The following is a 223827-nucleotide window of genomic DNA, read 5'->3' on the forward strand; positions in this document are numbered from 1 at the left end:
ACCTTTGCCATGTTGCTGCTGCCGCCCTCTCCAAAGTCATGCGCACATCGTGTCAGCCTGATGTCATTTGTGCATCAAACGCGCATTTTGATGCAATGCACCATGATACATTTCGTGCCAGTTCAGCCCTGCAGGGTTTGAGAAAACGTCAGGCGGCCCAAGCGCTGCCGAATTGAAAGCGAGTCTTCATGAAAATTCACGAATACCAAGGCAAGGACATCTTGCGTCAGTTTGGTGTGCCCGTGCCACGCGGCATCGCGGCCTTCACAGTGCAAGAGGCGGTTGAGGCTGCGCAAAAACTCGGCGGCCCAGTTTGGGTGGTCAAGGCGCAAATCCACGCCGGTGGCCGTGGCAAAGGCGGCGGTGTCAAAGTGGCCAAGAGCATTGATGACGTCAAACGCTTGGCTTCCGAAATTTTGGGCATGCAGCTCAAAACCCACCAAACCGGGCCTGAGGGCCAAAAGGTGCGCCGCCTCTACATCGAAGACGGCGCTGACATCCAAAAAGAATATTACGTGTCCCTGGTCACCGACCGCGCCACGCAGCAAATCGCTTTCATCGCCTCCAGCGAAGGCGGCATGGACATCGAGGAAGTGGCGCACAGCACGCCCGAGAAAATCATCACCGAATTCATCGACCCGCTCACCGGTTTGGGCGACGCGCAAGCCACGAAGATTGCCCAAGCGATTGGCCTGCCCGCCGCCGCCACCGCGCAGGCTGTGGACGTGTTTAAAAAGCTCTACCAGTGCTACATGGACACCGACGCCTCTTTGGTGGAAATCAACCCGCTGAACCGCGACAGCAAAGGCAACATCATCGCGCTGGACGCCAAGTTCAACTTCGACAGCAACGCCTTGTTCCGCCACCCCGACATCGTCGCCTTGCGCGATTTGGACGAGGAAGACCCGGCCGAAGTGGAAGCCTCGAAATTCGATTTGGCCTACATCTCTTTGGACGGCAACATCGGTTGTTTGGTCAATGGCGCTGGCTTGGCCATGGCCACCATGGACACCATCAAGTTGTTTGGTGCCGAGCCCGCCAATTTCTTGGATGTGGGCGGCGGCGCCACCCCCGAAAAAGTCACCGAAGCCTTCAAGATCATGTTGAAAAACCCCAAGGTCAAAGCGATCTTGGTCAACATCTTTGGCGGCATCATGAAATGCGACACCATCGCCCACGGCGTGATCACCGCGTGTAAAGCGGTCAACCTCAGCGTGCCATTGGTGGTGCGCATGAAGGGCACCAACGAAGATTTGGGCAAGAAGATGCTGGCCGAGTCCGGCCTGCCCATCATCAGCGCCGACACCATGGCCGACGCCGCGCAAGCCGTCGTGGCCGCACTGAAAGCTTGAAACATGTCCATCTACATCAATAAAGACACCCGCGTCATCACCCAAGGCATCACCGGTAAAACCGGTCAGTTCCACACCGAAAAATGCCAGGAATACGCCAACGGCCAACAGTGTTTTGTGGCGGGTGTGAACCCCAAGAAGGCTGGCGAATCCATCTTCAACATCCCCATCTACGCCTCGGTGAAAGAAGCCGCGCAGCAAACCGGCGCCACCGTGTCGGTCATTTATGTGCCACCCGCTGGTGCTGCGGACGCCATCTGGGAAGCGGTTGAAGCCGATCTGGACTTGGCGATTTGCATCACCGAAGGCATCCCCGTGCGCGACATGCTGAACGTGCGCAACAAAATGAAGGCCAAGGAAGCCGCAGGCGGCAAACGCACCCTGCTCTTGGGCCCCAACTGCCCCGGCCTCATCACCCCCGACGAAATCAAGATCGGCATCATGCCCGGCCACATCCACCGCAAAGGCCGCATTGGCGTGGTGTCGCGCTCTGGCACGCTCACCTACGAAGCGGTGGCGCAGCTCACCGAAATCGGTTTGGGCCAGTCCAGTGCGGTGGGCATTGGCGGCGACCCGATCAACGGCTTGAAACACATCGACGTCATGCGTGCTTTCAACGACGACCCCGACACCGATGCCGTCATCATGATTGGTGAAATCGGTGGACCGGACGAAGCCGACGCCGCACGCTGGTGCAAAGCCCACATGAAAAAACCCATCGTCGGTTTCATCGCCGGTGTCACCGCACCTGCGGGCAAGCGCATGGGCCACGCTGGTGCGCTCATCAGTGGCGGGGCCGACACGGCCGAAGCCAAGTTGGCGGTGATGGAAGAGTGCGGTTTCAAAATCACCCGCAACCCGTCTGAAATGGGCAAGCTGCTCAAGGCCTTGCTCTAAATGGAACTGCTCAACGACCCCGTTTTTTGGTTGGCCGTTGGTCAAATCATCCTGATCGACATCTTGCTCGGCGGCGACAACGCCATCGTCATCGCCATGGCCTGCCGAAACTTGCCCGAGCACCAACGTCGCCGTGGCATTTTGCTGGGCACCGCTGGGGCCATCATCATCCGCGTCGCCCTGATTGGCGTCGCCCTCACCTTGCTCGGCATTCCCTACTTGAAGCTGGTGGGCGCAGTGTTGCTGATGTGGATCGGCATCAAGCTCTTGACCGACGAGGGCGAAGACCACGAGATCAGCGCCAGCGATAAATTGTGGGCGGCGGTCAAAACCATCGTGGTGGCCGACCTGGTCATGAGCATCGACAACGTGGTGGGTGTGGCCGCGGCGGCGCAAGCCGGCGGCGGCGACCATCAAATGGTGTTGGTGGTGTTTGGTCTGCTCTTTAGCATCCCCATCGTGGTTTGGGGCAGCAGCATCGTGTTGCGCCTGATGGACCGCTTTCCCTGGGTCATCACCTTGGGCGGCATGTTGATGGGTTGGATTGCTGGCACCATGGCCGCCACCGACCCGGCTTTGCAGGCCTACGTGCCCAGCCAGGTGCTGGCCGATGGCGGCTTCAAAGTCGCCAACTGGTTCTACCAAACGGCCGGTGTCTTGGGTGCTGTTTTGGTGATCTTGGTCGGGCAAGCCAAAAAGCGCTATGGCCGGGCCGCTGATTTGAGCCGCGAACTGCCCCCTTAACGTCTCCTGTGAGCTTGGCTCACAGATTCACGATGCGCGACTTCATCCCCGCGCAGCGCTTCGTTTCAACAATGTTTGCTCCATTCAACCCCCAAGGAGCAAACCATGCGCATCTCTACTCAAAGCGGCTTCACCCTGATTGAACTCATGGTGGTGGTCGCCATCATCGGCATCCTCGCCTCGCAAGCCATCCCCGCCTACCAAGACTACAGCGTGCGGGCCCGCGTCAGCGAAGGCCTGCGCTTGGCAGGCATGGCCAAAACCAATGTCATCGACGTGCTGGGCAGTGGCAGCGCCTCCACCAATGGCTATGCGGCTGGGTTCACCGCACCAGCCGCCACGCCCAACCTGTCGAGCATCGCGGTCGAGGCCAAAACCGGCGTCATCACCATCACCACCAGCAAGGCGGCGGGCAACGGCAGTTTGCTCTTGGTGCCGTTCACCGGCACCACCGCGGCCGCCACCGGCTTGCCAGACGCCACGGCCGAATTTGCCGTGCCCGACCAAGGCACCGTCAGCTGGCGCTGCCTGGCCAAAGGCGCCACCGGCCCCACCGGCGTGACACTCGCCGCCGCTGCATCCCTCGAGGCGCGGTATGCGCCCTCCGAGTGCCGCTGACAACGGCACAAGACGTTTTCTTCCTTCCAAAAAAGGGTGCCTCGGCACCCTTTTTTAATACTTTTTGCAAATTTGAGACAAAATTTGCAACTTATTTGATCTATTTGTTGAAATTATTCCTTGTTGATGCATACTAAATACCCTAACAACTTTAAACATGAACACTTAAGGGAGGATCTTCAAGCAACACACACCAGAAAATTGTTCTTTATCTCAAATTAACAACAACTTTTGGATTAGAAACAAATCGCTTTACAAATTTTTTGTAGTTCAATTACACTAAATCATCTTTTTTCATCAGCACCAATCACTTAAGGGAGATATTTCATGCAACCTATAGCAAACAAAATTGCCAAAAAACAAGCCGGTTACAGCTTGGTCGAACTGTCCGTGGCCTTGGCCATCGTAGCGGTCATCTTGGTCGGTGGCCTCATGGGCACCCGCCAAATCCTGTTGACCAACAATGTCAACAACCAACTCAAGGACTCGGCCCAAGTGATTGCCAAAATCACCCGCCAGTTTCAAAACGCATTGACCACCAGCGGCGCCACCAATGAAAACCTGGTGCCCCTGTCTTATTGGCCCCAAGAACGCTTCACCAACACCCAGACCAAAAGTGGCACAGAAACCATCCTCAAGACGGAAGTGCGCGGCGTGATTGCCGGCACCAAGGAACACATCTTTCCGAATTCGGCGGAAATCGGCAAACTCGGCGCAAATTCGGGCTTTGTCTATTACTTTGAGGATGTACCTTCTGCGGCCTGCGCCGACTTGGTCAGCGGCTTGGACAACATGGCCTATGCCATCTACGCTGGCAGCGCCAGTGGTGCTACGCCCTCAGGCGCAAAGCCTAGCAGTAATGAAGTCAAAAAGCCCGATGACGCCACCATCAGTCCGACCGAACTGGGCAAAGGCTGCAGTTCCGTGAACCCACTGGTGGATATCGCGGCCATCATCCGTTTGTGAACCACGCCATCACCCAAGGAGTTCACATGAAATACACACACACAGGGCCACGTGCCCAACAACAAGGCTTCACCTTGGTCGAACTGGGCATCAGCATGGTCTTGATCGCCAGCATGGTGTTGGCCGGCTTTTATGTGGTCAAGCGCATCCGAACCGATGCCGCGATCAACGCTGCCATCGCCAGTGCCAATGTCAGCATGAACAAAGCAAACGCCGCCTTCTCTGGCAGCGACTCCACCGCAGGCGCCAACTTGACCACCTTGGCAGCCATGAATATCTGGCCCAAGGAGCGGCTAACCATCTCAGAGGTTAAATCGGGTACGGGCGCGAATGAAAGGGTTGTGTCTAGAGCGGTCACCAACATCAAGGGCCATTTCAGCGGCTCCGAAGAAATGATGTGGGCTGATGGCAACAACTCTACGCCAGCAAACAGTGGCTTCATTTACCACTTGTGGCGTGTACCCCAAGAAGCCTGCCTGCCCCTGATTAAAAACATGGCCTTGCATCCCACCACCAGGTCAATCCTTGCGGGCGCCCACAGCTCAACCAGACCAGTAGCTGGTTATGGTGTTGGCAAGGCGGCTGTCAAAACAGGCACTGGTGCTTTGAATTTGGCCGCTGCAGCCCAAGCATGCATGATGGATCAAAGGGTCGACATCGCCGTGCAATTCGATAAATCCTGAGAACTGTTGACAGAGGGTTGACAGCTTTTGCCGCAGCCTGGGCCCTGGTCCTTGCTGCGGTTTTTTTATGCCGCCCAACAAGTCCCTAAAAAGAACTAAAACAATAAAAATAACAAAAAACAAACCAAATACAAAGTATTCCATAAATACAACAAGTACTCAAAAAACTATAAAAAACACTGGATAAGTACTTTTAACTCTATTAAACTAGGTTCACTTCACGCAAAGAGGTCTTTAAGAGTATGTATCACAGGCATTACAAATCATTAAGCAGTGCACTGCTGCTGGCTGTGGCCACCAGCTGTGTGCTGGCTGCGCCGCTGAAAGTGGCAGACATGGAGAAAAAAATCGAGCTCGATGTCGAGTGGATCACCAGCCCCAAACCCACCATCCAGGCGGACAACCCGCAACCCGGCGCGGCCCCCGTGTGGCCCGAAGAGCAATCCGCGCAATGGGAGATTCAACGGCTCGACAAAACCTTGTCCACCGTGATGGCACGCTGGTCGCAAAAGGCTGGTTGGCAGTTGGTGTGGGACGCCGAGCGCGACTTTCCAATCGAAAACCACATCATGTTGGAAGGCACCTTTGTGCAAGTGGTGCAAACCGTCATGGACTCCTTGAACGACTCGGACTACCCGCTGCAAGCCGCCTTGAACCCCTCGACCCGGGTGATACGCATCACCCGCTATCTCGAACCGCGCAGAAAGTAAACACCATGAACAAGTTGCAACATGTGCTGGTCTTGCTCGTCGCTTTGTCGGTGATGGGCTGCGCCAGTGTCTATGAGAAAAAAGCCGAAGCCGACCACAGCGAGGTGCTGGAGCGCTCGAACAAAGCCAATGCGCAATTGCGGGCCAACCAAGACAAACCGCAGCTGGTGGTGCTCGACAACGTACCGCGTTTCACCCGCCAGTCGATCCCGTTTCAAAACACCCAGTTGCTGCCCGCGCACATCGGCCGGGTCACGCTGCGCATGCCGGGGCGGCAAAACCTGCCGACCATTGCCAACCTGATCGAACGCTTGACCGGCATTCCTGTCACCGTGGCGGCCGACGCCCTGCTGCCCCTGAGTCAATTCGCGCCGCAAGCTGAATCGGCGAATGCGCCTGGCGGACCCGCCGCAGCCCCAGCTGTGCCCACCACCAAGACCAAGTCAGAAGCTGCCAAGTTGCAATCTGCCGCGCAAGGGATTCAAAAAGCCGGTGGGCCCAAGCAATGGGTGGATGCCGATGAAAACGAACCCGGCTTGGAACTGAATTACCAAGGCAGCTTGGCAGGCTTGCTCGATTTGGTGGCCACGCACAACGACCTGCAATGGCTGTATGCCAACGGCAAGATCCATCTCTACCGCGTGGTGACCCGCACCTTGTTGGTGAAAACCTTGCCCGCTGGCAGCGCTGAAGCCAGCGCAGGCGGCAAAGAAGAGGGAGGTGGTGATGACGTCTTGACAGGCGTGGAGAAAACCATGCGCGGCATGTTGTCGCGCCACGGCCGCTTGCAGCTCGATGCCAGTTTGGGCTCCATCACGGTCAGCGACTCCTTCACCAATGTGCAAGCCATGGAGCGGCACTTGGACAGCATCAACCGCCAGCTCAGTCGGCAAGTGGCGCTCACGGTCGAGGTGCTGCAAATCACGCTCAGCAATGAAAACCAATCCGGCATCGACTGGAACTTTGTCACCAACACCGTCAAGCTGGGCACCCTCAGTTTCAATGGCCCCGGTGGATTGCCGACGGGCCCTGGCAACATCAGTCTGGTGAAAACCGGTGACAGTGGAAATAACACCTTGCTGTTGCGGGCCCTCGAAAAATTTGGCCGTGTCAGCACCTCCTACTCCAGCGTCATCACCACCATGAACCGCCAAGCCGTGCCGCTGGGATCGGTCAGCACGCAAAGTTATTTGAAGCAAAGCACACCGGCCATCACCGCCTCGGCCAGCGGTGTGCCGGTGGTCGGTCAATCGGGCCTCACCCCTGGCGAATTCACCACCGGCTTCACCTTGAACCTGTTGCCCATCGTGCTCGATTCCAACCATGTGCTGTTGAAAGCGGGCATCACCCTGAGCACGCTGAAGGAGCTCGCCACTTTCACCAGTGGCGAAGGCAGCGCCAAGCAATCGATTCAACAACCGAATATTTCCCAGTTCACGACCCAGCAAAAAATGATGGTCAAGTCGGGCGACACGATTGTGCTGAGCGGTTTTGAAAACGAAACCACGGAAAGCCGCCAAAGCGATTTGGTGCGCAAAACCGTGCCCGGCACCAAGGACAGCAACCGCAACAAAAGCACCTTGGTGGTTTTGATCACCCCCCGTTTGTTGAACTGAAGCGGGCCCAGACCATGTCCTTTGTGCAAACCTTGAAAGCCTTGTTTGTCAAGCCGCCAAAGTCGTTGGCGGATGTGTTGAGCGCACCAGCAGCGCCTGCGGCCAAACCCATCACGCCAAGCGCGGCAGCCGCTGCAAAAACAGCAGCGAACACAGCTGCACCAGATTGGCAGAACAACCAAGCCCGGCGCATCGTCATCGAGCAAAAGCAATACATCTTTGGCTTGGATTGGCGTTTGCTGCCACCCACCCGCACCTTGGCCCGCAGCATGAAATTGGCCAAGCAAGAAGGCATGGGCTTTTATGTCTTGTCTGAAATGGAAGACTTGATGGGCAGCACCACCGCGCTGCCCAAAACCCGCGGCACCAAGTATTCAGCCGCGATGCACTTGGCCAGCAAGATGTCGCAAGGCGGCCTCGAGTTGTACGCCTTCGCCCTGCCCAAAGGCGCGTATGCGGTGGTGGCCATCAATGAATCGCGTCCGATTCCAGGGTTTGACTTTGTCGGCCCGTTTGCGCCTGCGAAAGAATTGATCGAAGAGTTTCAAGCCATTCAGGCCGGGCATCCGGTGCGGGGTGTGGGCAATGCCGGTTTGATCGAAGGCGAAGAAACCATCGAACCCGAAGACATCTTCGGCGAACCAGCCAAACAAGCCCGCATCAAAGCCATCCCGGGCACCCGCAGCACCACCTGGCTCATCGGTTTGGCGCTGCTGTTGGCAATGGGGTTTGCCGCAGCCATGTACTGGTTAGAAGCACAACGCGAAGCGGTGATGCAAGAAGTCAAACGCGATGAGGTCAATCCAGTCATCGCCTACCGCACCAGCTTGCAACAAGCCTTGCAGGCCTTGCCGCCAAGCGGCCCGGGCCTGTTGAAAAACTGGTTGACCACCATCAACAACATCCCCGTCACCAACCAGGGCTGGCGTCTGACCAAAGTCGAATGCAAGCCCAGCAACTGCAACGCCCAATGGGAGCGTGTGTTTGGTTCTTACGCCGATTTTCACAAGCACTTGCCACCCTACACCGACAGCGTGAAAGAAGTGCAGGCCGGTGCAGACCCTTTGCAAGCCAGCATCCTTACCACCCACAGCTTGCCCCCCAGCGCGGGCGCAATAGCGCCACCCGTCACCAGCTTGCACTACAGCGTCTTGCCCAGCCAGCAACAGGGCTTGCGTGAACTCTCCAGCCAATTTCAAGAACTTGCGCTGCTCGGGCCTATGAAAGCCAGCCTGACACCGCCCCAGTTGTTTGGGGGCAGCGGTCAGGTGGATGAAGTGAAAGAAGTCGTGGCCAGTGGCGACTGGGCTGTGGAGCACGAACTGTGGGTGTTGCCCGAAATCAGCATCGCCCCCTACATGGTGACCAAAAGCTTGGTGATGAATTTCGCCACCGACAAAGGTCAAACCACCACCTCATACCGATTGGAAGGAAGCTACTATGTTCAACAGCGTTGATGCACATGCGCGTTGTGTCGCCGCCATTTTGGTGATGGGCAGTGTGCACATGGCCATGGCACAGCCCAGCAGCGTGGGCGAGTTGATTGCCAAAAGCAAGGCCCTCAAAACCCAAGAGTTGCAAGGTGCAACCCCGCCCAAATCCGCCAGCACCAGCAGTAACAAAACCAAGGCCAAACCTGTGCCTGCCAGCAAGCCCAAACTCTGGTCCATCACCGGTGTAGATGCGCAACTCACTGCGGTGCTGTTGCACCAGCAAAAAGCCTACACGGTGCACAGCACCCAACTGCCCGCCGATGTGGGTCCGTGGCAGGTGACGGACATCAGCGACCAGCAGGTTTGGTTGGTTGAGACCAAAGCGGTGGCCAACAAACGCCAAGTGCTGGTGTTGCAAGCCCCGGACCAAGACACCAAGTTGGATGGCTATTTGCAAGCCCTGCAAAAAAACACCATCCACGATGATGGCTTGGCAAGCTTGCTGTCGCGTCCGCCCAAGCCACAAGCGTCCCCTTTGCCCCAAGCCTTGGACAAAAATGCAGACGATGTTGCGCCTGCAGCCAGCAGCCAAACCGCAACACCATGAACACCACGGCGTCAGCACCCAAGGCCAGCCTGCGCAACTCGGGCCACATCCATGACTACACGATGCTGCCAGCATTCGTGAAAATTTTGTCGCACGGTGAAACCCCCAGCATTGAACTGCACAAGGCCAAACACAAAGCCATGGCCGCCATGGCCACGGCACAAAACACGTTTTTTGTACTGAGCATCCAAGGTGAAAACGGCAGCACCGCCTGGTTTCATTTGATTGAACAGGGCAAGCGTTTGGGCTTGGGGTTCGCTGGCGCCTACACCTGCACCACCGAAATTTTGCACACCTTGCTGCAAGAGCATGTGTATGAAAAAGACGCCATCAAAGCCAACAAACTCAAGGAAGAAGAGCGCCTGGTTTTGCAAACCATGGTGGCCGACTCCACGCCCATCGATTGGTTGAAAACCACGGTGGCGCGGTGCTTGAAATTGGATGCGACCGACATCCACTTTGAAGTGCAAAACGACTATGCCCGTTTGCGGATTCGCCGTGACGGCATCATGCGCAAGGTCACGCACTTTCCCTCGCGCGTGGTCAACAACGGCTTGGCGGCCGGCTACACCATCTTGGCCGAAGAAGGCTCGCGCTCGGAAGTGGCGTTCAATTCCTTGGCGGTGCAGTCGGCCATGATTCCGCTGGAGGTGCATGGCCAAAAAGTGTTGCTGCGCTACCAAAGCCATCCCACGGTGGGCGGCTATGACGCCATCATGCGGGTGTTGCGTGTAGGGGATGCCCACAAAACCCGCTTGCCCAGTTTGGAGGGCTTGGGTTACACAAGGTGGCAACTCGAACGCATTCAAGAAGCCACCGCCTCGGCTTGGGGCGGCGTGTTCGTGGCGGGCATCACCGGTTCGGGCAAAACCACCACGCTCAGTTCTTTGCTAAGTCAACTGGCCAAAGACGGTCAACGCAAAATCATTTCGATTGAAGACCCGGTGGAATACCAGGTGCCGGGCGTCAACCATTTTTCGATCCGCCGCAAAACCCACGACCCCAAGGCCAACCCCTTTGAAGAAGCCATGCTGGCGTTTTTGCGCATGGACCCGGATGTCGGCATGTTTGGCGAGATCCGCGATCAAATGTCGGGCCACATGGCGCATGCCGCCATCCAAACCGGCCACAAACTCCTCACCACGGTGCATGCCACCTCGGCCTTGGGCATCATCGCGCGATTGACCTCGCAGCACATTGGTTTGATCCGCGATGACGTGTGCACCCCCGACTTCTTGTCCATCTTGGTCTACCAGGTGTTGGTGCCTAAAAACTGTGTGCATTGCAGCGTACCCGCCTTGCAGGTGATGGACCCGCAGGCTTTGGCGGCCTACGAAAAATACTTCAAGCTCGACCCGAGCCAGTTCCGCTGCGCCAGCGACAGCGGTTGCACGCATTGCCAAGTGAATGGTTTGGAAAACACCGACAACGTGCATGTCGGTGTGCATGGCGTCAAGGTGTGTGCCGAGGTGATTCCGATCACCACCGAGTTGATGCACCTGATGCACCTGATGCGCAAACGCGAAGACATTCAAGCCCGAGAACTCTGGTTGTCGCAGCGTCAATCGCGCTTTGATGAAGAAGACATGCTGGGCAAAGAGGCCTGGGGCCATGCTTTGTATGAAATGTCGCGCGGTGTGTTGGACCCCTATCACTTCGAGCGCACCTTCGGCCCACCCGCCATCTTGGCCTCTTCACGCAATATCCACTGAACCATGTCGCAACTCCTGGACAAGATCAACCTGTACTTGGCGCGTCGCGACCTGCACCGGCGGCGTGCCGCGTTTTATTACGACTTGGGCGCCACCTTGCAAGACCGGGTGCCACTGGTTACCACCTTGAACAAATACCACACGCGGGCGCGCAGCCGCAAACCCACCACCGCCTTGATGTACCTGACCATGCTGCGCGGTTTGCAAATGGGTTCCTTGTCACAAGCCTTGTCGGGCATTGCCTCACCGGTGGAGCAAACCCTGATTGACGCCACCCAGGCCTCGGGAGACGCCACCATGGCCGAGGGCCTGGTGTTCATGTCGATGACGGTGGAGAAAACCGACGCGATGGTCTCGACCATGCGCAAAGCCGTGGCCTATCCGCTGACCTTGCTCACCATGTTCTTGGCCATGATGGTGGGTTTTGCGGTCACGGCGGTGCCCATCTTGGCCGAGATGATGCCGCCAGAAAAATGGCCCCTGTTGGGTCGCATGCTCTATAGCGTGTCCATGGTCATCACCAACTACGGCGTTTGGATTGGCTTGCTATTTGTGAGCTTGATCGCCGCTTTTTTGGTCGCGTTGCCGCGTTGGACCGGCCCTGTGCGCATGCGCCTGGACCGCTATTTGCCTTTCAGCATTTACCGCGATTACGCCAGTTCCTTGTTGCTGATTTCCTTGTCCTCCATGATGCGCTCGGGCGTGTCTTTGCGCTCGGCGCTAGAGCGCAGCATGAAGTTCAGCTCGCCCTGGTTGCGCTGGCACATCCGCAAAATCATGGCGAACCTGTCCAAGCCAAACACGCCTTTTTTCGGCCAAGCTTTCAGCACCGGTGTGATGAGCCAAGAGATGGAAGACCGGGTGCAAGACGCCTCCGAGCGGCGCGATCCGGTGGAAGCCTTTGTGCGCATGGGTGTGGGTTCGATCGACCGCATGGTGGTGGCCATGGAAGACCGCGCCAGCATCCTCAGCCGCGGCATGGTCATGGTTTGCGGCCTGATCTTGGCCTTCATGATGGCGGGTTTTTTCTCCACCACCATGGCGCTGCAACAAGGCATCAAAGAGTCCACCCGCGAGATGCAGGTTCAGCAGCCATGAAACAGCACGCCCAAACAGGCTTCACCTTGCTTGAGTTGACGGTGGTGATCGCCTTGCTCAGCGCCCTGGTGGTGTCGCTCACCATGGGCATGAACGTCTACTACAAGCGGATGCAAACCCAGTTGGTGGGCAAGCAATACCAGCTTGTCAATGCGGCGGTGGGTGACTACATGGGTGTGCACTACCAAGCCTTGAGCGCCTTGCCTGCCGACTGCGGCCAGATTGCTTTGGCCAAGGACAACTCGTTGGCCGATTCGGACAGTATTCGCGATGGCCTGTGCAGCCTGAGTCTGCCGGTGGCGGCAAGCGCGGTGAATCTGGTCAACGGTTTACAGCCGACCTTGGAAGAATTGAAAAACCTGCGCCTGCTGGACCGCGCCACCAACACCAGTTTGATGCTGCCTTCCTTGGAGGTGGTGGCCACCTCGGTGTCAGGCGTGTCCAGCAGCACCATGGCAGCGCGCAGCTTGGCAGTGCAAATCACCAAAACCTGTCCGACCCCAGACTGTGCAGCAGGGGTGCAACTCAGCAGCCTGGTGTTCAACGCCCAGCCCTATGTGTTTGGCAGCGACAAGCTCAAGCGCTATGGTTTTGATCTGGTGGATGAGTTGCTGATCGCCGCTGGCGCCGACGCTGCTTTTTCGCACCCTGTGGCCGAGGGAGAGAACAGCGAGCTGCGTGCCAGCCAAGACCTGTATGTGATGAACAACCCGATCCGTGACCACAGCACCACCCGCTCCAGCGCCTTGGGATTGCCCGGCATCTTGGCCGTGCGCAATGGCTTTGGCAGCAGCACCTTGGCCCAGTACGCCCGACGCGATGGCACCAGCAAAGTCACAGGCCGATGGGACTTTGATGGCAACCCCATCATCGGCTTGAGCAGCTTGTCGGCCTCGGGTGTGAGCAGTGTCACCAGCAGCACCACCAGCTTGGCCGTGAACGGCACGGCGCAGGTGCAAAGCCTGCAAGCCCAGAACATCTCGGCCCTGAAACTGAAACTGCCGGCCGCCGTCGCCGATGCCGAATGCAACCCCGCGCTGGAGTCGATGGGCCTGTCGAGCGCCCACCAACTGCTGGTGTGCGTCGACAACAAATGGACCATCTACACCCCTTGAACCGCATGGAGACACCACCATGAATGCCATCCGAGAATTGCTATCCAATCCGTTGTTGAAGCCCGAGAGCTTGTTTCAAGACCAGCATCTGGGCATGGGCATCCAGTTGCAATTTCGCACCCTGCGTGTCTTGATCACCCATGCCATGCCACTCACCCATCCGCTGGTGCCCGGGCAGTTTGTGTTTGGCGTCATGGCCAAGGTCAACCCCTCGTCGGGTGCGGCTTTGTGCGCGGCGCATTTGGCGCAAGACCACATCTTTGTGCTGCGCATCCAAGACTTGGAAGCTTTGCCCGAGCCCGGCAGCCGTGAGTACACCTTGTGTCAACGCCTGTGGCCGCAGGCCATTCCCCCGTTGGAAGAGTCCTTGGGGGTGATGCGCTGCGAGGTGTTGGGTGCGTTTGAAGCGGGCAGCTTGCCCGGGGATCCGCCGAGGTTTTCCAGCACCATGCATGTGCAAGATGTGGCGCACCGCATGCACGTGTACCGCGCCGACCGCGCGGTGATGGAGACCCTGGTCAACAGCACCGTGCCGCCCAAAGGCCGGATCAATTTTGGTTTGGTGCGGGCAGGCGAAGACAAAAGTTATTTGGCCGACCCGCACAACGCCTACATCTCGATGATGGATATTCGGGGCAAACGCACCGCCATGTTTGGCAAAACCCGGTTGGGCAAATCGAATGTGGTCAAGCTGATTGTGCAAGGCATGTTGGAAGTGACGGAGAAAGACCCGCATGTGGGCCAAATCATTTTTGACGTGAACGGCGAGTACGCCAACACCAACCCGCAAGACGGCGACTCGGCGATTGCCACGGCCTATAAAGACCGATGCTTGCCGTATTTTTTGAAAAACATGGACGGCAACCCCGATGCGCTGCTGCTGCGCTTTAATTTTTACGAGCGCACCTACGATGCCTTCGAGGTGTTGCAGCAACTGTTGCCGCCAGAGGTCAACCAAGTGGACGCGCTGCGCAACCTCTACACCTGCAGCCTGCCCAAACTCGAGCGCTATGAGCACGAGCACGAAGCGCAATTGCAACGCCGTTTGCGCAAGGTGATGATTTTTTGGGCCATTTTGCACACCGCTGGTTTTGAAAGCGACACCTTGAAGATCAAGGCCTGGTTGCAGTCCTTGGGTTTGAGTCAACCGTTCAACCCTTGCTTTTCACAAAACCTGCGCAAAGCGGCATACTTGGCCCACACCAAATTGCCGCCGCCATCGGCCCCGTTCAACTTCACCACCATGGCTTATGAAATGCGCACGATTGCCAGCTTCATGCAGCAATACCCGAACGACCCGAGCTTGAACAGCAATGGTTATTTCATCTTCGATGAAGACGAGCAAATCATGTGCAAATTCTTGTGCGCCGGTTTGGGCGAAGGGCCCGATTTGTTGCGCACTTGCTTGGAGTTTCACAGCCCGTCGGCCACCGACTTCACCACCGACATCATCGATGGCTTGAGCGCCGCCAAAACCGTGGTCATCAATTTGGGCAGCGCCAACGAGCAAATCATCCGCTACTTCGCCAAGAGCATTTGCTTGTCCATCTTCCGCGAGCAAGAGCGCAAATTTGTCAGCAACCAACTGAACGGGCGCTATGTGCAAATTTACTTTGAAGAAGCGCACATGATTTTTCCGCCCAATGCCGGGACCGTGATTGACGTGTATTCGCGCTTTGCCAAAGAGGGCGCCAAGTTCAATATTGGCATCGTCTACAGCACCCAGTCGCCCACCACGGTCAACCGCGACCTGTTGTCGCAAACCGAAAACTTCTTCATCGGCCACTTGTCCAGCGAAACCGAAGCCGACTACCTGAGTTCGGTGCAATCGGCCTTCAAAGGCCGCGAAGACACCATCATGCGCAACCGCACCCCGGGCTGGATGCAAATGCTGACCTATTCGCACCGGTATGTGGTGCCGATCCAGGCGTATCGGTATGAAGGGCGGCAGCAGTTTGTGTTGCCGTCGCAGGTTTAAGCCACAAAACTCCCGCTCTTCCCGCCATGCTTTTCCATCAGCTTCACGCTGGTGATGGTCATGCCGCGGTCCACCGCTTTGCACATGTCGTACACGGTCAGCAAGGCCACTTGCACGGCGGTGAGCGCTTCCATTTCCACGCCGGTTTGGCCATGCGTTTCCACGGTGGCGGTGCAGCGCACGCTTGGTGGGTTGTGCGCCATTTCAAAGTCCAGCGCCACGCGGGTCAAGGCCAGCGGATGGCACAGCGGAATCAGGTCGCTGGTTTTCTTGGCGGCCTGAATGCCGGCGATGCGGGCAATGCCAATCACATCGCCTTTTTTGGCGTTGCCGCTCTCAATCAGCGCCAGGGTGGCGGGCAGCATTTGAATCTCGCCGCTGGCCACAGCGATGCGGTGGGTGGTGGTCTTGGGGCCAACGTCCACCATGTGGGCTTGGCCTTGGGCGTCAAAGTGGGTCAGGGACATGGGCAATCGTTTTCAAGGGTGAAACTGTGAGGGCTGGGTGGCGCAAGTGCCGCCAGTTAACATCGTTCCCCCATCATACGGTCCCGCCCTCTCGCAGCCATGACACCCTTCGCCCGTTTGCGCCCCATCGCCCTTGGCTTGGCCTTGGCGTGCGCGGTGCCAAGCTGGGGGGTGCAGGCCCAGCCGAATGCATCCCGCTTGCCCAATATCGGGGACGGCAACAGCATGAGCGTGGCGCAAGAGCGCCGTTTGGGCGAGTCCATCATGCGCCAGCTGATGACGGATGCCGACTACCTGGACGACCCCGTGTTTGTCGATTACTTGCAAGGCATTTGGTGGCCGCTGCGTGACGCGGCCAGTCAACTCGGCCAAATGCCGCCCGAGCTGGCAGACGCTTTCTCGTGGGACCTGCTGCTGGTTCGTGACAAAAGCGTGAACGCGTTCGCGCTCCCCGGTGGTTACATGGGGGTGCACCTGGGGCTGATCGCTGCCGTGTCCAACCGCGACGAGCTCGCCTCGGTCATGGGCCATGAACTCAGCCACGTCACGCAACGCCACATCGCCCGCATGCAAGACCAGCAAGGCAAGCAAACGCCGTTCTTGGTGGGCGCCATGATCTTGGGCGTGCTGGCGGCCAGCCGCAGCCCGGACGCGGCCAATGCCCTGATCATGGGTGGCAGCGCGGGTGCGGCGCAAGGCCAGTTGAATTTCTCACGGGACATGGAGCGTGAAGCCGACCGCTTGGGCTTCAACGTCATGAGCCAAGCCGGGTTCAACACCCAAGGCATGGTCGGCATGTTTCAAAAGCTGGGCCAAGCGGCCCGTTTGAACGACAGCGGCGGCTTTCCGTATTTGCGCAGCCACCCGCTCACCACCGAACGCATTGGCGACATGCAGTCGCGCATCGGCTTGAACCCGTCCCAAGCCAGCCCCACCAGTTTGGAACACGCCATGATGGCCGCGCGGGCGCGGGGCTTGTTGGCTACGCGGGTCGACGCGGTGCAAGTTCTGGTGTTGGCCTTGGAAAAAGATTTCAAACCCGAGTTGCCCTTGGCGCAACAAGCCGGTTTGTTGTATGCCGGTGCCATGGCCTACACCCAACAAGGCCAGGCGGCGAAGGCGCGGGATGCGGTGACGCGTTTGTTGGCATTGAGTCGTGAAGACCCGGCCGGTGCCCGCGCCGCGCAATGGTTGGCGCAAGACACCGAGCGCAGATTAGGCAACCCGCAAGGCTGTGTACAAGCCCTGCCTGCACAAACTGAAAACAGACCGCTGTTGCTCTTGCGCACCCAATGCCAGTTGGCCTTGCAACAAGCCACTGCGGCAAAAAGCGCGTCTGAAGCCATGCAACTTTGGTTGGCCGAACACCCGCGCGATGGCTTGGCCTGGGACTTGGCCACCCAGGCCCTGAACCAAACCGGTGAAGGCTTGCGGGCTTTGCGCGCTGATGCCGAGTCCCGTGCGGTGCGCTGGGATGAAAGTGGCGCCATCGACCGTTTGCGGGCCGCGCAAGCCTTGTCCAAACGCCTGAGCCAAGAGGGCCGTTTGGACCGCGCCGGTCAAATGGAGTCCTCCATCATTGACAGCCGAATGCGCAGCTTGGAAGCGCAGCGGCGCGAACTCTTGCGCCCGCAAAATTAAGCACCCATGAGCAGCATCCACATCACCGACATCGAGTCGGCCATCAACCATTGGCGAGCTTTGAAACCCTCACCCGATGGCGTGACCTTGGCACCCGAGTTGCGTGCTTTGGCCGAGGTGTACGCCTTGATGATTTACCACCGCCAAGACGAAGCCGCCGAAAAAGGCTTTCCGGCCAAAGCCTTTGCGGCTTGGCGAGCCTGGTATGACACCACGGCCGATACGCCGTGCATTGCGATTTGCTCGACCAGCCAAGGCGACCCGTTGTGCAAAGGCTGTGGCCGCACCTTTGAAGAGGTGCAGTACTGGACCGAGATGAGCCCCGGGGCCAAGCGCCAAGTGTGGCGGCGCATCACCTTGCATGGGGATTCGTGGCGCTTCAACCGCTACGCCGAACGCGCCCCGGATGTGCAAGCGGCCATGCCGCCTGCTGCGGCTTGAATTGATTTAGACCCGTTTGGCCAAGCTGGCCGCCACGCCCACATACGTGGCAGGGGTCAGGGCCAAGAGCCGTGTTTTTTCGGCGGCGGGAATCGCCAGTTTGTGAATCAGACCGTGCAAGTCTTCGCGGGTCACGCGTTGACCGCGTGTGACTTCTTTGAGCTGCTCGTAAGCGCCGCTCACGCCATAGCGGCGCATCACGGTTTGGATGGGTTCGGCCAACACTTCCCATGCGTTGTCCAAATCCGCATGCAAGGCATCCGGGTTGAGTTCGAGTTTGTTCAGGCCTTGTAACAAGGATTGGTAGGCCAACACCGCATAGCCCAAAGCCACACCCATGTTGCGCAACACCGTGCTGTCAGACAAGTCGCGCTGCCAGCGGCTGATGGGCAGTTTTTCGCTCAGGTGGCGCAGCATCGCGTTGGACAAGCCGAGGTTGCCTTCGGCGTTTTCAAAATCAATCGGGTTGACCTTGTGTGGCATGGTAGACGAGCCAATTTCACCGGCCTTCAAACGCTGTTTGAAATAACCCAGCGACACATAGCCCCAAATGTCGCGCGACAAGTCGATGAGGATGGTGTTGGTGCGGGCCACTGCATCAAACAACTCGGCCATGTAGTCGTGCGGTTCGATTTGAATGCTGTAGGGCTGGAACTGCAAACCCAAGCCCAGCGGCGCTGTGGCGGAAGCGGGTGTGTCGGTGGTTTCAATCACCCGCTTGGCAAACGCTTCCCAGTCGAAATCGGCACGGGCCGACACATGGGCGTTGTAGTTGCCCACCGCGCCGTTCATTTTGGCCAACAGCGGTACTTGGGCGATGCGTTGACGCGCGGTGTGCACACGCATCAGGACATTCGCCAGTTCTTTGCCCACGGTGGTGGGGCTGGCGGTTTGGCCGTGGGTGCGGCTCAGCATGGCGTTGTCGGCGTACTGGTGCGCCATGGCGCGAAGTTTGTCTTGCAAAGCATCGATGCCGGGCAACAACACCTGGCTGCGCATGGCCTTGAGTTGCAACGCATGGCTGGTGTTGTTGATGTCTTCGCTGGTGCAAGCGAAATGGATGAACTCCAAAGCAGCGGCAAATTCTGCTTGCAATTGGGGCGACAAGCTGGGCGCTTGGCATTGGGCTTTGAGCCAATACTCGACAGCCTTCACATCATGGTTGGTGGTTTTTTCAATCTCTTTGATGGCCAGGGCATCTGTGCTTGAAAAATGCTGAATCAAATTCATCAAAAAACCGCGAGCCTCGATGCTGAAAGGCTTGAGCTCGGGCATGCCGCTGTCGGCCAAAGCCAACAACCAGGTGATTTCCACCTGCACCCGGCGGTGCATGAAGCCTTGTTCGCTCATGAGCGGGCGCAGGCTGGCGAGTTTGGCGGCATAGCGGCCGTCCAAAGGCGAAAGAGCAGATACAGCATGTTCGGTCATGAATCGATTCTAGGCTGTGCTTTTGTGGGTTTCGTGCAAGCTTGGGTCTATAAAATACGGGCTCAGCCACAACCATGAGTTCCCATGAAATTGATAGGTGCAGTGACCAGCCCGTATGTGCGCAAAGTGCGCATCGTCATGGCCGAGAAGAAACTCGAATACCAATTCATTCTTGAAGATGTGTGGGCCGCCAACACCACCATCGTGCAATCCAACCCCTTGGGCAAAGTGCCTTGCTTGGTCATGGAAGGCGGCGAGGCCTTGTTCGACTCACGCGTCATCGTCGAGTACCTGGACACTTTGTCACCGGTGGGCAAACTGATTCCCCAAAGCGGCCGTGAACGCACCGAGGTGAAAACCTGGGAAGCTTTGGCCGATGGCTTGCTGGACGCCGCCATCACAGCTCGCTTGGAAGCGCATTGGGTGGGTCGCTCGGAAAGCGAACGCAGCCAAGTTTGGATTGATCGCCAACTGGGCAAGGTGCACGACAGCTTGGTGGCCATGGGCAAAGGCTTGGAAGAAAAAGCGTTTTGCACCGGCAACCACATGAGCTTGGCTGACATTGCCGTGGGCTGTGCGTTGGGTTATTTGGATTTCCGCTTTCCCAACATCGATTGGCGCGGGGCGCATCCCAACCTCGACCGCTTGCATGAGAAGCTGATGCAGCGGGCGAGTTTTGTGGAAACGCTCCCCAGCTGATTTCAGCTGTTGACTCTGTTCTTCAGCCAGCGCATCAAGCTGCCCACCAGCGGGAACTTCTCGTACATCTCTTCGGCAGCATCCCAGTAGTCGCGGTGCAGGTCAATGCGCCACACGCCGTCAGCGCCTTGCTTGAACATCAAATGCGAGCCGCCGCGAACACATTGATCGACACCGCGCTGCATGGTTTTGAAGCGGAACAAAAAATCCCACACCACAAAACACTGCTCGCCTTGCACGATGCGGGTGGTTACTACAAAGCGGGGGTTCTCAAGCGCCTCGAACATGTGCTGAAAAATATGCTGCACCTCATTCAAGCCTTGCACTTCTTTGAACGGGTCTTTGAAGCGCACATCCGCTGTGTACCAGTCGTGCAGTTGCGGCAGATGGCTGGGCTGCAGGTGTTCAAACAGGTCGATGATCTCGTGCACACGTTGTTCAGGCATGCTCATGCAGGGTCTCCAAGTTCACATGCGGGTGGCGCGGCGCACCAGCGGGAAATACCAACGGTAGGGCAAGACCCGCAGCAGTTGCAGCCAGCGGGTGAAGCGCTTGGGGAAGTGGATTTCAAACACGCCCTCACGCCAGCCTTGCAGCATGTGTTGCGCGGCTTGCGCAGGCGTCAAGAGGGCTGGCATCTCGAATTTATTTTGCGAGGTGAGCGGTGTGGCGACAAAGCCGGGGTTGACCACGCTCACACCAATGCCGATGTCTTGCAAGTCCATGTAGAGGGCTTCACTCAAGTTGGTGAGCGCCGCTTTGGTGGGGCCATAGGCCAGGCTTTGCGGCAAACCCCGATAGCCCGCCACACTGGAGATGAAACTCAGGTGGCCGCTTTGCTGTTGCAGCATGAAGGGCAATACCGCGTCGAGCAACAACAAAGCGCCGTCGTAGTTCACCAGCCAATGCTTTTGCATCTCGGGCAGGGCATAGCGTTCGGCGCGTTGGGCCTTGTAATAACCGGCGCAATACACCACCACATCCAAGCCTTGCTGCGCATGCAGTTGTTGGGCCGCGGCTTTCATGGCCGCCGCATCGGTCACATCCAAAGGCAGGGCGATGCTGCCCGGATGCGCCGCCACAAATTCGTCGAGCAGCGCGGCTTGCCGAGCTGAGACACACACTTTGGCGCCTGCGGCATGCAGGGCTTGTGCACAGGCCAAGCCAATGCCACTGGACGCACCCACCAACCACACACTGCGCCCGCGCCAGTCGGTGATGGGGGTGTTCAGGGGTTTGAAAAAAGCCATGGCGCTCAAGCCCGCTTGGTGAAGGACAGCGTGACCTCGCCCAAGAAGATGCCGAACTTGCTCATGCTGGCTTTGTTGAGCATGACGCGTTCACTCATGAGGTACATCCAGTCGTCAAACTGCACATGCCAAACCTGACCATCCACTGGTAGCGCCAAGGTGTAGGCCCAATTGAAGGCGTTGCCTCGTGTGCGGCCACTGGCTTGGCCCACCACATCATCGGCGCGGCCCACATAGCGGCCCTCGCCTTGGTGGGTGAGTCGCCAAATCCGTTTTTGTGTGGTGCCGTCCGAATACACAAAGTCTTCGTCCAACACGCCTTCCTCGCCCTTCCAACTGCAGTTCATGACGACGGTGAAACTTTTCACCACTTGGCCCGAGCGGTCGGTGAACACGCCCCATGCATCAACCACGCCGTTGAAGTACTGGCGCAAATCGAGCACGGGTTCGGTTTGAATGTGTTTGTCCAGCGATGGACTGGCGCAGCCCACCGTGGCCAAGGCGGTGGCAGCGGCAGAAGAGAGCATCAAGCGACGTTTCATGGGTGAACCTCAGCAGCGTTGAAATGGGAAGGAGATTTGTACAGCAGCCACCAAGCAGCGGCTTTGAGCAAACAGGGCAACAAGCCATAAGCCAGGCTCAAGGCCAACAAGGCCGGTGCGTCTTGGGCGCCCGCAGAATAGCCCAAAGCTTGCAACAAGGGCAGGCTGACACCGGCAGCCAGTGCCAGATTGAATTTGCTGGCCACTTGCCACCAACCAAAGTAGGCGCCGGGCGGGCTGCTTTGCGCATCAGGGCGTTGCAACAAGCCATTGAGCAAAGCCCCCGGCGCAATCAGGTCCGAACCCAGCGCCACGCCAGACAAGATGCAGATGGTCAGAAACGACAACTCGTCACCGGCCGACAAGGCCAGCGTCCAGATGAACACCGCGATGGCCAAACCCATGCCCCACAGCCAACAGCGGCGCAAACCCCAGCGGGCCATGGCCCGCAACCACAAGGGCATGGACAGCGCAGCGGCGATGAAATAAGCCGCCACAAACACCGTGGTTTGCGCATTACTCATTTGCAATCGGTCTTGCACGAAAAACAAAATCAGCGTGGCAGGCACCGCAGACGCGATGCCATTGAGCATGAAGACTTGCAGCAAGCGGCGAAAGCCCACATGGCCCCAAGGCAGCAACAATTGGCGCCACAGTGAACCACTGTTGACCGCAGCAACCACCGTGGGGCGTGGTGCCCACCACCATGCCCACAAGCCCAGCGCCAACAACAGCACAAACACGGTGACCAAGACCGGCAAGCCCCACAAGCCCGGCAACACCGACGCGCTGATGACGCCCAGCAGCCCCAAGCCTTCGCGCCAACCGACCAAGCGGCTGCGCTCGGTGTTGTCACCTGCAATGCCTGCGCCCCAGGCTTGCAAGGCGATGTTCAAAAAACTGTAGGCCAGGTAGGCGCACAACAACAACACCGTCATCAGCACCAACAAGGCGTCCATGGTGAGCGTGGGCCCCAACAACCATTGCGGGAAAAACAGCCAAATGAAAGACAGTGCCAACACCATCCCGGCCAACAGGCAGCGCCGAAGCAGCGTGGCCGCACCTTTGACCAACAAGCCATCGACCGCATGACCGATGAGCGGATCGAGCAAGCCATCGAGCAAGCGCACCACAAACAGCAAGCCCCCTAAGAGACCCAGGGACAGGCCAAAGTTGGTGGCCACGTGGTGCGGCCAAACCATGTACAAGGGCAAGGCCACAAAAGCCAGTGGCAGCGCGGGCAAACCCAAGCGTGCCAGGGCCAGCGAGGACTGACGTGTCATGCGGGTTTGCGCAAGGTGAACTGCACCACGTCGGTGTTGCGTTCGGCGAAGGCGGCTTCGCAATACGCCAAGTAGAACAGCCAGGTGCGCTCAAACTGGGTGTCAAAACCCAAGCTGGGCAAATCGGCTTGCACTTGCAAAAACGCGACACGCCAACGCCGCAGTGTTTCGGCATAGTCTTGGCCGAATGCAAATTCGTCGATGACTTGCAAACCTGCTGCTTGGGCTTGTGCTTTGAACGCGCTGGTGCTGGGCAAGAAGCCGCCGGGGAAGATGTACTGCTGAATGAAGTCGGTGCCCATGGCGTAGCGCTCAAACAAGGCGTCGTCGATGACGATGCTTTGAATGCAGGCTTGGCCACCGGGCTTCAACAAACGCGCAATGGTTTGGAAATACGTGGGCCAGTAATCACGGCCCACGGCTTCGATCATTTCAATGGAGCAAATGGCGTCATAGGGACCGTCGTTGGTGTCGCGGTAGTCTTGCAAACGCAAATCGGCATGCATGCTTTGGGCATGCAAACGTTCGGTGGCATAGGCGAGTTGCGCTGGGCTCAAGGTGATGCCGGTCACATGGGCGCCCATGTCGCGGATGGCGATTTCCGCCAAACCGCCCCAGCCGCAGCCAATCTCCAACACGCGTTGATTGGGTCCTTGGTCCACACCAGCCATGCGCAGCGCACGGCGCACCTTGGCTTGTTGCGAGGCCGCCAGTTCTTGGCTGTGGTCGCCATCAAACCAAGCGGAGGAATAGGTCATGGTGTGGTCTAACCACAGGCTGTAAAACGCGTTACCCAAGTCGTAATGCGCATGGATGTTTTTGCTGCTGTTGGCCTTGGTGTTGCGCCGCATCCAATGCCGCAACTGGTAAGCCAAGCGGCCCCACCAGGTGCCAAAAATCATGTCGTCCATGGGCCGCCGGTTGACCACCAAAAGCTGCAACAAAGCCGTGAGGTCGGGCGTGTCCCAGTCACCGGCGATGAAGCTTTGTGCAAAGCCAATGTCGCCCGAGCGCAGTGCCGCCCCAAACACCTGCCAGTTGTGCAGTTGCAAAGTGGCTTGTGGGCCGCTTTGGTGGCCAAAGAAAATGGTTTGACCATCGGGCAGTTGCAAATGCAAGCCGCCCACCTGCAAAGACTGCAACATGCGCAGAGCGCGTTTGGCCGGGGAAGGCACTTGTTTGTCCAACAGGGGCAAAGGCAAATTGGAAGTGTTCAAAGTGGTTGTCATGTCAAAGGCATTCAAGCGTCAGCTCGCGAAGCAAATTCAGTGGGCGGTGCGGGTTTGCGCACCAAGGGGACACGTTTGAGCCACAGGCCCAAAGCTTGCCAGTGGATGCGCCATATGACGCCCAGGCTGTGCATCGGGTGTTGCCAAAATGCGCGGCGCAAACCAGCAGCGGTAAGCGGCTGTAACTGACCGCTGACGCTGGTGCGGATCAGCATGCCGCCGTCATCACTGTGGTCAATGCGCACCACGGTGCGCGGTGTGTCGCCTTCGGTGCGCATGAAGCGAAACGCATAACGGCCGTGCACTTCGCAAAACGGTGACACATAAAAAACCTTGTCGGCTTGCATGGTTTGGCCGTAGTGCGGTGCGGGCAGCACATAGCAATGGCGTTCGCCAAACGTGTTGTTCACCTCGGCCACGATGGCGGCCAAGCTGTTGTCAGCCCGGTGGCAATACCAAAAACTCACCGGCTTGAACACATAGCCCAGGACCCGCGCATAGGTGTGCAGCCACACCTCGCCTTGGGCGTCTGTGATGCCTTGCGCGGCAAGCAATTCGTCCAACCAAGCCAAAGCGCCACCGGCTTGGGGGCCACGGCCATCGCCATGGTCTTGGTCGTGAAAAGAAATCCAAGCGCGGCGGTTCACCGCCAAGTCGCCCGCACCATGCAAAGCCATGTGGCGCATGGGCAGCATGACAAACCAGGTGGGATAGGCAAAGCCATGCTTGGATGGCCGCAGCCGCGTGTGCCGCACCTGGCCGGTACCGATCATCAGCGAGTTCAAACGACGGCCTCTTGGTGAATCAGGGTGAGCACACCATTGGCGGCAGCCTTGCCCGCTTTGAAACCATCCTCGTGAAAGCCATAGCCCATCCAAGCCCCGGCAAACCAGGTGTGTTGCTGGCCTTGCAGTGGCGCGAGTTGGCGTTGCGCTTGAATCGCGTTCAGGTCAAACACCGGGTGGTCGTAATCGAATTCACCCAGCACCTGTTGTTCATCAATGGTCGTGATGGGGTTCAAAGACACGAACACATCTTGGTTGAACGGCAGCGGCTGTAATTTATTCAGCCAGTAGTGCAAACACACATGGGCGTTTTCGGTGTGGGCGGCACTGCGCTCATAGTTCCAAGCGGCCCAGGCCAAGCGCTTGTTCGGCATCACGCTGGTGTCGGTGTGCAGCACGGCGCGGTTGGCTTGAAAACGAATTTGGCTGAGCACGTCTTGCTCGGGTGCGCTGGGCTGGCTCAGCAGGCGCAGCGCTTGATCCGCATGGGTGGCGATGATGACTTCATCAAACGCTTCCACACCTTGGGCGGTGAGCAAGCGCACGCCGTCTTCATCCCGCTGAATGCCTTGCACCGGCGCGTTCAAACGCTTGTCGTCAATGTGTTGGGTGATGGCTTGCACATAGTGCTTGGAGCCGCCTTGCACCGTGAACCACTGTGGTCGGTTGTTCACCTGCAAGAGGCCGTGGTTGTCACAAAACCGCACCATGGTGGCGGCGGGGAACTGCAGCATTTGCGAGGTGGGGCAACTCCAAATGCAACCCAGCATGGGCAGCAAATAACCATCACGGAAAGTGTTGCCAAACCCATGTGTGTCTAAAAAGTCTTGCAGCGGTTGCATCAAAGCACCGTCGTTGTGCGCTTGGGCCAGTGTGGTGGCCAGTTTGTTGAATCGAACAATGTCGGCCAACAAGCCCCAAAACTTCGGGCGCAACAAGTTGCTGCGCTGCGCGAACACGCTGTTGAGGTTGGCGCCGTTCCATTCGAGTTTTTGGCCACTGTGGGGCCAAGTCGATTGCACCGAGAAGGACATGTCCGAGTGCGCGGTTTGCACACCCAACTGCTGGAACAAATCAATCAGGCCGGGGTAGGTGCGTTCGTTGTAAACCAAGAAGCCGGTGTCTACGCCGTGGGTGATGTCGCCTTGTGGGCCTGGCAACGTGATGTCGACCGTGTGGCTGTGGCCGCCGAAATAGCTGCCCGCTTCAAACAGGCTGATGCGGGCGTGGCCCCGCAGATGGTGCGCCGCCGACAAACCGGCGATGCCCGAGCCGACGATGGCCACACGCTTGTGCATGTCAGGGGGTTTGCGCGGCCACGAGTTTGTCCACTTCGCTCAAAAAGCCTTTGCTCAAGGGGTCGGTGGTGCTGTTGAAACTTTGCACCTTCTGGCCGTCGCGGCTGATCAGGTATTTGTAAAAGTTCCACTTGGGCGCGGTGTCGGTGAGTTTGGTGAGTTGCTTGAACAAGGGTGAGGCCTCGCTGCCACGCACCGTGGTTTTGCTGAACATGGGGAATTTCACGCCATAAGTGTTCTCGCAGAAGTCAGCAATCTTTTTGTTGTTGTCGGGCTCTTGTGAAAAATCGTTGGATGGAAAGCCCAACACCACCAAGCCCTTGTCTTTGTAGCGGGCGTGCAATTCTTCCAAGCTTTTGTACTGGGGCGTGAAGCCGCAAAAGCTGGCCGTGTTGACCACCACCACCACTTTGCCCGCGTATTGACACAGGTTTTGGGGCTTTTCGTCTTGCAAGCGATCCGCGGTGTGTTGCAACACGGCAGGGCAAGCCGCGGTTTTGCTGGTGTCTGCCCATGCTGTGCTGCCCCAAGCAAGACACGCCAAGAGGGCAGAGTAAGACAAAAAGCGGACAGTGTTTCGGGTTTGTGTGGATTTCATAAGTTCAATCATGCGTTAATTTCAGGGAAGTTGTCTATGACATCTCAAAAAACCATCCAATACCACTGACAATCTTCCCATGAATCCAAACATGCCACATTCCCAGCCCCATTTGTCCATCGCTGCCGTGGAGCGCGATACCGGCATCGGCAAAGACACCTTGCGGGTTTGGGAGCGCCGATATGGCTTTCCCCAGCCACTGCGCGACGAGTTCGATGAACGCAGTTATCCGCTGTCCCAAGTGGAGAAATTGCGCACCATCAAACGCTTGCTCGACCAAGGCTTTCGCCCAGGCAAGGTGGTGGCCATGCCGCTGGAGGATTTGCAGCGCATCAGCATGGCTGAATTGTCCATGCCCAAACGCGTGTCCGCGCACACGAACAGCGCGATCGATCTGCATCTTTTTTTAGACTGCTTGCATGTCCATGACCTGACAGGTTTGCGCGGGCGCTTGCACCAAGCTGTTGTCGATTTGGGCGTCGCCAAGTTTGTCACCGATTTGGTGGCCCCCTTGAGCGCCCTCATCGGCGAGACCTGGATACGTGGCGAACTTGAAGTGTTTGAAGAGCACCTCTACACCGAATGCGTCACCACGGTGCTGCGCCAAACCATTTATGAGCAAACGTTGACAATTCCGGCCCACCCACCGGTGGTTTTGCTCACCACGTTTCCGCAAGAACAGCATGCCCTGGGCTTGCTGATGGCCGAATGCTTGCTGGCATTGAACGGCTGTCGCTGCATTCCGCTGGGCGTGCAAATGCCCGTGGCGGATATCGCCAAAGCAGCGCATGCCCACCAAGTGAACTTGGTGGCCTTGAGTTTCAGCAGCAGCTTGAATGCCAACCATGTGCTTGACGGCTTGAAAGAATTGCGTCAATTGCTGCCCGCGACCACAGGCATTTGGGCTGGCGGTGGCAATGCTGTGTTGCAAAGACGCCCACCCGAGGGCGTGGTGGTGGTGCGCGACTTGGAAGACATCGGCCAACAGGTGCAGGCATGGCGTTCACGCCAAGCTTGAGGGCCAAGGCATGCAAAACGGGGTACGTGGCCCAAGCGGCTGATCGCTCAGTGAAAGACAGCTGACCAGACTGCTTGGATGGCGCTGCTGTGACCCTGCATTGGGGCGGCGTCGCTGCGGCCCACTTGTTCATCCAGCCGCGCTTGGTGCTGCAAGTGGCGCAGTTCCCGGTAGGCGTCAGCGGCCGCCACCCCCAAGCCTTTGGGCAACAAACCCGCGGCTTCGGCGCGATGGAGCAAAGCGATGTTGCCCATGTTGTCTTGCAAACTGGGGTGGGCATGGGCATGCGCCAAGACCAAAAATTGCACCGCAAACTCCAGGTCAATCATGCCGCCGACACTGTGCTTGAAGTCGAACAAGCCAGCGGGTACGCTGTGGGCGGTGCGCATTTTTTCTCGCATCACCATGATGTCCAAGGCCAGTTGTGCCAAGTCACGCGGAGCACACAACACTTGGCGGCGCACCGCTTCAAATTGCGCACCCAGCTGCCTGTCGCCAACGCAAAACCGCGCACGGGTCATGGCTTGGTGTTCCCAGACCCAAGCACTGTTGCTGCCCCTTTGTGCTTGGTACTCGGCAAAGGCATCCATGCTGCTGACCAACAAACCGGCGCTGCCATTGGGCCGGAGCGCGGTGTCGATTTCGTAAACATCGCCTTCGCCGGTTTTCAGGGTCAACCACTGGATCAATTTGCGGGCAAACAGGGCGTAGATTTCAGGTGCTTGCGGATGCTCGTCTTGGAACACAAACACGATGTCCAAATCGCTGCCGTAGCCCAGCTCTTTGCCGCCCCACTTGCCATAGCCTATGACTGCAAAACAAGGCGTTTCACGGTGCCTTGTTTTGACCAGTGGCCAGACCCAGGAGGCCGCCACTTCAACGATGGCGTCAGCCAAGGCGCTCAAGTCATCGGCCACCTGCTCGACCGACAAGTGGCCTTCCAGGTCGCGCGTCAAGGTGAGAAACAACTCGGCATGGTGAGCGCGGCGCAGCAGATTCAACAGGCTTTCATCGTCATCGGCTTGGGCCGATTGCAAAGCCTGGTAGCGGGTTTGCAGGTTTTGTTTGAACAGGGGTGCGTCAAAGCGCTCGTTCAACATGCTGGGGTCGGCCAGCTCGTCGATCACGCCCGGGTGTTTCATCAGGTACCGCGCTGGCCAACGCGCCGCGCCCAACAAGCGCAGCAGCTGCGCATGCACCGAGGGACGCTCTAGCAACAAGGCCAAGTAGGTTTCGCGCCGCAGCAGCGGCTCCATCCAATCGCTCCAGCGCACGGCCGCGGTTTCACTGATGACGCCTTGGGTGACCCACGATTGGGTGCGTTGCACCAGCTTCAACAAGCGCTGCAAGGCTTCATCGCGCAGGGCCAGCACACGCGGCAGTTCCGCCCAGCGGGCAATGCGGCCATGCAGCTCGGGGCTCAAGCCCTCGAGCAGCATCTCAAAGTCGGTGGGTGTGCTGCTTTGGGCCGTGTTCGGACTGTCGTCTTCGTTGCGCAGCAAGCGCTCGAACTCTTGTGCTACCGCGTCGCGGTGTCGTTGCAGCTTTGCTTGCAAGGCCGTGTTGTCGGGCAGCCCCAAGGACTGTGCAATCCAATGCAAATCCTCGTTGTTCGTGGGCAGTTGGTGGGTTTGTTGGTCGTCCAAATACTGGATGCGGTGCTCGACTTGGCGCAAAAACACATAAGCCTCTTGCAGGGCCAGTGCAGTCTCGGCGGGCATCAGTCGCGCTTGCACCAAGGCCGTCAAGGCTTGCAGCGTGGGGCGCATGCGCAGCTCGGGGAATTGACCACCGCGCACCACTTGCAAGAGCTGCACCGTGAACTCGATTTCACGAATGCCACCGCGCCCCAGCTTCACATCGTTGGCGCGTTCGGGCCGCGTGGCACTGCGGCGTTGCGATTGCAAGCGGATTTGCTGGTGCAAGACCCGCAGCGCCTCGAACACGTTGTAGTCGAGGTAGCGACGAAACACAAACGGCGTGATGATGTCGCGCAAAGCAGGCACCTGGTCGATGCAGGCGGCGGGTGCCACCACCCGCGCCTTGAGCCAGGCCAAGCGCTCCCACTCGCGGCCCTGCACTTGGAAATACTCTTCCAGTGCGGCCAGCGACACCACGCTGGGCCCGGATTCGCCATTGGGGCGCAAGGCCAAATCCATGCGAAACACAAAGCCGTGCTCCGTGGTGTCGCCAATCAGGGTGTAGAGCTGTTTCACCACCCGATCAAAAAACACCTGGTTGTCGACCACGCCGCTGCCATCAGCCAAACCTTGTGTCTGACCCTCTTCGTCATAGATGTAGATCAGGTCGATGTCGCTGGACACGTTCAACTCGGCCGCGCCCAGCTTGCCCATGCCCACGATCCACAGTTGCGCCACATTCCCTTGCGGTGTGCGTGGCAAGCCATGGCGCAGCGCCACACGTTGCGTGGCTTCTTGCAAAGCCAGGTCCAGACTGAACTCGGCCAACCAGGTCATGGTTTGAGTGACCGTTTGCAACGGCGCTTGCTGTTCGCAGTCCAGCACCACCAGCCGCTCCATCACCAGCTGCCGCAACACACGCAAAGCATCTGCAGGATCAGGCCATTCGATTTGCAAACTGGAGAAACATCTGGCCAACATCTCGGGGTTGGGTGTCCCGGCTGGCAACTGCAACAGGTGTGCCGCATAGCGACGGCGCAAACGCTGCACCAGTCGAGAGCCTTCAGCGCGGGGATCGAGGGAGTTGTTCATCGCTGCTCAGTGGATACGTGTTTGCCTGTGATAATTCAAATTGCTTAAACCATTCGCCCGCCATGCCCGACACAACGTCACTGCCCAAGCCCCTGCCCGCTGGACTGCGCTGGTATGTCAGGCTGTCCAAATGGATGCTGGGCTTGGCCTTGTCTTTTTGGGCGTTGTTGTTGCTGGCCAGTCTCGCTTTGCACTTTTTGATTGTGCCGCGAATCATCGACTGGCGAACCGAAATAGAAGCCGCTGCCTCCAAGGCCTGGGGCGTGAAGGTCAGTATTGGTCAATTGACGACCGTCTCGGATGGTTTGGTGCCCTCGGTCGAAGTCAGCGATTTTGTGTTGCGCAACGCCCAAGACCAAGAGGTTTTGCGACTGCCCAAACTGCGTGCGAGTTTGTCACCAGCCTCGTTGCTGAGCCTGAAACTCGAACGCATAGAACTCGACGCCCCAGAGTTGGAAGTTCGGCACAACGCGGATGGGTCTTGGCAGGTGGCCGGTTTGGCCCTTGGCGCCTCAGACTCCTCGGCATTCGCCGATTGGCTGCTGCGCCAACCCGAGTTTCAAATCCACCAAGGTCGGCTGCGCTGGGTTGACGATTTCAATCAGCAACCAGCGGTGGCCTTCAGCGATGCCAGCCTGTTGATGCACAACGGCTTGCGCAGCCACGAATGGCGTTTGGATGCAACGCCGCCTCCAGACTGGGGCCAGCGGGTGAGTCTGCAAGGCCAGTTCAAGCAGGCGCTGCTCAACCGCCACGCCAGTGACATCAGCACATGGCAAGGCCGTCTCTACGCTGAAATGCCGCAAATTGATTTGGCCAAGTTGTCGGTTTATGGCCAAGCCTGGCGTGGCGTTGCCCTGACCCAAGGCCAAGGCTGGCTGCGTGCTTGGGCCGATTGGGACCGTGGCGTGTGGCGACAGCCGACCTTGGATCTGGGTTTGCAGCAAGTCAAGTTGCAATGGTCGCCTGAGGTCGTGCCCCTTGAATTGCAAGCGGTGAGCGGTCGCCTGCATTTCAATGTGTGGACAGAAGGCCTGGGTCATGAACTGCGCACCCAAGATGTCCAACTCACTTTGGATGATGGCCAAACCTGGACCAGTGGCAACAGCCGCTTGGCTTGGCACAACGAAGGCCCTCGCTTGGCGCAAAAGGGAGAGTTGCAAATTGACAGTGTCAACTTGGCCGTGCTGGGCCGTTTGGGTGAGCGTTTGCCCCTGCCTGTTGATTGGCGGCAACTGCTCGACCAAGCCAAACCACAAGGTCAATTGACCCAGCTGGACTTGCGATGGTTTGATGTGAACACCCCGGCTGTTCAATTCAACGTCAAAGGTCAACTCGATGGTTTCAGCTTGCAGTCTTCGGCTCCCAACAGCCCAGCGCAGGCGCTGTGGTGGCCGGGGGCACAAGACGCGCAATTGCAGTTTCAATTCAACGAACATGGCGGCAAGGCGCAGGTGGCCATCGACAACGGCAGCTTGAGCTTGGTTGATTGGTTGGCAGAACCGCGGATTCCACTGCAACAAGCCAAGGCCGAATTGGCCTGGGAGCACAGGGACCAGCGCTGGGTCTTGCATGTCCACAAAGGCCAATTGAAAAACGATCTGGCCCAAGGCGACTTCAATTTGACTTGGCGCCAGGGCGAGGCCAAGAAACCTTTGGGCGATCTGGATTTGAAGGTCGATATCCAGCGCTTGGATGCACGGGCGTTGCACCGCTACTTGCCCCAAGCCATGGACGCATCGGTGCGCCAGTATGTGCGGGAGGCGATTGGGGCCGGTGTCTTCAGCCAAGCCAAGTTGGTGTTGCAAGGCCCCATCGATCTGTTCCCCTTTGCCAAAAGCAGCGACGGCGTGTTCACCATCAACGCGCCCTTTCAACAAGCGCAGTTTCAGTACGTACCCAACCCCAGCGCCAACTTGAACCGCAAGCCCTCCCCCTCTTGGCCGGGCTTGCAGCAGTTCTCAGGCGAGTTGCAAATCAACCGCAACCGCTTGCAAGTCAAATCCGGGTCGGCTCGCATGGGGCCCGCCGGGATGTTGCAGGTCTCCAAGCTGGATGTGCAAATCAATGACATGAACGACCCGGTGGTCGACATCAATGCGGTGGTGAAAAGCCAGTTGATGGACGCCTTGCAAATGGTGCGCAGCACGCCGTTGGTGGACCAATTGGGCAACACCTTGGACGGTGTGCAAGCCACCGGCGTGGCTGAACAGCAGTTGCGCATTGCCGTGCCCTTGAGCAAGCCCAGTCTGGCGCGGCTGCAAGCCAACCTCAAGCTCGATGGCAACGATCTGCAATGGGCGCCGCATCTGCCGCGTTTGTCCAAGCTGCGCGGCAATCTGATTTACAGCGAGTCGGGTGTGCTGGCCAACGGTGTGCGGCTGCGGGTGCTGGGCTCGGACGCCAAGCTTGATGGCGGTTTGCGTTTCAACGACAGCCTGACCGATGGACCGACCCGCTTGGTCTTGCAAGGCGGGGTCAGTGTCGAGGCCTTGCAACAAGCCCCCGAACTGGGCAGCTTGGCCAGTGTGGCGGGGCTGCTGCGCGGCAGCACCTCGTATGTCGCCAGCTTGGGCTTGCGCAATGGTCAAGTTGAATATGCCCTGAGCAGCAACCTGCAAGGCATGGCCTTGGAATTGCCCGAGCCCCTGAACAAACCGGCTGCTGCTGCTTGGCCCTTGCGGGTCGACAGCCAGTTGCTGCGCAGTGCGGGCAAGTCGGCCCCGCTGGAACAACTCAGCTTCACCATGGGCTCGGTGTTGTCGGTCAAGTATGTGCGCGATGTGTCGGCCGCCAGCACCCAGGTGCTGGGCGGATTGCTGCAACTGGGCACGGTGGTTGAGAGCAAAGACCAACCGGACAAAATGGTGTTGGCCCAAATCCGGCACCCCAAGTTCAATGTGGACGAGTGGCAGCAGGCCTTGAGCCCGTGGACCGATGCCGAGCCTGAGAAAGGGGGCGCACCGCGCCAGGTGCTGGCCGTGCACGCGCCCAGCCGCATTGAACTCAACACGCCCGAGCTCACCTACCTCGGGCGCAACTTCAAACAAGTGCAAGCGGTGGCCGAGAAGCAGGCCAAGCTGTGGCGCATCCAGGCCAAGGCCACGGAATTGCAAGGCAACGCCGAGTTCCGTCCGGCCCAAGACAACACGTCAGCCAGGGTGGTGGCGCGATTGAACTACCTGGTGGTCCCGCCATCGGTGTTGGAGGAGGTGGAAACCTCGATGGCCGAATCGCCCAAAGACATGCCTGCCTTGGACATCGTGGTTGACAACCTGGAAGTGCGCGGCCTTGCCTTGGGTCGCGCCGAGATCGATGGCTTTGCCCGCACCAACCTCACCGGCGGTCGCGAATGGGTGCTCAACAAATTCAACCTGAGCACGCCCGAGGCCAAGTTCCAAAGCAAGGGCCAATGGGGCGGCCCCGGCAAAGCCGCGGCCAAACGCTCGCAACTCGACTTCACCTTGGAGATCCAAGACTCGGGAGAATTGCTGGAGCGCTTTGGCCACAAAGGCGCGATTCGCGATGGCAAGGGCCGCATGGCCGGTCAAGTGGGCTGGCAAGGGTCGCCGTTTTCGCCCGACTACACCACCATGGCCGGGCAATTCACGGTCAACATCGAGCGCGGCCAGTTTTTGAAAGCCGACCCCGGTGTCACCCGCTTGTTGGGCGTGTTGAGCTTGCAGTCCTTGCCACGCCGCTTGACCTTGGATTTCAAAGACTTGTTCAGCGAAGGTTTTGCCTTCGACTTTGTGCGCGGCGACGTGTTCATCGCGCAAGGCATTGCCAGCACCAACAACCTGCAAATGAAAGGCGTCAGTGCCGCCGTGTTGATGGAAGGCCGCGCCGATATTCAGCGCGAAACCCAAGACATCAAGGTGGTGGTGGTGCCCGAGTTGAATGCGGGCACGGCGTCGTTGGTGTACTCGGCGATCAACCCGCTGGTCGGTCTCACCAGCTTTTTGGCGCAGTACGTGTTGCGGCGCCCCCTGATGAAATCCAACACCCAAGAGTTTCGGGTGGAGGGTTCTTGGAAAGAACCCAAGGTGACAAAAGTGGAGCCTGCGTCTGGCAAGAAAGAACCGGAGACCAAGCCATGAAAGCCGCCTTGTTGCAAATGGTGTCGGTCACCGACATGCCCGCCAATTTGGACGCGGCCGAACGCTTGCTGGCGCAGGCTGCCCAAGCGGGTGCCGAGCTGGCCGTGTTGCCCGAGTATTTTTGCCTGATGGGCCGCCAAGACAGGGACAAACTCGCCATCGCCGAACGCTTTGGCGAAGGCGTGATGCAAACACGTTTGGCCCGCATGGCCGCGCAATACGGTGTGTATTTGGTGGCGGGCACCATGCCCTTGGCAATCGACGGAGACGACTTGCATGTGCGCAACGCCAGTTTGGTGTTCGGGCCGCAAGGCCAGTGCCTGGCCCGCTACGACAAGATCCATTTGTTTTATTTCGACAACGGCCAAGAGCGCTACGACGAAGCAGCCGTGCTGCAGGCCGGTGACACCCCCGTGTGTTTCGATCTGCCCTCCAAAGACGGCCACACCTGGCGCATCGGTTTGAGTGTGTGTTTCGATGTGCGTTTTCCCGCGCATTACCAACAGCTTCGCGCCATGGGTGCCGAGTTGTTGCTGGTGCCCAGCGCCTTCACCCACACCACCGGCTCGGCGCATTGGGAGGTGTTGTTGCGGGCCCGCGCCTTGGACAACCTGGCTTGGGTGGGCGCGGCGGCGCAGGGCGGTGTGCACGAGAACGGTCGGCAAACCTGGGGCCATTCGATGTGGGTGGATCCTTGGGGTCAGGTGCAAGCGGTGCAGCCCACGGGCGAGGGCTGTGTCATCGCCGAACTCGACATCGCCGCGCTGCACCAACGTCGGCTGCAATTGCCCGCCGTGCTTTAGTCGGGGTCTTTGTCGTCGGGTTTGTTTTCGCTGCGCCCCGACATGGTCCACCACACGATCAAGACCAGAATCAAACCGGCCCCCAAGGCTTCAAGCAAAATCAACCACATGTTTGTTTCCTGTTCAGCAAGCCGCACTGTAAATCGCTTCCAACACTGGGGCTTGCCGCATGGGCTTTCGGCCCTGCGTGATGGGGCTTCATTGGCCAGGATTGAACCCACCTGGTTTGGCATGTGGGCGTGGTCTTTCCATCGTGTGGTGCTGGCTGTGGGTGTGTGTGGTGCGCTGTGGTTGGCGGGTTGCGCCGCGCCGCGTGTGTTGCCAGAACCTGCCCCTGTGTCCAGCCCTGCCGCCGAGCCTGTGCCCAGTGCCGCACCCACCGCGCCGCCCCCGCTTAGCCTGCCTGCGCCCAGTGCCAAGCCGCCGCCACCTCCCCCCGAAGCTTTTGGCAAAGACGTGCGCAAAAGCCGATGGGTGCCGGTGGGCTGGGACGAGTTGCCTGGCTGGGGCAGCGACCCGATGGGCGATGCTTGGGGCGTGTTGCTGGCCAATTGCGAGCGCCCGGGCAGCAGCATGGCGCCGCTGTGCCCCGACATTCGCCGCCTGAGCATCGCCAGCGAACAAGAACAAAGCCAGTGGCTGATGCAACGGCTGCAGCCGCACCGCTTGGAGAGCTGGGAGGGCGAGGCCAATGGCTTGCTGACCGCCTATTACGAGCCGATATTCGAGGCGCAACGCCTGCCCAGCGACAACTTCGCCACACCCTTGTTCGCCGTGCCCGCCGGTTTGAAGCCGGGGCAGCCGTGGTTCACCCGGCAAGAGATCGACACCTTGCCGGCGGCGCAAAACGCCTTGAACGGCAAAGCCATTGCGTGGCTGGCCGACCCGATTGACGCCATGGTGTTGCACATCCAGGGCTCGGGGCGCTTGCGCATCACCGAGGCCAATGGCCAGGTGCGCACGGTGCGCATCGCCTATGCCGCCAACAACGAGCAGCCCTACCAAAGCATTGGCCGCTGGCTGTTGGACAAGGGCGAGCTGAAGGATGCTTCTTGGCCGGGCATCAAGGCCTGGCTGCAGCGCAACCCGCAGCGGGCGCAGGCGCTGCTGTGGCAGAACCCGCGCTATGTGTTTTTTCGCGAAGAGGCTTTGCCCGATCCGCTGGTGGGGCCGCGCGGGGCCCAGGGCTTGCCGCTGACGGCGGGGCGTTCCATCGCTGTCGATCCGCAAAGCCTGCCCTATGGCACGGCGCTGTGGCTGGTGTCGCCCGGCCCCACCCAGCAGCTGCAACGCTTGGTGGTGGCGCAGGACACCGGCAGCGCCATCGTTGGCGCGGTGCGGGCCGATTGGTTTGCCGGTACCGGCTTGGCCGCTGGCGAGCTGGCGGGGCGCATCAAGCAGCCGCTGCGGATGTGGGTGCTCTGGCCCAAGTAATTGGGGTCAGTTTCCAATTAAGTCACAACAATTGGGGTCAGATTCCAATTTATTAACCCCGACTTGCCCGCCGCACTGGGCTCAAACGCCGCTCACCGCAGCGGAGCTGCAACGTTCGCTACGCGTTTGACCCAGCACGTCGGTCAAGCTGAGCACTTGGGTAATTGAGTAATTGGGGTCAGATTCCAATTACCTGCGAAACGTGATACAAAAAAACGGCAAAACTTTGAATTTATGTATCATAAAAACGGCCGTAAGCACCGCCCACACTGACCACCCCCTCAAAACAAGCCCTTTTTCAGCAGGCCAAACCAGGCCATTGTTCAAGTGTCTTAATATCCAGCCTGCACCTCCAAGGACGCGCTCATGAGCTTTGTCATCGTGCTGGCCGCGCCAGTGTTTTTCCTGCTGATCTTGGCCGAATGGCTGTGGGGCCTGCGCTTGGCGCGACAAGGCCAGGCCAACGCCCAAAGCTATCGGCTGGACGACGCCATCAGCAGCATTTCGCTGGGCATGATCAGCCAAATCAGTGCCATCTTCACCCGCTTACTGCGCATCGGTATCTACACCTTGGTGTTCGAGCAACTCAGCTTGTTCCCCGAGCAAGCCTGGTGGAACACTTGGTACGGCTATGTGCTGGCGCTGGTGTTCTACGACCTCTGCTACTACTGGTTTCACCGCGTCAGCCACGAGGTGGCTTGGTTTTGGGCGGGCCACGCGGTGCACCACCAAAGCCACCACTACAACCTTTCCACGGCGCTGCGCCAGTCCACCTCGGGTGCGCTGCTGGGCTGGATTTTTTACATCCCGATGGCGCTGGCCGGTGTGCCGCCGCTGGTGTTTGGCATCGTCGCGCTCATCGACTTGCTCTATCAATTCTGGGTGCACACCGAGCATGTGGGCCGCTTGGGCTGGTTTGACCGCTGGTTTTGCTCGCCGTCCAACCACCGGGTGCACCACGCCGTGAACGACGCCTATGTGGACCGCAACTACGGCGGCATTTGGGTGGTGTGGGACCGCCTCTTTGGATCGTTTAAAGAAGAAGACCCCAAGCAGCCCTGCGTTTACGGCACCCGCACGCCGCTGCACAGCTGGGACCCGCTGTGGGCGAATGTGCAGGTGTATGCCGCCTTGGCGCACGACAGCTGGCACGCCCAACGCTGGCAAGACAAGCTGATGGTTTGGCTGCGGCACCCCGGCTGGCGCCCGGCCGATGTGGCCGCGCGTTTCCCCAAACCGGACTTCAATTTGCAGCAGTTCACGCCCTACCAACCGCGCCAAACCCGCAGCGTCCTGGTGCAAGCCACGGCCTGGTTTGTGCTGTTGCTGGGCGCGACCATGAAGCTGTTGTGGCACATGGACGACATGGTTTGGGGCCAAGCCGCCACCTGCGTGCTGGCCGTGGCTGCCGGTTTGTGGGGCGTCAACACCTTGCTGCAAAACCGCATCAGCGGCGTCATGTGCGCCTTTGTGCAACTGGCCGCTTTGACAGTGGCCAGCGATGTCTGCGGCTGGCAAGAGCTGTTTCATATGGCCAAACCGCTGGCCATGCTGGCTCTGATGTACCAGGCCTGGTCGGCCAGCCACATGCCGCCGCGCATCCAACGTTGGTTGGTGTGGGCGCTGGGTTTGTCTTGGGTGGGCGATGTGTTGTTGCTCTACCCGGCCATGTTTTTACCGGGCTTGCTGTCGTTCTTGGCCGCGCATGTGTGCTTCATCCTGTTGCTCAGCCGTGACGCGCCATGGCTGCACAGCCGCCGCGCCTTGGCGGTGTTCATCTCGGTGGCGGCGCTGGTGTTTGTGGTGCTGGACCAAAACGGTTTGCCCCCAGAGCTGCGCCTGCCCGTGGCCACCTATGTGCTGGTTATTGCCACCATGGCCGCGCAAGCCTGGGGCCGCGCCAAGCACCTGGGCAGCGCAGGCAGCCGCTGGGTGGCCTGGGGCAGCGTGCTGTTCATGCTGTCAGACGCGTTGCTGGCGATGGACAAATTCGTCAGCCCCCTGCCGCTGGCCGGTTTGTGGGTGCTGGCGAGTTATTACTTGGCTCAGGGCTTGATCGTGCAGGGCAGGTTGAGTTTGGAGCCTTACCCCAAGGCCTTCAAGGCGGCTTGAGGCGCTTTGTCCAAAATTTTCAACAAAGCTGAAGCCGCACCAGTCGGCTTGCGTTTGCCTTGTTCCCAATTGCGCAGTGTGTCCAAGGGCACGTTGATGCGCAGGGCAAAGTCGGGCTGCGAAAACCCCAAGCGTTCGCGAATGCCGCGCACATAGGCCGCACCATCGGCCTTGGCTTGCAAGGTGTCCATGCGTTGATGTTGGCGAATTTGCGCTTCTGTGGTGGCGTCCACCTTGGCCAAATTGACGCGACCAATGGCGCGTGGTGCAGATGGTTTGGTGTTAGCGGGTTGAGTTCTGGGTTCTGAATTCGTGAGTTCCGAACAAGGGCGAATTCATCAAGCAGGCGGAAAATCGGTCTTTTAACGATTCCAAGCCACACCAGAAAGTAAACTTTCAAATGCATTTGCTATGATGTACACGTACACACATCCGGAGGAGCCATGACCAGCACAAGGTTGTTTAAGAACGGCAATTCGCAAGCAGTTCGCATCCCTGCGGAGCTCGCATTTCCAAGCAACGACATGGAGTTGGTGATCGAGCGGGTTGGCGATGAATTGCGCATCCGGCCAGCTCAAAGGCGCATGGTGAATGTCATGCAAGCCTTGGCCAGTTTCTCCCCAGACTTCATGGCCAGTGGGCGCGGCGATCAAGAGCAAGCCGAACGCGAGGCCCTCTGATGGCCCGCTACATGCTCGACACGAATATTTGCGTTTACCTGATGAAGCATCAGCCGCCCGAAGTGGCTGAGCGGTTTGCAAAGTGTTATGTGGGGGATGTCGTGATCTCTGCCATCACACAGGCCGAGTTGGAATATGGCGTGGCCTGTTCGGGTGAACAGCAGTCGCGCAACCGCAAAGCCTTGGACACTTTTTTGCAGGAAGTTCTCGCAGTGCCGTTTGATGGTGCAGCTGCTGCGGTCTACGGCCCCACCCGTTTAGCCACACAACAGAAACAACGTGATGCGTTGGACAAACTCATTGCCTCACACGCCCTAGCGATGGGGGTGACCTTGGTCACCAACAACCTGTCAGATTTTTCAGCCTATAAAGCATTGAAGCTTGAAAACTGGGTGGGTGGTCACTGAAGGTCCACCAAGCAAGGCCTGACCTTCAAAAGCTGCCCATCACCCCAACTTCTTCAACAACAACGCATTCACCTGCGCCGGATTGGCCTTGCCCTTGCTGGCTTTCATGATGGGTCCGACCAAGCCGTTCAAGGCCTTGGTGTTGCCCGCTTTGAACTCTTCCACGTTCTTCGGGTTGGCGGCTAACACCTCGTCAATGATGGCTTCCAACGCGCCGGTGTCGTTCATCTGCTTCAAACCTTTGGCGTCAATCAGCGCGTCAATGGTGGTCAAGGCATCTGCATCGGCTGATGCGTTGGCTTCGCTCCACAGCGCTTCAAACACTTGCCGCGCCGCGCTGTTGCTGATGGTGTTGTCGGCAATGCGGGTGATCAAACCCGCTAGCAGCGCGGAGCTGACGGGGATGTTCTCCAATGTCACTTCACCGCTGTTCATGCGGCGCGACACTTCGCCCATGATCCAGTTGCTGGCCAGTTTGGGTTGGCCACAGGCTTTGGCGGCGGTTTCGAAATACGCGGCCATGGCTTTGCTTTGCGTCAGTTGCGTGGCGTCGTACTCGGGCAGGCCATAGTCGCGCACAAAGCGCTCGGCCATCACGCGTGGCAACTCGGCCATGTCACCTTGCACCCGCGCCACCCACTCGCGTGAAATCAGCAGCGGCGGTAAATCGGGGTCGGGGAAATAGCGGTAATCGGCGGCGTCTTCTTTGGTGCGCATGGCGCGGGTTTCGCCGGTGTCGGGGTCGAACAAAACCGTGGCTTGTTGAATCGCGTGGCCGTCTTCAATTTGTTCGATCTGCCAACGCACCTCGAAGTCGATGGCTTGCTGCATGAACTTGAAGCTGTTCAAGTTCTTGATTTCACGGCGTGTGCCCAAGGGCGCACCGGGTTTGCGCACCGACACATTGGCGTCACATCGAAACGACCCTTCTTGCATGTTGCCGTCGCAAATGCCAATCCAAGTGACGATTTTGTGCAACTCTTTCGCATACGCCACAGCCTCGGCGCTGCTGCGCATGTCGGGCTCGGTGACGATTTCCAACAGCGGTGTGCCCGCGCGGTTCAAGTCGATGCCGCTTTGCCCAATGAAATCTTCATGCAAAGACTTGCCTGCGTCTTCTTCCAAATGCGCCCGCACCAAGCGCACGGTTTTATGCACAGTTTCTTGGCCCATCTCGAGGAAGAAAGACACCTCGCCACCTTGCACCACCGGTATTTCAAACTGGCTGATTTGGTAGCCCTTGGGCAGGTCGGGGTAGAAATAATTTTTCCGCGCAAAGATGCTGCGCTCGGCGATGTGCGAGCCCAGTGCCAAGCCGAGTTGAATTGCGCGTTCGACAGCGCCTTTGTTCATCACCGGCAAGGTGCCGGGCAAGGCCAGGTCCACCGCACAAGCTTGGGTGTTGGGCTCGGCACCAAAAGCGGTGGAAGCGCGGCTGAAAATTTTGCTTTGTGTGGACAGCTGCGCGTGGGTTTCAAAGCCGATGACGACTTCGTAGCCGTGAACCAGTGGGGCGCTCATGCGGCACCTCCGGGTGTTTGCAAATGGTGTTGCGTGTGCAATTGAAACTGGTGCGCCACATTCAACAACTGGGCCTCTTGCAGGTAGTTGCCCATGAGTTGCATGCCCACGGGCATGTTGGCTTCACCCAAGCCCACGGGCAGGCTCATGCCGGGCAAGCCCGCCAAGGAGGCTGGCAGCGTGAAGATGTCGGCCAAATAATTCGCCAAGGGGTCGTCGGATTTGTCGCCCAACTTCCAAGCTACTGTGGGGGCCACGGGCCCGGCGATCACATCACATTGTTGAAACGCGGCTTGAAAATCATCGGCGATCATGCGGCGGATTTTTTGCGCTTGCAAATAGTAGGCGTCGTAATAACCATGCGACAACACATAGCTGCCAATCATGATGCGGCGTTTCACCTCGTCACCAAAACCTTCAGAGCGAGTTTTCTCGTACATGTCGGCCAGGTCTGTGAAGTCTTTGGCGCGGTGGCCAAACTTCACGCCATCAAAACGCGAGAGGTTGCTGGAGGCTTCGGCGGGCGCAATGATGTAGTACACCGGAATCGACAACTCGGTGCGCGGCAAGGCGATGGGCACCAAGGTGGCACCAAGTTGCTCAAGCTGTTTCAATGCGGCGTCAATGGCCGTGCGTACATCGCTGGCCAATCCATCGCCAAAAAATTCTTTCGGGATGCCCACCTTCAAAGCCCCGCCATCCTTGCCCGCTTTGGCCAGCGGTTTGTCGCCTTGGGGTGCTTTCAACAGACGAGAAAAATCTTCGGTCGCCACATTCAGCGACGTGGAATCGCGGTCTGGGTCGGGGCCGCAAAGCGCCGACAACAACAGAGCGCAATCTTCGGCGCTGCGGGCCATCGGACCGGCTTGGTCCAGGCTGGAGGCAAAGGCCACCATGCCATAGCGCGAGGCGCGGCCATAGGTGGGCTTGATGCCGGTGATGCCGCAAAACGCCGCAGGCTGACGGATCGAGCCACCGGTGTCGGTGCCAGTGGCCGCAGGGGCCAAGCGTGCAGCCACAGCCGCTGCGCTGCCGCCGGAAGAGCCGCCCGGGATGCGCGATACATCCCAAGGGTTGGTGACAGCTTGTGGGTTGCTGGCGGGCACGGCGATGTTTTCATTCGCCGAGCCCATGGCGAATTCATCGCAACTGAGTTTGCCGATGGTGACCATGCCTGCATCGGCCAAGCGCTGCACCACGGTGGCGTCAAACGGCGAGCGGTAGCCTTCCAAGATGCGCGAACCAGCGGTGGTGGGGAAGTCGCGGGTGACAAAAATATCTTTGTGCGCGATGGGCAACCCCAACAAAGGTGACGTGTCGCCTGCGTCAATGCGTTGTTGCGCGGAAGTGGCCTGGTCCATCGTGGCTTCTTCGTTGAAGGCCAGAAAAGCGTGGTGCGTGTCGGCTTGAGCGCGCTGCAAAAAATGCTGGGCCACGTCGGTGGCGCTGAGTTGTTTGCTCGCCAAGTTGGCACGCAATGCAACCAAGGACTGTTGATGCAAGGCTTGGTCGCTCATTCGATCACCTTGGGCACCAAGAACAAACCGCGCTCTACGGCGGGCGCACTGCGTTGGTTGGCCTCGCGTTGGTTGGGTTCGCTCACCAGGTCGTCGCGCAGGCGCAAATGCATGCCCTCTTTTGCAGCAGGGTCATGCGCTGCCAGATTGGGCATGGCGTCGATCGGGTGCGCCATGGGCACCACGCCGCTGGTGTCAATCGCCCGCATTTGCTCGACGATGTTGAAAAAACCGTTCAATTGGCCCAATAAACGCGCACTTGCGGGGGCGTCAAAGTGCAAACGGGAGAGTTGGGCCAGACGCTGGATATCGTTCGAAGTCAAAGACATAGGGTTCAAAGTCTCATGGCCAGAGCCAAGGTGCAGTCAGGGTGATCAGGTATTATCTCGCCTTTGCTGGATTCACCCAGAGAGGATTGTGATGTTTGGAGCATTTCGTCGGTATTTCTCCACCGACTTGGCCATTGACCTGGGCACAGCCAATACCCTGATTTACGTGCGCGACCGCGGCATCGTCCTCGACGAGCCCTCCGTGGTGTCGATTCGCCATGAAGGCGGACCGCAAGGCAAGAAAAGCATTCAAGCTGTGGGCCATGAAGCCAAGGCCATGCTTGGCAAAGTACCTGGCAACATCGAAGCCATTCGCCCGATGAAAGACGGCGTGATCGCCGACTTCACCGTCACCGAGCAAATGCTCAAGCAGTTCATCAAGATGGTGCATCCACGCTCCCTCTTGAAGCCCAGCCCCCGCATCATCATTTGTGTGCCTTGTGGCTCGACCCAAGTGGAACGCCGTGCCATTCGCGAGTCCGCTTTGGGCGCCGGTGCCTCCGAGGTCTACCTGATTGAAGAACCCATGGCCGCTGCCATCGGTGCCGGTTTGCCCGTGTCCGATGCCTCAGGCTCCATGGTGGTTGACATTGGCGGCGGCACCACCGAAGTGGGCGTCATCTCCTTGGGCGGCATGGTCTACAAAGGCAGTGTGCGCGTGGGTGGCGACAAGTTCGACGAAGCCATCATCAATTACATCCGCCGCAACTACGGCATGTTGATTGGCGAGCCCACGGCTGAAGCCATCAAAAAACAAATCGGCTCTGCCTTCCCTGGCAGCGAAGTGCGCGAAATGGAAGTCAAAGGCCGCAACCTCTCCGAAGGTGTGCCACGCTCTTTCACCATTTCTTCCAACGAAATTTTGGAAGCCCTGACCGACCCCTTGAACAACATCGTGTCGGCGGTGAAAAACGCCCTCGAGCAAACGCCCCCCGAGTTGGGCGCTGACATTGCTGAGCGCGGCATGATGCTCACTGGCGGTGGCGCCTTGCTGCGCGACCTCGATCGTTTGATGGCCGAGGAAACCGGCTTGCCTGTGCTGGTGGCCGAAGACCCACTCACCTGTGTGGTGCGTGGCTGTGGCTTGGCCTTGGAGCGCATGGAGCGTTTGGGTTCTATCTTCACCAGCGAATAAATGCCACTCGGCACGCTTGACCGCTCACCGCCGCCTTTTTTCAAACAAGGCATATCGGCGCTGACCAAGCTGCTGCTCTTTAGTGCCATCTCTGTGGCGCTGATGTTCGCGGATCAACGCTACAACATTGTTCAGCCCGCGCGTTGGGCCTTGTCACTCGTCATTTACCCCGTTCAGTGGCTTGCCTTGCGCCCGCAGGTGTTGTTGGATCACCTGGACAATGCTTTTCTGGGTCGACAAGAAGCCCTTGAACATGTGGAACAGGCCAATGCCAAGGTGTTGTCCCAGGCGGTTCGCACCAGTCAACTTGAACAACTCTCTTTAGAGAATAAAAACCTGCGCGAACTGCTGTCGCTGCGCGATAGGCTGGGCTCCACAGCCATGGCGGCCGAAGTCTTGTACCAAGCGGCCGACCCGTTCACCCGCAAATTGATCATCGACAAAGGCGCCAACAATGGCGTGAAAACCAGTTCGCCGGTGATGGACGAGCAGGGCATCATTGGGCAAGTCACTCGTGTGCATCCGATGGTGAGTGAAATCACCTTGGTCACGGATCGAGAGCATTCGATCCCTGTGCTCAACACCCGAACAGGTGCGCGGGGTGTGGCTTTTGGCGAGTCCGGGGGCGCACCTTTGCTCGAGCTGCGCTACATGGCCACCAACGCCGACATCGAGGTAGATGATGTCTTGACCACCAGCGGTGTCGATGGGATTTACCCGCCGGGCATTCCTGTGGCCAAAGTGGTCAAGGTTGAGCGCCGTGCTGATTCCGTGTTTGCCAAGATTTTGTGCGAGTCCTTGGCGCGGGTGCAAGGAGCGCGTCATGTCATGGTGATGGAGCCTGTGCACTCCAACATGCCCAACTTCAACGACCTGCCGCCCGAGCCTCAACCCCTGCAAAAAGGTGGTCGCCGATGATCATGCCGCGCGGCCACCAGTTGCTGCTGCCTGCCAATCCGATGTTCATGCTGTTCAGCTTGGCCTGTGCCTTGCTCCTGGACATGTTGCAAAGCATGCTCTGGTTTGGCAATGCAGCCTGGTCGCCAGATTGGTTGGCCTTGGTGTTGGTTTTTTGGGCCATTCACCAACCGCTCAAAGTCGGTGTGGGCATCGCTTTTTTGTTGGGCTTGTTGACCGATGTCCATCAAACCTCGTTGCTGGGCCAACACGCGCTCACCTACACGGTGCAAGGTTTCTTGGCCACCATGATCCATCGCCGCATTCTGTGGTTTGATGTGCCTTCCCAAGCCTTGCAAGTCTTCCCCGTTTTCTTGGCGGCTCAGGTGATTGAGCTCACAGTGCGCATCATCGCGGGCGGGGTGTTTCCTGGTTGGTCGATGATGATTGCGCCTGCTATTCAGGCTTGTTTTTGGCCAGTCATCACCGTTTTGTTGCTGGCGCCGCAGCGCCGGGCGCCTGACCCCGACAAACACCGTCCCCTATGAGCTTGTTGCGCAACGTCGAATACGACCTTCGACGCTTTCGTGCGCGGGTTCTGGTGGCCTCGATGTTCGTGCTGTTTATTTTCAGCTTGCTTTTTTTGCGCCTGGTGTATTTGCAACTGTGGCGCTACCAAGAGTTCATCGCCCAGGCCGAAAGCAACCGCACGGCCATCGTGCCCATCGTGCCCAACCGGGGCGTCATCATGGACCGCAATGGCGTGGTCTTGGCCACCAATTACTCGGCTTACACGCTGGAGATCACGCCATCCAATGTCACTGAACCAATCGACGAAGTGATTGAGAAGCTGGGGCAATTGATTGACATCCAAGGCCGTGACAAGCGACGTTTTCGCAAGTTGCGAGAAGAGTCCAAAAGCTTTGAATCGGTGCCGATTCGCACGCGCTTGAGCGATGAAGAGGTGGCGCGTTTTGCCGCGCAGCGCTACCGTTTCCCCGGGGTTGAAATTCGCGCTCGTTTGTTTCGCAACTACCCTTATAGCGAGCTTGCCAGTCATGTGATTGGCTACATCGGGCGCATCAACCAAGCTGAAAAAGAAAAGTTGGAAGAGTCTGACCATGCGGGCAATTACCGCGGCACCGATTACATCGGCAAACTGGGCATTGAGCAAAGTTACGAAAGCCAATTGCACGGTCACACGGGCGTGCATGAAATGGAAACATCTGCGGGCGGGCGGGCGGTGCGCCGCTTGCGCAGCAGTCCGGCCACCCCGGGCAACACGGTGGTGCTTTCCCTCGACATCAAGTTGCAAAAACTGGTGGAAGATTTGTACGGCAACCGGCGCGGCGCATTGGTGGCGATGGACCCTCGAAACGGCGAGGTGTTGGCCTTTGTCAGCAAGCCCACGTTCGACCCGAATTTGTTCGTTGAAGGCATTGATACCGACAATTGGCAAAAGTTGAACCAGTCGCCCGACAAACCGCTGCTCAACCGCGCTTTGCGTGGTTCTTACCCACCCGGCTCCACCTACAAGCCCTTCATGTCGATGGCGGCATTGAACTCGGGCAAACGATCCGCCAGCTATGTGATGAGCGATCCAGGCTACTTCATGTTTGGCAACCATCGTTTCCGCGATGACAAAGAGGGTGGTCATGGCACGGTCGACATGTACAAATCGATTGTTCAGTCTTGTGACACCTACTACTACACCTTGGCGCGTGACATGGGCGTGGACATGATGCATGAACAGATGCGACTGTGGGGCTTTGGGCAAATCACAGGCATTGACATTCAAGGCGAATCGCGCGGCATCTTGCCGTCCACCGAATGGAAGCAAAACAGCTACAAGCGCCCCGAACAAAAGCGCTGGTATGCGGGCGAAACCATCTCTTTGGGGATTGGTCAGGGTTACAACAGTTTCACCATGCTGCAGTTGGCGCAAGCCACCGCCACGTTGGCCAACAACGGGGTGCGCAATCGGCCGCATTTGGTGCGTGAAGTGGTCGATGTCGAGACCAAAGACAAGCAAACCAAGGGCTTGGTGGTCACTGAAAAATTGCAGTTCAAGCAGGAAGACTTGGATGTGGTCAAGGCCGCCATGGTGGGCGTGAACCTGGAGGGCACTTCCGCCTCTAGCTTCATCAATGCGCCCTATACAAGCGCCGGTAAAACGGGGACATCGCAGGTTTTTTCCATCAAACAAAACGAAAAATACGACGCCAGCAAGATCGACGAACGATTGCGCGACCACGCTTTGTATGTGGCCTATGCACCTGCAGAGAACCCTACGGTGGCTTTGGCCTTGATTGTTGAAAACGCGGGGTTCGGGGCGCAAAATGCAGCACCTATTGCCCGTCGCGTATTCGATTTTTTGTTGATGGGTTTGTATCCCTCACAAGAGGATATTGAAGCGGTTCAAAAAGGCTTGGCCACCCGCCCGATCGGCAAACAACGCCCTGTGGCCAGCATGCCTTGGCCGCCCAAGGTCACGGTGGTGCCTGACGAAACCGTGCTGGACGACAAATCAGAGCGCTGACAACTGCTGCCAACTGCGCCAAGCGTCCCAGCCTGTTTTCAAGGTGAGCGCGGCCACCACGACAATGAACAACCAGCGCACAAAGCGGGCGCCATGTTGCAAAGCCATGCGGGTGCCCAACACACTGCCCGCCACATTCGCCACCGCCAAATAAATCCCCACTTGCCACCAGACATGGCCTTGCCAAGCCAACAAGCTGACAGCGGCCAAGTTGCTGGCCAAGTTCATGACTTTGCTGTGCGCCGAGGCTTGTAAAAAATCAAAACCCAAGACTCGCACCAGCAAGAACACCAAAAAGCTGCCGGTGCCCGGACCAAAAAAACCATCGTACAAACCCATGCTGCCACCCACCGCCGCCATCGCCCACAGCTGGGCGCTGCCTGTAAAACGCGGCGCATGGTGCTGACCCAAATTTTTCTGCCACATGGTATAGAGCAACAGCGCCAACAACACCACCGGCAAACCCAAGCGCAAATACGTGGGCGACACCAGGGTGAGGATGTAGGAACCGACAAACGAGCCCGCCAAGGCCATCAGGCTGCCTGCCGCCAAGGGCCGCCAAGCCATGTGCACTTGGCGTTGGTAATGCGCGGCGGCAAACAAGGTGCCCCACACCGACGCCGATTTGTTGGTGCCCAACAAAGTGGCCGGGTGCACCCCAGGGTAGGTGGCAAACAAGGCAGGCACCAAGATCAGGCCACCACCGCCCACCACCGCATCGACAAAACCTGCCAAGCCAGACAACAAGGTAACGATCAGCAGGTCCACATGATTCTTTCGGTCGAAAAAAAAGCACCGTTGTGCGGTGCTTTTTCCATATCACGCTGCGCTTCGGATGAAGTTTGCGTTGTTTGTCTCCTCAGACCCTCAAACATGAGGCCACAGCCCCATGCGAGTGGCTGAACTTTAGAGCGCAAGGATGGGTTTGTGACCTAGGACTTTCCCGAGGCTTTTTTGTCTGCTTGGATCAAGAGTTCGGCCGCCCGTTCGGCCAGCATCAGCACCGGGCTGTTGGTGTTGCCACTGGTGATGGTGGGCATGACGCTGGCGTCCACCACGCGCAAGCCTTGCACCACGCCGCCACGGCCATCGCGCACCCGCAGCTCGCTGTCGACCACCGCCAGTGGGTCGTCCAAGCGGCCCATGCGGGCCGTGCCCACCGGGTGAAAAATGGTGGTGCCAATGTCACCTGCCAAGCGGGCCAAGTCGTCGTCGGTTTGAAACTGCGTGCCCGGCTTCCATTCCTCAGGTTGGTATTTGGCCAGCGCTGGTTGGGCCGCAATGCGTCGTGTGACACGCAAGGAATCGGCCGCCACTTGGCGGTCGGCATCGGTGGCCAAGTAGTTCGGCGCGATGCGGGGTGCTTGGGTGTGGTCGGCGCTTTGGATGTGCACCGTGCCACGGCTGGTCGGGTTCAGGTTGCACACACTGGCCGTGAAAGCAGGGAAGGGATGCAGCGGTTCGCCAAACGCATCCAGGCTGAGCGGCTGCACGTGGTATTCGATGTTCGGCCACGGCTGGCTCGGGTCGCTGCGGGTGAACGCGCCCAACTGCGATGGTGCCATGCTCATCGGGCCGCTGCGGTGCAACAGGTACTCCAAGCCGATGGCGGCCTTGCCCCACCAACTGTTGGCCAAGGTGTTGAGGGTTTTCACACCCTTGACTTTGAACACAGCGCGGATTTGCAAATGGTCTTGCAGGTTCTCGCCCACGCCCGGCAGATCAATGACCGGCGTGATGCCGTGTTGTTGCAGCAAGCCTGCTTGGCCAATGCCAGACAACTCCAGCAGTTGCGGTGAGCCAATGGCACCTGCGCACAGCAGCACTGCTTTGTCGGCTTGTGCGCTCACCAGTTCATGGCCATTCCACACCTGCACACCCGTGCAACGTTGGCTGCCATCAGCTTCGGTTTGCAGCAACAAGCGCTTCACGTGTGCGCTGGTCCACATTTCAAAATTCGCACGGCCATAGCAGGTGGGGCGCAAAAACGCTTTGGCGGTGTTCCAGCGCCAACCGTTTTTCTGGTTCACCTCAAAGTAGCTGACACCTTCGTTGCTGCCGCGGTTGAAATCGTCGGTGGCTGGAATACCAGCTTGCACCGCCGCTTGCGCAAAGGCGTCCAGCACATCCCAGCGCAAGCGTTGTTTGTCGACCCGCCATTCACCGCCTGCACCGTGCAACTCGTCGCCGCCTTGGTGGTGGTCTTCATGGCGTTTGAAATAGGTCAAGGCCTTGTCCCAGCGCCAACGGGCGTCGCCTGTCACCTCGGCCCAGTGGTCGTAATCGCGCGACTGACCACGCATGTAAATCATGCCGTTGATGCTGGAGCAGCCCCCCAAGACCTTGCCGCGCGGATAGCGCAGACTGCGCCCATTCAAACCTTCAGCGGGCTCGGTGTGGTAGAGCCAATCGGTGCGCGGGTTGCCAATGCAATACAGGTAGCCCACGGGAATGTGCACCCAGTGGTAATCGTCTTTGCGGCCTGCTTCAATCAGCAACACGCGGTTGCGACCGCTGGCGCTCAAGCGGTTGGCGAGCAAGCAACCAGCGGTGCCTGCACCCACGATGATGTAGTCGAACTGCGTGTCGGACATGCCGTCTTATTTGGAGGTCGGCATGACGAACTCGGCACCCTTGGGCGTGCTTTCCGGCCAACGCTGCATGATGGATTTTTGCTTGGTGTAAAAACGCACGCCTTCTTCGCCATAAGCGTGCATGTCGCCAAACAAAGAGCGCTTCCATCCGCCAAAGCCATGCCACGCCATGGGCACAGGAATCGGCACATTGATGCCGACCATGCCCACTTGAATGCGCCGACTGAATTCACGCGCCACGTTGCCGTCGCGGGTGAAACAAGACACGCCATTGCCAAACTCGTGGTCGTTGATGATTTGCACAGCGGTGGCGAAGTCGGGGACACGCACACAGGCCAACACCGGGCCAAAAATTTCTTCCTTGTAAATCCGCATGTCGGTGGTGACCTGGTCGAACAGCGTGCCGCCCATCCAAAAACCCTTGTCGCAACCCGCACCAGCTTGTGCGCCTTGGAAGCCACGTCCATCCACCAACAACTTGGCACCTTCGCTCACACCTTGTGCGATGTAACCGCTGATGCGCTCAAGCGCGGCTTGGGTGACGATGGGACCCATTTCGGCCGCCAGGTTCTCGCCGTTCAAGACCTTCAAGGCTTTGGTGCGCTCGATGAGTTTGGGCATGACTTTGTCAGCCACATCGCCCACCAACACCGCCACACTGATGGCCATGCAACGCTCTCCAGCCGAGCCGTAGGCCGCGCCAATCAGCGCATCCACCACTTGGTCCAGATCGGCGTCAGGCATCACCACCATGTGGTTTTTAGCGCCACCCAAGGCTTGCACACGTTTGCCGTGGTGGGCGCCAGTCTCGTAGATGTAGTTGGCAATCGGCGTGGAACCGACAAAGCTGATGGCTTTCACATCGGGGTGTACCAACAGCGCGTCCACCGCTTCTTTGTCGCCTTGAACGACGTTGAACACGCCATCGGGCAGACCGGCTTGCTTGAGCAAGTCGGCCAGCATCAGCGCTGGTGTCGGGTCGGTTGGGCTGGGTTTCAAGACAAAGGTGTTGCCTGCGGCGATGGCCACGGGAAACATCCACATGGGCACCATGACCGGAAAGTTGAATGGCGTGATGCCAGCCACCACACCCAAAGGTTGACGCAGTGTCCAGTTGTCGATGCCGGTGGCCACTTGCTCGGTGTAATCGCCCTTGAGCAGTTGCGGAATGCCGGTGGCGAATTCGACGATGTCGATGCCACGAGCCACCTCGCCTTGGGCATCGGTGAACACCTTGCCGTGTTCGGCGGTGATGGCGTGGGCCAAGGCATCTTTGTGCTGGTTCAGCAATTCCAAAAATTTGAACATGACCCGGGCACGGCGCAGCGGCGGCGCATCGGCCCAAGCGGGAAATGCGGCTTGCGCAGCGGCCACGGCTTGGCCGACATCGGCAGCGTTGGCCAAGGCCACGTGGCCGGTGACGGCACCCGTGGCGGGGTTGGTGACGGCTTGGCTGCGTTTGGAACTGCCAGCAGTGGTTGTGCCATGGATGTGATGGTGGATGGGGTTGGTGCTCATGGCGGTTTCTCGTGTTTTCAAGCTTAGATTATTGCGTGCTGCAAATTTGATGGTCGCGCGGGCAATCAGGCCATGCTGGCCGTGTCAACAGTTGGTGTCATCAACGACCGCCCGAGACATCCACCAAGCTCATGGTGGTGTAACTGGCTGCGTCACTCAGCAACCACACGATGGCTTGCGCCACTTCGTCGGCGGTGCCGCCGCGTTGGGCCGGAATCAAATGCTGCAGGTCTTTCACCCGATTGGGCTTGCCACCCGAGGCGTGAATCTCGGTGTCAATCAGACCCGGTCGCACCGCATTCACCCGAATGCCTTCAGCCGCCACTTCTTTGGCCAAGCCCAGCGTGAACGAGTCGATCGCGCCTTTGGCAGATGCGTAATCGACATACTGGCCCGGTGAGCCAATGCGTGAGGCGGCGCTGGACACATTGACGATGCTGCCGCCGTTGCCGCCGTGTTTGGGGCTCATGCGCCGAACGGCTTCGCGGGCGCAAATGAAGCTGCCCAGCACATTCACATCAAACATGCGCTTCAAACGCGCCACGCTCATTTCATCGACCCGCGCGTACACATCCACCACGCCAGCGTTGTTGACCAAGCCCGAGACGCGCCCCATGTGTTGGTCAATGGCCGCAAACATGGCCATCACCTGGTCTTCATCTGCCACATTGGCTTGAAAGGCTTGGGCCTGACCGCCTTGTTCGGTGATGTGCTTCACCACCTGGGCCGCGGATTGCGCGTCTTGCGCATAGTTCACCGCCACTGCCCAACCTTGCTGGGCTGCCAACACTGCGGTGGCCGCGCCAATGCCGCGACCGCCGCCGGTGACGAGAAGAATGCGCTGCGTAGATGCCATCGTGTCTCCAACGTGCAGGCCGCGCCTGCGCAAAATAGGTAGGATGCCGCTGATCGTCAGCAGCTTTGCAACCGAAAAAGATAACACGACCGAAAGAACAGCATGTCCCTGACCATCGATTACTTCCTGGCCCCGCAAAGTCCTTGGACTTACCTCGGCCACCAACGCCTGAGTGACATGGCGCAAGCCCATGGCGCAAAGTTGCGGCTCAAGCCCGTGGACATTGGCGGGCAAATTTTCCCAGCCAGCGGCGGCTTGCCTGTGGGCCAGCGTGCACCGCAACGCCAAGCCTATCGCTTGGTCGAATTGAAACGGTTTTCAACGTTCCTCAAACTGCCTTTGAACCTGCACCCCAAGTTTTTCCCGGTGCCCGGTGACGACGCCTCGCGCCTGATCATTGCCGTCGACCAGCACGATGGTGCCGATGCCGCCATGCGTGTGTGTGGTGCTTTGTTGGCCGTGGTTTGGGCGCAAGAGCGCAATTTGGCTGATGCGGCTGTCTTGGCCGAAGTGCTGCACGAGCAACACCTGCCTGCTGAGCGTTTGCAGCAATCGCAGCAAGCCGATGTGCAAGCGCTTTACCAAGCCCATACCGAAGAAGCGCTGAAGCTGGGTGTGTTTGGTGCGCCCACCTTTGTGGTGGAAGGTGAGTTGTTTTGGGGCCAAGACCGCTTGGACTTTTTAGAGCGTCGCCTGCAACAAGGCTGAAGGAGAGTGCATGGGACAGTTGATTGATTTGCGTGCAGATGACGGCCACCTGGGCGAAGCCTACGTGGCGCAACCCAAAGGAAAGCCACGTGCCGCCATCGTCATCTTGCAAGAGATTTTTGGCGTCAACAAACACATCACTGCGGTGGCAGACGGTTTTGCCATGGCGGGCTTTTACGCCATCGCCCCAGCCACGTTTTCAAGACTGAAAAACGATGTGCATTTGGGTTACACACCCGAGGACATTGCCCAAGGCCGCGCTCTGAAAAACCAAGCCGAAGCCCTGCCAGCACCGGGTGTCTTGGCCGATGTGCAAGCGGCGGTGGACCATGCGGCCCAAACTGCCCATGGTTTGGTCGGGGTGGTGGGCTACTGTTGGGGCGGCTTGTTGACCTGGCGGGCTGCCGAGCAAGTCGGCGGCTTGAGTGCAGCTGTTTGTTATTACGGTGGCGGCATGACGCTCCCGCCCGAAATCAATCGTCAACCAAAGTGCCCGGTGCTGGCGCATTTCGGCGAGCACGACAGCCTTATTCCGATGGACACGGTGCAAGCCTTCAAGCTGGCCCAGCCTCATGTCGAAACGCACGTGTACAACGCCGACCACGGTTTCAACTGCGACCACCGGGGCTCTTACAACGCTGAAGCCGCCGACTTGGCGCTCGAGCGCACCTTGGGCTTTTTCATCCAGCACCTGGGCGTGTAAGCCTCAGGCTTCTTGGCGCAATTTTTCGGCGGCGGCGATGGCGAAATAAGTGAGCACACCGTCGGCACCGGCGCGTTTGAAAGCCAACAAGCTCTCCAGCATGACGGCATCATGGTCGAGCCAGCCGTTTTGCGCGGCGGCTTTGAGCATGGCGTATTCGCCAGACACTTGGTAGGCGAATGTGGGCACCTTGAACTCGTCTTTCACCCGGCGCACGATGTCCAGATAAGGCATGCCGGGCTTGACCATCACCATGTCCGCGCCTTCGGCGATGTCCATGGCCACCTCGCGCAAGGCTTCGTCTGAATTGCCTGCGTCCATTTGGTAGGCCTTCTTGTTGCCCTTGCCCAGGTTGGCGGCTGAACCCACAGCATCCCGAAACGGCCCGTAAAAAGCGCTGGCGTACTTGGCGCTGTACGCCATGATGCGGGTGTTGATGTGGCCATGGGTTTCCAGGAGGTGGCGGATGGCACCAATGCGCCCGTCCATCATGTCGCTGGGGGCCACGATGTCGACACCCGCATTGGCTTGGGTCAGGGCTTGTTGCACCAACACTTCCACCGTCGGGTCGTTCAAGATGTAACCGGTGTCATCGAGCAAACCGTCTTGGCCGTGGCTGGTGAACGGGTCCAAGGCCACATCGGTCATCACACCCAGCTCTGGGAAATGTTGCTTCAGGCTTTTCACCACACGCGGCACCAAGCCTTTGTCGTTCAAGGCTTCACGGCCATCGGGCGTTTTCAATTCGGGCGCAATCACTGGGAACAAGGCCATGACCGGAATGCCCAACTTCACGCATTGTTCAGCCACCGGCAGCAGCAGGTCCAGGCTCAAGCGCTCGACGCCTGGCATGGAGGCAATGGTTTCGCGTTTTTTCTCGCCGTCCAGCACGAACACCGGGTAAATCAGGTCGTTCGCGCTGAGCGTGTTTTCGCGCACCAAGCGGCGGGTGAAATCGTCACGGCGCAAGCGGCGTGGGCGGGCGGCGGGGAAGGAGGGCGTGATCATCGTTAAATTGTGCCGCAAGCAAGGACAGGCTTTTTGGGGTGAAACCCGAGGTGGCCGTGCCACTAAACTCCTCCCATGCTCTGGGTCAAAGCCTTTCACATTGTTTTCGTGGCCAGTTGGTTCGCGGGTCTGTTCTATTTGCCGCGCATCTTCGTCAATTTGGCCATGGTGCCCCCAGGGTCCATCGCTGAGCATGAACGCTTGATGCTGATGGCACGCAAGTTGGCTCGTTTCACCACCATCCTGATGGTTCCCGCCGTGGCCCTGGGCCTGTGGTTGTGGCTGGGTTATGGGATTGGCCGCGGTGGCCAAGTGGGCTGGATGCATGCCAAGCTGTTCTTGGTGCTGCTGACTTTGGGTTACCACCATTGGTGCATGCGTTTACTCAAAAATTTTGAAAAGGGCGACACCCCGCACACGCATGTTTGGTACCGCTGGTTCAATGAATTACCCGTTTTGCTGATGCTGGCCACGGTGGTGTTGGTGGTGGTCAAACCTTTTTGAACCGCATGCCGCCACCCAAGCAACGCACCACTGCATGGACGCTGGCTTGGTTGTGCGTGCTGGTCACGGTCTACGCCAGCCTCTACCCATTTGACGCCTGGCGCAACCAAGACATCCCACCTTGGTCGTTTGTCTCGGCGCCTTGGCCCAAATACCTGACCGCGTTTGACTTGTGGGGCAACTTCTTGGGCTATGTGCCCTTGGGTTTTTGGCTTTGCTTGGCCGCACTGCGAACGGGCCATGCCCGCTGGCCAGCCCTTGTCTTGGCGTGGGTGTTGACCAGCAGCTTGTCATTCAGCTTGGAAAGTTTGCAAAGTTTTTTACCTGTTCGGGTGCCTTCGCAAGTCGATTGGCTTTGCAATACAGCGGGGGGCTTGCTTGGCGCCATACTGGCCGCCACCTTGGAGAGACGAGGGTGGCTCTACCACTGGGTGCAATTTCGCCACAACTGGCTAGCCCAAGATGCCAGGGGGAGCTTGGTGCTGATGGCTTTGTGGCCGCCAGCCTTGCTCTTCCCAGTGGCTGTGCCGCTCGGCCTGGGTCATGTGTGGGAGCGGTTGCGCAGCCATTGGCTGGACATTTTTCCCGAGTGGTTGTGGCTGTATCAATTACCGCCTGATGGTTTTTTTCAATCCCTGTCACCGCGCATGGAGCTTTTGTGTGTTGCCCTGGGTTTGTGGATACCGACTTTGTTGGGCCAAGGCGTGTTGCGTCGCTCGGGCCAACGTCTGGCTTGGGCGTTGATTGTGTTGTTGGTCGCGGTGCTTTTCAATGCCTTGTCAGCCGCCCTCACTTACGGTCCAGAACATGCCTGGTTTTGGGTGAACGCGCAGGTTTTTGGTGGTTTGACGGTGGGTTTGCTGTTGTCTGTTGCAAGCATCAAGCTGAGCTTGCGTTGGAATCTGGGCCTGATGGTGCTGGCCCAGTTGATTTTGCTGATGTGGTTGAACCAACTCGATGCCAGCACCTACTTGGCGCAAACCGTGCAAACCTGGGAGCAGGGCCGGTTCATTCGTTTTCACGGGCTGAGTCAGTGGCTCAGTTGGTTGTGGCCTTGGACCTTGTTGGCATGGGGGTTGACATGCTGGGTTCGCCTGACGCTCCACAAGACACCTGCCGCCTAGAATCCAGCCCATGGAATCTGCCAGCTACTTCAAACGCCACGTGTTTTTTTGTCTCAATCAACGCGAGGGACCGCGCGAGTGTTGTGCCAATCATCAGGCCCAAGAGGCCTTCAAGCATTGCAAAGCCAAAGTCAAAGAACACAACCTGTCCGGGGCTGGCGCCGTTCGCATCAACCAAGCGGGTTGCTTGGACCGCTGCGCGGGCGGACCGGTCATGGTGGTCTACCCCGAGGCAGTTTGGTACACCTATGTGGACCAGAGTGACATTGATGAAATCATCGAGTCACATCTGATCAAGGGCCAAGTGGTGGAGCGACTTCGCTTGCCAGATGATGTTGGGCACTGAGGCCTGCTGGCACCTCGCCCAAGAGCTTGGTGCCCAGTGAGGGTCATTTCTTTCATGGACAATGGGCGATCCTGAAATCTCCGGTCTTGCGCCATCTCTGGGCTTGAACAGCCAACAACTTCATTCAACGGTTTCCATGAAAAAAAAGGTCTTCATTTGGTGCTTGGGTTTTTTCTTGTCAGCGGCCAGCGCACAAATGCCCCAAGCGCCCGAGGTGGCGGCCCGCGCTTATTTGTTGTTTGACATCAGCGCCAACCAGGTGCTGGCGCAACGGGACGCCGATGTGCCTGTTGAACCGGCCTCGCTCACCAAGTTGATGACGGCCTATCTGGTGTTTGATGCGCTTCGGACGAAAAAAATCAGTTTGCAGCAAGCCTTGCCGGTCAGCCCCAAGGCATGGAAGATGCCAGGCTCGCGCATGTTCATCGACCCCAAAATGCAAGTTCCCGTCGAGGACCTGATCAAAGGCATGATCGTGCAGTCAGGCAATGACGCCACCATGGCCTTGGCTGAAGCCGTTGGCGGCACTTCAGAGCATTTTGTGGAGATGATGAATGCCCAAGCCAAGGCCTTGGGCATGAACAGCACGGGCTATAAAAATCCCGAAGGTTTGGGCGAGTCCGGCCACATCACGACGGCACGCGATTTGTCGATATTGGCCACCCGCTTGATGCAAGACTTTCCGGAGTTTGTGGGCTACTACGCGATCAAGAAATACCGATACCCGGGCACGCCAGCCGCCAACGACAGCAACCGCAACCTGCTGCTGTTTCGCGACCCCACCGTGGATGGTTTGAAAACAGGCCATACGGATGCAGCAGGATATTGTTTGGTTGCCACTGCCAAGCGCGACTTTCCCAATTTGCAAGGCCGCCGCTTGCTGGCCATCATTTTGGGCGCTGGCAGTGAAAACGCCCGTGCCGAAGAGGCCCAAAAACTGCTCAACTGGGGCTATATCGCTTATGACGGCGTGAAATTGTTTGAAGCCAACCAAGCCGTGGTGACCCCAGCCATTTACAAAGGCCGGGACAACCAAGTGGGATTGGGGCGCCCCCAGCCGATCGTGGTGGCCGTGCCACAAGGTCAAGCTGCCCGCCTGAAAACCTTGGTCACCCGCCCCGATCCTTTGTTCGCACCCTTGGTCAAAAACCAACCGGTGGCCACCTTGAAAGTGATGCTTGATCAAGTGCCCTTGACGGAAACCCGTTTGTTGGCCTTGAGCGATGTCCAAGAGGCCGGGTTTTTTGGCCGCACTTGGGACGCGCTGACCTTGTGGCTGAAATGAATACTTGCCTATTCATTTTGAGGGCCATTTAATTTTTTCTAGGCCGGACGAGCTTCACTGCTATACTGTTGGGCTTTTCGGAATTACCGAATACCCCCCTTTGTTAGGACATTCTCAATGCCAACCATCAATCAATTGGTGCGCCACGGACGCGAAGTCGAAAAGACCAAGTCCAAGAGCCCAGCGATGCAAAACTCGCCACAGCGTCGTGGTGTTTGCACCCGCGTGTACACCACCACCCCTAAAAAACCAAACTCCGCCCTGCGTAAAGTGGCCAAAGTGCGTTTGACCAACGGCTTTGAAGTCATTTCCTACATTGGCGGCGAAGGCCACAACCTGCAAGAACACTCTGTGGTGTTGGTGCGCGGTGGTCGTGTCAAAGATTTGCCCGGTGTGCGTTACCACATCGTGCGCGGTTCACTCGACTTGCAAGGCGTGAAAGACCGCAAGCAGTCACGTTCCAAATACGGCGCCAAGCGCCCCAAGAAAGCCTGATGTACATCAGGTGTTTTGCAGGCTCTGGCTGGGCTTGCAAAACAAAGATCCGTTAGAGCAAACCTGTAGTTTGCGCGGGTCGAGTAAGTGGAGGTCTTCATGGCCTTCGCGGATGTGCCCAGCACATCCAACTGAAACACAAAGGAAGAAACATGCCACGTCGTCGCGAAGTCCCGAAACGGGAAATACTGCCTGATCCCAAATACGGCAACATCGAGCTGTCCAAATTCATGAACGTTGTCATGGAAAGCGGCAAAAAAGCGGTTGCCGAGCGCATCATCTACGGTGCCCTGGAACAAATCCAAGCCAAATCTGGCAAAGACCCCCTCGAGTTGTTCAGCCACGCCATCAACAATGTCAAGCCCATGGTCGAGGTGAAATCCCGCCGTGTCGGTGGTGCCAACTACCAAGTGCCTGTTGAAGTGCGTCCTGTTCGTCGCTTGGCCTTGTCCATGCGTTGGATCAAAGAAGCTGCTCGCAAGCGTGGCGAAAAATCCATGGCCTTGCGTTTGGCCAATGAATTGCTGGAAGCGGCCGAAGGCCGTGGCGGCGCCATGAAAAAGCGTGACGAAGTTCACCGCATGGCTGAGGCTAACAAGGCGTTCTCACACTTCCGCTTCTAAAAGCACCCGCATCGCGGGTCTCATGTGTGGCTGGGGTTGTCGGCGCGATGTCACGTATTTTTCGCACAACCTCTTTAGACTCAGACCCGCTCGCTACCCACCACAAGTGGTGTAGCGATTTTTTGTTTTTAACTGAATTCCCAAGAGGTTGACCATGGCACGCAAGACTCCTATCGAGCGCTATCGCAATATTGGTATTTCTGCCCACATTGACGCGGGCAAAACCACCACCACCGAGCGCATTCTTTTTTATACCGGCGTGAACCACAAAATTGGTGAAGTGCATGATGGCGCGGCCACCATGGACTGGATGGAGCAAGAGCAAGAGCGTGGCATCACCATCACCTCTGCGGCCACCACCTGTTTCTGGAAGGGCATGGACGCCTCCTTCCCCGAGCACCGCATCAACATCATCGACACCCCCGGACACGTGGACTTCACCATCGAGGTCGAGCGTTCCATGCGTGTGTTGGACGGTGCTTGCATGGTGTACTGCGCCGTGGGTGGTGTGCAACCCCAATCCGAAACCGTTTGGCGTCAAGCCAACAAGTACAAAGTGCCTCGCTTGGCCTTTGTCAACAAAATGGACCGCACCGGCGCCAATTTCTTCAAGGTCTACGACCAAATGAAATTGCGCTTGAAAGCCAACCCCATTCCCATTGTGATCCCCATTGGCGCCGAAGAGCACTTCCGTGGCGTGGTCGACCTGCGCAAGATGAAAGCCATCATTTGGGATGAGGCCTCACAGGGCATGAAGTTCACCTTCGAAGAGATTCCCGCAGAGTTGTTGGAAGAAGCCAAAAAATGGCGCGAAGGCATGGTTGAAGCAGCGGCCGAAGCCTCAGAAGAGTTGATGAACAAATACCTGGAAGAAGGTGATTTGACCGAAGCCGAAATCACCCATGGTTTGCGCATCCGCACCATCGCCAGTGAAATCCAGCCCATGATGTGTGGCACCGCCTTTAAAAACAAGGGCGTGCAACGCATGTTGGACGCAGTCATCGAATTGATGCCTTCGCCCATCGACATTCCCCCTGTTGGCGGCACCGATGACGATGAAAAAGAAGTCTTCCGCAAAGCCGACGACAACGAAAAATTCTCTTCACTCGCTTTCAAATTGATGACCGACCCGTTTGTGGGTCAGCTCACTTTCGTGCGTGTTTACTCAGGCGTCTTGAAAAAGGGCGACACGGTTTACAACCCGATCAAAGGCAAGAAAGAGCGCATCGGTCGTATCGTGCAAATGCACGCTAACAACCGTGAAGAAGTCGATGAAATTTGCGCTGGCGACATCGCGGCTTGCGTGGGTTTGAAAGACGTGACCACCGGCGAAACCTTGTGCGATCCCGACAACATCGTGATGCTCGAGCGCATGGTGTTCCCTGAGCCTGTGATTGCCCAGGCCGTCGAACCCAAGACCAAAGCCGACCAAGAAAAAATGGGCATTGCCCTGCAACGCCTGGCTGCTGAAGATCCTTCTTTCCGCGTGAAAACCGACGAAGAATCTGGCCAGACCATCATTGCCGGTATGGGCGAATTGCACCTCGAGATCATCGTGGACCGCATGAAGCGCGAATTCGGTGTCGAGGCCAATGTGGGCAAGCCCCAAGTGGCTTACCGCGAAACCATTCGCAAAACCATCGAAGACAGCGAAGGCAAGTTTGTTCGTCAGTCGGGTGGTAAGGGTCAATATGGTCACGTGGTGTTCAAAATCGAACCCAACGAAGCCGGTAAAGGCTTTGAGTTCGTGGACGCCATCAAAGGGGGTGTGGTGCCCCGTGAATACATTCCTGCGGTTGAAAAAGGCGTCATTGAAGCCTTGACCGCTGGCGTGTTGGCTGGTTACCCCGTGGTTGACGTCAAAGTCACTCTGCATTTCGGTTCCTACCATGACGTGGACTCCTCGGAAATGGCGTTCAAGATGGCGGCCATCTTCGGTTTCAAAGAAGGTTGCAAGAAAGCCAGCCCGGTCATTCTCGAACCCATGATGGCGGTTGAAGTGGAAACGCCAGAAGACTACGCCGGTAACGTGATGGGCGACTTGTCCTCACGCCGTGGCATGGTCCAAGGCATGGAAGACATGGTCGGTGGCGGCAAAGCCATCAAGGCTGAAGTGCCCTTGTCCGAGATGTTTGGTTACTCGACCACATTGCGCTCCATGTCGCAAGGTCGCGCCACCTACTCCATGGAGTTCAAACACTACACCGAAGCCCCCCGCAATGTGGCCGAAGCCATCGTGGCAGCAAGGGCAAAGTAAATACTTGGGGACAGATCAAACCGCTTGCGGTTTGATCTGTCCCCTCTGATCAAACATGGGGACTTGCCCGCCGCTTGCGGTTTGCGCTGTCCCCTCTGACGAGTCATGGGGACATGCCTGCCGCTTGCGGTTTGCTCTGTCCCCGCTGATCAGGCAGATTTGAAGTGTCTGCGACGATGCGCCGCTTTGTCACCCGTGCAAAGCGAACCAGCAGCATCGTGCAGACGTAAAACCAAGCACGGGCATTGTTCTTTGGAGAATTGAAATGGCAAAAGGCAAGTTTGAGCGGACCAAACCGCACGTGAACGTGGGCACGATTGGCCACGTTGACCATGGCAAGACGACGCTGACAGCGGCGATCACGACGATTTTGTCGGCGAAGTTTGGTGGTGAGGCCAAGGCCTACGACCAAATTGATGCAGCGCCTGAAGAGAAGGCACGCGGCATCACGATCAACACGGCGCACGTGGAGTACGAGACGGAGAACCGTCACTACGCGCACGTGGACTGCCCCGGACACGCTGACTATGTGAAGAACATGATCACGGGTGCGGCGCAAATGGACGGCGCGATTTTGGTGTGCTCGGCCGCTGACGGCCCCATGCCCCAAACCCGCGAACACATTTTGTTGGCCCGCCAAGTGGGTGTGCCCTACATCATCGTGTTCCTGAATAAGTGCGACATGGTGGACGACGCCGAGTTGCTCGAGTTGGTGGAAATGGAAGTGCGCGAGTTGCTGGACAAATACGATTTCCCAGGCGACGCGACCCCCATCATCCATGGCTCAGCCAAGTTGGCTTTGGAAGGCGACAAAGGTCCTTTGGGCGAAGAAGCCATCTTCAAATTGGCCGCGGCTCTGGACTCTTACATCCCCACACCTGAGCGTGCCATTGACGGCGCGTTCTTGATGCCTGTGGAAGACGTGTTCTCCATCTCTGGCCGCGGTACCGTGGTGACAGGTCGCGTCGAGCGCGGCATCATCAAGGTTGGCGAAGAGATCGAAATCGTGGGCATTGTGGACACAGTGAAGACCACTTGCACGGGCGTTGAGATGTTCCGCAAGTTGCTGGACCAAGGCCAAGCGGGTGACAACGTGGGTATTTTGTTGCGCGGCACCAAGCGCGAAGACGTGCAGCGCGGCCAAGTGCTGTGCAAGCCCGGCTCGGTCAAACCGCACACCCATTTCACGGCTGAGATTTACGTGTTGAGCAAAGACGAAGGTGGTCGCCACACGCCTTTCTTCAACAACTACCGTCCCCAGTTCTACTTCCGCACGACGGACGTGACCGGCGCGATCGAATTGCCAGAAGGCAAAGAGATGGTGATGCCTGGTGACAACGTGTCGATCACGGTGAAGTTGATCCACCCGATTGCGATGGAAGAGGGCTTGCGCTTTGCCATCCGCGAGGGCGGCAAAACTGTTGGCGCCGGTGTCGTTGCCAAAATCATTGCTTAAGGAAACCACATGTCTTCTAAGCAAAAAATCCGCATCCGCCTCAAAGCGTTCGACTACAAACTGATTGACCAATCTGCGGCTGAAATCGTGGACACGGCCAAACGCACTGGTGCGATTGTCAAAGGCCCCGTGCCTTTGCCCACCCGCATGAAGCGTTTCGACATCCTGCGTTCACCCCACGTGAACAAATCCAGCCGGGATCAATTGGAAATCCGTACACACCAACGCCTGATGGACATCGTGGACCCCACCGATAAAACGGTCGACGCTTTGATGAAGCTCGACTTGCCTGCCGGTGTGGACGTCGAAATCAAGCTGCAGTAAGAAATTAGGCATCCTTTGTGGGGTGTCTTGGTTGGGTTGGGGCTGAAAGCTGGCGCACTGCCAGTTTTCGGCTATAATCCAAGGCTTCGCGTGATTTGCGCGGAGAAATTATCAACCTTCTTTCATACACCAAACGCAACTGCCAATTGAAGTGGATGCGGTGAAAGTTTTGGAGAACAACATGAGTCAAAGCAATCGTTTGGGATTGCTGGGCCGCAAGGTGGGCATGATGCGTCTGTTCACTGATGATGGGGACGCAGTGCCTGTCACAGTGGTGGATGTTTCTAACAACCGTGTAACCCAGGTCAAGACCCAAGAAAATGACGGCTACGTGGCCTTGCAGGTCACCTTCGGCGCCCGCAAAGCGTCGCGTGTCACCAAGCCTCAGGCTGGTCACATGGCCAAAGCTGGCGTTGAAGCCGGCGAAATCACCCAAGAATTCCGCGTCACCGAAGAAACCGCAGCCCAATATCCGGCTGGTTCTTCCGTGCCTGCTGCTGCCATCTTCACCGTTGGCGAAAAAGTGGACGTGCAAGGCACCTCCATCGGCAAAGGTTTTGCGGGCACCATCAAGCGTCACAATTTCCGCTCACAGCGTGCCTCTCACGGTAACAGCCGTTCGCACAATGTGCCCGGTTCCATCTCCATGGCCCAGGATCCTGGCCGTGTGTTTCCTGGCAAAAAAATGTCAGGCCACTTGGGTGACGTGACTTGCACCACGCAAAACCTGGACGTGATTCGCATCGACGAAGCGCGCCAACTGTTGTTGATCAAAGGCGCTGTGCCCGGATCAGCCGGTGGCTTCGTGACCGTGCGTCATGCCATCAAAGCCAAGGGAGCCAACTGATGCAAATCGAACTCCTGAACGATCAAGGCCAAGCTTCTGCCAAGTTTGAAGCGCCTGAAACCTTGTTTGGCCGCGACTACAACGAAGACTTGGTTCACCAAATCGTCGTTGCTTACCAAGCCAATGCACGTCAAGGCACCCGCGCTCAAAAAGACCGCGAACAAGTCAAGCACTCCACCAAGAAGCCGTTCAAGCAAAAAGGCACCGGTCGTGCCCGTGCGGGTATGACTTCTTCGCCCATTTGGCGTGGCGGCGGTCGTGCATTCCCCAACAGCCCTGAAGAAAACTTTACCCAAAAAATCAACAAGAAGATGTACCGCGCTGGCATGGCCGCCATCTTCTCCCAGTTGGTGCGTGAAGGCCGCTTGGCTGTGGTGGACTCCATCAAAATCGAAGCACCAAAAACCAAGTTGCTGGCTTCCAAATTGAAAGCCATGAACCTGCAGTCCGTGTTGGTCATTTCCGAAGAAGTGGATGACAACTTGTACTTCGCAGCGCGCAACCTGGCCAATGTGCTGGTGGTTGAACCCCGTTATGCCGACCCTGTGTCATTGGTCCACTACAAAAAAGTGCTGGTCACCAAAGGCGCTGTCGACAAACTCAAGGAGATGTTCGCATGAGCACCCCCAAATTTGACGAAGGCCGATTGATGGCCGTGTTGGTTGAACCCATCGTGTCTGAAAAAGCCACCATGGTCGCCGAAAAATCCAATGCAGTCACTTTCAAAGTGCTGCAAAACGCCACCAAGCCCGAGATCAAAGCGGCAGTTGAACTGATGTTCAAAGTCGAGGTCAAAGGCGTGTCCGTGGTCAACATCAAAGGCAAAACCAAGCGTTTTGGCCGCTCTGTGGGCCGCCGCGATCACGTGCGTAAGGCTTACGTGACGTTGAAAGACGGTCAAGAGCTCAACCTGTCTGGAGAGGTGGCTTAATCATGGCAGTCATCAAAATGAAACCAACCTCACCCGGTCAACGGGGTGTGGTCAAGGTCACGCGTGACCATTTGTTCAAAGGCCCAGGTTATGCGCCCTTGTTGGAACCCCAGTTCCAAAAAGCCGGTCGCAACAACAACGGTCACATCACCACCCGCCACAAGGGCGGTGGCCACAAGCACCACTACCGCGTGGTCGATTTCCGTCGCGTCAAAGATGGCATTCCTGCCAAAGTTGAACGCATCGAATACGACCCCAACCGCACCGCGCACATTGCCCTGGTTTGCTACGCCGATGGCGAGCGCACCTACATCATTGCGCCACGCGGTTTGGAAGTTGGTGCCACGATTCACAGCGGTGCAGAAGCTCCGATCCGTGCAGGCAACACCTTGCCCATTCGCAACATCCCCGTGGGTTCAACCATCCACTGCATCGAGTTGCGTCCTGGCAAAGGCGCTCAAATCGCGCGTTCAGCGGGCACCTCGGCCACCTTGTTGGCGCGTGAAGGCACCTACGCTCAAGTGCGCATGCGCTCTGGTGAGGTTCGCAAGATCCACATCGAATGCCGCGCCACCATTGGCGAAGTGGCCAACGAAGAACACAGCTTGCGTCAATTGGGCAAGGCCGGTGTCAAGCGCTGGATGGGTATCCGCCCAACCGTGCGAGGCGTCGCCATGAACCCCATCGATCACCCGCACGGTGGTGGTGAAGGTCGCACTGGCGAAGGCCGTGCTCCGGTTGACCCATGGGGCAACCTGACCAAAGGCTACCGCACCCGCAACAACAAGCGCACGCAAGTCATGATCGTCTCGCGTCGCAAGAAATAAGGGTTAACACATGACACGCTCACTCAAAAAAGGCCCGTTTGTTGACCATCACTTGTTGGCCAAGACGGAAAAAGCCGTTGCCACCAAAGACAAAAAGCCCATCAAAACCTGGTCACGCCGCTCCATGGTGTTGCCCGATTTCATCGGCTTGACCATCGCGGTCCACAACGGCAAGCAACACGTGCCGGTCTATATCACCGACCAAATGGTGGGTCACAAGTTGGGCGAATTCGCCTTGACGCGGACCTTCAAAGGCCATCCGGCGGACAAAAAAGTCCAGAAGAAGTAAGGAGCAGCTATGGAAACACGTGCAGTCCTGCGAGGTGTGCGCTTATCGGTCGACAAAGGCCGATTGGTAGCAGACTTGATTCGCGGCAAAAAAGTGGACCAGGCTTTAAACATCCTGACCTTCACACAGAAAAAAGCAGCGGGCATCGTTAAGAAGGTGCTTGAATCCGCCATTGCCAATGCCGAGCATAACGATGGCGCGGACATTGACGAGTTGCGCGTCAAGACCATTTACGTGGAACAAGGCGCAACCCTCAAGCGTTTCACAGCGCGTGCCAAAGGCCGCGGCAACAGCATCAGCAAGCCCACGTGCCATGTGTACGTGACGGTTGGCAACTGAAAGGTCTAGGAAGATATGGGACAAAAAATCCACCCCACCGGGTTCCGCCTGTCGGTCAGCCGCAACTGGGCCAGCCGCTGGTACGCCTCTAACAAAGACTTCGCCGGCATGCTGGCCGAAGACATCAAGGTGCGCGAGTACCTGAAGGTCAAACTCAAGAATGCGGCTGTGTCGCGCATCTTGATCGAGCGCCCTGCAAAAAATGCCCGCATCACCATTTTTTCCGCACGTCCAGGCGTGGTCATCGGTAAAAAAGGCGAGGACATTGAAAACCTCAAGAAGGAATTGGCCGCGCGTTTGGGCGTGCCTGTCGCCGTCAACATCGAAGAAGTGCGCAAGCCTGAAATCGATGCCCAATTGATCGCTGACAGCATCACCCAACAGCTCGAAAAACGCATCATGTTCCGCCGCGCCATGAAACGCGCCATGCAAAACGCCATGCGTCTGGGTGCCCAAGGCATCAAGATCATGTCGGCAGGCCGTTTGAACGGCATCGAGATCGCACGGACCGAGTGGTATCGTGAAGGTCGCGTGCCACTTCACACCCTGCGTGCAGACATCGACTACGCCACCTCTGAAGCCAAAACAACTTACGGCATCATTGGTGTCAAAGTGTGGGTCTACAAAGGCGACACCTTGGGTCGCAACGATGCACCAGCAGCCCAAGAACCTCGTTCAGATGACGAGCGCCGCCCCCGCGGTCCCCGTCGTGATGCTCGCCCAGCCGGCGATCGTCCACCAGCCCGTGGCGCTCGTCGCCCAGCTGGCACCAATGCCGCACCGGCGGATGGCAGCGATAAACCCGCTGAAGCCACCGATGCTCCCAAAACCACCGTCAAGCGCGTCCGCAAGGTAGCCGCGCCCGCATCCACTGGCACGGCTGCGGACGGAAAAGGAGAATAAGCATGCTGCAACCAGCGCGCCGTAAATACCGCAAGGAACAAAAAGGTCGCAACACCGGCATTGCCACCCGTGGCAACACCGTGGCGTTCGGTGACTTTGGCCTGAAATCAACCGACCGTGGTCGTTTGACAGCTCGCCAAATCGAATCCGCCCGTCGTGCGATTTCCCGTCACGTCAAACGTGGTGGCCGCATTTGGATTCGCATCTTCCCCGACAAGCCGATTTCTCAAAAGCCTGCAGAAGTGCGTATGGGTAACGGTAAAGGCAACCCCGAGTACTACGTGGCTGAAATTCAGCCCGGCAAGGTGTTGTATGAAATCGTCGGTGTGCCCGAAGAACTCGCGCGTGAAGCCTTCCGTTTGGCTGCGGCCAAACTGCCTTTGCGCACCACGTTTGTTTCCCGCCTGATTGGCCAATGATTCAGGACAAGACACCATGAAAACATCTGAATTACGTCAAAAAGACGCTGCAGGTTTGCAGACGGAAATCAAGGAATTGCAAAAAGCGCACTTCAACATGCGCATGCAAAAAGCCACACAACAATTGACCAACACAGCGCAAATGAAAGTTGCTCGTCGCAGCATTGCACGTGCAAAAACCATTTTGGCCGAACAACAAGCCAAGGCGAAGGAGTGACCATGACAGAACCGAAAAAATCACTCAAACGCACTTTGATTGGCAAAGTGGTCAGTGCCAAACGCGCCAAAACCGTCACCGTGTTGGTCGAGCGCCGTGTCAAGCACGCGCTCTACGGCAAGATCGTGGGCAAGTCCAGCAAATACCATGCGCATGACGAAACCAGCCAATACCACTTGGGCGACGTGATCGAAATCACAGAAAGCCGTCCCATTTCCAAAACCAAAAACTGGGTCGCCACACGCCTGGTTGAGAAAGCGCCAGCGGTCTAGGACTTATTCCCTGCCCGCCCGCCGGTTTTCCAGAAATGACCCACAATCGTGGGTCATTTTTCATTTCCAGGAGCAAACAGCATGATCAAAGTCGGCGACACCCTTCCGCACACCACCCTGATGGAATATTCCGAAGTCGAGGGCAACGGTTGCAGCATCGGCCCCAACCCCGTGGACGTGGCCAAAGCCAGCGCAGGCAAGACCATCGCTTTGTTTGCCCTGCCGGGTGCCTTCACGCCCACCTGCTCTGCACAGCATGTGCCCGGTTATGTCAACAAACACGCAGAGCTGTTGTCCGCCGGTGTGGATGAAATTTGGTGTGTCAGCGTGAATGATGCGTTTGTGATGGGCGCTTGGGGCCGCGATTTGCACAGCACAGGCAAAGTGCGCATGATGGGTGACGGCGACGCCGACTTCACCAAGGCCACTGGCCTTACCTTGGACCTCACAGGCAAGGGCTTGGGCTTGCGCTCCAACCGTTATTCCATGTTGGTCAAAGACGGCAAAGTGGTCACCTTGAATGTTGAAGGTCCTGGTAAGTTCGAGGTGAGTGACGCCGACACCATGTTGTCGCAAGTCAAACACTGACATTCAACACAGCAGAAACCGTGCGCCATGGGCGGCGGTTTCAGTGGGCAGAATTCAGCTTCAAAGGACCTGTTGGTTTTGCAAAGCCTGAACCTGCTGCTGATCCATCCCCAACCAGTCTTGCAACACGGCTGTGGTGTGCTCACCCAAGCGGGGTGGCGCTGACAGGTGTTGCACCGGTGTCGCACTGAGCTTCATCGGACTGGCCACCAATTTCAAATCAGGTCGCAAGGGATGGTTCCACGACTCGATCATGCCGCGTGCTTGAACTTGGGGGTCATGGAACACTTCAGCCAAATCATTGATCGGGCCACATGGCACTTTGGCGGCTTCCAGCAGCGACAACCAATCGGCTTTGGGGCGAGCAACAAAAACCGCTGCCAACAAGGGAATCAAGACCTCCCGGTGGCGCACCCGGTCTTGGTTGCGCACAAAGCGGTCATCTTTTGACCATTCAGGGTGGCCCAAGCAATCGCACAGCTTGGCAAACTGGGTATCGTTTCCAACTGCCAAGATCATGAAATCACGCGCACCGCCGGGCTTAGGCGCTGTTTCAAAAACTTGGTAGGGCACGATGTTCACATGGGCATTGCCCATGCGACCGGGTGGTGGTTTGTGGTCGGGCAGGTTCACCAAATGGTTCGCGCCCAAATTGGCCAGCATCGCCACTTGGGTGTCTAGCAAGGCCATGTCGATGTGTTGACCGTGTCCGGTGCGTTCGGCGTGCCTGAGCGCCGCCAAGATGGCCACCGTGGCGTACATGCCGGTGAACAAGTCGGCCACCGCCACCCCCACTTTTTGCGGACCACCACCGGCATCATCACGTTCACCTGTGACGCTCATCAGGCCGCCCATGGCCTGCACCGCAAAGTCGTAACCAGCGCGGTCTTGGTAGGGGCCGGTTTGGCCAAAGCCGGTGATCGAGCAATAGACGAGAGCAGGGTTGATGGCCTTGAGCGTGTCGTAGTCCAAACCGTAACGCTTCATGTCGCCGACTTTGTAGTTCTCGACAAACACCTGGGCCTTGATCGCCATTTGCCGAATCAAATCTTGACCCGCAGGCAGCGACAAGTCGCAAGTGATGGAGCGTTTGTTGCGGTTCGCGCCCAAAAAGTAGGCTGACTCGGCGCTGTCTTGGCCCTCAGCGTCCTTTAAAAATGGCGGGCCCCAGCCACGCGTGTCGTCGCCTGTGCCGGGGCGTTCCACCTTCACCACATCTGCGCCCAAATCAGCCAGGGTTTGGGTGCTCCAGGGTCCGGCCAGCACCCGCGACAAATCAAGCACACGAACAGCGTCCAAAGCATTCATGGCCACATTGTGACTCAGCGAAGGCCTAGGGTGATAATGGCCGCAAAGTCGAGAGCCCATGAGCACCCGTATCCTCTTAATCGCCCACGCCCCCTTGGCAAACGCCTTGCGAGACTGCGCTTTGCATGTTTTTCCAGATTGCGCCCAAGCCATCATCGCCATCGATGTACCGCCTGATGAACCCCCCGAGCAAACTTTGGCCAACGCCAAAGAGTTGATGATGGGTCATGCCGCGCAAGACACCTTGATCTTGACCGATGTGTTGGGCGCCACACCTGCCAATGTGGCACAACGTCTGGTTGACGATGTGCAATCGCACCTGATTGCAGGCGTGAACTTGCCCATGTTGTTGCGCACCGTCTGCTACCGGCATGAGGATGTGCATGCCCTGGCCAAACGCGCCGTCGACGGCGGTGCACAAGGCGTGGTGCAAGTAGAAATCAGTAAAACCCTTTAAACCAGACGAACACGCTGTGATCAAACAAACCACCACCGTCATCAACAAACTCGGATTGCATGCCCGCGCGTCTGCCAAACTGACCAAAATTGCAGGCTCTTACCCTTGCGAAGTCTGGCTCTCGCGTGGTGACCGGCGGATCAATGCCAAGAGCATCATGGGCGTGATGATGTTGGCTGCGGGCCCTGGTTCTGTCATTGACATAGAGACAAACGGAGACCAAGAGCAAGAGGCCATGGAGGCCCTGCTGTCTTTGCTGGCCCATAAATTTGGGGAGAGCGAATAAAGATGACTTTCTCCATCCACGGACTGGCTGTCGCACGGGGCATCGCGATTGGGCGGGCCGTGTTGGTCGCGTCCAGTCGGGTGGATGTGGCCCACTATTTCATCAATGCGTCACAAATCGACGCCGAGTTGCAGCGCATCAACAGTGCCCGCCAAGCGGTGATGCAAGAAGTGCAGCGTTTGCACCAATCCGTGCCCAAGGACGCACCGCCCGAGTTGGCAGCTTTGCTTGAAGTGCACATGATGTTGCTGCAAGACGAGATGCTGGCTGATGGTGTCAAGCACTGGGTGACCGACCGTTTGTACAACGCCGAATGGGCGCTCACCTCGCAGTTGGAAGTGGTGACCCGGCAATTTGACGAAATGCAAGATGCATATTTGCGTGAACGCAAAGGCGACTTGGAGCAGGTGGTCGAGCGCTTGTTGCGCCACATGAAGGGCTTGCCTACCACGCTGCCGCAACCCACACCCCGCAAAGCCCACAGTTGGCAACAAGACCAATTGCTCGACGACAGCCACGACGTGCCACTGGTCTTGATTGCCCACGATTTATCGCCAGCGGACATGCTGCAGTTCAAACAAAGCGTGTTCACCGGCTTTGTCACCGATGTCGGTGGCAAAACCTCGCACACCGCCATCGTTGCCCGCAGCTTGGACATTCCGGCGGTGGTCGGTGCCCGCAACGCCAGCCATTTGGTGCGGCAAGACGATTGGGTCATCATCGACGGCGACGCGGGTGTCATCATCGTCGGGCCCTCGCCCATCATCTTGGAAGAGTACAGCTTCAAGCAACGACAAGCGCAACTCGAACGCGAGCGTCTTGCGCGTTTGAAGAACACGCCTGCCGTGACCATGGATGGACAAAAAATCAATTTGATGGCGAACATCGAATTGCCTGAAGACACAGCGCAGGCCGTGGCCATGGGCGCAGTGGGTGTGGGCTTGTTTCGCAGCGAGTTTTTATTCATGGGCCGTGAAGGCCAGCTGCCCGATGAAGAAGAGCAATTCCAAGCCTACAAGCGTGCGGTGGAAGGCATGAAGGGTTTGCCGGTCACGATCCGCACCGTGGATGTGGGGGCTGATAAGCCCTTGGACCGCACCACCAAAGACGAAGCCCATCTGAATCCCGCGCTGGGCTTGCGTGCCATTCGTTGGAGCCTGGCCGACCCCAGCATGTTCTTGAGCCAACTGCGGGCCATTTTGCGGGCCGCCATGCATGGCAAGGTGAATTTGCTCATCCCCATGCTGGCCCATGCCCGCGAAATACACCAAACCTTCCAGCTGCTGGCCCAAGCCCAGCAACAACTGGACCGACGCGGCGTGGCCTACGGCCCCTTGCGGGTGGGCGCCATGATTGAAGTGCCCGCTGCGGCGCTGAGCTTGCCGCTGTTCTTGAAGCACTTTGATTTTTTATCGGTCGGCACCAATGACTTGATTCAATACACCTTGGCCATCGACCGCGCCGATGAACAAGTGGCGCACTTGTACGACCCTTTGCACCCCGCCGTGTTGCAGTTGTTGGCCAACACCATCGCCCAAGGCGCGGCGGCCGGCAAAGAGGTGAGTTTGTGTGGCGAAATGGCAGGGGACCCGGCCTACACCCGTTTGTTGCTGGGCTTGGGTCTGCGGCATTTCTCCATGCACCCCACGCAGTTGCTGCGGGTCAAACAAGAGGTGTTGCGATCCGACACCAGTCGACTGGGCGCATGGGCGCAAGGGGTGTTGAACGCCGAGGACCCGAGCGCGGCCTTGTTGGGCTGAGCCTCAGGGCAACACGCCCCCGTTGAGCACGGTGGCATCGGTGTAAATTGTCTCCAAGGGGTACCGAATGCCCTTGGCATGGTCCTCGGCACATTGAATCAGCAGCCGGCTGCGGTGCCGTTCATGGCTTTGACGCATCTCTTCCAGGCTCATCCACAACGTGCGCACGATGCCTGTGTCAAGTTGGCGACTCTCATCGAACGCTCCTAAAACACCTGTGAATGCAAACCGCAGGTAGGTGATGTCTTCATCCGGGTCGTCGGGTGTGGGCGGTTTTTGAAAGCGCGACAGGTAAATGCCCACCAGCGCCGTGGGCCTGAAGTGAAACGCGGTTTCTTCCAACACCTCGCGGATACAGCCTTGCACCGGGGATTCACCAGGATCCAGGTGGCCGGCTGGGTTGTTCAGCATCAAGCCTTTGGGCGTGTGCTCTTCGACCAACAAATAGCGGCCCTGTTTTTCAATGATGCCAGCGACTGTCACACTGGGCTTCCAACGGTGGGTCATGGTGGAAAATACCCGATTTCTTGGGCGCTTGTTGAATCTGCGATGATTCTCGCCCATCAAGTAGAGGAGACAACCATGCTGATAGGCGTGCCTGCCGAAACCACGGCGGGTGAAACCCGTGTTGCCGTGACCCCTGAGACGGCCAAAAAAATCATTGCCCAAGGGCATCAAGTGCTGGTGCAAGCTGGCGCGGGCGTTGCTGCCAGCGTCACGGATGCAGCTTACGAAGCTGCGGGTGCGCAAATCACCGATGCCGCTGGCGCATTGGGTGCCGAGTTGGTGTTGAAGGTGCGCACACCCAGCAGCGCTGAGTTGGTGCACATGAAGTCGGGCGCGGCCTTGGTGGGCATGCTCAACCCCTTTGACGCCGACGGCTTGCAACGCATGGCCACCGCTGGTCTGACCAGCTTTGCTCTGGAAGCTGCACCGCGCACCACCCGCGCTCAAAGCATGGACGTGTTGTCGTCGCAGGCCAATATCGCGGGTTACAAAGCCGTGATGATCGCGGCGGACAAATACCAACGCTTCTTCCCCATGCTGATGACAGCCGCCGGAACGGTCAAGGCCGCTCGCGTCGTCATCTTGGGTGTGGGTGTGGCCGGTTTGCAAGCCATCGCCACCGCCAAGCGTTTGGGTGCGGTCATTGAAGCCTCGGATGTGCGCCCCAGCGTGAAAGAACAGGTCGAATCCTTGGGTGCGAAATTCATCGACGTGCCTTACGAAACAGCCGAAGAAAAAGAAGCCGCCGAAGGCGTGGGTGGTTATGCCCGCCCGATGCCGCAAAGCTGGCTGGACCGGCAAAAGCTCGAGGTGGCCAAGCGCGTGGCGCAAGCCGACATCGTCATCACCACCGCGCTCATTCCCGGCCGTGCCGCCCCCGTGTTGGTCACGGAAGACATGGTCAAAGCCATGAAGCCGGGCTCGGTCATCGTCGATTTGGCAGCGCCCGCTGGCGGCAACTGTCCCTTGACCGAAGCTGGCAAAACCGTCATCAAGCACGGCGTCACCTTGGTTGGCGAAACCAACTTGCCCGCCTTGGTGGCCGCTGATTCAAGCGCCCTGTATGCCCGCAATGTGCTCGACTTCTTGAAACTGGTGCTGCCCAAAGACAAGGGCTTCACCGTTGACCTCGAAGATGACATCGTGGCCGCTTGCCTCATGACCCAAGGCGGCGACGTCAAAAGGAAATAAACATGGATCACACCATCACCAACCTCATCATCTTCGTGCTGGCCATTTATGTGGGCTATCACGTGGTTTGGAACGTCACCCCCGCGTTGCACACGCCACTCATGGCGGTCACCAATGCGGTGTCGGCCATCATCATCGTCGGCGCCATGTTGGCGGCTGCACTCACCACCACCACGCTTGGCAAAACCATGGGCGTGTTGGCCGTGGCCTTGGCGGCGGTCAATGTGTTTGGCGGCTTCTTGGTTACGCGGCGCATGCTGGAGATGTTCAAGAAAAAAGCCCCCAAAGCAGGAGCTGACAAATGAGCATGAACCTTGTGGTGCTGCTGTATTTGGTGGCCAGTATTTGTTTCATCCAAGCCCTCAAAGGCTTGAGTCATCCCACCACCTCGATTCGGGGCAATGTCTTTGGCATGACCGGCATGGCCATCGCGGTCGTCACTACTGCAGCTTTGATTTTTAATCAGGCCAATCAATTAGGACAGGTTGATCCTGTTCAAGGCTTAGGCTGGGTGCTTCTCGGTTTGGTGGTTGGCGGCGGTGCCGGTACCCTCATGGCGCAGCGCGTTGAGATGACCAAGATGCCCGAGTTGGTGGCTTTCATGCACAGCATGATCGGCTTGGCGGCGGTGTTCATCGCCATTGCCGCGGTGGTCGAGCCCGCTGCGTTTGGCATCGTGTCGGCTGGGTTGGGCACCTTGGATATTCCCAACGGCAACCGCCTCGAGTTGTTCTTGGGTGCGGCCATTGGCGCCATCACCTTCAGCGGTTCGGTCATCGCCTTTGGCAAGCTCTCAGGCAAGTACAAATTCCGTTTGTTCCAAGGCGCACCCGTGGTGTTTGCCGGTCAGCACATGCTGAATCTGCTGATGGGCTTGGTCACACTGGGCTTGGGCGTGTATTTCATGTTCACCGGCAACTGGGACGCCTTCCTCATCATGCTGGCGCTGTCGTTTATCTTGGGCGTGCTCATCATCATCCCGATTGGCGGTGCTGACATGCCGGTGGTGGTGTCGATGCTCAACAGCTATTCGGGTTGGGCCGCCGCAGGTATTGGCTTCTCCTTGAACAACAGCATGCTGATCATTGCTGGTTCCTTGGTGGGCTCGTCGGGCGCGATCCTGAGCTACATCATGTGCAAGGCCATGAACCGTTCGTTCTTCAATGTCATCTTGGGCGGCTTCGGCGGCGAGGCCAGCAGTGCCGCTGCGGGCAGCACCGAGCAACGACCTGTCAAGAGCGGCAGCGCCGATGATGCTGCTTACATCTTGGCCAACGCCGAAACCGTCATCATCGTGCCTGGCTACGGTTTGGCCGTGGCCCGTGCCCAGCATGCGGTGAACGAATTGGCTGAAAAGCTCACGCACAAAGGCATCACGGTGAAATACGCCATCCACCCGGTGGCTGGTCGCATGCCCGGTCACATGAACGTGTTGCTGGCCGAGGCCGAAGTGCCTTACGACCAGGTGTTCGAGATGGAAGACATCAACGGTGAATTCGGCCAAGCCGATGTGGCCATCATCTTGGGCGCGAATGACGTGGTGAACCCTGCGGCCATGATCAAGGGCTCGCCCATTTATGGCATGCCGATTTTGGAAGCCTACAAAGCCAAAACCATCATCGTCAACAAACGCTCTATGGCGGCGGGCTACGCCGGTTTGGACAACGAGTTGTTCTACATGGACAAAACCATGATGGTGTTTGGCGACGCCAAGAAAGTGGTGGAAGACATGGTCAAGGCGGTGGAGTGACACCGCTTTGAACCCCCAGGTGTGCGCATGAAGCCCGTGGCCATCATCGGGGCCATGCAGCAAGAGCTGGCAGGTTTGAAGCAGGCGCTGCAAGGCTCGCACACCATCCAAATCGGCACCCGCCAAGTCACCACCGGCACCTGGCACGGCCACCCCGTGGTGCTGGCGCTCTCGCACATTGGCAAAGTGGCGGCCGCCACCACCGCCACCGCCCTGATAGAACGCTTTGACGTCACCGAGATCATCTTCACCGGCGTGGCCGGTGGTTTGATGCCCGGAGTGCTTGTGGGTGACGTGGTGGTGGCCACCGAGTTCATGCAACACGACATGGACGCCTCGCCCTTGTTTCCGCCAATGGAGGTGCCCTTGTATGGCCGCGCCCATTTCCCAACAGACCTGCGTTTGACCCAAAGCCTGAAGTCGGCGGCGCAAGATATTTTGAAAAACCCGGGGCAGTGGCTCGACATTGATGTGCTGCACGAGTTGCGTGTGCAGTCCCCCCAAGTGCACGCTGGGTTGGTGGTCAGCGGCGACCGCTTTGTGTCCACCTCGGCTGAAAGCCAAGCCTTGCAACAGCGCTTGCCCAAAGCCTTGGCGGTGGAAATGGAAGGCGCGGCGGTGGCGCAAGTGTGCTTTGACTACGGCGTGCCGTTTGCCGCGGTGCGCACCATCTCCGACCGCGCCGACGACAGCGCCACGCATGACTTTTCCAGGTTCATTGAAGAGGTGGCCGGACGCTACAGCCTGGCCTTGCTGGGCACCTGGTTGGGTCAGCGCTGATCAGGCGTTGTAGTTCAGTACCAAGCCAGGCGTGGGCCAATCGTCGATGGCAATCAAGCGCCCAGTGGCCGACAGCGTGATGAAAGCCGTGCGCTGACCGGGTCCACCAAAACAGATGTTGGTGGTGAACGGATCGGGCAGCGGCACATGCTGCAGCAACTCACCCGCCGGGCTGATCACCGAGATGCCGCCGTGCATCAGCGTTGCCACGCACATCGTGCCCTCGGCGTCCACCGCCATCGAATCGAAACGCTGCCAATGTGGGCTGGGCGAGGCTGTCAACATGCGTGCACCTTGCGGTGAAGGCCACGGGTCTTTGCGCACCTGGCCCGGTGCTGTGACGTCAAACGCCCAGACACGGGCGCCTTCGGTTTCAGCGTAATAAAGGGTTTGCCCATCAGGGGAGAGTGCAATGCCATTGGGTGACAAGACCGGCCGCGCCACGGTTTGTATTGCCGAGCCGTCAGGCTGCGCGTAGAAAACGCCGCCGCGGTCCATCTCGAGGGCCCGCACCTTGCCCAGATCGGTGAAGTAAAAGCCGCCGTGCGCGTCAAACACCAGATCGTTGGGGCCACGCAAACCGATGCCGTCCACGCTGTCGTACAAACGCTCGGCCCGCCCTGTGTTCAGGTTGACGCGTTCAATGCGCCCGCCCGAGTAGTTGTGCGCCTGCCCAATTGGCCGCAGGAAATTCCCCGGTTCGCGTGTCCACTCGAAGCCGCCGTTGTTGCAGATGTAGACCGCGCCGTCCGGCCCGATGGCCGCGCCGTTGGGGCCGCCACCCAGATCGGCCACAACCTGTACCCGCCCGTTGGGCGTCACCCGACTCAGCGTGCCGCGTGCAATTTCAACCAACAACACCGAACCATCGTCCAGAGCCACTGGCCCCTCGGGAAACAGCAGCCCAGTGGCGATTTCGCGAATCTTCATCGGTGCATTCCTGGCGGTTGATCTGCGCATCTCATCATGGTGAGCGCATCCTAGAGCACTTACTTCAACCAACCACGGCGGCGGAAATACCACATGGGCACCACCGCACTGGCCACCATCAACAGCACGGCGTAGCCATAGCCCATCTCCCATTGCAACTCGGGCATGAACTGGAAATTCATGCCGTAGACGCTGGCGATCAAGGTGGGTGGCAGCAAGGCGACGCTGGCCACCGAGAAGATTTTGATGATCTTGTTTTGGTTGATGTTGATGAAACCGACGGTGGCGTCCATCAAGAAGTTGATCTTGTCAAACAAGAACGCGGTGTGGCTGTCCAGCGAATCGATGTCGCGCAGAATTTGCCGCGCATCGTCAAACTGCTCGGCGTTGAGCATGCGCAGTCGCATGGCAAAACTCAAGGCGCGGCGGGTGTCCATCATGTTGCGGCGGATGCGGCCGTTCAAGTCTTCCAAACGCGCAATCTCGCCCAGCACTTCACCGGCCAAGGCGTCGGTCACATCGCCCGACAACACCATCTTGCTGACTTTTTCCAGCTCGTCGTAAATGCCCTCTAGCGTGTCGGCCGAGTACTCGGCGTCCACCGAGAACAACTCCAGCAACACGTCTTTGGCGTCTTCAATCAAACCGGGGGCGCGGCGGGCCCGCAAGCGCAGCAAGCGAAACACCGGCAGGTCTTCGTCGTGGATGGAAAACAGCACGCCGTGGCTTTTCAGGGCGTCGTTGTGTTGGTTCAAGATGAAAGCCACGCGCACGGCACGGGGCTCTTCCATGTCAGCGATCAAGAAGTCAGAGCGGATGTGCAGCTCGCCGTTGTCTTCTTCGTAAAAACGCGCGGACTCTTCAATGTCCTCGTCCATCGCGTCTTCGGGGATCTGCACGCCGAAATGCTGGCTGATCCAGCGTTTTTCTTCCGGCGTGGGCGACTCCAAATCGACCCAAATGGGGTGGAACTGGGACAGCTCTTCTTGGGAAGAGATTTCCTCTTGAAACAGGCGGCCATTGGCCAGCGAAAAAATATTGAGCATGGCGATCTCAGTGCGAGGTGAAGCGGTCGAAAAGAAAGGGTTGCAAGGTTCGCTTTCGACTCAGCTCGGCTGGATGCCTGGGTGAACCGAAAGCTACCGACTAGGGTAGGTTTCCATGGTGGGCTCTGAAATGAACAGGCGCGAATTATGGCACTGCAACAAGTCAGGACCAAGACTGTTAGAGTCAATTGTTTTCATTGGCGCGTTCATGCACACCACCTTGCCCCCAGCCCAAGAGCGCTGGCTGCTGATCACCTTGGCAGGCATCCAGTTCACGCACATCGTGGACTTCATGATCATGATGCCCCTGGGGCCGCAACTCACTGCCTTGTTTGCCATCAGCGACGCCCAGTTTGGCTTGTTGGTGTCGGCCTACACCTTGTCAGCTGGCCTGTCGGGCTTGCTTGCCACCGCGTTCATTGACCGCTTTGAACGCAAGCAATTGATGATGGTGCTCTATCTGCTGTTTGCCCTGACCACCTTGGGCTGCGCCTTGGCCCCGTCTTACGGTTGGCTGATGGCCGCGCGGGTGGCGGCAGGTTTGTTTGGCGGGATCTTGTCGGCCATGACGCAGACCGTGATTGGCGACGTCATCCCATTTGCCCGCCGTGGACAAGCCACGGGCTTTGTCATGACCGCGTTTTCTTTGGCCAGTGTGGCGGGTGTGCCAGCCGGTTTGTTTTTGGCCAACCATGGCGGTTGGCACAGCGCATTTGTGGCGTTGACGGTGATGTGCATGGTGGTCGGGGGCCTGGCCGCTTTCAGCTTGCCGCGATTGAATGCCCATTTGGTCCACGCCCAGGGTCGAGATGTGTTTCATGCGCTGCAAGCGGTCTTGAAAGATGTCAACCACCGGCGTGCCTTGTTGCTGTCGGCCACCATGATGTTTGCTGGCTTCACCATCATTCCCTACATCACGATCTACAACCAAGCCAATCATGTGCTGCAACTGAGCGAGATTCCCTACATCTACCTGTGCGGCGGCGCGGTCACCTTGTTCACTTCGCGCTGGATAGGTGTGTGGACCGATCGGCTTGGCAAGCGGGTCATGTTTCAGCGCATGGTGCTGCTGTCGGCCATTCCCATGACCTTGACCACGGTGATGCAACCCATGCCCTTGGTTTGGGTGCTGCTGGTGACCACCAGTTTCTTTGTCGCCATGAACGGCCGCATGATCCCTGGCATGGCTTTGCTCACCTCTGCTGCCGTGCCGCAGTACCGGGGCACCTTCATGTCGCTCAATGGTGCGGTGCAGTCGGTTTCCATTGGTTTGGCCTCCTGGGTTGGCGGCCTGCTAATCCAACGGGATGCCCAAGGTCAGGTGACCCACTATTGGTTGTGCGCGGTGGTTGGTGTGGTGGCTTCTGTATTGGCTTATTACTTGGCCCAGCATGTGAAAGTACACACGGCGAAACAAGCCGCGCTTTAGGCTTTTTTCCGGTCTTTACAAATCCTTGCGTGAACCGTTTGCTTTTTAGTCCAAGTGGGTGCATAGTGAACTCACCTGTCGTTGATCAGGCATGTGGTCTGGTCAAGAGCACAGGAGCTTTTTGCGGAGGGTTCGTATGAATTTAACGATCAGCGGTCACCATCTTGAAGTCACCCCAGCATTGCGTGGCTATGTCACCCACAAACTAGACCGCGTCCTGCGCCACTTCGACCAAGTGGTTGATGTGCGCGTTCTGTTGTCCGTTGAAAAGCAAAAAGAAAAACAAGGCCGCCAACGTGCCGAGTGCAATATCCACGTCAAAGGTAACGACCTGTTTGCCGAGTGTGCCAACGAAGATTTGTATGCCGCCGTGGATGAACTTGTCGACATTCTCGATCGCCAAGTGGTGCGTCACAAAGACCGCTTACAAGATCACCACCACATCAGCGTGAAGCGTGAATTGCTCAACTGACGACGTCTCTTGCACCAAACCGCCTGTGTACAGGCGGTTTTTTCATGCCCAAATAATAATTCTTAAGAGTTAAATATTTACCCTAGCTTGACACCCTCTATCAGGTGCATAATCAGCCCCCAATCATGAACAGACTCGCCGCCATATTGCCTTCTGCACAAGCTTTGGTGCAGGTTGACGCCACCAGCAAAAAACGTGCTTTTGAAGAGGCCGGTTTGCTTTTTGAAAACCTGCATGGCTTGAACCGCGCCATGGTTGCCGACAGTTTGTTCGCCCGCGAACGCTTGGGCTCCACCGGTTTGGGCTATGGCGTGGCCATCCCGCACGGTCGCATCAAAGGCATGAAAACCCCCTTGGCGGCGGTGTTCCGTTTGCTTGAACCCATCGGTTTTGATGCACCAGACGAAAAGCCCGTGAGCTTGATGATTTTTCTCTTGGTGCCTGAGGCCTCGACCCAAAAGCATTTGGAAATCCTGTCCGAAATTGCCGAGATGCTGAGTGACACCAAATTACGCGACAAACTGCAAGCCTGTACCAACGCGGCAGAGCTGCATCGCCTGATCACCAGTTGGCAATCCATCCAAACCGCTTGAGCCTGTTTCTTTGAAGCCTACCGCCATCAGCGCTGACGTCTTGTTCGAGGACTTTCGGCAGAAGCTGGATTTGAAATGGGCGGCCGGACAGGGCGCCTCCGAGCGGCACTTTGACGAAGTCGCGGTGCGCATGGCCCGCTCCGGCGCCGATTTGGTCGGCTACCTGAATTACATCCACCCCTACCGCTTGCAAGTCTTGGGCGAGCGCGAAATCGCGTATCTGCAAGACTGCGCCCCCGAGGTGGCTGAACGTCGGATAGACCGCATTGTCACCCTCGTGCCGCCGGTGTTGGTGGTGGCAGACAACCAAAACCCGCCTGCGCCGTTGCTTGCTTTGTGCGAAAAATCACAAATCCCCTTGTTTTCGACCCCGGAGTCGGCGGCTTTTGTGATCGACGTGTTTCGGGCGTATTTGTCCAAGCATTTCGCTGACCGCACCACCTTGCACGGCGTGTTCTTGGATATTTTGGGCATGGGCGTGTTGATCACCGGCGAGTCGGGCCTGGGCAAAAGCGAGCTCGGCTTGGAGTTGATTTCACGCGGCAACGGCTTGGTGGCTGACGACGCGGTGGACCTGTACCGCATCAACCAAACCACCATCGAGGGGCGTTGCCCGGACCTGCTGCAAAACCTGCTGGAGGTGCGCGGCATCGGCTTGCTCGACATCCAGGCCATCTTTGGCGAGACGGCGGTGCGGCGCAAGATGCGCTTGAAGCTGATTGTGCATTTGGTGCGCAAAGAAACGCTGGAGCGCGACTACGAGCGCTTGCCCCACGAGCCCTTGATGCAAGACGTGCTGGGCATCCCGGTGCGCAAGGTGGTCATCCAGGTGGTGGCTGGGCGCAACATCGCCGTGCTGGTGGAGGCGGCGGTGCGCAACACCATCCTGCAATTGCGCGGCATTGACACCTACGAAAAGTTTGTCGAGCGGCATCGGCAGGCGATGAAATCCAAGCAGCCGGACTGAAAAAGCAGGCCTTTTTCGGGCGCCTCAAAATACCCTGTTTTGAGAGGGTCTTCATACTGGGCGGGGCTTGCGGCCGTTTTTATGATACAGAAATTCAAAGTTTTGCTGTTTTCGTGTATCACGATTCGCAAGTAATTGGAATCTGACCCCAATTAGGCAGCTTCGTCCTTGAACGGACAAGGCTTGCGGGTGCAATGGCCATACAGGCTGAGCGCATGGTCGGCGATCTCGAAACCTTTGGCGCTGGCAATGTCTTGCTGGCGGCGTTCAATTTCAGCGTCAAAGAACTCCTCAACCCGGCCGCAATCGAGGCACACCAGATGGTCGTGGTGCTGGCCTTCGTTGAGCTCGTAGACCGCTTTGCCACTTTCAAACTGGCTGCGGGTCAGCAAACCGGCTTGCTCGAATTGCATCAGCACGCGGTAGATGGTGGCCAAGCCAATGTCGGCGCGTTCGTTCAAGACCAAGCGGTACACATCCTCGGCGCTCATGTGGCGCTGGCCGCTTTTGTGGAACAACTCCAAGATCGTCAGTCGCGGCAAGGTGGCTTTGAGGCCAGTGTTTTTCAAATTTCCATGGGAGAGCATGCGCGCCTTTCACGTCCAAGGGATTGCAGGTGAAACCCACTCGTTACAATGAATTCATCATAGCCTGCCTGACCACGATCATGAATCTTTTGCGACTACTTTTGGCCCGCGGTTGGGTGCTGGCGTCCTTGGCCACACTGGCCGCTTGCTCCACCATCGACGACCCCATGGCCCAAGCCATGCGCAGTGTCACCCCCTACCGCACCGAGGTGGTTCAAGGCAATTTCGTCTCCAAAGAACAGGTGCAAGCGTTGCGCCCCGGCATGAACCGCAACCAGGTGAAAGACATTTTGGGCACACCGCTGATTGCCAGTGTGTTCCACGCCGACCGCTGGGACTACGCCTTCACCATCCAACGCAAAGGCACGGCACCGCAACAACGCAAACTGTCGGTGTTTTTCAAGAACGATTTGTTTGATCGCGTGGACGCACAAGACCTGCCCAGTGAAGCCGAGTTTGCCGAGCGCATCTCGGTGCCCGAAGACCGCAAGGCGGTGCCGCGCTTGCAGGCCACGCCGCAAGAATTGGAAAAATTCAACAAAAATTCACCCGCCACAGCGCCGGTTGAAACCGCCCCGGCCAAGGCCCCGCCCAAAGCCTATCCCCCGCTTGAACCCGCAAGCAAGTGAGCGCCGCCATGAACGCCTCCACCCCTCTTCGTGTCGCCGTGGCCGGTGCCAGCGGCCGCATGGGCCGCATGCTGATCGAAGCCATTGCCGAGGCACCAGACTGCCAACTCGCGGGCGCTTTGGACATCGCTTCCAGCCCGTCCATCGGCAGTGATGCAAGCGCTTTCACCGGGCACAACAGCGGCGTCTTGATCACTGCCGACCTGGCGCAGGGCCTGAAAAACGCGCAGGTGCTGATCGACTTCACCCGCCCCGAGGGCACCATGGCGCATGTGGCCGTGTGCCGCGAAATGGGCGTGCAAATGGTGATTGGCACCACCGGCTTTTCCGAGGCGCAAAAAGCCGAGATGCAAGCTGCCAGCCAAGACATCGCCATCGTCATGGCGCCCAACATGAGCGTGGGCGTCAACGTCACCTTGAAGCTGCTGGAGATGGCGGCCAAGGCGCTGTCCTCGGGCTATGACATTGAAATCATCGAAGCGCACCACAAACACAAAGTGGATGCGCCCTCGGGCACGGCCTTGAAAATGGGCGAGGTGATTGCCCAAGCCCAGGGCCGCAAGTTGCAAGACTGCGCGGTTTATGAGCGCTATGGCCACACCGGCGAGCGGGTGGCCAACACCATTGGTTTTTCCACCATCCGTGGCGGCGACATCGTCGGCGACCACACCGTCATGTTCGCCACCGAAGGCGAGCGCATCGAAATCACCCACAAGTCGGCCAGCCGCAGCACCTACGCGCAAGGCAGTTTGCGTGCCGTGCGTTTCTTGTCGGCCAAGCCGCACGGACTGTTCGACATGTTTGACGTGCTTGGCCTTGAAGCCATTCGGGCGCTGGTATGAGCATGTGGTCGCTCTTGACGCAAGGCGATGCGCTGTTGCGCCTGCTCAGCCTGGTGTTGCTGGCCATGTCGGTGTTCAGCTGGATGGTCATCCTCTACAAAGCCGTGTTGCTGCATGTGGCCCAGCGCGACTTGAGCTTGTGCCAAGCCTGTTTGCTGCAAGCCCCCGATTGGGCCCAAGCGCAAGCCCAGTGGCGCGACAGTGACCGCTGGCAACTCTTTCCCGCCTTGATGTCCGCAGTGCAAGCCGGCCCCACCGGCGCTTTGGCTGCCAGCGCTGCCTTCGAGGACCAACTGACCCGTCGTTTGCGCGAGGCCTTGCACAGTGTGCGAGCCCGTTTGCAATGGGGCCAAGACGGCTTGGCCACCATCGGTGCCACCGCGCCATTTGTCGGTTTGCTCGGCACGGTCTGGGGGATTTTCCATGCGCTCACCAACCTGGCCGGGGCCGGTCAGTACACCCTCGACAAAGTGGCGCAGCCGGTGGGCGAAGCCCTGGTCATGACCGCAGCCGGTTTGGCCGTCGCCATCCCGGCGGTGATGGCCTACAACCTGTTGGGCCGTCGCTTGGCGCGTTTGGACAGCCGCTTGGAAGGCCTGGCCTTCGATTTGCGTGCCCTGGCCCAAGCTGGCAAACACTGAGGCACCCATGGCCTTTGGTGAATTCGACGCCAGCCCCGCATCGGCACCGATGAAGGACATCAACGTCACGCCCTTGGTGGACGTGATGCTGGTGCTCTTGGTCATCTTCATCATCACCGCGCCCCTCTTGAGCGGCAGTTTGAACCTCGAGTTGCCCAGTGCGGATGCACCGGCTGCGTCTCGCCAAGGCGTGCCGGTGGACGTGGCGCTGGACAACCAATCGGTGTTGACGGTGGACGGACAGGCGGTGGATTTGAAGCAGTTGGCAGCCGCCCTGAGCCTGCGTGCCGCGGATGGCGCGGCCAGCGAAGTGCAGTTGCGCATCGACAAGTCGGTGCCCTATGGCCGCGTGGCCGAAGTGATGGCCGAGATTCAAAAATCCGAGCTGCTCAGCCTGTCACTGGCGGTGCAAACACCTGCGCCTAAAATCCAGACCACCTCCCCGCCACCGCGCAACTGAGCGCGTACGGGGTTTCTCATTGAGCCCCATGCAACACACCCCATCCCCATTCGATCAAGCCGGTGGCAACAGCAGCGCCGACTACAAAGCATCCGACATTGAAAAGGCCGTCCAGGCCGCTTGGCGCGATGCAGACGTTTACCGCGTCACCGAAGACACCAGCCGCCCCAAGTACTACGCCTGCTCGATGCTGCCTTACCCCAGCGGCAAGCTGCACATGGGCCATGTGCGCAACTACACCATCAACGACATGCTCACGCGCCATTTGCGCATGAAGGGCTACAACGTCTTGATGCCCATGGGTTGGGATGCGTTTGGGTTGCCTGCCGAAAACGCCGCCTTGAAAAACGGCGTCCCCCCGGCCAAGTGGACTTATGAAAACATCGCTTACATGAAGAAGCAAATGCAGGCGATGGGCTTGGCCATCGATTGGTCGCGCGAAGTGGCCACCTGCGACGCCACCTATTACAAATGGAACCAGTGGTTGTTTTTGAAGATGCTGGAAAAAGGCATCGCCTACCGCAAAACCCAAGTGGTGAACTGGGACCCGGTGGACCAAACCGTGTTGGCCAACGAGCAAGTGATTGACGGCAAAGGCTGGCGCACCGGCGCGGTGGTCGAAAAGCGCGAGATCCCGGGCTACTATTTGAAGATCACCGATTACGCGCAAGAGTTGCTCGACCATGTGCAAGTGGGCAACCCCAAAGCCACCTTGAACGGCTGGCCCGACAAAGTGCGTTTGATGCAAGAAAACTGGATTGGCAAAAGCGAAGGTGTGCGTTTTGCGTTCACGCACAACATCGCAGGCGCGAACGGTCAGTTGATTGACGATGGCCGTATGTTTGTCTTCACCACCCGCGCCGACACCATCATGGGTGTGACGTTTTGCGCGGTCGCCCCTGAACATGCACTGGCTTTGCATGCCGCGGCCAGCAACCCCAAGCTGGCTGCTTTCTTGGAAGAGTGCAAAGAAGGCGGCACCACCGAAGCCGAGTTGGCCACGCAAGAGAAAAAGGGCATGGCCACGGGCTTGTTCGTGACGCATCCTTTGACGGGTTCGCAAGTGGAGGTATGGGTTGGCAACTATGTGTTGATGAGCTATGGCGATGGCGCGGTCATGGGTGTACCGGCGCATGACGAGCGCGATTTTGCGTTTGCCTTGAAGTACGGCTTGGAGATCAAACAGGTTGTTGCCCAAGCGGCCAAGTCAGTGACAGCGGGAGCGCCCGGCGCATCTACCGATGCAGCTGCTTCAGTGTTCGACACCACGCAATGGCACGAGTGGTATGCCACCAAAACCGGCGTGTGCGTGAACTCTGGCGCACTCGATGGTTTGAAATTCAAAGCTGCGGTTCATCAGGTGGCCGAACTGCTGGCCGCCAAAGGTTTGGGCGAGAAGAAAACCACCTGGCGTTTGCGCGACTGGGGCGTGAGCCGCCAACGCTATTGGGGCACACCGATTCCCATCATCCATTGCGATGAACACGGCGCGGTGCCGGTACCTGAAAAAGATTTGCCGGTGGTGTTGCCGCAAGACTGCATCCCCGATGGCTCGGGCAACCCGCTGCACAAGCACGAAGGATTCCACCAAGGTGTGGTTTGTCCCACCTGTGGCAAACCAGCGCGGCGCGAAACCGACACCATGGACACCTTTGTTGATTCGAGCTGGTACTTCATGCGCTATTGCGACCCGACCAACGCGCAAGCGATGGTGGCCGAAGGCACGCAGTATTGGATGCGCGAAGGCGACAAGGCCAGCGGCGGCAGTGGCATGGACCAGTACATCGGCGGCATTGAGCACGCTATCCTGCATTTGCTCTACGCGCGCTTTTGGACCAAGGTGATGCGCGACTTGGGGCTGGTGAAAGTGGACGAGCCCTTCACCAAACTGCTGACGCAAGGCATGGTGCTTAACCACATTTACTCGCGCCGCACCGCCAAAGGCGGCAAGGACTATTTCTGGCCGCACGATGTCGAACACGTGCTGGACGACAGCGGCAAGGTGATGGGGGCTAAGCTGAAGAACGCCGCTGACAGCAGCGATGGTGTGTTGGCGGTCGGCACCGCCATCGACTACGAAGGCGTGGGCACCATGAGCAAGAGCAAGAACAACGGTGTCGATCCGCAAGAGCTGATCAAGCGCTACGGTGCCGATACCGCGCGTCTGTACACCATGTTCACCGCGCCTCCCGAGGCCACCTTGGAGTGGAACGATGCGGCGGTGGAAGGAAGCTACCGCTTTTTGCGCCGGGTTTGGCAGTTTGCGCACAAGCACGAAGCCGCTTTGCGTGCGGGCTTGAAAGTGGACCGCAGTCAAGCCGTGAACTTTGACAAATCAGCGAAAGCCTTGCGCTTGGACATCCACACCGTGTTGAAGCAAGCCAACTACGACTACGAGCGCATGCAATACAACACCGTGGTGTCGGCGCTCATGAAAATGCTCAACACCTTGGAAGACGCGTCTTTGAGCGACAACGCCAATGACAGCGCCGCACTGGCCGAATGCTTCTCCATCTTGCTGCGCGTGCTCTACCCGGTGTGCCCACACCTGGCCTACCACCTCTGGGGCGAGCTGGGTTATTCGCAACGTTTCGGTGGTTTGCTGGATGTGGCCTGGGCCGGGGTGGACGAGTCGGCGTTGGTGCGCGATGAAATCGAACTCATGTTGCAGGTCAACGGCAAGCTGCGCGGCTCGGTGCTGGTGAGTGCCCAAGCCAGCAAAGCCGACATCGAACAAGCGGCCTTGAACAACGAGGCCTTCATCAAGTTAGCCAATGGCGCGGCACCGACAAAAATCATCGTCGTGCCGGGCCGTTTGGTGAACCTGGTGTTGTGATGCTCAAACACACAACAGTATTCAACACGCGTCGCAGCTTCATGCGCCATGGGCTGTTGCTGGGCGGTGCCGGGCTGTTGTCTGCGTGTGGTTTCGAGTTGCGCAAAGCGCCCGATTACCCTTTCAAAACCTTGTTCATCAGCGTGGCTGAAGCCTCCTTGCTGGGGCAAGAACTCAAACGCAACATCGCCTCGTCGGGCAGGGTGGAAGTCATCACGGACGCGCGACAAATTGAACGTGCCGATGTGATCTTTGATTTCCTGCTGGAGTTGCCCGAAAAAATCATCCTCAGCCGCACCTCCACTGGCGCGGTGCGCGAATTTCAATTGCGTTTGCGCTTTCGCTTTCGCTTGCGCACCCGCGATGGCTACGAGTTGATTTCCGACACCGAGTTGATGCAAGAGCGCATCATCAGTTTCAACGAGAGCGCCGCCTTGTCCAAAGAGGCTGAAGAACAATTGCTCTACCGCGACATGCGCTCGGACATCGTGCAACAGGTGTTGCGCCGCTTGGGCGCGGTGCGTCAGCTTTAAGCCATGCAACTTGCCAGCGCCCGTTTGCCAGAGCAGTTGCGCAAAGGCCTGCGCAGCCTCTACACCTTGTATGGTGATGAACCCCTGCTGCAACAAGAAGCGGCCGACATGATTCGCCAAGAGGCACGAACCCAAGGGTATTCAGAGCGCCATGTGTTCACCGTGGCTGGGGCGCATTTCGATTGGGGCGAGGTGCAAGCCGCTGGGGCCTCCATGAGTTTGTTTGCCGACAAACTGTTATTGGATGTGCGCATCCCATCGGGCAAGCCCGGCAAAGAAGGCAGCGTGGCTTTGCAACGCATGGCGGAGATGGCCCCTGAAAACGATGGTGTGCTGACCCTGGTGTTGTTGCCGCGCTTGGACAAGACCAGCAAAGCCAGTGCCTGGTTCATGGCGCTTGATGCGCACGGCATCACAGTGCAACTCGATCCGATCGAGCGCAATGCCTTGCCCGCTTGGATTGCACAACGCCTGAGCCAACAACAACAGCGTGTGCGCGAAGGCGAAGAGGGGCAGCGCAGTTTGCAGTTTTTCGCCGATCGGGTGGAGGGCAACTTGCTGGCTGCGCACCAAGAAATTCAAAAGCTCGGCCTGCTCTACCCCGAAGGCGAACTGAGCTTTGAAGACATTGAACGCGCGGTGCTCAACGTCGCCCGCTATGACGTGTTCAAACTCACCGAGTCGGTGTTGGCGGGGCAGCATCTGCGGGTGCAGCGCATGCTTGATGGCTTGCAAGCCGAGGGCGTGTCCGAGGTGTTGGTGCACTACACCTTGGCCGAAGACATCCGCGCTTTGAAGCGTGTGAAAGACGCCGTGTCTGCGGGCCGACCACTGCCGCAGGTGCTGCGCGAGCAACGCGTGTGGGGTCAGAAGGAACGTTTGTTCGAGCGTGTGTTGCCGCAACTCAGTGCAGCAACCTTAGAGCGCTTGTTGCAAAGTGCGCACCAAGTGGATGGGATTGTGAAAGGCATGAAGCTGCCCACTTGGCCCACCGACAGCTGGCAGGCCTTGTTGCGCTTGGCGCTGATGCTGTGCAAGGCTTGCAGCCCGCGCTGACACCGAAGCCCTTCAAGCCCTGGACGGCTTGAACCGACGGCTGGCAAGGCGCAGCAGCTTCTCTGCCAAAATCAAACCATGAACGCGCACAACATCCCCGAACTGGTGCAGGCCTTGGGCCAGCACGCCAAAACCGCCTCCGCCGCCATGGCCAAAGCCAGCGCCGCGCACAAGAGTGCGGCCTTGCGCCATCTGGCCACGCTCTTGCGCAGTGAAACCACCGCGCTGGTGGCGGCCAACCAAGAAGACCTGAGCCGCGCCAAAACCAATGGCTTGGACGGGCCCATGTTGGACCGCTTGAAACTCAGCGCTTCGATTTTGGAAACCTGCGCGGTGGGCTGCGAACAACTCGCAGTCATGCCCGACATCATCGGCAGCATCAGCGGCATGACCCAGCAACCAAGCGGCATTCGCGTCGGGCAAATGCGCGTGCCCATTGGTGTCTTCGGCATGATTTACGAGAGCCGCCCCAACGTCACCATCGAGGCTGCGTCACTCGCCATCAAGAGCGGCAACGCTTGCATCTTGCGCGGTGGCTCGGAAGCCTTGGCCTCGAACACAGCACTCGCAAAGTTGGTGCAACAGGCTTTGCAAGCGGCGGGTTTACCGGCTGAAGCCGTGCAACTTGTGCCCACCACCGACCGCGCTGCCGTGGGTGAACTCATCGCCATGCCTGCCTATGTGGACGTCATCATTCCGCGTGGCGGCAAGGGCTTGATTGAGCGCATCAGCAAAGACGCCAAGGTGCCTGTCATCAAACATTTGGATGGCAACTGCCACACCTATGTGGACGACCCTTGTGATTTGGACATGGCACTGACCGTGGTGGACAACGCCAAAACCCAAAAGTACAGCCCTTGCAACGCGACAGAAAGTTTGTTGGTGGCGCGTGGTGTGGCGGCGGCGTTTTTGCCGCGCATCGGCCAGGTGTTGGCCGACAAAGGCGTGGAGATGCGCTGCTGCCCCGAGAGCAAAGCCTTGTTGCAAGGCGTCAAAGGCGCGGTGTTGAAAGACGCCACCGAGCAAGATTGGTTCGAGGAATATTTGGCCCCCATCATCAGCATCAAGGTGGTGAGCGGCGTGGACGAAGCCATTGACCACATCAACCACTACAGCAGCCACCACACCGACGCCATCCTGACGCTCAACCATGTGCACGGCCAACGCTTTGTGCGCGAGGTGGATTCGGCCAGCGTGATGATCAATGCCAGCACCCGGTTTGCCGATGGCTTCGAGTATGGCTTGGGTGCCGAAATTGGCATCTCCACCGACAAGTTTCACGCTCGTGGGCCGGTGGGCATTGAGGGCCTCACCTCGTTGAAGTTTGTGGTGCTGGGGGCTGGGGAAGTCAGGGGTTGATGTGGAGACTTAAAGTCCCTCGTCTTTATTTTCGGTCTTGCTTTTTTCTTTGGCTTCAAAGTAAGACGCAGCCAAGGACATGGCGCACATCAAGACGCCAAAAAAGATCACGATCCAATGCGCTTCAGTCATCACGAGGCTCCTTGGCAAAATCAATGTCCATTGACGTCAAAAGTATAAGAGACAGACCAATCACCATCAATACAACCAAGCTCACCCAATTCCTGTTTCCCAAAATCAAAAAAGCCACACAAGCGTTGCCCGTCATCATCGAGCCAGCAGCACGAAGCCCTGCTTTGAAGTAGGGTTTGGAGAAAGAAAAGTCCATGGATGCAAGCTTAAAGAGAACTTGTGAACTCTTCTTGAAGGTGCAGTTCCTGAATTTGTAAGCGTCCCGCCATCTCGTCGCTTGAAGCTGTCAGAATCACCCCCACATCAAAAAAACACTCTGACGAAGCTACCCCATGGTTCCACACCTCATCACCGCGCTGACTGGCCCGATCAACGAGCTTGAGCAGCGCATCCTCGACTCCATGCCTGCCATCGAACGTTGGTTTCGCATGGAATGGATGGAGCACACGCCGCCTTTTTACAGCTCGGTCGACATCCGCAATGCGGGTTTCAAACTCGCCCCTGTGGACACCAACCTCTACCCCGGCGGCTGGAACAACCTCACGCCTGAAATGCTGCCGCTGGCGGTGCAAGCGGCCATGGCGGCCATCGAGAAAATTTGCCCCGAAGCACGCAACCTGTTGCTGATCCCCGAAAACCACACGCGCAACACGTTTTACCTGAGCAATGTCGCGCAGCTGGCCCGCATCTTCAACATGGCTGGTTTGAATGTGCGCATCGGCTCGATCAACCCCGAGATCAAAGAAGACACCACCATCGAATTGCCCAACGGTGACTCGGTGACCTTGGAGCCGGTGATTCGCAGCAAAACCCGCCTGGGTTTGAAAAATTTCGATCCGTGCACCATCTTGCTCAACAACGATTTGAGCGCAGGCATTCCGGGCATCTTGGAAGACCTGCACGAGCAATACCTGTTGCCGCCGCTGCACGCCGGTTGGTGTGTGCGTCGCAAGAGCCAGCATTTCGCCAGCTATGAAGAGGTGAGCAAGCGCTTTGGCAAATTGCTGGGCATCGACCCTTGGTTGATCAACCCGATGTTCACGCACTGTGGCGAAGTGAATTTCGCCGAAGGCACTGGCATGGATTGCCTGACCACCAACGTGGACATGCTGCTGACCAAAATCCGCCGCAAGTACAAAGAGTTTGGCATCCACGACAAACCTTTCGTCATTGTCAAAGCTGACAACGGCACCTATGGCATGGGCATCATGACGGTGCGTGATGTCAAAGATTTGGATGTGCTCAACCGCAAAACCCGCAACAAAATGAGCGTGGTCAAAGACGGGCAAGAGGTCAACCAGGTCATCATCCAAGAAGGTGTGCTCACCAACGAGCGGATCAATGATGCGGTGGCCGAACCGGTGGTCTACATGATGGACCGCTATGTGGTGGGCGGTTTTTACAGGGTGCACGCCGAGCGCGGCGTGGACGAAAACCTGAATGCGCCAGGCTCGAGCTTCGTGCCCTTGGCCTTTGAGCAAAGTGCCCACACCCCCCAGCCCGGCATGAAACCAGGTGCCAGTGCGCCCAACCGCTTTTACATGTATGGCGTGATCGCCCGATTGGCCATGCTGGCCGCCAGCTATGAGCTGGAAGCGACCGATCCCAACGCCGAGGTCTACGAGTAAACCCCCGTCTGTTGCACTGCAAAAGGTAAACTCCTGTTTTCCACGAATGGGGTGAAGCGACGCTTACGCGCTTGAATCCGTTATGAGCACAGCAACTGAAAATAAGCACGTCTCGTCCTTGGCCGGACTCACGCTCGGGGCCATCGGCGTGGTTTATGGGGATATCGGCACCAGTGTGCTGTATGCCATCAAAGAGGTGTTTGGCTCGGGCCATGTGGAATTCACACCAGACAACGTGATGGGGATTTTGTCCATTTTCTTTTGGACACTGACCTTCATCATTTCTATCAAGTACGTGACATTGGTCCTGCGGGCAGATAACAACGGCGAGGGCGGCTTGGTGGCCATGCTGGCCCTGGCCTCATCTTCAGTCAGGGACAAGCCGCGGTTGCGCAATGTCTTGTTGGTGGTTGGGATCTTCGGCACTTGTTTGTTTTATGGTGATGGTGTCATCACTCCGGCCATCTCTGTCTTGTCCGCGGTCGAAGGCTTGGAAGTGGTGTCGCCCAATTTCAAGAAGGCGGTGATTCCGCTGACCTTGTTCATCTTGCTTTGTTTGTTTGCAGTGCAAAAGCGTGGCACAGCGGGCATTGGCAAATTTTTTGGCCCGATCACCTTGGTCTGGTTTCTGACGATTGCGGTGCTGGGGGTCTATCACATCGCCAGCAACCCAGCCATTTTGTGGGCCATCAGTCCGCATTACGCTTTGCGGTTCATCTGGGAGCAACCCGGCACCACGTTTTTGATTTTGGGCGCGGTGGTCTTGTGCGTCACCGGTGGTGAAGCCCTGTATGCCGACATGGGGCACTTTGGCAAAAGACCGATCCGCTTGGCCTGGTTCAGTGTGGTCATGCCCTGCTTGACCTTGAATTATTTTGGCCAAGGCGCCTTGCTGTTGACAGAGCCTGAGGCTGTCAAAAACCCGTTCTACAACATGGCCCCAGACTGGGCGCTGATCCCCTTGGTGATATTGGCCACCGCCGCCACCGTCATTGCGTCCCAAGCGCTGATCACCGGCGCGTTCAGCGTGACCAAACAAGTCATTCAACTGGGCTTTTTGCCACGACTGCAAATTCACCACACCAGCGAAAGAGACACCGGTCAGATTTACATGCCTTTTGTCAACTGGGGCTTGTTTGTTGTCATCGTGCTGGCCGTGGTCATGTTCAAGACCTCCAGCAACCTGGCAGCGGCTTACGGCATTGCCGTGTGCACCGACATGTTGATCACCACGATCTTGACCTTTTTTGTACTCCGTTATGCATGGAAATACCCGATGTGGCTGTGCATCAGCACAACCAGCATCTTCTTCTTGGTGGACTTGGCATTTTGGAGCTCCAACTTGCTGAAAATTGCCGACGGCGGCTGGTTTCCGCTGTTCATTGGCGGCATGATCTTGATCTTGATGTTGACTTGGCGTGATGGACGCCAATTGCTTCACCACAAAACCCGTGACGAAGCCATGGACTTGCGTTCCTTCTTGGATGCCTTGTTCATTGGCCCACCTACACGGGTAGAAGGCACGGCGGTCTTTTTGACAACAGAAAACGACATCGTGCCCAATGCCATGTTGCACAACTTGAAGCACAACAAGGTCTTGCACGCGCAAAACCTGTTTGTCACGGTGCGCAGCCACGAAGTCCCTTGGATCGCCAAAGATGAACGTGTAGAACTGACCGATCTTGGCCATGATTGCTGGCAGGTGAAAATCCACTACGGCTTCAAAGACGATCCGGATGTGCCTTTCGCACTGAGCTTGTTGCGGGACAAACTGGGCAATATCAATGGCATGAGCACCAGTTATTTCTTGTCGCGCGACAGCATCGTGCCCACCGTGCACGGTGGCATGGCGCAGTGGCGAGAAAAACTGTTTGCCCAGATGTACCTGAACGCCAGCGCCGCTGCCGACTTTTTGAATCTGCCCAGCAACTCGGTGGTGGAGATGGGCAGCAAAATTGAAATTTAAGTCCTGCCACCTGCCAAGGTGGTTGGGCTGTTAACCTCTCGGTTATGAAGCTTTTGTTTGTCGCCGATCCGCTGAGCACCTTCAACATCCAGAAGGACAGCACTTTCACCATGATGCGTGAGGCACAGGTTCGGGGACATGAGCTGTGGTGCTGTGACACAAAGGACTTGCATTGGCAAACTGGGCAGCCTGTCAGCGCCCAGATGCACAAAGTGCATTTGACCGGGGACCCCGCCGCTTGGTTCACCATTCAACAAACCTGCGTGCAGCCTTTGCACAGCATGGGCGCGGTGGTCATGCGCAAAGACCCACCGTTTGACAACGAGTATTTTTACGCCACCCATTTGCTCAGCCAAGCTGAAAAAGAAGGCGCTCAGGTGTTCAATCAACCGGCCGCATTGCGCGAACACCCCGAAAAACTCGCCCTCATGGAATTCGCCGAGTTCGCCAGCCCGACCTTGGTGACGCGCCAAGCCCAAGCCATTCGTGATTTTCACGCGCTGCACCAAGACATCATCTTGAAGCCTCTGGATGGCATGGGCGGCATGGGCATCTTCCGCGTCAAAGCCGATGGCTTGAATCTCGGGGGCATCATCGAAACCCTGAACCGCGACGGCGCCCAAACCGTCATGGTGCAAAAGTTCATTCCTGCCATTGCGCAAGGGGACAAGCGTGTCCTGGTGATTGGTGGCCAACCGGTGCCTTTTGCCTTGGCCCGTATTCCGCAAGGCAACGAGGTGCGCGGCAATTTGGCGGCCGGTGGCAAAGGTGTGGCACAAGCCCTCACCGAGCGTGACTGGCAGATTGCCAATGCCTTGGGTCCGCGGTTGGCTGCCCGAGGCTTGTTGTTGGTGGGCTTGGACATCATTGGCGACTGTTTGACCGAGGTGAATGTCACCAGCCCCACCTGTTTTCGTGAAATCACCGATCAAACCGGTTTTGATGTGCCTGCCATGTTCATGGATGCACTCACCCATCAAGTACACAGGCCTCAATGAGCATTGACGCCTTATGAAGCTGTTCATTGAACAAGCCTTGTTTGAGCCCTATGCCCATGCGGCACAGGCGCGATTGGCGGCCATTCGACCGTTTGAATATGCACAAACTCGCAACCACATCGACGGTGCGGTCAGCATGTTGTCACCCTACCTCACCCACGGCTTGTTGACCGTGCCCGATGTGGCCGACCATGTTTACAAGGTGCACCGCATGGGGGTGCAGCACAAGTTCGTTTTCGAGTTGGCGTGGCGTGAGTATTTCCAACATGTGCATGAGTTGGTGGGTGATCAAGTGCTTTCTAACTTCCATGAAGGCGTGCTGCCCGATGACGCCTACAGCCAGAAACTGCCCGACGACGTGCGCTGTGGCGCCACGGGTGTGCCCGCCATCGACCAAGCCATCCGCCAGCTGTATTTCAACGGCTATGTGCACAACCATGCACGCTTGTGGTTGGCCAGTTATTTGGTGCACCTGCGCAAGGTTCATTGGCGTGTTGGCGCCGAATGGATGTACAGCCATTTGTTGGATGGCGACATCGCCAGCAACCACCTGAGTTGGCAATGGGTAGCTGGCACGAGCAGCAGCAAGCCTTACTTGTTCAATGCCGCCAATGTGGCGCTTCATGCCCCAGAGCTTTGGCATAGTCAGAACACGGTGATTGACAAGCCGATGGACATCATCGAGATGATTGCCCAAAGCCAAGCGACCTTCACCCAAGCCATGCACCAGCATGCGCATGTAGACGAACCCGATGTGTTGCAAATGCCGCCGGCCGAAGCCGATTTGGTGGCCAGTGGCTTGGCTGCCGATAAATTGGCGGGCAAAGAGGTGTGGTGGATTCACCCGTGGTCGCTCACAAACCAAGCCCCCTCGGGTATGCCGCCTGATGCCATGCGGGTGGCTGCGTGTTGGCTCGAGTGGACGCAAGCGCGACCATGGAGCCGAGGCCGGTGGTCGTTTGTGGCCAAGGGCATGCACCAGGTGGCCTCGCACTGCTGGTTTGAGGATGCCGCACGACTGACCGAGGTGTTTGCCAAAGCCAAAGCGGTGCATGTGTGGGACCACATGGCTTTGCCCCATTGGCCTGGCGTGAATTGGGTGCGTCACCCAGCACCACGCTTGTGGCCGCGCCAAACCGAGCGCAGCCCCTCGTTTTCCCATTGGTGGACCAAGGTGACGCGCTACAAACAATCCATACCGCAGTTGCTGCGCAACCGATAAATCAGATCATTTCGCACGCCGTACTTTCGCAAGCAACGGCGATGCGCGAAGCGATCAAGCTGAGACTCAGGCGGCTTTCACTTTCAAGCGCCAAGCGTGCAGCAAGGGCTCGGTGTAGCCGCTGGGTTGTTCTTTGCCTTTGAACACCAAATCCAGCGCCGCTTGGTAGGCCTTGGATTGTTGGAAATGACCGGCCATGGGCTGGTACAGGCTGTCGCCAGCGTTTTGCTTGTCCACAATGGCGGCCATGCGTTCAAAGGTGGCCCGCACTTGGGCTTGGCTCACCACGCCATGGTGCAACCAATTGGCAATGTGTTGGCTGGAGATGCGCAGCGTGGCGCGGTCTTCCATCAGGCCGACATTGTGGATATCGGGTACTTTCGAGCAGCCCACGCCTTGGTCGATCCAGCGCACCACATAGCCGAGGATGCCTTGCACGTTGTTGTCGAGTTCTTGCTGTTTCTGCGCATCATTCCAACCAGCTGTGGCCGACACGGGGATGGTGAGCAAGTCTTTCAGCAACTTGGCGTGCTCTTTGTTGGCATCGATTTTTTCCAACCCTTTTTGAACATCGCTCACCAACACCTGGTGGTAGTGCAGCGCGTGCAAGGTGGCGCCTGTGGGGCTGGGCACCCAGGCGGTGTTGGCACCGGCTTTGGGATGGGCGATTTTTTGTTTCAGCATCTCGGCCATCAGGTCGGGCATGGCCCACATGCCTTTGCCGATTTGCGCTTTGCCGCGCAAACCGCAGGCCAATCCCACCAAGACATTGTTGCGCTCGTAGGCTTGGATCCAGGCACTGGATTTCATGTCGCCTTTGCGCAGCATCGGGCCAGCCAGCATGCTGCTGTGGATTTCGTCACCCGTGCGGTCCAAGAAACCCGTGTTGATGAAGGCCACACGACTCGAAGCTGCAGCAATGCAGGCTTTCAAATTCACGCTGGTGCGGCGTTCTTCGTCCATGATGCCCAGCTTGACTGTGCTGTCAGGCAATCCCAGCACGTGTTCGACGCGGCTGAACAACTCGGAGGCAAAAGCCACTTCAGCGGGCCCGTGCATTTTCGGTTTGACGATGTACACAGAACCAGTGCGCGAGTTGCGAATGTCGTTGGCACCATGGCCTTGCAAGTCATGCAAAGCGATGGCGGTGGTCACCATGGCATCCATGATGCCTTCTGGGATTTCCTGCCATTGTCCATCCGCCGCTTGGTAAAGGATGGCGGGGTTGGTCATCAGGTGGCCCACATTGCGCAAAAACAGCAGTGAGCGGCCATGCAGTCGAATGTCAGCGCCGCCGTGGGGAGCGCGGTAAATACGGTCAGGATTCAAACCGCGCTTGAAAGTGTTGCCGCCCTTGCTGACATCCTCGGTCAGCGTGCCTTTCAAGATGCCCAACCAGTTGCTGTAGGCCAGCAATTTGTCATCCGCATCCACTGCAGCCACCGAATCTTCCAGATCAAGGATGGTCGACAAAGCGGCCTCGACCACCAGGTCACAAATATGCGCAGGATCGGCAGCGCCAACGGGATGCTTGGCGTTGATTTGGATGTCCAAGTGCAGGCCGTTGTGGATCAACAAAACCGAAGAGGGGTGCGTCGCATCGCCTTGGTAACCCACGAGTTGTTTGGGGTTGGCCAAAAGTGTTGTTTGACCGCCTTTGAGGGCAACAACCAAAGCGCCTTTGACAATGCTGTAGCCGGTCGAATCGATGTGCGAACCTTTTTTCAAGGGCACCGTGCGGTCCAGCACATAACGGGCGTATTCAATGACTTTGGCACCACGTTTCTCGTTGTAGCCAGGCCCTTTGGCGCAGCCATCGGCTTCTGAAATGACATCGGTGCCGTACAAAGCGTCATACAAAGAACCCCAACGGGCGTTGGCGGCATTCAATGCATAGCGGGCGTTCAAGATCGGCACGACCAACTGGGGGCCTGCTTGGGTGGCGAGTTCGGCATCCACATGGGTCGTGGTGGCTTTCACCTTGGCGGGCACGGGGACCAGGTAGCCTGTTTTGATCAGGAAGGCTTGGTAAGCCGCCATGTTGGTGATCGGTCCGGGGTGCGCACGGTGCCACTGGTCAAGTTCGGTTTGTAAACGTTCGCGCTCGGCCAGCAGCGCATTGTTTTTCGGAGCCAGGTCTTGCACCAATTTGTCAAAGCCTTCCCAAAACGTGACGCTGGACACGCCCGTGCCGGGGAGTACCTGCTGCTCAATGAAGTCGTGAAGGTTTGCGGCGACTTGCAGTTGATGGATGGGGGTGCGAACTGTCATTCAGGGCTTTCAAAAAATCAGGTCAAAAAGGATGGGGGTTATCACCGATAATTTTCCATTTTAAGGAGTCCTGTGATGAAACAATTGAATGCAGTGGTCTGCGCCTTGGTCTTGTTGGCTTCTGGAACAGCTTTGGCAGAGTCTGAATTTGCCGTTTACGGAGGCGGTCAGTCATCCCCACACTCGCGAGTCACACCTGCGACAGGCGACTCCTTTTTGGCCACTTGGAAAGGCGAATCGATGTCTTTTCCTATCTATCTCGGGTTGCGCTACACCGAGTGGATGGATGATGAATGGGGTTGGGCGGTGAATTACAGCCACACCAAGGCCAAAGCCAATGCAACCACGCTTGCGACCAATGGCTACAGTCGTCTTGAATTCACGGATGGTGCCAACCCGGTCACCTTGGTCGCTTTGCGTCGCTTTGCCCCCATGAATGGTGGCATCAAGCCCTACCTTGGTGTGGGTGCTGGTATTTCTGTCCCCCATGTTGAGGTTCAGCGCACCGGTGGCGTCAGAACTTACGAATACCAATACGGCGGCCCCGTTTTAACCGGTTTGGCCGGTTTCAAATACCCGCTCAACGATCGCTGGGACCTGCTCACCGAGTTGCATGTGCATTACATGATGTTGGATGTCAAAGTGGATGGCGGCCGTTTGAAAACCAACTTGGTCACCAATGCCCTGAACCTCGGGGTCAGCTACCGCTTCTGAAAACGCTACATGCAACTTGTTCACCAAGAGATGCAAGCGGCTTTGGCCCTTGCACTCGACACCCTTTCTCCCGGCAGCGCCAGCAAAGCCCAGTTTGAAACCCCCAAAGTCGCCGCACATGGCGACTGGGCGGTCACGGCTGCCATGCAATTGGCCAAACCCTTGGGGCGCAACCCTCGCGAACTGGCCCAAGAATTGCAAAACCTGTTGCTCGCATCGCCTGCGGGACAACGCTGGTTGGCATCGGTTGACATTGCCGGCCCGGGCTTTTTAAACCTGCGCTTGAAGCCCGAGGCCAAGCAGCAGGTGGTGCGCGAGGTCTTGCAAGCAGCGGATGCTTTTGGGCATCAAACCCCTAACGGGCAACGCTTGCTGGTGGAATTTGTGTCCGCCAACCCCACCGGCCCCTTGCATGTGGGCCATGGCCGACAAGCAGCCTTGGGCGATGCGCTGTGCAATTTGTTTGAAACCCAAGGCTGGTTGGTGCACCGCGAGTTTTATTACAACGACGCTGGTGTGCAAATTCAAACCCTGGCCAACTCCACGCAACTTCGCGCACAAGGTTTCAAACCTGGCGACGCCGAATGGCCCGATAACGCCTACAACGGCGAGTACATCCAAGACATTGCGAACGCGTTTCTCGACAAACAAACCGTGCAAGCCGATGACCGCAGCTTCACGGCCAATGGGCAAGTGGACGATGTGGCCAACATCCGCGACTTTGCCGTGGCGTATTTGCGGCACGAACAAGACCTGGACTTGCAAGCCTTTGCCGTTAAGTTCGATCACTATTATTTGGAATCCAGTCTTTACACCGATGGCCGTGTCGAGCGAGCCGTGGCCTCGTTGCAAGCCTCTGGCCACACCTATGAAAGCGAAGGCGCTTTGTGGTTGCGCTCGACCGACTTTGGCGATGACAAAGACCGGGTGATGCGCAAGTCGGATGGCAACTACACCTATTTTGTGCCCGATGTGGCCTACCACTTGGCCAAATGGGAGCGCGGCTTCACCAAGGTCATCAACATCCAGGGCACCGACCACCACGGCACCATCGCCCGGGTGCGGGCTGGTTTGCAAGCCGCTTCGCAGCAGCAGGGCTTGAACATTCCCCAAGGCTACCCCGACTATGTGCTGCACACCATGGTGCGGGTCATGCGCGGCGGCGAGGAAGTCAAAATTTCCAAACGTGCAGGCAGCTACGTGACCTTGCGCGATTTGATTGAATGGACCAGCAAAGACGCGGTGCGGTTTTTCTTGCTCAGCCGCAAGCCCGACACCGAATACGTGTTCGATGTGGACTTGGCGCTTGCCAAAAACAACGAGAACCCGGTTTTTTATGTGCAATACGCCCATGCCCGCATTTGCTCTGTGTTGATCGCTTCGCTGGGGGCGCAAAAAAACACGCCTTCACCGTTGGAGGATTCCACCGATGAAGCCGCTGCTCATGCAAAAGATCACTTGTATCGCCAAGCCTTGGCTGGACTGGCCAATGTCGATCTCTCTGGCTTGAACAGCCCTCAGGCCCAAACACTCATGTTGTTATTGGCACGTTTTCCGCAAATGCTGGCCCAGGCTTGCCAAGACTTGGCAACCCACGATGTGAGTTTTTATTTGCGCGAACTGGCAGCTTGCTACCACAGCTATTACGATGCAGAGCGTATCTTGGTCGAAGATGAAGCCACCAAACGCGCACGTTTGGCGTTGGTGGCCGCCACGGCCCAGGTGTTGAAAAACGGTTTGGCGGTGTTGGGTGTATCCGCACCCCTTAGCATGTGAAGGACAGGAACATGGCAAGCTTTGGCGCTCAGCGCGGCAACACATTCGTCGGCTTCATCCTTGGTTTGATCGTCGGGCTGACCATCGCCTTGGTGGTGGCCATCTACGTTACCAAGGTGCCGATTCCATTTTTGAACAAAGGATTGAGCCGCAACGCCGAGCAAGACGCTGCTGAGGAGAAGAAAAACAAAGACTGGGATCCCAATGCACCCTTGTATGGCAAAACCCCAAGCTCACCCAAGCCCACAGACCCGCCAGCAGCCCAACCTGTCACACCCCAAGCGCCGGTAACCGCGCCTGCTGCCTCCAGTGACCCCTTGGGCGACTTGGCCAACAGCAAAGCTGGTGCGGTGGAGGAATTTCAATATTTGGTGCAAGTCGGGGCCTACCACGCCAGCGATGAGGCCGAGAGCCAACGCGCCAAGTTGGCGCTGAGCGGCTATGACCCCAAAATTTCAGAACGCGATCAAGCAGGCAAAATGGTTTACCGGGTGCGCTTGGGACCGTTTGAAAGCAAAACCGAAGCCGAGCAAATCCAGGCCAAACTCAAGGCCACCAAAGTTGAATCTGCCCTGATTCGTGTCCAACGTTGAAGAAAGAATGCACCATGCAACGCCGTGAATTTACCGCCCTCAGTTTGTCTTCTCTTGCAGGACTGCCACTCACGCCAGCATTGGCCCAAGCTGCGGCATTCAAAGATGGAACCGACTACCTGTCCCTGAAAACCCGCGTGGCCTCTGATGTTGGCAAGGGCAAGATCGAGGTGCTGGAATTCTTTTGGTACAACTGCCCGCACTGCAATATGTTTGAACCCACCTTAAGCGCTTGGAGCAAAAAATTGCCCAAAGACGTGGTGTTGAAGCGGGTGCCGGTGCGTTTTCGCGAGGATTTTGAACCCCAGCAACGAGCCTATTACGTGCTCGAAGCCTTGGGCAAGGTTGAGGAATTGCAAACCAAAATGTTTGCCGCTATTCACGTCGACAAGCAAAACTTGACGAAACTCGATGCCTTGCTGGTGTGGGCCGAGAAGCATGGCATTGGCGCCAAGCAATTCACCGATTTGTACAACTCTTTTGCCGTGGTCGGTAAAGCCCGACAAGCAGCCAAGTTGCAAGAAGACTTCAAGGTGGAAGGTGTGCCAGCCTTGGGTGTCGGTGGTCGCTATTACGTGGATGGCAGCCTGGCGGGCAACATGGAGCGCGCCCTGCAAATCACCGATTTCCTCTTGGCAGAAATACGCAAGGGCCGCTGAACCAGGCGATCGGGCACGGTTTTTGCCCCTACAATCCGGGCCATGCCAGCATCCCTTATCAGCAATTTCCGTGCCTCCATCTATTTTCTTGCTTGCTGTGGCCTTGCTTACTTTTTAAGCGCGCCCTTGGCGGTCTGGGCCGAAAAGGCTGATCGCAACAAACCCATGAACATCGAGGCCGACAACCTGGATCATGATGAGTTGAAGCAACTGAGCATCTTCACTGGCAAGGTGGTCGCCACCAAGGGAACCATCACCATGCGCGGTCACCGATTGGAAGTTCGGCAAGACCCCGACGGTTTTCAGTACGGCATCTTGACCGCCGTTCCAGGTGCGCGGGCTTTTTACCGGCAAAAGCGCGAAGGTGTGGACGAATGGATTGAAGGCGAGGGCGAGCGCATTGAGTATGACGGCCGCGCAGACAAAGTCGTGCTGTTGTCCAAGGCCGACTTTCGCCGTTACCGCGGCACGGTGTTGAGCGACCAAATGACGGGGCAGCGCATCGTTTATGAAAACCTCTCAGACCAATTCACCGTGGATGGCCAACTCGCGGGTAGCAAGCCTGCCGCTGACGCACCCAAAGGTCGTGTTCGCGCAGTGCTGACCCCGCGCAACAACGACGAGGCTGCCAAGTGAGCAAGCCGACAGCTGGCTCAGACCGGTTGGAGGCGCAGCATTTGCAGAAGTCTTACGCGGGTCGCCAAGTGGTTCGCGATGTCTCGATTTCTGTTGGCAAGGGCGAAGTTGTTGGCTTGCTCGGCCCGAACGGTGCCGGTAAAACCACTTCTTTTTACATGATCGTTGGTTTGGTGCGGGCCGAAGGCGGCAGTATTTCGATTGATGGGGTGCCGGTCGAACACATGCCCATCCACCAACGTGCCCGCATGGGCCTGAGCTATTTACCGCAAGAAGCATCGATTTTTCGCAAGTTGAATGTGGCTGACAACATCCGTGCGGTGCTGGAGTTGCAGCGTGATGAACAGGGCCGCGCCCTGCACAAAGACGTGATTGAGCGCCGATTGACCGAGTTGTTGCAAGAACTGCGCATCGAGCATTTGCGCGAATCTGCCGCGCTGGCTTTGTCTGGTGGCGAACGACGTCGGGTTGAAATCGCCCGCGCCTTGGCCACGCAACCCCGCTACATCTTGCTCGACGAACCTTTTGCAGGCATTGATCCGATCGCGGTCTTGGAGATTCAACGCATCATCGGTTTCTTGAAAGCCAAAGGCATTGGCGTTTTGATCACCGACCACAATGTGCGTGAAACCTTGGGCATTTGCGACCACGCCAGCATCATCAGCGAAGGCCGGGTGCTGGCCGAGGGCACGCCGCAAGCCATCGTCACCAACCCTGAGGTGCGCCGGGTGTACCTCGGCGAAAACTTCCGGATGTGAAGGGAGGACGAGCAGCATGAAGCAAGGCCTTTCACTGCGCGTCTCGCAACACCTGGCGCTCACGCCGCAATTGCAGCAGTCCATCCGCTTGCTGCAACTCTCCACCCTGGAGCTGAGCCAAGAAATCGACCAAATGCTGGACGACAACCCGTTTCTTGAAAAAGAAATGGAAGATTTGGCTCCGCGCGAAGACTTTGGCCTGGAGCAAGAAAATGCAGCGGCTCAAACCTCGGAGGCCGAGCCTGACAACTGGGACGGCCCCATGGACCGGGTCAGTGAAATACGCGTGGAAACCGCCAGCGAAGTGGCCGCGCCCATTGATGCGGAGGGCGTGGCTGAAAGCTGGGACGGCGACGGCAGTGTTGAGTTTTCCCCTGACGACAGCGAGTGGGGCGGCGATGCGCCAGCCCGCAACAACAACAACGACGATGAAAAAGCGCAGGCCACCGAGTTGGCCCGCAACCAAGAATCGCTGACCGCTTTTTTGCACCGTCAAGCGCTGTCCTTGCGCTTGGACGATACCGACCGTGCAGCGCTGCGCTTTTTGATCGAGTCGCTGAATGACGATGGTTATTTGGAAGACACTTTTCAGTCCTTGGCCGAAAGCCTGGCCGGGGACGATTTAGAGCAATGCGAAGAGTTGGTGCACCGCTTCCAAGTGGCGCTTGGCTTGCTTCAAAGCTTGGAGCCTACGGGTGTGGGTGCACGCGACCTGGGCGAGTGCCTGCGCTTGCAATTGCAAGCCGTGTCAGCCGACACCGAAGAACGCGCCGAATTGCGGGCCTGTGCCTTGGCGATCTGCAAGCAACCCTTGGAGATGCTGGCCAAGCGGGATGTCAAGCGCTTGGCTGTGGTGGTGGGCGAATCCGAGTCCTTGGTGAAATTGGCCATCGCCCTGATCGCCCGTTTGGAGCCCAAGCCGGGTCGCCGTTTCATCGATGTCGAGCGCAATGTGGTGGTGCCGGATGTGCTGGTGCTGGCACACGGTGTGGACAAGCAAGGCCTGCCGCAGTTTCGCGCCATGCTCAACCCCGAGGTGATGCCGCGCCTGAAGGTGAACGATATTTACGCCAGCGCTTTGAAAGGCGGCAAAGGTGACAGCCACGCTGGTTTGCAGCAGCGCTTGCAAGAAGCGCGTTGGATGATCAAAAACATCCAGCAACGCTTTGACACCATCTTGCGGGTCAGCAACGCCATCACCCAACGGCAAAAAAGTTTCTTCATCCATGGCGAATTGGCCATGAAGCCGATGGTGTTGCGCGAGATTGCCGAGGAGCTGGGTTTGCACGAATCCACCATCAGCCGGGTCACCACCGCCAAGTACATGCACACGCCCTACGGCACCTTCGAGCTGAAGTATTTCTTTGGCTCGGGCCTGGGTACCGACAGCGGCAACAACGCCTCCAGCACGGCGGTGCGCGCCCTCATCAAGCAGCTGATTGCCAGCGAGAACCCGAAAAAACCGCTGTCCGACAACCAACTCTCGGACATGTTGAAAGAGCAAGGCATCGACTGCGCCCGCCGCACCGTGGCCAAGTACCGCGAAGCCTTGCGCATCGCACCCACCAACCTGCGTAAAGCCCTGTGAATTCCTTGCAATTGTTTGTCCCCTGCGCCGCTGGGGTCGAGGCCTTGTTGGCCTATGAAGTGGCGCAAATCACCAGTTTGCCAACGCGCGATATGCAAACCTTGCGCGGCGGCGTGCAACTGCAAGCCTCTTGGCGGGCTGCCATGCAACTCAATTTGCACAGCCGCTTAGGCATGCGGGTGCTGATTCAGTTGGCGCACCAGCCCTACGCCAACGAAGATGACATTTACAACGCCGCCAGCGCCGTGGCCTGGGAAATGTGGTTCACCCCCAAGCAAAGTTTTCGGGTCGAAATCACCGCGCAACACAGCCCCTTGAAGAGCCTGAACTTCGCCACCTTGCGGGTGAAAGACGCGGTGGCCGATCGTTTTCGCGACAAGACCGGTGTGCGCCCCGATGTCGATACCCAACGCCCCGATGTGCGCGTCCATGTGCACCTGACCGACAAAATGCTCACGCTGTATTTGGACACCACCGGCGAGCCCTTGTTCAAGCGCGGCTGGCGCGAAGACAAGGGTGATGCGCCCCTGAAAGAAACCTTGGCTGCAGCCATGTTGGCCGCCAGCGGTTGGAGCATGCCGTTGCTGACCGCGCCCGGTGAAACGCCGCCCGCCGTGCCCTCGGTGGCTGGGGTCGAGCAAGGGCTGCCTTTGTACGACCCGTGTTGCGGCAGCGGCACCATCGTCATCGAGGCAGCGCAAATTGCTTGCCGCATGGCGCCGGGTTTACAGCGGCGCTTTGGCTTTGAAAAACTGCGCATGTTTGACGCCCATGTGTGGCGTCAATTGCAAGACGAGGCCCGGGCGCAAGCATGCGAGCCACGTGCTCAAGTGTTTGGCAGTGATGTGGCGTTTCGAATGGTGGACTTTGCCCAGCGCAATGCCGAGCGGGCTGGTGTGACCAAAGCAGTGAACTTGCGCGGCGGCGATGCCTTGCAGCGCATGCCGCCCACGGATGTGCCTGGCGTGATGTTGGTGAATCCGCCCTATGGCGAACGGATTGAAGCCGCTGGTGTGGCGGGGGCTGCCAGCTTGGCGCGTGGTGGTCGCGAAACCGGTCAAGTGGAAGACGGCGGTGAGTTCTTCAGCCAATTGGCCAGCCACTGGAAAAAGAATTACACCGGTTGGCGCGCCTGGGTGCTGACACCCGACTTGAAGCTGCCAGGTCGCATGCGCCTGAAAGAATCGCGTCGGGTCCCGATGTGGAATGGTCCGATCGAATGCCGATTGTTTCGCTTTGACTTGCAGGCGGGTTCGCTGCGAAAAACAAGCAGCGGTGACAACACACCAGCGCCAACCTGAACAAGCCACTGGGATGACGGCCCACCAGACGGCTTCAGCGGATGCACTTTCAGACGTTCAGTCTGTGGTGATTGACACCAACATCGTGCTGGACTTGTGGGTCTACCAAGACCCAGCCACACCACCTTTGATGCAGGCCTTGCAAGCAGGTCAACTGAAGTGGATTGCAACAGCACCCATGCGCGAAGAACTGCTGCGCGTATTGGACTATCCGCACATTGCCAATCGACGAGCGCAGGAGGGCTTGAGCGCCCAAGATGTATGGACGAAGTTTGACGACTTGGTGCATTTGCAAGAAGTTGCCGCCAAGGCAAGCTACATCTGCAAAGACGCAGACGATCAAAAGTTCATCGATTTGGCGGTGGCACACCAAGCCTTGCTGCTCAGCAAGGACAAACAAGTGTTGCGGCTGACCAACCGGCTGGCGCGCTTGGGGGTGCTGGTGCGTCGAGCTTGGGCTTGACTATCAGCACCGAGGTTCTTGCACTGCTCAGTGGCTGCGCTGGTTCAGCAATGCCAGCAGTTGGTTCAAGGCATGTTGCTGGGTGGCCAAGCGCACAGCCGCACGGTCACCCTCGAAATGACAAGTTTCAAGCTTGACCCAAGCGGTTTCGGCGCCCACGGTGGGGCCGCCGTCGGTGGGCAAGCCCCAGGCAAAACACACCGTGCCCACCGGTTTGCTTTTGCTGCCACCCGTGGGCCCAGCGATGCCCGTGACCGCCAATGCCACCTGTGCTTGGCTGTGGTTCAAGGCACCCAAGACCATGGCTTGTGCCACTGCTTCGCTGACGGCGCCGTGCCGGGCCAAAAGCGTGGCAGGCACACCCAGCATGTCTTGCTTGGCCTCGTTGCTGTAACTGACAAAGCCGCGTTCAAACCATTGGCTGGACCCGGCCACATCGGTGCAAGCCGCCGAGATCATGCCGCCAGTGCAACTCTCTGCCGTCGCGAGCAACCAACCGCGTTGCAACAAAGCCGAGGCCAAAGTGGTGATGGTGTCATGTGTATTCATCGTGTCGCCTGCCAAAGAGCCAAACAAAGCAGCGTGCAAAACGCGGCCACCAAATCGTCAAACATGATGCCAAAGCCGCCGCGCCAACCAGCACCGTGAAACGCGCGGTCGGCCCAGCCCACCGGCCCGGGCTTGACAGCATCAAAGAATCGAAAAAGCAGAAAAGCCACCAGTTGAGCGGCAAAACCAGCGGGCAGCCAGAGCCACAGCACCAGCCAAAACGCGGCGATTTCGTCCCACACGATGGCGCTGGGGTCGCTCATGCGCATGTGCTCGGCAGTCACTTTGCAAAACCAGCAACCCAACAAGACAGACGCCGCAATCAACAAACCCATCTCGGTGGGGTTCAGGTAAAGATTGAGCAAGCTGTAGGACGCCCAAGCCCACAAGGTGCCGACAGTGCCGGGCGCCATGGGGCTCAAGCCCGAACCAAAGCCCAGCGCAAACAGATGGGCTGGGTGGGACCACATGAAGCGGCCAGCGTGCATTTGATTCAAGGGTGTCATGGAAGATCAGCGGGCAAAGTGGTCAAACGAGGCAAAGCGTCTGGACATGGACACGCCCTGCGCATCCATCACTTGCAAACCCGGCGTGGGCATGATTCGACCAATACAAGTCACGGGTACGCCGCAATCGTTGGCGGCTTCTTGCACCGCATCGGCTTGGTCTGGGGCTGCGGTGAACAAAAGCTCGTAGTCATCGCCACCGGCCAGCGCGTAATCCAAACGCCGCGAAAGCGGCAGGGTTTGCATGGACGGGCTGATCGCGGCGCTGTCGGCCACCCAATCGGTGGTCAATACCGCGCCCACTTTGGAGCGTTTCAAGATGTGACCCAAGTCGCCGACCAAACCATCGCTGATGTCGATGGCGGCATTCGCCACGCCGCGCAAGGCTTGGCCCAGCGCCACCCGTGGCGTGGGTTGTTCCATACGCAATCGAGCGGTTTCAAAGTGTTCAGCTTCCAAGCGCCAGGTTCCGCGAAACACCTCCAGTGCCAAACGGGCGTCGCCCACGGTGCCACTGACATAAATATCGTCGCCAGCTTGGGCGTGTTGACGCAACAGGGCGTCACCGGGCGGCACCTCGCCAAACACGGTGATGCAAATGTTCAGGGGCCCTTGGGTGGTGTCACCTCCCACCAACTCGCAGCCATGTTCATCGGCCAAGGCCCACAGACCTTGCGAAAAGCCTTGCAGCCAAGCCTCGTCCATGTGTGGCAAGGCCAACGCCAAAGTGAATGCCACCGGTTTGGCACCGCAAGCGGCCAGGTCGCTCAGGTTGACCGCCAGAGCTTTGTGCCCCAACCGGGCTGGGGGCGTGGTGCTGAGGAAATGGCGGCCGTCAACCAACATGTCGCAAGACACCGCCCACTGCATGCCGGGTTGTGGTTGCAGCAAGGCGCAGTCGTCACCCACGCCCAACACCGCGTGGCGAGGGGCACGGGTGAAATAACGGGCGATCAGGTCGAACTCGCCCATGGTTCAGTGCAAATGACGGTGGCTGTCACTCAGGGCATCAAGCACGAACATGGGGATATCGACATCGAACTTTTCCCCGTCCACAGCCACGCAAAAGTAGCTGCCATGCATGGTGCCGGTGGGTGTGCGCAAGCGGGTGCCGCTGGTGTACTCGAAGCGTTCGCCGGGTTGCAGCAAAGGCTGGTGGCCGACCACCCCCAAGCCCCGCACTTTTTCGTGCAAGCCGTTGGCATCATTGACATGCCAAGTGCGGGATACGACTTGAGCGCCGATGCTGCCGGTGTTGCGAATCAAGACGGTGTAGGAGAAGGCGTAAACGCCGTCCTCAGGGGAGGATTGTTCGGGTAGATACTGCGGCGTGACGTCGACAGTGAGTTGGTAGGCGGCCATGGGGGGTCAGGATTCAAAAAAAGAGCTTGCACCATTCTGACACCATAATTGGGGCCATGACGACCTACCGCATCGCCCCCTCCATTTTGTCCGCCGACTTTGCCCGTCTGGGTGACGAGGTGAAAAACGTCATCGCCGCTGGCGCTGACTGGATTCACTTTGACGTGATGGACAACCACTATGTACCCAACCTCACCTTTGGCCCCATGGTGTGTCAGGCCCTGAAACCGCACGCCAAAACTCCGGCGGGTGTGGCTGTGCCCATCGATGTGCACCTGATGGTGCAACCGGTGGATGCGCTGGCCGCTTTGTTCGCCCAAGCCGGTGCCGATCTGATCAGTTTTCACCCCGACGCCAGCGCCCATGCCCACCGCAGCGTGCAAGCCATCAAGGCCGCAGGTTGCCAGGCCGGGGTGGTGTTCAACCCGGCCGAACCGCTGGACGTGCTGGATTGGTTGATGGATGACATCGACCTGATCCTCATCATGAGCGTCAACCCTGGTTTTGGTGGTCAAAGCTTCATCGATTCGGCGCTGCGCAAAGTCGAGCACGCCCGCAAGCGCATCGAGGCCAGTGGCCGCGACATTCGCCTTGAAGTGGATGGCGGCATCAAACCCGACAACATCCGCCAAGTGGCCAATGCTGGGGCTGACACCTTTGTGGCTGGCAGTGCCATTTTTGGCAAGCCAGATTACAAAGCTGTGATCGATCAAATGCGCAAGGCGCTGTCCTGATTTTTTTGAGAAAGTGTTTCCATGCTTATTCGTTTTTCTTTGTCAGTTTTATCCGCAAGCCTGGTTTGCATCGGCTTGACCCAAGCAGCCTGCATTCCAAATGAACCCCTGACCCGTCCTGACAGCCGGTATGAAGCCGTGGACGACAAAGGCGCTCAAGTGAAAGACTTGGACACAGGTTTGGTCTGGCAACGTTGTGTGCACGGTCAGCAGTGGGACGGTAAAACTTGCGCTGGTGATCCCATTGCACAGGATTGGAACTTGGCGGTCAAAACTGCCAAAGCTGCAGGTTGGCGCTTGCCCACCCAAAAAGAACTGGAAGGACTGGCCGAAAAAAGTTGTTCCGAGTTGGCTTTGAACCAAACCTGGTTTGGCTCTGGCCCCAGCGGCTGGGTTTGGACCGCCACCGACATGGGCAGTCCTGATGGCGCCGTGGTGGTGCACTCTGGCAGCAGCTTGATTGCCAATCTGGTGAAAAAATTACCGCTTTTCATCCGTTGGGTGAAGTAGCTCGCAAGCAAAGGCGATGAACATGCAACTCAACAACATCCAAGCCCTGATGATTGATCTGGACGGCACCATGGTCGACACCATGGCCGACTTTGAAGCTGCATTGAATTTGGCCCTGGCCGACGTTGATCTGCCCAAGGTGTCGCGTGATGTCGTCAATATTGCTGTGGGCAAAGGCTCAGAGCATCTGGTGCGTACCGTGTTGCAACACCAGTTGGCCCTGCCCGAGGTGCAAGCCAGCGACTTGGTCTGCGACAGCACCACCGTGGAGCGTCTTTACGAACCGGCGTTTCAACGCTATCAACACCACTATGGCCTGGTCAATGGCCAACTCGCTGAGGTTTACAGCGGTGTGTTGGAGGGACTGCAAGCTTTTGCTGGTCGTGGCTTACCCATGGCCTGCCTCACTAACAAGCCCACCGCCTTCGCCAAAGATTTGCTGGCGCGCAAAGGGTTGAGTGGCTTTTTTGGCCATGTCTATGGCGGGGACGCCTTTCCTCGCAAAAAGCCCGACCCCATGCCGCTGTTGGAAACATGCAAAACATTGGGCACCTTGCCCGCCCACACCCTGATGCTGGGCGACTCGCAAAACGACGCCCAAGCCGCGCGTGCTGCTGCGTGCCCGGTGGTCTTGGTCACTTATGGCTACAACCACGGCGAACCGATTCGCGGTGTGGATTGCGACGGTTTCATCGACCGCTTCACGCAATTGCAAATTTAGTCGCCAAAAGTCCTTTTGTTACACTTTTGCCATGTTCTTACACCTCAACACCCTCACAGGTTGCAACGACCGGGGAGCTTGGCCTTGGCGTCGCCAGCCCTGCCCGGCAGTGTTGGTGTTGTCTTAAACCCTTTACTGCCTCCTTCAGTGGGTGCGCTTCGCACCATTTGTTGAGTAAGAGGGCCCTGTGGGGCCGAGCTATGGAGGCTCACCGTGATCACCGAACTTGAATTCAAAAGCCTGTCTGCCCAAGGCTATAACCGCATTCCCTTGATGGCCGAGGCGTTTGCCGACCTGGAAACCCCCCTGTCGCTGTATTTGAAACTCGCCTTCACCAAGGATGGCGGCCGCCACAGCTTTTTGCTCGAATCCGTGGTCGGCGGAGAGCGCTTTGGCCGCTACAGCTTCATCGGTTTGCCCGCCCGCACCTTGCTGCGTGCCAATGGCTTCGGAGCTGACGCGCACACCGAGGTGGTGACCGACGGCGTGGTGGTGGAAACCAACCACGGCAACCCACTGGACTTCATAGCCAGCTACCAACAGCGATTCAAAGTGGCCTTGCGCCCTGGCATGCCACGTTTTTGTGGTGGCTTGGCCGGTTATTTTGGCTATGACACAGTGCGCCACATCGAGAAAAAATTGCAACACAGTTGCCCGCCCGACACCATGGGTTGCCCCGATATTTTGTTGCTGCAAACCGAAGAATTGGCTGTCATTGACAACCTCTCTGGCAAGCTTTACCTGATGGTTTATGCCGACCCTGCTGCCCCCGAGGCCTACACCCGCGCCAAAAAAAGGCTGCGCGATTTGAAGGACATGTTGAAGTATTCGGTGAGTGCGCCGGTGGTCAAACCCACGCAAAGTCACCCGCCCGAGCGCGAGTTTGCCAAGGCCGATTATGTAGAGGCGGTCGAACGCGCCAAACGATTGATTGAAGCCGGTGACTTCATGCAGGTGCAAGTGGGGCAGCGCATCAAAAAACGCTTCACCGAAAGCCCCTTGTCGCTCTACCGCGCTCTGCGCTCCTTGAACCCCAGCCCTTACATGTACTACTACCACATGGGGGACTTTCATGTGGTGGGTGCATCTCCAGAGATTTTGGTGCGCCAAGAAACCACGCCCGAAGGCAACAAGGTCACCATCCGACCTTTGGCGGGTACCCGGCCCCGCGGTGCAACCCCTGAGGCCGATTTGGCCACTGAGCAAGAACTGATCAACGACCCGAAAGAACGCGCAGAGCATGTGATGCTGATCGACTTGGCCCGCAATGACATCGGCCGCATCGCCAAAACCGGTACGGTGAAAGTGACCGAGGCTTTTGCGGTGGAACGCTACAGCCATGTGATGCACATCGTCAGCAATGTCGAGGGCGTGTTGAAAGACGGCATGAGCAGCATGGACGTGTTGCGCGCCACGTTCCCGGCAGGTACTTTGACCGGGGCACCCAAAGTGCACGCCATGGAACTGATTGACCAACTCGAGCCGGTGAAGCGCGGCATCTACGGCGGCGCTTGCGGCTACCTGAGTTTTGCCGGTGACATGGACGTGGCCATCGCGATCCGCACCGGCATCATCAAAGACGAAACCTTGTATGTGCAAGCGGCGGCTGGCGTGGTGGCCGACTCGGTGCCCGAGATGGAGTGGCGCGAAACCGAGCACAAGGCGCGGGCCTTGCTGCGTGCCAGCGAATTGGTCGAGGAGGGTTTGGAATGAAACTCCTGATGATCGACAACTACGACAGCTTCACCTACAACCTGGTGCAGTACTTTGGCGAGCTTGGCGCCGAGGTGCTGGTGCACCGCAATGATGAAATCAGCTTGGCCGAGATTGAAGCCTTGCAGCCCAGCCATTTGGTGGTGTCGCCGGGGCCGTGTTCACCCGCCGAGGCTGGTATTTCGGTGGCCGCCATCCAGCATTTCGCTGGCAAGTTGCCCATCTTGGGTGTCTGTTTGGGGCATCAAAGCATTGGCGCGGCATTTGGCGGGCGCATCATCCGCGCCCAGCAACTCATGCACGGCAAAACCAGCGTCATCCACACCCTGCAACAAGGTGTATTCGCGGGTCTGCCCAAGGATTTCACGGTCAACCGCTATCACTCGCTGGCCATCGAGCGCAGTTCGTGTCCGGCCGAACTGGAAGTCACCGCCTGGACCGGCGATGGTGAAATCATGGGTGTGCGGCACCGCTCCTTGCCCATCGAGGGCGTGCAATTCCATCCCGAGTCCATCCTCACCGAGCACGGCCACGCCTTGCTGAACAACTTTTTGAAGACCCCCAAGCCATGACCAGCATCACCCCTATTGAAGCCCTGCAACGCACCATCGAGCACCGTGAAATTTTTCACGATGAAATGCTGCATCTGATGCGCTTGATCATGCAAGGCGAAATCACGCCGCTGATGACCGCGGCCATCCTGACCGGCTTGCGTGTCAAGAAAGAAACCATTGGTGAAATCACGGCAGCAGCGCAAGTCATGCGCGAGTTCTCTACCAAGGTCGAGGTGGCTGACCGTACGCATTTGGTTGACATCGTCGGCACCGGCGGCGATGGCGCTAACACCTTCAACATTTCCACGTGTTCCATGTTTGTCGCAGCAGCAGCAGGCGCACGGGTCAGCAAGCACGGCGGGCGCAGCGTCAGCAGCAAAAGCGGCAGTGCCGATGTGCTGGAGAGCTTGGGCGTCAAGATCAACCTGCCGCCCGCCCTCATCGCTCAATGCGTTGCCGAGGTGGGCATTGGCTTCATGTTCGCGCCCAACCACCACCCCGCCATGAAAAACGTGGCGCCGGTGCGCAAAGAACTGGGTGTGCGCACCTTGTTCAACATCCTGGGCCCACTCACCAACCCCGCCTCGGCCCCCCATATTTTGATGGGCGTGTTCCACCCCGATTTGGTCGGCATTCAAATCCGCGCTTTGCAACGACTGGGTGCCGAACACGCTTTGGTGGTCTATGGCCGCGATGGCATGGACGAGGTGAGTTTGGGCGCAGCCACCTTGGTCGGCGAATTGAAAGACGGGGAAATCTCCGAGTACGAAATCCACCCCGAAGACTTTGGTCTGACCATGGCCAGTCACCGCGCCTTGAAGGTGGACACACCCGAGCAGTCGCGCGACATGGTGTTGTCGGTGTTGGACAACCAAGAAGGGGCGCCACGCGACATCGTCGCTTTGAACGCTGGTGTGGCTTTGTACGCGGCCAATGTGGCCCCCACCATCGCCGCTGGCTTGGCCTTGGCGCAACACGCCTTGGCGCAAGGCGCGGGCAAGGCCAAGTTGGCACAATTGACCGCATTCACCGCCCAACACGCGGCATAAAAACAAAGGCAAGCTGTGAGCGACATCCTGAACAAAATCGTCCAAACCAAGCACGAGGAAGTGGCGCAGCGTTTGCGCAAAACCTCCTTGGCTGACATGCGCTCGGATGCCGAAAGCCGCGTGCTGACCCGCGACTTTGAAGGCGCCTTGCGTACCAAAATCGCCGCTGGCCAAGCCGCCGTCATCGCCGAAGTGAAAAAAGCCAGTCCATCCAAGGGCCTGCTGCGCGAAGACTTCATTCCTGCCGACATTGCGCAAAGCTATGCCTTTGGCGACGGCCACACCAGCGCTGCCTGCTTGTCGGTGCTCACCGATCAACAGTATTTCCAAGGCAGCACCGATTACCTCAAGCAAGCCCGCGCTTCCTGCGACCTGCCTGTGTTGCGCAAAGACTTCATGGTCGATGTGTTTCAAATTTACGAGTCTCGCGCCATGGGGGCTGACTGCATCTTGTTGATCGCTGCTTGCTTGAACGACGCGCAAATGGCCGATTTCGAAGCCGTCGCCCAGGCTCTGGGCATGGCCGTGTTGGTGGAGGTTCACGATGCCCAGGAGCTCGAACGCGCTTTGAAATTGAAAACCCCGCTTTTGGGGGTGAACAACCGAAATCTGCGCACCTTTGAAGTGTCTTTGGACACCACCTTGTCGCTCATGGCCGAACTGCCCCCCCAAAAATTGCTGATCACCGAAAGTGGCATCGCCACCCGCGAGGATGTGCTTCGTTTGCGTCAAGCGGGGGTGCATGCGTTTTTGGTTGGCGAGGCTTTCATGCGCGCCCCCGAACCCGGCCAGGCGCTGGCAGAACTGTTTGAAGTCTGATGCTTTTTTAAGCAGTGCCAAGCCTGCTGATTGGCCAGTAGATGGCTCTTGGCAAGCGCTGGTAGAGGGGTTTTGGCAAACCCCAGATGGACACCAACTCTCATTATTTTTAAATGAAAGACAGAAAGCAGGCGCTCACATTTTTCCGCATCAGCCATTGCGCGCCTTGCAGCTGACCCCCTTGCCTGAAGTGCGGGTGGTTATCTTGGGCCAGGATCCTTATCACGGTCTGGGGCAAGCGGAAGGCTTGGCTTTTTCGGTGCAACCCGGCGTGCAGACGCCTCCCTCATTGCGCAATATCTTCAAGGAAATGCGGGACGACTTGGGCTTACAGCCACCCATGAGCGGCTCTTTGCAGGCCTGGGCGCGGCGTGGCGTTTTGCTGCTCAACACCTGTTTGACGGTGGAGGAGGGGCAGGCGGGCTCGCACGCCAAACGCGGCTGGGAAGCCTTGACCGATGCCCTCATCCAAGCGGTGGCGGCTCGTCCGCAGGCCTGTGTTTTCATGCTGTGGGGGGCGCATGCCCAGACCAAGGCGCCACTCATTGCTCAAGCCAGTGCTGCACATGCCGCGCCCCGTCTGCTGTTGCAGGCCAATCACCCGTCACCGCTATCAGCCTTGCGTGGTCCGACGCCTTTCATGGGCTGTCGCCACTTCTCTCAAGCTCGGAATTGGCTTGAATCGCAAAACCTGCCGCTGGATTGGTCGCTAGAGGCTTGATTTGCAAGGGTTTTGGCGCATTGACGAGGGCAGCCAAACTGTCAACAGTTAAAAATGTGCTATATTCTTCGGCTCGCTGGAGGGGTGCCCGAGTGGCTAAAGGGGGCAGACTGTAAATCTGTTGGCTTACGCCTACGCTGGTTCGAATCCAGCCTCCTCCACCAGCGCTTGAGTGGGCTGCAACTGCGAAGAAATCCAAGGGGTTCCAGCCCATTTGGCAGACGATGCGGGAGTAGTTCAATGGTAGAACCTTAGCCTTCCAAGCTAATGACACGGGTTCGATTCCCGTCTCCCGCTCCAAGCGGTTTCGGTGTGTTGGCGATGAGTTTTCGCCCTTGTGGCTCAGTGGTAGAGCACTCCCTTGGTAAGGGAGAGGTCGCGGGTCCGATTCCCGCCAAGGGCACCAGCGTTTAGGTTTTTTGTTGTGAGTTTTTTTTCGGAGTCGAAAGATGGCAAAAGGCAAGTTTGAGCGGACCAAACCGCACGTGAACGTGGGCACGATTGGCCACGTTGACCATGGCAAGACGACGCTGACAGCGGCGATCACGACGATTTTGTCGGCGAAGTTTGGTGGTGAGGCCAAGGCCTACGACCAAATTGACGCAGCGCCTGAAGAGAAGGCACGCGGCATCACGATCAACACGGCGCACGTGGAGTACGAGACGGAGAACCGTCACTACGCGCACGTGGACTGCCCCGGACACGCTGACTATGTGAAGAACATGATCACGGGTGCGGCGCAAATGGACGGCGCGATTTTGGTGTGCTCGGCCGCTGACGGCCCCATGCCCCAAACCCGCGAACACATTTTGTTGGCCCGCCAAGTGGGCGTGCCTTACATCATCGTGTTTTTGAACAAGTGCGACATGGTGGACGACGCCGAGTTGCTCGAGTTGGTGGAAATGGAAGTGCGCGAGTTGCTGGACAAATACGATTTCCCAGGCGACGCGACCCCCATCATCCATGGCTCAGCCAAGCTGGCCTTGGAAGGCGACAAAGGTCCTTTGGGCGAAGAAGCCATCTTCAAATTGGCCGCGGCTCTGGACTCTTACATCCCCACACCTGAGCGTGCCATTGACGGCGCGTTCTTGATGCCTGTGGAAGACGTGTTCTCCATCTCTGGCCGCGGTACCGTGGTGACAGGTCGCGTCGAGCGCGGCATCATCAAGGTTGGCGAAGAGATCGAAATCGTGGGCATTGTGGACACAGTGAAGACCACTTGCACGGGCGTTGAGATGTTCCGCAAGTTGCTGGACCAAGGCCAAGCGGGTGACAACGTGGGTATTTTGTTGCGCGGCACCAAGCGCGAAGACGTGCAGCGCGGCCAAGTGCTGTGCAAGCCCGGCTCGGTCAAGCCGCACACCCATTTCACGGCTGAGATTTACGTGTTGAGCAAAGACGAAGGTGGTCGCCACACGCCTTTCTTCAACAACTACCGCCCCCAGTTCTACTTCCGCACGACGGACGTGACCGGCGCGATCGAATTGCCAGAAGGCAAAGAGATGGTGATGCCTGGTGACAACGTGTCGATCACGGTGAAGTTGATCCACCCGATTGCGATGGAAGAGGGCTTGCGCTTTGCCATCCGCGAGGGCGGCAAAACTGTTGGCGCCGGTGTCGTTGCCAAAATCATTGCATAAATCATTTCTTTACTGAGGTCTGGCACTTTGTGTTTGGCCTCAAGCAAGGCTTGATAGGGGTATAGCTCAATTGGCAGAGCGTCGGTCTCCAAAACCGAAGGTTGGGGGTTCGATTCCCTCTGCCCCTGCCACCTGATTGAAAGATTGGGTGAATACCAAGCCCGCCATTTCCCTGGCGGGCTTCGGTCTCTTGAAAAAACAAGTTTTTTGAATACAACCTGACTGCAAACGCCATGTCCACCGCACAGATCGAAACAGTAACAAGCCCAGCTGACAAAGCCAAATTGGCTGTGGCAGTGGCCTTGGTGCTGGCTGCGTTGGTTTTTTTCTACTTTCTGTCGAGTCAAGGTGCATTGGCCCAGTGGGGCGCCTTGATTGTTTGCTTGATCTTGGCCGTTGTGGTTTTTCTCACATCGTTACATGGCAAGCAACTCATTGGCTTTGGCCGTGATGCATGGCGCGAAGTGCTCAAGGTGGTTTGGCCCACCCGCAAAGAAGCCGTGCAAATGACAGCCTATGTGTTTGGTTTTGTTTTGCTGATGGCGGTGTTCTTGTGGTTGACAGATAAAACCGTCGAATGGGTGTTGTACGACTTGATTCTGGGATGGAAAAAATAATGACCGAAGAATCCCTGGAAACCAATTCGGTCACCGCGGCACCCGCGCACCCTGACATGCGTTGGTACGTGGTGCATGCCTATTCAGGCATGGAGAAGGCTGTCGAGCGCAACATCCTTGAGCGCATCAACCGCGCAGGTATGCAATCTAAATTTGGCCGCATTTTGGTGCCCACTGAAGAGGTGGTCGAAATGAAAAACGGCCAGCGCAAAACCACCGAACGTCGATTTTTCCCCGGCTATGTGCTGGTGGAAATGATCATGGACGATGAGAGCTGGCACTTGGTCAAGCACACCAACAAGGTCACTGGCTTCGTCGGTGGTGCACGCAATCGTCCAGCACCCATCTCTCAAGATGATGTGCTGAAAATCGTCAACCAAATGAAAGAAGGCACGGACAAGCCTCGCCACAAAGTGGAATTCATGGTGGGCGAGTATGTGCGTGTCAAAGATGGCCCCTTCACCGACTTCAATGGCACGGTTGAAGAAGTCAACTATGAGAAAAACAAAATGCGCGTGTCGGTCACCATTTTTGGTCGTGCCACACCCGTTGAATTGGAATTTGGTCAGGTGGAGAAGACCTAGTCTTCCACGGCCCTGTGATTGACTGGTTACCCGTTGTAGCCAGAGGAATTTGAAAACCAGTACTACCCGACTCGGTGCTGGTTGGATGAAGAAGAGTCGCTAACCCCGGGGAGTTCGCAAGAACGTTTGTACCCGCAAGGAGAAAAGCATGGCGAAGAAAATCGTCGGCTTCATCAAGCTGCAAGTGCCAGCTGGTAAAGCCAATCCATCGCCACCGATTGGTCCCGCTTTGGGCCAACGTGGTTTGAACATCATGGAATTCTGCAAGGCGTTCAACGCCCAGACCCAAGGCGTCGAGCCTGGTCTGCCTTTGCCTGTGGTCATCACAGCGTTTGCGGACAAATCCTTCACTTTCATCATCAAGACACCGCCTGCGGTCACCTTGATCAAGAAAGCCATCAAGCTCGACAAAGGCTCTTCCAAGCCCCACGTTGACAAGGTTGGCAAAATCACTCGTGCTCAGTTGGAAGAAATCGCCAAAGCCAAAATGGTTGACATGACTGCTGCCGATTTGGACGCTGCTGTGCGCACCATCGCTGGTTCTGCCCGTTCAATGGGCGTGACCGTGGAGGGCGTGGTATGAGCAAGCTGACCAAAAAGCAAAAAGCCTCTGCTGGCAAGGTTGACAGCAACAAGCTGTACCCGTTTGCTGATGCCCTGAAGATCGTCAAAGAGTGCGCCACTGCCAAGTTCGATGAGTCCATCGACGTGGCCGTGCAACTCGGTATTGACGCCAAGAAATCAGACCAAGTGGTGCGTGGCGCCGTCGTGTTGCCCAATGGCACCGGCAAAACCGCTCGCGTGGCCGTGTTCGCCCAAGGTGCCAAAGCTGAAGAAGCCTTGGCAGCCGGTGCCGACGTGGTCGGCATGGACGATTTGGCTGCCCGCGTGAAAGCTGGCGACATGCCTTTTGACGTGGTCATCGCCGCACCTGACGCGATGCGCGTGGTCGGCACCTTGGGTCAAATCTTGGGCCCGCGTGGTCTGATGCCCAACCCCAAAGTCGGCACGGTCACGCCTGACGTTGCTACGGCTGTGAAAAACGCCAAAGCAGGTCAAGTGCAATTCCGCGTTGACAAGGCCGGTATTGTTCACGGCACCATCGGTCGTCGTTCGTTCGACAGCGACAAATTGCAAGGCAATTTGGTCGCCCTCATCGATGCCTTGAACAAAGCCAAGCCCGCCACCAGCAAAGGTGTTTACCTGCGCAAATTGGCCGTGTCGTCCACCATGGGTGTGGGCGTGCGTGTGGACACCCAATCACTGAACGCGTAAAGCGTTTGGCAATTTCTGGCGTGGCCGCAAGGCGGCGTCAGAAGCGGTGGGTCAAGCAGGAATCCGTTTCTGCTTGAGCCATCCAAGACCGTTGGCGTGCAAGTTCGTTGCACTTAATTCACCAGCCAACGCAGATGGCGATCCCGCTGAAAAGAATTGATTTCTTGACAGTCAGGTCGCTGCAAAAGTGGCGTGTTGAAGGGGCAACCCGACAACACATTTTGAAGGAGTAGACCTTGAGTCTGAATCGCAGTGAAAAAGAAGCAGTCGTTGCCGAAGTGGCAGGACTTGCCGCACAAGCGCAGACGCTGGTGATGGCGGAATACCGCGGCATCACGGTCGCTGACATGATCAAGTTTCGTGCTAACGCGCGCAGCCATGGCGTCAATCTGAGTGTGTTGAAAAACACCTTGGCCCGCCGTGCTGTCGCAGGCACGCCATTTGAAGGTGTCGCAGACCAGATGACCGGCCCGCTGATCTATGGTTTTTCAGTTGATGCAGTTGCTGCCGCGAAAGTGGTGGCTGATTTCGCCAAGACCAACGACAAGTTGGTCATCCGTGGCGGTGCATTCGCAGGCAAAACCTTGGATGTCAACGGCGTCAAAGAATTGGCCAGCATTCCTTCCAAGGAAGTCTTGCTTGCGCAATTGTGTGGATTGCTCATGTCGCCCATGTCGCGCACCGCAGTGGTGCTCGGCGCGTTGGCGGCGAAAAAAGGCGAAGCGGCTGCTGCTTGATAGCAACCAGCCCATTCAAAAATTCGCTGCCTTCGTGGCAGCCCTGAAAAGTTAAGGAAACAACATGGCATTCGATAAAGACGCATTTTTGACCGCACTCGACAGCATGACGGTCATGGAACTCAACGATTTGGTGAAAGCCATCGAAGAGAAATTTGGCGTGAGCGCTGCAGCCATGGCTGCACCTGCAGCCGCTGGTGGCGGTGGTGGCGCAGCTGCTGCGGAAGAGAAAACCGAGTTCAACGTGATGTTGCTCGAAGCTGGTGCCAACAAAGTTGGCGTTATCAAAGCGGTTCGCGAAATCACCGGCTTGGGCTTGAAAGAAGCCAAAGACTTGGTCGATGGCGCACCCAAAGCTGTCAAAGAAGCCGCGCCTAAGGCAGATGCTGAAGCCGCCAAGAAAAAATTGGAAGAAGCTGGCGCCAAGGTCGAACTCAAGTAAACCCGGCGTTTACAAAGGCTGGCCGCTCTCAAAAAGGGTGCCAGCCTTTTGTGCTCTGTCAGAGCACACCCAACAGCAGGTCGTGGCCTGCTCTTGAGTGTCTTCTGAGCTGACTGCAGAAGAACCTTGGTTCGGGTTGCGTGCAATGCGCAACCGTCCGCCAACGCTGGTAGAGGCCAGCGGGCCAAGCACAACGTGCAGATGTTGGTCATCTGCACGGCCCCAGTCGCCGAGTGAATCAAGTCCGGAGAACTCATGGCCTATACATTTACCGAACGCAAGCGCATCCGCAAAAGTTTCGGCAGCCGCGACAGCGTGCTGGAAATTCCTTACCTGCTGCAAATGCAAAAAGACGCGTACACCGCGTTTTTGCAAGCTGACGTAGCCCCCAAAAAACGCAGCGCCGAAGGCTTGCAAGCCGCCTTTGAAGCCGCTTTCCCCATCGTCTCGCACAATGGTTTTGTCGAGATGAAGTACCTTGAGTACAACTTGGCCAAGCCCGCCTTTGATGTGCGCGAATGCCAAACCCGAGGCCTCACCTTCTCTTCCGCTGTTCGCGCTCGCGTGCAGCTGATCATTTACGACCGAGATTCCTCCACACCACAATCCAAAGTGGTGAAAGAAGTGAAAGAGCAAGAGGTCTACATGGGTGAAGTGCCCCTGATGACCGACAAAGGCTCCTTCATCATCAATGGCACCGAGCGCGTCATCGTGTCTCAGTTGCACCGTTCGCCTGGCGTGTTCTTTGAACACGACAAAGGCAAAACACACAGCTCGGGCAAATTGTTGTTCAGCGCCCGCATCATTCCCTACCGTGGCTCTTGGCTGGATTACGAGTTCGACCCGAAAGACATTTTGTATTTCCGCGTTGACCGCCGCCGCAAAATGCCCGTCACGATTTTGCTCAAAGCCATCGGCTTGACGCCCGAATCCATCTTGGCCAACTTCTTTGTGAACGACAACTTCCGCTTGATGGACAGTGGCGCACAAATGGAATTCGTGGCCGAGCGTTTGCGCGGTGAAGTCGCCCGTTTTGACATCACCGACAAAAACGGCAATGTGATCGTTGCCAAAGACAAACGCATCACGGCACGACATACCCGCGAAATGGAAACCACGGCCACCACCCATGTGTCGGTGCCCGAAGATTTCCTGATCGGCCGTGTCGTGGCACGCAACATCGTTGATGAAGAAACCGGTGAAATCATCGCCAAGGCCAACGACGAGTTGACCGAAGCTTTGCTGAAAAAACTGCGCACCAGTGGCGTCAAAGAATTGCAGTGCATCTACACCAACGAGTTGGACCAAGGTGCTTACATTTCACAAACCCTGCGCATCGATGAAACGGCAGACGAGTTTGCCGCACGCGTGGCCATCTACCGCATGATGCGTCCTGGCGAGCCGCCCACCGAAGACGCTGTGCAAGCTTTGTTTCAGCGATTGTTCTACAACCCAGACACCTACGATTTGTCACGCGTGGGTCGCATGAAGTTCAATGCCCGTGTTGGCCGCGATGAATCCTCCGGCCCCATGGTGCTGAACAACGAAGACATTTTGGCCGTGGTCAAAATCTTGGTGGACTTGCGCAATGGCCGTGGCGAAGTCGATGACATCGACCACTTGGGCAACCGCCGCGTGCGTTGCGTGGGTGAGTTGGCCGAAAACCAATACCGCACCGGTTTGGCACGGATTGAAAAAGCCGTGAAAGAACGTTTGGGTCAAGCCGAGCAAGAGCCACTCATGCCCCACGACTTGATCAACAGCAAGCCCATTTCGGCAGCGTTGAAAGAGTTCTTTGGCGCTTCTCAGTTGTCCCAGTTCATGGACCAAACCAACCCCTTGTCTGAAATCACGCACAAGCGTCGTGTATCAGCCCTGGGCCCAGGTGGTTTGACCCGCGAGCGTGCTGGCTTTGAGGTGCGTGACGTGCACGTGACCCATTACGGTCGTGTCTGCCCCATCGAAACACCTGAAGGTCCCAACATTGGCCTGATCAACTCGCTGTCTTTGTATGCGCGTTTGAACGAATACGGCTTCATTGAGACACCTTACCGTCGTGTGGCCGATGGCAAGGTCACCTTGGACATCGATTATTTGTCAGCCATCGAAGAAGCCAAGTACGTGATTGCGCAAGCGAACGCCGCTTTGGACAAAGACGACCGTTTGATCGGCGACCTGGTGTCTGCCCGTGAAAAAGGCGAATCTATTTTGTGCGGCGCCGAGCGCGTGCAGTACATGGATGTGTCGCCAGCCCAAATCGTGTCGGTGGCTGCATCGCTGGTGCCCTTCTTGGAACACGATGACGCCAACCGCGCTTTGATGGGTGCCAACATGCAGCGTCAAGCTGTGCCAGTGTTGCGCCCAGAAAAAGCCTTTGTCGGCACCGGCATTGAACGCGTGGCTGCCATCGACTCGGGTACCGTGGTCACGGCCAACCGTGGTGGTGTGGTGGATTATGTGGACGCCACCCGCGTCGTGGTTCGCGTCAATGACGCAGAAACCCAGGCCGGTGAAGTGGGTGTGGACATCTACAACCTCATCAAATACCAACGCTCCAACCAAAACACCAACATCCACCAACGCGCCTTCGTCAAGCGTGGTGACAAGTTGGCCAAAGGCGACGTCATCGCTGACGGCGCTTCCACCGATTTGGGTGAATTGGCCTTGGGTCAAAACATGTTGGTCGCGTTCATGCCCTGGAACGGTTACAACTTCGAAGACTCCATCCTCATCTCTGAGCGTGTGGTTGCCGAAGACCGTTACACCTCCATCCACATCGAAGAATTGGTGGTGATGGCACGTGACACCAAATTGGGCGCAGAAGAAATCACCCGCGACATCCCGAATTTGGCCGAACAACAACTCAACCGTTTGGACGAGTCCGGCATCATCTTCGTCGGTGCAGAAGTGCAGCCTGGCGATGTGCTGGTGGGCAAAGTGACACCCAAAGGTGAAACCACGCTGACGCCTGAGGAGAAATTGCTCCGCGCCATCTTCGGTGAAAAAGCTTCGGATGTGAAAGACACCTCTTTGCGTGTGGATCAAGGTTCGCAAGGTACCGTCATCGACGTGCAAGTCTTCACCCGTGAAGGCATCGTGCGCGACAAACGCGCACAGCAAATCATTGACGATGAGCTCAAGCGTTTCCGCTTGGACTTGAACGACCAGTTGCGCATTGTGGAAGCCGATGCTTTCGACCGTATCCACAAATTGCTCTTGGGCAAAGTGGCCAACGGTGGACCGCAGAAGCTGGCCAAAGGCAGCAAGATCGACAAAGACTATCTGGCTGGCGTGGAGAAATTCCACTGGTTTGACATCCGCCCCGCAGATGAAGATGTTGCCTCGCAACTGGAAAGCATCAAAAACGCGTTGGCGCAAACCCGCCACAGTTTCGATTTGGCTTTTGAAGAAAAGCGGAAAAAACTCACCCAAGGTGATGAGTTGCCAGCCGGTGTGTTGAAAATGGTCAAGGTTTACCTGGCCGTCAAGCGTCGCTTGCAGCCCGGTGACAAGATGGCTGGCCGCCATGGCAACAAAGGCGTGGTCTCCAAAATCGTACCCGTGGAAGACATGCCTTACATGGCCGATGGCACGCCTGTGGACATCGTGCTCAACCCCTTGGGCGTGCCTTCGCGCATGAACGTGGGTCAGGTGCTGGAAGTGCATTTGGGCTGGGCTGCCAAAGGCATTGGCGAGCAACTGGGCTTCATGATGCAAGAAGAAGCCAAGGCAACCGAATTGCGCAGCTTCTTGGAAACCCTCTACAACACCACAGGTCACAAAGAAGACCTGAGCAAGTTGACTGACAAAGACATCAAGGAAATGGCCAACAACTTGTCCACTGGTGTGCCGTTTGCCACCCCGGTGTTTGATGGCGCCTCGGAAGAAGACATTCGTACCATGCTGAAGGTGGCCTACCCAGATGATGTGGTCAAGTCCAAAGGCTTGACTTCGGCCCGCACCCAGGCCAACTTGTTTGATGGTTGTACCGGTGATGCTTTCGACCGACCCACCACCGTGGGCTACATGCACGTGTTGAAGTTGCACCACTTGGTGGACGACAAGATGCATGCACGTTCTACCGGCCCCTACAGCTTGGTCACCCAACAACCTTTGGGCGGCAAGGCCCAGTTTGGTGGTCAACGTTTTGGCGAGATGGAGGTCTGGGCGCTGGAAGCCTATGGCGCCTCCTACACCTTGCAGGAAATGCTCACCGTCAAATCCGACGATGTGCAAGGCCGCACCAAGGTTTACGAAAGCATCGTCAAAGGCGAACACGCGATCGAAGCGGGCATGCCCGAATCGTTCAACGTGTTGGTCAAAGAAATTCGTTCATTGGGCATTGATATTGAGTTGGAGCGTTCATGAAATCATTACTCGACCTCTTTAAGCAGTTCACACCTGATGAGCATTTCGATGCCATCAAAATTGGCCTGGCTTCCCCGGAAAAAATCCGCTCATGGTCTTTTGGTGAAGTTAAAAAGCCTGAAACCATCAACTACCGCACCTTCAAACCTGAGCGCGATGGTTTGTTTTGCGCCAAGATTTTTGGCCCCATCAAAGACTACGAATGCTTGTGCGGCAAATACAAACGCCTGAAACACCGTGGTGTGATTTGCGAGAAGTGCGGCGTTGAAGTCACCCAAACCAAAGTGCGTCGCGAACGCATGGGTCACATCGACCTGGCAGCACCTTGCGCCCACATTTGGTTCTTGAAATCCTTGCCCAGCCGTTTGGGCTTGGTGTTGGACATGACCCTGCGTGACATCGAACGTGTCTTGTATTTTGAAGCTTATGTCGTGACCGATCCCGGCATGACCTCGCTGAAAAAATACGCCATCATGACCGAGGATGAGTACGAAGCCAAACGCACAGAACTTGGCGACGAGTTCCAAGCCAAGATGGGTGCTGAAGGTGTTCGCGATCTGTTGGAGAGCATGGAAATCGACATGGAGATTGAAAAACTCCGCAACGATTTGACCGGCTCTGAAATCAAGATCAAGAAAAACGCCAAGCGTTTGAAAGTCCTTGAGGCTTTCAAAAAATCGGGTATCAAACCCGAGTGGATGGTGTTGTCGGTGTTGCCGGTGTTGCCACCCGATTTGCGCCCCTTGGTGCCGTTGGACGGTGGTCGTTTCGCCACCTCCGACTTGAACGACTTGTACCGTCGCGTCATCAACCGCAACAGCCGTTTGCGTCGTTTGCTGGAACTCAACGCGCCTGAAATCATTGCACGCAATGAAAAGCGCATGTTGCAAGAAGCTGTGGACAGCTTGCTGGACAACGGTCGCCGTGGCAAAGCCATGACCGGCGCCAACAAGCGTGCGCTCAAGTCTTTGGCCGACATGATCAAAGGCAAGTCGGGTCGTTTCCGTCAAAACTTGTTGGGCAAGCGCGTCGATTACTCTGGCCGTTCAGTCATCACTGTGGGCCCCACCCTCAAACTGCACCAGTGCGGTTTGCCCAAGCTCATGGCCCTCGAGTTGTTCAAGCCCTTCATCTTCAGCAAGCTGGAGCTGATGGGCATTGCCACCACCATCAAGGCAGCCAAAAAAGAAGTTGAAGCAGGCACCCCTGTGGTGTGGGATATCTTGGAAGAGGTCATCAAAGAGCATCCCGTGTTGCTTAACCGTGCCCCCACGCTGCACCGTTTGGGCATTCAAGCGTTTGAGCCGATCTTGATTGAAGGCAAGGCCATTCAGTTGCACCCGCTCGTTTGCTCGGCCTTCAACGCCGACTTCGACGGCGACCAAATGGCGGTTCACGTGCCTTTGTCGGTGGAAGCGCAAATGGAAGCCCGCACCTTGATGCTGGCCTCCAACAACGTGCTGTTCCCCGCCAGTGGCGAGCCATCCATCGTGCCGTCGCAAGACGTGGTGCTGGGCCTGTACTACACGACCCGTGAGCGCATCAACGGCAAAGGCGAAGGCCTGGTGTTCGCCGACATTGGCGAGGTGCAACGCGCCTTGGATGCCAATGTGGTGGAACTCACTGCCAAGATCACGGTGCGCATGACCGAGTGGACCAAAGACAAAGTCACGGAAGAGTTTTCTTCCAGCACCTCGTTGGTAGAAACCACCGTCGGCCGTGCCTTGTTGTCCGAGATCCTGCCCAAAGGCTTGCCTTTCAGCAACTTGAACAAAGCGCTGAAGAAGAAAGAAATTTCCAAGCTGATCAACACCTCATTCCGCAAATGCGGTTTGAAAGAAACCGTGGTGTTCGCCGACAAACTGTTGCAAAACGGTTTCCGTTTGGCCACCCGTGCAGGCATCTCCATCTGTATCGACGACATGTTGGTGCCGCATGAGAAACACGCCATCATTGAAAGCGCTGAAAAAGAAGTCAAAGACATCGAGCAGCAATACGTCTCGGGTTTGGTCACTTCTGGCGAGCGTTACAACAAGGTCGTGGACATTTGGGGCAAGGCCGGTGACGCCGTCTCCAAGGTGATGATGGACCAACTCCGCAAAGAGAAAACCATCGACCGCCATGGCAATGAAGTCGAGCAAGAGTCGTTCAACTCCATCTACATGATGGCCGACTCGGGTGCGCGCGGTTCAGCCGCTCAGATTCGCCAGTTGGCGGGTATGCGCGGTTTGATGGCCAAGCCTGATGGCTCCATCATCGAGACGCCCATCACGGCCAACTTCCGTGAAGGCCTGAACGTGTTGCAGTACTTCATCTCGACCCACGGTGCGCGTAAAGGTCTGGCCGATACCGCTTTGAAAACAGCGAACTCGGGCTACTTGACGCGTCGTTTGGTAGACGTGACCCAAGACTTGGTGGTCATTGAAGACGATTGCGGCACAGCCAATGGTCAAGTCATGCGTGCCATTGTTGAAGGTGGTGAAGTGATCGAGTCCTTGCGTGACCGTGTCTTGGGCCGTTCTGTGGCCGAAGACGTGATTCACCCCGAAACCCGTGAGGTGTTGGTGCCTGCGGGCAACATGCTGGACGAAGACCTGATCGACGAGATCGAGTTGTTGGGCGTGGACGAAATCAAAGTCCGCACGGCATTGAATTGCGAAACGCGCTTTGGTTTGTGCGCCAAGTGCTATGGCCGCGATTTGGGTCGTGGCGGTTTGGTCAACGTCGGCGAAGCTGTCGGTGTGATTGCAGCGCAATCCATCGGCGAACCCGGTACTCAGTTGACCATGCGAACCTTCCACATTGGTGGCGCGGCTTCTCGTGCGGCCGTGGCCTCCAGCGTGGATGCCAAGTCCAACGGCGTGATTGGCTTCAACGCCACCATGCGTTATGTGACCAACAGCAAGAAAGAGTTGGTTGTCATTTCTCGCTCGGGTGAAATCATCATTCACGACGAACAAGGTCGCGAACGCGAACGTCACAAAGTGCCCTATGGCGCCATCCTGGCCATCAAGCCAGACCAAGCCATCAAGGCTGGCACCATCTTGGCCAACTGGGATCCGCTCACACGTCCCGTGATCACCGAGTTCGCCGGTAAAACCCAATTCGAGAATGTCGAAGAAGGTCTGACGGTTGCCAAACAGCTCGATGAAGTGACCGGTTTGTCCACGCTGGTGGTGATCGATCCCAAGCGACGTGGTTCCACCAAAGTGGTGCGTCCGCAGGTGAAACTGATCGACGCCTCTGGCAAAGAAGTCAAGATCCCTGGCACCGATCATTCGGTGACCATCGGCTTCCAAATCGGTGCGCTGATTCAAGTGCGCGACGGTCAAGAAGTGGGTCCTGGCGAAGTGCTGGCGCGTATCCCTGTTGAAGGTCAAAAGACCCGAGACATCACCGGCGGTTTGCCCCGTGTGGCTGAACTGTTCGAAGCGCGTTCGCCCAAAGACAAGGGCATCTTGGCTGAGATGACCGGCACCGTGTCCTTCGGTAAGGAAACCAAAGGCAAGATCCGCCTGCAGATCACCGACCCCGAAGGCAAAGTGTGGGAAGAGCTCATCCCCAAAGAGAAAAACATGGTGGTGCACGAAGGCCAAGTGGTCAACAAGGGCGAGAGCATTGTGGACGGCCCCGCCGACCCGCAAGACATCTTGCGTTTGTTGGGCATCGAGGAACTCGCACGCTACATCGTGGACGAAGTGCAAGACGTGTACCGTTTGCAAGGCGTGAAGATCAATGACAAGCACATTGAAGTGATCGTTCGTCAAATGCTGCGCCGTGTGGTGGTCGACAACGTCGGCGACACCAACTACATCAGTGGTGAACAAGTCGAGCGTTCTGAAATGCTCAACACCAACGAAGCGCTGCAACGGGATGGCAAGATTCCAGCCACATACACCAATTTGTTGCTGGGTATCACCAAAGCTTCTTTGTCCACCGACTCCTTCATCTCTGCGGCTTCTTTCCAAGAAACCACACGTGTGCTCACCGAAGCGGCCATCATGGGCAAGCGCGACGAGTTGCGTGGCTTGAAAGAAAACGTCATCGTTGGTCGTCTCATTCCCGCTGGTTCGGGCATGGCCTACCACCGTGCACGCAAAGCCAAAGACCTGATGGACGAAGCCGAACGTCGCGCCATTGCCGATTCCGAGGCCGAAGAACTGGCCTTGGCGCAGCAAGAAGGTGCCAGCGAAGAGACACCTGCAGCTGACTAACCCCCTAGGCCCTTCGGGGCCTGGCGGGAACGTCTGGCACGTTTCAAAGCGCTGAAATGCTGTTGCATTCGGGCTGGTTTTTATTGCTGCTGTCGATCCTGGTGTTTTGGTCACTGGGGGCTTACAACCGCTTGGTGCGCTTGCGTGCCCAAGTCGCGCAGCAATTCGGACCACTCGAAAGCGTCTTGATGAATTACCAAGAGTTGGTTCACCAAGCCGTCACGGCTGCGGCAACCGCGCCGCAGTTGTGGGCGACCTCCTCTGCACCTGATTTGGGAGCCGACCAATGGACCCGTTTGCAAGTCGCAGCTGGATTGAGCACGGTGGCCATGGCTCGGATGCAATCGCATCCACTTGATCCCGATAGCGTCAAAGCCATGCAAGATGCCGCCTCTGAATTGCAAGACGCCTGGTTGGCATTGATTCATCCCGATGTCTATTACGTGAGCGTCCCCGAGCCCCTTAAACAGCGCTGGCTTGAATTGGATGTGTTGGTGCAACCTGAAGTGCAGCGTTACAACGCTGCGATAGAAGACTACAACCAAGCCATTGCCCAGTACCCTGCAGCTTTGTTGGCCAAGATTTTTCAGTTTCATCCAGCGACTATTTTGTGATGCACTCGCCAAGCGACGCTGCAAGTTTGGCCCCGCCGCTTTGGCAACAATTGCAAGCTTGTGCGCAAGCACTTCAAGCGGTGCTGCAAGGTCGCAATCACAGTCAAGCTTTGACCAAAGTAGACCCGCGTTTGCGTCCAGCTGCACAAGCTTTGTTGTTTGCGGTGTTGCGTCAATGGGGCCGCACCTTGGCCGTGAAAAAACATTTGGTTCAAAGACAACCCAGCGCTGAGGCCAACGCACTCCTTTGCGTGGGAGTGGCCTTGGCACTGCACCCAGACCAGGCCATGTACCCTGCACACACGCTGGTGAGCCAATTGGTGGAAGCCGCCAAACGCAACCCAGCCACCAAGGCCCAAGCCGCCTTCATCAATGCCTGTGTGCGGCGCTTTTTGCGCGAACGCGAAGCCTTGATGGCGCAAACCAACAGCCTGCCCAGCGCCCAATGGAATGCGCCTGAATGGTGGATTCAAGCGATGCGCCAAGACCATCCTGAAGATTGGTCATCTATTCTGAAGGCGAGTTTGCAAGCCGCACCCATGGCGGTGCGGGTCAACACCCGCTTGATCAGCCGCGATGCTTTGCAAAGCCAATGGCGTGCACAAGGTATTGACACCGATACATCAGGTGAAGTGGGCTTGGTGTTGCACCAAGCGCGAGGCGTACACAGTCTGCCTGGTTTCGAGGAAGGCTGGTGGTCGGTACAAGACTTGGGCGCGCAGTTGGCCGCACCCACCTTGCTTCAGGGCTTGCAAGCGGCGTCAGGGCAACGCTTACGGGTGCTGGATGCGTGTGCTGCACCGGGTGGCAAAACCGCGCATTTGTTGGAAATGGCCGATGTCGATGTCTTGGCTCTGGACATTGACGCACAGCGTTGCCAGCGCATTGAAGAGAACTTGAATCGCTTGCAGTTGAAAGCCAAAGTGCGTGCTGCCGATGCTGCCCAACCGAGCAACTGGTGGGATGGCCAAGCCTTTGATGCCATCTTGCTGGATGCACCATGTACCGCTTCTGGCATTGTGCGGCGGCATCCGGATATTCCTTGGCTGCGCAGGGCCAGTGACCTGGCCGGACTGGCACAGCAGCAACAAGCCTTGTTGCATGCCTTGTGGCCCCTGCTCAAGCCCGGAGGTCGGTTGCTTTATTGCACCTGTTCACTGTTTGTCAAAGAGGGGCAAGGTCAAATTGATTCGTTTCTTGGAAACAACACTCAGGCCCGATTGCTTCCCTCTGCAGGTCAATTAAAGCCCACCCAAAGCACAAACACTGCTTCGGTCTTGGACAATGGTCTGCGTGACCATGATGGATTCTTTTATGCCCTGCTTGAACACCGCCTCGATGCCTAGGCGCGGCTGTGATCGCTTAGCGCGCTACCTGCGGCAGACCTTGCTCTTCTTGGGCTTGGCCCTGAGCATTGGCTATGTGCATGCGCAATCCAGCGCTGTGCAATGGACCGAGTTTCAAATCGAGCGAGGCGAGGACGGGCTGTACCTGAATGCGGCCCTGGCTTTTGAGTTGCCTGGTAGCTTGGAAGATGCCCTGACCCGGGGCATGCCAGTGAATTTTGTATTGCAAGCCACGGTTTTGCGTGAGCGCTGGTATTGGTATGACAAACGCATCAGCCAAACTGAACGGCATATTCGGCTGAGTTATCAGCCGTTGTCACGCCGCTGGCGGGTGATGCAATCCGCACAACCGATTCAGTCCAGTGGCTTGGGCGTGTCACTGGGTAGCAGTTACGACAGCTTGAAAGATGCATTGCAAGCGATTCAAAAAATCAACCGTTGGAAGATGGCTGAACTCAGCGTGCTCAATACAGATGCCAAGCAAAAGTTGGACATTCAATTCAATCTCGATTTGAGTCAACTCCCGCAAGCCTTGCAGTTTGGCAATTTAGTCACCAACGATTGGGCGCTCGAGCTGCGCCAATCACAGCGCTTGGATGACTTGGGCAAATGATGCAAACAACGGCGACGGCATTGCGTCACCGCAGTTGGTTGCTGGGGGTGGTGTTGACCATTCTCATGTCCTTGGCTCTGGTGCTGCTGTTTTTACTCACCCAAGCAACCCAACGCTGGGATGTTTACGAGCAAAACTACAGCCTGCTGTTTGGTTTGAACACAGTGTTTGCCGGCTTGTTGTTGTTGGTGATCACTTGGTTTGCGTGGCGACTGATCAGCCGTTTGCGTCAAGGTAAATTTGGCAGCCGATTGCTTGTCAAGCTGGCTGCTATTTTTGGCTTGGTGGGTATCTTGCCGGGCCTATTGATTTACGGTGTGTCTTACCAATTCGTCACCCGTTCCATCGAGGTATGGTTTGATACCAAGGTGGAGGTGGCACTGGATGCAGGTCTGAACTTGAGTCGATCGACGCTGGAGAGTTTGGCCAATGAGTTAACCGCCAGCGTTCGCAGCGCAAGCGCAGGTTTGCGGGGTGAATCTGACAGCAACATGCCGATCGCGCTGGAAAAGGTGCGCGAGCAACTTGACGCCAACGAAGTCACACTATGGCGCAGCAATGGCACCGTGGTGGCGACGGTTGGCGAAGCCAGATACCAGTTGCAGCCAGAACGTCCCAGTGCCTCGGATTGGCGACAAGTGCGACAACAAGGTGTCAGTTGGCGCAGTGAGGGTTTGGATGACAACAGTCCCGGCATGGTGCCGCGCATGACTGTGTTGTTGAAGATGCCTGGTACAGGCTTTCAACTTGATGAACAGCAACAGGTTTTGCAAGTCGTCAAAAAACTACCGCCTGTTTTGGTGGCCAACGCCTTGGCGGTGTTGGAGGCCAACCGGGAATATCAAGAGCGTGCCTTGGCTCGCAACGGCTTGCAACGCATGTACATTGGCACCCTCACTTTGGCCTTGTTTTTGGCGGTGTTTGGCGCGGTGTTGTTGGCCGTTTTACTGGGCAATCAATTGGCCAAACCCTTGCTGGTGTTGGCCGAGGGTGTTCGCGATGTGGCAGCAGGGGACTTGCGGCCTAAACCTTTTTTGCAAGGCAAAGACGAACTGGACGGTCTGACGAGGTCCTTTGCCGACATGACCCAGCAACTTTCGGATGCTCGCAATTCAGTCGAGCGCAGCATGGCGCAAGTGGATTTGGCACGCAGCCATTTGCAAACCATGTTGGACAACCTGACCGCGGGTGTGATTTTGTTGAATCGAGATGGCGAGATCTTGTCCATCAACCCCGGAGCGACGCGCATTTTGCAAATCCCCATGGCCGCGCATGTGGGCAAACCCTTGCAAGCGGTGGAAGGCTTGGAGGTGTTCGGTCACCAAGTGATGGAGCAGTTTGCCGAGTTTGTGGGTGAGCATCAGCAACACAGTCTGGACCACTGGCAGCAATCCTTTGAATTGGACGCGACCCTGCCGCGTGACCGAGCCAACGACTTTGCTGCGCAAACGGTGAGCCACACCACCTTGGTGGCTCGAGGTGCCTTGCTGCCACAAGGCGATTGGCTGCTGGTCTTTGATGACATCTCCGAAATTGTCTCTGCACAGCGCACCCAAGCTTGGGCCGAGGTGGCCAGACGCTTGGCCCATGAAATCAAGAATCCGCTCACACCCATCCAGCTTTCGGCCGAACGCTTGGCCATGAAGCTGCAGGGTAAGCTGGATGCCGCTGATCAAACCCTGGTCACCAAATCCGTGAAAACCATCGTTGACCAAGTAGATGCTTTGCAGCGATTGGTGAATGAATTCCGTGACTTTGGCCGCTTGCCACAAGCGCGTTTGCAAGCGCTGGATATGAATGAGATGTTGGGGGAGATGATGCCCTTGTACGATAACGTGAATGCGGTGGTGCCAGTGCGTTGGCAATTGCAAGAAGGCTTGCCACCCATCCTGGGGGATGCCGCTCAGTTGCGCCAGGTGGTGCACAACCTGATTCAAAACGCGCAAGATGCTTGTGCACAATCGCCTAGAGCCCAAGTGGAAGTGCGCACTGAAATGCGGCCACAATCACAAAGAGTGCGATTGAGTGTTCACGACAATGGCAGCGGCTTCAGTGAAGCTGTTTTGCAGCGGGCATTTGAACCTTACGTCACCACCAAAGCCAGCGGGACGGGTTTGGGCTTGGCCGTGGTGAAGAAAATTGCTGATGAGCACCATGCACGTATCGAGCTCAAAAACAAACTTCAAGATGAGCTGGTCACTGGTGCGCAAGTATCGTTATCATTTCGACTGGCAGATTCCCAACTCAACCTGAACTGAACGCAACATGGCAACAATTTTGGTGGTCGATGACGAGCTTGGCATTCGGGACCTTTTATTCGAGATTTTGAACGACGAAGGTCACCAGGTTGAATTGGCTGAAAACGCGTCGCAAGCCCGAGCGGCCCGCTTGGAAGCCCGGCCCGATTTGGTGTTGCTCGACATCTGGATGCCCGACACCGATGGCGTGACTTTGCTCAAAGAATGGGCAGGTGCAGGCTTGCTCAATATGCCGGTCATCATGATGAGTGGCCACGCCACCATCGATACCGCTGTGGAAGCCACCCGCATTGGCGCTTTGGCATTCTTGGAAAAACCAATCACCCTGCAAAAGTTGTTGAAAGCCGTCGAGCAAGGTTTGAGTCGAAAAGCGCCCCAGGCTGCACCCTCCAAGCCCTTGCCAGCTGCATCACCTGCAGCCATCTACAGCACCATGAGCAACAGTCTCATGCCGCTGTCCATGCCGACCGCGACACCTGCTGCTGGTCACCAAGCGGTGCAAAGCTTTGACCTCAATGGGCCACTGCGGGAAGCCCGCGACAGTTTTGAAAAAGCCTATTTTGAATTTCACTTGGCGCAGGAAGCTGGGTCGATGACCCGCGTGGCTGAAAAAACCGGCCTTGAACGCACCCACCTCTACCGCAAGCTCAAGCAGCTGGGTGTGGATTTGTCGCGAGGCAAACGCGGCAGCGCTTAAGCTTGTTTGTCGTCTTGCGACAAACGAGCCACCACGTCATACAGCTTCAAACGGCGCATGACGGCTGTGAACAACACTGCCCCGAGTACCGCACCAGTCAGGTCACCGATGACCATGATGGGCAATTGGTCTGGCGACAAAAATTGGTAGGGTTGGTTGTAGCTCCAAGCGACATGATGCAACAAGGCATTGAGCAAGGCATACAGCAGACACATTTGCACCAAGTCGCTGAGTCGGCTGATTTGAAGTGCGCGTTCTTTCATCAAGCGAAACAAGCCCAAGGCCAACACTGGCCCAAGGGCTGAAGCCAAAGAATTGGTGATGTTGTGCAACAGCTTGTCATCGAAATCATTGCTCAACAACAAACTGCCCAAGAAAATGGTGGAAAAGCCCCAAACGGGCCCCAATACCAACACATAGGCCACCCGCAAAAACGCTGGCAGATAGACCCAGCTGATGTTCACGGAGAGTTCAAACTGTTGAAACACCCAGCCGTTGAACAGATGCGCCCCAGCAAACAAGGGGACGCAAAAGGCCAGCAGCAGTATTTTTTCTTGGGTCAGGGACAGTCGCACGCTTACTCTCAAAAACTTGCAAAACGACTGCAGTGTACACAGCGCCATCAGTACGATGACATGCATCAAAGCCCTCCTAGAATGAGGTCATGAATGACAATCTCTTCGTGGCAATGCAACATGTACTCCCTAAGCAAGCGCTCACCGTTTTTGCAGGTTGGGTGGCCCACTGGCGGGGAGGGCGCATCACGCAAGCCATCATCGAGTGGTTCGTTGGCAAGTACCAAGTGAACATGGGCGAGGCGGCCGACCCCGACATCCGCAATTACGCTTGCTTCAACGATTTTTTCACCCGCGCATTGAAGCCTGGCGCCAGACCGCTGGCAGATGCACCATTTGTGTGCCCCGTGGATGGGGCCATCAGCCAGTTTGGGCGCATCGAGGGCGGCCAAGTGTTCCAAGCCAAAGGCCACAGCTACAGCACCCAGGCTTTGGTGGGTGGCGATGCGGCCTTGGCGGCGCAGTTTCAAGACGGTGCTTTTGCCACCATTTACTTGAGCCCCAAGGACTACCACCGCATCCACATGCCCAGCGCAGGGCGCTTGCGCCGCATGATCCATGTGCCTGGCGAATTGTTTTCAGTCAACCCAGCAACCGCGCGTGGTGTGCCGGGTTTGTTTGCCCGCAATGAGCGCGTGGTGTGTGTGTTCGACATGCCTGCAGTAGAAGGCTTAGCTCCCAAGCAGTTTGCATTGGTCTTGGTAGGGGCCACCATCGTGGGCAGCATGGCCACGGTCTGGCATGGCTTGGTGAACCCACCACGCAGCGGAAAACTGCGTGAATGGACCTATGACACGCAAGACCTGCATTTCAAACAAGGTGACGAGATGGGCCGCTTTTTGCTCGGCTCTACGGTGGTGCTGCTGTGGCCCCCCCATACCATTCAACTGAACACTGCTTGGCAAGCAGAGCAGCCCGTGCGCTTGGGTGAGCGCATGGGCGACTGACTTACATGTTGCGCCGGTACTGACCACCCACCTCGAACAGCGCGTTGGTGATTTGACCCAGTGAGCAATGGCGCACCGCGTCCATCAGCACCTCGAACACATTCGCGTTGTCCAATACGGCTTGTTGCAAGCGGGCGATTTGGGCTTTGGCTTGCACGCTGTGCTGGGTGTGGAAGTCGTTCAGGCGCTTGAGTTGGCTTTGCTTTTCTTCGTCGGTTGAGCGGGCCAGCTCGATTTTTTGCGGTGTCTCGTTGGCATGCGGGGACTTGAAAGTATTCACGCCAATGATGGGCAGCTCACCGGTGTGCTTGAGCATTTCATAGTGCATGGATTCATCTTGGATCTTGCCGCGCTGGTAGCCGGTTTCCATGGCACCCAACACGCCACCGCGCTCGGCAATCGCCACAAACTCGGACAGCACGGCTTCTTCCACCAACTGCGTGAGCTCTTCAATGATGAACGCGCCTTGTGATGGGTTTTCGTTTTTCGCCAACCCCCACTCGCGGTTGATGATGAGTTGAATCGCCATGGCGCGGCGCACCGAGTCTTCGGTGGGGGTGGTGATGGCTTCGTCAAACGCGTTGGTGTGCAAGCTGTTGCAGTTGTCGTAGATGGCAATCAGCGCTTGCAGCGTGGTGCGGATGTCGTTGAACTGAATCTCTTGGGCGTGCAAGGAGCGACCCGAGGTTTGGATGTGGTATTTCAGTTTTTGACTGCGTTCGTTCGCGCCGTACTTCTCTTTCATGGTGACCGCCCAGATGCGACGCGCCACGCGGCCCATCACGGTGTACTCGGGGTCCATGCCGTTGCTGAAGAAGAAGCTCAGGTTGGGCGCGAAGTCGTCAATGTGCATGCCACGTGCCAAATAGGCTTCCACAAAGGTGAAGCCATTGGAGAGCGTGAAGGCGAGTTGAGAAATCGGGTTGGCACCGGCTTCAGCGATGTGATAGCCGCTGATGGACACGCTGTAGAAATTGCGCACCTGGTGTTGCACGAAGTATTGGGCGATGTCGCCCATCACCTTGAGCGAAAACTCGGTGCTGAACAAACAGGTGTTTTGCCCTTGGTCTTCTTTCAAGATATCGGCTTGCACTGTGCCGCGCACGTTTTGCATCACCCAGGCGCGAATCTCAGCGCGTTCGGTGTCGTTCGGCGCACGGCCTTTGTCGGCTTCAAACTTGGCCAGTTGCTGGTCGATGGCGGTGTTCATGAACATCGCCAAGATGGTGGGTGCCGGGCCGTTGATGGTCATCGAAACGCTGGTGGACGGCGAACACAAATCAAAGCCGTCGTACAACACCTTCATGTCGTCCAGGGTGGCAATGCTCACGCCAGAATTGCCCACCTTGCCGTAAATGTCGGGGCGCGGGTCGGGGTCGTTGCCATACAAGGTGACCGAGTCGAACGCGGTGCTCAAGCGCTTGGCAGGCATGCCCTCGCTCAAAAGTTTGAAGCGGCGGTTGGTGCGAAACGCATCGCCTTCACCGGCAAACATGCGGGTCGGGTCTTCGTTCTCGCGTTTGAACGCAAAGGTCCCAGCGGTGTAGGGGTAGCGGCCCGGCACGTTGTCCAGCATCAGCCATTGCAAGATGTCGCCATGGTCATGAAAGGTGGGCATGGCCACTTTGCGCACCGGTGTGCCGCTCAAAGATTTGGTCACCAACGCGGTGCGGATTTCTTTGTCGCGCACTTTCACCACCAACTCGTCACCGGCATAGTCTTGTTGCAGTTGGGGCCAGTCGGTCAGCAGGGCACGGGCATCGGCGTCGAGGCGCTGCTCGCGTTCGGTGGCCAAACCCAGTGTGGCTTCCGAGGCGCGGGGGCGGCCTTTCACATCCACCGCCAACATAGCCGAGGCGGCTTTGAGTTGCTGCACTTCACGCGCCAACTGAGCTTGTTTGGCAGCACGTTGTTTGTAGCCGCGCACCGTGTCGCTGATCTCGGCCAAGTAGCGGCTGCGGGCCGGCGGCACGATGGGCGTTTGGTGCGAGCTGTGGCGCACCTTCACCATTGGCAAGCGGCCTGCTTGCAACTTCAAGCCGCGCTCTTGCAAACGCGGTTTCATCGCTTGGAACAAAGCGGTGACGCCGTCGTCGTTGAAGTGCGCGGCCATGGTGCCAAACACGGGCATTTGTTCGGTGGGCGTGCCCCAGGCTTCGCGGTTGCGCTGCACCTGCTTGGCCACATCGCGCAGCGCATCTGCCGCACCTTTGCGGTCGAACTTGTTGATGGCCACAAACTCGGCAAAGTCGAGCATGTCGATTTTTTCCAGCTGGCTGGCTGCGCCAAACTCGGGCGTCATCACGTACAGCGGGATGTCCACGTGCGGCACGATGGCGGCATCGCCTTGGCCAATGCCCGAGGTTTCGACGATGACCAGGTCAAAGCCAGCGCATTTGGCGGCGGCGATGACGTCGGGCAAAGCGGCGCTGATTTCGCTGCCAAATTCGCGCGTGGCCAAGCTGCGCATGAAGACACGTTGGCTTGGCAAACTGGGGTCAGAGCCCGAGTTTTGCTGCGCAAAATCGGGATCTGACCCCACCTTGCCGAGGTTTGGCTTCGCATCACGCTGCGCAGAATCGGGGTCTGACCCCAATGTGCTGGCGGCCAGTTTGCGCCAAGGTGAGATGGCGTTCATGCGGATGCGGTCGCCCAGCAAAGCGCCGCCGCTTTTGCGGCGCGACGGGTCGATGGAAATCACGGCGATGCGCAGTTGGTCGTCTTGGTCCAAGCGGATGCGGCGAATCAATTCGTCGGTGAGCGAGGACTTGCCCGCGCCGCCGGTGCCGGTGATGCCCACCACCGGGACGTTCAAGCCTGCGGCTTGGTGTCGAATTTCAGTGCGCAGCGTGTCCAAAGCAGCGTTGACGCCGGGGGCTTGGTTTTCCAAAGCAGTGATGAGTTGCGCCAACGAGCGCCAATGGGTTTCGCCGTGGCCTTGAATCGCTGCAAGGGCAGTGGGGGCATGGCCGCACAAGTCTTGGTCGCAGCGCATGATCATTTCACCAATCATGCCTTGCAGGCCCATGCGTTGGCCGTCTTGCGGGCTGTAAATGCGGGTCACGCCATAGGCGTGCAATTCGGCAATTTCATCGGGCACGATGACTCCGCCGCCGCCGCCAAACACCTGGATGTGTGCGCCGCCGCGCTGGCGCAGCAGGTCCACCATGTACTTGAAGTACTCCACATGGCCGCCTTGGTAAGAGCTGATGGCGATGCCTTGCACATCCTCTTGCAACGCAGCAGTGACCACCTCGTCCACCGACCGGTTGTGCCCCAGGTGAATCACCTCGGCGCCCATGCCTTGCAAGATGCGCCGCATGATGTTGATGGCCGCATCATGCCCATCGAACAACGAAGCTGCGGTGACAAAGCGCACTTTGTGCTTGGGGCGGTAGTTGGCCAGGGCCTGGAATTCGACGGACAAATCGGTCATGGTGAGAGCGGGGCAAACCGCAAAAAAGCAGAATGGACGTGGGTTACAGCCGAGTAGCCCAGCGGCTTAAATTGACGTAACGTCAATCATAGCGGGGTTTGGGTATGGGCTGGAAGGTTGGCCGCGCTGATATAGACATTGGTGTCAATAACGATATAAGCCGAGTCAATTGTGATTGATCATTTGCATGACCTGTTTGTCGGTCAAGCCTTCTTCAGCCGCTTGGTTACTCATGCTGGCCAGTTGTTGTTGCAGCGCGTACTGAGCAGCCTCCCCCCGAAGCGCTTGGTTTTGGCTGATGAGTTTGGCAGCTTCAAGCGGAACCGTTTGTTGGTGCTGGATGTAGTCCTCGTAGGACATGACCACAGCCACCGGCCGACCGCGTCGGGTCACCGTCACGGGTTGTCGCTGTGAGGCGTCGATGAGTGCACCAAATTGATTCTGTGCATCAAGAGAGGTCATGGTGATCATGTGGAAATCTCCAAACAAGTGTTACAGCCATATTAGCTGTTTTGGCTGTTTGGTCAAGGCGGTTCACAACGCAGGCTAAGGCAGATGGAAGAGGTCTGGAGGAGTGCCACCTTCAAAAAGTTTGTTCTTTAAGTCCAAATAAATGATGCCAGTCGCGTTCTTGGGGTGCTGAATCCTTGAATACAGGCTCCAGGTCTGCCCAAACATGCTTGTCTTCCGCGCTCAAAGGTGGGTGGGTTTTCAAGATCTCACGCAGGGTGCGTGGTTAATGCGTTGATAAATGCTTCGGGTCAGTCACTGGAGTTGACCCTGTAACTCAGTACCACCGGCAGTTTTAATTTGCCGATCGTTTCTCTCGAAACGTCTGTGGCGGCAAATATCCCAATGCGCTGTGCGGGTGGTAAGAATTGTAGTCATCGAACGTTGCGGTTTCAATGGCATTAACACCATCCAAACAAGATGGATTCTTTGCGTTTGGTGAAAGAACCAATTAATGATGAAGCTAAACCTCTTTGAGCAAAGTAATAGTCAGCTCAAAGAGGTTTTAAAAGAAACAATAAAAAATAGAATATTTTGGTTGCAGGTTCTACGTCAAGCGAAATTTAATTTGTAGTTCAGCCTGTGTGGCATGTGCAAATTTCGTCAAAGTACGCATAGAAGGCATGGACTTTCCACTTTCCAATCGGGCAATGGTGGACTGTGATGTGCCCATCTTGATCGCCAACTCGCCTTGTGAAAGGCCGCGCTTGATACGCGTTTCAATCAATTGTTGGGCCAATTCAAATTCAGCTCGAGTGGATTCATAGGCTGTTTTATAGCCTGGTGTTTTCATCCATTCATGATGCAATCTAGAAATTTTGGTCATATCAATTCAGCTTTCTTTGCGCGCCGCAAGGCAGTTTGTAAAGCGAGTGTTGGAGTTTCTTGGGTTTTTTTGATGAATACATGGAGCACCACCACGCGTTTTTCCTTCACGATGACATATATCCCCCTGGCAATACCATCTCGACCGCTGACTCGAATTTCCCAAAACTTGTTGTTCAAACTTTTGATGTGTGGCATGCCAACTTGAAAAGGTCCAAATTCATGAATGAGCTGGCTGATACGAACAAACCTAACGCGCATATCTTGCGGTAGCGCATTCAACTCGCCATCAACAACTTCATTCAAAGTTTCAACAGACCAAATAGACATTTAAAATATACCAAAAAAAAGATATGTTGGGTTGCTTTTTCATCTGAAGCATTGAACAACTTTGTGGGAAGAAGATTCAATATTGGGGTGTTGAACCACCCATAATTTCAGCCACAAACTGATTGTCAAAATATTGATTTATTTGAAACTCTGGGATTTGCCCTCAGTGGAATGTGATTTAAGAACCCCGCTAAGCTTCACTCTTCTGCAACCCCCCACCCACTAGGAACCCCACATGGCCATCTCATGGTTAACCGCGCTCAAAGTCGTCCCTTGGGAAAAGGTGTTGGAGCACGCACCTGGGGTGCTGGACAAGGCGCGGGGCTTCATCGACAAACGCCGCCAAACCACAGCGGAACCGCCTACAGAGTTGGCGCAGTTGGCACAGGCCCAGCAGCAAATGGCGCAGGCGCTGGCCGAGTTGGCCGAACAAAACGCCGCTTTGATTGCGGCTGTCACGCGCTTGAAGCGGCAACTGCGTTGGTTGGCGTTGGCGTTGGTGCTGGCCTCGAGTGCTTTTGTGGCGGTCGTGGTGTTGGGGGTGGGCTAGTTCAATCCGTCACAAATTGATCGGGATTCTTGCCTCTGAAGGGCGCATAAAAAGCCTTGATTTGCGCCATGTCCGATGCCAAGTCGCCTGTGGGCATGAAGGCAGGGCCCAAGCCGCTCTTCTTTTCTGCAAAGTCCATGTAACCCAAAATGATCGGCACACGGGCCCCCAAGGCGATGTAATAAAAACCGGTTTTCCAATGCCTCGATTGACTGCGCGTGCCCTCGGGCGGCACCACCAAATGCAAATCCCGCTGGGCGTTTTGCAGGGTTTGCACAGACGCTTCCACCAAATTGGTCGACTGTGAGCGGTTGACAGCAATACCGCCCAGCCACAGCATCAGGTGGCGAAAAGGAAACCGGAACAGTTGCTGTTTGCCCATCCACTGGATGTTCAGGTTCATGGCAAAGGCCACCATCAAGGTATAGGGGAAGTCCCAGTTGCTGGTGTGTGGCGCCGCAATCACCACGCTTTTGGGGGTGTTGGTCGGCATCGCGCCCGTCAGGGTCCAGCCCAGCAGCCGCAAGGTGTGTCGAGATAACCAGCGCAGCATGGGGCTGAGCACAGGCGTGGTGAAGATGGTGATGCGCATACGACTGCTGAAAAAATAATGCGCCGACCATACCACCTGCATGCAGGTGATTTAGCCTTGGCTCATCACCTTGACGCGTATCTGGTGCACCGGGTGTCCTTGGGCCCGTAAATGGGCGCTGATGACAGGCAAGAGTTGCCGCAACTTGGCACCTGCTGCATTGTGCTGAACCAACAAGCACCAACCGTCTTGGTCGATCGGCCCCGCCTTGATTTGGGCGCCCAGACCAGGGGGCAACACAGACTGGATGCTGCTCAGGTAATGTGCAGACTGCTTTTGCAACTGCAACAAGCCAGCCAAAGAGCCGGATTGCTCAATGGCCGTCATGACGGGGGTGCCTGAAGGGGGATTGAACACGGGGCGGGACATGGGGAATTATGGACCTGGTGGCCGGTTAAAATCGCCGGCTTCGACAAAGGAATGTGTGCCCTTTGGCCTGCCCCCCGGCAGTGCATGGGCGCATCGCTTGCATGGCCTTCAATCTATTGACCCACATTTTTGGCAGCCGCAATGATCGGTTGCTTAAACAATACCGCAAAACCGTAGAGCGCATCAACGCGCTGGAGAACGGCTTGTCCGCTTTGACGGATGAGGCTTTGCAAGCCAAAACCAACGAGTTCAAGCAGCGTTTTCTGAACGGCGAAACTCTGGACAATTTGCTGCCCGAGGCTTTTGCAGTTGTCCGCGAAGGCTCTAAGCGCGTCATGAAGATGCGCCACTTTGACGTTCAAATGGTGGGCGGGATCGCTTTGCACCAAGGCAAGATTGCCGAGATGCGCACTGGCGAGGGCAAAACCCTGACCGCCACGTTGGCGGTCTACCTCAATGCCTTGAGCGGCAAAGGCGTGCATGTGGTCACGGTCAACGACTACTTGGCCAACCGAGACGCCCAATGGATGGGTCGGCTCTACAACTTCTTGGGTCTGAGCGTGGGTGTCAATTTGTCGCAACTGTCCCGCGAAGAAAAACAAGCGGCTTACCAGTCGGACATCACCTACGGCACCAACAACGAATACGGCTTTGACTACCTGCGTGACAACATGGTGTATGAAGCCAACGAACGGGTGCAACGTGTGTTGAATTACGCCATCGTTGACGAGGTGGACTCCATCTTGATCGACGAGGCTCGCACGCCGCTGATCATCAGTGGACAAGCCGAAGACCACACCGAGACCTATTTGGCGATGAACAAAGTGGTGCCGCACCTGACCCGCCAAGAAGGCGAAATGGACTTGCGCACCGGGGAAGGCGTCATCACCCCCGGCGACTTCACGCTGGATGAAAAATCCCATCAGGTCTACCTGACCGAGTTGGGTCATGAGAAAGCCGAAAAAATCTTGGCTGAATTGGGCTTGTTGCCCGCTGGCGCCTCTCTTTATGACCCGTCCCACATCGGCTTGGTGCACCACCTGTATGCCGCTTTGCGCGCGCAACACCTCTACCACTTGGACCAGCACTATGTGAACCAAGCAGGCGAGATTGTCATCGTCGACGAGTTCACGGGCCGCTTGATGTCAGGCAGACGTTGGAGCGATGGTCTGCACCAAGCGGTGGAGGCCAAGGAGGGCGTGGCCATCCAAGCCGAAAACCAAACCATGGCGTCCATCACATTTCAAAACTACTTCCGCTTGTATGAGAAGCTGAGTGGCATGACTGGAACCGCCGACACCGAGGCCTACGAGTTCCAAGAAATTTACGGTTTGGAAACCGTGCTGGTTCCGCCCAACAAACCGAGCAAGCGCTCTGACCAACTCGACCGGGTTTACAAAACTGCTGACGAAAAATACAAAGCTGCCATCGACGACATCCGCGAATGTCACGAACGCGGTCAGCCGGTGTTGGTGGGTACCACCTCCATCGAGTTGTCGGAGCTGTTGGCCGAGATGCTCACCAAGGCAGGCTTGCCGCACCAGGTTCTCAATGCCAAACAGCATGCGCGTGAAGCGGACATCGTGGCACAAGCGGGTAGCGCCAAAGCCATCACCATCGCCACCAACATGGCCGGTCGTGGAACGGACATCGTGTTGGGCGGTAATGTCGAAAAAAGCATTGCTGCCGTAGAAGCCGACGAGTCCATCAGTGACGATGACAAGCAAGCGCAAATCGCCGCATTGCGCACCCAATGGACGAAAGACCACGAATTCGTGAAGTCGGTGGGTGGTTTGCGCATCATCGCCACCGAGCGCCATGAGTCGCGCCGTATTGACAATCAATTGCGCGGTCGTTCGGGTCGTCAAGGCGACCCCGGGTCGTCACGTTTTTATCTGAGCTTGGACGATTCGCTGATGCGTATTTTTGCGGGCGAGCGGGTCAAAGCCATCATGGACCGCTTGAAGATGCCTGAAGGCGAAGCCATCGAAGCGGGCATGGTCACACGCAGCATCGAAAGTGCCCAGCGCAAAGTGGAGTCGCGCAATTTCGATATCCGCAAGCAATTGCTGGAATACGATGATGTGTCCAACGATCAGCGCAAAGTCATTTACCAGCAGCGCAATGACATCTTGGACGCTACAGATTTGACGACCCAAATTGCCAGCTTGCGCGAGGGTTGCTTCACCGACTTGGTGCGCCAGTTTGTGCCCCCAGAATCGGTGGAAGAACAGTGGGACATTCCGGGACTTCAAGCAGTTCTTGAAAACGAATGGCACTTGAATATTGAACTCAACAGCATGGTTCAAGAAGCGAAAGCCATCACTGACGAAGATATCGTGAACACGGTCGTCGAGGCTGCACATGTGCATTTCGAAGCCAAGATCAACCTGGTGGGCGCAGAGCAATTCAAGCCTTTCATGCGCGCGGTCTTGCTGCAAAACATTGACAGCCATTGGCGCGAGCATTTGTCTTCACTTGACTATTTGCGCCAAGGCATTCATTTGCGCGGCTATGCGCAAAAGCAACCCAAGCAAGAGTACAAGCGCGAAGCTTTTGAGCTGTTCGGTCAACTGCTGGACATGGTGAAAAATGAAGTCACCCGCGTGTTGATGACGGTTCAAATCGACAACACCTCGCAAGTGGCGCAAGCCGCCCAAGCCATTGAAGCGCGGGCCGAGGCCATCAGCAACCTGACCTACACCGCACCAGACGAAACCGGGCAACCGCAAGTGCTGGGACAACAGGTCCTGCAGGAACAGGTGCCCGTTGTCGGCCGCAATGAGCCTTGCCCCTGTGGCAGCGGTAAAAAATACAAACATTGCCACGGCAAGCTGGCCTGAGCATGGCGGTTCATTTGCACGTGGCCCCGCCACAAGACTTGCATCCTGTTGCCGGGGTGCGCATTGGCATCACCGAAGCCGGTGTGCGCAAAGCCAACCGCAAAGACCTCACGGTGTTTGAACTCGCAGAGGGCACCGCAGTGGGTGCGGTGTTCACACAAAACCGGTTTTGTGCAGCACCCGTGCAAATTTGCCGCCAACACTTGGCCGCTGGCCAGGGCATTCGCGCCTTGGTCATCAACACAGGGGTGGCCAATGCAGGCACGGGAGCGTCGGGCTTGCAACATGCCAATGCAGTGTGTGCGGCGGTGGCCACCCAAATGAACATCAGCCCCTCACAGGTCTTGCCGTTTTCCACTGGCGTCATCATGGAGCCGCTGCCCTATCAACGCATCATTGATGGCTTGCCACAGGCCATGGCGGCCGCGCAAACCGACAACTGGTCTTTGGCTTCACAAGCCATCATGACCACCGACACTTTGCCCAAAGCGGTCAGTCGGCAGGTGCAAATCGATGGGAAAACCATCACCGTCACGGGCATCTCTAAAGGCGCAGGCATGATCCGCCCCAACATGGCCACCATGCTGGGCTTCATGGCCACGGATGCCGCCATTGATGCCTCGCTCATGAATGCCCTGGCCAGTGAATTGGCTGAAGCTTCCTTCAACCGCATCACCATCGACGGCGACACCTCAACCAACGATTCCTTCGTGGTCATGGCCACGGGCCAAGCGGGCAACAGCTTGGTCACGGCTTGGAGCACCGAGGCCGCCCAGCTCCTCAAGCAAACGCTGATGGAGGTGGCGCAATGGTTGGCGCAAGCCATCGTTCGCGATGGCGAAGGAGCCACCAAGTTCATCACGGTGCGGATTGAAGGCGGACGCAGCGCGTCAGAATGCCGACAGGTGGCCTATGCCATCGCCCATTCACCCTTGGTGAAAACTGCGTTCTTCGCCAGCGACCCCAACCTGGGCCGCATCCTGGCTGCGGTCGGTTATGCCGGTGTGGCCGATCTGGACCAAAATCTGATTGATTTGTTTTTAGATGATGTGCATGTGGCCACACAGGGTGGTCGTCATCCTGCTTACAAAGAAGCAGACGGCCAGCGCATCATGAAACAAGACGAGATCACCATCCGTGTGCTGCTGGGGCGCGGCAGCGCCCATGACCAGGTTTGGACCTGTGACCTGAGCCACGAGTACGTCACCATCAACGCCGACTACCGCAGCTGAGCATGGCCATGAACGACGCCTTGGAACGCATGCTGCACCGCGCAGAGGTGCTGATGGCCCGCATTGAAGCGGTGTTGCCGCAACCGCTTCATGCGCCCGATTGGCAAGCCAGTGTGGCGTTTCGCTACCGCAAGCGCAGCAGCGGCCATGGGGTGCTTGAACCTGTGCGCCATATTGGCAGCATGTCTTTGGATGATTTGAAAGAAATCGACCAACAGAAAGAAAAAATCCAGCGCAACACCTTGCAGTTTTTGCAAGGCTTACCGGCCAACAACGTGTTGCTGACAGGCGCACGAGGCACCGGCAAATCGTCCTTGGTGAAGGCTTGTTTGAACAGCTATGCCTCGCAAGGTTTGCGATTGATTGAAGTGGACAAGCAGGACATGGTCGACCTGCCCGACATCATTGATGTGGTGGCGCAGCGCCCCGAAAAATTCATGGTGTTTTGCGACGACCTGAGTTTTGACGAAGGCGAGCCTGGCTACAAAGCGTTGAAATCCATTTTGGATGGCACCGTGGCCGCTGCGTCACCCAATGTGCTGATTTACGCCACCAGCAACCGCCGCCACTTGCTGCCCGAGTACATGAAAGACAACCTGAGCTACACCCACACCGAAGACGGCGAAGTGCATCCTGGTGAAGTGATTGAAGAAAAAATTTCCTTGTCCGAACGTTTTGGTTTGTGGGTGAGTTTCTACCCATTCAGCCAAGACGAGTATTTGCACATCGTCGACCAATGGCTGCAGTCCTTGGGCGTGGCCAAAGACGCCAGCGCGAAAGCCCATCCCGAAGCCCTCATTTGGGCACTTGAGCGCGGCTCGCGCAGTGGCCGTGTGGCCTACCAATTCGCCCGTGACTTTGCTGGACGGCAAGGCCGCTGAAACCATGTCACGCTTGCATGGTCAAGCTGGCGCCCGGGTGGCTGATGGCGATTTACCGCGCGAAGGCGGCGCTGACCGCCCAGTCACGCAGGTGGCTGTGGGCGTGTTGTTCCAAGCCGATGGGCGTTTCTTGCTGACCACCCGCCCGCCCGGCAAAGCCTATGCAGGCCATTGGGAATTTCCAGGCGGAAAAATCGAAGCAGGAGAAAGCCTGGCGCAAGCGTTGACCCGTGAATTGCAAGAAGAGTTGGGCATCACCATTCACAACCCCAGGCCTTGGAAGACCGAGCGCATCGACTACCCGCATGCGCTGGTGGAACTGCAGTTTTGCCAAGTCCACCAATGGACCGGCGAATTGCAAATGAAAGAAGGACAGGATTTTGCTTGGCAGCAGTTGCCGGTCAGTGTGTCACCGGTGCTGCCCGGCACCTTGCCGGTGCTCGAGTGGTTGGCTCAGGCGCAGAGCTCGATTTCAAATTCAGCGTTGCCCACCGACGCTTGAGGTTTGTTGACCCAGGATTGGTGGATCAGACGCACCCACACCATCATGCGGTTACCACTGATTTCAGGCACCAAACCCAAAGCAGGATCGATGAACACCCGCATCATTTGGAAGCGACCTTGCGGCAGGGCTTGTTGAAATTGGCCTTGGGTGGCCATGACGCGTTGTGGTGAACCACTTTCACGGAGCAAGCGCATCAGCAAGCCCACGCTGTCGTTCAAGGCCTTGAGCGGCTCAGACCATTTCAGAATGTCCATGCGTCGTTCGTCAGGATCGCGTTGTTGCCAAGCGTGATAGCCGGGCAAATCAAAAGCGCAGGTGCCCCCTGGTACAGACACCCTGTTGCGCAAGCTGCTGAGAAAATCGCTTTCAGTGACACAGTGACTGATACGCCCACCCACGGTGTTGAAGCCTTGCAGGCAATGGTCGATGCGCGACAGCAAATCATCCAGCACCGCTTCGGACACCGACGGGTTGCCCCGGTAGCTTGTGAACTGTTGCTTGTGGCGCTCAAGTTCTTTCAAGATGTCGGATTTCAAATCGGAGCGGCCACCCACCTCCACAATCTCAAACAAGGTGGTGAGTGCAAAGTGGTGGTCAATCTCGGAGGTGCGCAGCAACAATTGTTCGAACCGACCCAGCAAGTACTCCAGTCGCAAATAAGTGCGGATACGCTCGTTGAATGGGTGTTCGTAAAGAATCACGGACTGCACTGGCCTGCTGGGGGTGGGAACAGCGGAAATGATAACCGCTGAAAAGCCGATTCAAAGCAGGTCCAGAGGCTAATTCTGCAGGTGGATGGCCTGTGCCTGCTGGTGCAAATCAGCCAATTGATCGGTGTTGTTGAAGACCACGATGTCGGCCGCGGCCAAGCGCTGGGCGCGGGAGACTTGGTTGGCCATGATTTGCCGCACCTCCACGGCGGACAGTTGGCTGCGCTTCATCACCCGGGTGACTTGCGTGTCTTCCTCGCAATCGACCACGATGATTTGTTGCAAGGCAGCCAACCAGTGGGCTGACTCCACCAGCAAAGGGATGTCAATGACTACCAATGAATTACCTTTGTCCTTGATGAAAGCTTCCGCTTGCTGGATGGCCGTCAAGATCAGCGGGTGCAGCAAGGTCTGCAGGGCGCGTTTGGCCTGCGCCTGCGTGAACACCAGTTGCCGCATCCTGGGGCGGTCCAAAGCACCCTCTGGGGTGATGAAGTCAGAGCCAAAGTATTGTCGAATGGGCTCGATCGCTGCGCCTTGAGGTGCTGTGAGCGCGTGCGATAGGTCGTCGGCATCGATGAGGGGAAAGCCTCTGTCTTGCAGCAACTTCCCAAGCGTGGATTTGCCGCTGCCAATGCCGCCGGTCAAGCCAATGCGTTTGAATGAGGGGGGTGCCATGGGCACAGTCTATAAGAAGCCCAAGCCCACTAAAGCACCTGCCCGAGCTGAAAGACGGGCAAGTACAAAGCCACCACCAAGCCACCAACCAAGCCGCCCAGCACCACCACCATCAAAGGTTCAATCAACTGCGTCATGCCGTCAATTTGCCACTCCAAGGCTTGCTCATGGTCCTGCGCCGCCTGGGCTAGCAAAGTGGCCAAGGTGCCAGACTCTTCACCGACGGCCACCATTTGAATCAGCAAGTCGTCAAAGACAGATTGCTTTTGGCGGGTCTGCGGCAGCAGCAGATGCACCGACTGCATGGCTGCAGACAAGCTGCTGCCTTGCGTGACCGCATGGCGTATGGACCAGGTGAACAAGCCATAGACACGGTTTGGGCAAGCGCCAGCAGTGACTTCCAAGGCGTCCAGCAAGGGCACACCTGATTGCAGCAAAGTGGCCATGCAACGCGTCCAGATGGCATCATTCGAAGCCCGCATCACTGCGCCAGCCAGCGGCATGCGCAGAAGGCCTATCGCGGCCTGCAATTGCCAAAATTCATTGCGACGGTATGCGCTGCGCAGACCAAGGGCCAGCAACAGCAGCCAGAGCAAGGCCAGCGGTCCAGAATGCAACAGGCCCTCGCTCATTCGAAGCACCACCAGGGTGGCTGCTGGCAATTCGGCCCCAAAGGAAGCAAAGATGTTTTGAAAGACGGGCACCACCCAGATCAAGATCACGGCCGTGACCAGCACGCCAATCAGCAACACCGCCACCGGATAGACCAAGGCCATCTTTACTTTTTGGCGCAACTTGTGTTGCCGTTCCAGGTAGGTGGCCAAGCGGCGCAGCATGCCGTCGAGGTTGCCTGACATTTCACCTGCTGCCACCAACTGGCAGTAGAAATGGTCAAACACTTGTGATTCCCGCAAGGCTTGTTGCAATGACATGCCTTGGGCAATCTGATGCCGCAACTGACGCAGCGTGTGTTGTAAAGGTTCGAAACGCACCCCCTTGGCGACAGTGTCCAAGGATTGCAGCAGAGGCACCCCGGCGCACACCAAGGTGGCCAGTTGTTGAGTGAAGCCGGACAAATGGTGCACCGGTATCTCAGGCATGCGCGGCCCCCGAAACCTCTTCTAACGAGGTATCGCCAGCCGCTACTTTTTGCAAGCCATCCTCGTGCAAACTCAGCACGCCTTCCTTGCTGGCTTGTGCTGCAATCTCCAAGGCAGAGGCTTGCGCCAAGATCAGGTTTTGCATGGCCTCACTGATGGGCATGACCTGGTGAATCCCAATGCGGCCTTTGTAACCCTGTTGGCATTGCGGACAGCCGATGGCCTTGTAGCGTTGCTGCCCAGGCACCAACACTTTGCAATGCGGACACAAACGGCGTACCAAACGCTGCGCACAAATCAAGACCACGCTGCTGGCCAAATTGAAACCTGCAATACCCATGTGGTTCAGGCGGGTGAGGGTGCTGGGGGCATCGTTGGTGTGCAAGGTTGAGAGCACCAAATGCCCGGTTTGTGAGGCTTTGATGGCGATGTCGGCGGTTTCGCTGTCGCGAATTTCGCCCACCATCAAGATGTCAGGGTCTTGCCTGAGCAAAGCCCGCAAGGCTGACGCAAAACTCAAGCCCGCTCGTTCATTCACGTTCACTTGGTTGATGCCAGGCAGCACAATTTCAGAGGGGTCTTCCACGGTGGCGATGTTCACCTCGGGTGTGTTGAGTTGCGCCAAACAGGTGTAGAGCGTTCGTGTTTTGCCTGAACCTGTGGGTCCGGTGATCAGCACCATGCCGTGTGGCCGCTTGATGGCTTCCAGCAAGCGTTGCTGGGACATGGCGGATAAACCCAAAGACCGCATGTCCCAAGCTTGCGCGTGAAAATCCAATACGCGCAACACCACCTTTTCACCATGCAAGGTGGGCAAGGTGCTGACCCGCAGGTCCACCATGCGCGAAGCCATGGCCACCTGCATGCGTCCATCTTGCGGTTGGCGTTTTTCGGCGATGTCCATGCGCGACAAGACCTTGATGCGCGAGACGATACGCTCGCGCAAAGCGGCAGGCGGCGGTGACATTTCTTGCAACAAACCATCGATGCGCAAGCGAATGCGCAACAGGCTTTCATAGGGCTCGAGATGAATGTCAGAGGCTTGCAAGTGCAAGCTTTGTTGCAACAAATGGCTCAGCCAGTCCACGGCTTGCTGGTCTTGTGGGTTGTTGCGCTGCTCTGAGATGGCGGACTTGTTCATGCCTGCCAATGTAGGCCGCCGAAGCCGTTCAAGGGGCAAACCGGACTCACTGAATTTGTGCGTGTGATTCAAAGAAATTTGAATTCATCAAGATTACTTTTCAGTAATGGGTGATTGCCCCAATGACTGCATGCGCTTTACCCGCAAAAATCAATCTATGCTTGATAAAAATATGGAAATTATCGAAACCCTCCATTCAGACTTTGACCCTGAGCTGGTTCTGATTCAAATACAAAAAGACCATCAGGCCTATTGGGTTCATGCTTTGGGCGAAAAGCCGGTTGCTTTTGGTCAGCTCACCCAAGCAACCGAGTACGCACAAGGGAAATTGAAATCTTTTTATAAATAAAGAATTACTTTCTCAATTCTGGTGTCAATAGGCTGCCAAAGATGGACTACCCTCAGCCAGTTGTAAGATCTTCTTTAGAAAATGACTGCAAACCAAACCCCCCTGTTGATGAGGAAATCATGAAGCGCTTGTTGTTGGTGTCAATCTTGTCTATGAATTCCTTGGCCTTTGCGCACTGCGCTGGCCCCGTGCCTTGTGAAATGAAATACGTGGATGTCGCGTTCCTCAAGACCAAGCGCACCGGTGCCGATATTGAAAAGGCCAAAGCCATGCGCGAAGAGGGTGAAAAACTCTTCAAAGAAGGCAAAGAAGATGAAGCACTCAAGTTGCTTCAAGAGGCTAAAAAATTCCTGTTGGATTAAGGAGTTCTCAACATGATGCGTCAATTGCTTAGCTTGTGCTTCGCTGGACTGTGCCTGCTGCCCATGGTGTCCCACGCGGGCGACATGTCTGAATGCGCGAAGATGGAAGACAAAGACAAAAAGCATTTCTGCTTGGCCAGTTATGCGGGCAGTGGCACCTATTGCGACAAAATCGCCAACGGCGAGCGTCGCCGCGAATGCATGTTCAAGGTGGTCAGGCTTCAGCGCGATATCACCTACAAACCCAGCAAAACCAAGCCTGCTGCCGAATAACAAGCCTTAGAAAGCTGCCAAAGCCCTAACCTGCTGACCTGGCACAAGGTTCAGGTTTGACGATTTAAAAGTTGAGACGCCACGTCGCTCAGCGCCTCTTTATAAAGACTGTCCGGCAGTACCCGCAACGCATTCAAGGCCAATTGCGCCTCTGCCGAGGCAGCCTCGCGGGTGGCTTGCATGGCACCGGTTTCCCGCACGATGTGCACGATATCCGCCAAGGCCTCCACGTCGCCTTGCTCAATCGCGTGTTTCACCAAGGCGCACTGCGCGGAGTTGCCGCGTTGCATGGCCACGATGAGGGGCAAGGTGGCCTTGCCTTCGCGCAAGTCGTCGCCCAGGTTTTTGCCCATCAAGGCGGCGTCACCGTCATAGTCCAGCACATCGTCAATCACTTGGAAAGCCGTGCCCAAAGCTTGTCCGTATTGGGCGCAGGCGGTTTCCACAGCCGCTGAACTTTGGGTCAGGACGGCGGGCAATCGGGTGCTGGCTTCAAACAATTTGGCGGTTTTGGAGCGGATGACGCGCAAATAGGCGTCCACATCGAGCGAGGCGTCATGCATGTTCATGAGCTGCATCACCTCGCCCTCGGCAATCACATTGGTGGCCTCGGCCACGATGTCCAGGATGCGCAGGTTTTGGCACTCGACCATCATCTGGAAAGCGCGGGAATACAAAAAATCGCCGACCAAGACGCTGGCGGGATTGCCAAACATGGCGTTGGCCGTGGGGCGGCCTCGGCGCAAATTGGAGTCGTCCACCACATCGTCGTGCAGCAAGGTGGCGGTGTGGATGAATTCAATGACGGCTGCCAGTTTGTGGTGGTCCTTGCCTTTGTAGCCCAAGGCACCGGCCATCAGCAGCAACAACACGGGTCGCAAGCGTTTCCCACCGGCCATGATGATGTGCTCGGCCACCTGGCCCACCAGGGGCACGCCTGAAGACAGGCGGCTGTTGATCAGACCGTCGACCGACAGCATGTCCATGCCGATCAAGCCCGAAAAGGCCTTGGAGGATGAGGAATCTGGGGTGGACAAATTGGTTTCTCTCTCTAGAACCACGAATTATAGGGAGCCAAAAGACTGAATCGGGTTGAAAAGGCCCTGAACCGGTTTGGCGTGCTAAAATGTTCGGCTCTGCTGAAATCCGTTGGCAGAGCAATGAAGAGTCTATCTTTCAGAGGTTCGTATGTACGCAGTCATAAAAACTGGTGGCAAGCAGTATCGCGTGTCAACCGGCGAAAAAATCAAAGTAGAACAGATCGCTGCGGACGTTGGCCAAGAAATCGTGATTGACCAGGTTTTGGCTGTCGGCAACGGCGCTGAACTCAAGGTCGGCACACCCTTGGTGTCCGGTGCATCTGTCAAGGCCATGGTCGTGGCCCACGGCAAGCACGACAAAGTGCGCATTTTCAAAATGCGCCGTCGCAAGCATTATCAAAAACGTCAAGGCCATCGCCAACAGTTCACAGAACTGCAGATCGCCTCCATTCAAGCCTAAGGAGCTAGCACCATGGCACAGAAAAAAGGCGGCGGTTCCACGCGAAACGGCCGCGACTCCAACCCCAAAATGCTGGGTGTGAAAGCCTTTGGCGGTGAGCACATCACGGCAGGCGCCATCATTGTTCGCCAACGTGGCACCAAGTTCCACCCTGGCACCAATGTCGGCATCGGCAAAGACCACACTTTGTTCGCTTTGGTTGAAGGCCATGTGTCCTTCTCGATCAAAGGCGCTTTGAACAAGCACCTGGTCAATGTGACACCTGTCTGAGGTTCACCCGACCCCACGGAAAGCCCCGCTTGTCGGGGCTTTTCTCTTTAAGATACCCCTATGAAATTTGTTGACGAAGCCTACATTGACATCATCGCCGGAGACGGCGGGAATGGCTGCGTGTCCTTCCGTCACGAAAAGTACAAGGAATTTGGCGGCCCCAATGGCGGCGATGGTGGCCGCGGTGGCCATGTGTTTGCGGTGGCCGACGCCGCCTTGAACACCTTGGTCGATTACCGATTCTCCAAACGCTACGAAGCCAAACGCGGCCAACACGGCATGGGCTCGGACATGTTTGGCGCAGCCGGTGACGACATCATCTTGAAAATGCCGGTGGGCACCTTGCTGATTGACGCCGAAACCAACGATGTGTTGTTTGAGTTGCTCACGCCCGGTGAGGTCATCATGATCGCCAAAGGCGGTGACGGCGGCTTTGGCAACATGCGTTTCAAAAGCGCCATCAACCGCGCACCCCGGCAAAAAACACCTGGTTGGCCCGGCGACCGCAAGAACCTGAAGTTGGAATTGAAGGTCTTGGCCGACGTGGGTTTGCTTGGGATGCCCAACGCTGGCAAGTCCACCCTCATCAGCGCCATCTCCAACGCTCGCCCCAAAATCGCCGACTACCCGTTCACCACCTTGCACCCCAATTTGGGCGTGGTGCGCGTGGCCGCCGAGCAAAGCTTTGTGGTGGCCGATGTCCCCGGCTTGATTGAAGGTGCCGCCGAGGGCGCGGGTTTGGGCCATCAGTTTTTGCGCCATTTGCAGCGCACCCGTTTGCTGTTGCACATGGTCGATTTGGCCCCCTTTGACGAGGCTGTTGACCCCGTGGCGCAGGCCAAAGCCATCGTGCTGGAGTTGAAAAAATACGACCCCGCGCTGTACGCCAAGCCGCGCTGGCTGGTGCTCAACAAGCTTGACATGGTGCCCGCCGAAGAACGCGCGGCCCGGGTGAAAGACTTCGTCAAACGCTTCAAGTTCAAAGGGCCGGTGTTTGAAATTTCGGCGCTCAACCGCGAAGGCTGCGAAGGCTTGGTGCGGGCGGTGTTTGACCATCTACAAGCGCAGTTCAAATCCACCCAGGTGGAAGAAGCGCCCGATCCGCGTTTTGCCGTGGCCCCCATCGATACCCCCGCGCCCGACCATGCCTGATCACAACCCTGTTTTGCGGGATGCCCGTCGCATCGTGGTGAAGGTGGGCTCCAGCCTGGTCACCAACGAAGGCCGTGGTTTGGACGATGTGGCGATTGGCGAATGGTGCCGACAAATCGCCGTGCTGATGACCACCGAGCCACCACGCGAAATCATCATGGTTTCCAGCGGCGCCATTGCCGAAGGCATGAAACGCTTGGGCTGGGCCACCCGGCCGCATGAAGTGCATGAATTGCAAGCCGCTGCGGCGGTGGGCCAAATGGGCTTGGTGCACATGTACGAAACCAAGTTGCGCGAGCACGGCTTGGGCAGCGCCCAGGTGCTCTTGACCCACGCCGACTTGGCCGACCGCGAACGCTACCTGAACGCCCGCTCCACCTTGAACACCTTGTTGGCGCACCGCGTCTTGCCGGTCATCAATGAAAACGACACGGTGGTGAACGACGAAATCAAATTCGGCGACAACGACACCTTGGGTGCCTTGGTGGCCAATTTGGTGGAAGCCGATGCGCTGGTCATCCTGACCGACCAAAAGGGCCTGTTCAGCGCCGACCCGCGCAAAGACCCCAGCGCCCAGCTCATCCCCACGGGCCAGGCCGGTGACCCGCAGCTCGAACTGATGGCCGGTGGAGCGGGTTCCAGCATTGGGCGCGGCGGCATGCTGACCAAAATCTTGGCGGCCAAACGCGCGGCGGGATCAGGTGCCAGTACGGTCATCGCTTGGGGACGCGAACCCAACGCCTTGCTGCGCTTGGCCGCTGGCGAAAGCATTGGCACTTTGTTGGTCGCGCCCACCCAAAAGCAGCAAGCCCGCAAACAATGGATGGCCGACCATCTGCAATTGCGTGGTGCCATCGGCATTGACGCGGGTGCCGCGCACAAAGTGGTGCAAGAAGGCAAAAGCCTGTTGCCCATCGGCATGGAAAGCGTCAAGGGTGAGTTTTCTCGTGGCGATGTGATCGCCATTTGCGACGCGCAAGGCGTGGAAATCGCCCGCGGCTTGGCCAATTACGCCAGCGCCGAATGCCGCTTGTTGTGCAAAAAATCATCCACCGACATTCAAAGCCTGCTGGGTTACGTGGCCGAGGCCGAGATGGTGCACCGCGACAACCTGGTGCTGATGCGCGGCGCTTGAAGCTTGCCGCAAAAGCAGGTGCTTTGAATCAGCGCCAAAACCTCAAACCCACTCGCTCAGTTGGTATCTGAGGCGGCCGGCTTGTCCGCTTCAAAGGGCTCTGGGTGGATGGCCCGAGCGCCTTGTCGCAAAAAACGGGTGCGCGGTTCTTGGCGCGGCAAATAACGCGACAGCTCGGTGAGCGCCATTTCATAGACGCCGCGTTTGAACTCCACCACCGATTCCAAGGGCACCCAGTAGTTGTTCCAGCGCCAAGCGTCAAACTCGGGATGGGTGCTGGCGCGCAGGTTCAGGGCGTGGTCGGGCACCACCAGCTGCAACAAAAACCAAATTTGTTTTTGCCCTTTGTAATGGCCGCGAGCATCCCTGCGGATGTACCGATCTGGCACCTCATAGCGCAACCAGTCCCGGGTTCGGGCAACGATGCGCACATGTTCCGATTGCAGGCCCACTTCTTCTTGCAGCTCCCTGAACATCGCTTGCTCGGGTGTTTCACCGCGGTCGATGCCACCCTGGGGGAACTGCCAACTGTGGGTTCGGATGCGCTTGCCCCAAAAAACCTGGTTTCTTTGGTTGAGCAAAATGATGCCGACGTTGGGCCGAAAGCCGTCCCGGTCAAGCATAATCAAACCTCAAAATTTCAACTGAGGCCATTATGCACAGCAAGCGGCTGTCATCAAGAGGCTCAACCCACGTTTTCTCTGGTCCCAAGCGACCCCTCACTAGCGCATGAAAGCCTCACAGTTCCTCATCTCCACCCTCAAAGAAGCCCCCGCCGACGCCGAAGTGGCCAGCCACCAGCTGATGATGCGAGCCGGCATGATCAAAAAATTGGGTGCGGGCATTTACACCTACATGCCCATGGGCTTGCGGGTCATCCGCAAGGTGGAAGCCATCGTGCGCGAGGAAATGAACCGCGCCATGGCGGTCGAGCTGACCATGCCGGTGGTGCAACCCGCCGAGCTGTGGCAAGAAACCGGGCGCTTCGAGAAAATGGGCCCCGAGCTGCTGCGCATCAAAGACCGCCACGGCCGCGACTTCGTGATCCAGCCCACCAGCGAAGAAGTGGTGACCGACATCGCCCGCCAAGAACTGCGCAGCTACAAGCAGCTGCCGAAAAATTTCTACCAAATTCAAACCAAATTCCGTGATGAACGCCGCCCCCGCTTTGGCCTGATGCGGGGCCGCGAGTTCATCATGAAAGACGCCTACAGCTTTGACCGCACCAGCGCGGCCGCGCAGATCAGCTACCAAAACATGGCGCAGGCTTACCGCCGCATCTTCGACCGCTTTGGCTTGCAATACCGCGCCGTGGCCGCCGACAGTGGCGCGATTGGCGGCGATTTGTCCGAGGAATTTCAGGTGATGGCCGCCACCGGCGAAGACGCCATCGTCTATTGCCCCAGCAGCGACTACGCCGCCAACATGGAAAAAGCGCAGGCGCTGGCACCAAGCCAGCCGCGCCCAGCCCCTGCCCAAGCCCTGACCAAAACCCCCACGCCTGGTAAAAGCACCTGCGCCGATGTCGCCGTGTTGCTGGGCTTGCCGCTCACGCAGACCGTCAAATCTTTGGTGCTGGCCACCGATGAATTGAACGAGCAGGGTGAAGTTCTGAAGTCACAGGTGTGGCTGCTCTTGGTGCGCGGTGACCACGACATGAACGAGGTGAAAGTGGGCAAGTTGCCCGGCTTCGACAAAGGTTTTCGCTTTGCCACATTGGCCGAAATTGACACGCACTTTGGCTGCAAACCCGGCTACTTGGGCCCCGTGAATTTGGTGCAAGCCTTGAAGGTGGTGGCCGACTTGGAAGTGGCCGTGATGGCCGACTGGGTCTGCGGCGCCAATGCCGAAGACTTCCACATGACCGGCGTGAATTGGGGCCGCGATTTGCCCGAACCCGACCTCGTGGCCGACATCCGCAACGTCGTGGCTGGCGACGCCTCGCCCGACGGCCAAGGCGTGTTGGCCATCGAGCGCGGCATTGAAGTGGGTCATATTTTTTACCTTGGCACCAAGTACAGCCAGGCCATGAACGCCACGTTTTTGGACGAAGACGGCAAACCCAAACCCTTCGAGATGGGCTGCTACGGCATCGGTATCACCCGCTTACCGGCAGCGGCCATCGAGCAAAACCATGACGCCAAGGGCATCATCTGGCCGGACGCCTTGGCGCCGTTCACCGTGGTGGTCTGCCCCATCGGTGCCGACCGCAGTCCCGAAGTGAAAGCCGCCGCCGAGCAGCTGTACGGCAACTTGCTGGCCGCTGGCGTGGACGTGATCTTGGACGACCGTGGCGAGCGCCCCGGCGCCATGTTTGCCGACTGGGAACTGATTGGCGTGCCGCACCGCGTCACCATCGGCGACCGTGGCCTGAAAGAAGGCTTGGTGGAATACCAGCACCGCCGCGATGCCGAAGCCAGCAAGTGGGCGTTGGCTGAGGTGGCGGGCATGTTGAAGGCCAAGTTGGGGTAATTGGGGTCAGATTCCAATTATTCTAAATTTCGAGCTGTTTTTAGATGGCCTCAAAATGCCCTGTTTTGAGGGGGTGGTCAGCATGGGCGGGGCTTGCAGCCGTTTTTATGATACATGAACTCAACGTTTTGCTGAAAACTTGTATCACGATCTGTCGAAAAATAGGGGTCAGTTTCAATTCATTTCGCGCCGCAGTCGCGCTTGAGCCGCCCGCCCTGAGGACGCATTTTTCTGGTCTTTCGCTCAAAAAATGGTCCCCAAGCCGTGCGGCTCTGGCGTGATGTTTCTGGGCTAGTCAGATGGAGACACTGATGATGGCCCAGCGGGCGCGTGGGCAGCCAGCAATTCAGCGGCCCGTGTTTGCCAGCCCTTACCACTGGCTCGCCATCGTCGCAACACATCCTCGTCCAATCTGAGCGTCGTGGGGCGTTTGTGCTGCGCTTGAACGCTGCCAACTGGCCGCCCCCTCAAGCCTTTTTGGGCCAAGGCTTTGCCGACGCTGGCTTCAACGGGAACATCGCCGACCCGCCAAGTGCCGAGCAACATGTCCGCCTCGGTCAATGCAGGCGCGTCATCCGGATCGTTCCAAGGCTTGGTTGAAGATGTCGGTTTCACGCTCATTGGCTTTCCTCAGTGAGATGATTCGGCGAACCGCGCCGCGCGGCGTCCAAACAATGACCACCAGCCTGCTTCGCATGAGCGCCCAAGTGATGAACCGAGTTTCACCATAGCCTTTTCGAATGTCTTCAAAGGTGTAGGTCACGCCCTCAAAAGCACGCTGACAATCTGCAAAATCCAAGCCCCGATGCAGCAGGGTTTGGCCGCGCTTGATGGGATCGAACTCAATCTTCATTTAATTGTACATTCAATTAATCATCAAATAAATCTCCCAATTCTCTCTAAAAGTACCAAATAATGAATTAAAAAATATTCAGTAAATGGCGTGCAACCCAAAAATCCTGCAAATGCGAAGCCAACAAATGCGTTAATCGGCGTCTAAACTTCTCCCCTTTCAATCGTGAGAGGAATCTATGGATAAGCCAACAGATTCAAAACATGACACCAAGCCAGTGCTCTATCCCCAAAAAGTCAACTCGCGGTCTGGCTTGAAAGAATTGCTCATGACTGACGAAGCCAGAGGACTTTTGAAGCTTCCCGAGAAGCGTGTCATGCAAACGTTAAGACCACCACCTGAGCTTGATTAACAAATTGAAACCATTTTTGGCAGGTCTCCTCTGCCTTTCGGCAACCGCCACCTGGGCTGGTCCCCAGCGCGAAGAACACTTGGCGGATTCGGTGCGCATCGCCATGTCTTCTGCCGTGGCCGACTTGCCGCCGCCCACGCCGTATTTGCCCACGCCGCAAGACGAACAGGCCTACCAGCTGTGGCTGGCGCACAGCCAAACCCAATTGGCCAGAAGGCTGCGAAACAAACAAGGCCAATGGCGTTTGCCCGAGCTGGCCTCGCCCGAATTGCAGTTGGCGTTTTTGCAAACCGTTTGGTATGAAAGCCAACGCGCTGCGCTGGAGCCCTCATTGGTGCTGGGACTGATTGAGGTGGAAAGTGGTTTCAGAAAGTTCGCCATCAGCAGCGCCGGGGCGCGGGGCGCGATGCAGGTGATGCCTTTTTGGACCCGCCAGTTGGGCACAGGGGACGCCTCGGTGTTGTTTCAGTGGCAGGCGAATCTGCGCTTTGGTTGCGTCATCTTGCGCCACTACTTGGCGATAGAGCAGGGCGATGTGCACATGGCTTTGGGCCGTTACAACGGCAGCCGGGGCCAGTTGGCCTATCCGCGGGCGGTGTTGGCTGCCCAGCGGCGCTGGCAGCCCTGAGCTTTAAGCGCCCAGCACCTTGGGCAGTTCGCCACTTTCATACATCTCGGTCATGATGTCCGAGCCGCCGATGAATTCACCCTTCACATACAGCTGTGGGATGGTGGGCCAGTTGCTGTATTCCTTGATGCCTTGGCGAATCTCGGCGTCGTCCAGCACATTGATGGTGGTGAGGGTTTTGGTGTCCACGCCGCTGGCCTTGAGCAGCTGAATGGCGCGGCCCGAAAAACCGCACATGGGGAAGCTGGCGTTGCCCTTCATGAATAACACGATGTCGTTGTCTTTGACCAATTGGTCGATGCGTTGATGCACGTCTGTCATTTCTGGCTCCAAATAAAAAACCGAGGCTTTGCGCCCGCTAAGGGGGGATTATTTCACTTCTGGCCACCTGCCACCGGTGCAGCGCGGGATGCCCGCGAGGTCCTTGCGGCTTTGCACTTGGTCAAAGCCCGCTTGTTGCAGCAAGGCTTGCACAGCATCGGCTTGGTCATGGCCGTGCTCTAACAGCAGCCAGCCGCCGGGCAGCAGATGCGCCGGGGCCTGCGCGGCAATTGTTCGGATGTCGTCCAAACCGTCCGTACCGCTGACCAAAGCTGCTTGGGGTTCGGCTTGCAGGGCAGGCAAATGCGGGTCGTCGTCCGCGATATAGGGTGGGTTGGACACGATCACATCAAAGCGGCCTTGCACGCCGCTGAGCCAGTCGCCATGCAGAAAAGACACCGCCAAACCGAGTCGCTGGGCATTGGCTTGCGCTACTTGCAAGGCGTCATCACTGGCGTCCACGGCACTCATCAGCCAATCTGGGCGAGCGTGTTTCAGGGCCAGTGCAATGGCCCCGCTGCCTGTGCCCAAGTCCAACACCTCTGCGGCTGGCGGGCCGATCTCCAGCGCCCAATCCACCAAGGTTTCGGTATCGGGGCGCGGCACCAAGACCCGCTTGTCCACTTGCAAACGCAGACCGTGGAAGTCTTGCCAACCAATGAGGTAAGCCAAGGGGTCGTGCTGCAAGCGGCGTTCCACCAATGCGTTGAAACGGCTCAGTTGTTCGGCGTCAAGGAAGTCCGTGTCGTGCACCAGCAGCCAAGCGCGGTCGTGCGGGTCCTGTGCCACCGCATGCAGCAGCAAAGTTTGGGCTTCCAAATGGTCCAAGCCCTGCGCTTTGGCCTGTTGCAAGGCCTGCGCCATGTTCACGTTTGGCCTTCCAAAGCCGCCAATTGCTCGGCCGCTTCATACGCTTGCAGCGCCTCAATCACATCGCCCAAGTCGCCTTCCATGATGGCCAACAATTTGTAAAGCGTGAGGTTGATGCGGTGGTCGGTGAAGCGCCCTTGCGGGAAGTTGTAGGTGCGGATGCGGTCGGAGCGGTCGCCGCTGCCAATCAAGGATTTGCGCTCGGCGGCGTCTTTGGCGGCGCGTTCGGCGCGGTCTTTTTCTTGAATGCGAGCGGTCAGCACCCGCAGCGCTTGCGCCTTGTTGCTGTGCTGGCTGCGCCCGTCTTGGCATTCGGCGACGATGCCGGTGGGCAAGTGGGTGATGCGCACCGCCGAGTCGGTTTTGTTGATGTGCTGGCCGCCCGCGCCGCTGGCGCGGAAGGTGTCGATGCGCAACTCAGAGGGGTTGATTTGAATGGCTTGCGCTTCGTCAGGCTCGGCCAACACCGCCACGGTGCAAGCGCTGGTGTGGATGCGGCCCTGGGTTTCGGTGGCGGGCACACGCTGCACCCGATGGCCACCCGACTCGAACTTCAGTGCCCCATAAACGCCAGCGCCTTCAATGCGAATCACCACCTCTTTGTAGCCGCCCAATTCACTGGCCGACTCGCTGATCACCTCGACGCGCCACTGTTGGCTGGCGCAATAGCGGGTGTACAGGCGCAGCAAATCACCGGCGAACAACGCGGATTCGTCGCCGCCCGTGCCAGCGCGGATTTCTAAAAACGCGTTGCGTGCGTCGTCTGGGTCTTTGGGCAGCAGCATGCGTTGCAACTGCGCTTCCAGCGTGGCCATGCCTGCGCTGCCGTGCGCCAATTCTTCTTGCGCCATGGCCTGCACCTCTGGGTCGGGGTCTTGCAGCATGGCTAGGGCGGCTTCAAGGTCGGCGCTGTGTTGCAGCCATTTTTGATAGGGCGTGACCAAGGCCACCACCTCGGCATGTTCGCGCGACAGCACCATGAACTGGGTCATGTCTTGCATGATGTCTTCGCGGGACAGCAAAAAATCCAGCTCGGACAGGCGTTGCACCGAGCGCTCAAGCTGAGCGCGGATGAAAGGTTTCATAGGGGTAGCCTCAGCTAACGGCTGGAGCGCAAGAAGAAGTGTTCGATGGCGCTGCGGGCTTCTTGGCGGGCATGGGCTTCGTCGGCATGAAGCTCGGTCATGGCGCCGTGCAGCATTTTTTGCGTGAGGCCTTTGGCCATGGCTTCCAGCACGGCTTCAACCGGCTCGCCTTTGGCCAGCATTTTTTGGGCGCGTTGCAACTCGGCGCTGCGCCAGGCTTCGGCTTGCTGGTTGAGTTGTTGAATCAGGGGGACGTCGGAGCGTTGGTCCAGCCAATGCACAAAACTTTTCACGCCTGCATCGATGATTTCTTCGGCTTCAGCCACGGCTGCTTGACGGCTGGCTTGGCCGGTTTGCACCACCTGGGACAAGTCGTCGACGGTGTACAGGTAGACATCACGCAGTGATTTCACCTCGGGTTCGATGTCGCGGGGCACGGCCAAATCGACCATGAACATCGGGTTGTTGCGGCGGTTTTTCAGGGCCCGTTCGACGGCACCCAGGCCAATCAGCGGCAAGGTGCTGGCGGTGCAACTGATGACGGCATCAAACTCGTGCAACCGGTTGGGCAGCTCGGCCAAATGCATGAAACGCGCACCGATTTGCTGGGCCAGGTGTTCGCCGCGCTCCGAGGTGCGGTTGGCCACGGTCATGGACTTCGGTGATTTGGCCGAAAAGTGGGCGGCGCACAGTTCGATCATTTCGCCAGCACCAACGAAAAGCACATTGATTTTGCTCAGGTCTTCAAACAACTGTCCCGCCAAGCGCACCGAGGCAGCGGACATGCTGATGCTGTGGGCGCCAATTTCGGTGCTGCTGCGCACCTGCTTGGCGACAGCGAAAGAACGCTGGAACATTTGGTGCAAGGTGGAACCCAAAGCCCCCGCCTCGCGGGCCACGCGCACCGCGTCTTTCAGTTGACCCAAGATTTGCGGCTCGCCCAAGACCATCGAATCGAGACCACTGGCCACGCGAAACGCGTGGCGAGCGGCTTCATCGCCCAGCAGGCTGTAGGTGTGGCCTTCGAGGGCATCGGTGCTGACACCGCCGGACTGGGCCAACCAAGACATGGTTTGGGGAAGCGACACCTGCTGAGAGGCACAGTAAATTTCGGTGCGGTTGCAGGTGGAGAGGATGGTGGCTTCGGTTTGGCCGCCAATGCTTTGGCGAAAACCTTCGAGCACCGGACCCATTTGTTCGACAGCAAAGGCAAAGCGCCCCCGCAAATCAAGTGGTGCGGTGGTGTGGTTGAGACCGAGCGCCCAAACAGACATAGGGGGTGATTATAAAATTGAAGTGATGGATCTTCTGTCGCTTTCTGTTCACGTGGTCAATTTCATTGCGCCTGCACTTGGCGTAGCCGCATGGATCACCCTCATCTATCCCTTGGTATGGCGCCAAGAACAAGCTTGGAAGGCTTGGAAAAAGAAGTTTGTCCTGAACAGCTTGGCGGGTTGCGCCATGCTTTTGCTGGGTTTGCTGCTGTTGGGGCAAGACGGCAAGATGATCAGTTACACCGCCATGGTCTTGGCGATAGCGAGCAGCCAATGGTTATTAAGTCGTGAAAAGACTGCTTGAGAAGGCCCTAGGTTAATATTCAAGACTTATTCATGAACGCGCCAACGCCCCTCCACCATTTGTCAATGGCCGTCCAAGACGGTCCTCGGCTTCGCGAAATTCCCTACAACTACACCTCGTTTTCCGACCGCGAAATCGTCATTCGCTTGCTGGGCGACCCGGCGTGGCAGATTTTGGAAGCCTTGCGGGCTGAACGACGCACCGGACGTTCTGCCCGCATGCTCTACGAAGTGTTGGGTGACATCTGGGTGGTGCAGCGCAACCCGTATTTGCAAGACGACTTGCTGGACAACCCCAAGCGGCGCAAGTTGTTGGTGGATGCCTTGCAGCACCGCTTGCGCGAAGTGCACACCCGACGCACCAAAGACCTGGACGGCGAACGCGATGCGCTGGTGGGTCAACTGATTGACCAAGCCCAGCAGGCGGTCAAGGCTTTTGCCGCGCAATTTGGGGTGGTAGACAAACTTCGAAGCCGTGCCAAACGTGCATTGCGCAAACACACCGCCCTAGATAACATCAAATTCGACGCCATGAGTCGGGTGTCCCATGTGACCGATGCCACCGATTGGCGGGTGGAATACCCGTTTGTCGTGTTGGCTCCAGACACTGAAAAAGAAATGGCCTTGCTGGTCAAAGCCTGTATTGATTTAGAGCTGACCATCGTGCCGCGCGGCGGCGGCACCGGTTACACCGGCGGCGCGATTCCCCTGACTTGGAAAAGCGTGGTCATCAACACCGAAAAGCTGGAAACCATCGGGCAGGTGGAGCACTTGGTGTTGCCGGGCCTGAGCCACACCGTGCCCACGGTGCACACCGAAGCCGGTGTCGTCACGCAGCGCGTGGCCGATCTGGCCGAGCAAGCAGGTTTGGTGTTTGCCGTCGATCCCACATCGGCAGAAGCTTCTTGCATCGGCGGCAACATCGCCATGAATGCGGGTGGCAAAAAAGCCGTGCTGTGGGGCACGGCGCTGGACAACCTGGCCAGCTGGCGCATGGTCACCCCAGACGCGCAATGGCTGGAGGTGATTCGCATCAACCACAACCTGGGCAAGATCCACGATGCCGAGGTGGCGAGTTTTGAGCTGCATTATTTTGAAGCCGATGGTGTGACGCCGCTGCGTTCAGACCGTTTGGACATTCCGGGCGCCAGCTTTCGCAAAGCGGGTTTGGGCAAAGACGTCACCGATAAATTTTTAAGCGGTCTGCCGGGCATTCAAAAAGAAGGTTGCGATGGCTTGATCACCAGTGCCCGCTGGATCTTGCACCGCATGCCCAGCCACACCCGAACGGTGTGCCTGGAGTTTTTCGGCTCGGCGCATGAAGCCGTGCCCAGCATCGTCGACATCAAGAACCACATGTTCGAGGTGGCGAAACAAAGCGGCACGGTGTTGGCAGGCTTGGAACATTTGGACAAGCGCTATTTGAAAGCGGTGGGCTACACCACCAAATCCAAGCGCGGCGGTATGCCCGAGATGGTGTTGTTTGGCGACATTGCCGGCGACGATGCGGATGATGTGGCGCGGGTCACCTCGGATGTGGTGCGTTTGGCCAATGCCCGTTCTGGCGAAGGTTTCATCGCTGTCAGCCCCGAAGCCCGCAAGAAGTTTTGGCTCGACCGCAAACGCACGGCGGCCATCAGCCGCCACACCAACGCCTTCAAAATCAATGAAGACGTGGTCATTCCCTTGCCGCGGATGGCCGAGTACACCGACGGCATCGAACGCATCAACATCGAACTCTCCTTGCGCAACAAAATTGCGCTGTGCGATGCGCTCGACAATTTGTTGGCGCGTGAAAGTTTGCCCTTGGGTGCGGCCGAAGACGACGCCGACACACCCACGCCAGAGTTGCTGCAAGAGCGCATCGACCAGGCCCGTGCCCACATTGCCGAAGTGCGCAGTTTGTGGCTGGGTTGGCTCAGCAATGTTGAAGCACTGTTGTTGCAACTGCAAACGCATGAACTTCGTGCCAGCTGGAAAACCCAATTGCGCCCGCAGTTGCACGATTTGTTCAGCGGCGCCGCGTTCGCGCCCTTGCGCCAAGAGTTCGATGCGGTGCACCAACGCGTCTTGAAAGGACGGGTCTGGGCCGCGCTGCACATGCACGCGGGTGACGGCAATGTGCACACCAATTTGCCGGTCAACAGTGACGACTACGAGATGCTGCAAACCGCGCACGAAGCGGTGGACCGCATCATGGCCTTGGCGCGTTCGTTGGATGGCGTCATCTCCGGCGAGCACGGGATTGGCATCACCAAGTTGGAATACCTCACGCCGCAAGAGATGCAGCCCTTTGCCGACTACAAAGCCCGCATCGACCCCGAGGGTCGATTCAACAAAGGCAAGTTGCTGAAAAACGCCGATCTGAGCCGCGCTTACACGCCCAGCTTTGGCTTGATGGGCCACGAGTCGCTCATCATGAAACAGTCGGACATCGGTGCCATTTCCGACTCCATCAAAGACTGTTTGCGTTGCGGCAAATGCAAGCCGGTGTGCGCCACCCATGTGCCGCGAGCCAATTTGCTCTACAGCCCACGCGACAAAATTTTGGCCACCTCCTTGTTGATTGAAGCCTTTTTGTACGAAGAGCAAACCCGCCGCGGCATCTCCATCAAGCACTGGGAAGAGTTTGAAGACGTGTCAGACCATTGCACCGTGTGCCACAAGTGCGCCACACCTTGCCCGGTGAAAATCGACTTTGGTGATGTCACCATGAACATGCGCAACCTGTTGCGCAAAATGGGTCGGCAAAGTTTCCGACCCGCGTCGGCATTCCAGTCTTGGTTGGTGGGAACCGTCAACCCGCAAGCCATTCAACTGGGGCACCAACTCACCCGTTTGGGCATGCAAGCGCAGCGGGTGGCCCATGGCTTGTTCGCCACCTTGGCCCACAAGCAAACCAAGCATCCCCCAGCCACGGTCGGTGCCGCGCCTTTGAAGGCGCAGGTGATTCATTTCGTGAATAAAAAAATGCCCAAGGGCTTGCCCAACAAAACCGCGCGAGCCTTGTTGGACATTGAAGACCGCGACTATGTGCCGATCATCCGCAACCCGCAACAAACCACGGCTGATGCCGAAGCGGTGTTTTATTTCCCCGGTTGCGGCTCCGAGCGCTTGTTCAGCCAAGTGGGCTTGGCCACGCAAGCCATGCTCTGGCATGCGGGAGTGCAAACCGTGTTGCCGCCGGGCTATTTGTGCTGTGGTTATCCGCAGCGCGGCTCGGGCCAGCAAGACAAGGCCGAGAAAATCATCACCGACAACCGGGTGCTGTTCCACCGTGTGGCCAACACCTTGAACTACCTGGACATCAAAACCGTGGTGGTCAGTTGCGGCACGTGCTTTGACCAACTGCAAGGCTACGAGTTCGACAAAATTTTCCCGGGCTGCAAGATTGTCGATATCCACGAGTACTTGCTGAGCAAAGGCATCACCTTGCCCGGCGGTCAAAGCTACCTTTACCACGACCCTTGCCACAGCCCAATGAAGCAACAAGCGCCGATGAAAACCGTCAAAGCCTTGCTGGGTGAGCAGGTGCTCGAGAGCAAACGTTGCTGCGGTGAAAGCGGCGGTTTGGCTTATGCGCGGCCCGACGTGTCCACCCAAATTCGCTTTCGCAAAGAAGAAGAAATCTTGGCTGGTGAAGCGGCGTTGCGCGACAAGGGCTGGGCTGCGCCCGAAGACAATATCAAGGTGCTCACGTCCTGTCCAAGTTGCATGATTGGTCTGAACCGTTTCCAAGATGATTTGCAAAACGGCTTGCTCGAAGCCGATTACATCGTGGTGGAAATGGCCAAGAAATTGTTGGGCGACAACTGGATGGCCGAGTATGTGCAAGTAGCCAACGCAGGTGGCATTGAAAGGGTTTTGGTGTAACAACATGGCAGGACTTCAACCCCACACTCCAAACCCCGTGGACATCGTGTTGCACAACGCGTCCAAGGTGCTTGAAATTGCCTTTGACAATGGCAACACCTATCGGATTCCTTTTGAATTGATGCGTGTCTACAGTCCCTCCGCCGAAGTGCAAGGCCACGGCCCAGGGCAAGAGGTGTTGCAAACCGGCAAGCGGCATGTGGGCATCACGGCACTCGAACCGGTGGGCCACTACGGCGTGCAACCCAGCTTCAGTGATGGCCACAACAGCGGTATTTTTTCCTGGGATTACCTCTACAACCTGGGCGCTCAGCAAGCGTCCTTGTGGGCGCAGTATGAACAGCGTTTGCAAGCCGCCGGTGTGGACCGCGATGCCCCCATGGCCGAGCGCGGTGGCGCGGCCTGTCACTCTTAAGGCAAGCCCATGGCAACCACAGACTTCGGTTTCAAAACAGTGGACGAGCAAGACAAAGCACGTCGGGTGCGCGGCGTCTTCGATTCGGTGGCCTCCAAATACGACGTGATGAACGACCTCATGTCCATGGGCTTGCACCGCGCTTGGAAGGCTTACACCGTGATGGTGGCCAACTTGAAGCCCGGCGACCAAGTGCTGGACATTGCAGGCGGCACCGGCGACATGGCTGGGGCTTTCGCCGAGAACGTGGGCGGCACCGGCACGGTGGTGCACACCGACATCAACCTGGCCATGCTGCGCGAAGGGCGCAACCGCTTGACCGACGAGGGCAAGTTGCTGCCCACCACGGTGTGCGATGCTGAGCAATTGCCATTCACCAACGAGCGTTTCGACCTGGTTTGTGTGGCCTTTGGACTGCGCAACATGACCCACAAGGATCGCGCCTTGCGCGAAATGGCGCGTGTGCTCAAGCCTGGCGGCAAACTGATGGTGTTGGAATTTTCCAAAGTAGCCCCACCTCTGACCAAGCTATATGACTGGTATTCCTTTCAGGTTTTGCCGCGACTGGGCAAAATGGTGGCTGGTGACGATGCCAGTTACCGGTACCTGGCAGAGTCGATTCGCATGCACCCTGACCAAAGCACGCTCAAAGCCCTCATGCAACAAAATGGCTTTGCGCATGTGGACATTCACAACCTGTCCCTGGGTGTGGTGGCCTTGCATGTTGGCATCAAGTGTTGAATCAAGCGTTTTGAACCACGGGAGTCTGCATTTCATGAAGTTCTCAAGCTTTCTTTTGGTCTGTCTCTTGGCCTTGACGGGTGTTCAAGTTGAAGCCAAACGCTTTGGTGCAGGTCGCTCCATGGGACAACAGTCTGGCAATGTGACCAACCGCGAAGCCACTCGAGCAACCACCGCCAAAGCCCCCCAAGTTGCGCCTAGCGTCACACCCTCATCACCACCCCTTGGCAAAACAGCCATGGCTGGTCGCTCATGGGGCGGCGTGCTGGGCGGTGTGGCTGCTGGTTTGGGATTGGCTTGGTTGGCGCACACCATGGGTCTGGGTGCAGAGTTTGGCCAGTTTCTGATGCTTGGCTTGGCTGGCTTGGTCTTGATGATGGCCTTGGGCTTGTTCATGCGACGCCGTGCCATGCAACATGCAGATGCTCATGGCGGGGGTAATTCGGCAGCTTTCCCAGACCAAATGCGGGCATACAACCCCGCCAAAATCGGCAACGATGCCTCGGCCCGACCGTGGGAGCAACAGGCAAGCTACTTTGACGCCAGTTCTTCAGCGTCTCGTCAAAGCACCCGCATTGGCGCTTCTCTGATTGGTCATGGCGCCGACTGGACCATACCCGATGGTTTTGATGCTGCAGGATTTGTGGCTGCAGCCAAACAAAATTTCATCAGCTTGCAAGCCGCTTGGGACCGGGCTGACATTCCAGCTTTGCGCATCATGATGACTGACAACATGGTCGCTGAAATCCAATCTCAATTGGCCGAGCGCGCTCTTTTGGTGCAAGGGCCCAATACCACGGAGGTGGTCATGCTGGAGGCGCAGTTGCTGGGCATTGAGGACTTGGGCGAAGGTTACATGGCCAGCATCGAGTTTTCCGGCATGATTCGCGAAGATCCTGCCTCTGGACCGAATCCCTTCCGTGAAGTTTGGAACATGACCAAGCCCAAACAAGGCTCTAGCGGTTGGTTGGTCGCGGGTGTTCAAGCCTTGCAATAATCAGTCAATTTCATTCATCGAGTTGGGCAAATCTTTCATGGCCAGTGCAGTATCGTTTGCAGAGATTTCTGCCCAAGTTCGTCAATTGGCATGGCAACTCCAACCGCCTGCTTGGTTGCTCCACGAGTTGCAAGACAAGCTTGTTATCTTGCTCAATCATGTGTTGTCCCAAGAACCTGCGGCCATCGAGCGTTTGCGTCGTCAACAAGGACGTTGTGCTCAATTCACTTGGCGACAACTCAGCTTGCAATGGACGGTCACGCCAGCTGGCTTGTTGGAGCGATCAGACACAAGCCAAACGCCCGATTTACGAGTTCACGTGAACGAAGAGTCTCCCCTCAACTTGCTGCAGGGTTTGCGCACCGGGCAAAAACCAAGCATGCGCGTCGAGGGAGACGTCATGCTGGCTGCCGAACTCAATTGGTTGGTCGATCATGTGCGCTGGGATGCCGAAGAGGACTTGTCACGTTTGGTGGGTGACGCGTGGGCCCACAAATTGGTGGGCTTGGCCAAACGAGTTTTCAAAGCGCTGAGTGAGTTCAGCCGCCAATGACACGCCTCTACCGCGGTGTTTTTATCCTCTGGATTGTTCTTCGGTTTGGCCTGGATGAACTGTTGTTGTCAGGTTTCAAGCAGGGGTGGTTGCGTCCTGTCACGCGCATACTGACCCTTGGCCGCAACCTGAGCGCCCCGCGTGGACAGCGTTTGCGTCAGGCGCTTGAGCATTTGGGGCCTATTTTTGTCAAGCTTGGGCAGGTGCTATCCACCCGTCGCGACCTGCTCCCCAACGACATTGCCGATGAACTGGCCAAACTGCAAGACCAAGTGCCACCCTTTCCCTCGGAGGTTGCCGTGGCATCGATTGAGCGTGCTTTTGGCCGCCCCGTCGATGAGATCTTCAGCCAGTTCGATCGCACACCCATCGCCAGCGCGTCGATTGCCCAGGTGCACTTTGCCAAGTTGAAAAACACCCAAGGCGTTGAGCGTGAAGTGGCCGTGAAGGTGTTGCGTCCTGGCATGCTCAAAGTCATCAACAAAGACCTCGAGTTGATGCACACCATGGCGCGTTGGCTGGACAGGCTGTCGTCAGATGGCAAACGCCTCAAGCCGCGCGAGGTGGTGGCCGAATTTGACAAGTACTTGCATGACGAGCTTGATTTGGTGCGCGAAGCCTCGAATGCCACGCAATTGCGACGCAACATGGCGGGCTTGAATTTGGTCTTGATCCCCGAGATGATTTGGGACTACTGCACCCAAGAAGTGATCGTGATGGAGCGCATGCACGGCTTGCCCATCAGCCAAGTCGATGCGCTGCGCCAAGCGGGTGTGGACATTCCCAAGCTGGCGCGGGACGGCGTGACCATCTTTTTCACACAGGTGTTTCGCGATGGTTTTTTCCATGCCGACATGCACCCTGGCAACATCCAGGTGAGTGTGGCGCCTGCCACCTTTGGCCAATATGTATCGCTTGACTTTGGCATCGTGGGCACGCTCACCGAGTTCGACAAAGAGTACTTGGCCCAAAACTTCACTGCCTTTTTTCGCCGCGATTACAAGCGCGTGGCCGAGTTGCACATCGAGTCGGGTTGGGTGCCAGCGCACACCCGCGTTGATGAATTGGAGTCGGCCATTCGCTCCGTGTGTGAGCCTTACTTTGACCGGCCCTTGAAAGAAATTTCCTTGGGTTTGGTGCTCATGCGCTTGTTCCAAACCTCCAGACGTTTCCAAGTGGAAATTCAACCCCAGCTGGTGTTGTTGCAAAAAACCTTGCTCAACATCGAGGGTTTGGGCCGACAGCTCGACCCTGATTTGGACCTGTGGAGCACGGCCAAACCATTTTTAGAACGATGGATGCTCGAGCAAGTCGGGCCGCAACGTTTGTGGCAACAACTGAAGACCGAAGCGCCGCATTTCGCCAAGATGCTGCCGCAGTTGCCGCGCATGGTCTATGCATTTTTACAGCGTGATCCTGAGAGTGAGCGCAAAGAATTGTTGGCCTTGTTGCAAGCGCAACGCAAAACCAATCAAACCCTGCAAACCATTTTGCTGCTGGCCTTGGGTTTCTTTGCGGGCATCATCATCACGGCCGTTTTAGGCGTGATCAGCATCAGCCATTAAGTACTGCGCTGCGGTTGCCCTTGTCGCATTTGTCTTGCGGTGTAAACCCCATAAGCCACCACGGCCAAGGTCACCACCAGCATCAGCAATGTGGCAGCCGCATAAACAGAGGGGTTCACGCCACGGCGTGCGTAGCTGAAAATCACTTGCGGCAATGTGGTGACACCTGGACCGGATAAAAACTCTGAAATCACCACATCATCAAATGACAAGGTGAAGGTGAGCAACCAAGCCGCTATCAGGGCCTGAGAAATATTGGGCAAGGTGATCAAGAAAAACACTTGAAATGGGCGACACCCCAAGTCGATGGCGGCTTCTTCAATCGAGCGGTCCATTTCTTTCAAGCGTGATTGCACCACCACACTGGCATACGCCATGCCCAAGAGCGCATGGCCCAAAACGATGGTGAGCGTGCCGCGTTCGGGCCAACCAATCATGCGTTCGACACCCACAAACAGCAGCAGCAAAGACAGGCCAATGATGACCTCGGGCATGACCAGCGGCGAACTCAGCATCGCGTTGAACAAAGTGCGACCCTTGAATCGGCCAAATCGAATGAGCACAAAAGCGGCCATGGTGGCCAAGATGGTGGCCAATGTCGCGCTGAGGAAGGCCACGTTCAAAGACAGCATGAAGCCCTCGACCAAGCGTGTGTCATTCAACAGGGCTTGGTACCAGCGCAATGAAAAACCGGTGAACACACTGTCTTGGCGAGTACTGTTGAAAGAAAAAACCACCAAGAAGAAGAGAGGCAGGTAAAAAAAGGCGAACACGCCCAAAAGCCATCCCGTGCCAAAGTGTCGTCGCCAGCCCAGTCCGTTCATCCCAAGCGCTCCTGCTCAACTTTGCGAGCCACGTATTGGTTGTACCAAGCCAGTGGCAGCACCACGCCGACAATCATGAACACCGACAGCGCGCTCGCACGCGGCCAGTTGTTGCTGCTGAACATCTCGTCCCAGACCACGCGCCCAATCATCAGATTTTCTGCGCCGCCCAACAAGGAAGGGATGACAAATTCCCCCAAGCAAGGAATAAAGACCAGAATGGAACCGGCCACAATACCGGAGCGGCTCAAGAGAACCGTGATCAGCCAAAAAGTCTGCCAAGGCGTGGCCCCAAGGTCTTGCGAGGCCTCCAGCAGACGGTTGTCCATCTTGACCAAGTTGGCATACAGGGGCAACACCATGAAGGGCAGGTACACATAGGTCATGCCCACCAGCATCGACACATCGGTGTAGAGCATTTGAATCGGCTCTTGCGTCAACCCCAGGGACATCAAGATGTTGTTGATGACACCTTGGTCGGCCAGCAGGCCTTTCCAAGCATAGACACGCAACAAGAAAGAGGTCCAAAACGGCAGCATCACCAGCAGCAGCAGCAATGGGCGCAGATGGGGTGCGCTGCGGGCTAAAAAATAGGCAAAGGGGTAGCCGAAAAACAGGCAAAGGACCGTGGTCCAAAAGGCGTACTTGACCGATAAAACATAGGACTCGACATACAGCGTCTGACCCCAGCCAGCATCGGCGTCAAAAAGCAAAGACACATAGTTGGAAAACTTCAGGTGAAGGGTGACTTCACCATCATTGGTTTGGACCAGCGGTGCAAATGGATCCAGACCTTCACCCATGTCTGTCACGCTGATGCGCAACAGAATGAGAAAAGGAACTGCAAAAAAAAGCAGCAACCAAAACCAAGGGATGCCCAGCACGAGCGAGCGCCCGCGCTGATGCAGCCATTGATTCAGGAATTGCTTCACTTACCTTTTTTGAAGCTGGTGTAGACAGCGGTCATGGATTCACGCGCTGCATTGCCCAAAGCAGCAGGCGGCACCATGGTGGCCAAGGTGGCTTGGTCAGGGAAAACCGTTTTGTTTTGCGCCATGTCTGGGCTGACATTGGCCAAACTGGCTTTGTTGGCTGTGGGATAGCTCAACTCATTGGTCAACGCGGCAGACACTTCAGGCTTCAAGAAGTAATTGATGAAGATCATGGCGTTGTTGGGGTGCTTCGCATCCGCAGGGACGGCCAGCGTGTCAAAGAAAATCAGACCGCCGGTTTTGGGCAGCAAAGCCTCGAGTTCGTGGCCACTGTTGTTTTCTTTAGAACGGGTCATGGCGATGTTGATGTCACCGGCCCAACCCAAGGCGACACAAGCTTTGCCACCTGCCAAGTCGTCAATCATGGTGCTGGAGAACAAGCGAATGTCTTTGCGAACTTTGGCCAGCATTTCACCAGCGGCTTTGTGGTCAGCAGCATCCTCTGAATAAGCGTTCTTGCCGATGTAGTGCAGTGCTGGCGGCAACACTTCCGTGGGGGAATCGAGATAGGCGATGCCACAAGATTTCAGTTTGGAGGTGTAGGTGGGGTTGAACACCAGGTCCCAAGCGTTTTCTGGCATGGGCGTGCTGCCAAGGGCTTTGGCCACTTTGGCTTTGTTGATGCCCACGGTGGTGAAACTCCATGCCCAAGGCAACACATGCTCGTTGTTCGGGTCAACGCCCACCAACTTGCTCATCAAATCGGGATCTAAGTTTTTGTAGTTCGGGATTTGCGACTTGTCGAGTTTCTTCAGCAAACCGGCTTCAACTTGGGCTTTGACAAAGGTGGAGCCTGGCACCACGATGTCGTAGCCAGAATTGCCGGCGACCAATTTGGCTTGCAATGCCTCATTGTTTTCAAAGGTTTGGTAATTGACCTTGATGCCGGTTTCTTTTTCAAAGTTCGCAATCATGTCTTGCGCAATATAGTCGGGCCAGTTGTAAACATTAAGTACTTTTTCTTCAGCATTCACAACCGCCGCCGGTGCCGGTGCAACAGCAGCTGGTTCTTCTTTTTTGCCGCAAGCCACAACGGCCAGCGACGCCATGACTACCCACAAAAGACGTTTATTCATGATGGCAAAAACTCCATAAGTGAAGGGTGAAGGACTGGTTTGAGGCTCGTACCCGAGCCAGGACCGTAGTATAGGGATTCTTAAAGTAACCACACAAAAAATGTCAGTTCAAAGTGATAAAAAGCTTACAATCCAAGGCTTTTGTGTGCTCCTTTGAATTTGCGACAACACCATGCCAATTTATGCCTATAAATGCGGATCTTGCGGCTTCGCGAAAGATGTTTTGCAGAAAATGTCTGATCCGGCTTTGCATATTTGCCCTTCTTGCGGTCAAGACAGCTTCAGCAAGCAATTGACTGCTGCTGGCTTTCAGCTGAAAGGCTCTGGTTGGTACGCCACCGATTTCAAGGGCGGTGGTTCCCCCCCCGCTGCCCCTGCCACAGACAAGACGGACGCCAGCCCCGCAGCGCCTGCGGCCGGTGCCGACACCCCAGTGGCAGCCACCAGTGCTGCTGCATGTGCGCCTTCATGCGCTTGCCATTGAGTCGCCCATGAACTTGAAAAAATACATTTTTGCTGGACTTTTGGTTTGGCTGCCCCTGGCCATCACCCTATGGGTGTTGAGTTGGTTGATCGGCGTGTTGGACGGCATATTTGCCAATGTCTTACAGGGTCTGGGGAATTTTTTACCCCAAGGATTCAATGATTCGTTTGCTCATTTAAGAGACATTCGAGGCTTGGGCGTAATTTTGGTGTTTTTGGTGCTCGTGATGACTGGAGCTTTTGCCTCCAATGTTTTTGGCAATTGGTTGGTCAAGCAATGGGACAAATTATTCACCCACATTCCCATCGTCAAGTCCATTTACACCAGTGTCAAAAAAGTCTCGGACACCTTGTTTTCAAGCAATGGCAATGCATTTCGTCAAGCCCTGCTGATTCAATACCCACGCCAAGGTGCTTGGACCATCGCTTTTCAAACCGGCACGCCTTCAGGCGAAGTCGCGCAGCATCTTGGTGAGGGTTTCATCAGTGTCTATGTACCCACCACGCCCAACCCCACCAGTGGTTTCTTTTTGCTGGTGCCAAGTCAGGATGTGGTGGAGCTTGACATGAGTGTGGACGAGGCGCTCACCTATGTGATTTCCATGGGTGCTGTCTCACCAACTTCGTCTTTGTCGCCTGCTCCTAAAGCGACTTGAACTCCGGTGCCAAGGGCACCAAGTTTCACCTCCCTCTTACATCAGACAGAAAGAAAAAATCACCATGGCGATGCGAACTCATTACTGCGGCTTGGTTACAGAGCAAATACAAGGTGCAACAGTCAGTTTGTGTGGCTGGGTCAACCGTCGCCGTGATCACGGTGGCGTGATCTTCATCGATTTGCGCGATCGTGAGGGTTCTGTCCAAGTTGTTTGTGATCCTGATCGCCCTGAGATGTTCAAGGTGGCTGAAGATGTTCGCAACGAGTTTTGCATTCAAGTCAAAGGGCTGGTGCGTGCGCGTCCCGAAGGCACCACGAACGACAACTTGAAGAGCGGCAAGATTGAAGTGCTGTGCCACGAGTTGACCGTGCTCAACGCCTCGGTCACGCCGCCGTTTCAATTGGATGACGACAACTTGTCGGAGACCACCCGCTTGACGCACCGTGTGCTGGACTTGCGCCGCCCCTACATGCAGAAAAACCTGATGCTGCGCTACAAAGTGTCGATGGCGGTGCGTCGTTTCCTGGATGACAACGGCTTTGTCGACATTGAAACCCCCATGCTGACCAAAAGCACGCCGGAAGGCGCTCGCGACTACTTGGTGCCCAGCCGTGTCCACGATGGTCATTTCTTTGCGTTGCCGCAGTCGCCGCAGTTGTTCAAACAGTTGCTGATGGTGGCTGGGTTTGACCGCTATTACCAAATCACCAAATGTTTCCGTGACGAAGACTTGCGGGCTGACCGTCAGCCTGAGTTCACCCAAATCGATATCGAAACTTCATTCTTGGGCGAAGAAGAAATTCGCGCCATGTTCCAAGACATGATCAAAGGCGTGTTCAAAACCGCGTTGAATGTGGACTTGGGCGAGTTCCCCATCATGGCTTACAGCGAAGCCATGCACCGTTTCGGCTCGGACAAACCCGATCTGCGCATCAAGCTGGAATTGACCGAGCTCACCGACGTGATGGCCGATGTGGATTTCAAAGTTTTCTCGGGTGCCGCCAACATGAAGGGCGGCCGCGTGGTGGCCTTGCGCGTGCCACACGGTTCGGACGAAGAGGGCGGCATCAGCCGGGGTGAAATTGATGCCTACACCGAATTCGTGAAAATTTATGGTGCCAAAGGCTTGGCTTACATCCGCGTCAACGAGCTGGCCAAAGGCCGCGATGGCTTGCAGTCGCCCATTGTGAAAAACATCCACGACAAAGCGCTGGAAGAAGTGCTCAAGCGCACGGGCGCTCAAGACGGCGACTTGATTTTCTTTGGCGCAGACAAGGCCAAGATCGTCAACGATGCCATCGGCGCTTTGCGTTTGAAAATTGGCCACAGCGAATTTGGCAAGAAGCACGGTTTGTTTGAAGACCGTTGGGCCCCGATGTGGGTGGTGGACTTCCCCATGTTCGAATACGACGAAGAGGCACAGCGTTACAACGCAGTGCACCACCCGTTCACCGCGCCCAAAGACGGCCATGAAGACTGGATGGTCACTGCCCCAGAGAAATGCATTGCCAAGGGCTATGACATGGTGCTGAACGGTTGGGAAATCGGTGGTGGCTCGGTGCGTATTCACCGTGCCGATGTTCAACAAAAGGTGTTTGACGCCCTGAAAATCACACCCGAAGAAGCGCAAGTGAAATTCGGCTTCTTGCTCGACGCTTTGCAATACGGCGCACCGCCTCATGGTGGTTTGGCTTTTGGCCTGGACCGCATCGTCACCCTGATGACGGGTGCCGAGTCCATCCGGGACGTGATTGCCTTCCCCAAAACCCAGCGCGCACAGTGTTTGCTCACGCAAGCACCTTCATTGGTGGATGAAAAACAGTTGCGTGAACTGCACATTCGATTGAGAAATTTGGACGCCAAACAAGGCGATTGAAGATCTGAAAAACGTCGAACAAAGTATTCTTTCAATATCCTGAATAGCCATTTAAATAGTACTTAAATGGCTATTTCAATAATAATATTTGCTAAAATTAACAAATTAAAAGTAATTATTAAATTATAGTAGTACTTTTAGAGCGGTTAGCATCCGCTTATGAATATCTTTTTAGATAATTTTTTTCGACAACTGGTCAAGCTTTCCGATCGTTCACGCGCCCTTCATCGGTCTTGGATTCATGCATGGTTGGTGTTAGGTACCTTGGTGGCGGGCGGCATGGTTTGGTGGGGTGGTGGCATTTTTTCGCCCAGTTTGCTTTGGTTGGCCATCTTGCCCAATGCCGCCTTGTTCTTCTTGTCGCAAACAGCCACCATGGCCTGGTTATCCATCGTGATGGTGGTCTTGATCGGCATCGGTCTGACAGCACAAGACAGCATGCTGAACATGCAAGAAGTGATGATGGGCATGTCGGGCATCAGCGTGGCCATCCACCTGGTGCTTGTCCAGCTCTGTTTGATGATGATTCACTTGGTGTACGACAGGCGATACCGCCAAAAAAGCAGTCGCATTGCAGCCAGCATCACCAAAATGAAGGCCGTGCAAAACAAACTACAAGTGACTGAAATTTACAAGGATCGCTTCATTGCCACCGTCAGTGAAGATTTGCGCTTACCAATGAACACCATTTTGGGTTACAGCGATGTGCTGGCTGACATGGCCCAGGACAAACCAGACTTGAGTGACACGGTGCAGCACATACGCACATCCATTCAGCAGTTGCTGGACATGACCAACAATATTCTCGATCACGCTCAACTCAACGCCGGTCAATTGCGCTTGAATTTTCGGCCCATGTCGCTACAACAGGTCATTCAAAACGAATGGGCACAGTGGTCGGTGGGCCACGAGGTTGAATTCAAAATCGTGGTGCAAAAAAACATGCCGCAATGGCTGTGGTGCGATGAAGATCGATTCAAACAAATCGTCAGCATCTTGTTGGGCAATGCCAAAAAATTCACCAGCCAAGGGCAGGTTCTGCTGCAGTTCAGTCACCAAGCAGAAATGCTGCAAATCGACATACGCGACACCGGTGTGGGCATCACGGATGACGTCAAAGCCTACATCTTCAAACGCTTTGACCAAGGTGACGAGTCCATGCAACACAAATTTGGCGGAATAGGATTGGGCCTGGCCAATGCTTTGGCGCTGACCCATTTGTTTGGTGGAACGATTGGCTTTGAAAGCCAAAACAGCCAAGGGTCGCATTTCTGGGTGCGTCTACCGGTTCGCCAATGTGATTGGACGCAAGTCAAAACAAACCCCGCAGTCGAAGACCATGCCGTGGGTCAAAGCCGCATCTTGATCATGGATGATGAGCCTTTGGGGCAATTGGTCATGGCGCAAGCCATTCGCAAAGTGTGGCCACAAGCGCAGATCATCCAAACCAGCAATGGCGAGCAAGCATTGAAGCATTTGCAAGACGCTGATTTTGACGTGGTCTTGATGAATGGATGGATGACGCATGCAGAGGCGGGCGAGTGGGGACTCAAGATCAGACAAGACATGGCTACCCGGTCAAGGGCAACAGCACTGATTGGTGTTACCGCAAGCATGCACAGTGCCGCGAAGGCGCAATTGATGTCGGCGGGCATGGATGAAGTGATAGTCAAGCCCGTGGATCCTCAGCAGTTGAGCAAGACGATTCAAAAATTGATCACGACAAGCCAGGCTCTGGAAAAAAGCGCTGTCGCATAAGGGTTGCACGATATGGTTCAAATACACATTGCGGATGTGGATGGCTTGCAAACAGCCTCCGTTTGGAAAACAGAACAGAAACTCAAAACACTATCGCGTATCGAACGTAATTTGATTTCTGCGTTCCCCTGGATGGTGGGCTTGGTGCTGTTTGGCATTGCCGCTTACTCCCCATCGTCCGACATTGGGCGAGCCAGCATCACTGCCAGTGCCATGCTGGTGCTGGCCCCGTTTCTCTACATCTTGCGGGTCTCCATCAAACTCATCATCCACCTGACCTTGACTGTTTGCAGTTTGTGCGCCATTTATATCGCCAGTCAAACAGGTGGTGTGATGTCGGTGCAATTGGCATGGTTGTTGTTTGCGCCCATGATGCCCCTGCGCTTGATATCCATCAAAGCGGGCATGGCCTGGATGTTGGTTTGCTTGTCCATCTATGTGGGCATGGGGCTGGTGGGTCAAAGCCATTGGGTGGCTGCGATGCCGCAGTATTCAGCAGACTTTCAAACCTGGACTGTGTTGCAAAGAATGCTGCTGTGCATGGGCATGTTGGCCTTGCCATGGTTTTATGCCAAGTCGTATCGGCATTCGATTGCAGTCATGCGCCAGCACAACAAAGTGATTCGCCAGAAAAAGGCAGAACTGGTGAGGGCGCAAGAGAACAAAAAGAAATTTATTTCACGACTGAGCCACGAAATGCGAACGCCCATGAATGCCGTGGTCGGGTTTTCTCACTTGTTGCGCATAGGCTCAGACAAACATCCAGAAGCAACAGCGGTGATTGAACAAATTGAAAACACGGCCCAGCAATTGCTAGGCATCATCAACGGCATCATGGATTACACGCAACTGATCGATGGCAAGCTCAAAGTCAACCGCGAAAGAGTGAGATCTGAAGCTTTGATTCGCAACACCTTTGATATGTTTGCACAACGCGCTAAAGACCTGCGGTTGGAATACCGCTGTGAGATTGACCCCCAATTTCCTGCTTGGATAGAAGTCGATGCCACCAGAACACGCCAAGTGTTGATGAATTTGCTTGAGCATGCGTTGCAACGCACTCCAAGCGGGAAAGTCAGTTTGATGGCCAGGTTTGAACAACAGCAACTGCAGTTCACGGTGGAGGACTCCGGAAGTGAGTTGTCCATTGAAGCGTCGCAACAATTGACACAGCCAGGCCCCATCGACCAGCATGAAGATTTGAAAGCGGTGGGACGAGCCAACCTGATGCTCTACATGGCCAATGCCCTGACCCATTTGATGGGCGGGACTTTGCAGCTACAGAAGTCATCGCACGGCGTGGCCATTGGCATGTATCTACCGCACATGCCCGTGCAGGAAGAGGCTTACAGCGCATCCCAAGCGGCAGAGGACAAACCGTTGCACCTGATCATCCAAGACTTGCCCTTGGAGGTATTGGTGGTTGATGACAACCCGGTCAATCGCTTGCTGGTCGATCAGGTCATTCGGTCGCATTGGCCAAAGGCGCATGTGGTGCAGGCTCACCATGGGAAGCAAGCATTGAGCTTGTTGGGCCAGCAACTCTTCGACTTGGTGTTGATGGACATGCTGATGCCCGAAATGGATGGCATCGTGGCCACCAGCATGTTGCGTCAAACCGTATCCTCACAAAACCAAAACATTCCGGTTTTGGGATTGACTGCCAACATCAGTACCGATGATCATCTGCGGTGTTTACAAGCTGGCATGAACGATATTGTGCTCAAACCCTTCGACCGCGATAAATTGACCCAACGGCTAACCCAATTACTTTTAGCCAGTCCTGATTTCCGTAGTAAGTACGTTCAGCATATACAAGCTGCTGCATAACCCCGCCTCAGTAACCCGGATGCCTTGGGGCCAAGGCCGAATGCGAAAGGGCCCCAGCCACAGGGCTGTTAGTATTCCTATTTAAAAATCAAAACAGCTTCCATCATGTCTCAAAACAAGCTTGACCAAGGCGTGCCCATCTCCGTGAAAATCCGCGAGCGCGTGATGGCCTCCGGTCAGCGCTTTCATGCCAACGACAACATTGCTGAGTTCCTAAACCCTGGCGAATTAGAGGCTTTGCTGGATGAAGTCGAGGTCAAGATGCGTGGTGTATTAGAGAGTTTGGTGATTGACACCGAGCACGACCACAACACCACCGACACCGCCCGACGCGTGGCCAAACTGTATGTGCAAGAGGTGTTTCGCGGTCGCTATGTCAAAGCGCCTGAAATCACCGAATTTCCAAATGCTGAACAACTGAACGAATTGATGATCGTCGGCCCCATCACCGTTCGAAGCGCTTGCAGCCATCACTTTTGCCCCGTCATTGGCAAGATCTGGATTGGCGTGTTGCCCAACAAAAACACCAACGTCATCGGCCTGTCCAAATACGCCCGATTGGCTGAATGGGTCATGGGCCGTCCGCAAATTCAAGAAGAGGCGGTGGTGCAACTCGCCGATTTGATCCAAAACAAAACCCGCCCCGATGGTCTGGCATTGGTGATGGAAGCCACCCACTATTGCATGGCTTGGCGCGGCGTGAAGGACATGGACAGCCGCATGATCAATTCGGTCATGCGGGGGTCCTTTTTGAAGGACCCCAATTTGCGGCGTGAATTCCTCTCGCTGATTCCGCAAAAAAACTAAAGCTTCATGAGCCTTGTGCTTGGCTGCGATTTCAGCAGCAGCCCTTCCAAAAGAAAAACCATTGTGTTGGCTTGGGGGCGCTGGCGCTCAGGCCGCGTGGTCCTTGATTATTTGGCGCATTGCGATTCGCTCGATGGTTTCAGCCAAGCTTTGCAGACCCCAGGTCCGTGGGTGGGTGGCTTTGATTTGCCTTTTGGCTTGCCACGTGAGCTGGTATCAGCGCTGAACTGGCCCACCGAGTGGTTGCCCTGCATGCAGCATTACGCAAGCCTCAGCCGAGATCAAATTCGTGACGTCTTTGCAGGTTTTTGCAACGCTCGTCCTGTGGGCGGCAAATTCGCGCACCGTGCCACCGATATTCCCGCAGGCTCCAGCCCCTCAATGAAATGGGTGAACCCACCCGTGGCCTTCATGCTGCACGCCGGTGTGCCTTTGCTGCTGCAAGCAGGCCTGCATTTCCCCGGCTTGCACCACGGCGACACCACGCGTGTGGCCCTTGAGGCCTACCCCGGTTTGTGGGCCAAACGCGTTCTGGGCAAGCGCAGTTATAAAAACGATGCAGCGGCCAAGCAAACCTCCGAGCGATTGATTGCACGTAAAGATTTGTTGCATGCGCTGGTATGGGGCCACGATGCCCTGCCAGCGCGTCTAAAGCTCACGGATGCGCAGCAAGACAAGCTGGTGGCTGACGCTACAGGCGATAGTTTGGACGCCGTGATGTGCATGCTGCAAGCGGCGTGGGCCGAACAGCAGCACCGCCAGGGTGATGCTTTGTATGGCTTGCCTGCACACATGGATCCGCTGGAAGGCTGGATCATCAATGCATGAGCGACTTCAGCTTTGCAGACAAACTCGAAACACCGCGCATGTGGTTGCGCTGTCCCTATCCGGGGGACGGCGAGGCGGTGTACCAAGGCGTGGCAGAGACTTTGCAGCAATTGAGGGCCTGGCCCGACTCCTTGCCTTGGGCGCAAAAACCGCAGTCGGTAGAAGCCTCTGAGGACTATTGCCAAACTTGTTATGCGGCTTGGGCCATGCGCATCAGTTGGCCAATGTTGATGATCGACAAAGCCAGCGCAGCGTTTGTGGGCAGCATTGGATTTCACCAAATTGACGCCGACACGCAGCAGTGGGAGTTGGGCTATTGGTGTCGATCACGTTTTCAAGGACAAGGCCGCATGACCGAAGCCGTGCAAGCGCTGACACAAGCCGCCTTGCAGGTGGCACCGAATGCGCAATTGGTTTGTCGCATTGACAGCCGCAACCAAGCCAGTGCCAAGGTGGTGATGAACGCAGGCTATGAGATGGTGAAAGAAGAGGCGCTGACTTCAGACGCTGGGGCAGTGCAGACGGTGCGGCATTACGCCTGGCCGCGCGACTTGCAAACCGGGCAATCGGGCTGACGCTGCAAACGCATTTCAGTCCAACTCAAATCGCGTCCGTCCATCATTTGCAAGCGACCCGCCAAGGATGTGCCCAAACCAGCCAACAGCTTGACAGCTTCAGCCGCTTGCAAGCTGCCAATCACACCCACCAAGGGTGCCAGCACGCCCATGGTGGCGCAACTCACTTCTTCGGGCGCTTCATCGGCGGGAAACACGCAGGCATAACAAGGCGATTGGTGGTCACGCACGTCGTAGGTGGTGAGTTGGCCATCGAGGCGAATGACGGCGCCGCTGACCAAGGGCACGGCGTGTTTCACACACGCGGCATTCAGCACTTGGCGGGTTTGAAAGTTGTCACTGCAATCCAAAACCACATTCGCTTGCTGCACCAGTGTGTGCAGCAATGCTGCATCGGCGCGCATGGCCACGGCATTGACGTGGCAACCTGGGTTCAAGGCCAGCATGGCGGTGCGGGCCGAGTCCACCTTGGGCTGACCAATGCGTTCAGTGGTGTGGGCGATTTGCCGTTGCAGGTTGGTCAGGTCCACTGTGTCGTGGTCCACCAAGGTGATGGTGCCCACGCCAGAGGCCGCCAAATACAAAGCCGCTGCACTGCCCAAGCCGCCAGCCCCCAACACCAGGGCGTGGCTGTTCAAGAGTTGGGTTTGTCCTTCATCGCCCAGTTCATTCAGCAGTATGTGGCGAGAATAGCGCAGCAGCTGGGCGTCATCCACGCCTTAGTCTTCCTTGGTGGCAGCAGGGCGCTCTGACAGAGTTTTGCTGACCTTGACCGGCTGGTTTTTCAAGTGGTTCAGGGCTTGTTGCAATTGGAAGTCCTCGGCGCTGCCAAACTCGGGCGACTTGCGATTGGCCACCGGCTTTTTGGATTCTTCTTCCAAACGCTTCAAAGCTTCTTCACGGGCTTTTTCACGGCCAGGGTCTTTCACTTCAGCGCCTTGGCCACTGTTGAGGTGCTTTTCCAAGTCGGCTTCGCGGGTGCGCAATGCCGCATAAGGACTGCCTTCGGCGGTGTCATCGACCAGCAATTCGGGCACGATGCCTTTGGCTTGGATCGAGCGACCGCTGGGGGTGTAGTAGCGGGCCGTGGTGATTTTCAATGCAGTGTCGGCACCGAGTTGACGCACGGTTTGCACCGAGCCTTTGCCAAAGGTTTGGCTGCCCATGATCATGGCGCGTTTGTGGTCTTGCAAAGCACCCGCCACGATTTCACTGGCCGAGGCCGAGCCTTCGTTGACCAACACCACCAACGGCACTTTTTTGTAGAACCCTTTGGTGGCCTTGTCCAAGGCGACCACCGTGTCAGCACCACCCCGGCGCTGGTAGTACTCGGGGGAGGCTTTGAAGGTGAATTTGCTTTCGTCCAACTGGCCGTTGGTGGACACCACGGTCACGTTGTCGGGCAAAAACACGGCTGAAATGGCGACAGCAGCGTCAAGCAAACCACCTGGGTCGTTGCGCAGGTCAAGCACCAAGCCCTTCATTTTGGGGTCTTGTTTGTACAACTCTTCCAGCTTGCGGGTCAGGTCATCCACCGTGCGTTCTTGGAATTGGCTGACGCGAATCCAGCCAAAACCGTTTTCGATCATCTTGCTTTTCACGCTGACGGTTTTGATTTCTTCGCGCACGATGGTGACTGGGAAGGTGCGGTTTTCATCTTTGCGGAAGATGGTCAAAACCACCTTGGTGCGAGGCTCACCGCGCATGCGTTTAACGGCTTCGTTCAGTGACAAGCCTTTGACCGAGGTGTCGTCCACCTTGGTGATCAGGTCGCCGGGCTTCAAACCAGCGCGGTCCGCAGGCGAACCCTCGATGGGCGAGACCACTTTCACCAAACCTTCTTCTTGCGAAATTTCAATGCCGACACCGACAAATTTGCCGGTCGTGCCTTCACGGAATTCTTTGTAGGATTTTTTATCGAAGTACTGTGAATGCGGGTCGAGGCTGGCGACCATACCGGCGATGGCGTCGTTGATGAGTTTTTTCTCATCTACAGGTTCCACGTAATCGCTCTTGACCATGCTGAAGACGGCTGCCAACTGTTGCAGTTCTTCCAGTGGCAACGGCGTGATGTTGGCCCGCGCCACGGTTTGCAACGAGAACGTGGTGAGAGCACCGGTGAGAGCGCCTATCGTCAACCAACCTGCGATTTTGAGTTTCTGGCTCATGGGTACCTTGTTCAATAGCTGCTTCGCCAACACCTGCCGGCGATTTAGGAAGATAGTCTACTGTGGATGAGCCAAAGGCGCGGGGTCCTTTTGACAAAGTCGGCCAGCCACAGGGTCAAGCGTTTGGGGCCTTCTCGTGTAGGTAGTAATGGCGAATCGGCTTCAAATCGGTGTCCAATTCATAAATCAAAGGTTGACCATTGGGGATGTTCAAGCCAACGATGTCGTGGTCGGAGATGCCGTCGAGGTACTTGACCATGGCACGGATCGAGTTGCCGTGGGCGCTGATCAGGACACGTTTGCCACTGCGCATGGCGGGGCCCAAGGCCTCATTCCAAAACGGCATGACCCGCTCGATGGTGTCTTTCAGGCATTCGGTGAGCGGAATTTGCGTGGGCAGCAGTTTGGCGTAACGCGGGTCGCTGCGCTCGCTGCGGGGGTCGTCAGCGGTCAATGAAGGTGGCGGCACGTCGTAGCTGCGTCGCCAAGCCAGCACCTGGGCGTCGCCGTATTTTTGGGCGGTTTCGGCCTTGTCTAGGCCTTGCAGCGCACCGTAGTGGCGCTCGTTCAAGCGCCAGTGATGTGCCACCGGCAGCCAAGAGCGGTCCAGGCCATCCAACAAGTGCCACATGGTGTGGATGGCACGCTTCAACACGCTGGTGTAGCCCAGGTCAAATTCAAAACCATGCGCCTTGAGCATTTCGCCAGCCAGGCGGGCTTGCGCCACACCCGTGGGGGTCAGATCGACATCGGCCCAACCCGTGAAGCGGTTTTGCAAATTCCAGGTGGACTCGCCGTGGCGAATCAAAACAAGCGTGTACATGACCAAAAACCTTGCGTGAATTCAATGGAGAAAAAGGATTCTAGAATGACAGTCTTGCGCGAAACTGGATATCTTTGTGAATTTCTTACTTGAAAACTGGCTGCTGATCTTTGTGGCAATCACTTCTGGCGTGGCTTTGCTGTTGCCCAATTTGGGTTCTTTGGGCGGTCCCAGCTTGTCACCCACACAAGCGGTGTTGCTCATCAATCGCGAAAAAGCCCATATCGTTGATGTTCGCAGTCCAGAAGAATTCGCCACGGGCCATCTGATTGGTGCCAAAAACATCCCGATGGACAAGCTGCAGGCCGATCTGGGTAAAAGCATCTCTGACAAAAAACGCCCGCTCATTCTGGTGTGTGCCAGTGGCATGCGTTCGCAAAAAGCGGTTGGCGTGGCCAAAGCCCAGGGCTTTGAACAAGCCCACAGCTTGGGCGGGGGATTGAAAATTTGGCAAGATGCCAATCTTCCACTTGAAAAAGCTTGAATTGAACAAGCTGTAACGCCCAACACCATGCCACCCGTCAAGATGTTCACCACCGCAGTTTGCCCTTATTGCGTTCGGGCCAAACAGCTCTTGAAAGCGCGGGGCGTCGAGCACATTGAAGAGGTCCGCATCGACCAACTCCCCGAAGAGCGAAGCCGCATGATGGCGCTCACAGGCAGGCGCACTGTGCCGCAAATTTTCATTGGCGATCAGCATGTGGGTGGCTGTGATGATTTGATCGCGCTCGATGGTCGAGGCGGCTTGCTGCCCATGTTGCAAGCAACCTGACATAATTCCTTCATTCTCAACCTCACCCGCTTTCGGCCCACAGGCTTGGCGGGTTTTTTCATGCAGGAAGCCCCATGGCAGACAACCTCGAACCCGTGTTCCAAATTCAGCGCGTTTACCTCAAAGACATGTCCTTGGAGCAACCCAATTCACCCGGCATTTTGTTGTCGCAAGAAACGCCCAGCGTGGACATTCAAATCGGCATCGGCTCCGAGCAAATTGGCGAGCACCTTTATGAAGTGGTGGTCACCGCCACCGTCACCACCAAAATCAAAGAACAGACCATGTTCTTGGTGGAAGCCAAGCAAGCCGGTATTTTTGAAATCCGCAACATGCCCGATGGCCAACTCGAACCCATCCAAGGCATTGCCTGCCCCCAAATTGTCTACCCCTATTTGCGCAGCAACGTGGCTGATGTCATCCAACGTGCTGGTTTCCCGCCGGTCCACATGGCTGAAATCAACTTCCAAGCCATGTACGACCAACAACAGCAAATGAAAGCCGAGCAGCAACTCCAGTGAAGCTGCTCGTCCTTGGTGCTGGCGCCTGGGGAACAGCGCTGGCCGCACAAGCCAGTGCCCGCCATGAAGTCACTTTGTGGGCACGCAACCCCGCCATCATTCAAGACATGCAAACGCGTGGTGTGAACCAACGCTATTTGCCCGGTCAATCACTGCCCCCCGCTTTGCACTTGAGCCACGCGCCTTTGGCGCAACTGCTGCCGCACACCGACTTGGTGGTGTTGGCTTCACCCATGGCCGCTTTGCGTGACATGCTGTTGGCCACCGCGCCCATGCTGGGTGAGCGTCCGCTGGCCTGGTTGTGCAAAGGCTTTGAAGCCGTGCTGCCCTCGATAGCCAACCCCAAGGCCAAACATGGTTTGCTGGCCCACGAAGTGCAACTGCAAGTGGCACCCGCGCTGCAAGCTGGGATCTTGAGCGGCCCCAGCTTTGCCAAAGAAGTGGCTGCAGGTCAGCCCGCGGCTTTGGTGGCTGCCAGTGTCCACCCCGCTGTGCGTGATGCTTTGGTTCAGGCCTTTCACGGCGACAACTTGCGCGTGTATGCCAATGAAGACATCGTTGGCGTGGAGGTGGGTGGAGCCGTGAAAAACGTCATGGCCATCGCCACCGGTTTGTGCGATGGCTTGCAACTGGGTTTGAATGCCCGCGCGGCGCTCATCACGCGCGGCTTGGCCGAGATGACGCGTTTGGGTGTGGCCATGGGCGCACGTGCCGACACCTTCATGGGCCTGAGTGGTTTGGGCGACTTGGTGCTCACCGCCACCGGCGACCTGAGCCGCAACCGGCAAGTGGGTTTGGCGCTGGCGCAAGGCAAATCACTTGACCAGGTGTTGCTGTCCTTGGGCCATGTGGCCGAAGGTGTTTACAGTGCCCACACCGTGGTGCAACGCGCCCAGCATGTGGGTGTGGACATGCCGATCGCGCAAGCCGTGGTGTCGGTGTTGCAAGGCCAAACCTCGCCGCAACAAGCCGTGGCCGCCCTCATGGGGCGTGGTGCCAAAGGCGAACAGGGCGCTTAAGCCAATCGTTGGATTTGCAACTTGGCGGCGTCCAAATGCCCTGCCAAAGCAGCAATGCACACCGTAAAGTCCGGGCTGAATTCCGGGTTGGACCGCAAGCTTTTCAAATACTGGTTGGCCATAAGCAAAGCCTGTCGCCAATGGTCATTGCGCACGCAGGCGTGCAGGTTCAAGGGGGGCGCGGCGTTGTTCATTTTGCCGCTGCTGCTGGGCGCAAACGCCATCGGACACATGTCGTAGGCTGGTGCCAAATGGAAGGGGCGGCCGGAATCGCAGACAAACGACAGGTTGCCCGCGTGCATGTCGGTGTTGCCCATCAGCATGCCAAACGCCCACAGCAACTCGGTGCGTTCTGCTGCTTCTCGCGTCACGACCCCAAGCGTCGCCAGTGTTTGGACGATCACCGGCCAGGGCTGGTGGGCGTCGCCCACAAACTCAGCATCCAAAGCGCGCAAGGACACCACGGCATGGCGCCCCATCGCGCCCCTGCGGTCAAAGCGTGCCAGCTCTAAAAACCGCTGACCTTGGTGGTTCAACACTGCCGAGGACGCTGCCGCCACACCAACGCTTTGCAAGCAAGACAAGGCCAAGTGCTCGGCCAACAACAGATCGCGCCAGCGCTGGCTCACGGGGCTGTCGAGTGGCTCGGTGAATTTCACCAGCACATGGGAGGCGCCGCCAGGTGTTTGCGCATAGGCGGTGAATTTGGGTTGCTCGCCACCCGCGGACGAACCGGGTGTGTCGCCTTGCGACGCCGCCAAGGCCAGGGCTGCATAGGTGGCGGGTTTGTTGTCGTTGGCCACCGCGCTGGGTTCAGGCAAGGCGATGAAGGTGTCGCGGGCAAGGTTGCCCAACAAGAGATGGCCCACCATGTCGTGCCCATGTGCCAACAATGCCCGGAGGGAGTGGCTGTCGCTCCAGGTGTTGAGCGCGCTCGGCAGCCCCAGACTGGCCGCATGACGAGCGGCATAAGCGCGGCCCAAATAGCCTTGCGGCAGCATGTCTAACAGCCACCAAGGCACGCCATCCGAGTGCACTTGCGGCCCATCGGTGGGTGTGAAAACAAAGCCATCGGGGCGCACCGGGGTGAGGTTGCCAAAGGGCTGCAATTGACCTTGGCTGTCCACCTGAAACACCGGCACGTCGGCGAAGCCCCGGCTGCTGTCGCGCAACACATAGCGCGAGTTTTTCTTGGCGCCGATTTGCAGGACCTCTTGGCCCATGGCCGCGAGCGCACGCGATACCGTGGGCTGGCTCAAGCCCATTTCTCTGGCCATTTGCGTGCCAGACTTGGGGCCCGTAGCCAGCCGCAAACGCAGGAGTTCAAGCGGTGTTGTCATCGATGAGAATTATAAAATGAATGACAAATGCATGAATAAAAAATTAATTTCAGGATAAAAAACCCAATGAATATAGATATTTCAAGGCTATAGTGCTTAAAAATCGTATGTTATTTGAATCATTTTAAAATAACATCGTGATCAAAATTCCGAAAGCTCAAACGTCCAAGTTGTCGATCAAACGGGTAGGGCCCAGCTTGGCCGCGCCCAGCACCACCATAGGCTCGGTGGTCACTTGGGCGATGGGCGACAAATCTGACTGGCGGCGCACCGTCAGGTAGTCGGGCTGCCAGCCTTGGGAGCGCAAGCCTTCCATGGCGGCGGCTTCTGCCGCAGCCACATCCAACACAGCAGCGCCTGAAGCAACGGCAGCCCGCACCTGCGCCGCCAAGGCTTGCAGCGCGGCTGACAGCTGCAGGGCTTGGACCCGCTCGGACGCGGACAAATACATGTTGCGCGAGCTCAGCGCCAAGCCCTCGGGCGTGCGGGTGGTGGGCAGGGTGAGGATTTGCAGAGGCAGCGCAAACTGGCGCACCATTTCGCGCAAGATGAGCTGCTGCTGGTAGTCCTTCTGACCAAACACCGCCACACCTGCGCCGCCAGCAAAAACGCAGCTGAACAGCTTCATCACCACGGTGCACACGCCGGTGAAAAAACCCGGGCGGAATTCGCCTTCCAAGATGTTGGCCAAGGCCGGGTCGGGCAGCACTTTGAAGGTTTGCGGCTGGGGGTACAGCTCGGCTTCGGTGGGGGCGAACAACACATCGCAGCCCACGGCCTTGAGCCGCTCACAGTCGTCCTCGAAGGTGCGCGGGTAGCTGTCAAAGTCTTCGTGCGGCAAAAACTGCAAGCGGTTGACGAAGATGCTGGAGACCAGCACATCGCCCATGGGCTTGGCGTGGCGCAACAAGGACAAATGGCCCTCGTGCAAATTGCCCATGGTGGGCACGAAAGCGGGCTTGGAAAACGGGGCCAAATGCTGGCGCAACTCGGCCACGGTGCGGGCGATGAACATGGATTACCAAGCGTGAAGGGCGTTGTCGGGAAAGCTGCCGTCTTTGACCGCCGCCACATAGCGGCTGAGCGCGTCCAACACGCTGTCGGTGCCGGTCATGAAATTGCGCACAAACTTGGGGTTCTTGCCCAGGTTGATGCCCAGCATGTCGTGCAGCACCAGCACTTGGCCAGCCGTGCCATTGCCCGCGCCAATGCCAATGGTGTGGCAAGTGCTCAGGGCTTGCGTCAGTTCGCCCGATAAAGCGGCGGGCACCATTTCCAGCACCACCATGCTGGCACCGGCTTGTTGCAGGGCCAAAGCATCTTTGTGCAACTGCGCGGCCGCAGCGGGCTCGCGGCCCTGCACCCGGTAGCCGCCCAAGGCGTGCACGGTTTGCGGCGTGAGGCCCAAATGCGCACACACCGGAATGCCGCGTTGCACCAAGAAATGCACGGTGTCGGGCGTCCAATCGCCGCCTTCAAGTTTCACCATGTGGGCCCCGGCTTGCATCAGCACCATGGCGCTGCGCAGTGCTTGTTCAGGGGACTCGTGGTAGGTGCCAAAGGGCAGGTCGCCAATCACCCAAGCGGTGCCTTGGACGCGACGCAAACCGCGCACCACGCTTTCGGTGTGGTAGCGCATGGTTTCCAGGCTGACACCTGCGGTGCTGTGCAAACCTTGGCAGACCATGCCCAGCGAGTCGCCCACCAAAATGCATTCCACACCGGCGGCGTCGGCCACGGCGGCGAAGGTGGCGTCGTAGGCGGTGATCATGGCGATCTTGTCGCCTCGCGCTCGCATGTCGTTCAAGCGCGGCAGACTGATCGGTTTGCGCGTCGCCATGTCGGAGGCGGGCGGCAAAGTGCCGTAGGGACTGGCAGGGTTGCTCATGCGGGGTCTCCCCTCCATATCAATTGGTGGGTGCATACGCCAGGCGCACATAGATGGGTGCGTAGGCTTCGGCTTGGGTGATGTCCACCAGGGTTTCTTTGGCCAGTTCAAGCAAGGCGATGAAGGTGACCAGCATGACAGGCACCCCCAAGCTGGCGTCGAACAGGTCTTGGAATTCAACAAAGCGTTGGTTTTGCAACTTCTTCAGCACGATGCTCATGTGCTCTCGCACCGATAGTTCTTGGCGGCTGATTTTGTGGTGCTCCACCAGCTTGGCGCGGCGCAAGATATCGGCCCAAGCCTGCTGCAAATCGGGCACGTCCACATGCGGGAAACGCGGTTGGATGGACTGCTCGATGTAGACCTGCGCCCGTAAAAAATCACGGCCTTGCTGCGGCGCTTCGTTCAAGCGGGCTGCGGCCAATTTCAATTGTTCGTATTCCAACAAGCGGCGCACCAGCTCGGCACGTGGGTCTTCGACCTCCAAACCTTCAGCCACTTTCTTGGGTGGCAACAACATGCGCGATTTGATTTCAATCAGCATGGCGGCCATGAGCAAATACTCGGCGGCTAGTTCGAGATTGGTTTTTCTGATTTCCTCGACATAGCTCAGGTACTGGCGGGTCAGGCCCGCCATGGGGATGTCGAGGATGTTGAAGTTTTGCTTGCGAATCAGGTAGAGCAGCAAGTCGAGCGGGCCTTCAAAGGCTTCTAGAAAAATTTGCAGGGCATCGGGCGGGATGTACAAATCTTGCGGCATGGCGAACAGCGGTTCGCCATACAGACGCGCCACCGCCACATGGTCGATGACCGAGGGCATGTGGGGCAAATCGGCGCTGGGACCCTGCCAATTCGCCTCGGGGGTGGTGCTCACTTGCTGCCCGTGCTGAGGTAAACGTAGGGCTTTTGAGGCACCCGGGCGGCTTGGAATTCGGCCTGATTTTGGCGGTCAATGGTTTTGTCCCACAGCAGGCCGCGACCGGCGCGTTGCTCGGCTTCCAAGGTGGGCTTGTGCGCCTTGAGTTGCTGGATGAACGCTTGAGTTTCAGAGACGTATTCGGGGCGGGCAAACAAAGACATGAAAGGTGTCCTTCAAAGGGAGCCGCATTCTACCCAGTCAGGCTTGGTGATGCAGAAAACGCCAGCGTCTTTAATCGGGTGCCCAGGTGGTGGGCCAAGTCAGGCTGCGCCCCGTGCGGGCGGTGAAAGCGTTCAAGTCTTCCAAGTGGTCGAGGTCGGTGGTGTAGTGCAGGTTGCTTGAAGCAAAGGGCAGCACCTGCGCCTGGTGCGCTTGTCGCCATTCTTTGCAACCAAACGCAGCGCCTTGCAACAAGATGGCACGTCGGGCGGCGGCACTCAGCATCACCGGGTTGCCGGGCGCTCCATCCACCTTTGGAAACACCATGTCGATGCCTTGCGGGCGGTCGTGAAACGCTTGCGTGAGCGTGGTGATGTCGGCGGCTTCAATCAGCGGTTGATCGGCCAAGGCCATCACCACACCATCGAGGCTGTCGGGCAAGGCTTGCAAACCCAAGCGCTGGGACGACACCAAGCCGTCGTCGGGTTGTGGGTTGTGAATCACTTGGATGTTCAAGCCGTGCAGTTGTGCGCCAATGTCATCGGCGTAATGCCCCAGCACCACCACCAACTGGGCCGCACCTGCGGTTTGCAAAGCATGCACTTGGCGGCGAATCAGCGGCTCGCCATCGAGCAGCAACAGGGATTTGGGCCGATGGCCCATGCGAGAACCCGCACCGGCTGCGAGCAAGACCGCAGCCCAGTTCATCAATGGATCCGCATGCCGGGGGTGGCACCCGGCCAAGGGTGGAGCACGTGGATGCCGGGATGGGTTTTTTCATCTGCATGGCTGGCGGCCAGCACCATGCCCTCGGAGACGCCGAATTTCATTTTGCGCGGGGCCAAATTGGCCACCATGACGGTGAGCTTGCCCACCAGGTCTTCGGGCTTGTACATGCTGGCGATGCCGCTGAAGACATTGCGCATGCGGCCTTCACCCACGTCCAGCGTCAAGCGCAAGAGTTTGGTGCTGCCTTCCACGGGTTCGCAATTGACGATGAGCGCGATGCGCAAATCAATCTTGGCGAAGTCGTCGATGCTGATGGTTGGAGCGATGGCTTCGCCGCCTGGTTTGGCGAAATTGGGGTCAGCGAAATTGGGGTCAGAGCTCGCGAAATTGGGGTCAGAGCCCGATTTTTCCTTTGGAAAATCGGTGTCTGACCCCAATTTCGCTGTCCCCAATTCCGCCAATTTCGCGGGCTCTGACCCCAATTTCGATTTAACGGGGTCTGACCCCAATTGTTCCAATTGTTCGGGCGGCGGCTCAAACAAGGCTGCCAACATCTTGGGGTCCACGCGCTGCATCAAGTGTTGATAGACACCGATGCCGTGGCCCGCACCCATGCGTTGCTGGCCCTGCGCAAACTGCAACGGCGGGATGTTCAAAAAAGTTTCCACGTTGGCCACCAAGGCGGGCAGCACCGGTTTCAAGGCCAGGCTCAGCAAGCGAAAGGCTTCCATGCAGGTGCTGCACACATCTTGCAAGCGGGCGTCTTGCCCTTCTTGCTTGGCCAGTTCCCAGGGCTTGTTGGCGTCCACGTACTCGTTCACGCGGTCGGCCAAGGCCATGGTGTCGCGCAAGGCTTTGGCATAGTCGCGGTGCTCGTACAGCGCTTCAATAGCGGGCAAACCGGCGTGCAATTGCGAGAGCAGGGCTTCACCATCGGCGCTGACAGCGCCCAGTTGGCCGCCAAAGCGCTTGGCAATGAAGCCCGCTGCGCGCGACGCGATGTTGATGTACTTGCCCACCAAGTCCGAGTTGACCCGCGCCATGAAATCGTCGGCGTTGAAGTCGATGTCCTCGTTGCGGCCGTTGAGCTTGGCGGCCAAGTAATAGCGCAGCCACTCGGGGTTCATGCCCAGTTCCAGGTACTTCAAGGGGTTCAGACCGGTGCCTCGGCTCTTGCTCATTTTTTCGCCGTTGTTCACGGTCAAGAAGCCGTGCACAAAAACCTTGTGGGGCACTTTGCGGCCGCTGAACTTCAGGATGGCGGGCCAAAACAAGGTGTGAAAAGTGACGATGTCTTTGCCAATGAAATGGTATTGCTCCACATCCGGCGCGGTGATGTAGTCGTCATAGCTTTCACCACGCTTGGTCAAGAGGTTTTGCAATGACGCCAAATAGCCAATGGGCGCATCCAGCCAGACATAAAAATACTTGCCCGGCGCATCGGGAATCTCGATGCCAAAGTAGGGGGCGTCGCGCGAAATGTCCCAGTCGCCCAGGCCTTCGCTGGTGCTGCCGTCTGGGTTGGTGCGCACACTGAACCATTCTTTGACCTTGTTGGCCACTTCGGGCTGCAGGTGTTGGCCGTTTTGCGTCCAGTCTTGCAAAAATTCAACGCAGCGTGGGTCGGACAATTTGAAGAAAAAATGCTCGGCGTTTTTCAATACCGGTGTGGCCCCCGACAACGCCGAGAACGGGTTCTTCAAATCGGTGGGTGCATACACCGCGCCGCAGCTTTCACAGTTGTCGCCGTACTGGTCTTTGGCGCCGCACTTGGGGCATTCGCCCTTGATGAAGCGGTCGGGTAAAAACATGTTTTTCTCGGGGTCGAAAAACTGCTCGATGGTTTTGCGCTCAATCAAGCTGCCGCCTTGCTCGGCGGACAGGTCGCGCAGGTCGCGGTAAATCTGCTGCGCCAGGGCATGGTTTTCCGGCGCATCGGTGCTGTGCCAGTTGTCAAAGCCAATGTGGAAACCATCGAGGTAGGGCTGGCGGCCCGCAGCGATGTTGGCGACAAACTGCTGCGGCGTGAGGCCCGCTTTTTCAGCGGCAATCATGATCGGTGCGCCATGCGTGTCGTCGGCACACACGAAATTCACCGCGTGGCCCTGCATGCGTTGGTAGCGCACCCAAATATCGGCTTGGATGTACTCCATCATGTGCCCGATGTGGAAGTGGCCATTGGCATAGGGCAGGGCGGTGGTGACAAATAAGCGGCGCTGGGTCATGAGGGGGTCAGTACAGAGAGGGAGGCTGATTTTATGCGGCCATCTCTGCAAGGCCGCTGGCTGTTTCAACCTTGCCTCGCGTGGGGCCGCACCTGCTTTGGCTAGACTAGCCCCCTTTTCCCCGACAGACACACTGGAGTAGACATGGCCCTGAGCGAACAAGACGTCACCAACGCGTTGCAAACCGTGGTGGACCCCCTCACTGGCCAAGACTTCGTCAGCAGCAAATCCGTGAAAAACCTGCGCATCGACGGCGGTGCGGTGTCTTTCGACCTGGTGTTGGGTTACCCCGCCAAGAGCCTTTGGGCGGCCTTTGAGCAACAACTTCAACAGGTGGTGTCGGCGGTGCCCGGTGTCACATCGGTCAAGGCCTCTGTCAGCAGCCAAGTCATTGCCCACACCGCGCAACCGGGCGTGGCTTTGTTGCCGCAAGTGAAAAACATCATTGCGGTGGCCTCGGGCAAAGGCGGCGTTGGCAAAAGCACGACCGCCGCCAATTTGGCGTTGGCCTTGGCCGCGGAAGGTGCCAGTGTGGGTTTGCTGGATGCGGACATTTACGGCCCCAGCCAACCGATGATGATGGGCTTGTCGGGTCGGCCCGAGAGCGCCGACGGCAAAACCATGGAACCGCTGGAAAACCACGGCGTGCAGGTCATGTCGATTGGCTTTTTGGTGGCGCAAGACCAGGCCATGGTGTGGCGCGGCCCGATGGCCACGCAAGCCCTGGAGCAGTTGCTGCGCCAAACCAATTGGCGCAACCTTGATTACCTGATCATCGACATGCCCCCCGGCACCGGCGACATCCAACTCACCCTGAGCCAACGCGTACCGCTGACCGGTGCGGTGATCGTCACCACGCCGCAAGACATTGCCTTGCTGGACGCGATGAAGGGCATCCGCATGTTCCAAAAGGTGGGTGTGCCCATCTTGGGCATCGTGGAAAACATGGCGGTGCATGTGTGCAGCCAATGCGGCCACGCCGAGCACATCTTTGGCGTCGAAGGCGGCAAAAAAATGGCGCAAGCCGAGGGCATGGCCTACCTGGGCGCCTTGCCGCTGAGCATGGCGATTCGGGTGCAAGCCGACAGCGGTCTGCCCAGCGTGGTGGCCGACCCGGACGGCGAGGTCACCGCCATCTACAAAGCCGTGGCGCGGCAACTGGCCGTGAAAGTCGCGGCCAAGGCCAAAGACTTCTCGTCCAAGTTCCCCAGCATCAAAGTCTCCAAAGACACTTGAACCACTTTTGAAAGCTCAAGTTGCACCTTGATGCATTAAAGTGCATTCATGCGTCAAGATCTGGACTCCGAAAAACACCCCTATCTGGTGACCCTGGGCGAGCGGGTGCGCAGCCTGCGGGCACGCCGTGGCTTGTCGCGCAAAGCCGCCGCCGCCAGGGCCCGGGTGTCCGAGCGCCATTGGGCGAATTTGGAAACCGGGGTGGGCAACGCGTCCATCTTGGTGTTGCTGCAAGTGGCCAAGGCGCTGCAGTGCAGTTTGGTCACTTTGCTGGAAGAAGCGCCCGAGGCGGGCAACTTGCGTCGGCAGCATATTGCCCTCATTGGCTTGCGCGGGGCTGGCAAGTCCACGCTGGGCCAGCGCTTGGCGCAAGAGCTGGGCTATGTGTTTGTCGAACTCAGCCGCGTGATTGAAAACCTGGCCGGTTGCAGCATCAGCGAAATCCATGGTTTGTATGGCCCCGAGGCGTATCGGCGCTATGAGCGCCGCGCCTTGGAAGACTGTTTGGCGCAGTACCCGCATGTGGTCATGGCCACGCCCGGCGGCTTGGTGTCCGAGGAATCCACCTTCAACATGATGCTGGCGCAGTGCTACACCATTTGGCTGCAAGCCACGCCCGAAGACCACATGGCGCGGGTGCTGGCGCAAGGCGACACGCGTCCGATGTCGGCCAGCACGGAAGCCATGCAGGACTTGCGCCGTATCTTGAGTAGCCGTTCACCGTTTTATGCCAAGGCCGATCTGCATTTCGACACCAGCTTGCAGCCACTCGAAGAGAGCTTCCAAACGCTGAAAAAAGCCTGGTTGGCGCAGAATTAACGACTGGCAATATATTGCACACATCAAACTAATTTCGGCACGATGATGCACGTCTTCGGCCAAGCCTGACATTGGCCAATTGCCCCAAGGAAGCCCGCATGACTGATTTCACGGTTGATTACCAAACACACCCCTCCAAGTACCGCCACTGGACCTTGAGCGTGGACGGCGAAGTGGCCACTTTGTCTTTGGACATCCAAGAAGACGGCGGCATCCTGCCTGGCTACAAGCTGAAACTCAACTCCTACGACCTGGGCGTGGACATCGAATTGCACGATGCCTTGCAGCGGGTGCGCTTCGAGCACCCCGAGGTCAAGTCGGTGGTGGTCACCAGTTTGAAAGACCGCATTTTTTGCTCGGGCGCCAACATCTTCATGCTGGGTTTGTCCACCCAAGCCTGGAAAGTCAACTTTTGCAAGTTCACCAATGAAACCCGCAACGGCATTGAAGACAGCAGCCGCCACAGTGGTTTGAAATTCGTTGCCGCCGTCAACGGCGCTTGTGCAGGCGGCGGCTACGAGCTGGCGCTGGCCTGTGACGAGATTGTGTTGGTGGACGACCGCTCCAGCAGCGTGTCCTTGCCCGAAGTGCCTTTGTTGGGCGTCTTGCCCGGCACCGGCGGTTTGACCCGGGTGACCGACAAGCGCCATGTGCGCCACGACCACGCCGATATTTTTTGCACCAGCGTCGAAGGTGTGCGCGGTCAACGTGCCGTGGACTGGCGTTTGGTGGACGCGATTGCCAAGCCCGCGCAGTTTGCCGAGGTGGTGGCCAAGCATGCCAAAGACTTGCCAGCCAACGCCAAGCGTGCTGGCGCATCGGCCAAAGGCCAAGGCGTGGAACTCAAACCACTGCACAAAACAGCCAGCGCCGACAGCCTGCACTATGACTACGTGACCGTGGCCATCGACCGCGCCAAACGCACCGCCACCCTCACCGTGTCGGCACCCAAAGCGGCTGTGCCCAGCAGCATCGAGGCGATTCAACAAGCCGGTGACAGCTGGTACCCGCTGCAAATGGCGCGTGAACTGGATGATGCGATTCTGTGTTTGCGCAGCAATGAACTCGACATCGGCACTTGGTTGCTGAAAACCACGGGTGATGCCGCCCTGGCCCTGCAATCAGACGCCGTGTTGGTGCAACACCAAGCGCATTGGTTGGTGAATGAAACCATCGGCTTGTTGCGCCGCACCTTGGCCCGCTTGGACGTGTCGTCGCGCTCGTTGTTTGCCTTGATCGACGAAGGTTCTTGCTTTGCAGGCACCTTGGCCGAGTTGGCGTTTTGTGCCGACCGCGCCTACATGTTGGCCTTGCCCGGCGACGACAAAGCACCGCACCTGACTTTGAGCGAACTCAACATGGGGTACTTCCCCATGGTGAACCACCAATCGCGTTTGCAACGCCGCTTCTACGAAGAAACCGCGCCTCTGGAGGCCGTGCGTGCCGCCATCGGCAAGCCGTTGGACGCTGACCAAGCCCTGAGCTTGGGCCTGGTGACCGCCGCCCCGGATGACATTGACTGGGCCGATGAACTGCGCATCGCGATTGAAGAACGTGCCGCCATGTCGCCCGATTCGCTCACCGGCTTGGAAGCGAATTTGCGCTTCAGCCAAAAAGAGTCGATGGAGACCCGCATTTTTGGTCGCTTGTCCGCTTGGCAAAACTGGATCTTCAACCGCCCGAACGCCGTTGGCGACAAAGGGGCTTTGAAGGTCTACGGCAAAGGCGAAAAAGCCGCTTTCGATATGAACCGCGTCTAACCCTCATTGGAATCTGACCCCCATTGATTAATGGGGGTCAGATTCCAATTAATTCATTCTTTACTTCAGGAAAACATCATGTCAGCCATCAACTACAGCGAAAAAATCCCCAACAACGTCAACCTGAGTGACGACCGCACCTTGCAACGCGCCTTGGAGCAGTGGCAACCCAACTTCATCAACTGGTGGGACGACATGGGCCCCGAAGGCACGACCGACAGCGAGGTGTATTTGCGCACCGCCGTGAGCGTGGACCCGCAAGGCTGGGCGCAGTTTGGCCATGTGAAGATGCGCGACTACCGTTGGGGCATCTTCTTGAACCAAGGTGAAGCGGACCGCAAGATCCATTTCGGCGACCACAAAGGCGAAGCTGCTTGGCAAGACGTCCCTGGCGAACACCGCGCCAATTTGCGCCGCATCATCGTCACGCAAGGCGACACCGAGCCCGCCTCTGTCGAGCAACAGCGCCACTTGGGGCAGACCGCCCCTAGCATGTACGACCTGCGCAACCTGTTCCAAATCAATGTGGAAGAAGGCCGCCATTTGTGGGCCATGGTGTATTTGTTGCACAAACACTTTGGCCGCGATGGCCGCGAAGAAGCCGAGGCCTTGCTTGAGCGCCGCAGCGGCAACGACGACAACCCCCGCATCTTGCAAGCTTTCAACGAGCAAACGCCCGATTGGCTGAGCTTTTTCATGTTCACCTACTTCACCGACCGCGACGGCAAGTTCCAGCTGTGCGCTTTGGCCGAGAGCAGCTTCGACCCACTGGCTCGCACCACCAAGTTCATGCTGACCGAAGAAGCGCACCACATGTTTGTCGGCGAGTCGGGCATTTCACGCGTGATTCAGCGCACCTGCCAGGCCATGAATGAACTCAAAACCGACGATGTGGCCAAGCTGCGTGCTGCCGGTGTGATTGACCTGCCCACCATCCAACGCTATTTGAATTTCCACTTCAGCGTGACCATTGATTTGTTCGGCGCTGACGAGTCGAGCAACGCCGCCACCTTCTACAGCTCGGGCCTGAAAGGCCGCTACGAAGAAGGCAAGCGCGACGATGACCATGTGTTGCGCGGCCAAACCTACAAAGTGCTGCACGTGCAAAACGGTCAACTCTTGGAAAAAGAAGTGCCGATGTTGAACGCCTTGAATGAAGTGCTGCGCGACGACTACATCACCGACTCCAAAGCGGGTGTGGACCGTTGGAACCGCGTGATTGACAAAGCCGGAATTCCTTTCAAGCTGCAAGTGCCGCACAAAGCCTTCCACCGCAACATCGGTTCGCTGTCCGGCTCGAAGGTGTCGCCCGATGGCCGCGTGGTGTCAGACGCCGAATGGAACGCCAAGATCAACGAATGGCTGCCTTCTGCTGAAGACCGTGCGTTTGTCGCCAGCCTCATGGGCCGCGTGGCCGAGCCAGGCAAGTTTGCCAACTGGATCGCACCCCCTGCCATCGGCATCAACCGCCAACCCGTAGACTTCGAGTACGTCCGCTTCAACTGATCTTCCATGAGTGACACCGCCGAGCTGTTGCAACAGCACCTGATCGACCCTGAAGTTTGCATCCGTTGCAACACCTGCGAAGCCACCTGCCCGGTGGGCGCGGTGACGCATGACAGCCGCAACTATGTGGTGGACGCCGACAAGTGCAACCACTGCATGGCTTGCGTGCCGCCGTGCCCCACGGGGTCGATTGACCATTGGTTGCCGGTCTTGCGCAGCAAGGCCTACAGCTTGGCCGAGCAACTCAGCTGGGATGAACTGCCCGCGCCGCAAAGCGAGGCCGAGTTGCAAAGCTTGGCGGCGGGCTTGCCCACCTCGGGCCACACCGCCTTTGAAAACGCCGCCACCTCGGTCGCCACCGTCAGCAGCGCCACACCCGTGGTGCACAGCGGCCCAATGGGGGCCAGTGTGCCGCCGTGGTCTGCCGCACACCCCTACACCAACCTGCACGGCCCGAAGAACCCGATCAGCGCCAAAGTGGTGGGCAATATGCAGGTGAACGATGCCGGCACTGACAACGAAACCCACCACATCGTGTTGGACTTTGGCAGCCTGCCGTTTCCAGTGTTGGAAGGCCAATCGGTGGGCATCATCGCGCCCGGCGTGGATGCCCACGGCAAGCCGCACCATGCGCGTCAATATTCCGTGGCCAGCCCGCGCAATGGCGAGCGCCCCGGCTACAACAACCTCTCTCTCACAGTGAAACGCGTGGTGCAAGACCACCAAGGGCAGGCCGTCAAAGGCGTGGCCTCCAACTATTTGTGCGACCTGAAGCTGGGCGACACGGTGCAAGTGGTGGGCCCGTTTGGCAGCAGCTTCCTGATGCCCAACCACCCCGGCAGCCATCTGGTGATGATTTGCACCGGCACCGGTAGCGCCCCCATGCGCGGCATGACCGAGTGGCGCAGACGCTTGAAAGCCAGTGGCAAATTTGAAGGCGGCAAGCTGATGCTGTTTTTTGGCGCACGCACCCAGGAAGAACTGCCGTACTTTGGCCCGCTGCAAAAGCTGCCCAGCGATTTCATCGACATCCACTTTGCGTTTTCACGCACCCCCGGCCAGCCTAAGCGCTATGTGCAAGACGCGATGCGCGAAGCCGCTGCGCCTTTGGCGGCCATGCTGAGCGACCCGCAAACCCACTTTTACGTGTGCGGCTTGAAGAGCATGGAAGAGGGCGTGTTGCAAGCCCTGCACGACATTGCCGTGGGTGCAGGCTTGGACTGGACCACCGTGGCCGCGACCTTGAAGCAAGAGGGCCGGTTGCAGTTGGAGACGTATTAAGCGGTGGGCAGGTGTGCATGGCGCACACCTCATTTGGTGTTAACGACTTAGTCGATTGGTCGGCGACTTTATAAGCTGCTGAATGCCAATTGCGCATCTATTTCACTTGATGATTGGCATCTAAACGTACTTTATAAGGTACACTGCCAATGAAGACCATCAAGAAACTACCGGCCATTTTTTACCGTTCATCATCCGGTCAAGAACCGGTTCGTGAATGGTTGAAAACCATGAATCAAGCAGAGAAAAAAACCATTGGCGAAGATATTGCCTATGTTCAATTTAAGTGGCCGATTGGAAAGCCAAGAGTGGACTATTTGAGAGATTCGGTTTGGGAAGTCCGTAGTCGGCTTGACAACCGGATCGCACGAGTTTTGTTTGCAGTCGATTTTTCTCAAATGATTTTGCTTCATGGGTTTATTAAAAAAACACAACAAACTCCAAATTCAGATATTGATTTAGCCATCAAACGATTGAAAGAATGGAAGCATGAGCACAAAACCCAAAACCAATAAACACATGGGCAGTAACTTTGATGATTTCTTGATTGAAGAAGGCATCTACGAGGAAGTGCAAGCTCGTGCGTTGAAACGCGTTTTGGTTGAGCAATTGAGCGACGCCATGCAAAGCGGCAATTTGAGCAAGGTGGTGATGGCGCAACGCATGGTCACCAGCCGCTCTCAACTTGACCGGGTGCTGGACCCAGACAATTTATCGATTCAACTGGATACGTTGTTCAAAGCGGCTAGGGCTGTCGGAAAGACTGTTGAGATCCGATTGACATAAATTCATTTATCAGCAACTCGGCCAAGTGCGCCCTTATGGACTGCCATTTCTTGAGCACATCCTCACACAGCAGATTCCCTGGCTACATGGAATTCGTCGGTAAGTGCTACTTCCTGCCTTTCCGAGACCCACTTCCCCCGTGAAGCCCTGTTTGCAGGGATGCTTGCCGGCTTGCCTGAAGCAGACTGGCTGGGTAACATGTAACCAGTCCTCGCCCATCCATGAAAGGCATTTCAATGGCCACCACCAACCCCTCTGCGCTGAAAGTGGCACGCGCTCGTCAGAAGATGCGTGCGGCGGGTCTGCGGCCGGTGCAATTTTGGGTGCCCGACACCCGTGCTGAAAGCTTTGCTGCCGATATTCGCCAGCAATGCCTGGCCCTGAAAGCCGACCCCGCAGAGGCAGATGTGCTGCACCTGACCACTGAAGCGGCCGCGCAAGTTCAAGGCTGGGTATGACGCTTCGCGGCGACTTGGTCGCCATTTCCTTGCCCGGCGACTACGGCAAACCTCGCCCAGCGTTGGTGATTGGCGTGATTTAAACCGCCCGCCGTATCCAAAATCGGCACATCCAATTGCAGTGCCGCGAAAAATGCTTTCACAGAAGTCAGGCTCAAGCGTCGATGTCTCCAGGTTGGTTTCGGGATGATGCTGTTGGTTCTTGAGTGGCGGTCTCGCCGAATCAAAGTTGTATTCAACCCCCATCAAACCAAGTTTCACTAGGCTTGTTTCCCCTTTAGACAAGGGAAATATCTTGACCTATGGAAACGTAAATGTTACCTTTGATTGTTTTTCAAATTCAGGAACTGCTTCTAGAAGACGACACCAGCCCCTTTGGAAATTGGTTCCAAAGGCTTGACCCCGTCTCTGGCGTCAGGGTGCAAGTGGCCTTGGCGCGAATAGAGCAGGGAAATTTAGCCAGCATCAAGTGGTTTGAAGGCATTGGTGAAATCAAAATTCATTGGGGGCCAGGGTTGCGCATCTATGTGGCAAAGATGGAAATGCACATCATCTTGCTATTGGGTGCAGGCACAAAAGGCACGCAAGACAAGGACATCAAGCTGGCCCTTCACCGATGGCAGCAGTTCAAAAAACGCAAATCAGGCAAAGGAAACCAGACATGGCGTTGACCAAAGATTTCAAACAAACGGTGATGGTGCGAATTCAGAACGAGCCCGCCTATGCACATGCACTGTTGCAAGAGGCCACCACCTTGTTGTTGCAAGGCGAACCACAGACGGCCAAGTTGTTGCTGCGCGATCTCATCAACGCGACCATGGGCTTTGAACACTTGGCAGTTGATGTGCAAAAACCTGCAAAAAGTTTGCACCGGATGTTGTCGGGTCAGGGTAACCCCACCATGACCCATCTGTCGGCCATCTTGGCTGCTGTGGCTGTGTTCATGCAAGTGCAGGTTCAAACCAAAGTCATCCGCGCCTGATACCCGCCTTACCATCCCCCGCATGAACCAAACCACCAGCACCTTGGCCCAATTTGACGATGTCGGTGCGCGTCGCATCGAAGCGGTCTACCTCACGCCCGACGTGGTGGCGCAGCGTCAGCAGGTGTTGCAACGCATTGCGCCGCAAATGGGCGAGCGAATTTTGGACATCGGCTGCGGCCCCGGCCTCACCAGCCAAGCGCTGGGGGAGGCGGTGGGCGCGTCGGGCAGCGTGCTGGCGGTGGATATTGCAGAGCCCATGTTGGCGCTGGCCCGCAAGCGTTGCCAAGCCTTGCCCCACGTGCAGTTGGCCCATCTGGATGTGACGCAATTGCCCCAGCCCGATGCCAGCTTTGACATGGCGCTGGCCACGCAGGTGTACGAATACGTGCCGGACATCGCCCAAGCTTTGCAAGAACTGGCGCGGGTGTTGCGCCCTGGTGGCCGGGCCTTGTTGGTGGACACCGATTGGGAATCGGCGGTGTGGGCCAGCCGGGACGACACCCGTATGCGGAAGGTGTTGGACACCTGGAACCAGCACATCCCGTGGCCGCAGTTGCCGCGCAGTTTGATGCAAGCCTTGCAGCAAGCAGGCTTGAAAAACGTGCAAGTGGAGGTGATGCCTTTGCTGAACACCCGCTTTGACACCAACACCTACAGCGCGGGGATGTTGGAGGTGATGGGGGCTTTCGTGACTGGGCGCGATGGCCTCACAGCCGAAGACGTGGCTGCTTGGCAAGCCGATGTGCGCAGCATGGACCAGCACACCGGCTATTTCTTCAGCCTGAACCGCTATGTGTTTGTAGCCACGCGTTAAGCGTTGTTGAATTGCAGCGCCGCCAAGCTGGCGTACAAGCCGCCCTTGGCCATCAACGCGGCATGGTTGCCTTGCTCCACCAAGTGGCCGTGGTCCAACACCCAAATCACATCGGCTTGCTGAACCGTGGCCAGGCGATGCGCAATCACCAGGGTGGTGCGGCCTTGCATGGCGGTCTCCAGCGCGGCTTGCACCATGCGTTCGCTGTGCGCGTCCAAGGCGCTGGTGGCCTCGTCCAGCAGCAGCAACGGTGGGTTCTTCAACATGGCGCGGGCAATCGCAATCCGTTGCCGTTGGCCACCCGACAAGCGCACACCGCGTTCACCCAAAAAGGTGTCGTAGCCCTGCGGCAAATCAACAATGAATTCATCTGCAAACGCGGCTTTGGCAGCGGCCAACACCTCGTCATCCGTGGCGTCGGGGCGGCCATAGCGGATGTTGTCCATCGCGGTGCCCGAAAAAATCACCGGCTCTTGCGGCACGATGCCAATGCGTGAACGCAGGTCGTGCAAAGCCATGTCGTTGATGTTGACGCCGTCCAACAAAATTTGACCGGCTTGCGGGTCGTGAAAGCGCAGCAGCAAACCAAACAAAGTGGTTTTGCCAGCGCCACTGGGGCCCACAACGGCCACGGTTTGGCCGGGTTGAATGACGCCACTCAAGCCCGACAAAGCCAAGGTTTGCGGCCTTGAGGGGTAGTGGAAATCCAAGCCCTGCATGGCAACCGACGAGCCTTGCACTGGCCACGGTGCTTCTAAGGGCGCAGCAGGGGAACGGATGTCCGAGCGGGTGTGCAAGAGTTCCATGAGGCGCTCGGTGGCACCGGCGGCACGCAGCAAATCGCCATACACCTCTCCCAGCACAGCAAAGGCACTGGCCAACAAAATCACATACACCACGGTTTGGCCCAATTCACCAGCGCTCATGGTGCCGTCGCGCACGGCCAACGTGCCTTGATACAAGCCCCACAGCAGCGCAGCACTGCTGGCCAAAATGATGAAACCCACCAAGGCCGAGCGGGCCCGGGCGCGGCGCAAAGAGGTGCTGACCGCTTGCTGGGTCGAGTCGGTGAAGCGCTGGGCTTCGCGGGTTTCGGCGGTGTAGCTTTGCACCACGGGGATGGCGTTCAACACCTCGGCGGCCATGGCACTGGCGTCGGCCACACGGTCTTGGCTGGCGCGTGACAACTTGCGCACCCGCCGCCCCAAGCTCATGCTGGGCCAGACCACCAGCACCAACAAGGCAATCACTTGCAGCATCAGCATCGGGTGGCTGTAAACCAGCATCAACAAAGCGCCCACGCCCATCACCAGATTGCGCAAACCCATGGACAGCGATGAGCCCACCACGGTTTGCACCAGCGTGGTGTCATTCGACAAGCGAGACAGCACTTCGCCGGATTGTGTGGTTTCAAAAAACGCCGGGCTTTGCTGCAGCACATGGCCGTACACCGCGTTGCGCACATCGGCCGTGATGCGTTCGCCCAGCCAAGTGACGGTGTAAAAGCGCAGTGACGAAAACACCGCAAGTGCCGCCGCCACCAAGAACAACTGGCCAAACTGCCCCGCCAAACGCGCACCGCTGTCCGGGCCGCTCAGGCCTTGGTCAATCAGCAGCCGCAATGCCAAGGGAAACGCCAAGGTGGTGCCCGCCGCCAACAGCAAAAACAAACCCGCCAAGGCGATGCGGCCTTTGTAGGGTTTGACGAAGGGCAGCAAGCCAGACAGGGATTGCGGGGAGGCGGTGGCAGGGGAGGGGGTGGTCATGGGATTCACAAGTGGGCTCATTGACTGAGCAAATCAATATAGGCCGCATAACTGTAAGTGCGGTTCTTTTTCAGGCCAGACAATTCTTTCACCATGCCTAACTCTTCCAACAACTTGATGGCAGCGCTGGCGGTTGGGAAAGTTGTTTCCAAAATTTTGCACACCCGATCGACGGTGAATCGGGGCATGGTGGGAAGCATCTCAAACAAGCGGTAACTGATGGCATTGGCTTTGGGATGGGCCAACAACCGCTTTCTGTCGTTGGTGACCAAACTGGCCACCGCGACAACCGCAGCTTCAGATTGCCTGGCAGAACTTTGCACAGCTTCCAAGAAAAATTGAACCCAAGCTTCCCAGTCGCCTTCGGTCCGAATGCACGACAAGCGCCGGTAGTACTCCGACTGGTGTTGTTTCAAAAAACCACTGAGGTACATCAAGGGCTCAGGCAAGAGTTGCCAATGCTCCAGCAAGATGGCAATGAGCAATCGGCCAATGCGGCCATTGCCATCCAAGTAGGGATGAATGGTTTCAAATTGGGCATGCACCAAGGCAATCCGAACAAGCACAGGCAGGTCTGGTTTATCTGCATGGATGTAGCGTTCCAGATCGGCCAACAAGCTTGGTACCTGATCCGCAGGCGGCGGCACAAACACGGCTGTGCCTGGGCGCGACCCGCCGATCCAGTTTTGAGATCGGCGCAACTCGCCGGGTTGTTTGCCTGTGCCACGCACCCCGTTGAGCAGCAAGCGATGGGCCTCACTCAGCATACGCACACTGATGGGCAAGCCGGTATCGCTGCGCAGTTGTTCTTGGGCCCAGTTAAAAGCCTGCAGGTAGTTGGTCACTTCTTCCACATCATCCGTGTTGGAAATGGCCAAACCAGCTTCCTCATCAAACAAGTCGATCAACGTCGCTTGAGTCCCTTCAATCTGGGATGTCAACAAGGCTTCTTTGCGGATGGCGCTGTAGAGCAACCATTCGACCGAGGGAACCAAACCCGCCACCGCTGAGAGGCGTTGCAAGGCCGTCAAGGCTTCTTCATTCAAACGTGCCCAGACGGCAGCATCGAGCGCAGGCTCGGCAGGGGGCAAGCCATGCGGAATAAATGCTTTGACAGGCTCACCTTGGGTGGTGGTGATGGCATAGGTGCCAGTGATGCGGGACATATGAAAGCAGGCTTTGATTCGATGCCGCCATATTAAAGAGTTTTTTAATACGCGTCAATCATTTTAAAGCTGACTTTAATTTGTAAAAACTGCCAGTATTGTCATGGTTTGTTGATTTCAAGGTGAACGGCTACTTGCATCACTAAGGGTATGGGCATGCCACCCGCTAAGATGCCCCATCCATGAACGGCTACGTATCAGACAAAACACCACAAACCGGTGCACACCCCCGTGGTGAGCTGGATCAGAACGTCTATCAGGCTGCCCAGCAAAAACAGCGGCAGCAACACATACACACCGATCCAAAACCCCGCCTGCCAGGTGTAGCGCGGCTCGGCAATCCGGTGGCCCATGACGGTTTCCAGTTTTTGGCGGCTGAACAGTTTTTTCAACATGTCCGAATGCTACCCAATTGGGGCCGCCCATGAAGCTGCAATGGGACGGCCACGACTTGGGCATCTGGGACGTGGCCCACGCCCAAGCCGCAGGCGCTTTGCAACAAGACTGGGCCTACGGCTCTACCCGCGTGGCCATGGGCTCTTCTGTGTTGCGTGGCGTGGTGCATGCCGATGGCGTGCCGGTGGCAATGGCGCAGTTCATCGTGCGCCGCTTTGGCCGCTGGGCAGGTTTTGCGCTGTGCTCGCGCGGCCCCATCTGGCTGCAAGCCTTGAGCGGCAACGACAAAGCCCGGGCTTACCAAGCCATGCGACAAAGCATTCCGCTGCCCGGCTTGCGCTTTTTGATGATCACGCCAGACGAGCCGCAAAGCCCCGAGCTGGGATTGCCGCATTTGCGCCGCATCATGACCGGTTTCGCCACCGTCATGCTGGATATCAGCCAGCCCATGGACGCGCTGCGCACCAACTTAGACCCCCGCTGGCGCAGCCCCTTGAGTGGTGCAGAAAAATCCGAGCTCAGCATCCACCGCATGGGCACCAACCCCGGGCAATACCGCTGGTTGTTGGACGCCGACATGCAACAACGGGTGACAAGGGGTTTTCAAGGCTACCCCGATATCTTTTTTGAACGCTATGCCGAATCGCGCAAGCAACCGTCGAAAAACATCTTGTCTGTCCGCGCAGACCTGGGCCGCGACCGGGTGGCTGCCATGATGTTCATGCTGCACGGAGAAGCCGCCACTTACCAAGTGGGTTGGACCTCAGAAGCTGGCCGCAACTTGCATGCACACCACCTGATTTTGTGGAAGAGCATCGAAGAGCTGAAAGAACGCGGCATCCGCCAACTGGATTTGGGCGGCGTCAACACCGGCCGCAGCGCTGGTATTGCACGCTTCAAAATGGCCACCGGTGGCGAAGTCAAAGTGCTGGCGGGCAGTTACTTGTTATGAGCCAACACCTGCTGCAAGTTGTGGATGTCAGCTGTGAGCGGGGCGGGCGCCCATTGTTCAAACCGGTCAGCTTTGCTTTGTCTGCTGGCACGGCGCTGCATTTAGAGGGCGACAACGGTGCTGGCAAAACCACCTTGCTACGTGCCCTCAGCGGCTTGTCTACCTTGGCCCAAGGGCGGGTGCATTGGTGTGGCGTTCCCGTGGTTGATCTGGCGTCTGGGTTCAAAAGCGAGTTGCTCTACCTCGGTCATGCATTGGGTTTGAAAGATGAGCTGTCGGCCTTTGAAAACGTTCAGCTCAGCGCCGCGATGGCCGGCCAAGCCTTGAGCCGCGACCAAACGCTGCACGCATTGGCTGTGCAAGGCTTGAAAAACCGCGCCCATTTGCCTTTGCGGGTTTTGTCACAAGGCCAGAAACGCCGTGTCGCATTGGCGCGTTTGCAACTCGCCCATGCCAAGCTGTGGCTGTTGGATGAACCTTTCGTGGCCTTGGACAGCGATGCAGTTCAGGCCTTGCAGTTGTTGTTGCAACAACATTTGGCAAAAGGTGGGGCCTTGATCTTCACCAGCCACCAAGCGGTGCAGTTGGGCGTGGATCTGCAAAGTCTGAGGTTGCAAGCATGAACATATTCTTCACTGTGGTGTTGCGCGACCTGCGTTTGGCCATGCGGCGCAAATCCGAAGTGCTGAGCGCCATGTTTTTCTTTGTGGTGGTGGCCGCATTGTTTCCATTGGCGATTGGCCCCGAGCCAGCCATGCTGCGTCAAATTGGCCCCGGCGTGTTGTGGGTTGGCGCACTTTTGGCCAGCATGTTGGCCTTGTCACGGTTGTTCGAAGTGGACCACCGCGATGGTGCCTTGGAACAAATGATCTTGTCCCCACATCCTCTGTGGCTGTTGGTACTAGGGAAAATAGCCGCTCATTGGCTTCTCTCTGGACTCCCCTTGGTAATATTGGCGCCTGTTTTGGGTTTGCAATTCGATTTGTCAGCAGAAGCATTGGCGCTCTTATCGCTCACCTTGCTGTTGGGTACGCCAGTGTTGTCGTGTATCGGCGCCATTGGTGCTGCTCTCACTTTAGGCGTGCGCGGTGGTGGTGTGTTGATTTCCTTGTTGGTGCTGCCATTGTTTGTCCCTGTGTTGGTATTTGGGGCTGGCGCCGTGCAAGCCCTGAACACGGGATTAGGAGCGCAAGCCCATATCTCGATTTTGCTGGCATTGTTGTTGCCAGCGCTTTTTTTCAGCCCTTGGGCATGCAGCGCTGCATTGCGCATCGCTTTGGAATGAGTTCATGACGATTCGCTGGTTCTATTACGCTGCACCCCAAACGTTTTATGGGTTGGCTGGCCGTTTATGGCCTTGGTTTGCGGCCTTGGCCACGGTGTTGGCCGCGGTAGGTTTGTGGATCGGTTTTGCCGTGGCACCAGCAGACGCCCAACAAGGCGAGGGCTACCGCATCATCTTTGTGCATGTGCCTGTCTCATGGATGTCCATGATCATCTACTTGGCCATGGCTTTTTGGAGCATTCTGGGTTTGACCTTCAACACCCGTTTGTCGGGAATGATGACCCGGGCTCTGGCCCCCACCGGCGCCATGTTCGCTTTTCTATCGCTCTGGACAGGCGCTTTGTGGGGCAAGCCGATGTGGGGCACTTGGTGGGTCTGGGATGCCCGCCTGACCTCCGAATTGATTTTGTTTTTTCTCTACTTGGGCTATATGGCGCTCACCTCGGCGATTGACGATGTGCGCCGCGCCGATCGTGCGGGTGCACTCATCGCCATCGTGGGTGCGATCAATGTGCCCATCATCTATTTTTCAGTGACCTGGTGGAACACCCTGCACCAAGGTGCATCGGTGTCGCTCACCCGTTCGCCCAGCATGGCCTCGCTCATGTTGTGGGGCATGCTGCTCATGGCCTTGGCCTGTTGGATCTACACGTTGGCGATTGTTTGTTACCGGGTGCGCTCACTCATCATTGAGCGCGAAAGACACGCCGATTGGGTGCAAGCGTTGCCCGAGGTTGCAGGAGTGAAGCCATGAGGTGGGAGAGTTGGGCCCAGTTTTGGGACATGGGTGGATATGGGCTTTATGTCTGGGGCAGCATGGGCATGACTGCGCTCTTTATCCTGCTTGAAATTTGGCAAGCCCGGGTCGCCCATCAACAAGCGTTGGCCTTGGCGGCCACAGAATCACAGGACAAGTCATGAACTGGACCCCGCGTCGCAAACGCTTTGCGCTCATTTTGGGTGGCTTGATGGTGCTGGCTGCGGCGGCGGCTTTTGTGCTGAACGCCTTCCAAAGCAACCTGGTGTTTTTCTTCACACCTTCGCAGGTGTTGAAGGGTGAGGCGCCTGTCAACAAAACCTTTCGCATCGGCGGCATGGTCAAAACCGGCAGCTTGCAGCGTGATGGCACCGAGGTCAGTTTTGTGGTGACCGACACCGCACAAGACATCACCGTACGCTATACCGGTTTGTTGCCCGATTTGTTCAAAGAAGGCAAGGGTGTGGTGGCGCAGGGCAAAATCAATGAACAAGGCGTCATGATGGCGGCCGAAGTGTTGGCCAAGCACGATGAGAACTACATGCCGCCTGAGGCGCAACATGCACTTGACCAAGCTGCCAAAGCGCGTGCAGCTCAATCCGCTCAACCCTGAAAGTCTGGCTCTTTATGATTCCTGAACTTGGTCAATTCTCTTTGGTGCTGGCCGCCGTGCTGTCCGTCTTGTTGGGCGTTTTGCCTTTGTGGGGCACGCTGCGTCCCAACCCCACTTTGCAAGCCTTGGCAAGACCACTGGCTTTGCTGCAATTTGTGCTGGTGGCCTTGTCATTTGCCTGCTTGGCTTATGCTTTTTTGAACAATGATTTCTCGGTCAAGTATGTGGCCAATCATTCCAACAGTTTGTTGCCCAAGCAGTATCAATTTGCAGCCGTGTGGGGTGGGCATGAAGGTTCGTTGCTGCTGTGGATGCTGATGCTCACCGGTTGGGCGGCAGCGGTTGCGCTGTTTTCACAAACCTTGCCTCTGGTGATGGTCGCTCGGGTGCTGGGTGTGATGGGCTTGATCACGGTTGGCTTCATGTTGTTCATCTTGTTCACGTCCAATCCGTTTGATCGGTTGTTTCCTGTCCCTGCTGACGGGCGCGACCTGAATCCTTTGCTGCAAGACCCTGGCCTGGTGATCCATCCGCCCATGCTCTACATGGGTTATGTCGGCATGTCGGTGGCATTTGCATTTGCCATTGCCGCCTTGTTGTCGGGCCGATTGGATGCCGCTTGGGCACGCTGGTCGCGTCCTTGGACGGTCATCGCCTGGGCCTTTCTCACTTTGGGCATCGGCTTGGGCTCGTGGTGGGCGTATTACGAGTTGGGCTGGGGCGGCTGGTGGTTCTGGGATCCGGTGGAAAACGCCTCACTCATGCCTTGGTTGGTGGGCACCGCGCTCATCCATTCCCTGATGGTCACTGAGAAGCGGGGCAGTTTCAAAGCCTGGACCGTGTTGTTGGCCATCGCGGCATTTTCCTTGTCCTTGTTGGGCACCTTCTTGGTTCGCTCTGGCGTGCTCACCTCGGTGCATGCGTTTGCCACCGATCCAACCCGTGGGGTGTTCATCTTGATTTTCTTGGCGATTGTGGTGGGCGCGTCGCTGACCTTGTTTGCTTGGCGTGCCCCGCAAGTCACCTTGGGTGGCAGCATGGGTGTTGTTTCGCGCGAGTCGTTCATGTTGCTCAACAGCGTGCTGCTGGTGGTGGCCACCGGTGCCGTGCTGCTGGGCACGCTCTACCCACTCGTTATTGACGCCTTGAATTTGGGCAAGCTGTCGGTTGGCCCACCGTATTTCAATTTGGTGTTTGCGCCTTTGATGGTGCCCTTGTTGTTCATTTTGGTGCCGGGCACGATTGCGCGTTGGCGCGAGGCCCATGTGTCCGAGATGTTTCAAGAGTTGCGCTGGGTCGGCGCAGCTTCGCTGCTGTTGGCCATCGGTTTGCCGTTTGTTTGGGGCCCCTGGTCCATAGGCACGGCATTGGGCGTCTTTTTGGGCATGTGGGTGGCTTTGGGCAGTTTGCACAACATGGTCAATCGGCTGCGCAAACCTGGTCGCATTGGCGGCTCCTTTTGGGGCCAACACCTGGCGCACTTTGGATTGGCCGTCGTGGTGCTGGGCATCACCGGCGTGAAGTCTTACGAGGTCGAGCGAGATGTGCGCATGGGCTTGGGTCAGACAGTGACGATTGAGCCCTACACCTTTCGATTGGTAGACATGGTGGACGTGAACGGCCCCAACTACAAAGCCACGCAAGCCCATGTTGAAGTTGTGAAAAACGACAAGGTCATCCACGTGCTCTACCCCGAAAAACGCCGCTATTTTTCAACGGCCATGCCGATGACCGAAGCGGCCATTCGCTCCAATTTCTTCGGTGACCTCTATGTGTCCTTGGGCGACCCGATCGCGGGAGACACGCCGAGTTGGAGCATGCGCGTCTATCACAAGCCCTTCGTGCCTTGGCTCTGGGTCGGTGTGTTGCTCATGGTCACGGGGGGCATGGTTGCGGCTTTGGACCGCCGTTACCGTCGCCGCGACATCAGTGCGCAATTGAAAACGGTGGGCGAGGCCATGTCCAACCCGGTTTGATGCCATGAAAAAATTCCTGATTCCGTTGGCGTTGTTCTTTGGCTTGGTGGCTTTTTTAGCGGTGGGCTTGAAGCGTGATCCGCGTGAAATTCCTTCGCCCTTGGTGGGCAAGCCAGCGCCTGCTTTCAGTTTGCCAACACTCACCGGTGACCAACCCTTTAGCCCCGCCGATTACAAAGGGCAGGTGTGGCTTTTCAATGTTTGGGCCACATGGTGCGTGGCTTGTCGCGAAGAGCATCCGTTGTTGGTCGAGTTTTCCAAAACTCAAAGTGTGCCCATCATCGGGTTGAGTTACAAAGAAGTTCAAGCGGCTGATCAAACCAATGGCCCCTTGAGCGATGACGCCAAACTGAGCTTGGCCCGCGAGCGCAGCCTGCGTTTTCTTCAGCGCCAGGGCGACCCTTACAAGTTGTCCGTCATGGACCTTGATGGCAGCGTGGGCATTGACTATGGCGTCTACGGCGTGCCTGAAACTTATGTGATCGACCGAGAAGGCATCATTCGTTACAAGCAGGTGGGGCCGGTCACACCCGAAATTTTGGAAACCAAATTGTTGCCCCTGATCCGACAATTGGAGAAATCATGAAGCGCTGGTTCATCATCTTGGCCCTGTGCAGCAGCGCAGTTTGGGCGGGCGAGGCCCCACCCAGGGCTGAAGACCCCCAAGTGGAAGCCAGACTGGTGGTGTTGGCCGAGGAGTTGCGCTGCTTGGTTTGTCAAAACGAATCCCTGGCATCCTCCAACGCTGAATTGGCCGAAGACTTGCGACGCGAGGTGCGCAAACTCATTCGCCAAGGCATGACGGATGCTGAAATCAAAACCTACTTGGTTGAGCGCTATGGTGATTTCGTGCTGTACCGACCAGATGTGAAACCGCTGACTTGGCCACTCTGGTTCGGCCCGTTTGTCATCTTGATTTTGGCCGTCTGGGGTTTGTGGCGCTATTTGCGACATCGCAAGGCGCTTGTTCACCAACGCATGAGCGACGCTGACAATGCTCAAGCTGAATCGTTGCTCAAGGAATAAATGAACGCCGTCCAAATTTTTCTGCTGTTGGCCTTGGTCCTCACCTTGGTGGTCTTGGCTGTGTTGTGGCGGGTGCTGTGGCAAGCCACGCGACCCGTGGCGCAAAGTCAAGAACGCGAACAAGTCCTGTCGCATGTGGCTGTGTACCGTGAACAACTGGCCGAGCTCGAGCGTGAGTTGGCCCAAGGCAGCTTGGATCAAGCAGGTTTTGATTTGTCGCACCAAGAGCTGACCCAACGTTTGTTGGAGGATGCTCCGCCACCTCAATCATCCGCAGCTCCAACGCCCGCAACCAACAAGCGCCCCAAGCTGTTGTTGGCTGGCATCGCTGTACTGATTCCCCTCATGGCATTCAGCGCGTATTTCTTGGTGGGCACACCCATGGCCTTGGATCCGCAGCTGTCGGCTCAAGCCCATGGCGACGAGCAACTCACGCCCGAACGTTTGGCCAGCATGGCCGATCAACTCGCTGAACGCTTGCAAAACGAGCCCAACAATGCCGAAGGCTGGGTGATGTTGGGTCGCATTCAACGCGCTTTGGCGCGTTATGACGAGGCAGATTTGGCATTGCAAAAATCGCTGGCGCTGGCCCGCAATGACGATGTTTTGATCGAGCGTGCCGAAGTGCTGGCGCAAAAAAACAATGGCAGTTTCAAAGGCGAGCCTTGGGCCATCATCAACACGGTGCTGAAAGCCGACCCCAACCATGGCAACGCTTTGTTGCTGGCGGGCAGCGCTGCATTCTCCGAGGGTCGCTTCAAAGAGGCTTTGGCTTATTGGGAAAGAGTCAAGGCGAGTTTGCCGCCTGCTTCACCCGATGCAGCTGCCTTGGCCGAGGCCATTGATCAAGCCCGTGAACGCCTTGGGATGCCGCCCTTGTCACCCGCGACCAACATGGCCAATGCGCCAGCCAGTGCGGGTGTCTTGACCGCCAAACCAGCCTCAGACGGCACCGAAAGAATCACCGGTCGGGTCAGCATCGACCCGGCTTTGGCCGCCCAAGTGTCGCCGCAAGACATCGTGTTCATTTATGCCAATGCCGCAGAAGGTCCGCGCATGCCCTTGGCCATCATCCGCACCACGGTGGACAAACTGCCTTACGACTTTGTGCTCGACGACAGCTTGGCGATGAATCCGCAAATGAAGCTGTCTCAGGTCACCTCGGTGATGGTCCGCGCGCGCATTTCCAAAACAGGCAATGCCATGCCCCAGCCTGGCGACTTTGGCGCCAGTGTCGGGCCAGTCACACCCGGCAGCGCTGATGAATTAAAACTTAATATCTCTAAAGCGTTTCAATAATTGATAAGATCGGCACCCACTTCAAGGATTGGGCTCATGGAAAACGGATTCAGCTTTGCTTCAGTGGTTTATTTGTTCATCTTGGTCTTGGTGCTGGTCACCTTGCGTTATTCGGTGTTCATCGTGCCGCAGTCCGAAAACTGGCTGATTGAGCGACTGGGACGCTACCACCGCAAAATCGAAGCGGGCTTGCATTTGCTCATTCCATTTTTCGAGGTGGTGCGGCACAAGGTTTCTATCCAAGAAATGCAGCAACCGCCGGACCCCATCAATGCGATCACCCTGGACAACGTGTCGATCAGCATCCAGCTGGCCATCTTCTACCGCATCATCGACTCGTCCAAAACCATGTACCGCATTGCGGATCTCAAGACAGGCATCAAAACCATTGTCAACGGCACGGTGCGAAGTGTCATTGGCAAAACAGAGTTGGATGGTGTGCAGTCCAACCGCCGCCACATTGCCGAAGAAATCGAGTCAGAACTGCAAGCCGTGTCGGATGAGTGGGGCATCAAGCTCACGCGCGTGGAAATCACCGAAGTCGAAGTGGACGAGCAAACCAAAGAAGCCATGCAGGTGCAACTCAACGCCGAGCGCAAGCGCCGAGGTGCGGTCACCGAAGCAGAAGGCATCAAGCAAGCCACGCAATTGCAAGCCGACGCCAGTTTGTATTCGGCAGAAAAAGAAGCGCTTGCCAAGCGCATCTTGGCGGACGCTGAGGCTTATGCGGTTGCCGCTGTGTCCAAAGCCATCAGTGAAGGTGGTGCCAGCGCCATTGAATTTGAAGTCAAAAAATTGCAAGCCCAAGCCGTGCAGTCATTGGCTGTGGGCAACAACACCAAAATTGTGTTGGTCCCGTCTGATGTGTTGTCTTCACTCAGTGGAACGATCGGCAAATTGGCCAGCAAGCTTTGACCATGGAACCTTTTCAAATTTCTCTGCTGCTGGGCATTGTCTTGGTGATTGCCGAGTTGCTCACCTTGTCTTTTTTGCTGCTGGGCATGGGCGTGGCAGCCTGGGTGGTGGCCTTGCTGCAATTCATGTTCAATGATTTCAGCTTCAGCCGTGATGTGCTGGTGTTTGCTGCCGCCTCGGTGGTGTTCTTCTTGGTTTTTCGCAAACTGTTCAAGCGTCAAACCGATACCGAAGAACAGTCCAACCAGGATATCAACCACTATTGAAAAAGCCCGTTTGCAAACGGGCTTTTTCTTGGGGGTTGTCGTTCAACAATCAGATGGATTTCAAACGATCGGTGGAGGGCACCACGCGGGTCAAGCGAATACCGTAGCGGTCGTTGACCAGTACGACTTCACCTTGGGCCACCACGGTGTCGTTCACCAGCAAATCCAAAGGTTCGCCTGCAATGCGGTCAAGTTCAACCACGCTGCCTTGGGTCAAGCGCATCAAGTCTTTGATCTTGATGTTGGTGCGACCCACTTCAATGGACAAATTCACCGAGATGTTTTGCAACACTTCCGGGTTGATATTGCCCGGTTGTGACACTTGAAATTCATCCGAGGTTGGCGGAGTTGCGTCTTGATCTTGATCTTGGGGTTCGGTGGTGTCGTTCATGTTTCGCCTGCCTTCTTAAAGCTGTCCGGGGACAAGTTGTTTTTCAATCCGCACGGCCACATTCGAGCCTTTGGTGCCAATGTTGACCCCGAATGAGGGGACGTCGTTGGCCAAGAATTGCGCCAATTCAGGTTTCTTGAAGAACAGCATGTCGCCTTCCTTCATGGTCTGCAAATGGTGCAAGGTGGTCTTGATGTTGCCCATGACCACTTTGATCGCCATCTCGGAGTCGCCCACGGCCACTGCCAAGTCTTCGCGCCATATCTTGTCGGATTCTTCGTTGCCGTCGCCAGACGCGACACGGTTGCGCAACAAGTCGCGCAGCGGTTTGAGCGTGGCATAGGGGTAGACCAAATCGATGAAGCCTTTGCCACCCGATGCGGTGGCCTCGGCTTCAAAGCGACTCAGCACCACCAAATCGTTTTCATCGGCAATTTGCGCGAACTGGGGGTTGATCTCAGAGCTGACCTGTTCGCAGTCGATTTCCATGACCGGACCCCAAGCATCTTTCAAGGAGCGGAAAAACACTTCCAAAATGATGTTGATGATGCGGGTTTCGGTGGCGGTGAACAAACGACCTGGCGGCAAATCCGACACGCCTTTGCCAAAGCCGCCAAAGAAACTGTCCAGCGAACTGAACACCACATTCGGGTCGATGATGATGACCGAGTTGCCGCGCATGGGGTTGATGCGAATGGTGTTGACCGACAACGGTGCCTTGAGCATGTGCAGGTAGTCACCAAACTTCATGATCTGCACCCGCGTTGGATTGACACGCGGCGTGGTGCGCAACACCTCAAGCAAACCCAAACGGAACATGCGGATGAATCGTTCATTGATCATGTCGATCGATGAAACGTTCACGCCCAGGCTGGAGTTTTCACTCGCCAAGTCGTGTTTGCGCACACGCACTTTGGTGTTA

The 223827-nt window shown here is 57.2% G+C and carries 232 protein-coding genes, 4 tRNA genes and 1 pseudogene (2 of these 237 only partly in view); 165 read left to right on the forward strand and 72 right to left on the reverse strand.

Annotation, left to right across the window (positions count from 1 at the left end):
- On the reverse strand, positions 1–11 hold the start of the coding sequence (gene argC, locus AC8GFP_RS06725; protein ID WP_506611537.1) for an N-acetyl-gamma-glutamyl-phosphate reductase. It extends 913 nt beyond the left edge of the window; the window shows 11 of its 924 coding nt (coding positions 1–11); the start codon lies at positions 9–11; the stop codon falls past the left edge of the window.
- Between the two features lie 177 nt (positions 12–188).
- Between argC and sucC the strand changes: the two genes are divergently transcribed.
- From sucC to AC8GFP_RS06795, 14 genes are all read left to right on the forward strand, one after another.
- Positions 189–1352 carry an ADP-forming succinate--CoA ligase subunit beta gene (sucC, locus tag AC8GFP_RS06730; RefSeq protein WP_506611539.1) on the forward strand — a complete coding sequence of 388 codons (1164 nt, stop codon included), beginning with the start codon at positions 189–191 and terminating at the stop codon, positions 1350–1352.
- Positions 1353–1355: 3 nt separating this feature from the next.
- Complete coding sequence (sucD, locus tag AC8GFP_RS06735; protein WP_506611541.1) at positions 1356–2249, forward strand: succinate--CoA ligase subunit alpha; 894 nt, start codon at positions 1356–1358, stop codon at positions 2247–2249.
- On the forward strand, positions 2250–2993 hold the full coding sequence (locus AC8GFP_RS06740; RefSeq protein WP_506611543.1) for a TerC family protein: 744 nt from the start codon (positions 2250–2252) through the stop codon (positions 2991–2993).
- Between the two features lie 105 nt (positions 2994–3098).
- Positions 3099–3611, forward strand: coding sequence for a pilin (locus tag AC8GFP_RS06745; protein WP_506611545.1), 513 nt, complete (start codon positions 3099–3101; stop codon positions 3609–3611).
- 327 nt (positions 3612–3938) lie between these two features.
- Positions 3939–4577, forward strand: coding sequence for a PulJ/GspJ family protein (locus AC8GFP_RS06750; RefSeq protein ID WP_506611547.1), 639 nt, complete (start codon positions 3939–3941; stop codon positions 4575–4577).
- A 26-nt stretch (positions 4578–4603) separates the two neighbouring features.
- Complete coding sequence (locus AC8GFP_RS06755) at positions 4604–5260, forward strand: hypothetical protein (RefSeq protein WP_506611549.1); 657 nt, start codon at positions 4604–4606, stop codon at positions 5258–5260.
- 242 nt (positions 5261–5502) lie between these two features.
- On the forward strand, positions 5503–5970 hold the full coding sequence (locus AC8GFP_RS06760; protein ID WP_506611551.1) for a toxin co-regulated pilus biosynthesis Q family protein: 468 nt from the start codon (positions 5503–5505) through the stop codon (positions 5968–5970).
- 5 nt (positions 5971–5975) lie between these two features.
- A complete protein-coding gene (locus AC8GFP_RS06765) occupies positions 5976–7586 on the forward strand; it encodes a secretin GspD/PilQ domain-containing protein (protein WP_506611553.1) in 1611 nt (536 codons plus the stop codon).
- A gap of 14 nt (positions 7587–7600) precedes the next feature.
- Entirely contained in the window at positions 7601–9043 is a 1443-nt protein-coding gene (gene pilO2 / locus AC8GFP_RS06770) for a type 4b pilus protein PilO2 (protein WP_506611555.1), read from the forward strand.
- Positions 9027–9626, forward strand: a complete 600-nt coding sequence (locus tag AC8GFP_RS06775; protein ID WP_506611557.1) for a hypothetical protein — start codon at positions 9027–9029, stop codon at positions 9624–9626. The genes pilO2 and AC8GFP_RS06775 overlap by 17 nt, the downstream gene beginning before the upstream one ends.
- On the forward strand, positions 9623–11338 hold the full coding sequence (locus AC8GFP_RS06780; protein ID WP_506611559.1) for a GspE/PulE family protein: 1716 nt from the start codon (positions 9623–9625) through the stop codon (positions 11336–11338). The genes AC8GFP_RS06775 and AC8GFP_RS06780 overlap by 4 nt, the downstream gene beginning before the upstream one ends.
- A gap of 3 nt (positions 11339–11341) precedes the next feature.
- Entirely contained in the window at positions 11342–12436 is a 1095-nt protein-coding gene (locus AC8GFP_RS06785) for a type II secretion system F family protein (RefSeq protein ID WP_506611561.1), read from the forward strand.
- A complete protein-coding gene (locus AC8GFP_RS06790; RefSeq protein ID WP_506611563.1) occupies positions 12433–13551 on the forward strand; it encodes a type II secretion system protein in 1119 nt (372 codons plus the stop codon). The genes AC8GFP_RS06785 and AC8GFP_RS06790 overlap by 4 nt, the downstream gene beginning before the upstream one ends.
- A gap of 19 nt (positions 13552–13570) precedes the next feature.
- Positions 13571–15529, forward strand: coding sequence for a helicase HerA domain-containing protein (locus AC8GFP_RS06795; protein ID WP_506611564.1), 1959 nt, complete (start codon positions 13571–13573; stop codon positions 15527–15529).
- Here the strand turns inward: AC8GFP_RS06795 and moaC are convergent.
- Complete coding sequence (gene moaC, locus AC8GFP_RS06800) at positions 15526–15996, reverse strand: cyclic pyranopterin monophosphate synthase MoaC (protein WP_506611565.1); 471 nt, start codon at positions 15994–15996, stop codon at positions 15526–15528. The genes AC8GFP_RS06795 and moaC overlap by 4 nt on opposite strands.
- Before the next feature lie 99 nt (positions 15997–16095).
- Here moaC and AC8GFP_RS06805 point away from each other — a divergent pair, with 99 nt between their 5' ends.
- Together AC8GFP_RS06805 and AC8GFP_RS06810 are read left to right on the forward strand one after the other, a co-directional pair.
- Positions 16096–17637: a M48 family metalloprotease gene (locus tag AC8GFP_RS06805; protein WP_506611566.1), complete on the forward strand. Its 1542-nt coding sequence runs from the start codon at positions 16096–16098 to the stop codon at positions 17635–17637.
- A 6-nt stretch (positions 17638–17643) separates the two neighbouring features.
- Entirely contained in the window at positions 17644–18078 is a 435-nt protein-coding gene (locus tag AC8GFP_RS06810) for a DUF3717 domain-containing protein (protein WP_506611567.1), read from the forward strand.
- 6 nt (positions 18079–18084) lie between these two features.
- Here AC8GFP_RS06810 and purB read toward each other — a convergent pair whose 3' ends face one another.
- Entirely contained in the window at positions 18085–19506 is a 1422-nt protein-coding gene (gene purB, locus AC8GFP_RS06815) for an adenylosuccinate lyase (protein WP_506611568.1), read from the reverse strand.
- A gap of 84 nt (positions 19507–19590) precedes the next feature.
- Here purB and AC8GFP_RS06820 point away from each other — a divergent pair, with 84 nt between their 5' ends.
- Complete coding sequence (locus AC8GFP_RS06820) at positions 19591–20205, forward strand: glutathione S-transferase N-terminal domain-containing protein (protein ID WP_506611569.1); 615 nt, start codon at positions 19591–19593, stop codon at positions 20203–20205.
- A 2-nt stretch (positions 20206–20207) separates the two neighbouring features.
- On the opposite strand, the gene AC8GFP_RS06825 is transcribed toward AC8GFP_RS06820, so the two are convergent.
- Genes AC8GFP_RS06825 through AC8GFP_RS06860 form a run of 8 tightly spaced genes read right to left on the reverse strand, consistent with a single transcriptional unit; the run spans position 20208 to position 27190 of the window.
- Positions 20208–20657, reverse strand: coding sequence for a nuclear transport factor 2 family protein (locus tag AC8GFP_RS06825; RefSeq protein ID WP_506611571.1), 450 nt, complete (start codon positions 20655–20657; stop codon positions 20208–20210).
- A gap of 15 nt (positions 20658–20672) precedes the next feature.
- A complete protein-coding gene (locus AC8GFP_RS06830; protein ID WP_506611573.1) occupies positions 20673–21455 on the reverse strand; it encodes an SDR family NAD(P)-dependent oxidoreductase in 783 nt (260 codons plus the stop codon).
- 5 nt (positions 21456–21460) lie between these two features.
- Positions 21461–21997: a DUF3833 domain-containing protein gene (locus AC8GFP_RS06835; RefSeq protein ID WP_506611574.1), complete on the reverse strand. Its 537-nt coding sequence runs from the start codon at positions 21995–21997 to the stop codon at positions 21461–21463.
- Complete coding sequence (locus tag AC8GFP_RS06840; RefSeq protein ID WP_506611575.1) at positions 21994–23280, reverse strand: MFS transporter; 1287 nt, start codon at positions 23278–23280, stop codon at positions 21994–21996. The genes AC8GFP_RS06835 and AC8GFP_RS06840 overlap by 4 nt, the downstream gene beginning before the upstream one ends.
- Positions 23277–24509: a class I SAM-dependent methyltransferase gene (locus tag AC8GFP_RS06845; protein WP_506611577.1), complete on the reverse strand. Its 1233-nt coding sequence runs from the start codon at positions 24507–24509 to the stop codon at positions 23277–23279. The genes AC8GFP_RS06840 and AC8GFP_RS06845 overlap by 4 nt, the downstream gene beginning before the upstream one ends.
- An 11-nt stretch (positions 24510–24520) precedes the next feature.
- On the reverse strand, positions 24521–25282 hold the full coding sequence (locus AC8GFP_RS06850; protein WP_506612303.1) for a DUF1365 domain-containing protein: 762 nt from the start codon (positions 25280–25282) through the stop codon (positions 24521–24523).
- Between the two features lie 8 nt (positions 25283–25290).
- Entirely contained in the window at positions 25291–26592 is a 1302-nt protein-coding gene (locus AC8GFP_RS06855) for an NAD(P)/FAD-dependent oxidoreductase (RefSeq protein ID WP_506611578.1), read from the reverse strand.
- 1 nt (position 26593) lies between these two features.
- A complete protein-coding gene (locus AC8GFP_RS06860; protein ID WP_506611580.1) occupies positions 26594–27190 on the reverse strand; it encodes a glutathione peroxidase in 597 nt (198 codons plus the stop codon).
- A gap of 91 nt (positions 27191–27281) precedes the next feature.
- Here AC8GFP_RS06860 and AC8GFP_RS06865 point away from each other — a divergent pair, with 91 nt between their 5' ends.
- Positions 27282–28208 carry a MerR family transcriptional regulator gene (locus AC8GFP_RS06865; protein WP_506611582.1) on the forward strand — a complete coding sequence of 309 codons (927 nt, stop codon included), beginning with the start codon at positions 27282–27284 and terminating at the stop codon, positions 28206–28208.
- Positions 28209–28255: 47 nt separating this feature from the next.
- Here the strand turns inward: AC8GFP_RS06865 and glnE are convergent, their stop codons facing one another.
- A complete protein-coding gene (gene glnE / locus AC8GFP_RS06870) occupies positions 28256–30940 on the reverse strand; it encodes a bifunctional [glutamate--ammonia ligase]-adenylyl-L-tyrosine phosphorylase/[glutamate--ammonia-ligase] adenylyltransferase (protein ID WP_506611584.1) in 2685 nt (894 codons plus the stop codon).
- Positions 30941–31002: 62 nt separating this feature from the next.
- Here glnE and AC8GFP_RS06875 point away from each other — a divergent pair, with 62 nt between their 5' ends.
- The 4 genes from AC8GFP_RS06875 (at position 31003) to AC8GFP_RS06890 (ending at position 39389) form a co-directional block, all read left to right on the forward strand.
- Positions 31003–35040 carry a YhdP family protein gene (locus AC8GFP_RS06875; RefSeq protein WP_506611586.1) on the forward strand — a complete coding sequence of 1346 codons (4038 nt, stop codon included), beginning with the start codon at positions 31003–31005 and terminating at the stop codon, positions 35038–35040.
- Complete coding sequence (locus tag AC8GFP_RS06880; RefSeq protein ID WP_506611587.1) at positions 35037–35843, forward strand: carbon-nitrogen hydrolase family protein; 807 nt, start codon at positions 35037–35039, stop codon at positions 35841–35843. The genes AC8GFP_RS06875 and AC8GFP_RS06880 overlap by 4 nt, the downstream gene beginning before the upstream one ends.
- 231 nt (positions 35844–36074) lie before the next feature.
- Positions 36075–37277, forward strand: a complete 1203-nt coding sequence (gene mltA, locus AC8GFP_RS06885; protein WP_506612305.1) for a murein transglycosylase A — start codon at positions 36075–36077, stop codon at positions 37275–37277.
- Between the two features lie 366 nt (positions 37278–37643).
- Positions 37644–39389, forward strand: coding sequence for a lysoplasmalogenase family protein (locus AC8GFP_RS06890; protein WP_506611589.1), 1746 nt, complete (start codon positions 37644–37646; stop codon positions 39387–39389).
- On the opposite strand, the gene AC8GFP_RS06895 is transcribed toward AC8GFP_RS06890, so the two are convergent.
- Entirely contained in the window at positions 39362–39622 is a 261-nt protein-coding gene (locus tag AC8GFP_RS06895; protein ID WP_506611591.1) for a helix-turn-helix domain-containing protein, read from the reverse strand. The genes AC8GFP_RS06890 and AC8GFP_RS06895 overlap by 28 nt on opposite strands.
- A 210-nt stretch (positions 39623–39832) precedes the next feature.
- Between AC8GFP_RS06895 and vapB the strand changes: the two genes are divergently transcribed.
- Positions 39833–40069: a type II toxin-antitoxin system VapB family antitoxin gene (vapB, locus tag AC8GFP_RS06900; RefSeq protein WP_506611593.1), complete on the forward strand. Its 237-nt coding sequence runs from the start codon at positions 39833–39835 to the stop codon at positions 40067–40069.
- Positions 40069–40476, forward strand: coding sequence for a type II toxin-antitoxin system VapC family toxin (locus AC8GFP_RS06905; RefSeq protein WP_506611595.1), 408 nt, complete (start codon positions 40069–40071; stop codon positions 40474–40476). The genes vapB and AC8GFP_RS06905 overlap by 1 nt, the downstream gene beginning before the upstream one ends.
- A gap of 39 nt (positions 40477–40515) precedes the next feature.
- Here AC8GFP_RS06905 and gatB read toward each other — a convergent pair whose 3' ends face one another.
- The 3 genes from gatB to gatC are packed head-to-tail and all read right to left on the reverse strand — an operon-like array spanning position 40516 to position 43843.
- A complete protein-coding gene (gene gatB / locus AC8GFP_RS06910) occupies positions 40516–41997 on the reverse strand; it encodes an Asp-tRNA(Asn)/Glu-tRNA(Gln) amidotransferase subunit GatB (protein WP_506611597.1) in 1482 nt (493 codons plus the stop codon).
- Positions 41994–43514, reverse strand: coding sequence for an Asp-tRNA(Asn)/Glu-tRNA(Gln) amidotransferase subunit GatA (gatA, locus tag AC8GFP_RS06915; RefSeq protein WP_506611599.1), 1521 nt, complete (start codon positions 43512–43514; stop codon positions 41994–41996). Before gatA ends, gatB begins: the two co-directional genes overlap by 4 nt.
- Positions 43511–43843: an Asp-tRNA(Asn)/Glu-tRNA(Gln) amidotransferase subunit GatC gene (gene gatC, locus AC8GFP_RS06920; protein WP_506611601.1), complete on the reverse strand. Its 333-nt coding sequence runs from the start codon at positions 43841–43843 to the stop codon at positions 43511–43513. Before gatC ends, gatA begins: the two co-directional genes overlap by 4 nt.
- A 91-nt stretch (positions 43844–43934) precedes the next feature.
- Between gatC and AC8GFP_RS06925 the strand changes: the two genes are divergently transcribed.
- From AC8GFP_RS06925 to mrdA, 4 genes are read left to right on the forward strand one after another with little or no spacing between them, the layout of a single operon-like run.
- A complete protein-coding gene (locus AC8GFP_RS06925; protein ID WP_506611603.1) occupies positions 43935–44978 on the forward strand; it encodes a rod shape-determining protein in 1044 nt (347 codons plus the stop codon).
- On the forward strand, positions 44979–45896 hold the full coding sequence (mreC, locus tag AC8GFP_RS06930) for a rod shape-determining protein MreC (protein WP_506611605.1): 918 nt from the start codon (positions 44979–44981) through the stop codon (positions 45894–45896). It begins immediately after the preceding gene.
- Complete coding sequence (gene mreD, locus AC8GFP_RS06935; RefSeq protein ID WP_506611607.1) at positions 45893–46423, forward strand: rod shape-determining protein MreD; 531 nt, start codon at positions 45893–45895, stop codon at positions 46421–46423. The genes mreC and mreD overlap by 4 nt, the downstream gene beginning before the upstream one ends.
- Positions 46420–48414, forward strand: a complete 1995-nt coding sequence (mrdA, locus tag AC8GFP_RS06940) for a penicillin-binding protein 2 (protein WP_506611609.1) — start codon at positions 46420–46422, stop codon at positions 48412–48414. Before mreD ends, mrdA begins: the two co-directional genes overlap by 4 nt.
- On the opposite strand, the gene AC8GFP_RS06945 is transcribed toward mrdA, so the two are convergent.
- The 4 genes from AC8GFP_RS06945 to AC8GFP_RS06960 form a co-directional block, all read right to left on the reverse strand.
- Positions 48403–49182 carry a sulfite exporter TauE/SafE family protein gene (locus tag AC8GFP_RS06945; protein ID WP_506611611.1) on the reverse strand — a complete coding sequence of 260 codons (780 nt, stop codon included), beginning with the start codon at positions 49180–49182 and terminating at the stop codon, positions 48403–48405. The genes mrdA and AC8GFP_RS06945 overlap by 12 nt on opposite strands.
- A gap of 164 nt (positions 49183–49346) precedes the next feature.
- The gene (locus tag AC8GFP_RS06950; protein WP_506611613.1) at positions 49347–51008 is read right to left on the reverse strand and encodes a GMC family oxidoreductase; all 1662 of its coding nucleotides are present in this window, start codon (positions 51006–51008) and stop codon (positions 49347–49349) included.
- 6 nt (positions 51009–51014) lie between these two features.
- Positions 51015–52526, reverse strand: coding sequence for a CoA-acylating methylmalonate-semialdehyde dehydrogenase (locus AC8GFP_RS06955; RefSeq protein WP_506611615.1), 1512 nt, complete (start codon positions 52524–52526; stop codon positions 51015–51017).
- A 100-nt stretch (positions 52527–52626) separates the two neighbouring features.
- Complete coding sequence (locus AC8GFP_RS06960) at positions 52627–53382, reverse strand: SDR family oxidoreductase (RefSeq protein ID WP_506611617.1); 756 nt, start codon at positions 53380–53382, stop codon at positions 52627–52629.
- 102 nt (positions 53383–53484) lie between these two features.
- Here AC8GFP_RS06960 and AC8GFP_RS06965 point away from each other — a divergent pair, with 102 nt between their 5' ends.
- Both AC8GFP_RS06965 and AC8GFP_RS06970 read left to right on the forward strand, forming a co-directional pair.
- Positions 53485–54090, forward strand: coding sequence for a 2-hydroxychromene-2-carboxylate isomerase (locus tag AC8GFP_RS06965; protein WP_506611619.1), 606 nt, complete (start codon positions 53485–53487; stop codon positions 54088–54090).
- 10 nt (positions 54091–54100) lie between these two features.
- Positions 54101–54793: a dienelactone hydrolase family protein gene (locus AC8GFP_RS06970; RefSeq protein WP_506611621.1), complete on the forward strand. Its 693-nt coding sequence runs from the start codon at positions 54101–54103 to the stop codon at positions 54791–54793.
- 3 nt (positions 54794–54796) lie between these two features.
- On the opposite strand, the gene hemB is transcribed toward AC8GFP_RS06970, so the two are convergent.
- Positions 54797–55801 carry a porphobilinogen synthase gene (gene hemB / locus AC8GFP_RS06975; protein WP_506611623.1) on the reverse strand — a complete coding sequence of 335 codons (1005 nt, stop codon included), beginning with the start codon at positions 55799–55801 and terminating at the stop codon, positions 54797–54799.
- A 75-nt stretch (positions 55802–55876) separates the two neighbouring features.
- Between hemB and AC8GFP_RS06980 the strand changes: the two genes are divergently transcribed.
- The 20 genes from AC8GFP_RS06980 to AC8GFP_RS07075 all read left to right on the forward strand — a co-directional run bounded on the left by AC8GFP_RS06980 (position 55877) and on the right by AC8GFP_RS07075 (position 69847).
- Positions 55877–56305, forward strand: a complete 429-nt coding sequence (locus tag AC8GFP_RS06980; protein WP_506611625.1) for a CopD family protein — start codon at positions 55877–55879, stop codon at positions 56303–56305.
- 5 nt (positions 56306–56310) lie between these two features.
- Positions 56311–57429 carry a VanZ family protein gene (locus AC8GFP_RS06985; RefSeq protein WP_506611627.1) on the forward strand — a complete coding sequence of 373 codons (1119 nt, stop codon included), beginning with the start codon at positions 56311–56313 and terminating at the stop codon, positions 57427–57429.
- A 10-nt stretch (positions 57430–57439) separates the two neighbouring features.
- Entirely contained in the window at positions 57440–57775 is a 336-nt protein-coding gene (locus tag AC8GFP_RS06990; protein WP_506611629.1) for a (2Fe-2S) ferredoxin domain-containing protein, read from the forward strand.
- Between the two features lie 136 nt (positions 57776–57911).
- Complete coding sequence (locus AC8GFP_RS06995) at positions 57912–59060, forward strand: D-alanyl-D-alanine carboxypeptidase family protein (RefSeq protein ID WP_506611631.1); 1149 nt, start codon at positions 57912–57914, stop codon at positions 59058–59060.
- A 117-nt stretch (positions 59061–59177) separates the two neighbouring features.
- Positions 59178–59555: a 30S ribosomal protein S12 gene (gene rpsL / locus AC8GFP_RS07000; protein ID WP_145895503.1), complete on the forward strand. Its 378-nt coding sequence runs from the start codon at positions 59178–59180 to the stop codon at positions 59553–59555.
- Positions 59556–59707: 152 nt separating this feature from the next.
- Positions 59708–60178: a 30S ribosomal protein S7 gene (gene rpsG, locus AC8GFP_RS07005; RefSeq protein WP_506611633.1), complete on the forward strand. Its 471-nt coding sequence runs from the start codon at positions 59708–59710 to the stop codon at positions 60176–60178.
- Positions 60179–60332: 154 nt separating this feature from the next.
- Positions 60333–62435, forward strand: coding sequence for an elongation factor G (gene fusA / locus AC8GFP_RS07010; protein ID WP_506611635.1), 2103 nt, complete (start codon positions 60333–60335; stop codon positions 62433–62435).
- Positions 62436–62700: 265 nt separating this feature from the next.
- Positions 62701–63891: an elongation factor Tu gene (gene tuf / locus AC8GFP_RS07015; protein ID WP_506611637.1), complete on the forward strand. Its 1191-nt coding sequence runs from the start codon at positions 62701–62703 to the stop codon at positions 63889–63891.
- Positions 63892–63900: 9 nt separating this feature from the next.
- Complete coding sequence (gene rpsJ / locus AC8GFP_RS07020; RefSeq protein WP_191818402.1) at positions 63901–64215, forward strand: 30S ribosomal protein S10; 315 nt, start codon at positions 63901–63903, stop codon at positions 64213–64215.
- Between the two features lie 181 nt (positions 64216–64396).
- Positions 64397–65062, forward strand: a complete 666-nt coding sequence (gene rplC / locus AC8GFP_RS07025) for a 50S ribosomal protein L3 (RefSeq protein ID WP_506611640.1) — start codon at positions 64397–64399, stop codon at positions 65060–65062.
- Positions 65062–65682 carry a 50S ribosomal protein L4 gene (gene rplD, locus AC8GFP_RS07030; protein WP_506611642.1) on the forward strand — a complete coding sequence of 207 codons (621 nt, stop codon included), beginning with the start codon at positions 65062–65064 and terminating at the stop codon, positions 65680–65682. Before rplC ends, rplD begins: the two co-directional genes overlap by 1 nt.
- Positions 65679–65993: a 50S ribosomal protein L23 gene (gene rplW, locus AC8GFP_RS07035; protein WP_506611644.1), complete on the forward strand. Its 315-nt coding sequence runs from the start codon at positions 65679–65681 to the stop codon at positions 65991–65993. The genes rplD and rplW overlap by 4 nt, the downstream gene beginning before the upstream one ends.
- Positions 65994–65995: 2 nt before the next feature.
- Positions 65996–66820, forward strand: coding sequence for a 50S ribosomal protein L2 (gene rplB, locus AC8GFP_RS07040; RefSeq protein ID WP_506611646.1), 825 nt, complete (start codon positions 65996–65998; stop codon positions 66818–66820).
- A gap of 10 nt (positions 66821–66830) precedes the next feature.
- Positions 66831–67109: a 30S ribosomal protein S19 gene (gene rpsS / locus AC8GFP_RS07045; protein ID WP_506611648.1), complete on the forward strand. Its 279-nt coding sequence runs from the start codon at positions 66831–66833 to the stop codon at positions 67107–67109.
- A 9-nt stretch (positions 67110–67118) separates the two neighbouring features.
- On the forward strand, positions 67119–67448 hold the full coding sequence (rplV, locus tag AC8GFP_RS07050; RefSeq protein WP_506611650.1) for a 50S ribosomal protein L22: 330 nt from the start codon (positions 67119–67121) through the stop codon (positions 67446–67448).
- Between the two features lie 15 nt (positions 67449–67463).
- Positions 67464–68351 carry a 30S ribosomal protein S3 gene (rpsC, locus tag AC8GFP_RS07055; RefSeq protein WP_506611651.1) on the forward strand — a complete coding sequence of 296 codons (888 nt, stop codon included), beginning with the start codon at positions 67464–67466 and terminating at the stop codon, positions 68349–68351.
- 2 nt (positions 68352–68353) lie between these two features.
- On the forward strand, positions 68354–68770 hold the full coding sequence (gene rplP / locus AC8GFP_RS07060; RefSeq protein WP_506611653.1) for a 50S ribosomal protein L16: 417 nt from the start codon (positions 68354–68356) through the stop codon (positions 68768–68770).
- Positions 68771–68786: 16 nt separating this feature from the next.
- On the forward strand, positions 68787–68987 hold the full coding sequence (gene rpmC / locus AC8GFP_RS07065; protein WP_506611655.1) for a 50S ribosomal protein L29: 201 nt from the start codon (positions 68787–68789) through the stop codon (positions 68985–68987).
- Positions 68988–68989: 2 nt separating this feature from the next.
- Positions 68990–69259, forward strand: coding sequence for a 30S ribosomal protein S17 (gene rpsQ, locus AC8GFP_RS07070; RefSeq protein ID WP_506611657.1), 270 nt, complete (start codon positions 68990–68992; stop codon positions 69257–69259).
- A gap of 81 nt (positions 69260–69340) precedes the next feature.
- Positions 69341–69847 (forward strand): peroxiredoxin, encoded by a 507-nt coding sequence (locus AC8GFP_RS07075; protein ID WP_506611659.1) that lies wholly within the window; start codon positions 69341–69343, stop codon positions 69845–69847.
- 60 nt (positions 69848–69907) lie between these two features.
- Here AC8GFP_RS07075 and AC8GFP_RS07080 read toward each other — a convergent pair whose 3' ends face one another.
- Positions 69908–71155 carry a CaiB/BaiF CoA transferase family protein gene (locus AC8GFP_RS07080; RefSeq protein ID WP_506611661.1) on the reverse strand — a complete coding sequence of 416 codons (1248 nt, stop codon included), beginning with the start codon at positions 71153–71155 and terminating at the stop codon, positions 69908–69910.
- A gap of 58 nt (positions 71156–71213) precedes the next feature.
- Between AC8GFP_RS07080 and AC8GFP_RS07085 the strand changes: the two genes are divergently transcribed.
- The 3 genes from AC8GFP_RS07085 to ptsP are packed head-to-tail and all read left to right on the forward strand — an operon-like array spanning position 71214 to position 73658.
- Positions 71214–71612: a PTS sugar transporter subunit IIA gene (locus AC8GFP_RS07085; protein WP_506611663.1), complete on the forward strand. Its 399-nt coding sequence runs from the start codon at positions 71214–71216 to the stop codon at positions 71610–71612.
- Between the two features lie 16 nt (positions 71613–71628).
- Complete coding sequence (locus tag AC8GFP_RS07090; RefSeq protein ID WP_506611664.1) at positions 71629–71898, forward strand: HPr family phosphocarrier protein; 270 nt, start codon at positions 71629–71631, stop codon at positions 71896–71898.
- A gap of 2 nt (positions 71899–71900) precedes the next feature.
- Complete coding sequence (gene ptsP / locus AC8GFP_RS07095) at positions 71901–73658, forward strand: phosphoenolpyruvate--protein phosphotransferase (protein ID WP_506611666.1); 1758 nt, start codon at positions 71901–71903, stop codon at positions 73656–73658.
- A gap of 3 nt (positions 73659–73661) precedes the next feature.
- Here the strand turns inward: ptsP and AC8GFP_RS07100 are convergent, their stop codons facing one another.
- The gene (locus AC8GFP_RS07100) at positions 73662–74165 is read right to left on the reverse strand and encodes an NUDIX hydrolase (protein ID WP_506611668.1); all 504 of its coding nucleotides are present in this window, start codon (positions 74163–74165) and stop codon (positions 73662–73664) included.
- A gap of 75 nt (positions 74166–74240) precedes the next feature.
- On the opposite strand from AC8GFP_RS07100, the gene AC8GFP_RS07105 reads away from it, so the two are divergent.
- The 4 genes from AC8GFP_RS07105 to AC8GFP_RS07120 are packed head-to-tail and all read left to right on the forward strand — an operon-like array spanning position 74241 to position 77886.
- Positions 74241–75356 carry a Re/Si-specific NAD(P)(+) transhydrogenase subunit alpha gene (locus tag AC8GFP_RS07105; RefSeq protein ID WP_506611670.1) on the forward strand — a complete coding sequence of 372 codons (1116 nt, stop codon included), beginning with the start codon at positions 74241–74243 and terminating at the stop codon, positions 75354–75356.
- 2 nt (positions 75357–75358) lie between these two features.
- The gene (locus tag AC8GFP_RS07110) at positions 75359–75661 is read left to right on the forward strand and encodes an NAD(P) transhydrogenase subunit alpha part 2 (RefSeq protein WP_506611672.1); all 303 of its coding nucleotides are present in this window, start codon (positions 75359–75361) and stop codon (positions 75659–75661) included.
- Complete coding sequence (locus tag AC8GFP_RS07115; RefSeq protein WP_506611674.1) at positions 75658–77106, forward strand: NAD(P)(+) transhydrogenase (Re/Si-specific) subunit beta; 1449 nt, start codon at positions 75658–75660, stop codon at positions 77104–77106. Before AC8GFP_RS07110 ends, AC8GFP_RS07115 begins: the two co-directional genes overlap by 4 nt.
- 27 nt (positions 77107–77133) lie before the next feature.
- A complete protein-coding gene (locus AC8GFP_RS07120) occupies positions 77134–77886 on the forward strand; it encodes a 5'-methylthioadenosine/adenosylhomocysteine nucleosidase (protein WP_506611676.1) in 753 nt (250 codons plus the stop codon).
- Here the strand turns inward: AC8GFP_RS07120 and AC8GFP_RS07125 are convergent, their stop codons facing one another.
- Positions 77887–78816 (reverse strand): SMP-30/gluconolactonase/LRE family protein, encoded by a 930-nt coding sequence (locus AC8GFP_RS07125; protein WP_506611678.1) that lies wholly within the window; start codon positions 78814–78816, stop codon positions 77887–77889.
- Between the two features lie 59 nt (positions 78817–78875).
- Positions 78876–79862: a magnesium/cobalt transporter CorA gene (gene corA / locus AC8GFP_RS07130; protein ID WP_506611680.1), complete on the reverse strand. Its 987-nt coding sequence runs from the start codon at positions 79860–79862 to the stop codon at positions 78876–78878.
- A gap of 208 nt (positions 79863–80070) precedes the next feature.
- Here corA and AC8GFP_RS07135 point away from each other — a divergent pair, with 208 nt between their 5' ends.
- The 4 genes from AC8GFP_RS07135 to hprK all read left to right on the forward strand — a co-directional run bounded on the left by AC8GFP_RS07135 (position 80071) and on the right by hprK (position 83323).
- Complete coding sequence (locus AC8GFP_RS07135; protein ID WP_506611682.1) at positions 80071–81291, forward strand: MFS transporter; 1221 nt, start codon at positions 80071–80073, stop codon at positions 81289–81291.
- Positions 81292–81427: 136 nt separating this feature from the next.
- On the forward strand, positions 81428–81763 hold the full coding sequence (hpf, locus tag AC8GFP_RS07140; protein WP_506611684.1) for a ribosome hibernation-promoting factor, HPF/YfiA family: 336 nt from the start codon (positions 81428–81430) through the stop codon (positions 81761–81763).
- A gap of 125 nt (positions 81764–81888) precedes the next feature.
- On the forward strand, positions 81889–82356 hold the full coding sequence (locus AC8GFP_RS07145; RefSeq protein ID WP_506611687.1) for a PTS sugar transporter subunit IIA: 468 nt from the start codon (positions 81889–81891) through the stop codon (positions 82354–82356).
- A 10-nt stretch (positions 82357–82366) separates the two neighbouring features.
- Positions 82367–83323, forward strand: coding sequence for an HPr(Ser) kinase/phosphatase (gene hprK, locus AC8GFP_RS07150; protein ID WP_506611688.1), 957 nt, complete (start codon positions 82367–82369; stop codon positions 83321–83323).
- 152 nt (positions 83324–83475) lie between these two features.
- Here the strand turns inward: hprK and fur are convergent, their stop codons facing one another.
- Positions 83476–83910 (reverse strand): ferric iron uptake transcriptional regulator, encoded by a 435-nt coding sequence (gene fur, locus AC8GFP_RS07155; RefSeq protein WP_506611689.1) that lies wholly within the window; start codon positions 83908–83910, stop codon positions 83476–83478.
- Between the two features lie 80 nt (positions 83911–83990).
- Between fur and AC8GFP_RS07160 the strand changes: the two genes are divergently transcribed.
- The 8 genes from AC8GFP_RS07160 to AC8GFP_RS07195 all read left to right on the forward strand — a co-directional run bounded on the left by AC8GFP_RS07160 (position 83991) and on the right by AC8GFP_RS07195 (position 92266).
- Complete coding sequence (locus AC8GFP_RS07160; RefSeq protein ID WP_506611690.1) at positions 83991–84539, forward strand: outer membrane protein assembly factor BamE; 549 nt, start codon at positions 83991–83993, stop codon at positions 84537–84539.
- 8 nt (positions 84540–84547) lie between these two features.
- Positions 84548–85381: a 4-hydroxy-tetrahydrodipicolinate reductase gene (gene dapB / locus AC8GFP_RS07165; RefSeq protein WP_506611692.1), complete on the forward strand. Its 834-nt coding sequence runs from the start codon at positions 84548–84550 to the stop codon at positions 85379–85381.
- Between the two features lie 2 nt (positions 85382–85383).
- Positions 85384–86022, forward strand: a complete 639-nt coding sequence (locus AC8GFP_RS07170; RefSeq protein ID WP_506611693.1) for a MotA/TolQ/ExbB proton channel family protein — start codon at positions 85384–85386, stop codon at positions 86020–86022.
- A gap of 7 nt (positions 86023–86029) precedes the next feature.
- Positions 86030–86482, forward strand: coding sequence for an ExbD/TolR family protein (locus AC8GFP_RS07175; protein ID WP_506611695.1), 453 nt, complete (start codon positions 86030–86032; stop codon positions 86480–86482).
- Between the two features lie 28 nt (positions 86483–86510).
- Positions 86511–89318, forward strand: coding sequence for a leucine--tRNA ligase (gene leuS, locus AC8GFP_RS07180; RefSeq protein WP_506611697.1), 2808 nt, complete (start codon positions 86511–86513; stop codon positions 89316–89318).
- Positions 89318–89851 (forward strand): LPS-assembly lipoprotein LptE, encoded by a 534-nt coding sequence (locus AC8GFP_RS07185; protein WP_506611699.1) that lies wholly within the window; start codon positions 89318–89320, stop codon positions 89849–89851. The genes leuS and AC8GFP_RS07185 overlap by 1 nt, the downstream gene beginning before the upstream one ends.
- Before the next feature lie 3 nt (positions 89852–89854).
- Positions 89855–90907 carry a DNA polymerase III subunit delta gene (gene holA, locus AC8GFP_RS07190; protein WP_506611701.1) on the forward strand — a complete coding sequence of 351 codons (1053 nt, stop codon included), beginning with the start codon at positions 89855–89857 and terminating at the stop codon, positions 90905–90907.
- A 78-nt stretch (positions 90908–90985) separates the two neighbouring features.
- Positions 90986–92266: a glutamate-5-semialdehyde dehydrogenase gene (locus AC8GFP_RS07195; protein ID WP_506611703.1), complete on the forward strand. Its 1281-nt coding sequence runs from the start codon at positions 90986–90988 to the stop codon at positions 92264–92266.
- 9 nt (positions 92267–92275) lie between these two features.
- On the opposite strand, the gene AC8GFP_RS07200 is transcribed toward AC8GFP_RS07195, so the two are convergent.
- Both AC8GFP_RS07200 and AC8GFP_RS07205 read right to left on the reverse strand, forming a co-directional pair.
- Positions 92276–92398 carry a hypothetical protein gene (locus tag AC8GFP_RS07200; protein WP_506611704.1) on the reverse strand — a complete coding sequence of 41 codons (123 nt, stop codon included), beginning with the start codon at positions 92396–92398 and terminating at the stop codon, positions 92276–92278.
- Complete coding sequence (locus AC8GFP_RS07205; RefSeq protein WP_506611706.1) at positions 92391–92594, reverse strand: hypothetical protein; 204 nt, start codon at positions 92592–92594, stop codon at positions 92391–92393. The genes AC8GFP_RS07200 and AC8GFP_RS07205 overlap by 8 nt, the downstream gene beginning before the upstream one ends.
- Positions 92595–92730: 136 nt before the next feature.
- Between AC8GFP_RS07205 and gshA the strand changes: the two genes are divergently transcribed.
- The 4 genes from gshA (at position 92731) to AC8GFP_RS07225 (ending at position 98212) form a co-directional block, all read left to right on the forward strand.
- Positions 92731–94026 (forward strand): glutamate--cysteine ligase, encoded by a 1296-nt coding sequence (gene gshA / locus AC8GFP_RS07210; protein ID WP_506611709.1) that lies wholly within the window; start codon positions 92731–92733, stop codon positions 94024–94026.
- 82 nt (positions 94027–94108) lie between these two features.
- Complete coding sequence (locus AC8GFP_RS07215) at positions 94109–95992, forward strand: potassium transporter Kup (protein ID WP_506611711.1); 1884 nt, start codon at positions 94109–94111, stop codon at positions 95990–95992.
- Between the two features lie 44 nt (positions 95993–96036).
- On the forward strand, positions 96037–96990 hold the full coding sequence (gshB, locus tag AC8GFP_RS07220; protein ID WP_506611713.1) for a glutathione synthase: 954 nt from the start codon (positions 96037–96039) through the stop codon (positions 96988–96990).
- A gap of 13 nt (positions 96991–97003) precedes the next feature.
- On the forward strand, positions 97004–98212 hold the full coding sequence (locus AC8GFP_RS07225) for an FAD-binding domain-containing protein (RefSeq protein WP_506611715.1): 1209 nt from the start codon (positions 97004–97006) through the stop codon (positions 98210–98212).
- Between the two features lie 66 nt (positions 98213–98278).
- Here the strand turns inward: AC8GFP_RS07225 and AC8GFP_RS07230 are convergent, their stop codons facing one another.
- Positions 98279–100483 carry a malate synthase G gene (locus AC8GFP_RS07230; protein ID WP_506611717.1) on the reverse strand — a complete coding sequence of 735 codons (2205 nt, stop codon included), beginning with the start codon at positions 100481–100483 and terminating at the stop codon, positions 98279–98281.
- Between the two features lie 75 nt (positions 100484–100558).
- Here AC8GFP_RS07230 and AC8GFP_RS07235 point away from each other — a divergent pair, with 75 nt between their 5' ends.
- From AC8GFP_RS07235 to AC8GFP_RS07275, 9 genes are read left to right on the forward strand one after another with little or no spacing between them, the layout of a single operon-like run.
- A complete protein-coding gene (locus AC8GFP_RS07235) occupies positions 100559–101197 on the forward strand; it encodes an outer membrane beta-barrel protein (protein ID WP_506611719.1) in 639 nt (212 codons plus the stop codon).
- A 9-nt stretch (positions 101198–101206) separates the two neighbouring features.
- Positions 101207–102973: an arginine--tRNA ligase gene (gene argS / locus AC8GFP_RS07240; protein WP_506611720.1), complete on the forward strand. Its 1767-nt coding sequence runs from the start codon at positions 101207–101209 to the stop codon at positions 102971–102973.
- 11 nt (positions 102974–102984) lie between these two features.
- On the forward strand, positions 102985–103566 hold the full coding sequence (locus AC8GFP_RS07245; RefSeq protein ID WP_506611722.1) for an SPOR domain-containing protein: 582 nt from the start codon (positions 102985–102987) through the stop codon (positions 103564–103566).
- A 14-nt stretch (positions 103567–103580) separates the two neighbouring features.
- Positions 103581–104225: a thiol:disulfide interchange protein DsbA/DsbL gene (locus AC8GFP_RS07250; protein ID WP_506611724.1), complete on the forward strand. Its 645-nt coding sequence runs from the start codon at positions 103581–103583 to the stop codon at positions 104223–104225.
- Between the two features lie 42 nt (positions 104226–104267).
- Positions 104268–104861, forward strand: a complete 594-nt coding sequence (gene lptA / locus AC8GFP_RS07255; RefSeq protein ID WP_506611726.1) for a lipopolysaccharide transport periplasmic protein LptA — start codon at positions 104268–104270, stop codon at positions 104859–104861.
- Positions 104858–105619, forward strand: coding sequence for an LPS export ABC transporter ATP-binding protein (lptB, locus tag AC8GFP_RS07260; protein WP_506611728.1), 762 nt, complete (start codon positions 104858–104860; stop codon positions 105617–105619). Before lptA ends, lptB begins: the two co-directional genes overlap by 4 nt.
- A gap of 16 nt (positions 105620–105635) precedes the next feature.
- Positions 105636–107207 carry an RNA polymerase factor sigma-54 gene (gene rpoN, locus AC8GFP_RS07265; protein ID WP_506611730.1) on the forward strand — a complete coding sequence of 524 codons (1572 nt, stop codon included), beginning with the start codon at positions 105636–105638 and terminating at the stop codon, positions 107205–107207.
- Complete coding sequence (locus tag AC8GFP_RS07270; RefSeq protein WP_506611731.1) at positions 107204–108508, forward strand: THUMP domain-containing class I SAM-dependent RNA methyltransferase; 1305 nt, start codon at positions 107204–107206, stop codon at positions 108506–108508. The genes rpoN and AC8GFP_RS07270 overlap by 4 nt, the downstream gene beginning before the upstream one ends.
- A gap of 13 nt (positions 108509–108521) precedes the next feature.
- A complete protein-coding gene (locus AC8GFP_RS07275) occupies positions 108522–108971 on the forward strand; it encodes a putative toxin-antitoxin system toxin component, PIN family (protein ID WP_506611733.1) in 450 nt (149 codons plus the stop codon).
- Between the two features lie 27 nt (positions 108972–108998).
- Here the strand turns inward: AC8GFP_RS07275 and AC8GFP_RS07280 are convergent, their stop codons facing one another.
- The 4 genes from AC8GFP_RS07280 to apaG are packed head-to-tail and all read right to left on the reverse strand — an operon-like array spanning position 108999 to position 111388.
- Entirely contained in the window at positions 108999–109520 is a 522-nt protein-coding gene (locus tag AC8GFP_RS07280; RefSeq protein ID WP_506611735.1) for a CinA family protein, read from the reverse strand.
- Positions 109517–110026 (reverse strand): phosphatidylglycerophosphatase A family protein, encoded by a 510-nt coding sequence (locus AC8GFP_RS07285; RefSeq protein ID WP_506611737.1) that lies wholly within the window; start codon positions 110024–110026, stop codon positions 109517–109519. The genes AC8GFP_RS07280 and AC8GFP_RS07285 overlap by 4 nt, the downstream gene beginning before the upstream one ends.
- A 6-nt stretch (positions 110027–110032) precedes the next feature.
- Entirely contained in the window at positions 110033–110998 is a 966-nt protein-coding gene (gene thiL / locus AC8GFP_RS07290) for a thiamine-phosphate kinase (RefSeq protein ID WP_506611739.1), read from the reverse strand.
- A gap of 3 nt (positions 110999–111001) precedes the next feature.
- Positions 111002–111388, reverse strand: a complete 387-nt coding sequence (apaG, locus tag AC8GFP_RS07295; RefSeq protein ID WP_506611741.1) for a Co2+/Mg2+ efflux facilitator ApaG/CorD — start codon at positions 111386–111388, stop codon at positions 111002–111004.
- A gap of 56 nt (positions 111389–111444) precedes the next feature.
- On the opposite strand from apaG, the gene rpe reads away from it, so the two are divergent.
- The 26 genes from rpe to AC8GFP_RS07425 all read left to right on the forward strand — a co-directional run bounded on the left by rpe (position 111445) and on the right by AC8GFP_RS07425 (position 137614).
- On the forward strand, positions 111445–112122 hold the full coding sequence (rpe, locus tag AC8GFP_RS07300) for a ribulose-phosphate 3-epimerase (RefSeq protein WP_506611743.1): 678 nt from the start codon (positions 111445–111447) through the stop codon (positions 112120–112122).
- 21 nt (positions 112123–112143) lie between these two features.
- Positions 112144–112632, forward strand: a complete 489-nt coding sequence (locus tag AC8GFP_RS07305) for an Lcl C-terminal domain-containing protein (RefSeq protein ID WP_506611745.1) — start codon at positions 112144–112146, stop codon at positions 112630–112632.
- 22 nt (positions 112633–112654) lie between these two features.
- Positions 112655–113353 carry an HAD-IA family hydrolase gene (locus tag AC8GFP_RS07310; RefSeq protein ID WP_506611747.1) on the forward strand — a complete coding sequence of 233 codons (699 nt, stop codon included), beginning with the start codon at positions 112655–112657 and terminating at the stop codon, positions 113351–113353.
- A 213-nt stretch (positions 113354–113566) separates the two neighbouring features.
- Entirely contained in the window at positions 113567–115066 is a 1500-nt protein-coding gene (trpE, locus tag AC8GFP_RS07315) for an anthranilate synthase component I (protein ID WP_506611749.1), read from the forward strand.
- Positions 115063–115638 (forward strand): anthranilate synthase component II, encoded by a 576-nt coding sequence (locus AC8GFP_RS07320; RefSeq protein WP_506611751.1) that lies wholly within the window; start codon positions 115063–115065, stop codon positions 115636–115638. Before trpE ends, AC8GFP_RS07320 begins: the two co-directional genes overlap by 4 nt.
- A complete protein-coding gene (gene trpD / locus AC8GFP_RS07325; protein WP_506611753.1) occupies positions 115635–116669 on the forward strand; it encodes an anthranilate phosphoribosyltransferase in 1035 nt (344 codons plus the stop codon). The genes AC8GFP_RS07320 and trpD overlap by 4 nt, the downstream gene beginning before the upstream one ends.
- Positions 116670–116684: 15 nt before the next feature.
- Complete coding sequence (gene trpC, locus AC8GFP_RS07330) at positions 116685–117488, forward strand: indole-3-glycerol phosphate synthase TrpC (protein WP_506611755.1); 804 nt, start codon at positions 116685–116687, stop codon at positions 117486–117488.
- Positions 117412–118209: a uracil-DNA glycosylase gene (locus AC8GFP_RS07335; RefSeq protein WP_506611757.1), complete on the forward strand. Its 798-nt coding sequence runs from the start codon at positions 117412–117414 to the stop codon at positions 118207–118209. Before trpC ends, AC8GFP_RS07335 begins: the two co-directional genes overlap by 77 nt.
- A 78-nt stretch (positions 118210–118287) precedes the next feature.
- A tRNA-Tyr gene (locus AC8GFP_RS07340) sits at positions 118288–118373 on the forward strand.
- Positions 118374–118435: 62 nt separating this feature from the next.
- Positions 118436–118509: transfer RNA gene (locus AC8GFP_RS07345), tRNA-Gly, on the forward strand.
- A 31-nt stretch (positions 118510–118540) separates the two neighbouring features.
- A tRNA-Thr gene (locus tag AC8GFP_RS07350) sits at positions 118541–118615 on the forward strand.
- A 43-nt stretch (positions 118616–118658) separates the two neighbouring features.
- Positions 118659–119849: an elongation factor Tu gene (gene tuf / locus AC8GFP_RS07355; protein WP_506611637.1), complete on the forward strand. Its 1191-nt coding sequence runs from the start codon at positions 118659–118661 to the stop codon at positions 119847–119849.
- A gap of 55 nt (positions 119850–119904) precedes the next feature.
- Positions 119905–119980: transfer RNA gene (locus tag AC8GFP_RS07360), tRNA-Trp, on the forward strand.
- 102 nt (positions 119981–120082) lie between these two features.
- Entirely contained in the window at positions 120083–120466 is a 384-nt protein-coding gene (gene secE, locus AC8GFP_RS07365) for a preprotein translocase subunit SecE (protein WP_506611759.1), read from the forward strand.
- Positions 120466–121050, forward strand: a complete 585-nt coding sequence (gene nusG / locus AC8GFP_RS07370) for a transcription termination/antitermination protein NusG (protein ID WP_506611761.1) — start codon at positions 120466–120468, stop codon at positions 121048–121050. Before secE ends, nusG begins: the two co-directional genes overlap by 1 nt.
- A gap of 148 nt (positions 121051–121198) precedes the next feature.
- Complete coding sequence (gene rplK, locus AC8GFP_RS07375; RefSeq protein WP_506611763.1) at positions 121199–121633, forward strand: 50S ribosomal protein L11; 435 nt, start codon at positions 121199–121201, stop codon at positions 121631–121633.
- A complete protein-coding gene (gene rplA / locus AC8GFP_RS07380) occupies positions 121630–122325 on the forward strand; it encodes a 50S ribosomal protein L1 (RefSeq protein ID WP_506611765.1) in 696 nt (231 codons plus the stop codon). Before rplK ends, rplA begins: the two co-directional genes overlap by 4 nt.
- 236 nt (positions 122326–122561) lie before the next feature.
- Entirely contained in the window at positions 122562–123062 is a 501-nt protein-coding gene (rplJ, locus tag AC8GFP_RS07385) for a 50S ribosomal protein L10 (protein WP_506611767.1), read from the forward strand.
- A 64-nt stretch (positions 123063–123126) separates the two neighbouring features.
- The gene (rplL, locus tag AC8GFP_RS07390) at positions 123127–123504 is read left to right on the forward strand and encodes a 50S ribosomal protein L7/L12 (protein ID WP_506611769.1); all 378 of its coding nucleotides are present in this window, start codon (positions 123127–123129) and stop codon (positions 123502–123504) included.
- Between the two features lie 255 nt (positions 123505–123759).
- Positions 123760–127872, forward strand: coding sequence for a DNA-directed RNA polymerase subunit beta (rpoB, locus tag AC8GFP_RS07395; protein ID WP_506611771.1), 4113 nt, complete (start codon positions 123760–123762; stop codon positions 127870–127872).
- Complete coding sequence (gene rpoC, locus AC8GFP_RS07400) at positions 127869–132086, forward strand: DNA-directed RNA polymerase subunit beta' (protein ID WP_506611773.1); 4218 nt, start codon at positions 127869–127871, stop codon at positions 132084–132086. The genes rpoB and rpoC overlap by 4 nt, the downstream gene beginning before the upstream one ends.
- A gap of 56 nt (positions 132087–132142) precedes the next feature.
- Positions 132143–132700, forward strand: coding sequence for a LemA family protein (locus tag AC8GFP_RS07405; protein ID WP_506611775.1), 558 nt, complete (start codon positions 132143–132145; stop codon positions 132698–132700).
- Positions 132700–134046, forward strand: a complete 1347-nt coding sequence (gene rsmB, locus AC8GFP_RS07410) for a 16S rRNA (cytosine(967)-C(5))-methyltransferase RsmB (RefSeq protein ID WP_506611778.1) — start codon at positions 132700–132702, stop codon at positions 134044–134046. The genes AC8GFP_RS07405 and rsmB overlap by 1 nt, the downstream gene beginning before the upstream one ends.
- Complete coding sequence (locus AC8GFP_RS07415) at positions 134015–134659, forward strand: DUF4390 domain-containing protein (protein WP_506611780.1); 645 nt, start codon at positions 134015–134017, stop codon at positions 134657–134659. Before rsmB ends, AC8GFP_RS07415 begins: the two co-directional genes overlap by 32 nt.
- Positions 134659–136917 (forward strand): sensor histidine kinase, encoded by a 2259-nt coding sequence (locus AC8GFP_RS07420; RefSeq protein WP_506611781.1) that lies wholly within the window; start codon positions 134659–134661, stop codon positions 136915–136917. The genes AC8GFP_RS07415 and AC8GFP_RS07420 overlap by 1 nt, the downstream gene beginning before the upstream one ends.
- A 7-nt stretch (positions 136918–136924) precedes the next feature.
- On the forward strand, positions 136925–137614 hold the full coding sequence (locus tag AC8GFP_RS07425) for a response regulator (protein WP_506611783.1): 690 nt from the start codon (positions 136925–136927) through the stop codon (positions 137612–137614).
- Here AC8GFP_RS07425 and AC8GFP_RS07430 read toward each other — a convergent pair.
- Positions 137611–138255, reverse strand: coding sequence for a hypothetical protein (locus AC8GFP_RS07430; protein ID WP_506611785.1), 645 nt, complete (start codon positions 138253–138255; stop codon positions 137611–137613). The genes AC8GFP_RS07425 and AC8GFP_RS07430 overlap by 4 nt on opposite strands.
- Before the next feature lie 23 nt (positions 138256–138278).
- Between AC8GFP_RS07430 and asd the strand changes: the two genes are divergently transcribed.
- Positions 138279–139136: an archaetidylserine decarboxylase gene (gene asd, locus AC8GFP_RS07435; RefSeq protein WP_506611787.1), complete on the forward strand. Its 858-nt coding sequence runs from the start codon at positions 138279–138281 to the stop codon at positions 139134–139136.
- A gap of 1 nt (position 139137) precedes the next feature.
- Here asd and icmF read toward each other — a convergent pair whose 3' ends face one another.
- The 5 genes from icmF to AC8GFP_RS07460 all read right to left on the reverse strand — a co-directional run bounded on the left by icmF (position 139138) and on the right by AC8GFP_RS07460 (position 144237).
- Positions 139138–142572: a fused isobutyryl-CoA mutase/GTPase IcmF gene (icmF, locus tag AC8GFP_RS07440; protein WP_506611789.1), complete on the reverse strand. Its 3435-nt coding sequence runs from the start codon at positions 142570–142572 to the stop codon at positions 139138–139140.
- A 165-nt stretch (positions 142573–142737) separates the two neighbouring features.
- Positions 142738–143043, reverse strand: coding sequence for a type II toxin-antitoxin system Phd/YefM family antitoxin (locus AC8GFP_RS07445; protein WP_506611791.1), 306 nt, complete (start codon positions 143041–143043; stop codon positions 142738–142740).
- Between the two features lie 334 nt (positions 143044–143377).
- Positions 143378–143533, reverse strand: coding sequence for an integrase core domain-containing protein (locus AC8GFP_RS07450; protein ID WP_506611793.1), 156 nt, complete (start codon positions 143531–143533; stop codon positions 143378–143380).
- A gap of 96 nt (positions 143534–143629) precedes the next feature.
- A complete protein-coding gene (locus tag AC8GFP_RS07455; protein WP_506611794.1) occupies positions 143630–143908 on the reverse strand; it encodes a helix-turn-helix domain-containing protein in 279 nt (92 codons plus the stop codon).
- Positions 143905–144237 (reverse strand): type II toxin-antitoxin system RelE/ParE family toxin, encoded by a 333-nt coding sequence (locus AC8GFP_RS07460; protein ID WP_506611796.1) that lies wholly within the window; start codon positions 144235–144237, stop codon positions 143905–143907. Before AC8GFP_RS07460 ends, AC8GFP_RS07455 begins: the two co-directional genes overlap by 4 nt.
- A gap of 235 nt (positions 144238–144472) precedes the next feature.
- Between AC8GFP_RS07460 and AC8GFP_RS07465 the strand changes: the two genes are divergently transcribed.
- Complete coding sequence (locus tag AC8GFP_RS07465; RefSeq protein WP_506611799.1) at positions 144473–144787, forward strand: hypothetical protein; 315 nt, start codon at positions 144473–144475, stop codon at positions 144785–144787.
- A gap of 1 nt (position 144788) precedes the next feature.
- Here the strand turns inward: AC8GFP_RS07465 and AC8GFP_RS07470 are convergent, their stop codons facing one another.
- Positions 144789–145421, reverse strand: a complete 633-nt coding sequence (locus AC8GFP_RS07470) for a lysophospholipid acyltransferase family protein (RefSeq protein ID WP_506611800.1) — start codon at positions 145419–145421, stop codon at positions 144789–144791.
- Between the two features lie 9 nt (positions 145422–145430).
- A complete protein-coding gene (locus AC8GFP_RS07475) occupies positions 145431–145748 on the reverse strand; it encodes a hypothetical protein (RefSeq protein ID WP_506611802.1) in 318 nt (105 codons plus the stop codon).
- Between the two features lie 101 nt (positions 145749–145849).
- Here AC8GFP_RS07475 and secA point away from each other — a divergent pair, with 101 nt between their 5' ends.
- From secA to AC8GFP_RS07495, 4 genes are read left to right on the forward strand one after another with little or no spacing between them, the layout of a single operon-like run.
- Positions 145850–148591, forward strand: a complete 2742-nt coding sequence (gene secA, locus AC8GFP_RS07480) for a preprotein translocase subunit SecA (RefSeq protein WP_506611804.1) — start codon at positions 145850–145852, stop codon at positions 148589–148591.
- Positions 148592–148593: 2 nt separating this feature from the next.
- A complete protein-coding gene (gene argJ, locus AC8GFP_RS07485) occupies positions 148594–149823 on the forward strand; it encodes a bifunctional glutamate N-acetyltransferase/amino-acid acetyltransferase ArgJ (RefSeq protein WP_506611806.1) in 1230 nt (409 codons plus the stop codon).
- 8 nt (positions 149824–149831) lie between these two features.
- On the forward strand, positions 149832–150704 hold the full coding sequence (locus tag AC8GFP_RS07490) for an ATP-binding protein (protein ID WP_506612307.1): 873 nt from the start codon (positions 149832–149834) through the stop codon (positions 150702–150704).
- A gap of 4 nt (positions 150705–150708) precedes the next feature.
- Positions 150709–151206: an NUDIX domain-containing protein gene (locus AC8GFP_RS07495; protein WP_506612309.1), complete on the forward strand. Its 498-nt coding sequence runs from the start codon at positions 150709–150711 to the stop codon at positions 151204–151206.
- Here AC8GFP_RS07495 and zapD read toward each other — a convergent pair.
- The 4 genes and pseudogenes from zapD to AC8GFP_RS07515 form a co-directional block, all read right to left on the reverse strand.
- Positions 151158–151910 carry a cell division protein ZapD gene (gene zapD, locus AC8GFP_RS07500; RefSeq protein WP_506611808.1) on the reverse strand — a complete coding sequence of 251 codons (753 nt, stop codon included), beginning with the start codon at positions 151908–151910 and terminating at the stop codon, positions 151158–151160. The genes AC8GFP_RS07495 and zapD overlap by 49 nt on opposite strands.
- Positions 151911–151988: 78 nt before the next feature.
- Positions 151989–152597 carry a dephospho-CoA kinase gene (gene coaE, locus AC8GFP_RS07505; protein ID WP_506611810.1) on the reverse strand — a complete coding sequence of 203 codons (609 nt, stop codon included), beginning with the start codon at positions 152595–152597 and terminating at the stop codon, positions 151989–151991.
- Between the two features lie 29 nt (positions 152598–152626).
- Positions 152627–153697, reverse strand: a complete 1071-nt coding sequence (locus AC8GFP_RS07510; RefSeq protein WP_506611812.1) for a type II secretion system F family protein — start codon at positions 153695–153697, stop codon at positions 152627–152629.
- Positions 153690–154823 (reverse strand): annotated as a pseudogene (locus AC8GFP_RS07515) (GspE/PulE family protein); the annotation flags it as partial. The gene AC8GFP_RS07510 and the pseudogene AC8GFP_RS07515, both read right to left, overlap by 8 nt.
- A gap of 145 nt (positions 154824–154968) precedes the next feature.
- Between AC8GFP_RS07515 and AC8GFP_RS07520 the strand changes: the two are divergent.
- The 3 genes from AC8GFP_RS07520 to AC8GFP_RS07530 all read left to right on the forward strand — a co-directional run bounded on the left by AC8GFP_RS07520 (position 154969) and on the right by AC8GFP_RS07530 (position 155822).
- Positions 154969–155187, forward strand: coding sequence for a hypothetical protein (locus AC8GFP_RS07520; RefSeq protein ID WP_506611814.1), 219 nt, complete (start codon positions 154969–154971; stop codon positions 155185–155187).
- 119 nt (positions 155188–155306) lie between these two features.
- A complete protein-coding gene (locus tag AC8GFP_RS07525; RefSeq protein WP_506611816.1) occupies positions 155307–155549 on the forward strand; it encodes a hypothetical protein in 243 nt (80 codons plus the stop codon).
- 15 nt (positions 155550–155564) lie between these two features.
- Positions 155565–155822: a hypothetical protein gene (locus AC8GFP_RS07530; RefSeq protein ID WP_506611818.1), complete on the forward strand. Its 258-nt coding sequence runs from the start codon at positions 155565–155567 to the stop codon at positions 155820–155822.
- 50 nt (positions 155823–155872) lie between these two features.
- Here the strand turns inward: AC8GFP_RS07530 and AC8GFP_RS07535 are convergent, their stop codons facing one another.
- Positions 155873–156808 (reverse strand): polyprenyl synthetase family protein, encoded by a 936-nt coding sequence (locus tag AC8GFP_RS07535; protein WP_506612311.1) that lies wholly within the window; start codon positions 156806–156808, stop codon positions 155873–155875.
- A 202-nt stretch (positions 156809–157010) separates the two neighbouring features.
- On the opposite strand from AC8GFP_RS07535, the gene rplU reads away from it, so the two are divergent.
- From rplU to proB, 4 genes are read left to right on the forward strand one after another with little or no spacing between them, the layout of a single operon-like run.
- Positions 157011–157322: a 50S ribosomal protein L21 gene (rplU, locus tag AC8GFP_RS07540; RefSeq protein WP_506611819.1), complete on the forward strand. Its 312-nt coding sequence runs from the start codon at positions 157011–157013 to the stop codon at positions 157320–157322.
- A gap of 12 nt (positions 157323–157334) precedes the next feature.
- On the forward strand, positions 157335–157592 hold the full coding sequence (gene rpmA, locus AC8GFP_RS07545) for a 50S ribosomal protein L27 (protein WP_506611820.1): 258 nt from the start codon (positions 157335–157337) through the stop codon (positions 157590–157592).
- A gap of 60 nt (positions 157593–157652) precedes the next feature.
- Positions 157653–158744, forward strand: a complete 1092-nt coding sequence (gene obgE / locus AC8GFP_RS07550) for a GTPase ObgE (RefSeq protein ID WP_506611822.1) — start codon at positions 157653–157655, stop codon at positions 158742–158744.
- Positions 158737–159879: a glutamate 5-kinase gene (gene proB / locus AC8GFP_RS07555; RefSeq protein ID WP_506611824.1), complete on the forward strand. Its 1143-nt coding sequence runs from the start codon at positions 158737–158739 to the stop codon at positions 159877–159879. The genes obgE and proB overlap by 8 nt, the downstream gene beginning before the upstream one ends.
- Positions 159880–159935: 56 nt before the next feature.
- On the opposite strand, the gene AC8GFP_RS07560 is transcribed toward proB, so the two are convergent.
- On the reverse strand, positions 159936–160502 hold the full coding sequence (locus AC8GFP_RS07560) for an RNA pyrophosphohydrolase (protein ID WP_506611826.1): 567 nt from the start codon (positions 160500–160502) through the stop codon (positions 159936–159938).
- A gap of 106 nt (positions 160503–160608) precedes the next feature.
- On the opposite strand from AC8GFP_RS07560, the gene AC8GFP_RS07565 reads away from it, so the two are divergent.
- A complete protein-coding gene (locus tag AC8GFP_RS07565; protein ID WP_506611828.1) occupies positions 160609–162351 on the forward strand; it encodes a proline--tRNA ligase in 1743 nt (580 codons plus the stop codon).
- 291 nt (positions 162352–162642) lie between these two features.
- Here AC8GFP_RS07565 and AC8GFP_RS07570 read toward each other — a convergent pair whose 3' ends face one another.
- The gene (locus AC8GFP_RS07570) at positions 162643–162972 is read right to left on the reverse strand and encodes a BrnA antitoxin family protein (RefSeq protein WP_506611830.1); all 330 of its coding nucleotides are present in this window, start codon (positions 162970–162972) and stop codon (positions 162643–162645) included.
- On the reverse strand, positions 162923–163204 hold the full coding sequence (locus AC8GFP_RS07575; RefSeq protein WP_506611832.1) for a BrnT family toxin: 282 nt from the start codon (positions 163202–163204) through the stop codon (positions 162923–162925). The genes AC8GFP_RS07570 and AC8GFP_RS07575 overlap by 50 nt, the downstream gene beginning before the upstream one ends.
- Positions 163205–163572: 368 nt before the next feature.
- Here AC8GFP_RS07575 and AC8GFP_RS07580 point away from each other — a divergent pair, with 368 nt between their 5' ends.
- Positions 163573–164184 (forward strand): lytic transglycosylase domain-containing protein, encoded by a 612-nt coding sequence (locus tag AC8GFP_RS07580; protein WP_506611833.1) that lies wholly within the window; start codon positions 163573–163575, stop codon positions 164182–164184.
- A 3-nt stretch (positions 164185–164187) separates the two neighbouring features.
- On the opposite strand, the gene grxD is transcribed toward AC8GFP_RS07580, so the two are convergent.
- From grxD to hemA, 4 genes are read right to left on the reverse strand one after another with little or no spacing between them, the layout of a single operon-like run.
- Complete coding sequence (gene grxD / locus AC8GFP_RS07585; protein WP_506611835.1) at positions 164188–164505, reverse strand: Grx4 family monothiol glutaredoxin; 318 nt, start codon at positions 164503–164505, stop codon at positions 164188–164190.
- A 48-nt stretch (positions 164506–164553) separates the two neighbouring features.
- Positions 164554–165369 carry a peptide chain release factor N(5)-glutamine methyltransferase gene (gene prmC / locus AC8GFP_RS07590; RefSeq protein WP_506612313.1) on the reverse strand — a complete coding sequence of 272 codons (816 nt, stop codon included), beginning with the start codon at positions 165367–165369 and terminating at the stop codon, positions 164554–164556.
- Between the two features lie 2 nt (positions 165370–165371).
- On the reverse strand, positions 165372–166460 hold the full coding sequence (prfA, locus tag AC8GFP_RS07595; protein WP_506611837.1) for a peptide chain release factor 1: 1089 nt from the start codon (positions 166458–166460) through the stop codon (positions 165372–165374).
- Between the two features lie 14 nt (positions 166461–166474).
- Complete coding sequence (hemA, locus tag AC8GFP_RS07600; protein WP_506611839.1) at positions 166475–167734, reverse strand: glutamyl-tRNA reductase; 1260 nt, start codon at positions 167732–167734, stop codon at positions 166475–166477.
- 25 nt (positions 167735–167759) lie between these two features.
- Between hemA and AC8GFP_RS07605 the strand changes: the two genes are divergently transcribed.
- From AC8GFP_RS07605 to ubiB, 7 genes are read left to right on the forward strand one after another with little or no spacing between them, the layout of a single operon-like run.
- Positions 167760–168038, forward strand: a complete 279-nt coding sequence (locus tag AC8GFP_RS07605; protein ID WP_506611841.1) for a hypothetical protein — start codon at positions 167760–167762, stop codon at positions 168036–168038.
- Between the two features lie 32 nt (positions 168039–168070).
- A complete protein-coding gene (locus tag AC8GFP_RS07610) occupies positions 168071–171910 on the forward strand; it encodes a DUF3683 domain-containing protein (RefSeq protein ID WP_506611843.1) in 3840 nt (1279 codons plus the stop codon).
- Positions 171911–171914: 4 nt separating this feature from the next.
- Positions 171915–172325 carry a gamma-butyrobetaine hydroxylase family protein gene (locus AC8GFP_RS07615; protein WP_506611845.1) on the forward strand — a complete coding sequence of 137 codons (411 nt, stop codon included), beginning with the start codon at positions 171915–171917 and terminating at the stop codon, positions 172323–172325.
- Positions 172326–172334: 9 nt separating this feature from the next.
- Positions 172335–173066, forward strand: coding sequence for a bifunctional demethylmenaquinone methyltransferase/2-methoxy-6-polyprenyl-1,4-benzoquinol methylase UbiE (ubiE, locus tag AC8GFP_RS07620; RefSeq protein ID WP_506611847.1), 732 nt, complete (start codon positions 172335–172337; stop codon positions 173064–173066).
- Positions 173067–173100: 34 nt separating this feature from the next.
- The gene (locus AC8GFP_RS07625) at positions 173101–174063 is read left to right on the forward strand and encodes a Tim44 domain-containing protein (RefSeq protein WP_506611849.1); all 963 of its coding nucleotides are present in this window, start codon (positions 173101–173103) and stop codon (positions 174061–174063) included.
- 37 nt (positions 174064–174100) lie between these two features.
- Positions 174101–174616 carry an SCP2 sterol-binding domain-containing protein gene (locus AC8GFP_RS07630; protein WP_506611851.1) on the forward strand — a complete coding sequence of 172 codons (516 nt, stop codon included), beginning with the start codon at positions 174101–174103 and terminating at the stop codon, positions 174614–174616.
- Positions 174613–176181, forward strand: coding sequence for a ubiquinone biosynthesis regulatory protein kinase UbiB (ubiB, locus tag AC8GFP_RS07635; protein WP_506611853.1), 1569 nt, complete (start codon positions 174613–174615; stop codon positions 176179–176181). The genes AC8GFP_RS07630 and ubiB overlap by 4 nt, the downstream gene beginning before the upstream one ends.
- Here the strand turns inward: ubiB and AC8GFP_RS07640 are convergent.
- From AC8GFP_RS07640 to AC8GFP_RS07650, 3 genes are all read right to left on the reverse strand, one after another.
- The gene (locus tag AC8GFP_RS07640; protein ID WP_506611854.1) at positions 176178–177005 is read right to left on the reverse strand and encodes an ABC transporter permease subunit; all 828 of its coding nucleotides are present in this window, start codon (positions 177003–177005) and stop codon (positions 176178–176180) included. The genes ubiB and AC8GFP_RS07640 overlap by 4 nt on opposite strands.
- On the reverse strand, positions 177002–177808 hold the full coding sequence (locus tag AC8GFP_RS07645) for an ABC transporter permease (protein ID WP_506611856.1): 807 nt from the start codon (positions 177806–177808) through the stop codon (positions 177002–177004). The genes AC8GFP_RS07640 and AC8GFP_RS07645 overlap by 4 nt, the downstream gene beginning before the upstream one ends.
- 125 nt (positions 177809–177933) lie before the next feature.
- The gene (locus AC8GFP_RS07650; protein WP_506611857.1) at positions 177934–179073 is read right to left on the reverse strand and encodes an extracellular solute-binding protein; all 1140 of its coding nucleotides are present in this window, start codon (positions 179071–179073) and stop codon (positions 177934–177936) included.
- A 172-nt stretch (positions 179074–179245) separates the two neighbouring features.
- Here AC8GFP_RS07650 and AC8GFP_RS07655 point away from each other — a divergent pair, with 172 nt between their 5' ends.
- From AC8GFP_RS07655 to AC8GFP_RS07690, 8 genes are all read left to right on the forward strand, one after another.
- Positions 179246–179557: an FmdB family zinc ribbon protein gene (locus tag AC8GFP_RS07655; RefSeq protein ID WP_506611859.1), complete on the forward strand. Its 312-nt coding sequence runs from the start codon at positions 179246–179248 to the stop codon at positions 179555–179557.
- Between the two features lie 7 nt (positions 179558–179564).
- On the forward strand, positions 179565–180212 hold the full coding sequence (locus AC8GFP_RS07660) for a DUF502 domain-containing protein (RefSeq protein ID WP_506611861.1): 648 nt from the start codon (positions 179565–179567) through the stop codon (positions 180210–180212).
- Positions 180213–180276: 64 nt separating this feature from the next.
- On the forward strand, positions 180277–182091 hold the full coding sequence (gene aspS, locus AC8GFP_RS07665; protein ID WP_506611863.1) for an aspartate--tRNA ligase: 1815 nt from the start codon (positions 180277–180279) through the stop codon (positions 182089–182091).
- Positions 182092–182250: 159 nt separating this feature from the next.
- On the forward strand, positions 182251–183849 hold the full coding sequence (locus tag AC8GFP_RS07670; RefSeq protein ID WP_506611864.1) for an ATP-binding response regulator: 1599 nt from the start codon (positions 182251–182253) through the stop codon (positions 183847–183849).
- 12 nt (positions 183850–183861) lie between these two features.
- Positions 183862–185679 carry a response regulator gene (locus tag AC8GFP_RS07675; protein ID WP_506611866.1) on the forward strand — a complete coding sequence of 606 codons (1818 nt, stop codon included), beginning with the start codon at positions 183862–183864 and terminating at the stop codon, positions 185677–185679.
- 105 nt (positions 185680–185784) lie between these two features.
- Complete coding sequence (gene folE, locus AC8GFP_RS07680; RefSeq protein WP_506611868.1) at positions 185785–186486, forward strand: GTP cyclohydrolase I; 702 nt, start codon at positions 185785–185787, stop codon at positions 186484–186486.
- Positions 186487–186492: 6 nt separating this feature from the next.
- Entirely contained in the window at positions 186493–187314 is an 822-nt protein-coding gene (locus AC8GFP_RS07685) for a DUF429 domain-containing protein (protein ID WP_506611870.1), read from the forward strand.
- On the forward strand, positions 187311–187889 hold the full coding sequence (locus AC8GFP_RS07690) for a GNAT family N-acetyltransferase (RefSeq protein ID WP_506611872.1): 579 nt from the start codon (positions 187311–187313) through the stop codon (positions 187887–187889). The genes AC8GFP_RS07685 and AC8GFP_RS07690 overlap by 4 nt, the downstream gene beginning before the upstream one ends.
- On the opposite strand, the gene AC8GFP_RS07695 is transcribed toward AC8GFP_RS07690, so the two are convergent.
- From AC8GFP_RS07695 to gpmA, 3 genes are all read right to left on the reverse strand, one after another.
- On the reverse strand, positions 187847–188605 hold the full coding sequence (locus AC8GFP_RS07695) for a HesA/MoeB/ThiF family protein (protein ID WP_506611874.1): 759 nt from the start codon (positions 188603–188605) through the stop codon (positions 187847–187849). The two genes, AC8GFP_RS07690 and AC8GFP_RS07695, sit on opposite strands and share 43 nt — an antisense overlap.
- Before the next feature lie 3 nt (positions 188606–188608).
- On the reverse strand, positions 188609–190057 hold the full coding sequence (locus AC8GFP_RS07700) for a S41 family peptidase (RefSeq protein WP_506611876.1): 1449 nt from the start codon (positions 190055–190057) through the stop codon (positions 188609–188611).
- A gap of 115 nt (positions 190058–190172) precedes the next feature.
- A complete protein-coding gene (gene gpmA, locus AC8GFP_RS07705) occupies positions 190173–190880 on the reverse strand; it encodes a 2,3-diphosphoglycerate-dependent phosphoglycerate mutase (protein WP_506611878.1) in 708 nt (235 codons plus the stop codon).
- A gap of 76 nt (positions 190881–190956) precedes the next feature.
- On the opposite strand from gpmA, the gene AC8GFP_RS07710 reads away from it, so the two are divergent.
- The 4 genes from AC8GFP_RS07710 (at position 190957) to AC8GFP_RS07725 (ending at position 193192) form a co-directional block, all read left to right on the forward strand.
- Positions 190957–191364, forward strand: coding sequence for a rhodanese-like domain-containing protein (locus tag AC8GFP_RS07710; protein WP_506611880.1), 408 nt, complete (start codon positions 190957–190959; stop codon positions 191362–191364).
- 27 nt (positions 191365–191391) lie between these two features.
- Entirely contained in the window at positions 191392–191652 is a 261-nt protein-coding gene (gene grxC / locus AC8GFP_RS07715) for a glutaredoxin 3 (RefSeq protein ID WP_506611882.1), read from the forward strand.
- 74 nt (positions 191653–191726) lie between these two features.
- Positions 191727–192173 (forward strand): protein-export chaperone SecB, encoded by a 447-nt coding sequence (secB, locus tag AC8GFP_RS07720; RefSeq protein ID WP_506611884.1) that lies wholly within the window; start codon positions 191727–191729, stop codon positions 192171–192173.
- Positions 192170–193192: an NAD(P)H-dependent glycerol-3-phosphate dehydrogenase gene (locus AC8GFP_RS07725; protein WP_506611886.1), complete on the forward strand. Its 1023-nt coding sequence runs from the start codon at positions 192170–192172 to the stop codon at positions 193190–193192. Before secB ends, AC8GFP_RS07725 begins: the two co-directional genes overlap by 4 nt.
- Here AC8GFP_RS07725 and yjjJ read toward each other — a convergent pair.
- The 7 genes from yjjJ to metG all read right to left on the reverse strand — a co-directional run bounded on the left by yjjJ (position 193189) and on the right by metG (position 200452).
- Positions 193189–194532, reverse strand: a complete 1344-nt coding sequence (yjjJ, locus tag AC8GFP_RS07730) for a type II toxin-antitoxin system HipA family toxin YjjJ (protein WP_506611888.1) — start codon at positions 194530–194532, stop codon at positions 193189–193191. The two genes, AC8GFP_RS07725 and yjjJ, sit on opposite strands and share 4 nt — an antisense overlap.
- Before the next feature lie 157 nt (positions 194533–194689).
- Positions 194690–195547, reverse strand: coding sequence for a pantoate--beta-alanine ligase (gene panC / locus AC8GFP_RS07735; RefSeq protein ID WP_506611890.1), 858 nt, complete (start codon positions 195545–195547; stop codon positions 194690–194692).
- A 3-nt stretch (positions 195548–195550) separates the two neighbouring features.
- On the reverse strand, positions 195551–196420 hold the full coding sequence (panB, locus tag AC8GFP_RS07740; RefSeq protein ID WP_506611892.1) for a 3-methyl-2-oxobutanoate hydroxymethyltransferase: 870 nt from the start codon (positions 196418–196420) through the stop codon (positions 195551–195553).
- Between the two features lie 19 nt (positions 196421–196439).
- Positions 196440–197240, reverse strand: coding sequence for a segregation and condensation protein A (locus AC8GFP_RS07745; RefSeq protein ID WP_506612315.1), 801 nt, complete (start codon positions 197238–197240; stop codon positions 196440–196442).
- A gap of 50 nt (positions 197241–197290) precedes the next feature.
- Positions 197291–197500, reverse strand: a complete 210-nt coding sequence (locus AC8GFP_RS07750; RefSeq protein WP_506611895.1) for a DUF3460 family protein — start codon at positions 197498–197500, stop codon at positions 197291–197293.
- Positions 197501–197570: 70 nt separating this feature from the next.
- Entirely contained in the window at positions 197571–198206 is a 636-nt protein-coding gene (locus tag AC8GFP_RS07755) for a nucleotidyltransferase family protein (protein ID WP_506611897.1), read from the reverse strand.
- Positions 198206–200452 carry a methionine--tRNA ligase gene (metG, locus tag AC8GFP_RS07760; protein ID WP_506611899.1) on the reverse strand — a complete coding sequence of 749 codons (2247 nt, stop codon included), beginning with the start codon at positions 200450–200452 and terminating at the stop codon, positions 198206–198208. The genes AC8GFP_RS07755 and metG overlap by 1 nt, the downstream gene beginning before the upstream one ends.
- A gap of 144 nt (positions 200453–200596) precedes the next feature.
- Between metG and apbC the strand changes: the two genes are divergently transcribed.
- The 8 genes from apbC (at position 200597) to AC8GFP_RS07800 (ending at position 208298) form a co-directional block, all read left to right on the forward strand.
- Positions 200597–201688, forward strand: coding sequence for an iron-sulfur cluster carrier protein ApbC (gene apbC / locus AC8GFP_RS07765; protein ID WP_506611902.1), 1092 nt, complete (start codon positions 200597–200599; stop codon positions 201686–201688).
- A gap of 48 nt (positions 201689–201736) precedes the next feature.
- The gene (locus AC8GFP_RS07770; RefSeq protein ID WP_506611905.1) at positions 201737–202507 is read left to right on the forward strand and encodes a helix-turn-helix transcriptional regulator; all 771 of its coding nucleotides are present in this window, start codon (positions 201737–201739) and stop codon (positions 202505–202507) included.
- Positions 202508–202605: 98 nt separating this feature from the next.
- Positions 202606–204267 (forward strand): 2,3-epoxybenzoyl-CoA dihydrolase, encoded by a 1662-nt coding sequence (gene boxC, locus AC8GFP_RS07775; protein ID WP_506611907.1) that lies wholly within the window; start codon positions 202606–202608, stop codon positions 204265–204267.
- Positions 204268–204345: 78 nt separating this feature from the next.
- Entirely contained in the window at positions 204346–205773 is a 1428-nt protein-coding gene (gene boxB, locus AC8GFP_RS07780) for a benzoyl-CoA 2,3-epoxidase subunit BoxB (RefSeq protein WP_506611909.1), read from the forward strand.
- A 6-nt stretch (positions 205774–205779) separates the two neighbouring features.
- Complete coding sequence (gene boxA, locus AC8GFP_RS07785) at positions 205780–207054, forward strand: benzoyl-CoA 2,3-epoxidase subunit BoxA (protein WP_506611912.1); 1275 nt, start codon at positions 205780–205782, stop codon at positions 207052–207054.
- Between the two features lie 149 nt (positions 207055–207203).
- Positions 207204–207569, forward strand: a complete 366-nt coding sequence (locus AC8GFP_RS07790) for a type II toxin-antitoxin system RelE/ParE family toxin (protein WP_506611914.1) — start codon at positions 207204–207206, stop codon at positions 207567–207569.
- Positions 207544–207840 carry a Fis family transcriptional regulator gene (locus AC8GFP_RS07795; protein ID WP_506611916.1) on the forward strand — a complete coding sequence of 99 codons (297 nt, stop codon included), beginning with the start codon at positions 207544–207546 and terminating at the stop codon, positions 207838–207840. The genes AC8GFP_RS07790 and AC8GFP_RS07795 overlap by 26 nt, the downstream gene beginning before the upstream one ends.
- A gap of 221 nt (positions 207841–208061) precedes the next feature.
- Positions 208062–208298 (forward strand): antitoxin MazE family protein, encoded by a 237-nt coding sequence (locus AC8GFP_RS07800; protein WP_506611918.1) that lies wholly within the window; start codon positions 208062–208064, stop codon positions 208296–208298.
- Here AC8GFP_RS07800 and AC8GFP_RS07805 read toward each other — a convergent pair.
- Positions 208283–208456, reverse strand: a complete 174-nt coding sequence (locus tag AC8GFP_RS07805) for a hypothetical protein (protein ID WP_506611920.1) — start codon at positions 208454–208456, stop codon at positions 208283–208285. The genes AC8GFP_RS07800 and AC8GFP_RS07805 overlap by 16 nt on opposite strands.
- Before the next feature lie 156 nt (positions 208457–208612).
- Here AC8GFP_RS07805 and AC8GFP_RS07810 point away from each other — a divergent pair, with 156 nt between their 5' ends.
- Genes AC8GFP_RS07810 through AC8GFP_RS07820 form a run of 3 tightly spaced genes read left to right on the forward strand, consistent with a single transcriptional unit; the run spans position 208613 to position 210097 of the window.
- Entirely contained in the window at positions 208613–208969 is a 357-nt protein-coding gene (locus AC8GFP_RS07810) for a type II toxin-antitoxin system RelE/ParE family toxin (protein WP_506611922.1), read from the forward strand.
- Positions 208960–209280 carry a helix-turn-helix domain-containing transcriptional regulator gene (locus AC8GFP_RS07815; RefSeq protein ID WP_506611924.1) on the forward strand — a complete coding sequence of 107 codons (321 nt, stop codon included), beginning with the start codon at positions 208960–208962 and terminating at the stop codon, positions 209278–209280. Before AC8GFP_RS07810 ends, AC8GFP_RS07815 begins: the two co-directional genes overlap by 10 nt.
- A gap of 22 nt (positions 209281–209302) precedes the next feature.
- Positions 209303–210097, forward strand: coding sequence for a methyltransferase domain-containing protein (locus AC8GFP_RS07820; protein WP_506611926.1), 795 nt, complete (start codon positions 209303–209305; stop codon positions 210095–210097).
- On the opposite strand, the gene AC8GFP_RS07825 is transcribed toward AC8GFP_RS07820, so the two are convergent.
- The 3 genes from AC8GFP_RS07825 to AC8GFP_RS07835 all read right to left on the reverse strand — a co-directional run bounded on the left by AC8GFP_RS07825 (position 210094) and on the right by AC8GFP_RS07835 (position 213424).
- On the reverse strand, positions 210094–211863 hold the full coding sequence (locus AC8GFP_RS07825; protein ID WP_506611928.1) for an ABC transporter transmembrane domain-containing protein: 1770 nt from the start codon (positions 211861–211863) through the stop codon (positions 210094–210096). The genes AC8GFP_RS07820 and AC8GFP_RS07825 overlap by 4 nt on opposite strands.
- 17 nt (positions 211864–211880) lie before the next feature.
- Positions 211881–213029 (reverse strand): Fic family protein, encoded by a 1149-nt coding sequence (locus AC8GFP_RS07830; protein ID WP_506611930.1) that lies wholly within the window; start codon positions 213027–213029, stop codon positions 211881–211883.
- A 197-nt stretch (positions 213030–213226) separates the two neighbouring features.
- Positions 213227–213424, reverse strand: coding sequence for a hypothetical protein (locus AC8GFP_RS07835; protein WP_506611932.1), 198 nt, complete (start codon positions 213422–213424; stop codon positions 213227–213229).
- 29 nt (positions 213425–213453) lie between these two features.
- On the opposite strand from AC8GFP_RS07835, the gene AC8GFP_RS07840 reads away from it, so the two are divergent.
- Genes AC8GFP_RS07840 through AC8GFP_RS07895 form a run of 12 tightly spaced genes read left to right on the forward strand, consistent with a single transcriptional unit; the run spans position 213454 to position 222514 of the window.
- Entirely contained in the window at positions 213454–214377 is a 924-nt protein-coding gene (locus AC8GFP_RS07840; RefSeq protein ID WP_506611934.1) for a GNAT family N-acetyltransferase, read from the forward strand.
- Entirely contained in the window at positions 214374–215000 is a 627-nt protein-coding gene (gene ccmA, locus AC8GFP_RS07845) for a cytochrome c biogenesis heme-transporting ATPase CcmA (protein WP_506611936.1), read from the forward strand. The genes AC8GFP_RS07840 and ccmA overlap by 4 nt, the downstream gene beginning before the upstream one ends.
- Entirely contained in the window at positions 214997–215662 is a 666-nt protein-coding gene (gene ccmB / locus AC8GFP_RS07850; RefSeq protein WP_506611938.1) for a heme exporter protein CcmB, read from the forward strand. The genes ccmA and ccmB overlap by 4 nt, the downstream gene beginning before the upstream one ends.
- 4 nt (positions 215663–215666) lie before the next feature.
- Entirely contained in the window at positions 215667–216416 is a 750-nt protein-coding gene (gene ccmC / locus AC8GFP_RS07855; RefSeq protein ID WP_506611940.1) for a heme ABC transporter permease CcmC, read from the forward strand.
- Entirely contained in the window at positions 216413–216583 is a 171-nt protein-coding gene (gene ccmD / locus AC8GFP_RS07860) for a heme exporter protein CcmD (RefSeq protein ID WP_506611942.1), read from the forward strand. The genes ccmC and ccmD overlap by 4 nt, the downstream gene beginning before the upstream one ends.
- Entirely contained in the window at positions 216580–217032 is a 453-nt protein-coding gene (gene ccmE, locus AC8GFP_RS07865) for a cytochrome c maturation protein CcmE (RefSeq protein ID WP_506611944.1), read from the forward strand. Before ccmD ends, ccmE begins: the two co-directional genes overlap by 4 nt.
- A 14-nt stretch (positions 217033–217046) precedes the next feature.
- Positions 217047–219008, forward strand: coding sequence for a heme lyase CcmF/NrfE family subunit (locus AC8GFP_RS07870; RefSeq protein WP_506611946.1), 1962 nt, complete (start codon positions 217047–217049; stop codon positions 219006–219008).
- A gap of 4 nt (positions 219009–219012) precedes the next feature.
- Positions 219013–219594 (forward strand): DsbE family thiol:disulfide interchange protein, encoded by a 582-nt coding sequence (locus tag AC8GFP_RS07875; protein ID WP_506611948.1) that lies wholly within the window; start codon positions 219013–219015, stop codon positions 219592–219594.
- Positions 219591–220034, forward strand: a complete 444-nt coding sequence (locus AC8GFP_RS07880) for a cytochrome c-type biogenesis protein (protein WP_506611950.1) — start codon at positions 219591–219593, stop codon at positions 220032–220034. The genes AC8GFP_RS07875 and AC8GFP_RS07880 overlap by 4 nt, the downstream gene beginning before the upstream one ends.
- On the forward strand, positions 220035–221333 hold the full coding sequence (gene ccmI / locus AC8GFP_RS07885; RefSeq protein ID WP_506611952.1) for a c-type cytochrome biogenesis protein CcmI: 1299 nt from the start codon (positions 220035–220037) through the stop codon (positions 221331–221333). It abuts the gene before it with no gap.
- 36 nt (positions 221334–221369) lie between these two features.
- Positions 221370–222248 (forward strand): SPFH domain-containing protein, encoded by an 879-nt coding sequence (locus tag AC8GFP_RS07890; protein ID WP_506611954.1) that lies wholly within the window; start codon positions 221370–221372, stop codon positions 222246–222248.
- A gap of 2 nt (positions 222249–222250) precedes the next feature.
- Positions 222251–222514, forward strand: coding sequence for an NfeD family protein (locus tag AC8GFP_RS07895; protein WP_506611956.1), 264 nt, complete (start codon positions 222251–222253; stop codon positions 222512–222514).
- Positions 222515–222563: 49 nt separating this feature from the next.
- On the opposite strand, the gene fliN is transcribed toward AC8GFP_RS07895, so the two are convergent.
- Positions 222564–222905, reverse strand: coding sequence for a flagellar motor switch protein FliN (gene fliN, locus AC8GFP_RS07900; RefSeq protein WP_506611958.1), 342 nt, complete (start codon positions 222903–222905; stop codon positions 222564–222566).
- A gap of 15 nt (positions 222906–222920) precedes the next feature.
- Positions 222921–223827, reverse strand: partial view of a flagellar motor switch protein FliM gene (fliM, locus tag AC8GFP_RS07905; protein WP_506611961.1) — the 3' portion only. 92 nt of this gene lie beyond the right edge of the window; 907 of the gene's 999 nt are visible here — the last part of the coding sequence; its start codon lies off the right edge, out of view — the gene reads right to left on this strand; the stop codon is at positions 222921–222923.

The sequence above is a fragment of the Limnohabitans simekii (SeqCode) genome (assembly GCF_965234735.1).
GTDB lineage: Bacteria > Pseudomonadota > Gammaproteobacteria > Burkholderiales > Burkholderiaceae_C > Limnohabitans > Limnohabitans simekii.

Coding starts and splice junctions, on each gene's coding strand:
- AC8GFP_RS07570 (WP_506611830.1), bottom strand. CDS start 162,972: ATGAGCGTGAAACCGACATCTTCAACCAAGCCTTGGAACGATCCGGAT.
- gatB (WP_506611597.1), bottom strand. CDS start 41,997: ATGAGCGCCCCACTGGTTCACGGCTACGAAGTCGTCATCGGCTTTGAA.
- AC8GFP_RS07320 (WP_506611751.1), top strand. CDS start 115,063: ATGAAACTCCTGATGATCGACAACTACGACAGCTTCACCTACAACCTG.
- AC8GFP_RS07405 (WP_506611775.1), top strand. CDS start 132,143: ATGCTGTTGCATTCGGGCTGGTTTTTATTGCTGCTGTCGATCCTGGTG.
- rplA (WP_506611765.1), top strand. CDS start 121,630: ATGAGCAAGCTGACCAAAAAGCAAAAAGCCTCTGCTGGCAAGGTTGAC.
- AC8GFP_RS06840 (WP_506611575.1), bottom strand. CDS start 23,280: ATGACACGTCAGTCCTCGCTGGCCCTGGCACGCTTGGGTTTGCCCGCG.
- hemA (WP_506611839.1), bottom strand. CDS start 167,734: ATGTCTGTTTGGGCGCTCGGTCTCAACCACACCACCGCACCACTTGAT.
- secB (WP_506611884.1), top strand. CDS start 191,727: ATGGCAGACAACCTCGAACCCGTGTTCCAAATTCAGCGCGTTTACCTC.
- dapB (WP_506611692.1), top strand. CDS start 84,548: ATGAACGCCTCCACCCCTCTTCGTGTCGCCGTGGCCGGTGCCAGCGGC.
- rpe (WP_506611743.1), top strand. CDS start 111,445: ATGACGACCTACCGCATCGCCCCCTCCATTTTGTCCGCCGACTTTGCC.
- gshB (WP_506611713.1), top strand. CDS start 96,037: ATGAAGCTTTTGTTTGTCGCCGATCCGCTGAGCACCTTCAACATCCAG.
- rplC (WP_506611640.1), top strand. CDS start 64,397: ATGAGTCAAAGCAATCGTTTGGGATTGCTGGGCCGCAAGGTGGGCATG.
- trpD (WP_506611753.1), top strand. CDS start 115,635: ATGACCAGCATCACCCCTATTGAAGCCCTGCAACGCACCATCGAGCAC.
- AC8GFP_RS07895 (WP_506611956.1), top strand. CDS start 222,251: ATGGAACCTTTTCAAATTTCTCTGCTGCTGGGCATTGTCTTGGTGATT.
- rpsQ (WP_506611657.1), top strand. CDS start 68,990: ATGACAGAACCGAAAAAATCACTCAAACGCACTTTGATTGGCAAAGTG.
- coaE (WP_506611810.1), bottom strand. CDS start 152,597: ATGGCACCCCCCTCATTCAAACGCATTGGCTTGACCGGCGGCATTGGC.
- AC8GFP_RS06890 (WP_506611589.1), top strand. CDS start 37,644: ATGAGCTTTGTCATCGTGCTGGCCGCGCCAGTGTTTTTCCTGCTGATC.
- rplU (WP_506611819.1), top strand. CDS start 157,011: ATGTACGCAGTCATAAAAACTGGTGGCAAGCAGTATCGCGTGTCAACC.
- AC8GFP_RS07205 (WP_506611706.1), bottom strand. CDS start 92,594: ATGGACTTTTCTTTCTCCAAACCCTACTTCAAAGCAGGGCTTCGTGCT.
- ptsP (WP_506611666.1), top strand. CDS start 71,901: ATGACTTTCTCCATCCACGGACTGGCTGTCGCACGGGGCATCGCGATT.
- AC8GFP_RS07510 (WP_506611812.1), bottom strand. CDS start 153,697: ATGCCTGAGATACCGGTGCACCATTTGTCCGGCTTCACTCAACAACTG.
- AC8GFP_RS07790 (WP_506611914.1), top strand. CDS start 207,204: ATGAAGACCATCAAGAAACTACCGGCCATTTTTTACCGTTCATCATCC.
- AC8GFP_RS07125 (WP_506611678.1), bottom strand. CDS start 78,816: ATGAAGATTCGCGAAATCGCCACTGGGCTGCTGTTTCCCGAGGGGCCA.
- AC8GFP_RS07890 (WP_506611954.1), top strand. CDS start 221,370: ATGGAAAACGGATTCAGCTTTGCTTCAGTGGTTTATTTGTTCATCTTG.
- AC8GFP_RS07445 (WP_506611791.1), bottom strand. CDS start 143,043: ATGATCACCATGACCTCTCTTGATGCACAGAATCAATTTGGTGCACTC.
- hemB (WP_506611623.1), bottom strand. CDS start 55,801: ATGATCACGCCCTCCTTCCCCGCCGCCCGCCCACGCCGCTTGCGCCGT.
- secA (WP_506611804.1), top strand. CDS start 145,850: ATGGCCTTCAATCTATTGACCCACATTTTTGGCAGCCGCAATGATCGG.
- panB (WP_506611892.1), bottom strand. CDS start 196,420: ATGAGCAACCCTGCCAGTCCCTACGGCACTTTGCCGCCCGCCTCCGAC.
- AC8GFP_RS06960 (WP_506611617.1), bottom strand. CDS start 53,382: ATGGCATCTACGCAGCGCATTCTTCTCGTCACCGGCGGCGGTCGCGGC.
- grxC (WP_506611882.1), top strand. CDS start 191,392: ATGCCACCCGTCAAGATGTTCACCACCGCAGTTTGCCCTTATTGCGTT.
- AC8GFP_RS07625 (WP_506611849.1), top strand. CDS start 173,101: ATGAAGTTCTCAAGCTTTCTTTTGGTCTGTCTCTTGGCCTTGACGGGT.
- AC8GFP_RS07615 (WP_506611845.1), top strand. CDS start 171,915: ATGGCAGGACTTCAACCCCACACTCCAAACCCCGTGGACATCGTGTTG.
- AC8GFP_RS07530 (WP_506611818.1), top strand. CDS start 155,565: ATGCGTCAATTGCTTAGCTTGTGCTTCGCTGGACTGTGCCTGCTGCCC.
- AC8GFP_RS07535 (WP_506612311.1), bottom strand. CDS start 156,808: ATGGACATGCTGTCGGTCGACGGTCTGATCAACAGCCGCCTGTCTTCA.
- AC8GFP_RS07135 (WP_506611682.1), top strand. CDS start 80,071: ATGCACACCACCTTGCCCCCAGCCCAAGAGCGCTGGCTGCTGATCACC.
- AC8GFP_RS07755 (WP_506611897.1), bottom strand. CDS start 198,206: ATGAACTGGGCTGCGGTCTTGCTCGCAGCCGGTGCGGGTTCTCGCATG.
- AC8GFP_RS06805 (WP_506611566.1), top strand. CDS start 16,096: ATGACACCCTTCGCCCGTTTGCGCCCCATCGCCCTTGGCTTGGCCTTG.
- AC8GFP_RS07160 (WP_506611690.1), top strand. CDS start 83,991: ATGAATCTTTTGCGACTACTTTTGGCCCGCGGTTGGGTGCTGGCGTCC.
- AC8GFP_RS07745 (WP_506612315.1), bottom strand. CDS start 197,240: ATGCCCTCGGTCATCGACCATGTGGCGGTGGCGCGTCTGTATGGCGAA.
- rpoN (WP_506611730.1), top strand. CDS start 105,636: ATGAAGCAAGGCCTTTCACTGCGCGTCTCGCAACACCTGGCGCTCACG.
- metG (WP_506611899.1), bottom strand. CDS start 200,452: ATGACCCAGCGCCGCTTATTTGTCACCACCGCCCTGCCCTATGCCAAT.
- AC8GFP_RS06850 (WP_506612303.1), bottom strand. CDS start 25,282: ATGATCGGTACCGGCCAGGTGCGGCACACGCGGCTGCGGCCATCCAAG.
- boxA (WP_506611912.1), top strand. CDS start 205,780: ATGAGTGACACCGCCGAGCTGTTGCAACAGCACCTGATCGACCCTGAA.
- AC8GFP_RS07455 (WP_506611794.1), bottom strand. CDS start 143,908: ATGACCAAAATTTCTAGATTGCATCATGAATGGATGAAAACACCAGGC.
- AC8GFP_RS06880 (WP_506611587.1), top strand. CDS start 35,037: ATGAAAGCCGCCTTGTTGCAAATGGTGTCGGTCACCGACATGCCCGCC.
- AC8GFP_RS07310 (WP_506611747.1), top strand. CDS start 112,655: ATGCAACTCAACAACATCCAAGCCCTGATGATTGATCTGGACGGCACC.
- AC8GFP_RS07120 (WP_506611676.1), top strand. CDS start 77,134: ATGAAGCCCGTGGCCATCATCGGGGCCATGCAGCAAGAGCTGGCAGGT.
- AC8GFP_RS07490 (WP_506612307.1), top strand. CDS start 149,832: ATGAACGACGCCTTGGAACGCATGCTGCACCGCGCAGAGGTGCTGATG.
- mreC (WP_506611605.1), top strand. CDS start 44,979: ATGCCACTCGGCACGCTTGACCGCTCACCGCCGCCTTTTTTCAAACAA.
- AC8GFP_RS07795 (WP_506611916.1), top strand. CDS start 207,544: ATGAGCACAAAACCCAAAACCAATAAACACATGGGCAGTAACTTTGAT.
- tuf (WP_506611637.1), top strand. CDS start 118,659: ATGGCAAAAGGCAAGTTTGAGCGGACCAAACCGCACGTGAACGTGGGC.
- AC8GFP_RS07575 (WP_506611832.1), bottom strand. CDS start 163,204: ATGAAGATTGAGTTCGATCCCATCAAGCGCGGCCAAACCCTGCTGCAT.
- AC8GFP_RS07800 (WP_506611918.1), top strand. CDS start 208,062: ATGAAAGGCATTTCAATGGCCACCACCAACCCCTCTGCGCTGAAAGTG.
- obgE (WP_506611822.1), top strand. CDS start 157,653: ATGAAATTTGTTGACGAAGCCTACATTGACATCATCGCCGGAGACGGC.
- rplW (WP_506611644.1), top strand. CDS start 65,679: ATGAGCACCCCCAAATTTGACGAAGGCCGATTGATGGCCGTGTTGGTT.
- moaC (WP_506611565.1), bottom strand. CDS start 15,996: ATGTCCCTGACCCACTTTGACGCCCAAGGCCAAGCCCACATGGTGGAC.
- rplK (WP_506611763.1), top strand. CDS start 121,199: ATGGCGAAGAAAATCGTCGGCTTCATCAAGCTGCAAGTGCCAGCTGGT.
- pilO2 (WP_506611555.1), top strand. CDS start 7,601: ATGTCCTTTGTGCAAACCTTGAAAGCCTTGTTTGTCAAGCCGCCAAAG.
- AC8GFP_RS07215 (WP_506611711.1), top strand. CDS start 94,109: ATGAGCACAGCAACTGAAAATAAGCACGTCTCGTCCTTGGCCGGACTC.
- AC8GFP_RS06865 (WP_506611582.1), top strand. CDS start 27,282: ATGCCACATTCCCAGCCCCATTTGTCCATCGCTGCCGTGGAGCGCGAT.
- AC8GFP_RS07080 (WP_506611661.1), bottom strand. CDS start 71,155: ATGAATGCTTTGGACGCTGTTCGTGTGCTTGATTTGTCGCGGGTGCTG.
- AC8GFP_RS06780 (WP_506611559.1), top strand. CDS start 9,623: ATGAACACCACGGCGTCAGCACCCAAGGCCAGCCTGCGCAACTCGGGC.
- rpoB (WP_506611771.1), top strand. CDS start 123,760: ATGGCCTATACATTTACCGAACGCAAGCGCATCCGCAAAAGTTTCGGC.
- AC8GFP_RS07085 (WP_506611663.1), top strand. CDS start 71,214: ATGAGCACCCGTATCCTCTTAATCGCCCACGCCCCCTTGGCAAACGCC.
- AC8GFP_RS06970 (WP_506611621.1), top strand. CDS start 54,101: ATGGGACAGTTGATTGATTTGCGTGCAGATGACGGCCACCTGGGCGAA.
- ccmA (WP_506611936.1), top strand. CDS start 214,374: ATGAGCCAACACCTGCTGCAAGTTGTGGATGTCAGCTGTGAGCGGGGC.
- AC8GFP_RS06855 (WP_506611578.1), bottom strand. CDS start 26,592: ATGCACAAGCGTGTGGCCATCGTCGGCTCGGGCATCGCCGGTTTGTCG.
- AC8GFP_RS06995 (WP_506611631.1), top strand. CDS start 57,912: ATGAAAAAAAAGGTCTTCATTTGGTGCTTGGGTTTTTTCTTGTCAGCG.
- AC8GFP_RS07465 (WP_506611799.1), top strand. CDS start 144,473: ATGGCCATCTCATGGTTAACCGCGCTCAAAGTCGTCCCTTGGGAAAAG.
- apbC (WP_506611902.1), top strand. CDS start 200,597: ATGGCCCTGAGCGAACAAGACGTCACCAACGCGTTGCAAACCGTGGTG.
- rpsJ (WP_191818402.1), top strand. CDS start 63,901: ATGTCTTCTAAGCAAAAAATCCGCATCCGCCTCAAAGCGTTCGACTAC.
- rplB (WP_506611646.1), top strand. CDS start 65,996: ATGGCAGTCATCAAAATGAAACCAACCTCACCCGGTCAACGGGGTGTG.
- AC8GFP_RS06845 (WP_506611577.1), bottom strand. CDS start 24,509: ATGACAACCACTTTGAACACTTCCAATTTGCCTTTGCCCCTGTTGGAC.
- lptA (WP_506611726.1), top strand. CDS start 104,268: ATGCCAGCATCCCTTATCAGCAATTTCCGTGCCTCCATCTATTTTCTT.
- sucC (WP_506611539.1), top strand. CDS start 189: ATGAAAATTCACGAATACCAAGGCAAGGACATCTTGCGTCAGTTTGGT.
- AC8GFP_RS06905 (WP_506611595.1), top strand. CDS start 40,069: ATGGCCCGCTACATGCTCGACACGAATATTTGCGTTTACCTGATGAAG.
- AC8GFP_RS07230 (WP_506611717.1), bottom strand. CDS start 100,483: ATGACAGTTCGCACCCCCATCCATCAACTGCAAGTCGCCGCAAACCTT.
- rplD (WP_506611642.1), top strand. CDS start 65,062: ATGCAAATCGAACTCCTGAACGATCAAGGCCAAGCTTCTGCCAAGTTT.
- AC8GFP_RS06875 (WP_506611586.1), top strand. CDS start 31,003: ATGCCCGACACAACGTCACTGCCCAAGCCCCTGCCCGCTGGACTGCGC.
- AC8GFP_RS07175 (WP_506611695.1), top strand. CDS start 86,030: ATGGCCTTTGGTGAATTCGACGCCAGCCCCGCATCGGCACCGATGAAG.
- grxD (WP_506611835.1), bottom strand. CDS start 164,505: ATGACAGACGTGCATCAACGCATCGACCAATTGGTCAAAGACAACGAC.
- AC8GFP_RS07075 (WP_506611659.1), top strand. CDS start 69,341: ATGATCAAAGTCGGCGACACCCTTCCGCACACCACCCTGATGGAATAT.
- AC8GFP_RS06740 (WP_506611543.1), top strand. CDS start 2,250: ATGGAACTGCTCAACGACCCCGTTTTTTGGTTGGCCGTTGGTCAAATC.
- AC8GFP_RS06990 (WP_506611629.1), top strand. CDS start 57,440: ATGGAATCTGCCAGCTACTTCAAACGCCACGTGTTTTTTTGTCTCAAT.
- mrdA (WP_506611609.1), top strand. CDS start 46,420: ATGAGCTTGTTGCGCAACGTCGAATACGACCTTCGACGCTTTCGTGCG.
- AC8GFP_RS07640 (WP_506611854.1), bottom strand. CDS start 177,005: ATGAACGGACTGGGCTGGCGACGACACTTTGGCACGGGATGGCTTTTG.
- AC8GFP_RS07275 (WP_506611733.1), top strand. CDS start 108,522: ATGACGGCCCACCAGACGGCTTCAGCGGATGCACTTTCAGACGTTCAG.
- rpmC (WP_506611655.1), top strand. CDS start 68,787: ATGAAAACATCTGAATTACGTCAAAAAGACGCTGCAGGTTTGCAGACG.
- AC8GFP_RS07660 (WP_506611861.1), top strand. CDS start 179,565: ATGAACTTGAAAAAATACATTTTTGCTGGACTTTTGGTTTGGCTGCCC.
- AC8GFP_RS06810 (WP_506611567.1), top strand. CDS start 17,644: ATGAGCAGCATCCACATCACCGACATCGAGTCGGCCATCAACCATTGG.
- AC8GFP_RS06775 (WP_506611557.1), top strand. CDS start 9,027: ATGTTCAACAGCGTTGATGCACATGCGCGTTGTGTCGCCGCCATTTTG.
- AC8GFP_RS07415 (WP_506611780.1), top strand. CDS start 134,015: ATGCCCTGCTTGAACACCGCCTCGATGCCTAGGCGCGGCTGTGATCGC.
- holA (WP_506611701.1), top strand. CDS start 89,855: ATGCAACTTGCCAGCGCCCGTTTGCCAGAGCAGTTGCGCAAAGGCCTG.
- AC8GFP_RS07870 (WP_506611946.1), top strand. CDS start 217,047: ATGATTCCTGAACTTGGTCAATTCTCTTTGGTGCTGGCCGCCGTGCTG.
- prmC (WP_506612313.1), bottom strand. CDS start 165,369: ATGGCGCAGGCCTTGCAACAGGCCAAAGCGCAGGGCTTGGACCATTTG.
- AC8GFP_RS07285 (WP_506611737.1), bottom strand. CDS start 110,026: ATGACACCCTTGAATCAAATGCACGCTGGCCGCTTCATGTGGTCCCAC.
- AC8GFP_RS07110 (WP_506611672.1), top strand. CDS start 75,359: ATGGATCACACCATCACCAACCTCATCATCTTCGTGCTGGCCATTTAT.
- panC (WP_506611890.1), bottom strand. CDS start 195,547: ATGTTCATCGCCCGCACCGTGGCCGAGTTGCGCCAGCATTTGGCCCCG.
- AC8GFP_RS07825 (WP_506611928.1), bottom strand. CDS start 211,863: ATGACCACCCCCTCCCCTGCCACCGCCTCCCCGCAATCCCTGTCTGGC.
- AC8GFP_RS07525 (WP_506611816.1), top strand. CDS start 155,307: ATGAAGCGCTTGTTGTTGGTGTCAATCTTGTCTATGAATTCCTTGGCC.
- gatA (WP_506611599.1), bottom strand. CDS start 43,514: ATGAGCGACCAAGCCTTGCATCAACAGTCCTTGGTTGCATTGCGTGCC.
- rpsC (WP_506611651.1), top strand. CDS start 67,464: ATGGGACAAAAAATCCACCCCACCGGGTTCCGCCTGTCGGTCAGCCGC.
- hpf (WP_506611684.1), top strand. CDS start 81,428: ATGAATTTAACGATCAGCGGTCACCATCTTGAAGTCACCCCAGCATTG.
- AC8GFP_RS07770 (WP_506611905.1), top strand. CDS start 201,737: ATGCGTCAAGATCTGGACTCCGAAAAACACCCCTATCTGGTGACCCTG.
- AC8GFP_RS06925 (WP_506611603.1), top strand. CDS start 43,935: ATGTTTGGAGCATTTCGTCGGTATTTCTCCACCGACTTGGCCATTGAC.
- rpmA (WP_506611820.1), top strand. CDS start 157,335: ATGGCACAGAAAAAAGGCGGCGGTTCCACGCGAAACGGCCGCGACTCC.
- AC8GFP_RS07100 (WP_506611668.1), bottom strand. CDS start 74,165: ATGACCCACCGTTGGAAGCCCAGTGTGACAGTCGCTGGCATCATTGAA.
- rpsG (WP_506611633.1), top strand. CDS start 59,708: ATGCCACGTCGTCGCGAAGTCCCGAAACGGGAAATACTGCCTGATCCC.
- AC8GFP_RS07830 (WP_506611930.1), bottom strand. CDS start 213,029: ATGTCCCGCATCACTGGCACCTATGCCATCACCACCACCCAAGGTGAG.
- gpmA (WP_506611878.1), bottom strand. CDS start 190,880: ATGTACACGCTTGTTTTGATTCGCCACGGCGAGTCCACCTGGAATTTG.
- AC8GFP_RS06760 (WP_506611551.1), top strand. CDS start 5,503: ATGTATCACAGGCATTACAAATCATTAAGCAGTGCACTGCTGCTGGCT.
- AC8GFP_RS07245 (WP_506611722.1), top strand. CDS start 102,985: ATGGCAAGCTTTGGCGCTCAGCGCGGCAACACATTCGTCGGCTTCATC.
- AC8GFP_RS06985 (WP_506611627.1), top strand. CDS start 56,311: ATGCCGCCACCCAAGCAACGCACCACTGCATGGACGCTGGCTTGGTTG.
- AC8GFP_RS07495 (WP_506612309.1), top strand. CDS start 150,709: ATGTCACGCTTGCATGGTCAAGCTGGCGCCCGGGTGGCTGATGGCGAT.
- AC8GFP_RS07840 (WP_506611934.1), top strand. CDS start 213,454: ATGAAGCTGCAATGGGACGGCCACGACTTGGGCATCTGGGACGTGGCC.
- AC8GFP_RS07880 (WP_506611950.1), top strand. CDS start 219,591: ATGAAGCGCTGGTTCATCATCTTGGCCCTGTGCAGCAGCGCAGTTTGG.
- rsmB (WP_506611778.1), top strand. CDS start 132,700: ATGCACTCGCCAAGCGACGCTGCAAGTTTGGCCCCGCCGCTTTGGCAA.
- AC8GFP_RS07675 (WP_506611866.1), top strand. CDS start 183,862: ATGGTTCAAATACACATTGCGGATGTGGATGGCTTGCAAACAGCCTCC.
- proB (WP_506611824.1), top strand. CDS start 158,737: ATGCCTGATCACAACCCTGTTTTGCGGGATGCCCGTCGCATCGTGGTG.
- AC8GFP_RS07690 (WP_506611872.1), top strand. CDS start 187,311: ATGAGCGACTTCAGCTTTGCAGACAAACTCGAAACACCGCGCATGTGG.
- AC8GFP_RS06750 (WP_506611547.1), top strand. CDS start 3,939: ATGCAACCTATAGCAAACAAAATTGCCAAAAAACAAGCCGGTTACAGC.
- AC8GFP_RS07335 (WP_506611757.1), top strand. CDS start 117,412: ATGCGTTTTTGGTTGGCGAGGCTTTCATGCGCGCCCCCGAACCCGGCC.
- AC8GFP_RS07460 (WP_506611796.1), bottom strand. CDS start 144,237: ATGTCTATTTGGTCTGTTGAAACTTTGAATGAAGTTGTTGATGGCGAG.
- AC8GFP_RS06755 (WP_506611549.1), top strand. CDS start 4,604: ATGAAATACACACACACAGGGCCACGTGCCCAACAACAAGGCTTCACC.
- fliN (WP_506611958.1), bottom strand. CDS start 222,905: ATGAACGACACCACCGAACCCCAAGATCAAGATCAAGACGCAACTCCG.
- ccmB (WP_506611938.1), top strand. CDS start 214,997: ATGAACATATTCTTCACTGTGGTGTTGCGCGACCTGCGTTTGGCCATG.
- fusA (WP_506611635.1), top strand. CDS start 60,333: ATGGCACGCAAGACTCCTATCGAGCGCTATCGCAATATTGGTATTTCT.
- AC8GFP_RS07170 (WP_506611693.1), top strand. CDS start 85,384: ATGTGGTCGCTCTTGACGCAAGGCGATGCGCTGTTGCGCCTGCTCAGC.
- AC8GFP_RS07655 (WP_506611859.1), top strand. CDS start 179,246: ATGCCAATTTATGCCTATAAATGCGGATCTTGCGGCTTCGCGAAAGAT.
- AC8GFP_RS06820 (WP_506611569.1), top strand. CDS start 19,591: ATGAAATTGATAGGTGCAGTGACCAGCCCGTATGTGCGCAAAGTGCGC.
- argS (WP_506611720.1), top strand. CDS start 101,207: ATGCAACTTGTTCACCAAGAGATGCAAGCGGCTTTGGCCCTTGCACTC.
- AC8GFP_RS07815 (WP_506611924.1), top strand. CDS start 208,960: ATGGCGTTGACCAAAGATTTCAAACAAACGGTGATGGTGCGAATTCAG.
- AC8GFP_RS07835 (WP_506611932.1), bottom strand. CDS start 213,424: ATGTTGAAAAAACTGTTCAGCCGCCAAAAACTGGAAACCGTCATGGGC.
- AC8GFP_RS07645 (WP_506611856.1), bottom strand. CDS start 177,808: ATGGGTGAAGGTCTGGATCCATTTGCACCGCTGGTCCAAACCAATGAT.
- AC8GFP_RS07605 (WP_506611841.1), top strand. CDS start 167,760: ATGGATCTTCTGTCGCTTTCTGTTCACGTGGTCAATTTCATTGCGCCT.
- AC8GFP_RS07225 (WP_506611715.1), top strand. CDS start 97,004: ATGAAGCTGTTCATTGAACAAGCCTTGTTTGAGCCCTATGCCCATGCG.
- sucD (WP_506611541.1), top strand. CDS start 1,356: ATGTCCATCTACATCAATAAAGACACCCGCGTCATCACCCAAGGCATC.
- fur (WP_506611689.1), bottom strand. CDS start 83,910: ATGCTCTCCCATGGAAATTTGAAAAACACTGGCCTCAAAGCCACCTTG.
- argJ (WP_506611806.1), top strand. CDS start 148,594: ATGGCGGTTCATTTGCACGTGGCCCCGCCACAAGACTTGCATCCTGTT.
- AC8GFP_RS07700 (WP_506611876.1), bottom strand. CDS start 190,057: ATGAGCCAGAAACTCAAAATCGCAGGTTGGTTGACGATAGGCGCTCTC.
- AC8GFP_RS06835 (WP_506611574.1), bottom strand. CDS start 21,997: ATGAAACGTCGCTTGATGCTCTCTTCTGCCGCTGCCACCGCCTTGGCC.
- rplL (WP_506611769.1), top strand. CDS start 123,127: ATGGCATTCGATAAAGACGCATTTTTGACCGCACTCGACAGCATGACG.
- AC8GFP_RS07630 (WP_506611851.1), top strand. CDS start 174,101: ATGGCCAGTGCAGTATCGTTTGCAGAGATTTCTGCCCAAGTTCGTCAA.
- nusG (WP_506611761.1), top strand. CDS start 120,466: ATGACCGAAGAATCCCTGGAAACCAATTCGGTCACCGCGGCACCCGCG.
- yjjJ (WP_506611888.1), bottom strand. CDS start 194,532: ATGACAACACCGCTTGAACTCCTGCGTTTGCGGCTGGCTACGGGCCCC.
- AC8GFP_RS07105 (WP_506611670.1), top strand. CDS start 74,241: ATGCTGATAGGCGTGCCTGCCGAAACCACGGCGGGTGAAACCCGTGTT.
- AC8GFP_RS06955 (WP_506611615.1), bottom strand. CDS start 52,526: ATGAGCACCAACCCCATCCACCATCACATCCATGGCACAACCACTGCT.
- AC8GFP_RS07185 (WP_506611699.1), top strand. CDS start 89,318: ATGCTCAAACACACAACAGTATTCAACACGCGTCGCAGCTTCATGCGC.
- icmF (WP_506611789.1), bottom strand. CDS start 142,572: ATGACCGATTTGTCCGTCGAATTCCAGGCCCTGGCCAACTACCGCCCC.
- tuf (WP_506611637.1), top strand. CDS start 62,701: ATGGCAAAAGGCAAGTTTGAGCGGACCAAACCGCACGTGAACGTGGGC.
- AC8GFP_RS07610 (WP_506611843.1), top strand. CDS start 168,071: ATGAACGCGCCAACGCCCCTCCACCATTTGTCAATGGCCGTCCAAGAC.
- AC8GFP_RS07430 (WP_506611785.1), bottom strand. CDS start 138,255: ATGCATGTCATCGTACTGATGGCGCTGTGTACACTGCAGTCGTTTTGC.
- folE (WP_506611868.1), top strand. CDS start 185,785: ATGTCTCAAAACAAGCTTGACCAAGGCGTGCCCATCTCCGTGAAAATC.
- AC8GFP_RS07670 (WP_506611864.1), top strand. CDS start 182,251: ATGAATATCTTTTTAGATAATTTTTTTCGACAACTGGTCAAGCTTTCC.
- boxB (WP_506611909.1), top strand. CDS start 204,346: ATGTCAGCCATCAACTACAGCGAAAAAATCCCCAACAACGTCAACCTG.
- AC8GFP_RS07305 (WP_506611745.1), top strand. CDS start 112,144: ATGCTTATTCGTTTTTCTTTGTCAGTTTTATCCGCAAGCCTGGTTTGC.
- boxC (WP_506611907.1), top strand. CDS start 202,606: ATGACTGATTTCACGGTTGATTACCAAACACACCCCTCCAAGTACCGC.
- AC8GFP_RS06790 (WP_506611563.1), top strand. CDS start 12,433: ATGAAACAGCACGCCCAAACAGGCTTCACCTTGCTTGAGTTGACGGTG.
- corA (WP_506611680.1), bottom strand. CDS start 79,862: ATGCTCAATATTTTTTCGCTGGCCAATGGCCGCCTGTTTCAAGAGGAA.
- AC8GFP_RS07235 (WP_506611719.1), top strand. CDS start 100,559: ATGAAACAATTGAATGCAGTGGTCTGCGCCTTGGTCTTGTTGGCTTCT.
- AC8GFP_RS07115 (WP_506611674.1), top strand. CDS start 75,658: ATGAGCATGAACCTTGTGGTGCTGCTGTATTTGGTGGCCAGTATTTGT.
- rpsS (WP_506611648.1), top strand. CDS start 66,831: ATGACACGCTCACTCAAAAAAGGCCCGTTTGTTGACCATCACTTGTTG.
- AC8GFP_RS06765 (WP_506611553.1), top strand. CDS start 5,976: ATGAACAAGTTGCAACATGTGCTGGTCTTGCTCGTCGCTTTGTCGGTG.
- AC8GFP_RS06980 (WP_506611625.1), top strand. CDS start 55,877: ATGCTCTGGGTCAAAGCCTTTCACATTGTTTTCGTGGCCAGTTGGTTC.
- AC8GFP_RS07875 (WP_506611948.1), top strand. CDS start 219,013: ATGAAAAAATTCCTGATTCCGTTGGCGTTGTTCTTTGGCTTGGTGGCT.
- AC8GFP_RS07475 (WP_506611802.1), bottom strand. CDS start 145,748: ATGTCCCGCCCCGTGTTCAATCCCCCTTCAGGCACCCCCGTCATGACG.
- AC8GFP_RS07280 (WP_506611735.1), bottom strand. CDS start 109,520: ATGAATACACATGACACCATCACCACTTTGGCCTCGGCTTTGTTGCAA.
- AC8GFP_RS06830 (WP_506611573.1), bottom strand. CDS start 21,455: ATGGCTTTTTTCAAACCCCTGAACACCCCCATCACCGACTGGCGCGGG.
- AC8GFP_RS07195 (WP_506611703.1), top strand. CDS start 90,986: ATGAACGCGCACAACATCCCCGAACTGGTGCAGGCCTTGGGCCAGCAC.
- secE (WP_506611759.1), top strand. CDS start 120,083: ATGTCCACCGCACAGATCGAAACAGTAACAAGCCCAGCTGACAAAGCC.
- thiL (WP_506611739.1), bottom strand. CDS start 110,998: ATGGGCGAGTTCGACCTGATCGCCCGTTATTTCACCCGTGCCCCTCGC.
- AC8GFP_RS07820 (WP_506611926.1), top strand. CDS start 209,303: ATGAACCAAACCACCAGCACCTTGGCCCAATTTGACGATGTCGGTGCG.
- AC8GFP_RS06785 (WP_506611561.1), top strand. CDS start 11,342: ATGTCGCAACTCCTGGACAAGATCAACCTGTACTTGGCGCGTCGCGAC.
- ccmD (WP_506611942.1), top strand. CDS start 216,413: ATGAGGTGGGAGAGTTGGGCCCAGTTTTGGGACATGGGTGGATATGGG.
- AC8GFP_RS07650 (WP_506611857.1), bottom strand. CDS start 179,073: ATGAATAAACGTCTTTTGTGGGTAGTCATGGCGTCGCTGGCCGTTGTG.
- glnE (WP_506611584.1), bottom strand. CDS start 30,940: ATGAACAACTCCCTCGATCCCCGCGCTGAAGGCTCTCGACTGGTGCAG.
- gatC (WP_506611601.1), bottom strand. CDS start 43,843: ATGTCTTTGACTTCGAACGATATCCAGCGTCTGGCCCAACTCTCCCGT.
- ccmE (WP_506611944.1), top strand. CDS start 216,580: ATGAACTGGACCCCGCGTCGCAAACGCTTTGCGCTCATTTTGGGTGGC.
- rpsL (WP_145895503.1), top strand. CDS start 59,178: ATGCCAACCATCAATCAATTGGTGCGCCACGGACGCGAAGTCGAAAAG.
- rpoC (WP_506611773.1), top strand. CDS start 127,869: ATGAAATCATTACTCGACCTCTTTAAGCAGTTCACACCTGATGAGCAT.
- purB (WP_506611568.1), bottom strand. CDS start 19,506: ATGACCGAACATGCTGTATCTGCTCTTTCGCCTTTGGACGGCCGCTAT.
- AC8GFP_RS06950 (WP_506611613.1), bottom strand. CDS start 51,008: ATGTCCGACACGCAGTTCGACTACATCATCGTGGGTGCAGGCACCGCT.
- AC8GFP_RS07200 (WP_506611704.1), bottom strand. CDS start 92,398: ATGACTGAAGCGCATTGGATCGTGATCTTTTTTGGCGTCTTGATGTGC.
- ubiE (WP_506611847.1), top strand. CDS start 172,335: ATGGCAACCACAGACTTCGGTTTCAAAACAGTGGACGAGCAAGACAAA.
- AC8GFP_RS07685 (WP_506611870.1), top strand. CDS start 186,493: ATGAGCCTTGTGCTTGGCTGCGATTTCAGCAGCAGCCCTTCCAAAAGA.
- vapB (WP_506611593.1), top strand. CDS start 39,833: ATGACCAGCACAAGGTTGTTTAAGAACGGCAATTCGCAAGCAGTTCGC.
- AC8GFP_RS07560 (WP_506611826.1), bottom strand. CDS start 160,502: ATGCTTGACCGGGACGGCTTTCGGCCCAACGTCGGCATCATTTTGCTC.
- AC8GFP_RS07250 (WP_506611724.1), top strand. CDS start 103,581: ATGCAACGCCGTGAATTTACCGCCCTCAGTTTGTCTTCTCTTGCAGGA.
- AC8GFP_RS06825 (WP_506611571.1), bottom strand. CDS start 20,657: ATGAGCATGCCTGAACAACGTGTGCACGAGATCATCGACCTGTTTGAA.
- AC8GFP_RS07420 (WP_506611781.1), top strand. CDS start 134,659: ATGCAAACAACGGCGACGGCATTGCGTCACCGCAGTTGGTTGCTGGGG.
- aspS (WP_506611863.1), top strand. CDS start 180,277: ATGGCGATGCGAACTCATTACTGCGGCTTGGTTACAGAGCAAATACAA.
- AC8GFP_RS06745 (WP_506611545.1), top strand. CDS start 3,099: ATGCGCATCTCTACTCAAAGCGGCTTCACCCTGATTGAACTCATGGTG.
- leuS (WP_506611697.1), top strand. CDS start 86,511: ATGCAACACACCCCATCCCCATTCGATCAAGCCGGTGGCAACAGCAGC.
- AC8GFP_RS06860 (WP_506611580.1), bottom strand. CDS start 27,190: ATGAAATCCACACAAACCCGAAACACTGTCCGCTTTTTGTCTTACTCT.
- rplV (WP_506611650.1), top strand. CDS start 67,119: ATGGAAACACGTGCAGTCCTGCGAGGTGTGCGCTTATCGGTCGACAAA.
- ccmI (WP_506611952.1), top strand. CDS start 220,035: ATGAACGCCGTCCAAATTTTTCTGCTGTTGGCCTTGGTCCTCACCTTG.
- apaG (WP_506611741.1), bottom strand. CDS start 111,388: ATGGCCGCCTACCAACTCACTGTCGACGTCACGCCGCAGTATCTACCC.
- rplP (WP_506611653.1), top strand. CDS start 68,354: ATGCTGCAACCAGCGCGCCGTAAATACCGCAAGGAACAAAAAGGTCGC.
- AC8GFP_RS07520 (WP_506611814.1), top strand. CDS start 154,969: ATGCGCTTTACCCGCAAAAATCAATCTATGCTTGATAAAAATATGGAA.
- AC8GFP_RS07810 (WP_506611922.1), top strand. CDS start 208,613: ATGTTACCTTTGATTGTTTTTCAAATTCAGGAACTGCTTCTAGAAGAC.
- AC8GFP_RS07145 (WP_506611687.1), top strand. CDS start 81,889: ATGAACAGACTCGCCGCCATATTGCCTTCTGCACAAGCTTTGGTGCAG.
- mreD (WP_506611607.1), top strand. CDS start 45,893: ATGATCATGCCGCGCGGCCACCAGTTGCTGCTGCCTGCCAATCCGATG.
- AC8GFP_RS06795 (WP_506611564.1), top strand. CDS start 13,571: ATGAATGCCATCCGAGAATTGCTATCCAATCCGTTGTTGAAGCCCGAG.
- AC8GFP_RS07425 (WP_506611783.1), top strand. CDS start 136,925: ATGGCAACAATTTTGGTGGTCGATGACGAGCTTGGCATTCGGGACCTT.
- AC8GFP_RS07750 (WP_506611895.1), bottom strand. CDS start 197,500: ATGTCTTTGTTTGCCCGCCCCGAATACGTCTCTGAAACTCAAGCGTTC.
- mltA (WP_506612305.1), top strand. CDS start 36,075: ATGTGGGCGTGGTCTTTCCATCGTGTGGTGCTGGCTGTGGGTGTGTGT.
- AC8GFP_RS06965 (WP_506611619.1), top strand. CDS start 53,485: ATGTCCCTGACCATCGATTACTTCCTGGCCCCGCAAAGTCCTTGGACT.
- ubiB (WP_506611853.1), top strand. CDS start 174,613: ATGACACGCCTCTACCGCGGTGTTTTTATCCTCTGGATTGTTCTTCGG.
- asd (WP_506611787.1), top strand. CDS start 138,279: ATGAATGACAATCTCTTCGTGGCAATGCAACATGTACTCCCTAAGCAA.
- ccmC (WP_506611940.1), top strand. CDS start 215,667: ATGACGATTCGCTGGTTCTATTACGCTGCACCCCAAACGTTTTATGGG.
- AC8GFP_RS07470 (WP_506611800.1), bottom strand. CDS start 145,421: ATGCAGGTGGTATGGTCGGCGCATTATTTTTTCAGCAGTCGTATGCGC.
- prfA (WP_506611837.1), bottom strand. CDS start 166,460: ATGAAACCTTTCATCCGCGCTCAGCTTGAGCGCTCGGTGCAACGCCTG.
- AC8GFP_RS07565 (WP_506611828.1), top strand. CDS start 160,609: ATGAAAGCCTCACAGTTCCTCATCTCCACCCTCAAAGAAGCCCCCGCC.
- gshA (WP_506611709.1), top strand. CDS start 92,731: ATGGTTCCACACCTCATCACCGCGCTGACTGGCCCGATCAACGAGCTT.